Below are 230,686 nucleotides of genomic sequence, written 5' to 3' on the forward strand. Positions count from 1 at the left end.
AAGCCGTAGCCGTAGGCCTTCCACTCGTGCTCGTACCAGCCGCCGCCGATGCCCATTTCGGCGCGGCCGCCCGAGATCGCGTCGACCGTGGCCGCGACCTTGGCGAGGTACGCGGGGTTGCGGTAGCCCATGCACGTGCACATCTGGCCGAGGCGGACGCGGTCGGTCGCGGCGGCGAAGGCAGCCATGAGCGTCCACGCCTCGTGGGTGGCCTCCGTGCTGGGAACCGGCGTGGTGTGGAAGTGGTCGTACACCCACAGCGAGGCCCACGGACCGTCGTCGGCGCTCTGGGCGAGGGAGTTCATCACCCGCCAGTGCTCCGCGGGGTCGATCCCCACGAGGTCGAAGCGCCAGCCCTGCGGAACGAAGATGCCGAAGTCCATGGGCTCACCCTAGGCGGGGGCGCCGGCATCGCGGGCCGTTCGTGCGGAACCCGCCCGGGGTGGGGCACGATGCGCGGCGCGCGCCCTGACGCGGTGCGGCACCGGGGCGCGGAACGTGCACCGGGGCGCTCACCGGACGCCCCGGTGCACGTCGCGCGCCCCGGTGCGGCGCGATGCGCGCGGAGGCAGCCGGGGCGGCCGACGACAGCGACGCCGAAGACGGCTCAGCCGGCGAACGGCTCCAGGCGCCCTCGCATCACGGCCACGGCATCGGCGTTGTCGTCGATGAGCACCGAGTGCCGGCCCAGGGGGGCGGCGACGGCGCCGAGCGTGCCACTGCCGGCGAACATGTCGAGGACGCGATCGCCGGGGCGCGAGGACGCCTGCACCATGCGGCGCAGGACGCCCTCGGGCTTCTGCGTCGGGTACCCCGTCTTCTCGCGACCGGTGGTCGGCACGATCGTGTGCCACCACACGTCGGTGGGCATCTTGCCGCGCGCGGCCTTCTCGGCGGTGACGAGACCCGGGGCCATGTACGGCTCGCGGTCCACGGCGTCCGAGTCGAAGAAGTACTTCGCGGGGTTCTTGACGTACACCAGGATCGTCTCGTGCTTGGTGGGCCAGCGACGCTTCGTCTTGGCGCCGTAGTCGTACGCCCAGATCAGCTCGTTGAGGAACTTGTCGCGCCCGAACAGTGCATCGCACATCACCTTGGCGTAGTGGACCTCGCGGTAGTCCAGGTGCAGGTAGAGGGTGCCGTCGTCGGCGAGCAGGCGCCACGCCTCGACGAGCCGCGGCTCGAGAAAGCCCCAGTAGTCGTCGAAACGGTCGTCGTAGGTACGCAGATCGCCGCGCAGGCGCGCGTACTCGCGCCCGTGGAAGCCGCGCTGGACCACCGGGGGCGGGGGCGGCTCTTCTTCGGGGAACTCGAGCATGTTCGGATCGTCGAGGGATGCCGCGGCCTCGGGCGGGGCGGCATCCGGAGCCTCCTCCACCGAGGCTCGGCGCGTCGCCGATTCGACGGCCTTCGAACGCGTGCGCCCGGTGTTGAAGGGCGGATCGAGGTAGACGAGCGCGAACGACCCGTCGGGATAGTTCGGGGTGACGCTGAGGTTGTCGGCGTGGTGGATCTCGACGCCGCCCGGAGCGGGCGCGTCGGCGGGGATCTCGGCGCTCACGGGACGCGCTGCAGCCACGCGTCGGTGGCGAACTTCGAGTCGACGAGCGCCTGGGCCTCGGCGTACTCCTCGTCGCTGATGTGCCCCGGGGTCGCCCCGTACAGCGTGGTGAAGGTCTGGATGAAGCGCTCGATGACCTCGGCCCGGGGAAGACCGGTCTGGCTGCGCAGCGGGTCGACGCGCTTGGCGGCCGAAACGGTGCCCTTATCGCTGAGCTTCTCGCGGCCGATGCGCAGCACCTCGGTGAGCACCTGGCCGTCCATGTCGTAGCTGAGGGTCGCGTGGTGCAGCACCCCGCCGTTGGCGAGGCGCTTCTGGGCGGCGCCGCCGATCTTGCCGTGGGGACCCGCGATGTCGTTGAGCGGCTGGTACACCGCGTCGATGCCGAGCGAGCGCAGCGCCTGGAGCACCCAGTCGTCGAGGAACGCGTACGAGTCGGCGAAGGTCATACCGGCGACGAGGGATGCCGGGACGTACAGCGAGTAGGTCACGATCGAGTTGGCCGCCATCATCATCGCGCCACCGCCCGAGATACGGCGGACGATGTCGAAGCCGTGCTTCTCGGCGCCCGCCGGGTCGACCTCGTTGCGCAGCGACTGGAATGAGCCGATGACGACGGCGCTCTCGTCCCACTCCCACAGGCGCAGCGTGGGCTTGCGCAGCCCCGCGCCCACGCGGGTGGTGAGCACCTCGTCGAGGGCGAGGTTCATGCGGGGCGAGACGGGCTCGTCGTGCACGACCTCCCACTCGAAATCGGCCCAGCCGGGAGCGGTCACCAGCGCGCGGCGGATCGCGGTCGCCACCGACTCGGGCGTGAAGCCGAGAAGCTGCGCCCCCTCGGGAAGGGCCGCGCGGATCGCCGCGGCGATCGTGGGGACGTCGGACTCGACCGGAAGACCGTTGACGGCCGCGTCGATGTCGTCGAGGGCGTCGTCGGGCTCGAGGAAGAAGTCGCCCGCGAGGTGGAAGCCGTGGATGCGGCCCTCGCGCTCTTCGAGGTCGACGACGACCAGTTTTCCCCCGGGGACCTTGTACTCGCCGTGCATGGCTCCAGCCTACGGCGGTGCGGCGGCACGCGCGGCGGCCCGAAGCGGCGCGGAGCGCGAGACGGTGCCGCTCGGCGCCGAGGCGTCAGCGGGAGGAGGTCTCGAGGCTCGGGAGCCCCTCGGGCATCACGAGGGGGCCCGAGCGCACGCCCGGCCACCAGTTCGCGCGGCCGAGGAGCGTCATCAGAGCGGGAAGAAGGAGCCCGCGCACGACCGTGACGTCGAGGATCACGGCCACGACCATCCCCACCCCGATCTCTTTCATCGCCACGAGCTCGCCGAACGCGAAGCCGAGGAAGACGATGCAGATGGCCACGGCGGCCAGCGTCACCACCGGACCCGTGCGGGCGATGCCGTGGCGCACGGCCTCGGCGTTCGCGGACCGAGGGTCGGCGAAGAGGTCGCGCGCGCGCCAGCGTTCGGTGATGCGGGCGAGCAGGAACACCTCGTAGTCCATGGTCAGGCCGAAGGCGAGGAGTCCGATGAGCAGCGGCGTGGTGACATCGAGCGTGCCCGTCGGCTCGAACCCGAGCAGGGGCGCGCCCCAGCCCCACCCGAAGACGGCGGTCAGCACGCCCAGGGTCGAGGCCACGGTGAGGCCGGCGAGCACGAGCGCTTTCGCCGGCACGACGACGGAGCGGGTGAGGGCGAACAGCAGCGCGAAGCTGGCCGCGGCGACGATGAAGAGCGCCCACGGCAGGCGCGAGGCCAGGTGGTCGCGCGTGTCGATGAGCGAAGCGGCGGGACCCGTGACCTCGAGCGGCACCGGGGAGTCCAGACCGCGCACCGCGTGCACGAGGCTCTGCGCCGCCGGCCCCGTCGCACTGTCGCCGGTGGGCGTGAAGGCGACCGCGGTGACCTCGGGCGGCAGGCCCTGGACCACGTCGGCGTCGGCGACCTCGGGCAGGGCGGCGATCCGATCGAGGACGCCGGTGACCGCGGCATCCCGGATCGTTCCATCGAGGACGACCGTGACGGGCTCGATCCCGATCCCGGTGAAGCCGGTCGTCGTCGCCTCGTACGCCCGGCGCTCCTCCGCGGCCGCGGGGAGAGAACGGATGTCGGAGTCGTCGAGGGCGAGGGATGCCACGGGAGCGGCGAACAGCATCAGCAGAGCCGCGGCGGCGACGGCGGCGACGCCCGGGCGCCGTTGCGCGAAGCGCGTGGAACGAGCGAGCACGCCCTCGCGCGCGGCGCGACCGGCCCAGGGGCGAGCCCAGCTGCGCGCTTCGGCGGAGGGGAGGGCGCGGTGCAGGAGCGAGAGCGTGGCGGGAACGAGGGTGAGGCCCGCGAGGGTCGAGATGACGACGACCACGGCTCCGCCGAGCGCCATGCCCGACAACAGCGGGTCGCCGAGCGCCAGGATGCCGACGAGGGCCACCGTCACGGCGAGACCCGACACGAGCACCGCGCGACCGGCGCCGGCGACGGTGCGGGCGATCAGCTCGTCGAGGGGGACGGCGGGGTCGGCGGTGCGTTCCTCGCGGAGGCGCAGCACCACCAGGAGGCTGTAGTCGACCGCGAGGCCGAGCCCCAGGATCGTGACGACGTTGACCGCGAACTCGTTGACGTCGACGACGCGGGTGAGCAGGCCCAGGACCGCCAGCGTCGGGGCGATCGCCGCGAGGGCGGCGACCACGGGGATCATCGCGATGCGCAGCGACCCGAGCGCGAGGGTGAGCAGCACGACGAGGACGAGGATCGCGGCGCCCTCACCGAGGGCGGCGTCGGCGGTGGCGCGGTCGACGAAGGCCTCTTCGGCCAGCAGAGGGCCACCGACGAGTACCTCGGGAGCGTCGATCCCGTGCAGCAGGTCGGAGACGGCGGATGCCGTGGCGACGGCCTCGTCGCCGCTGAGGCCGACGGCCAGTTCGACGACGACCAGCGACGAGCGTCCGTCGTCGCCGATCGCCCCGCCGGCCGTGTAGGCGTCGGTGACCTCGGCGACCCCGGGCAGGGAGCGGATGGACGACATCGCCGCGGTCGCGCTGTCGCGCAGCGTCGGGGAGAAGAAGTCCTCCCCGCGGAGGACGGCGGTGACGATCTCGCCCTCGGGGTCGAGGGCATCGAGGCGGTCGCTCGCGCGCAGTGACTCGCTCCCGGCGGGAGCGTCGGCGACCGAGACCGTGCGGTCGAAGGCGTCGCCGGCGAGGGCACCACCGCCGACGACCAGCACTGCCCACACGAGGAGGACGAACAGGCGATGCCGGCTGACGCGGCGACCGAGGGAGAACAGCATGGGGAACCTCTGGGACATGAGGGAGCGCCCCCGGCGACGGACGCGAGTCCGCCGCCGGGGGCGCCGGGGGGATCAGCCGCAGCTCTTGGCCGCGTACGAGGCCGTGGCCTCTCCGGTGCGACCGTCGCCGGTCGCCGACACCGTCGCTTCGCCGGCGGGGACCGAGACGGCACGGGTGGTGAAGGTGTGGAACACCGTCGCCCCGGGCTGGACGGCGGGGATGACCCGCTCGCCCCACGCCGTCGTGAGGGTCACGTCGACCGGCACCGTGTCGGTGTTGGTCGCGCGCACCGTCAGCGTCGCCTTCTTCGCCATGCAACGGACCTCGGCGGAGGCCGTCACCGCGAGGGGTGCCGGCTCGTCGATGTCCATGACCCGGACGTTGCGGTACGACACCGCTTCGCCGCCGCCGTGGTTCTGTAGGCCGATGAAGCCCTGCGAGAGGTCACGCGCGGGGTCGGTGCTGGTGAAGTCGTTCACGAGCGTGCCGTTGAGGAAGATCTTGATGGTCTGTCCCTTCACGACGATCTCGTACGCGTTCCACGAGCCGACGGGCTTGAGCGCAGCCTCGACCGCCGCGGCATCCGCACCCTGGAAGGTGTAGATCGCACCGGTGGTGCGGTCGGCGGCGTCGGTGGCGTCGATCTGGATCTCATAGCCCTGGTTGACCGCGACCCACGGGTCGTTCTGCGGGTCGGGGAAGCCGACGAAGACGCCGCCGTTGTGATCGGCGATGAGCTTCCAGTCCAGCTTGAGGCTGTACTCGTTCAACTCCTGCGCCTCGTGCCAGAGCAGACCCATTCCCCCCTCGCCGCGGATGCTGCAGTCGTTCTGTCGACCGAAGCCCCCGGGGCCCGCCATGCGCCAGCCGGCGTTCAGGCTCTCGAGAGTGCCGTCGAACAGCGAGCGGTACCCGTCCTCGACCTGCGCCGGAGCGCAGATGTCGGCGGTGCCGATCGAGAGGACGTCGACGTTGATGTTGCCCTTGTTGCCCGACTCGTACTTCAGCGCGATCGTGTTCGCCCCGGCGACCAGCGGCATGTCACGCGTGATCGTGGCCCAGGTCTTCCAGTCACCGGTCGAGGGGAAGTCCCACTTGCCGAGGTTCTGGCCGTTGACGTACAGGTTCACATCCTTGGTGCCGGGCGCGGGGTTCGGCCCGTTGGAGTAGCGCACGTTGACCGGAACGGTGCCCGCGGCTTCGGCGTTCACCGTGAACTCGAACGCGGAACCGGCCTGCCACAGGCCACCGGCGAAACCGGCACCCGAGTAGCCGCTGTGCTCCACGTCGAACTTGGCACCGCCGATCAGGCGGGCCTCTTCGGCCTCGTACCAGCCCTGGTCGGCCGGCGAGACGTAGCCCGGCAGGGAGTTGAGCGTGTACCAGGCCTCGGTGCTCCACAGCTTGTCGCCACTGGCGGCGGCGAAGGGCTGCGGGGAGCGCAGGTGCACGACGCGGCCCTGCTTGAGACCGTCGAAGGTCACTGTGACCGTCTTGCGGTCGGCGGATGCCGTGGCGCTCGTCAGCGAGAGGATCTCTTCGTCGACCTTGGGACCGCCGTAGGTGGAGGTCGGCAGGTAGCGCCACTGCTCGGCGCGGTATGCCGTGGCGAGGTTCGCCACCGTCTCGTCGGACAGGGGCTGGGTGTACTCGATCTCGAAACCGCCCTCGACGACCTTCATCGAGGTCATGTCGAACGTGTTCTGCGTGGTCTTCGGGACGAGCTTCTGCAGGCCGTAGGTGAGCTTGCCCGCCTCGCCCCAGTTGCCGCCCTCACCCGTGCCGCCGATGTAGAGCGACTTGTCGGGGCCCTCGATGACGCGGTTCACGCCGACCTCGAAGCCCGCGGAGTGGCGGAACACCGCCCCCTGGAACTCGCCGTCGACCTTTTCGAGGAAGGCGCGCTGCAGGCCGCCGTAGGTGACGTCGCCGAACATCATCTGGCCGGCGAAGGGGCCGTCCTTCAGCATGATGGGCGTGCTCGGCGAGTTGCCGATCTCGTTCTGCGGGATCCACACCACCGGCGGGGTCACCGGGTTGGCGTCGAAGGGCCCGGCGGGGTTCGTGTAGTGGTTGAAGAACCGGTCCTGCTTGATGTTGACGAGCTTGTTCGCGGGCAGCCAGGCACCCTGGTTGTCCATCGCGAACAGTTCGTTCTCGGGGCCGAAGGCCACGCCGTTGGGCGTGCGGAGACCCCCGGCGACGTAGCTGATCGCTCCGGTGGCCCGGTCGATCTTCACCGAGGTGCCGCGGTTCTTCGCGGGCTGCGGGTTGGTGGTGGCCCCGCCGTTGTCGATCGCCACCGAGAGGTTGACGTAGAAGTTGTCCTCGTCGTGGATCAGGCCGAAGGCGAACTCGTGGAAGTTGTTGCCCGAGGGGTACTCCGCGACCTTGCGCTTCGTCTCGTACGAGCCGTCGCCGTTCGTGTCGCTGAGCTCGGTGAGCTGGTAGCGCTCGGAGACGTAGATCTTGTCGTCGATGACATCGATGCCCATGGGGTTGAGCAGACCGCCGGCCGCCTCGACGACGGTGACGTCCTCGGGGCCGTCGGCCGCCTGGGCGCCCTTGAGCACGAAGACCTTGCCGGGGGTGGAGGTGTCCCACCCGCCGGAGTTGACCGAACCGGTGGTCAGCACGGCGAGGTCGCCGTTGCCGAGGAAGGCCAGACCCGAGACCTTCGGGGTGAAGCCCTCGGGGCGCAGGTTCACGAGCGTGTAGTCGGGGTTCACGGCATCCAGGCGCAGACCGTCTCCGGCGGAGTCGGTGCTGCCCTCGCAGTACTTCGTTCCGGGGGCGGTCACGCGGACGACGCCCGCCTCGGTGCTGAGCACGTCGTTCGGGATGACGGTGAAGCTCGACGAGCCCGGGGTCTTCCACTCCACCGTGAGTTGCTGGCCGTTGGTGGCCTCGAACATCTCGACGAAGAGGTCGTGCACGCCCACGTCGAGCGTGACGGTGCCCTCGACGGATTCCGCTCCGTGGAGGCCGTCGTTGTCGATCAGCTGCGTGCCGTCGAGCGTGAGGCGTGAACCGTCGTCGCTCGTCAGGCGGAAGACGTACTGACCGGGGGTGCTGATGGTCAGGTTGGCCAGGGCGTGCGTGATGAAGTTGTCGCCCGCGCCGAACTGCTCGTCGGTGCTCCAGTCGATGGTCGACATGAGCTTGTCGACGTTGGGGGTCTGACCCGACTTGAGCGTGCAGAGCTCGGTGAGGGGCGGGGTGGAGTACGTGCGAAGCGTCACCCCCGGTTCTTGTTTGGGCAGGTCCGCCGGCGTATTGACGGCGGGGGCGACGGCGGCACCGGCGGGCAGGATCGCTCCTGTGGCCACCAGTGCTCCGCCCAGGAGACCGGCCGCGAGGGTTCTCGCGACGCGGGTGCTGCGCCGGCGGGGGCCGGACAAGACAGCGGGTACGGGCATCATTGCTCCTTCGGATCAGCGGCGGGGGTGACGGCGTCCGCTCGGACCGCACAGGTCGCCCTCGACCGTGGTCACTGTAGGAGTCTTTTGTCGATACGTCTACAAAACCTGACTAATTTGCGTGAAGAACTGCTGAAATTTGGCCCGCGCACGGCCCACCGAAGACAGTAGCGCCCGCGAGACGTACCAAATTTCCCGATGAGGGCAACAAAAGAACGAATGAGAAGCAGTCCGAGCACTGCGCAACTTTTGCTTGACGACCCGCGGAAGCCGCACTACTGTCGCAACGAACCCGCAGAACCGACCCGTGACAGCGCCGCCACGAGGCTCCCCCGAGTCCGCCGCACCCGCTCGAAACGACGGCATCCCACGTTCACCGATCGGCTGGACGCCGGTCGTCCCGACCACCCGCCGGCGCCCGCCGACGACTCCACCCCTCGCGGTGGAAGAACGGAGCACCCATGTCCCCCACCTCCCGTCGCGGCCTGTCGGCCCGCATCGGAGTCGCAGCCCTCGGCGTCGGCATCCTGGCCGCCGCGGGTAGCGGCAGTGCCTTCGCGGCCGACGAAGACACCGTCGACGTGCAGGTCGAGATCGCCCCGGCGGCCGAGCCCGGAGTGCTCGCCCTGACCGTCGCCGGTGAGGCCACCGCCCTCACGGAGGGAGAGCCGTCGGGAACCGACCGCACCTTCACCGGCACCCTGCCGACGGTCACCGTCACCGACACCCGCCTGGCCGAGAACGTCGCCCCCGAGGCGTACTGGTACGTCATGGGCGCCATCAGCGACTTCACCGGCACCGCAGGTCAGCCCGCGATCTCGTCGGCCGACAGCTTCGGCTGGTACCCCACCATCGTCGCGGGCGACAGCAGCCTCGTGGCGCCCGGCGACGACGTCGACCCGGGCATCGGCGGCTTCGTCGACGCCGAACTGCTCGCCAACGCCGACACCTCCGCCGCCGCCGCGGGCGGGTCGTATTCGGCCTCGGCGGGCCTGTTGCTGCAGACCCCGGCCACGGTCGCACCCGGCTCCTACTCGGCCACCATCACCCTGACCCTCCTCGAGGGGTGAGCGTCACGATGAGGACGACGGTCGCGCGAGGAGGATCCGCCACCCTGGCGGTGCTCTTCGGGGCCGCGGCCGCACTCGTCTCGGCGCCTCCCGCCACGGCGGACGACGCCGCCGACGCGGCGGTCACCTGGTCGGTGACCCCGGCCTCAGCGGAGGGGGCGGACGGCCGTCGCGTCATGCAGGTCGAACTCGATCCGGGTCAGCGGACGACCGAGCACCTCGCGGTCAAGAACTTCAGCGAGCGCGAGGCGACCTTCGCCCTCACCGCGGCGGACGGCTACTACACCGAGACCGGGCGCTTCACGATGCTCCCCGCCGACCGCACCTCGGTCGACGCGGGCACCTGGATCACCGTCGAACCGTCGGTCACCCTCGCCCCCAACGAGACGCGGATCGTCGCGTTCGAAATCGCGGTTCCGAACAACGCCACCCCGGGCGATCACGCGGCCGGGGTCTCGGCTTCGGTTCGATCCACTTCCGCGGGGAACGACGGCACGAAGGTGGGCGTCGACAGCCGGGTCGGCTTCCGCGTCTCGACCCGGGTGACGGGCGAGCTCGCACCCGCGGTGGGCGTCGGCGAGGTCCGCGCGGAGTACACGCCGTCGTGGAACCTCTTCGCACCGGGGTCGCTGGCGTACTCGTACACCGCCGAGAACACCGGCAACACCGCCCTCGTCGTGACCGACGTGATCGATGGGGCCACCGGGGAACGCGGCGTGCTGCTCCCCGGGGAATCGCGTCAGGTGCACACCGAGGCGCAGCCCGCGTGGCCGACCTTCCTGCTCGCGAAGGACGTGACGGTGGATGCCGCGGTGCCCGACGCGACACTCACCGCGACCCCCGTGACGCACAGCGTCACCGTCTGGGCGGTGCCGTGGCTGCACCTCGCGGCGGCGATCGGGGTCGCCCTCATCGTCGCGGCCGTCGCCTCGGGTCGCCGTCGCTCGCGACGCCGCCTCGACGACCTCGTGGCGCAGGCGCGCGAAGAGGGTCGGCGCGAGGCGGTGACGCTCTCATGAGCGACGTCGTGTTCCTGAGCGCCGCCGTCGCCGACGACGGCGTCGGCGTGACCGTCGAGATCACCCCTCAGCCGACGGCCACCTGCACCGTGGACTGCTCCCCGCCGCCCGGCGCGGGCCCGGGATCCCCGGGCGGCGGGCTCGCCATGACCGGTGGCGACATCGCCTCGATCCTGCTCGCCGCGGCGCTCGTGGCCGCGGGACTCACGGCGACGGTGTGGGCGCGATGGCGGCGACCGAGGCCCGACCGGAACTGACCGGCTCGTCGCCGGCGCCGCCGCTCGCTTCGTCACGCGAGCGGCGATGTCGGCGTTCGATCGCCTGCCCCGCGTACGACGCGGCGATGATGAGCACGGCGCCGATCATCCCGGGCGCGCCGACCGCCTCGCCGCCGATGGCGACGCCCACGGCGAGCGCCCACACGGGCTCGGTACCCATGAGGATGCTCGCGCGGGTCGCCGAGGTGCGCCGCACCGCCCACAACTGCACCACGAACGCGAAGACCGAGCACAGCAGTCCGAGGAAGAGCACGTCGACCCATCCGGATGCCGAGAGCCCCGCGGCCGCACGCGGCAGGTCGGCGCCGGCCACGGCGGACGAGGCCAGGGCGCACACGACCAGTTGGACGAAGACGACGGCGAGGGTGCTGTCGTGTCGGCCGCGGGTGAGGTGCCCGCTCGCGGTGACGTGCACGGCGCGGACGACCGCCGCGGCGATGACGAGAGCGTCGCCCAGGTTGGGGGTACGGAGGCCGCCCTCTGAGACGAGCAGGGCCACGCCGACCACCGCAGCCACGGCCGCGGCGAAGTACGTCCGCGGGAGCCACGAGCGCGCGGCGACGCTCTCCAGCACCGGGGTGAAGACGAGGGCGAGACTGATGAGGAGCCCGGCGTTGGTCGCCGAGGTGAGGTGCACGCCCGCGGTCTCGAGCCCGATGATCGCCGCCTGCGAGCAGCCGAGCAGAGCGGCGATCGCGAGGCCGCGCCCCCGCGGCATCCGTTCCCGTCTCATCAGGCACAGGATGCCGAGGGCGATCGCGGCCACGACGAAGCGCAGCGCCACGCCGGAGGCGACGCCGGTCTCGGCCACCAGCTCCTTCGCGGCGAGGAAGCTGGCACCCCAGACCGCGGCGACCGCGACGAGGAGGAGGTCGACGACGATTTCGGGGACACGGCGGGCCATACGCCTACCGTCGCTGGCTGCAGACAGAAGATCAACGGGCACTTTCTTCACTGTGACGTAAGTTCTTCCTTATGGATGTGGCCCACCTGCGCCTGCTGCGCGAACTCCGCGACCGGGGAAGCGTGGCGGCCGTGGCGGCGTCGCTGCACGTCTCGGCGTCGGCGGTGTCGCAGCAGCTCTCGGCGCTCCAGGCGCACGTACCCGTTCCGCTGACCACCCGGCGCGGGCGCACCCTCGCCCTCACACCCGCCGGCCAGGCCCTCGCCGCCGCCGGCGCGCGGGTCGACGAGGCCCTGGTCTCGGCGCGAGAGGCCGTGGGGGCCTTCCTCGACACGAGCGACCGCCCGGTGCGCGTCTCGGCCTTCCACAGTGCCGCTCTCGCGCTCTTCGGGCCCCTCCTGCGCGAACTCGACGGCACGCCGCCGCTGCACCTCGCCGACGCCGACGTGGCGCACCGCGACTTTCCGGGACTGACCGCCGACCACGACATCGTCGTGGCGCACCGCCTCGCGCACGACGAACCGTGGCCCGTGGACCGTGTGGTCACGGTGCCGCTGCTCGAGGAGCCGCTCGACATCGCCCTGCCGGCCGAGCACCCGCTGGCCCGACGCGACGAGCTGCGCGCGACCGACCTCGTCGCCGAGAGGTGGGTGTCGGTGCACCCCGGATTCCCGCTCGCCGGGGTGCTCGATCATCTCGCCGCCCACGTGGGGCGCCCTCTCGAGGTCGCCCACCGCATCAACGAGTTCTCGGTGACGGCCGAGGTCGTGCGCGCCGGGGCGGCGATCGCCGTCATGCCGCGCACCACGACGACACCCCTCGCCGTCGATGGACTGGTGCTGCGACCGCTCGCGGATGTCGCCCTGGTCCGCCACGTGGACGCGCTGGCGCGACCCGACGCACTGGCCTACGCCGCGGTGCGGCGCGTGCTCTCGGCGCTGCGTACCGTGTCGGCGCGGGCGTCCGCACGCGTCGCAGGCGCCGACTCCGACTGACCCGCGGGGCGCGGCGCGACGTCGGGCGGCTTCACGGCGGCGCGGCGACGGGAACCCCCGCGTCCCGGAGCGCTCAGCGCGTCGGCGGCGGATCCGCGACGGCTGCTGCGGGCCGGGGGGCGGGGTGCGCCGGCGCGACCCCGGGGTCGAGCGGAACCTCGTCGTCGTCCTTCATCGCCTTCAGCTCGCCCTTGAACAGCCGGGCCGATCTGCCGACACTCTGGGCGAGGGCCGGCAGCTTGGCCGCGCCGAACAAGAGGACGATCACCGCGAGAACGATCAGCAGATGCCATCCGGTCAGTCCATGGAGCATGGGGCCTCCTCGGCCGTGTCGGCCGCTCTGCCGACGGGTGGGGGATCGGCGCTCGTCGCACCGTTCGGCGATGCTAGCCCGCGACGAAGGCAGACCACAAGACTCGCGTTAGCCGTTCTTTTGTTGTCTGCGCATTACGCATCTTTTGATTGACCTATGGAAAAACATCCGTCAAGATGACGACGAGCGACGTCCCGCACCACAGGACGCCTCATCCCCCCGAGGCTCGCCGCGCGAACCGCCCTGAGAGGCGATGATCGGCGACCCCTCCCACTCGACGAAGAGTAAGGAGCACGCACCGCGTGTGGCCGACCGCCACCGCATGAAGAGCCCGGGCCGCCACGACCAGCCGTTGAGACCGACTGAGTGGCGACCCGGTGAAAACAACTCGAACGCATTCACAGGAGCTGTTTCACGATGAACTCTACTTCTCGGCATCCGGTCGTCCGGTCCCGGTTGACGGCGGTCCTCGCGGCCACCGCGCTGGGCCTGGGCGCCATCGCCGCAGCGCCCGTCCCCGCCTTCGCGCACGACGGGCACGACCACGGCACGACCGACCCCGGGGGCGACCACGGCGACCCCACCGACCCCGGCACCCCCGACCCCGGCGACACCGGCGAGAACGGCGGCGCTCTGGACTGGAGCAACTACGAGCGCGTGCTGCTGACCAAGGACGTGGGCGAGCCCATCGACCTCGCGGTCCTGCCCGACAAGCGCGTGCTGCACACCGCCCGCAACGGCGACGTGCGCCTGACCGACCCGGCGACGGGCGTCACGCGCGTCACCAACACGCTCGACGTCTACGCCAACTCCGAGGACGGCCTGCAGACGGTCGCCCTCGACCCGAACTTCGCCGAGAACAACTGGGTGTACCTCGTGTACTCCCCGCGCGACGCGGACGGCGACGGCGTGGCCGACACCCCGGCGGGCAACTCCCCCAACACGCTCCCCGCGGGCGCCGACGAGTCGTACTGGGACCAGTGGGTCGGCGTGAACCGTCTCGCCCGCTTCCAGTGGAACGGAGACGCCCTCGACCTCGCGAGCGAGCAGGTCGTCCTCGACGTCGAGGTCCAGCGCGGGCAGTGCTGCCACGTCGGTGCCGACATCGGCTTCGACGGCGACGGCAACCTCTACCTGAGCACGGGCGACAACACCCCGGCATCCACCCCGGGAGCCAACGGCTTCGCGCCCAACAACGACGCCCCCGGGTACAACCCCGGCTTCGACTCGCGCCGCGGCGCCGGCAACACCAACGACCTGCGCGGCAAGATCCTGCGCATCCACGTCGAGGACGACGGCTCGTACACGATCCCCGAGGGCAACCTCTTCGCCCCCGGAACCGAGCTCACCCGCCCCGAGATCTTCGTGATGGGCGTGCGCAACCCCTTCCGCATCGAGGTCGACATCGAGACCAACTCGCTGTCGTGGGGCGACTACGGCCCCGACGCGACGAAGGCCGTCGCCGAGACCGCGGGCCGCGGACCCATGGGCCTGGTGGAGTGGAACGCCATCAGCCTCGACGAGCCGCAGAACGCCGGCTGGCCCTACGTGCACGCCGACAACCAGGCGTACAACGACTGGGACTTCGCCACGGCGACGCCGGGTGCGTTCTTCGACCCGGACAACCTCAAGAACGAGTCGCGCTGGAACACCGGTCTCACCGATCTTCCCCCCGCGCAGCCCGCGACCCTCTGGTACGGCGACAACCCCGGCGACCAGCCGTGGGACGAGCTGGTGAACTTCGGAGCCGGTAACGGCCAGGGCCCCATGGGCGGCCCCGTCTACCACTACGACGAGAACAACCCCTCGCCCACGAAGCTCCCCCAGCACTGGGACCGCAAGGCGTTCATGGGCGAGTTCTCGCAGGACTACATCGCCGCGTTCACGCTCGACTGGGACAGCTTCGAGGTCAGCGCGATCGAGGACTTCCTGCCCAACGCCGCTCTGAGCACCCTCGGTCAGCCGCCGCACGACAACCCCATGGACGTGGAGATCGGGCCCGACGGCTCGATGTACGTGCTCGACTACGGCGACGGCTTCTTCCGCGCGAACCCCGATGCCGGTCTGTACCGCATCGACTACGTCGCCGGGAACAAGTCGCCCCAGGCCCGCTTCACCGCGACGCCCACCTCGTCGTCGCAGGCGCCCCTGACCGTCGAGTTCGACGCGTCGACCTCGACCGACCCCGACGGAGACACCCTCACCTACGAGTGGGACTTCGACGGCGACGGGGACTACGACGCCACCGGCGTCACCGCGTCGTACACGTACACCGAGCTGGGCAACTACAGCGCTCGCCTGCGCGTGTCCGACCCGGGTGGACGCTTCGGCCTGACCTCGCGCACCATCTCGGTGGGCAACCAGGCACCCGAGGTGACCGTGGCCTTCCCCGGCAACGGCGCGTTCTTCGACTGGGGTCAGGCGATCCCCTTCCAGGTGACGACGACGGATGCCGAGGACGGCGACGCCACGGACTGCTCGCGCGTGAGCTGGACCTACGGTCTCGGCCACGACGAGCACGCCCACCCCGAGGTCTCGGGCACGGGCTGCACCGGCGTCTTCCGCACCGACCCGAACTCGCCCGAGCACGGCCCCGGCGCCCTGCTCTACGGCGCGGTCGTGGTCACCTACACCGACGCGGGCGCCAACGGACTGCCGGCGGCCACGGGCGAGGCGACCGTTCGCCTGAACCCCAAGCTGCAGCAGGCCGAGCACGCGATCCGTCGCGAGGGCGTCACGACGTACGCCGACGCCGGCGCCTCGGGCGGAAACGCCGTCCGCGGCCTCGGAGCGGGCGACTTCCTCGCCTTCGACCCGGTGAACTTCGCCGGGATCGACGGCGCCGTAGTCCGCGCGAGCGGTGCGGGAGAGGTGCAACTGCGCTGGGGCGCGGCCGACGCCGAGCCCTTCGCGACCGCCACCATCCCCGCGGGGAACGGCTGGCAGGACGTCGAGATCGCCCTCGACGCCCCCGAGGGCACCGGAGCGCTCTACGTCACCTCGGCCGACGAACTCGCCGTCGATGCGCTGACGATGGTCGGCGACGGCGTCGGAGACGTCACACCCCCGACGGTCGCGCACACGCTGGCCCCCGCCACCCCCACGGGTGTCGGCGGCGTGTTCAACGAACCGGTCCGCTTCTCGGTGCAGGCCGCCGACAACGGCACGCTCGCGAGCGTCGAGTACTCCCGCGACAACGGCGCGACCTGGGTGACCCTCGCGGCGAACCAGCAGTACGGCGTCACGTTCGACCAGGACGGCGTCTACGACATCCGCTACCGCGCCACCGACACCGGCGGCAACGTCTCGGAGCTCGGTTCGGTGTCGTTCACGATCGACCTCGACGCTCTCGATGAGCCGACCGTCGACACCCGCACGCTCGTCTCGCTCGGCTCCCCGCGCGTCACCTACGGCGCCCCCGGCGACGTGACGGTGTCGGTGCGCGGAGAGGGCGGCGCCCCCACGGGCGAGGTCGTGCTGACGGTCGGCGAGACCGAGCTCGGTCGCGCGACGCTGGACGCGGACGGCAACGCCGTCGTCGCCCTCCCGGCGGACCTCCCGGTCGGCACGCACACCCTGCGGGCCACCTACGGGGCCGACGAGACCTTCAAGGGATCGGCCGGCATCGGTCGTCTCACGGTCTCGCAGGCGAAGTCGACGACCTCGGTCGCCGTCTCGCCGACGCCGGTCAAGCCCGCCGTGGCCGCCACCGCCACGGTCCAGGTGGCCTCGTCGACGGGCATCGTCCCGACCGGCGACGCCACGGTGACGATCCGCCGCAACAACGCGGTCGTCACCACCCTCACCGGCACGCTCGGCGCAGACGGCACCGTCCAGGTGACCCTGCCCAAGCTCAGCGCGGAGGGCACCTACCAGGTGCAGGCCTCTTACACCGGTTCGACCGGGATCGCGAAGAGCAGCGGCAGCGCGACCCTGACCGTCAAGAAGTAACACCCCGGTGGGGGTCGCGCACCGCGGCCCCCACCACCCCCACGGTCGTCCCCGGCCCCGGGGCGGACCCACCTCGAAGGAGAGTCATGAGTCACCACCACGACCACGCGCACCCCACGGTGCCGGATCGGCCCATGAGCCGGCGCACCCTGCTCAAGGCCCTGGCGGCATCGTCCGTCGCCATCGGCATCGGCGCCGCCGCCATGCCCGCCGCCGCCTCGGCATCCACCGCTCTCGGCGCCCGCGCCGCGGCGGCCGCTCCCCCGGTGAGCGCGGGCAAGCGCCTCGTCCCCGTCAACCGCATCGGCATCCAGCTCTACACCGTCCGCGACAAGGTCAGCTCGCTGGGCTTCCGTGCGGTGTTCGAGGAGCTGGCTCGCATCGGCTACTCGGAGATCGAGTTCGCGGGCTACACGCAGGGAGGCGTCGGCGCCATCACCCCGCAGGAGATCCGCCAGCTGCTCGACGACAACGGCCTGCGCGCGACCGGTGCCCACGTCAACCTCACCCCGGCCAACATCGACCAGCAGCTCGAGATCGCGCACGTGCTGGGCATGCCGCACCTGGGTCAGGGCGGGCCCATCGCCGGCGGGTACGGCGGACCCCTCGCCAAGGATGCCTGGATGCAGGCCATCGGCACGTGGAACCAGATGGGCGAGAAGGGGCGCGCAGCGGGAATCAAGCTCTACCTGCACAACCACGCCCAGGAGTGGGGTTTCACGACCGACACGAACGAGCGCATCTACGACCTGTACTGGGCCAACCTCAACCCCGAGACGGTGTTCTTCGAGATGGACGTCTACTGGGCGCACGTCGGGAAGCACCTGTACCCCGGGTTCGAGCCGATCGACTACATCAAGCGCGACCCCCGCCGCTTCCCGATCCTCCATCTGAAGGACGGCAAGCTCAACCCGAGCAGCGCCAACGGGTACGACATCGTCGAGTTCGGCGCCGGGAACATCGATTACACGGCGTTCCTGTCGCAGCTGCGCGACCGCGGCCAGCGCTTCGGCATGTTCGAACAGGACAACGCCTCCACGGTGCCGGTCAACCCCGGGGACTCGCTCGCCAACGCCGACCGCAGCTACGACAACATCGCAGCCCTGCGCGGCTGAGCGACGAGGAAGAACCGATGAACAGAATCACGAAACTCACCACCGTCGGACTCCTCGTCATCGGGGGCAGCGTCGTCGCCGTCCCCGCGTACGCGGCCGACCTCACCTGCACCGACGACCTGGGCAGCCAGACCGTCTCGGGAAACCTGATCGTCCCCGGCGGAGCGGACTGCGTGCTCGGCGGAGCGACCGTCGAGGGCGACATCGTCGTCGAGGCGGGCGGGTGGCTGGATGCCACCTCGGTCACCGTCACCGGAGACGTCGTCGCCACCGACGCGTACGGCGTCTCGCTCGACGGCACGAACGTCGCCGGCGACATCAGCGCCTACTCCGCCGACACCACGGTGGGCTTCCTCTACGTCAACGACCTGAAGGTCGGGGGCTCGGTGGAGGCCGGCGGCATCGACGTGGAGGTCGTCGACAGCGCGATCTCGGGCTCGCTGCTCACCCAGCGGGCGAACTACGTCGACGTCGTGCGCTCCTCGGTCGGCGCCGATGTGTCGGTCGACGGCTCGGGCTGGGGTGTGTCGATGACGGGAGCCGTCGTCAAGGGCGACGTCACCGTGAGCGGCAGCTCGCGCGACGTGCTCATCGGCGCCACCGCCGACGGCGGCTCCGACGCGTTCGCCAACTCGATCGGCGGGAATCTCTCGCTCACCGGGAACACCGCGAACCTGCGCGTGGCGAACACCACGGTGTACGGGGCTCTCGCACTCGACGGCAACTCCCCCGCCGCCGCGTTCGGTGCGGGCGTCCGCGCCGGCTCGACCACGGGCGACTACACGGGTGAGGCGCCGACCGCGCCTCCTGCCGGTGACCAGGCCATCGCGGTGACGGTTCCCGACCAGGGCTCGGGCGAGCTCACGTGGTCGATCGAGGGCACCTCGCGCCTGGTCGACCTGGGGGTTGCGACCGAGAACCTCGACCACTACGCCGCCTCCGGTGAGATCGCGCCGATCCGCGTGCAGGACACGCGGGCCGGCAACCCCGGGTGGTCGCTGACCGCTCAGGTGTCGAACTTCACCGCCGGCGGCCAGGAAGTGTCGAGCAAGTACCTCGGCTGGACGCCCGAGGTCCTCGAGACGCAGGGCGGTGCCGTCGCCGGCGCTCCCGTGCCCTCCGGCTTCGACAGCGGCCAGGGCCTGTCGGTCGCCCGCACCCTCGCTCAGGCGAACGACGGCCACGAGCGCGGATCCTCGCTCGTGGGCGCCGACCTGGATCTCAAGCTCCCGCTCGAGACCCCCCGCGGTACCTACACCGCGACCGTGACGCTGACCGCCCTCAGCTGATCCCCCCTCCTGCCGGGGTCGCGCTCCCCGAGAACGCGGCCCCGGCGGGACCCCTTCCACACGAAAGCCACGCCCATGTCCCCGGCGAAGACCTCCCCCCGTTCCCTCCGTACTCTTGTGTCGTTCCTCGCCGGCCTCGCGCTGCTGCTGGGAACCCCCGTCGCCGCCTCCGCGGCCGCCGCTCCTTCCGCCGAGACCACGGTGACGTGGAGCGTCAAGCCCGCCGACACCGCGCAAGGGCGCGACCGGCCCAACTACGCGTACGACCTGCTGCCCGGGGGGACGGTCGGCGACGCCCTGTACGTCGCCAACCGCAGCCCCCAGCCGATCACCCTGCGCGTCTACGCCGCGGACGGCTTCCTCACCGAAGACGGAGCCCTCGACATCCTCGCCGGAGACGCGGAGTCCACCGACCTCGGCAGCTGGGTCTCGATCGAATCGTCCGAGCTCACCCTCGACAGTGGCGCGAGCGCCGAGGTGCCCTTCACCGTCGCCGTCCCCGCCGACGCAGCTCCCGGCGACTACGCCGCCGGCATCGTGGCATCCATGCTCGTCACCGCCGACAACGGCACCGTCACCGAACGCCGTCTCGGCTCGCGCGTGCACCTGCGCGTGCAGGGCGCCCTCGCCCCCTCTCTCGCCGTGGGCGAGGTGGCCGTCGACTACCACGGCACCGCGAACCCCGCCGAGGCCGGCTCCGCCACCGTCACCTACACCCTGACCAACACCGGCAACACCCGCCTCGACCCGAACGTCGAGGTCGCCCTGGGCGGTCCCTTCGGCTGGGCGCGCGTGACCGCGGCCGACGACGCCCCCGAGCTGCTCCCCGGCAGCTCGCTCGAGCGCACCGTCGAGGTCGCCGGGGTCGTGCCCCTCGTGCTGCTCTCGGCCGATGTGACGGCGACCTCGCAGGTGGTCTCGCGCACGCTCGCCGGCGCCGAGCCCTCCACCCTCGACCCCCTCGTCTCGCAGGGCGCCGCCGCCACCGCCGCCGTACCGTGGACCGCGCTCGCGATCCTCGCCGTCATCGTCCTGCTCGTCGCCTGGCGCATCGTCGCGGCCCGGCGCCGCAGGGCCGCTCACGCGCGCGAGATCGCCGCCGCGGTGGCAGCCGCGCGGGCGGATGCCGCGGGGACGGATGCCGACGCGGACGCGGACGCCGGTCGCGAGACGGTGCCCGCGGGTGCCGTCGCCGAACCCGGTTCATCGAACGACGACGTCGGCCCCGCGACCCGCGCCTCGCGCCGGTCGCCCTGAGACCCGCTCGCGGCGTGGAGAGGGACACTCCGCGCCGCGAGCGACCCACGACGCCCGTCGTGCTGCGGCACGGTGGGCGTTGTTCGTGCCGCGGGCCCGCGTGCCGCGCGCACGACAGCGGACTCCACGCGATACGCCGGGTCGCCGGCATCCGGAACCGACGTGTCAGGGGAACGCTCCGCCGCTGGGTACGGGGCACCGGCCCACGGACCGTCGCGACCCGCGGCGAGCGCGGCGCGCTCGACAGCGGACTCCACCGCGATCCGCGGCGCCCCGCCCGCGCGGGTCAGGCGCGCAGGAACGCGGCGTTCAGCGACTCGGGCGCCAGGGCGTGCTCGACGGCGAGCATGCTCGCGCCGATGACGGCGGCCTTCTCGGCGGCGACCGACTGCACGATCGACAGGTATTCGGTGGCGAGGGGCGTGGAGCGGGTGTAGACGACCTCGCGGACTCCCGCAATGAGGTGCTCGCCGACGCGGGCCATGGAGCCGCCGATGGCGATGACCGAGGGGTTCATGAGGCTCACGCAGGTCGTGAGCACCTCGCCGATGTCGCGGCCCGCCTGACGCACGGCCTGGATCGCGTCGATGTTGCCGCGCTTGACGAGGTCGACCACGTCGGAGCCGGTGTGGGCCTCGATCCCCTGCGCGCGCAGGGCACGGGCGATGGCGGGGCCGGATGCCAGGGCCTCGAGGCACCCGCGATTGCCGCACTGGCACGGGATGTCGGCGCCGCGCGCGACCTGGACGTGGCCGATGTCGCCGGCGATTCCCTGGGCGCCGCGCTGCAGGTGGCCGTCGGAGATGATGCCGGTGCCGATACCGGTGGCCACCTTCACGAACATGAAGTGGTCGACCGCGGGCCAGGCGATGCTGCGTTCGCCCAGGGCCATGATGTTGACGTCGTTGTCGACGAGGACCGGGACGGGCATGTGCTGGTAGATCCAGCCCGGAATGTCGAAGCGATCCCAGCCGGGCATGATCGGGGGGTTCACCGGCTGGCCGGTGGAGTGCTCGACGGGCCCCGGAACGCCGATGCCCATCGCGGCGACGTCGGAGGCCGAACGACCGGACTCGGTCAGCAGTGCGGTCGCCGTCTCGACGAGCCAGGTCAGCACGGGCTCGGGGCCGGTGGCGATGTCGATCTCGCCGGTGCGCTCGCTGAGCACCTTGCCGGTGAGGTCGGCGATCGCGACGGTCGCGTGCGACGCACCGAGGTCGACGGCGACGACGACCTTGGCCGCGGGGTTGATGGCGAACTGCGACGGGGGTCGACCGCCGGTGGACACCGCGTCGGCGACGGGGGTGATGAGGCCCATCCGCATGAGCTCGTCGACGCGGACGGCGACGGTCGATCGGGCGAGGCCGGTCGACTTGGCCAACTCCGCTCGCGTACGCGGTACGCCGTCTCGCAGCAGCTGGAACAACTGGCTCACGCCATTGACCGACTGCACGGAATCTGTCGTCATCCTCTTCACGCCCTCAGTACACCATTAGTAGCAATGCATTCCATCCACATGCCGACGGCGACTACGCGAATCACGCAGCCGCCGTCGGCATAAGTGTCGTCAGCCCCGTCCCGGGGGACGGGAGAAGCGCTGCTGCAGGAGCACCGCGACCACGATGATGACACCTTTCGCCACCGCCTGGACGGAAGACGAGAGATTGTTCTGGATGAACACGTTCGACAACGTCGCGAAGATGAGGACGCCGAACACCGTACCGGTGATCGTGCCCCGGCCGCCGACGAGCAGCGTGCCGCCCACGACGACCGCCGCGATGGCATCCAACTCGTAGAGCTGACCGTGCGTGGACGTGCCGGCCGTGGTGCGGCCGAGGATCATGACGGCCGCGATTCCCGCGCACAGACCGGTGATGGCGTAGAGCCACATCGTGTGGCGGCGCACGTCGATGCCGGCGAGGCGCGCGGCCTCGCGATTGCCGCCGACGGCCACGGTGCGCCGACCGAAGGTCGTGCGGTTCAAGAGCACCCAGCCGAGGGCCGCGACGATCGCGAAGATCCAGATGAGGATGTCGACGCCGAGGATGTCGGCGTTCATGAAGGTGATGAAGCCGCGGTCCTGCACGACGAGCGTGCGACGCTCGGCGAGGATCTCGGCCAGGCCTCGGGCACCAACGAGCATCGCGAGGGTGGCCATGAACGCCACGACGTTCCCGTAGGCGATGACGATGCCGTTGATGAGGCCCGCACCGACCCCCACCGCGAGGGCGATGACGACCATGACGCTCCAGTGCAGGTTGTCGGCGAGATCCTGGACCGCGGCGAGGGTCGCGACGACCGAGGCGAGGCCCATGACGGAGCCGACCGACAGGTCGATGCCGCCCGCGATGATCACGAGGGTCATGCCGATGCTGATGACGCCGATGATCGAGGCCTGGCGGAGGATGACGAGCAGGTTGTCGACGCTGGTGAACGATCCGGGAGCGGTGACGGCGCCGACGATCACGATCACGAGCAGCGCGACGACGAGGCCGATGTTGCGACCGGCCGAGCCGGAGAGGAACCGGCGCCAGGCCGGCGCGGGAGCCGGAGCCGCGACAGCCCCGGTCTCTGTGGGGACCGTGCGCGCACGGGTCGGGGTGGTCTGCTCGCTCACGCGGCGGATCCTTTCATGACGAGATCGAGCACGCCGTGCTCGTCGATCTGGTGGGAGGGGAGGGTGCTCAGGATGCGGCCGTCGGCGACGACGAGGACGACGTCGGCGAGGCCGAGCACCTCTTCGATCTCGCTGGAGACGACGACGACGGCGTTGCCCGCGGCGGCGAGATCGCGGATGAGGGCGTAGATCTCGGCGCGAGCGCCGACGTCGACGCCGCGGGTGGGTTCGTCGAGCAGCAGCACCTCGGTGCCGTGCACGAGCCAGCGCGCGAGGAGGATCTTCTGCTGGTTGCCGCCGGACAGGGTGCGGGCGGGACGATCGGGGTCGGCGGGACGCAGTTCGAAGGCGTCGATCTGCTCCCGGGCGATCTTGCGGGCGGCGCGGTCGTCGAGGAAGCCGCCCTTGGCGAAGCGCTTCATCGAGGCGAGGGCGATGTTGACGAAGATCGGCTCGTCGAGGACGAGGCCCTGACTCTTGCGCTCCTCGGGGGACAGACCGATGCCGGCGTGCACGGCGGCTCGCACCGATCCGCGCGACAGGGTCTTCTCGCGCACGCGCACGGTACCCGCGGTCGCGCGTCGGGCCCCGTAGACGGTCTCGAGGATCTCGGATCGACCCGAGCCGACCAGTCCCGCCAGCCCCACGACCTCGCCGGCGCGCACCGAGAACGACACGTCGGAGAAGACCCCGTCCAGGCCCAGGCCCTGCACGTCGAGCACGACCGGAGCATCGGATGCCACGGGCACGCGCTCCGGGAAGACGTTGGCGACCTCGCGCCCGGTCATGAGCCGAATGAGCTCCGCCTTGGGGGTGTCGGCGGCGGAGAGGCCGACCGCGGTGGTGCGTCCGTCTTTCAGGACGGTGATGCGGTCGCCGATCTCGCGGATCTCTTCGAGGCGGTGCGTGATGTAGACCACGGCGATGCCGGCGGCGGTCAGTTCGCGCACGACCGCGAAGAGGTTCTTGACCTCTTCGGTGTCGAGCACGGCCGAGGGCTCGTCCATGATGATGAGCTTGATGTCGTGCGACAGGGCGCGGGCCATGCTCACGATCTGCTTGTTCGCGGCGCTGAGCGAGCCCACCTCGGTGTTCGGTGAGAGGGTGGCGTGGCCGAGGCGTCGCAGCAGCTCCTTCGTCTGGCGGGCGGCCTCGGCGCGCTGCGTGAAGCCGCCGCGGGCGAGTTCGTGGCCCAGGAAGATGTTCTCGGCGATGGTGAGGCCGTCGACGACGTCGAGTTCCTGGTACATCGTCGCGATGCCGAGCTCGATGGCCGCGTCGGGGTCGGCGATCTCGACGCTCTCACCGAGCCAGACGATCTCGCCCTCGTCGGGGCGGTGCACTCCCGCGAGCGTCTTGATGAGAGTCGACTTGCCCGCGCCGTTCTGGCCCAGCACGCAGTGCACCTCTCCGGCGACGATGTCGAGATCGACACCGCGCAGGGCGCGGACGCCGGCGAAGGACTTGGTCACGCCTCGGACGGTGAGTAATGACGACTGATGGTCAACTTTGATCACGCGGCGAACATAACACGCCGCCTCGTCGTCGCGCGACCCGAATCAGGCCCGCGAGCTCTCGCCGGCCTCCCGCGTGCACGCGATCCACTTCCCCGCGGAAAGACGTCGTGGCCGGACTTATGCAGATTGAAAAACAAAAGATGCTCACCTGGACGACACTTCTGCTAGCGTGAGCCGCGTCAGAGTGGACCCTTCCTTCCGGAATGACCCGGGGCCGCGATGACCCCAGCTGCATCACATTTCAAGGAGGAAACATGCGCTCACAGTGGAAGTCGCGTTCGCGACTCGTCCTGACCGGCATCGCCGTCGTCGCCTCGGTCGGCCTGCTCGCCGGTTGCACCGGTTCGGGCGGCGACAACGACAGCATCGTCGGCCAGGGCACCACGACCGAGGAGAACGCCGCCACGGGCGACACCGTCACCATCGGCTTCTCCGGCCCCGCCGCCGACCACGGTTGGCTCGGCGCCATCAACTCCGGTGCGCTCGCCGCCGCCGAGAGCTTCCCCGACGTCGACCTGAAGGTCGCCGAGGGCACGAACGACGTCAACGCGCAGATCGCCGCTGTCGAGACGTTCATCAACGACGGCGTGGACGCCATCGTGCTCCTGCCGAGCGACGGCGCCGCGCTCACCGAGGTCGCGATCAAGGCGATGAACGCGGGCATCCCGGTCATCAACGTCGACCGCGAGTTCTCGAGCCCCTTCGCCGCTCGTTCGACGATCCTCGGCGACAACTACGGCATGGGCGTCAGCGCCGGCACCTACATCTGCGAGCAGCTCGAGGGCAACAGCAACGCCATCGTCGGCGAGATCGCGGGCATCGACTCGCTGCCCCTCACCCAGGACCGCTCCGCGGGCTTCGCCGACGCTCTGTCGGACTGCGGCCTCAAGGTCGGGCCGCGCGTCGCCGCGGACTTCACCGTGCAGGGCGGCGAGGCCTCGACCTCGCAGCTACTGTCGGCCAACCCGAAGATCGACGCTCTGTGGAACCACGACGACGACCAGGGCATCGGCGTGCTCGCCGCCATCACGGCGGCCGGTCGCGACGAGTTCCTCATGGTGGGCGGCGCGGGCAGCCGGAACGCGATGGAGTCCATCCAGGCCGACGACAGTGTGCTGAAGGCGACGGTCATCTACCCGTCGACGCAGGCCGCCGACGGCATCGCGCTGGCACGCCTCATCGCCCAGGGCAAGACCGCGGGAGACCTCATCACGCCCAGCGTCCCCAACCGCATCGTGTTGGACGCCCCCGTGGTGACGAAGGACAACGTCGCGTCCTTCATCGACCTCGCGTTCCAGTCCTGACCGATCCGGGGCGTCCGCGTTCATCGCGGGCGCCCCGTCCCTCGTCCCCCAGAGAAAGACCTCATCGTGACCCAGCCCCTTCGCATCGCCATGATCGGTGCGGGATTCATGGGCGCCGCGCATTCCCAGGGATGGCGCGTCGCCCCTCGTTTCTTCGACCTCCCCCTCGCCCCCGAGATGAGCGTGCTCGTCGGGCGCGACATCGCCCGCACACGGGCGGCCGCCGACACCTGGGGCTGGCTCGAGAGTGCGACCGACTGGCGCGAGGTCATCCACCGCTCCGACATCGACGTCGTCGACATCGTGACGCCCGGCGACTCGCACGCCGAGATCGCCATCGCCGCCCTCGCCGCCGGCAAGCACGTCATCTGCGAGAAGCCCCTCGCCAACACCGTCGACGAAGCCCGCCGCATGGCCGAAGCCGCCGCGGCCGCGTCCGCCAGCGGCATCCGTTCCATGGTCGGCTTCACCTATCGGCGGCTTCCGGCCACCACCTTCGCTCGCGACCTCGTCGCCGCCGGGCGCCTCGGCGACATCCGCCAGGTGCGCGCCGAGTACCTGCAGGACTGGCTGAGCGACGCCGAGGCCCCGCTCACGTGGCGCCTGCAGAAGGACCGCGCCGGCTCCGGTGCCCTCGGCGACATCGGCGCCCACGCCGTCGACCTCACCGAGTTCATGACCGGGCAGCGGGTGACCCGCGTCGCCGGCATCCTCGAGACGATCGTCGCCGAGCGTCCCGTCCTCGCCTCCTCGTCCGGCCTCTCGGGGTCGGCGGGCACCGAGCGCGGATCCGTCACCGTCGACGACCTCGCCCTCTTCACCGGCCGCCTCGAGAGCGGCGCCCTCGCCTCGTTCGAGGCCTCGCGCTTCCGCCTGGGCCGCAAGAACGCCCTGCGCATCGAGATCGCGGGTTCGCTCGGCTCCCTGTCGTTCGACCTCGAGAGCCCGAACGAACTGCAGTTCTACGACGCCACCGCACCGTCCACCGAGCAGGGTTTCCGTCGAATCCTCGTCACCGAACCCGAGCACCCCTACGTCGCGGCGTGGTGGCCCACCGGCCACATGCTCGGCTACGAGCACGGCTTCTCGCACCAGGCGAAGGACTTCGTCGAAGCTGTCGCCGCGGGCACCGCACCGACCCCGTCGTTTGCCGACGGCCTGCACGTGCAGGAGGTTCTCGACGCCGTCGCACGCAGCTCCGAGAGCGAGGGCGTGTGGACCGGGGTCGACGCCGATCTCGCCGCCGCCCGTGCCGCCGACCGCGCGTTCGCGGCATCCTGAACCCGATCCCGCACCCGCACCCGCACCGACGAAAGGACGACGCGATGACGCGACCGATCACTCTCTTCACCGGCCAGTGGGCCGATCTACCCTTCGAGGAGGTGGCCCGTCTCGCCGGCGAATGGGGCTACGACGGCCTCGAGATCGCCTGCTGGGGAGACCACCTCGACCCCTGGCGCTGGGACGACGAGGCCTACGTGCAGGACAAGCTCGCCGTCCTCGAGCGCAACGGCCTGAAGGTCTGGACCATCTCGAACCATCTCAAAGGACAGGTGGTCTGCGACGATCCCATCGACCAGCGACACCGCGACATCGTCTCGGACCGCGTGTGGGGCGATGGCGACCCCGAGGGCGTACGCCAGCGCGCCGCCGAGGAGCTGAAGAACACCGCGCGCCTCGCCGCCAAGCTCGGGGTGAAAACGGTCACGGGCTTCACCGGATCGAGCATCTGGAAGTACGTCGCGATGTTCCCGCCCGCCACCGAAGCGATGGTGGATGCCGGCTATCAGGACTTCGCGGACCGGTGGAACCCGATCCTCGACGTGTTCGACGAGGTCGACGTCCGATTCGCCCACGAGGTGCACCCCTCGGAGATCGCGTACGACTACTGGACGACGAAGCGCGCGCTCGAAGCCATCGGCCACCGCGCGGCGTTCGGGCTGAACTGGGACCCCTCGCACATGGTGTGGCAGGACATCGACCCGGTCGCGTTCCTGTGGGACTTCCAGGACAAGATCTTCCACGTGCACTGCAAGGACACCAAGAAGCGACTGGGCAACGGCCGCAACGGACGTCTGTCGTCGCACCTGCCGTGGGCCGATCCGCGACGCGGCTGGGACTTCATCTCGACCGGCCACGGCGACGTTCCGTGGGAGGACGCGTTCCGCATGCTGAACGCGATCGGCTACGACGGGCCGCTGTCGGTCGAGTGGGAGGACGCGGGCATGGACCGCCTGATCGGAGCGCCCGAGGCGCTCGGCTTCGTGCGGAAGCTGTCGTCGTACGAGCCCTCCGGGGCGGCGTTCGATGCGGCGTTCAGCCGGCGCTGACCCGGGGGGGGATCGGTCGGAAGCGAAACGAGGGGCCGGATGCCATGGCATCCGGCCCCTCCGCATGTGCGGGCCGTCCCCTTCGTCGAGGCGGACGCGCGGATCGCGCGACCCGCGGGGCGGCAGGGTCGCGCGCCACCGGAACAGCGGGATGCCACCGGAGCAGGACGCATCCGCCCCGAACGACCGGTTCTCGGCGCATCCCTGTTCTCGATGCACCGCCCGCGCCGCAGGCAACCCCCGCGTCAGACGCCCAGCCCGCGCAGCACCAGGTCGCGCACGCCCGCGGCGGGGAGCGCCTCGGTGTCGGGCAGCAGGCCGGCGTCGCTCGTGACGAGCATCGGCCCGTCGCGGCGCGACGACGACAGGCGCCCATGCGTCCCCCGGACGCACGACGGATCGAGCGGCACCGTGCTCATCGCGTAGCGCAAGCCCAGCCTCTTCTTCACGAGGTTCGCCCCGGCCTTGGCCTTCGCGAGCCGGTCGGCCGGGTCGAAGAACAGCTCGGCGGGGTCGTATCCCGGCTTGCGGTGGATGTCGACGCCCCGGGCGTACTCGGGCGCGCGGTCGTCGTCGAGCCAGAAGTAGTAGGTGAACCACGCCCCGGGCTCGGCCACGACGACCAGTTCGCCCGACCGCTCGTGGTCGAGGCCGTACCGCGCCTGCGCCTCGCGATCGAGCACCTCATCGACGCCCTCGAGCCCGCGCAACAGTGCCGTGACGCGCGGGAGGTCGGCGGCATCCGGAACGTACACGTGAGCGACCTGATGGTCGGCGACGGCGAAGGCCCGTGAGGTCCAGGGGTCGAGCTGCTCGCGACCGTCCTGCACGTAGACCTCGAGCAGCCCGTCGCGGCGGAGGGCGCGGTTGATGTCGACCGGTCGGGACGCCTGCTCGATGCCGTACTCCGACACCGCGACGACCGTGTAGCCGCGCTCGGCCGCGTCGTCGAGCAGCGGGGCGATCGCGTCGTCGAGTTCGCGGGCCGCGCGGGCGGCTTCGGCGCCGTTCGGCCCGAAGCGCTGCAGGTCGTAGTCGAGGTGCGGCAGGTACGCCATCGCCAGGTCGGGCGCCGGACCCCACCGCTCGGTGATGACGCCGCGCGTCGCCTCGGCGAGCCACGCGCTGCTCTGGATGGTCGCGGTCGGCCCCCAGTACTGGAACAGCGGGAACTCCCCCAGCGCCCCCACGAGCTGGTCGTGCAGGGCCGCCGGTCGCACGTAGGCGTCGGGGCTCTTCCGCCCGTCGGCGTGGTAGATCGGGCGCGGCGTCACGGTGATGTCGGTCGTCGCCCCCATCGCGAACCACCAGCCGAGGTTGGCGGTCGTCAGCTCGGGGCGCGAGCGGCGGGCGGTCTCCCACACCTTCTCGCCCGCGACGAGCTTGTTGTGCTGGCGCCACAGCAGCGGGTCGCCGAGACCGCGGAAGTGCCAGCCGTTGCCGACGATCCCGTGCTCGCGCGGCATGGTGCCGGTGAGCATCGTCGATTGCACGCTGCACGTGACGGCCGGGAGGATCGTGTCGAGTCCGAGGTGGCCGCCCGCGCGACCGAGGGCGGTGAGCCGGGGCATCGCGGCGAGCGCGCGCGGCGTGAGCCCCACGATGTCCAGCAGCAGAACCTTGCTCATGCGCGGCTCCTTTCGTCGGTTCCGGATGCCGGGACCCCGGCGACGGCGCGCGGCAGGTGCGCGTGCACCCACCGCAGTTCGGCGGCGATGCCGCTGACGAGCGTCTCGGGCTGCAGGTCGTCGGGCAGTACTGACCAGGTGTAGGTCTCGACGTCGAGGTGCGCCGCGTCGCCGTGGGGCGCCGCGAGGACCGCATCGACGGCCGCGAGAAGCACCTCGGTCGTGGCGCGAAGCGGCGGTGCGGGCCGGGCGTGCAGGGGGATGTGAACGTGCACGCGCCACGCGCGGTCGGTCGGCCACGGGTCGGTGGCGTCGAGCACCTCGGGCAGGTCGTCGGCCCGCCGCGTGCCCCCGGCCTCGCGCACCTGGTGCACGTAGCGTTCCTCGGCGAAGGGCCGCAGCGCCTCGGTGGTGCGGGGGTCGGCGGGGTCGGGCACCTCGAGGGCGACCGAGGCCTGCACCTTGACGATCCGGATGCCGGCGGCGGTGGCCGCGGCGACCGCTCCGGCGGGGTCGGCGAACGAGACGGCGAGGTGGCAGGTGTCGAGGCACAGCCCGAGGCGCCCCTCGTGCGTGAGGTGCGGGCGCGCGTCGAGCCACGCGATCACGTCGGCGACGTCGTCGAGGATGCAGCCGGGCTCGGGCTCGATCGCGACGCGCACGGTGCGGCCGGTCTCGCGTTCGAGGGCGGCGAGGCCCTCGACCAGCCGCTCCAGGTTGTCGTGCGCGGCGCGGTCGGCCGCGGCATCCCACCCTGTTCTCCACCCGAGCGGGAGCGTCGAGATGCTCCCCTCGCCCCCGTCGGGGAGCAGGGCCGCGAGGGCGCGCGCGCAGTCCAGCGTGTACCGCAGCCGCTCGGGCGTGGTCCAGTCGGGGCGGTAGACCGCGAGCTTGACGACATCATCGTGGAACCCGCGGTACGGGAAGGCGTTCACGGTCCGCAGCTCCAGACCGTTGCGCTCGAGGGCGTCGGCGAGGACCGCCCGTGCCTGCGGGTCGCCGGAGAGGGCGGATGCCACGCCCACCGGCATCCACAGTCCGACGCCGAGGCGGTCGAGGCCCGCCGCCCGCCGGATCGGGCCCGCGTGCTCGTCGAGCTGGCGGACGATGCCCGGGAGGTCTTCGGCGGGGTGGACGTTGGTGCAGTACGACAGCTCCACCCTCAGGCCCCCTGGCGCGACGCCATGCCGCGCAGCACCGAATTGCCCTCGAACAGCTCGGGGCCCTGGTTCGCGGGGGCGAAGCCCTCGATCGGGTCGGTGTTCACACGGCCGCTCTGCGCGTAGAAGTCACGGGGGTTGCGCCACAGGACGCGGTCGACGTCGTCGTCGTTGAAGCCGGCGTCGAGCATGGCGAGGCCCGTCTTCGCGGTCTTGAGCGGGTCGGAGCGGCCCCAGTCGGCCGCGGAGTTGACGATCACCCGGTCCAGGCCGATGCGCCGCATGATCGCGACCACGCGCTGTTCGTCCATCTTCGTGTCGGGGTAGATCGAGAAACCCATCCAGGCGCCGCTGTCGGCGACCGCGTCGACGCAGGTCTCGTTGAGATGGTCGACGAGCACACGCTCCACCGCGATGCCCGACTCGGCGACCACGTCGAGCGTGCGCTGCGTGCCGACGGTCTTGTCGCGGTGCGGGGTGTGCACGAGGACGGGGAGGGCGAACTCGATGCCGAGAGCGAGGTGCTGACGGAGGATCTCGTCTTCTTCGGGGGTCATCGAGTCGTACCCGGTCTCACCGACGGCGACGACCCCGTCCTTGGCGAGGTAGGTCGGCAGCTCGGCCATCACCTCGCGGCAGCGCGCGTCGTTCGCCTCTTTGGGGTTCAACGCGATCGTGCAGTGGTGGCGGATGCCGAACTGCGCGGCGCGGAACCTCTCCCACCCGATCAGGGCGTCGAAGTAGTCGAGGAACGACCCCACGCTCGTGCGCGGTTGACCGAGCCAGAACGCCGGTTCCACGAGCGCGCGCACGCCCGCGTCGTACATGGCCTCGTAATCGTCGGTGGTGCGCGCCGACATGTGGATGTGGGGGTCGAAGATGCGCATGTCAGGCCCTTTCGCGAGCACGCAGGAGGAGCAGGTCGTCGGGCACGGGCCGGCCCGCGGCGCGACGCTCGGCCGCGAAGCGCTCGGCCATCGCGGCGAGTTCGTCGTCGGCGCGGACCTCCAGGCCCGAGACGACGGAGAGGGGGATGCCGAGGAACACGCACTTCAGCACGCCGTGGCGCCACGCGTGATCGTCGAGGTGCTCCGCGGCGAAGGTCCCGAGCGCGGCGGCGACGAGCCGGGTGTCGTTGGCACGGAGGGCGTCGACGACCAGCTCGAGACCGGCTTCGCGCCACGCGGCGGCGGGTGCGGCGAGCGCGTCGAGTCCGCGCAGCACGCCGCGGCGTTCGGCGTCGTCTCCGCGTCGGTACAGCGCGACCGCCACGGCGGGGTCGGCGCCGCTGTCGGCCAGGGTCGCGATGATCGCGGCGCGCGCGGCATCGTCGGCGGTCGGCGCGAAGGGCTCGGCGGAGAGGGGGTCGCGCCCCACCTCGCGCCCCGCCGAGGCGAACAGGTGCGGGGCGCGGGTGGCATCCGTCCGTATCTGCTCGATGGCGCGGGTGGTCCAGGGGTGTGCCGGCGGGGCCGCGGGTCCGGGAGCGGAGGAGATTCCGGGGGCGGAGGGCTCTGCGGAGAACCGGGGCCCTCCCCCGGCCGAATCCCCTCCCCCCGCAGCCCCCGCGGGACCCGCCCCCGGAGCGGAGGAGATTCGGGCAGCGGAGGACTCTGCGAGGGACCGGGGCCCTCCCCCGGCCGAAACTCCTCCCCCCACAGCCCCCGCGGGACCCGCCCCGGGAGCGGAGGAGATTCGGGCAGCGGAGGACTCTGCGGAGGACCGGGGCCCTTCCCCGGCCGAATCTCCTCCCCCCGCAGCCCCCGCGGTGGCCGTTCGCTCCGCCGCCGCGACCAGCGCCGCCATGCTCGCGCGGGCCAGTTCGGGGGCCGCGTGCGCGTGCCGCGGCAGCTCGACCGCGATCACTCCGGCGTAGTCGATCTCGCGCAGCGTCGAGAGGGCGGCATCCAGATCGAGCTCACCCTCGCCGAAAGGCAGGTGCTCGTGCGCGGCGGGCAGCATGTCGTCGGCTTGGACGTTGCGCAGCAGCCCGCCCGCGGCGCGCAGGGCCCCGACCACTCCCGCCGGCTCGACGACCACGCAGTGCCCGAGGTCGACGGTCAGGCCCAGGTTCGCGGGGTGGCCGAGGCGAGCGCGGAGCGCGAGAGCATCGGCCACGGTCTCGACGAGCATGCCGGGTTCGGGCTCGAGGGCGAGGGTGACGCTCGCGTCGGCGGCGAACGCGGTGAGCTCGAGCAGACGCTCCTCGAGCAGCACGCGGGCCTGATCGACCGAGACGTCGTCGGGCACGACTCCGCTCCACAGCGACACGCAGTCGGCATCGAGGACCGCGGCGATCTCGATGGCCCGGCGCAGGAAGGCCATCCGCGACCCGGCCTCGCGGTCGACCAGGGTCGGCCGGTGTTTGCGCAGCGGGTCGAGAAGGTAGCGGGCCCCCGTCTCGACGACCACCCGCAGGCCGCGGCGACGCAGGTCGGCGGCGAGCGCCTGGGTCTGCGCGCGCCAGTCGGCGGCGAAGGGGTCGAGGTGCGGGTGACCGAGCGTGAGGGCCACGGCGCCGTAGCCGTGATGCTGCAGCACGTCGAGAGCGGCGGGCAGCGGGTGGTCGGTGAAGCCGTTGGTGCCGTATCCCCAGGTCCAGCTCATGTGATGTCTCCCGTCGATCGGCGGCGGCCGAGCACGCGGCCGAGGGTCTCGACGCCCAGCAGGGCGGCGGTGGCGAGCGGCGAGCCCGCGCGGGCGGCGAGGGCCGACTGCAGGGGGACGACCGAGCGGATGCCGGCGCGGGTCGCGTCTCGCGCTTCGGCGGCTCCGGGCCGGCGGGCCACGCGCAGCTGCCCGGGGAGGACCGCGGCGAGGTAGCGAGCTGCCCCGAGGAGGGCGGCGGGGCGGTTTCCCCGACCGAGCAGACCGGATGCCGCCACGGCGACGCTCACGGCCACGGCGGCGCGCCCGGTGTTCACGGTCGATCCGTCGACCTCGCCCCGCGAGATCGCGGTGACGGCGACGGTGTGCGCGGCGACGGCGCCCGCGGGAACCAGCGCCGAGCGCCACCCCGGGCCCGCGGCGCCCATCATCACGTCGAGCCCCCGGCACGCGGCCATGACCACGGGGCCCGCCGCGGTGGGCTTGAACACGGTGTCGTACGCCCACAGCGCCCCGGCGAGAGCGATCGCGGCCAGACCCGAGGAGCGACCGGCGACGAAGGCCGAGCCGACGCCCAGAACGGTGAGTCCCGCGCCGACCGCGAGGGCGCGGTCACGGCTGATCCGCCCCGAGGGAATGGGGCGTTCCGGGCGTTCGAGCGCGTCGAGGTCGGCATCCGCCCAGTCGTTCAGGGCCATGCCGGCGCTGTACAGGCAGACCGACGATGCCGCGAGGGCACTGATCCGCAGGGGAGCGGCCGCACCCGGCCCGCGCGCACTCAGCGCCCCGACGAGTGCGTCGCCGAGGACGGTGAGCGAGGCGGGGGCGCGGACGAGGTCGAGGTAGTCCGCGGCCCGGGTCACGGTGCGGCGACCCGAGCTGCCGCGACGGCGGCGGCGGTCTCGTGCACCCACGAGATGAAGCGGGCGGTCTGCTCGCCGAAGCCGTGGACGTCGCTGCCCCACGGGTCTTTGAAGAAGCAGCCGAGGGCGGTGACGACACCGGCGTGGCCGGCGCGGGTCGCGAGCGACAACGCGCGGACGAGGTCGATGACCAGGGGCGCGGCGAGAGCGGAGTCGTACGCGCTCCACGTGGTCTGCAGCGTCACGCGGCTGCCGAGGAAACCGGTCGCGCTGACGTGGTCCCACGCGGTCTTGACGTCGCCGAGGTCGGGCACGTTGTCGATGTGCAGCGGGGTCACGACGTCGTCGCCGACCAGGGCGTGCAGGCCGCGGTTCTTCGACACGAGTTTGGAGCGCACCGCCTCGGGATCGGCCAGGGTCGCGCCGTCGCCGCCGCCGAGCAGGTTCGTGCCGGCCCAGGACTGCACGCGGAACCCGCGGGCCGTGAACATCGGGGCCAGCACCGTGCGCAGCAGCGTCTCGCCGGTCTTGCCGTCCTGACCGGCGTAGGCGATGCCCGCGCGTTCAGCGCGGTCGCGCAGGACGGGGAGGTTGAGGGATGCCGAGGGGGTGAAGGCCGCGTAGGCGGCTCCGGCCGCGATCGCGGCGAGGGCGGCGCGCGAGCTGGGCGGCAGGACCCGCACGCCCGGCGTTGTGAGAGCCGTCTGCAGCAGCTCCTCGTCCTCGAATCCCGGGTGGTAGGGCGGCAGGGGCTCGGTGGACGAGACGTCGATCACGACGACCTCGCGCAACTCGTAGCGCTCGCGGAAGTCGATGATGTCGGCCGCGAGGAGGTCGATCTCCTCCTGCTGGGTCGCCGTCATCGTGGGGACGGGGCGGAGGTTCTGCTCGGTCTCGCGCAGGCGCTCGACGACCCGATCGACGAGTGCCGCGGGGAACATGCCCCCGGCGGCGAGCTGCCGCGCACGCTCTTCGAGCGGGGTGGTCGCGATGTCGTGTCCGCCGACGACGATGTCGGCGATCGCGGGGAACTCGTCGACGCGCACCGCGTCGGTCTCGGTCGTGAGGCCCACGGGGGTGGCGGCCCCCGTGGCGAGGGCGTGGATGCCGAGGGTCGCGGTCGTGGCGAGGGAGCCTCGCGCACCGATGAACCAGGCGCCGACGTCGGCGGTGCGGCGGGTGTCCGAAGTGTTCACGTGGGGGTCCGTTCTTCGTTGAGGGACGTCGATTGCCGGGCACGCGCGACGGCGCGACTCCGCGGGTGGGAGGTGTTCGGGTGGGACGCTCCCGTGGGGGGAGGGGGGCGGCCCGGGGGTGATCGAGGGGGGACTCGTCGTCGAGGTGTCCTGGTCCTTCCGACAGTAGTGAGGCTTTTGCAGAAAGGCAACCAAAAGTTGTCGCATCAGGGCGCAATATTCGAAGCCAATTCGACGCCGGCCGCGGGGCGCATGTCGAGGCGGACCCGCGAGCCTCGCCTGCGACACTGCTCTCATGACGGCCAGCGACGACACGACAGCGCCCGACACCGAGTTCGAGAAGTGGGTCACGCACTTCACCTCGAACCGTCGACGGCACGACGCGATCGAGGCGGAGATCGACGGGGAGACTCCCGCTCGCCTACCGAGCGAAGTCCGGGCCGCCCTCGTGCGGTCGTTTCAAAGATTCGAGCTGGGTGAGGGTGGCGACGGGCTCCATCTGCTCCGCAAGGCAGAGGGCTGCGGTCCCGCCCAACGGGAGGCCCTGAGGCTCCTGGTGGCGGAGGAGCAGGAACACTCGGCGCTGTTCCGACGCGGCCTTCGGCACCTCGGGGCCGGCACGTTGACCGCTCATTGGTCCGACCTCGTCTTCACGCGGTTTCGGCGCGCGCTCGGGCTGCGCACCGAGCTGGCCCTGTTCCTGACGGCTGAAGCCGTCGCCATGCCCTACTTCGTCGTCCTTGCGCGTTCCGGGCCCGACCCCGTGATCCGCGGAATCGGCACGCGCATCGCGCGGGACGAAGAGCATCACCTCGCTTTTCAGATCGCTCAGCTCCGGGGAGGGCTCGCCTCCCTCGCGACACCCGTGCGGGCGCTCGTCCTGCTCCTGTGGTGGGTGGTCGCCGTCGGAGCGGCGACCGTCGTGGCCATCGACCACGGATCCGCTCTGCGCGCGTGCGGCCTCCCCGTGCGGCGCTATTGGGGAGCAGCGCTGCGCTCTTTCCGTCGGGCCGTCGAGGCGACGGTGTCCTGAGCGGCGGCGCCGGTCACGCCCGCTGGTCTCGAACCCGACTCTCGTCCCGCGTCACTGTTCACTCCGCGCCGTCGCAGCGCTCCGGGGCGCCGCATCAGCCGTGCACGGCGAGCGCGCGCAGCACCTCGAGCTGGTGCACCGGACCGCCACCCTCGTGGCCGTTCCACGGGTAGACGCGGATGCTCTTCTCACCCGCGTAGTGGTTGTACGCCGCATACACGGTCGACGGCGGGCACACGGCATCCCGAAGCCCGACCGAGAACAGCGCGGTGACATTCGCCCTCGCGGCGAAGTTCACGCCGTCGAAGTAGGAGAGCGTGCGGAAGACCTCCTCTTCCTGCCCACGCCGGGTCTGCAGGTAGGTGACGATCTCGCTGTAGGGCGCGGCGTCGGTGATCGCGACGGCCCGACGCATGGCGCTCAGGAACGGGAAGTCGATCGCGGCGAACCGCAGCCCCTCGCTCAGCGCCGTCGCGGCGAGGGCGATGCCCCCACCCTGGCTGCCGCCCCACACGCTCACGCGCGTCGCATCGATGGCCGGGTGCGCGCGCACGGCGTCGATCGCGAGCACCGCGTCGCAGAACACGCGCCGGTAGTACGAGCGGGCGGGGTCGTCGAGGCCCTCGGTCACGCGACCGGCGACGTGCGGACCGCCGCCCACGGGGTCGGCGGTCGCACCGGGGAGCGCCCCGCTGGTCTGGCCTCGCGTGTCCATGACCATCACCGCGAAGCCGGCGGAGGGCAGGAGCGTGTGCTGGTGCGCGAGGCCGCGGCCCGAGTTGTAGCCGATGTACTGAACGACGCACGGCAGGGGGCCCGAGGCCCCGCGCGGGCGCAGCAGCCACGCCCGCACCTCGTGTCCCGCGAACCCCGCGAAGACGACGTCGTCGACCTCGACGCCGAGCACACCGCTGTCGGCGGCGTCGACCGGGGTGAATCGCGCGGGCCATGCCGCCCTGCGCGCCTCGGCGAGCGTCTCGGTCCAGAACCGGTCGAAGTCGACGGGCTCCTCGCGTTCCGGGCAGAACGCCTCGAGCTCGGCCAGGGGCAGATCGAACTGGGTCACGGGTTCTCCTTCTCCCCGACGAGGCGCGAGAGCACCCCGTCGATGTGAGCGCGCGTGGCGGCGAAAGCCCGTATCCGGACCTCGTCGAGACCGGCGTACTCGCGATGGCCGTAGGGCTGCACGTCGAGCTCGAGCTCGGCCCCCGGCGCCTCGTCGATCGCATTCGCGACCGCGAACTGGCCGGGCGGGGGAACGTGGCGGTCGCGCAGCGCGCACTCCACGCGAACCGGCACGCGCAGGAAGGTCGCCGCCGTCGAAGCGTCGAAGAAGCGCAACACCTCGCGCGCCTCGGGGTGGGTGGCGACGTGGGCGCGCACCCGCTCCCCGCTGCCCTCGCACGGCAGGCGCAATCGCAGGTCGTACTGACCGAAGCTCGGCACGATCAGCGTCGCGCCGACGAATCTGTCGTCCCACGGCAGGGCCAGCGCGCCGATCCCGCCCCCGAAGCTCTCGCCCACGTAATACAGGGGAACGGACCCGGCGAGCGCCCGCAGCGCCGACCCGGCGTGCCAGAGGTCGACCGCGCACCTGCCGAGGACGTACTCCTCGATCGAGTGGATGCCGTGGAGCACATGCCCCTCGGCGGGCGTCGGCGCCCCGAGACCGGCGTTGAGCACCCCTTGCCCCCGGGCGACGGGGAAGAACACCGCCGCATCGTCCGGGACGCGGTCGACGTCGGGCGCCTCTCGACCGCCGTAGCCGTGGCCGTGCACGATGCCCACGCGGGGCGGCACCCCGTCGACGGTCGTAGCGAACCACCCGCGCAGGCGCAGGCCGTCGGCGACGGTGTGCTCGACCAGGAACAGGGCACGGCCGGCGACCCGCCCCAGGGGGCTCATGCGGGGGTCGGGGTCGACCCGCATCGCCTCCGCCGCCCAGGCCCGCCAGCGCTCGGCGAATCCGACGGGCGGAGCGACCGGTGGCACCGCGCGCAGGGCCGGCAGCTCGAAGCCGTAGGCTCCATCGCCCGCGGGATCGGCGATGACGCCGTTCACGAGCGGACCGCCGTGGAAGACTGGAGGCCCGAACGAGAGGAGCGATCGTGCTCGCCGCCGAACGCCGATCCCGCCTCCTGGCCGAGGTCCGCCGCCAGGGCGCCGCCGCGGTCCCCGACCTGGCCGTGACCCTCGGCGTCAGCGAGATGACCGTCCGGCGCGATCTCGACGTGCTGGCCGCCGACGGCCGCGTCGACAAGGTGCGCGGCGGAGCCCGCAGCCCGCAGCCCGGAATCGGCGGCTCTCGCGACCTCGCCACGCAGGCCCGCCGCAACGGCGACGGCAAGCGTGCCATCGCCCGCCGCGCCGCCGAACTCGTCGAAGCGGGCATGTCGGTGGGTCTGGGCGGCGGATCCACGACCTGGGCGCTCGCCCGCGAGCTGCGCGGGATCGACGACCTCACGATCGTGACGAACTCGCTGCCCGTCGCCGACGTCTTCGCCCGCCCCGACCGGGCGGACGAGCCCTACACCCAGACCGTCGTGCTCACCGGCGGCGTCCGCACCCCGGCCGACGCGCTCGTCGGTCCGGTCGCGGTCGCCTCGCTCGAGCACCTCCATTGCGACATCGTCTTCCTCGGCGTCCGTGGGATCGACCTCACCGCGGGGTTGACGACCTCGAACCTGCTCGAGGCCGAGACGAACCGCGCGCTGGTCGCTGCGGGGGCCCGGGCGGTCGTGCTCGCCGACCACACGAAGTGGGGGGCGGTAGGACTCACCACGATCGTCGACCTGAACGAGGTCGACCTCGTCGTCACCGACGCGGGGCTCTCCCCCGAAGCCGAAGAGACGCTGCGCGCGCACGTCGCCGAGCTCTGGGTGGCCGCCGACGGCGACGACTGAGACGCGCCCGCGTCCTCGAGAAGACCGGGCGGCGACAGCCGAGCTCACCGCGCCGTGCTCGCTCGCGCGATGACCGTGGCGTCGACCACGATGTGCCGGACCGGGACGTCGGCGCCCGGGCGAGCCGCCATCTGACGCTCGAGCTCGGCGAACGCCGCCTCGACGATGCCGTGGTCGTCGGGGGCGACCGACGACAGCGCCGGCACCGAGAACTGCGCCGCGTGCACGTTGTCGATACCGATCACCGCGACATCGCCGGGCACCGCGAGCCCGCGCTCGTGCAGCGCCGCCAGCACGCCGAAGGCCACGGAATCGTTCGAGCACACCACGCCGTCGAAGGCGATGCCGGAGTCGTGCAGACGCCGCAGCGCCTCCGCACCCTCTTCCGAGGTGAAGGCGTCGACCGGCACGATCAGGCCGGGCTCGTCGGCCAAGCCCAGGCGCGACACGGCGTCGCGGTAGCCGGCGAAGCGTTGGTCCGCGGCATCCGAGGGACGGGACACGCGAGGACCCAGGAAGGCGACCCGACCGCACCCGGAGGAGGCGAGGTGCGCCGTCGCCAGGTCCGCCGTGCGACGGTTGTCGATCGAGACGTGGGTGAAGGGGCTCACGGCGATGTGCTCGCCGAGCAGGACGAGGGGGCCCGGGTCGGTGCGCCGCGTCAGGTCTCCGACGGTCAAGGACCGAGGGATGTGGATCAGGCCGTCGGTCGCCGGGAGCCCCACCCCGTTCGCGACATCGATCTCTCGCTGGTGGTCGCCCTCGGTCTGCTGGATGAGGATCGACAGCCCGCGCGCCTCGGCGCCGCGTGCCAGCAGGGTCGTCAGCTCGGCGAAGTACGGCTCTTCGAGATTCGGCACCGCCAGCGCGACGATTCCCGTGCGCTCGCGACGCGACAGGGGGGAGATCCGCCGCGTCGCCGAGGGCGTGTCGGTCATGGCGGGGCTCCTCGTCGAGGACCGGGCGGCGCTCGCGCGCGCCGCGGGGCGGTCTGTTCTGGGGGCTACGGTATCGCGCGGCATGTCACTCCTGAACACGGAAGGCCACGATGCGGGCCTCCGGCGCGCCGTGGGTCGCCGTCACCACCACTCGCGCGGCGCTGATCGCGCCGAGCCCCTCGGGGAGCGGGTGCCGGCGGCGGCGACGTCTGTTCTGCGTCACCACCGCGACCTCGACCCATTCCTGCGCCCCGGCCGTCTGCGCCTCGACCCGGTAGGCCTCGACGAGCGAGGGCATCACGAGGTGGGGATCGCGATGGTGGTGGAGGGTATTGAGCTCGACGTCGGGGTCGTCGTCGAAGACCAGCACGACCTCGCGCGCGACGACCGGCTGCTCCCAGTCGAGACGGAGCCACGCGTCGCCCTCGGCCAGAGGAGCCGAGGCCCAGAGGTTCGGACCACCGAAGGGACGCTGGTAGCCGCCGACCGCACGCTCGGGCGCCAGCGCCTCTGACGGCGTGGGCACGCGGAACTGCACCGACCGCCCCCGCAACGGCTTGGTCGGCCACTGCACGAGCAGCTCGTCGAGGCTCACCTGGACGTTCTGGTCGTCGGCATCCGAGGTGTGGACGAGGGTCAGGATGCCGGGAGGAAGCTCGTCCGACACGAACACGCTCACGCCGGGTCGGGCGCGCACGACGACGACCGCGTTGGCCGGGGCCTGCGGCTCCCACCGCACCGGGGCGTGCACCCACTGCGCCTGGCCCGCGGTCACGGCGACGGTGACCGCGTGCTCGAGGTGCTCGGGGACGACGTTCTGCGGGAGCCCCGTCGACCACACCTCGACCTCGAGATCGACGTCGTGCTCGGCGGTGACCCGCAGGTCGAAGCCATCGAGACGCGGGTGCACGGGCACGACGATGCCGAGGTCGTGCTCGAGCGGATGGGGCCGGACCGAAGCCGCCTCGCTCGGTCCGAGACCCGCGCGCACGCCCGAGGCCGTCACCCGCGCCGAGGCGGCGAGGTTCTGCGGGTCGGTGTCGGCCACGCCGATGAGCGGGGCGTCCTGTCGCAACAGCAGCTGCCGGAGTTCTTCACGGTGATTCTCGTAGAGCCCGCGGGGGCTCGTGTGATGAGCGAGGGCGAGGGATGCCGCGGTCCCCGCCGCCTCGCCCATCGCGGCGCACGTGGCCATGACGCGCGCGGCGCCGAACGCGATGTGGGTGGCCGAGACGTCGCGCCCCGCCATGAAGAGGTTCTCGACGTCGGCGGAGTAGAGGGAGCGGAACGGGATCTCGAAGACGCCGTTCGAGAAGCGCTGCACGGCGCCCGCACCGGTCGAGTACATCCCTTCTTTGGGGTGCAGGTCGATCGACCAGCCCCCGAAGGCCACGCCGTCGTCGAAGCGCGTCTGCTCGATGATGTCGCGCTGGTGCAGCGTGTAGTCGCCGACGAGGCGGCGGTACTCGCGCTTGCCGGGGACGTTGCCGATCCACTCCAGGTCGAGGTTGTCGGCGTCGAACTCGCCCGAGTTCTTGATGTGGTCCCAGATGCCCAGGATCACCGAGCGCAGTTCGTCGCGGATGCGCTCGTTGTCGTGCACGATGTCGAGCTCGCCGCCCCACTCGATCCACCAGTAGTGCGCTCCGCTGTCACCGCTTCGGATGATGCGCGACGACGGGATCGGGGTCTCGAGGATCGACTTCGCCGAATCGGGTGCGACGAAACGCACCGGATGCCCCACGTCCTTCGTGTAGAACAACAGCGTCGAGCCGAGGAAGGTGCGCTCGGCCTCTTCCGGCGCCCAGTCCTCGTCGAACTCCACCCGCGACTCCTTGCCGAGCCGCGCCCTCGCCCCGGAGAGGTGGCCGACGAGTCCGTCACCGGTGCAGTCGAGGAAGACCGGGGCGACGAAGCGCGTCTCGGTCTCGGCTCCCATGGTCCATCCCGTCACCGACTCGATGCGGCGCGCACCCTCGGGGCCGGTGGCGGCCACGTCGCGCACGTCGGTGTTGAGGTACAGCGAGATGTTCGGCTCGGCACGCACGGCATCCAGCACCACGTCGTCCCAGTGGATGGGGTTGCCGTCGGGGTTGCGGTACTGGTTCTCGAGGTACAGCTCGCCGATGATGCCGTTCTCGCGCGCCCACCGCTGATTGCCGTGCGCGGTCGCCCCGCACACCCAGACACGGACCTCCGACGAGGAGTTCCCGCCCAGGACCGGTCGGTTGTTGATGAGGGCGACGCGCCGGTCGAGCCGGGCGGCGGCGATGGCGGCGGCGACTCCGGCGAGTCCTCCGCCGACGACGACCACGTCGTAGTCGGCCGTGTGTGAACGCATTCTGCGGGTGTCCTTCCTGGGGACGCGGGGGCGTCCGAATGTGATGCGGCGAGAGGTCGACGGGCTCAGTCCACGGCGATCGCCTCGATCTCGAAGACCCGGGCGACGTCGGTGGTGGATGCCGACGGGTCGCTGATGAGCAGCCGCACGCCGTCCGCGACGACGCCGCCGGCCGGAACGGTCACGAGGCGCTGCGTGTTCGCGGTGACGGAGCCGAGACTCGTCCAGCCCGTGGGGGTGTGCACCTGCACCTCGAAGGAGCGCAGGACGGCGGCGGAGCCCGAGTCGGCGCTGTAACCGCTGCGCACGCGCACCTCGTCGAGCGTCGCCGGCGCGGTCAGGCTCAGCGAGATCCACGGAGCGGTGTCACCGACCGCCGAGATCCACCGGCTGGCGTCGCTGCAGACGCCGTCGACGGCGAGTGCGGGGCCGGTGTCGGCGCGCAGGCTCGACGAGGCGGTGGCCGTCGCGCCCAGCGCGACGTTCACGCCGCCCGGGTCGTCGCGGAGGTCCGAGACGAGGGTCGACAGCGAGGTGGCGGGACCGACGGCCGCGTCTCGAGGAACGACGGCGCGGGCGAGACGGGCGGGGGCCGCCGCAGGAGCGGAGAGGTAGACGACGTCGGCGTCATCGGTCGATCGCGTCTGCGCCCGCAGGCGCTGCTGACCCAGACGGGACTCACCGACAGCGGCATAGGTCCACGCGGCGGCCGCGTCGGCGCGCTCGGCGACGATTGCGCGGCTGCGCACCTCGCCGCAGACCTGGGCGGTCACGACGGTGTAGAGCCGCGTCGTCGACCCGGCGCGGGTGAGGTCGACGGCAGCCGACGTGGCGACGCCGTCGCCGAGGGCCGCGGAGTCCACGACCTTCTCGTCGATCCAGGACGATCCGTCCCACCGCACGAAGCGGGCGTCGTAGGCCGTGCGGTCCTTCTCGACGAAGCGGTAACCGATGCCCGCGAGAGCGGAGCCGTCGAGGGCGAGCTTCGCTGACTGCACCGCCGGGGTGTAGCTGCGGATCGTCTCGCCGGTGAGGAACGGTCGCCAGACGATCGCGCCCGTCGAGGCGGGGGTGATCGGGCCAGGGACCGTGGCGCCGGTAGCGTCCGCGAGCGACCCCGTCGCCGGATCGTAGACGGCGTACGAGCCGAGGTGGCGCGCGGGGTCGGCGGGGAACGGACCCCACTCCCACAGCACGTGCACGCGACCGTCGGGCGAGACCTCGAGGTCGTCGGGGTAGAAGGAGTAGCCCTTCGCCGCGGCGATGGTCGTCTCGCGCCCCCATGAGCCGGCATTCCGGTCGTAGTGGTAGAGCACGCCCTCGCGCGCACCGTCGGCATCCGTCCCGGTCCGCACCAGCACCCACGCGTCGCCGTCGGCTCCGCGGGCGGTCACGGGGTAGGTGATGTCGACGTCGAGATCGGGCATGGTCGAGGTGCGATCCACCATCGTGCTCACGTCGCCCGCGGTGTCGGAGCGGAAATAGTTCCACTGCTCGTTGTGCATCGAGACGAAGGCATGGATGACCCCGTCACCGTCGACGACGATGGAGGGCTGGTTGTGACCGTTGTCGTCGACGAAGGTGACGCACGCCGCTCCCGGGGAGGTGCGCAGGCACCCCTCGGCCCACGTGCCGTCGGCCGCACGCGAGGCGAGATGCACCTCGTGCCGCGCGGCCTGGGCCGCGGGGGCGTTGAAGGCGAAGTAGGTCACGTCCCCCACGACATCGAGGGGGTTCCACCACGCCGCCTGGTTCGACGAGTCGACCGCGAACGGGAGCTCTTCGACCGTCGGCACCCCACCGACGGCGTGTGCCGACGGCGCGACGACGAGCCCGAGGGTCAGCGCGGCGATCGCCGCCGCGCTCCCTCCGCGCAGAAACCGCACGTCAGCCGACCAGCTTCTGCGCGGCCTCGCCGGCCCGCTTCATCGCGTCCGCCGGCGAAGCGGATCCGATCAGCACGGCCTGGACGTTGTCGGCGATCGCCGACTCGATCTGCGAGTACGCGGTGAACTTCCACAGCGGGTTCGAGCTGGCCGTGGCCGTGATGCGCTCGCTGAACTGCGCGCCGAAGGTGTCGGCGGCGACCTCCGACGACGAGAGCGCCTCGGTGGTCGCCGGCGGCAGACCGCGCAGGGCGTAGTCGGCCAGGATCGCGTCGAGGTCGGACGTGGCGTACTGGGCGAAGTCGCCCGCGGTGGCCGCACCCGTTCCGTTGACCACGGCGATCGCGCCGCCCCAGACGAGCGCGCGCGGCGTGTCACCCGCCTTCAGCACCGGGCGCGACACGGGGGCGAGCTTGCTCGCGAGACTCGCGTCGGGCGATTCCTTCGTCACCGCGGCGCGGCCCACGGGGGCGTCGTCGTACATCGCGGCGCGCCCCTGTGCGAACAGGCTCCGCGCGTCGAAGCGATCGACGTCGGCGGCGATCAGGCCCTGGTCGTAGAGCCCCTTGTACCAGGTGACCGCTTCGATGCTGGCGTCGTCGCCGATCGTGACGGTGTCGCCGTCGACCAGCGGGCTGCCGAAGGTCTGCATCCAGATGAGGATGTCCTTCAGCTGCGCGGCCTTGGTCGAGGCGGCGTACGGGATGAGGCCGTTTCCGAGGCCCTTGAGCGCGACCAGGGTCTTCTCGAACTCGTCCACCGTCGTCGGGAACGCATCGGGGGCGACGCCGACCTTGCCGAGCGTCTCGGAGTTGGCGACGAGGCCGATCGCGCCGATGGTCCACGGCAGGGCGTACTGAACGCCGTCGAAGGTGGCCGCCTGCAGGGCCGAAGAGGTGTAGCCGCGACCGGATGCCAGGGCCGAGACGTCCTGCAGCTTGCCGGTGGCCGCGAGGCTTCCGAGCCAGGCGACGTCGACGTGCGCGGCGCCGGTGAACTGACCGCCCGTGACCTGCAGCATGAGCTGGTTGATGTACTCGTTGTACGGGAACGCCGTGCGCTTGATCGCGATGCCGCGAGCCTTCTCGTACGCCGCGAGGGTGCCCTCGAGCGCCGGCTTCGCCGACTCCTCGGTGAGCGACCACGACGAGAACGCGAAGTCGGTGGGATCGGCGCCGTTCAGGCCGGCCGCGCCCGCGGCGGGCCCGGCGCTGCCGGTGGGTACGCATCCGGCCAGGGCCGCGGCGGCGGCACCGATGCCGAACATCTGCAGCGCGCGACGGCGGGTGATCAACGGGTGGGGAAGCGATGAAGCTGACATAGGTGTCCTCCTTGACAGGTGAGCAGAAGAAAGGGAGTGGAGCGGTCAGCCCTTGACGGCGCCGGCCGTCATACCGCTGACGAGGAAGCGCTGCAGCAGCATGAAGGCGATCGCCACGGGCAGCGACACCACGAGCGAGGCGGCCATGAGTTCGGGCCACGCCGTTGCCGCTTCGCCGACATAGGTGTTGACGAGGCCCGGGGGCAGCGTCTGCTTGTCGGGGCCGGCGAGGGTCAGGGCGAAGATGAAGTCGTTCCAACCGCGGACGAAGGCGAACAGGCCCGCGGCGACCAGACCGGGGGCCGCCAGCGGGAGCACGATCGAGTGGATCGTGCGCAGGCGCGAAGCGCCGTCGACACGGGCCGCCTCGATCAGCTCGTCGGGGATGGTGTCGAAGAAGCCCTTCAGCATCCAGACGCACAGCGGCAGCGTGAAGGTCGTGAACGACAGCACCAGCGCCGTGTAGGTGTTGAGCAGACCGTAGGCGCTGAACACGCTGTAGAGGGTGACGAGCAGCAGGGCCTGCGGGAACATCTGCGAGGCCAGCACGAAGTACATCAGCTGGCGGCGCCCGCGGTACCGGAACTTCGAGAACGAGTACCCCATGTAGGCCGAGACGATCACCGACAGCAGAGCGGTGATGACCGAGACGATCACGCTGTTCTGCAGGTAGGTGAACAGCTGCGGGTTGGAGGTCAGCGAGGTGTAGGCGTCGAAGGTGATCTCGGTGGGGAACAGCTTCGGCGGGTACGAGAAGACCTGGTCCCGCGGGGTCAACGAGGTGGCGAGCAGCCAGTAGACCGGAAGCAGGGCGAAGCCGCCGCAGACGATCAGCGCGGCCCACGACGCGAGCCGGACACCCGGGCGGTCGGAGCGCAGCCCCGAGCTCGGGCGACGACGACGCTCGGGCGCCGGAGCGACCACGGGCGGCACGTCGGGGGCGGGGGTGACGGTGGGCAGTGCGGTGCTGGTCATCGCTTCTCGCCCCTCTCGGAGAATCGGACGTAGACGACGACGAGCGCCATGAGCAGGATGAGCCAGAGCAGGCCGAGCGCACCGGCGTGACCGAGATCGAAGCCGTGGAAGGCCGTCTCGTACACGGAGGTCGCGAAGGTCTCGGTGGATCCGGCCGGACCTCCGCCGGTGAGCACGTAGATGATGTCGAAGTGCTGGAAGTTCCAGATGAACTCCAGCAGCAGCACGAGACCGATGATCCCGCCGATCTGCGGGACGGTGATCGAGAAGAATCGGCGCACGGTACCGGCCCCGTCCATCTCGGCGGCCTCGTGCAGCTCCTTCGGTACCGTCTGCAGGCCGGCCAGGAGCATGACCATCATCCAGGGGAACGACTGCCAGGTCTTGGCCACGATCACGGCGAACATCGCGGTCCCGGGCTGGGCGAGCCACGCCTGCGGACTGACCCCGAGCGGCTCGAGGATCGCGTTCATCACGCCGTAGTTGGCGTTGAAGATCCACATCCACAGGAACGAGACGACGACCCCCGGAACGAGCCAGGGGATGAGCATGAGCCCGCGGAAGACCTTCGACCCGCGAATCTGCGTGTTCAGGGCCAGCGCCAGCGCGAAGCCGATGACGAACGGGGCGATCGTGGTGCCGAGCGTGAAGACCAGCGTCTGCCACAGCAGGCGAAGGAAGTCGTCCTGCAGCACGTCGACGATGTTCTGGAACCCGACGAACTCGCGACCGGGCAGCACCAGGCTCTGCCTGAAGAAGGCGGTCACCAAGGCCGAGACGAGGGGATACGCCACGACGACGGCCATGAGCGCCATGCCCGGCACCACCAACAGGACGGCGAACATGCCGTTGCCGAGCCGCTCCGGGCGCGAAGCCCGAGCCTGAACCCGCCTCGGCGATCTGTTGAGTTTGTTTGGTTCTGTTACTAGTTGTGAGTTCGTCATCGTCACGTCCGTGTGCGCTTTCCTCAGCATTGAGGGACCCAGGGGCCCGTTTGCGGCGCCTCGCGCCGTCATCGACCGCTTCAGCTTGGCCGCTCACGGCCGCGGGGTCAATTCGTGAGAGGTAACGCTTGAATCACGGCGTGTTCGTATATGTTCGTACATGTTATCAACGTGTGAAATAGCACACGCGATGGACCGCGCGCGAACACAGCGACCCCGCGACGAAGAGCGGCGTGCGCCATCCGGGTCAGCGGCGCGATGGCATCCGTTCATCGAGCCAGGCCAGCAGGTCGGCCCGCACCTCGGCCTGGCACGTCTCGGCGAAGATCTCGTGCCGGGCACCCGGGTACACGAGCGTCGTGACGTCCGTCAACCCGGAACGACGCGTGTAGGCGTCCGCGAGCTTGTGCACGCTGCGCGGCCCACCGACGGTGTCGTCGCGACCGACCATGAGCAACAGGGGCACATCGCGCTCGAGGTCGCGTCGCGGTCGACCGAGAAGCTTCACCGTCTCGATGGGCCCGAACAGCCGCGCGAGCGGCGTGGAGGTCGTGAGCGGATCGGCGACGAAATCGAGACCCACCTGCTCGTCGCTCGACAGCCACTCCATGCCCGAGCCGCGCAGGTGCTTCCACGGGGCGTTCAGATCCCCCGCGTTGAGCGAACCGGGGACCCGCAGGGCCGAGCCGGTCATCACCCCGGCATCGAAGGCCTCGGGATGCCGATCCAGCAGCATCTGCGCGAGGAACGAACCCCACGAGTGTCCGAGCAGCACGAGAGGCAGGTCGGGGTGCTCCGCGCGGATGCGCTGCGTGAGGGTCCACACCGCGTCGCGGGCGGCTCCGAGTCCGCCGGGCCCGAGCCGTCCGAGCTTGCGGCGGTCACCGCTCCATTGCCGCAGCCCCGTGCGCCCGTGACCGCGGTGATCGTCGGCATAGACCGTGTAGCCCGCGTCGACGAGCGCCTCGATCAGAGCGCCGTACCGCCCCGCGTGCTCCCCCACACCATGCAACAGCTGCACCACCGCCCGCGGCCCGGTCGCTTCGTGCACGTCGTAGACGATCGGGATGCCATGGGCGTCGACGAACTCGGGCATGGGGGGAGTCTAGGGCGGTGCCGCTCCGGTGACGCTAGGGCGTCGGCGTCGCCTGCGCGATGACCACGAGGTTGTCCCGCGCCGCGGTCCCCTCGCGCGGGACGCACGTGATCACGATGAGCCGCCCAGCCGCAGGGATCCACAGGTCTTCGTCGAAGGCCAGATCGGGTTTCGGGACACGGCGCACCTGCGTCACCGTGTACCTCGTGGTCGCGACGTCGATGAGGTCGCCGGCCCCGACCATCGTCGTGCCGGTGGTCGGGTCGATGAACGCGTTCCCCGGGGCGGATCCGCCCGACAGTGCGTGCATGGCCACCACCACGGTGCCGGTCGACGCGTCATCCAACGCCACGCTTCGATCGCGCACGACGTACGCCGAGGTGAATCCCGGCGGAGTGACCTCGCCGTCGACCGAGTCCAGCGACCCGAGGGCGACGTCGAGTCCGTGCGAAGCCGCGCGCAGCCGCATCCCCTCGTCATCGACGGCCCGCGACCGCGATGCCGGGGGTGGGCTCGCCCCCGGCTCGAACGCGACCGCGGCTCCCTCGAGATCGCGCGGCGTCGCCGACGCATCGGTCCCGGAGCCGACGAGGCTCCCGGCGACGACGGCGACGACGCCCGCGCACGCGAGGATGCCGACGACTGCCCACCGATGACCTCGGCGACGCGGCTTCACCGGCGTGCCCGCGACCGGAACGTGAGCAGGACGGCGAGACCGATCGCGGCCAACAGCGCGGTCAGGCCGGCGAACACCAGCAGACCCATCAGCCGCGACTCCGTGCTCACGGTGCCTCCGGTGTGGGCCGAGAGGCCGAGGGGAGCGGGCGCCGCAACCACCGACGGGGTCGGCGTGGCGATCGGCGTGGGTGCAGGGATCGGCGTGGGCGTCGCGCTCGACACCGGCGTCGCGCTCGACACCGGCGTCGCGCTCGGCACCGGCGTGGGCGATGCACTCGGCGCAGGTGCCTGCCCTCCGCCCGTCCCCCCGCCCCCGTGGCGCACGACCTGACCGGTCACGGCGGTGTCGCTCGCGCCCGCGATGCTGATCTCGGCGCGGTTCTCGTAGCGTCCCGCGACTCCCTGATCGGTGACCCGAGCGGCGAAGCGCACGTCGTAGTAATGCCCGGCCTGCGCCGTGAACGTCACGGTGCGATCGGTCGCGGCGTACGTCGAACGGTCGACGGGTGCCCAGGCGCCGGGTGATTCCCGACCGTCGGCACCGGTGACCAGGCGAGGAGACGACCAGAGCTCGGCGTAGCGCACGCCGTTCAACTCGGCGAGGAGTTCTTGGTTCTCGGCGAGCACGTCGGTCACGGTGACGACCTCTCCCCCCGACAACCCGTCACGACCCGAACCGATCTGTACGACCCAGACGATGGTGCCGGCGGCGGCGTCGTACATACCCCACTTCCCCGCGCCGCGCCCGGGGAAGGCGCAGTTCTCGGTGCACACCCCGGGGCCGGTGCCCGTACCCGGATCGGGCGACGGCTGCACATCGATGGTGAGGGTATGGCCGCCGACATCGTAGGTGACGAGCCCTCCCCCGCCGGGCTCGTTGCGCACCGTCACCCAGAAGAAGAACGTGCCGTGCAGGTTCTCGGGGTGCGCCGTCAGGTAGTCCGCGGCGAACGTGCACTCCAGGGCCGACGCGTCGACGACGCATCGCCCCATGACCGCCCCCTGAGGATCGAGCAGCGGGAATCCGTCCGACCGGCCGGCGAGCTCCGGGGGCAGGGCCAGCGTGAACCCCGCGGGAACGGTCGGGTGGTCGGGCAACGACCAGGTACCGCGGATCTCGGCCGACGATCCCGACGCCACTGTCTCACTGGTGAAGTCCAGAGAGTCGATCGATGCCGTGGTGGCTCGCTCGACCGCGGCTCCCGACGCGGGGGCCGGCAAGGTGAACGAGGCACCGACGATGCCGAGAGCGGCCAATGCGGCCAACGACACGCGCGCCCAGGTGCGCGGTCTCACGGGCAAGGGGAATGAGGTCACGATGACTCCAATGCAGGACTGGTCTCAACTCCCGCACCGTCTCGAACGGTACGGCTTCCCCTGAGAGAGACGGTCCGACGTGTTTCATCACGCGATACGACCGAAGATTTTCGAGACGGCCCGTCACCGCGTCATCGCTCCGCGACAGCACCCCGTCATCGCACGGTGCCTGCAGACGGGGTCGCGCACCCTACGCGCCTGACGGTGTCGCTCAGCCGACGGGCGAGACCGTGAACGTCACCCGCGTCGTACCCGCGGCGCTTGCGTCGAGCCGCTGGTAGGCGACCTCGAGCTCGTGAATCCCCGGGGCGAGACCGGTGAGCCCCGACGCCGTCGACCGCCCGATCCGTCGATCGAGAACTCCGGATGCCGGAATCTCCAGGCCGCGCGCCAGTTCCCGACCATCGAGACGGACCACGAGCCTGCTCGAGGCCCACCCGCGAACGCGGAGGGCGACGGGATCGACCCCCGACGCTGTCCCCTCCGTGGGCGCCTCGACGAGAGGAACGAACGCGAAGGGCGCAGACGACACAGTCGGCGAACGCCTCCCCTGCGGATCGATCGCGACGGCCGCCACTGCGGCATCCGTGGGGCGCAGATCCTCGATCCGCATCGACCATGCTCCGGATGCCGGCACCTCCGTCTCGACAGCGGCCTCAGGGCGGCCCTCGGGCCAGATGCGCACGCGCGCCCCCGGTGCTGCACGCCCCTCGATGAGCGGCGCGACGGTCGCCGCGGGATCCCACTCGTCATTCAGCGTCGGAGCCTCGGGCGCGAGGGCGGCCTCCGTCTCGGATGCGTCCGAGGGGGAAGCTTCCTCTGACGAGGACTCCACGGTCGATTGTCCGTCTTGCTGCGGAGCGAGCGGCGCGACGGGGGCCGATGGTTCCGGTGCCGCCGGCGACGGAACGGGGAGAGGCTGATCGGGCTCGGCGATCACGACGGTGTCCTCCGGGTCGGTGGCCGGCCCGACGACGTTCTCCGGGATCGATGCGTCGTCGAGGATGACCGGTGGAACGTCCGTGGGGTTCGCCCCCTCCGTGGTCACGCCGTCGTCGACGACGGAGCTCGCCGACGAGCCGAAGGACGCCGTCACGGCAACCCCCGCACCCGCACCCGCCCCGACCAGGGCGACGATCGACGCGGCAACGACGAGCGACCGGCCCGGGGTCGTTCTCCGCTCCCCGGGAACTGTCTTCGCTTCGGGCACAGGACGCGCGCCCCACCCGACCGCAGCCGTGGCGGACAGTCCCCCGATGAGGAGAAGCAGAGCCGGCAGCACGCGCGCGACCGAGCGCACCTCCTCGACGAGCGGCGGGCACCAGGGGCACGTGGACACATGATCCTCGAACGACCGACGGTCCCGGGCCGAGGCGGTTCCCTCTTCGACGGCACCGAAGACGGCGAGTGCGCGGCGGCAGTCGTCGGGGCGTCCCTCGAGTTCGAGGTGGGCTTGCATCCAGGCCGCGCGCAACGAGCGCCGCGCCCGGTAGGCCAGCGCCGACGTCGCGTGCGGCGAGAGCCCGAGCAGAGGAGCGACCCGGCGCGGCGGGAGGCGCTCGACGTCGACGTACCAGAGCACTGTCTGCCAGCGCTCCGGCAAGGCGCGAAACGCCCGCCCGAGCAGCGACTCACCGAGGCGGGTCGCGAACATCGCCGCGGGGTCGTTCTCGATCGTCGCTTCGTCGATGGAGTCGAGCTCCACGGCATCGGCGAAGCGTTGTCCGCGACGATGCTCCCGCGATGCGAGGTTGCGCACGACCGTGTACAGATAGGGCCGCATGAGCTCTTCGGGCCCGGAGCCCCGACGCAGCGCGAGCATGGTGCGCTCGAACGCCTCCGACGTGAGGTCGTCCGCCATCGATGGAGACGACACCACCGCTGCCAGCTTCGTGACGGGCTTGTGGTGCCGACGCCACAGCAGAGCGACGGCTTCGTCGTCTCCCCGGCGGATCCGAGCGATGAGCGCCCGGTCGCTCGTTTCCGATACCGACATGCGCTTCCCCCTGCCACCGATTCGCGGCAGCCACCCGCGGTGTCGAGCGTCACCCCCCTCCGAACCGGCACGGGAGGACTTTCGGCCGCCAGCCGTTCACGATAACGAAATTCACCTGATGGGTGAATGTGAGGGTGAAATTGCGCGACGAAAGGGGGGATCGCGGGTGACGGGAGGGCCGACAGCGATCCGTTCCGATGCGCACCACGAGCGCGACGCCGTTTCCCGGCAGCCCCATACCCTTAGCAAGGCTAATGAGATACCCTAAGAAAAGGAATATGAACGATCGCGTCGACGAATCCCCCCTTCCCGACCAGAATTCCGACCACAGCGCCGCAGCATCCGAGCTGCGCATGGCGACGTTCCGCCTCGCGCGACGCCTCCGGGCGCAGCGAGCAATCGACACCATGAGCGACGGGCAGTTCGCCGTCCTCGCCGCATTGACGGTGCACGGAGCGCACACGCTCGGCCAGCTGGCCGACCGCGAGCGCGTCACGGCTCCGTCGATGAATCGCACGGTGTCGCAGCTCGAGGAGGTGGGGTACCTGACGCGCATTCCCGACGAGGTCGATCGACGCCGCGTCACCATCGACCTCACCGATCTCGGACGCCGGATCGTCGACGAGACGGTCCGACGCCGGGACGCCTTCGTCGAGGAGGCTCTCGCCGAGCTCTCCCCCGAAGAACGACAAGTGCTGGCCCGCGCCACCACGATCATGAGGAAGGTGGCTGACAGATGAGCACGTCGATGTTCCGGTCGCTGTCGATCTTCAACTACCGCGTCTGGTTCATCGGAGCCCTCGTCTCGAACGTCGGCGCCTGGATGCAGTCCACGGCCCAGAACTGGGTGGTGCTGACGCAGCTCACGAACAACGACGCCGCCGCCATGGGCGTCACCATGGCCCTGCAGTTCGCTCCCCCGCTGCTCCTGGTCAGCGTCACCGGGTGGGTCGCCGACCGGTTCGACCGTCGCAGGCTCATCATGTGCACCCAGAGCGCCCTGCTGCTGCTGGCCGTGTCCCTGGGCATCCTGCTGCTGAGCGGAGCGATGACCCTGCCGTTGATGTTCGGGTTCGCGCTCGCGCTCGGAGTCGTCACGGCCTTCGACAACCCGGCGCGCCAGGCCTTCGTCTCCGACCTCGTCTCTCAAGAGAACGCGTCGAACGCCGTCGCCCTCAACGCCGCCTCGTTCAACATGGCGCGCCTGATCGGCCCGGCCGCCGCCGGCGTCATGATCGTGCTCGTCGGCACGGGCTGGGTCTTCCTCGTGAACGCCTTCACCTTCCTGGCGATGCTCGGCGCCCTGTTCCTCATGCGCCCGCACGAGCTCGTCGCCCGCCACCGCCGCGGAGGCCCCGCACGTCTGGCCGACGGCTTCCGCTACGTGGCCCGTCGTCCCGATCTCGTGGTCATCTTCGTCATGGTGTTCCTGCTCGGGGCGTTCGGCATGAACTTCCCGATCTTCGCGTCCACGATGGCGCTCGAGTTCGGCCGCGGTGCCGACGGGTTCGGCCTGCTGAGCTCCTTCGTCGCCATCGGCTCCCTCGCCGGAGCACTCCTGGCCGCGCGCCGCGAGCGCGCCCGCATGCGCGTGGTCGTCCTCGGCTCGGGCGGCTTCGCCGTGGCATCCGCCCTCTCGGTCTTCGCTCCCAGCTACGGGGCCTATGCGGCCACGCTCGTACTGACCGGCTTCTGCGTCGTCACGACGCTGACGACCGCGAACGGCTACGTGCAGACCACGACCGACCCCGTGCTGCGCGGCCGCGTGCTGGCGCTGTACATGGCGATCCTCCTCGGCGGCACGCCCGTGGGGGCACCGATCGTCGGCGCCGTGGCGGCGGAGTTCGGCCCCCGCGTGGCGATCGGCCTGGCCGCGATCGTGGCCGTCATCGCGTGCGGGATCGGAGCGACCTGGACGGCGATGTCGGGCCGCCTGCACCGCCACGAGACCAAGCGCTTCCGCCTCACGCTCGACGAGACGCGCCCGATCACGACCATCGCGCCCGAACCCGAGGACTTCAGCGACGAGGTCGCCGGCACGACGCCGATCCCGCTGCCCCCGGGCGAGCGGTCGCCGCGCGCGACACCCCGCCCGCGCCACGGCGGCTGACACAGCTTCGCCCCAGCGGCGTCCCACGGGCGAGCGTCGGCGCGCGAACCGGGTGAGTCCATTCAGTCGCACTTCTGCCACGACGACGCAGGCGTTGTCAAGCCAACGGGCGCACCCGTCCGAGGCCCAGCAGCTCCCCTATTGTGCGGGTGTCCAATACGCACATCGATCTCGTGGGGAGATCCATCATGCCGAAGTTCACACGCCGTTCCTCTCGCATCGCCACCGCGATCGCCCTTCCCGCGGCTGTCGTCGCGGCGGGGCTGCTGGTGTCGACGAGTTCGTACGCCGCCTTCTCCGATACCGCCTCCAATGAACGCAACGGCTGGCGGGCGGGGACCGTCCAGCTCGACGACGACGCCGCCGGCCGCGCCTTGTTCACGGCCGGCAACGCCAAGCCGGGCGACGGGGCGACGACCTGCATTGCCGTCACCTCGACCGGAACCCTGGCCTCGCAGGTACGCCTCTACGCCGCGGATGCCTCGGGATCCGCGGGCCTGGCCGACCACCTGATCCTGCGCGTCGAGCAGGGAACCGGCGGCGGTTACGGCACCTGCAACGACTTCACCTCGCAGAGCACCGTCTTCGACGGCCGCCTCTCGGGCTTCACCGGGGCACACACCTCGTACCGGTCGGGAGCAGCCACGTGGAGCCCGGGCGGGGGCGGAAGCGAGACGCGCACCTTCCGCATCACGTGGAGTCTCGCCGACGACGCGCCGAACGCGGTCCAGGGCGGCACCGCCTCGACCGCGTTCGTCTGGGAAGCGCAGAACAGCTGAGTCCGTGCGCTCCCGTCGCATCCTCCTCGTCGCGGGGGTGGCGGCGGCGCGGGCGGTCGTGGCGCTGGTGCTGGCGTTGGCGTTCTGGGCGGCGGCTCCCGTGGCCCTGGGGTGGCTGCCGACCACTGTGATGACGGCGTCCATGACGCCGGCCATCGAGGTGGGTGATGTCGTCGTGTCGCGGCCCGCCCCGCGGGAGGCGCTCCTTCCGGGACGTGTCGTGCTGGCGATCGACCCGGACTGGACCGACCGCCTGCGCCTGCACCGCATCGCCGAGCTCGACCCCGACGGTGGCCTCGTCACGAAGGGCGACGCAAACCCCGACGCCGACTCGACTCCGCTGCACCCCGATGCCGTCCTCGGCATCGGGGTGCTGCGGGTGCCCGGGATCGGGCTGCCGATCGTGTGGCTGCGCACCGGAGAGGTCGTCCCGCTCGCGGTGAGTGTCGCGGGGTTCGCTCTGTGTCTCGCTGTCGCGCTGCGCCGGGGCGCCGACGACGACCCCGACGAGCCGAGTCCGCCGCGAGACGCCGCCGCGCACGCGCAACCGCTCACGCGTCGCGCTCTTCGCGCCCGCTCGTCGAGAACCCGCCGGCTCGGCCGCGCCCTCGGCCTCGCGGTCGCCGTCGCCCTGACCGGGGCGGCCGTGAGCACCCCGGCCTCTGCGTCGTTCAGCGGCGAGGCCGCGGCATCCGGAACCGTCACGGCCGGGCGCGCGACCGGCCCCTGGTCGCTCGGCTGTGACAACGACGGCGGAGCCGTGGTGACGTGGGCGTACGACGGGTGGGAGCCCCGCAGCTTCGACCTGCTGGTCGACGGGCGGGTCGTGGTCGATGACATCCCACCGTGGTTCCGAGCCGTTCGCGTGCCCAACGACGGCTCGTACTCCCTCTTCCGCACCGACACGGTGACGGTGCGGACGAACATCGGCGCGCACTGGTCGGCCGAGTCGAGCGAGAGCGTGCCCGTCGGCGGCGTCCTGTTCGGTTTCGGGCGGCCCTTCTGCCGGTGATCAGACGCGGGCGTCCTGCCCCTGTCCCCCCACCGGCACGAGGCGCGTCAGCTGCGTCACGTGCCGCGGCTCCAGCTCGGCGAGGGAGGAGACACCGAGCAGGGTCATCGTGCGCTCGATCTCGCTGCGCAGGATCGCGATCGTCCGGTCGACCCCCTGACGCCCGCCGGCCATGAGGCCGTAGAGGTACGCCCGTCCGATCAGGGTGAAGGTCGCCCCCAGAGCGACGGATGCCACGATGTCGGCGCCGTTCATGATGCCGGTGTCGACCATGACCGTCGCATCCTTGCCGACCTCGCGCACGACCTTCGGCAGCAGGTGGAAGGGGATGGGCGCACGGTCGAGCTGACGGCCGCCGTGGTTCGACAGCACGATGCCGTCGACGCCGAGATCGACCAGACGCGCGGCGTCCTGGACGTTCTGCACGCCCTTAACGACGATCTTGCCGGGCCACATCCCGCGGATGATGTCGAGGTCGTCGTAGCCGATGGTGGGGTCCATCGCGGCGTTCAGCAGCTCGCCGACGGTTCCGCCCGTCGTGCTCAGCGACGCGAATTCGAGCTTCGGGGTGGTGAGGAAGTCGATCCACCACCAGGGGCGCGGGATCGCGTTGACGATGGTTCCGACGGTCAGCTGCGGCGGAATGGAGAAGCCGTTGCGCTTGTCGCGCAGGCGCGCCCCGGCGATGGGGGTGTCGACGGTGAACATGAGGGTGTCGAAGCCCGCCCGGGCGGCGCGTTCGACGAGCCCGTACGAGATCTCGCGCTGGCGCATCACGTACAGCTGGAACCAGTTGCGACCGACCGGGTTCGCGGCCTTGACGTCTTCGATCGAGGTGGTGCCGAGGGTCGAGAGGGTGAACGGGATGCCGGCGGCGGCCGCCGCAGACGCGCCCGCCGTCTCACCCTCGGTCTGCATGAGACGCGTGAAACCGGTGGGCGCGATGCCGAAGGGCAGCGCGGAGGGGGCGCCGAGGATCTCGCACGAGGTGTCGACGTCGGCGGCGGGCCGCAGGATGTCGGGGTGGAACTCAACGTCTTCGAACGCGCGGCGGGCGCGGTCGAGCGAGAGCTCGCCCTCGGCGGCACCGTCGGTGTAATCGAAGGCGGCCTTGGGGGTGCGCCTCTTGGCGATGGTCCGGAGGTCGGCGATGGTCAGCGCCGCGTCCAGGCGGCGCTTGCGCGCGTCGAGTTCGGGCTTCTTGAACTGCATGAGCTCGAGGAGCTCGTTGACCTTGGGGAGCTGTCGCTGGACCATGGGAGACCCTCTCGTACGGTGTGGTCAGACCACACTACGCGCGAGAGAGCCCCCCGACCAGGGCCCGTGTGCGAGCACCGCCTCAACGCCCTCGACCGCACACCGCCCCGCGAGGAGTGGGCGCGCTACGCCGACCGCGGCGAGACCGCCGGCCTGCTCACCCTGTGCTGTGACGCCCAGCCGTTGCGAGACGCGCCGGCATTCGCGATCACCTGCGGCAATCCGTTCCGTCGTGCCGTGCCGTCACGCGGACGTCGTGTTCGACACACCGGTTCAGGATGCCGGCGCCCGGGCGGAGTGTCGAGCACGGACTCCGCATGACGGCCCGCGTCCGAGCCCGCGGCGTCGCCTCGGCGCTCAGGTCTCGCGCGTGATCGTGACCTTGACCTTCAGGTTGCTCTTGCCGGGGCCGGCGTACACACCGCGCAGCGGGGGCACGTCGTTGTAGTCGCGTCCACGGCCCACCAGCACGTGCCGGTCGCCGATCTCGATGTTGTTGGTGGGGTCGAAACCCTGCCAGTCGCCGGCGAACCACTCGACCCACGCGTGCGACTCCCCCGTCACCGCTTCGCCGACCTCGGCGGAGGGCTTCGGGTGCAGGTAGCCCGACACGTAGCGGGCCGGGATGCCGACCTCGCGCAGGGCCCCGATCGCGATGTGCGCGATGTCCTGGCAGACGCCTTTTCGCGCCTCCCACGCGTCGACCGCCGTGGAGTGCACGCCGGTGACGCCCTGCATGTAGTCGATGGCGTCGCCGATGGCCTCGGCGATCGCGTGCGCCGCGGGGCCCGGCCGGTCGTGCTGCGCCGCGATCGAGCGGGCGAGCTCCGCCACCTCGGGGTGCGGGGTCGTGCGACGGGTCTGCGTCAACTGCTCGACGGTCGTGATCGAGCGGGAGGCCTCGGCGGCCAGTTGCTCCCATGTGATGTCGGCGTGTTCGATGGGGCGCGGACGCACCTCGACGAGGGAGCGCGCGGTGATCGTGAGCGCCCCGTGCGGCGACAGCACATCGAACGCCGCCACCCGTGTGCCGAAGTAGTCGACGTACTGGTTGACCGAGGTCGACGGCTCGATGTCGAGCGACGAGCTCAGCACGAATTGGCTGTCGGTCGAGTGCGGGAGCATGCGGGCCTCGTTGTACGACGCGACGACGTCGCCCGGGTAGACGAACCCGGTCTGGTGTTCGATGCGAAGGCGTTTCATGAGATCTCCCCGATCCAGCTCGGCTCGGCCTGCGTCGGGAAGAAGCGCGACCGGATCGCCTCCGACGCTTCGCGGGTCACCGTCTGCACGCGCTGCATGTGCTCGGGCAGCTCCGCCAGGATGTCGCTGACCGGGCGGTACTCGAGATCGTTGCGGATCTGTCCGAGGGCCCGGAGAACGGTGTTGGAGTGGCCGACGCGGTCGGCGCGCGGATCGATCGCGCTCATGCAGTCCTCGGCGCGCTGGATCGAGTAGATGATCGAGCGCGGGAAGAGACGGTCGAGCAGGAGGAACTCGGCGGCATTGCGCGCGCTCGGCATCCCCCGGTACGTGCGCAGGTACGCCTCGTACGCGCCGCACGAGCGGAGGATCGTCGTCCACGACGGGCCCGACACCTCGGTGAGCGAGCGCGTCGCCAGCAGACGCGCGGTCATATCGGTGCGCTCGATGCTGCGCCCGAGGGTGAAGAACTGCCAGGCCTCGTCGCGGTTCGTCGAGGAGTCGACGATGCCGATCGCCAGGGCCGCGCGCTCGCGCACCCACTGGAAGAACTCGTGCACCTTCTCGGTCTGCAGCCGTCGCGGCATCCGGGCGTTCGTGGTGTTGAGGATCTCCCACAGCTCGGTCGAGACGATCTCGCGCGCACGCCGGGCGTTCTCGCGCGCCGCGGTGAGCGAGTAGGCGATGCTCGAGGGGTTCATGCGATCGACCGCGAGACGGGCGAGGACATCGTCTCGTCGCACGGAGTCGACGTTCTCGGGCCACGCCGAACCCATGACGCTCAGGAGCGATCGGCACGCGGTGTCTTCGTCGATCCATGGATCTTCGAGCAGCAGCTGCAGGTGCACGTCGAGGATGCGAGCGGTTCCGTCGCTGCGCTCGATGTAGCGCCCGATCCAGAACAGCGATTCGGCGATACGACTCAGCACCCCGGCACCTCCTGCGACTGCTGCTGCTGCTCGGCCTGCGGACCGTGCTGCACCGCGGCATCCTGCTGCTGCTGCTCCTGCTGCTCTTTGCCGGAGGGGCCGTTACCCGGACGGGGGTCGCGGGGCGAGGTCGCGGGAGCGGGTTGGCCGTCGTAGATGATCGGGATCGCCTCGGTCACCGCGGCCTGGTCGGCGACGAGACCCGAGACGCCGTTGCCCTGACCGTACTCGACGTGGGAGGGCGCCGAGCCGCCGACGATCCAGGTGTCCTTCGAACCGCCGCCCTGACTGGAGTTCACCACGAGCTGCCCCTCGGGCAGCGCGACGCGGGTCAGGCCACCGGGGAGCACCCAGATGTCGTCTCCGTCGTTGACCGCGAAGGGGCGCAGGTCGGCGTGACGCGGACGCATTCCGTCTTCGACGAGGGTCGGGATGGTCGAGAGCATCACGACGGGCTGCGCGATCCATCCGCGCGGGTCGGCGAGCAAGCGCTTGCGCAGGGCGTCGAGCTCGGCGGGCGAGGCGTCGGGCCCCACGACCAGCCCCTTGCCACCCGAGCCGTCGACCGGCTTGACCACGAGTTCGGGCAGACGGTCGAGCACCTCTTCGAGGGCGCCCGGGTCTTCGAGACGCCAGGTGTCGACGTTCTTGAGAATGGGCTCTTCGGCGAGGTAGTACCGGATGAGATCCGGCACATACGTGTAGAGCAGCTTGTCGTCGGCGACGCCGTTGCCCACGGCATTGGCGATCGTGACGTTGCCCAGGCGCGCGGCGAGCATGAGGCCGGGCGCGCCCAGCATCGAGTCGGCGCGGAACTGCAGCGGGTCGAGGAAATCGTCGTCGACGCGGCGATAGATGACGTCGACGCGCTGCGGGCCGCGAGTGGTGCGCATGAACACCTTGCCGCCGATGCACAGCAGGTCGCGGCCCTCGACGAGCTCGACGCCCATGAGGCGCGCGAGCAGCGTGTGCTCGAAGTACGCCGAGTTGTAGACGCCCGGCGTGAGCACGACGATGTTCGGGTCGTCGATCCCGGGCGGGGCCGACGCGCGGAGGGCGGCGAGCAGCTTGTTCGGATAGTCGCCGACGGGGCGCACCCGCATCGACACGAACAGCTCGGGAAGCGTCTGCGCCATGACGCGGCGGTTCGAGATCACGTACGAGACGCCGGAGGGCACGCGCACGTTGTCTTCGAGCACGCGCATCTCGCCGTGCTCGTCGCGGATGAGGTCGATGCCCGACACCTGGATCCGCACGCCGTTGGCGCTGCGGATGCCTGCCGCCTGACGGTAGAAGTACTGCGACGACGAGATGAGACCCGCGGGCAGGATGCCGTCGCGGACGCAGTGCTGATTGCCGTACGCGTCGTCGAGGAACGCCTCGAGGGCCTTGACGCGCTGCTTCACGCCGGCCTCGATGCGCGACCACTCGTCGTAGGCGATGACCCGGGGCACGGCATCCAGGGGGAACGGTCGTTCCTCGCCCGCGAAGTCGAACGTGACACCCTGCGCGAGATACGAACTGGCGAGCGACTCGGTGCGTCCGCGCAGCTCTTCCTGCGTCATCTGCGCGAGCGTCTGGTACAGCTCCCGGTACGCCGCACGAGACGGGGCGGCTTCTCCGGGACTCGCCGGAACGCCGAACATCTCGTCGAACGCCGGGATGCCGGAAGCGGTCTTGCGCGGCGCCAGCGTGGAGCCGTAACCGTCGAACAGGTCACCCATGCGACGACTCTACTCAGCGCCGTGTTGCGGACACGTTTCCCACCCGCGCTCTTGCGCCGCCGGGCACGGCGTGCACGCGCGGCTCCGCCGAACGGCTCAGGTGCCGGGGCGCAGCACCACCTTGATGCAGCCGTCCTGCTTCTTCTGGAACGTCTCGTACAGGCCCGGGGCGTCATCGAGCGGGGCGTGGTGCGTGACGAGGTCCATCACACCGAGCGGGTCGGCGGGGTCCTCGACCAGCGGCAGCAGGTCGTCGACCCAGCGCTTGACGTTGCACTGGCCCATCCGGAGGGCGATCTGCTTGTCGAACATCGTCTTCATCGGCAGCACGTCGGCCTCTCCGGCGTACACCCCGCTCAACGACACCGTGCCGCCGCGGCGGACGAGGTCGATCGAGGCGTACACCGCGGCCAAGCGGTCGAGCCCGGCCTTGTCCATGAGCTTCTGCGCGAGCGCGTCGGGGAGAAGGCCCACGGCCTTCTGTGCCAGCTCGACGCCCCCGTTGCCGTGGGCCTCCATGCCGACGGCATCCACCACACCGTCGGCCCCACGCCCCTCGGTGAGGTCGACCAGTTCGTCGACCACCGTGTCGGTCAGGTCGTAGGTCAGGATGCCGTGCCGCTCGGCCATGGCGCGCCGCTCGGGCTCGGGCTCGACCGCGAGCACGCGGTAGCCCAGGTGCACGCCGATACGGGCGGCGAACTGCCCCACCGGGCCGAGGCCCATCACCGCGAGCGTGCCGCCCTCGGGGACGTTCGCGTACTGCACGCCCTGCCACGCCGTGGGCACGATGTCGCTGAGGAAGAGGTAGCGATCGTCGGGCAGGTCGTCTCCGACGCGGATGTGGTTGTAATCGGCCAGCGGGACGCGCAAGTACTCGGCCTGACCGCCCGGTACCTGACCGTAGAGCTTCGTGTAGCCGAAGAGCGCCGCGCCGCTGCCGTACTCGCGCACCTGCGTCGTCTCGCACTGCGACTGCAGGCCGCGGCGGCACAGGAAGCAGTGGCCGCACGAGATGTTGAAGGGCACGACGATGCGGTCGCCGACGGCGAGATTCGTCACGGCCGAGCCCACCTCGACGACGACGCCCATCGGCTCGTGACCGAGCACGTCGCCCTTGTCGATGAACGGGCCGAAGAGCTCGTAGAGGTGCAGGTCGGAGCCGCAGATCGCGGTCGAGGTGATCTTGACGATCGCGTCGGTCGGCTCGAGGATCTGCGGGTCGGGGACCTCTTCGACGCTCACGTTGCGCGTGCCCTGCCAGGTCAGTGCCTTCATGGTGGTGCCTCTCGTTCCGGGGGGGACGATCAGTCTGCGCCGCGAGCGCGCAACCGGCGAGGTGGTTGACGAGCCCCCGCGCGATGCGTCAGGCGCCGGGGGCCGCCAGGGGTGGAGCATCGACCCAGGAGTGCACCCGCGCGAGGAACGCGGCGTAGCCGGCGGGCGTGCGCCCCGTGAATCGGCCGGAGGTCTCGACCTCGTGCGCATCGCTCGCCCGCTCCCGGGCGCCGAGGGCCCGGGCCGCCCGGACGAGGGCCACGTCCTCGTGTTCGACGAGATCCGGGATGCCGCCCGCCCGGCCGTACGTGCTCGCGCGCACGCCGAGGTTGGCGCCGTGGACGTTCCCGGGCGGTGCGCCCCGATGGTGCGTGGCGCGCCAGTACGCGGCGTGGCGGGCGCTGAGGTCGGCGAAGTCGGGGCGCACGGTTCCGAGCACGAGGTCGACCCCGGTGTCGGCGAGATCGAGCTGGTGGGTGACCCAGTTCGGGGGCACGACGGTGTCGGCATCCGTCATCGCGATCCACGTGTCGACCGGGCTCGCCGAGAGCGTCCCGAGCGCGTGCGCGACACCGACCCGCCGCGCGGTGCCCACGCGGCGAGCGCCGATCTCGACCGTCTCGACCGGCCAGCGCCGCACCTGCGCGGCGGTGGTGTCGGTGCACGCATCGAGCACGACGACGACCGCGACGGCCAGGTCGGGCGTGCGCTTCTTCGCGCGAGAGACGGCCCGGTCGACCGATGCCAGGCAGCGCCCGATCAGCGCTTCCTCGTCGTGCGCCGGGATCACCACGGCCACCGCCCTCACGGGACGAGTCCGGACTCGGCCGCCACCGAACGCGCGCCCGGGTGCGCGTACACCTCGAGCACGAAGTCCTCCTCCTCGTGCCGCACGAGACGCACGAGATCGGGACGTGCGGCGAGCGCGGCGTGCACCTCGTCGCCGCTGCGGGGGTATTCGGCCACCGGGTGCCGCCAGTGACAGGCGACGAGGCGACCGTCGGCGCTGAGCGAGGCGGTGGCCGCGGTGAGCCCGCGGTCGAGATCGACGCCGGCCCAGTAGTAGGCCACCTCCGACAGCACGACGAGGTCGAACTCCCCCTCGGGCCATGCGTCGGGGAGCGTCGCGAGGCGGAGCTCGACGTTCTCGCGACCCGCGAGGCGTGTCCGCGCGCGCTCGAGGGCCGCGGGCGCGAGGTCGACGGCGAGCACCCGGTCGCTCCGGTCGGCCAGATACACCGTCAGCGCCCCCGTCGAGCACCCCGCCTCAAGGGTCGAGCGGTAGTGGCGCCACGGGAGGGCGGCCAGGAGCACGGAACGTTTGCGCTCTTCGTACCAGCGCGAGTCGAAGCCCCAGGGATCGTCGTGGCGGGCGTACATGTCGTCGAAGTACTGCTTTCCGACGCTGCCCGCCGGGGTCGCGGGCGGCTCCGGGGCGATGAAGAGCTCGGCGTCGCGCTCGGCGTGCGCGCGCATGCCGGCGTGGATCGTCGCCTCATCCCCCGGGGCGCCCGACAGCGGCTCGAGCTGGCTGCGGTGCGCGTCGAGGGCGCGGGTCTTGACCTCTCGCGAGCGGGGCTCGAGGGCGAGACGCTCGACGCGGTCCCACGGCACGTCGTCGGGGCCGCCCCAGTGCCAGAGCCAGATCGGGAAGGCGCGCGAGCGCACCCCGCGGGCGGCGCAGACCTGCTCCACGATCTCGCCGACGACCCGGTGGTCGCGGTGCCCGTCTCCCCGCCAGGGCGACAGCACCAGCACGCGCCGACCGGCCGCGGCGTCGAGCGTTTCGCGCAGCGCCGCGGTGATGGCATCCCGGTACTCCTCCGTCCCGCCATCCGGCAGGCCGAGGAAGATCGGATCGCCGATCAGGCCCACGATGCGCGCCGCATCGTGAAGCTCGCGGCGGCGCAGGAGCGCGAGAGTCGCGGGCCCGTGGGTGGGCGAACCGGGGTGAGAGCCCTCGCCGTCGGTCACGACGAGAAGATCGATCGGGATGCCGCGCGCGACCGCGGTCGCGAGCAGACCCGCAGCCCCGAGGCTCTCGTCGTCGGGGTGCGCGGCGACCACGATCAGATGGTCGACGTCGAGATCGAGCGGGGGCAGGTCACGGCGGAGTGCGTCCGTCCAGACGCTCTCGTCGGTCCCGGGATCGCGGTGGTCGAAGCTCACCACGCGCCCGCCCCCGTCGCGACGTCGACGCCGATTCTCGCGACGTCGCGCTCGCCGTGATGCTGACGCAGGTAGACCTGCAGGTCGGCGACGCGACGCGCGTACGCCTCGTCGGCGACGAGCGGCAGCGGTCCGAGCGCGTGCGCGGCCTCGGCGAGGGTCGTCTCGACGGCGTCGGCGACCACGGTGCGCGCGCGGGCGGCACGCAGGCCCGCGGATGCCGAGCCCCCGGCACCGAAGACCGTCGCCGTCTCGCGCAGCACGGCGCGCGCGGCCCAGAGGGCGGTGTCGGCACGCCCGAGATGCACGCGCGAGAGCTGATCGGCGCGGTCGGACGCGGCGGCCTCGCTCAACGCATCACGCAGCGGCAGGGCCCCACCCCACCAGCAGGCCGCGACTCCGACCCCGCCGTGCGCGAAGCCCGATCGACGCAGGTACCAGCCGGGCTCGCCTACGGGGACGGCGACCGCCCCGTCGACGTCGATCGGGGCGCTGACGACCCGGTCGAGTCCGCGGGCGTACCAGGGGCCGGTCCGCGAGGTGACACCCGGGGCGCGCAGGTCGAGCACGAAGAGCTGTCGCCGTTCGTCGTCGACCCACGCGGTCACGAGGGCACGGTCGAGGTGGGCCGCGAGCGAGCACCAGGGCTTGGTTCCGCGCAGCGTCCAGGTTCCGGCATCCTGTCGAGCCTCGAGTCGCATGCCGGATCCCTCCGCCGCGAAGACGCCCCACGACCCGCCGGGCTCGAGAGCGACGTCGATCCCCTCGCGGGCGGCTTCGCCGAGGATCGCGAGCGCGTCGAGGTGCGGCTCGAGCACGCGAGCGGCGGCGACGTCTCGCCTGGCCACGGACGCGAGGAGTTCCCAGGTCGCGGCGAGGGAGCGCGGAGGGGTCACGCTCGTCGCCCACGCGAGCGTGGCAGCGACGTCGCTGCCGAGCCCCTCGACGGCATCCGCCCTGCGAAGGGCCTCACGGACGTCGTCGAGGTCGGGGGCGTCGTCGGAGAGGAGGAGGGGGGATGGCAAAGCTCCGCGGTGTCTCACCGCGACAGCGTGGGGACCGCGGCGGGTTTCGGCGAGGACCTTGACACCGCCGCCCGTCTCGGGCAGAGCAGAGCGGCGGATGCCGGTTGGCTGTGAATACCGCGCGTCCGGCGCCGGGGTGCCCGGGGCTCCCTAGGCTCCCTTCGTGACCCCCGCATCTTCCCGCCGCCGCGATCTCGCGGCGATCGTCGCCTCGATCGCCGCCACCGTGTTCGGCGCCGGCCTCGGCGAGCTCGCCGCGGCGATCGTCTCGCCCACCGCGAGCCCGTTCGCCGTCATCGGCGGTGGCATGATCGACCTCGCCCCGGCCTGGGCGAAAGACCTGGCCATCGACCTGTTCGGTACGGGCGACAAGGCGGCCCTGCTCGTAGGAATCGCGGTGCTGCTGCTGATCGTCGCCGGCGTCGCCGGATTCCTCGAGCGACGGAAAGCCCCGTGGGGGCGGGTCGTGCTCGTCGCGCTCGGGGTGATCGGCGCGATCGTCTCGATGACGCGGGCGGATGCCGGGACCCTATCGCCCCTCCCCTCCCTGGTTGCGGGAGCAGCCGCCGCTCTCGTGGCCGGGCTGTTGGTCGCCCGACTCCGTCGACGGTCGACGAAGGCCCCGACCGACGACGGCGTCTCGCGCCGCAGCGTCCTCGCCCTCTCGGGGGTGGCCGTCATGGCCGGCGCCCTCGCCGCCGTCGGATCCGTCGCGGTGAGCGGGGGCGCGCGCGCCGTCAGCGCGGTGCGCTCCGCCCTGCGACTGCCGTCCCCCGCGACGACCACGCCCGTTCCGGCCGGAGCCGACCTCGGGATCGACGGGCTCGGGCCGATCATCACCCCCGCGTCGGACTTCTACCGCATCGACACCGCTCTCGTCGTGCCGCAGGTGGACCCCGCGACCTGGACACTGCGGGTGCACGGCATGGTCGAGCAAGAGGTGGTGCTGCGGTGGGACGATCTGGTCGCCCTCCCCCAGAAGGAGACCGTCGCAACCCTCGTGTGCGTGTCGAACGAGGTGGGCGGATCGCTCATCGGCACCGCCCGCTGGCTGGGGGTGCCCCTTCGCGACATCCTCGAGCGCGCGAAGCCGACGACCGAGGCCGACATGGTGCTCTCGCACTCGGTCGACGGATTCACGGCATCCACCCCCCTCGAAGCCCTCACCGACGACCGCAACGCCCTGCTGGCCATCGGCATGAACGGCGAACCCCTGCCGATCGAGCACGGCTTCCCCGTGCGGATGGTCGTGCCGGGGCTCTACGGCTACGTGTCGGCGACGAAGTGGGTCAGCGAGCTCGAGGTCACCCGCTACGACCGCGCCGAGGGGTACTGGACCTCGCGCGGCTGGTCGGAGCGCGGACCCGTGAAGCTGCAGTCGCGCATCGACGTGCCCCGGTCGGGCGCGCGGGTCGGCGCGGGCGACACCGTCATCGCCGGAGTCGCCTGGCAGACGCACGTGGGCGTCTCGGGGGTCGAGGTGCAGATCGACGACGGTCCGTGGCAGGCAGCGACGCTCGCCAGCGCGATCTCGGCCGACACCTGGGTGCAGTGGAGCCTGCCGTGGAACGCCACGAGCGGATCGCACACCCTGCGCTGCCGGGCCGTCTCGGCCACGGGCGAGACGCAGACCGCCGACACGGCCGCCCCGGCACCCGACGGCGCGACCGGCTGGGATCAGCGTACGGTGTCGGTGGCCTGAGCCCGCTCGGAGGAGCGACGCCTGTCCGCGGCGCGTCGGCCCGTGTCCCCCCTCGTGCAGAAGATCCGCACGGGATCCGCACGAGGGGGGACACGCACGCCTCGGCGCGGGCGCGGCGCGGGGCCGTTCGGCGCTCAGGCCGACAGCACGTGCCGTACCTGCTCGACGGCCCAGTCCAGCTCGGTCGCGCGGATCGTCAGCGGCGGCGCGATGCGGATCGTCTGGCCGTGCGTGTCTTTCACGAGCACGCCGCGGGCGAGCAGCTTCTCGGCGATCTCACGACCGGTGCCGTAGGCGGGGTCGATGTCGACGCCGGCCCAGAGCCCCGCGATACGCACGGTCGTGACGCCGTGGCCGATCAGCGACTGCAGCGACGCCTCGAGGTGCGCCCCCAGCGCCTTCGCGCGCGTCTGGAATTCTCCGGATGCCAGCATCTCGACGACCCGCAGGCCCACGGCCGCGGCGAGCGGGTTGCCGCCGAAGGTCGAGCCGTGCTCCCCCGCGCGGATGACGCCGAGCACGTCCTCGTTCGCGACGACGGCCGACAGGGGCAGGATGCCGCCGCCGAGCGCCTTGCCGAGCAGATAGACGTCGGGCACGACGCCCTCGCGATCGCACGCGAACGTCTCGCCCACGCGTCCCAGACCCGACTGGATCTCATCGGCGATGAAGAGCACATCGTTCGCGGTGCAGATCTCGCGGACCCGCTGCAGGAACCCCTCGGGCGGGAGGACGACCCCGGCCTCGCCCTGGATGGGCTCGAGCAGCACGGCGGCGGTGTTCTCGTCGATCGCCGCAGCGATGGCATCCGCGTCGCCGTAGGGCACGTGCACGAAGCCCGGCGCATACGGACCGAAGTCGTCGTGCGCCGTGGGGTCGTCGCTGAAGCCGACGATCGTGGTGGTGCGGCCGTGGAAGTTGCCGTTCGCGACGATGATCGTCGCGGCGTCGGGGGCGATGCCCTTGGTGCGGTACCCCCAGGCACGCGCGACCTTGATGCCGGTCTCGACGGCCTCGGCGCCCGTGTTCATCGGTAGTACGAGGTCTTTGCCGCAGAGCTGCGCGAGCGCGGTCGCAAAGGGACCGAGGCGGTCGTTGTGGTACGCGCGACTGGTGAGGGTCAGGCGATCGAGCTGCTCTCGGGCGGCCGCGAGGATCGCGGGGTGACCGTGCCCGAAGTTCAACGCCGAGTAGGCCGACAGCAGGTCGAGGTAGCGCTTGCCCTCGACGTCGGTGACCCACACGCCCTCGGCGCGCGAGACGACGACGGGCAGCGGGTGGTAGTTGTGGGCGAGGTGTGCGCCCTCTTCGGCGATCAGGCGGGCGCCGAGGTCGTCGACGGTGGTGCTCATCGCGAACCGCCGCGCAGCTCCAGCGTGCAGCACTTGATGCCGCCGCCGCCGAGCAGCAGCTCGGACAGGTCGACCTTCACGGGGGTGTACCCGCGCTCGCGCAGCTGCGCCTCGAAGCCCACCGCGCGCGGCGAGATGATGACGTTCTTGCCGTCGCTCGCCGAGTTCAGGCCGAACACCGCGCCGTCGCTGTCGGACACGCGGATGGCATCCGGGTACCGCTCGCGCAGGATCGCCTGGCTGCGCTCGTCGAACGCGGTGGGCAGGTACGCGATGTTGGCCTTCTCGACGCCGCCAGGGCCCTCGACGGGATCGAGCACCGCGATCGCGGTGTCGAGGTGGTAGAACCGCGGGTCGGTCAGCGTCAGCGACACGACCTCTCGCGAGAAGACCTCGCCCACCTCGCGGTGGCTGTCGCCGGTCGAGCGGAAGCCCGTGCCGGCGAGGATCGTCTCGCCCACGAGCAGGAAGTCGCCCTCGCCCTCGTTGACCTCGACCGGCTCGGCGACCTCGAAGCCGTTCGCGGCGAACCAGTCGATGAACGCGGGCGCCTCGGCGGCGCGCTCGCGGAAGCGGAACTTGGGGCCGTACGCGACCCCGTCGATCACGAAACCGCCGTTGGCCGTGTAGACCATGTCGGGCAGGCCCTCGAGCGGGTCGATGAGCTCGATCTCGTGGCCGAGCTCCGTGTAGGTGTCGTAGAGCGACTGCCACTGCGTCACCGCGAGATTCGTGTCGGTGGGGCGCGAGGGCTCCATCCACGGGTTGATGCTGTAGCTGACCGTGAAGTGCTCGGGGCGGCACATGAGGTACCGGCGGTGCTGCTGCACGCGCTCGTCGGGCGTGGCCTCGGCGGTGGTGGCGACGGGGGTAGCGGACATCTCTGCTCCTCGGAGGAAAGGTGCGGCGGACGCTGTCCTGGGGCTCGGTGGCCCTTCGAACCCGCGCGGCACCCATCAACTGCATGTGGCGCCGTGCGGGGAAAGGTCGGTCCGAGCACGCCGGTGTCATTCTCGCACGCGTGTGCGCGTGGAGGCGAGCGGCACGGCACGGCGGTCCGCCCTGCCGCCGGTGGTCCCGCGAGAAAGCCCGGGCGTCGCACCTTGCGCGGAATGCGCACGCGAAGAGGGTCGTCCCACGAGACCCGCGTCCCTCAGCCCGTGCGCCGCAGCGACAGCGCGATCCACGCGACGGGCGGGAGGGACACCGACAGGATGCCGTTCACCAGGCGCGTCTCGACTGCCCGCGGCCGCACCCGCTCGGGCTCGTCGAGGGTGTTCGCGGCACCGGGGTCGTCCTCGTGGAGGAGGTGGGTCTCGACGACCTCCACCTCGCCGAGCGCGCTGACGTCGATGTCGACGGCGACGGGGTGTTCGAGCCCCCTGTGGACGACGAAGACCGCGGCGGTTCCGGCCGCGTCGTCGACGGTGGCCACGGCATCCACCGCGGGCACCGTCCCGTACCGAGCGGTGTCGAGCGTCGGGGCCTCGAGGGGCAGTCGCACCGCATGCCCCCGCGCGAGGCGCGACGTGATCGCGAAGGGGAAGAAGGTCGTCTGGCGCCAAGCGGGCCCGCCGGGCTCGGTCATGATCGGGGCGATGACGTTCACGAGTTGAGCGAGGGAGGCCGACGCCACCCGATCGGCGTGCTTCAGCAGCGAGATGAGCAGACCGCCGAAGACCACGGCATCCAGGACCGAGTACACGTCTTCGAGCAGGCGCGGGGCGACCGGCCAGTCGTCGATGGCGGTGGGCTTCACGGCGTCGACGCGGTCGATGTACCAGACGTTCCATTCGTCGAACGAGATGTCGATGCGCTTCGCGCTGCCGCGAGCCGCTCCGACGTGGTCGGCCGTGGCGACGACCGCCTCGATGAAGCGTTCCATGTCGACGGCGGAGGCGAGGAAGGATGCCGCGTCGCCGTCGTGCTCCTGGTAGTAGGCATGACACGAGATCATGTCGACGTCGTCGTAGGTGTGCTCGAGCACGACGCGCTCCCAGTCGCCGAAGGTGGGCATCTGCGCACCCGACGAACCGCACACGACGAGTTCGATCGAGGGGTCGAGCTGGCGCATGCCCTCCGCCGTGCGGGAGGCGAGCTTTCCGTAGTCGTCGGCGGAGCGGTGACCGAGCTGCCACGGGCCGTCCATCTCGTTGCCGAGGCACCACACGCGCACGTCGAACGGCGCGGCTCGGCCGTTGTCGATGCGGCGCTGCGACAGGGTCGAGCCGCCGGGGACGTTGGCGTACTCGAGCAGGTCGATCGCCTCGAGAGTGCCCCGCGTGCCGAGGTTGACCGCGAGCATGAGGTCGCTGCCGACGGCGTCGAGCCAGTCCGAGAACTCGTGCAGGCCCACCTCGTTCGTCTCGGTCGAGTGCCAGGCGAGGTCGAGGCGGCGCGGGCGCGCGGCTCGCGGCCCGACGCTGTCTTCCCAGCGGAATCCCGAGACGAAGTTGCCGCCGGGGTACCGGATCGTCGAGACACCCAGCTCGCGGACGAGCGCGATGACATCGCGGCGGAACCCGCGCCCGTCGGCCTCGGGATGACCGGGCTCGTAGAGGCCGTCGTAGACGTGGCGGCCGAGGTGCTCGACGAACCCGCCGAACAGGCGCCGGCGCACGGGGCCGATCGCAAAACGGGGGTCGACGGTCAGTCGGGCAGCGGTCATCGGTGCTCCTCGCGGTTCCGACGACGGTACCCCGGCGCGCGCGCAACGCTAAACGTTTTCGAAAACGCCGTGCTGCCGCGCCACAGCCGTCCGGTCGCTCCGCGGGCGAGCGCCCCACGGGCGAGCGCCACGCGCGCGCAACCCACCGGTCGCTCCGCGGGACACCCGGACCGGAGGAGATTCAGGCACGGGAGGATGCCTCGACGGGCACGGACCCTCCCCCGGCAAAATCTCCTCCCGCCACACGGGCCTCCGCGGGCGTGCGCCCCACGGGCGTGCAACCCACCGGTCGCTCCGCGAGACGCCCGGACCGGAGGAGATCCAGGCACGGGAGGATGCCTCGACGGGCACGGACCCTCCCCCGGCAAAATCTCCTCCCGCCACACGGGCCCCCACGGGCGAGCGCGCGCCGGGCGTGCAACCGAGCGGGCGCGCCGGACGGGCGCGCGCGGCCGGTCAGATGACCGCGGCGCTCCAGGTGTCGACGGCACCGAAGCGGAACGCGCCGATCGACACCGCCTGCTCACGCAGGAACGGCAGGAGCTCCAGCCGCCCGGCCGTGGTCACCTCGTTCGCATACACGGTCAGGGAGACGTCGCCCCCGACCGTCTCGGCGACGGCCGTGCGCAGCGTCGCCACCGTCTCAGCGGGGCCCACGAGGCGCAGGCGCCCGGGGCGCGGGGCGGCGACGAGGTTCTCGGCGTCGCCGTCGGCGGCATCCGGGATGCCACCCTCCAGACGCTGCAGCCACTCGGCGTCGCTCTCGACCGAGACCGCGACCCCGCTGTCGCCCAGCAGGTGTCGGACGGCGGCAGGAAGACCCACCGGGGTACTGAGGCTGAAGGCCGAGCCCGAGCGCACCGCGGCCACCAGAACGCGCAGCACCGCCTCCCACGCGGCGTCCGCGGTGGCGCGGACGGCCACATCGACCGGTCGGTAGCGGCGGAGGTTGCGCTCGACGCCGAGTCGCGACACGTCGCGTACGCGCCCGAACTCGCGGTCCCACGCGACAGCGTCGGCGAGGGCACCGCGGCGGAGCCAGTCGAAGGCCTCGTACGACAGGGTCGGTTGAGCTGCTTCGATCAGCGCTGTGATGCGCGAATCGAGGCCGCGCAGGTGCAGGGTCGACGACGATGCCCCGCCCGACGACGGTCGCCACGATCCGAGCGTGACGAGACGGTTCGGCCCGCCCGACATCGCCCCGTCGCCCACCGACGCCTCGCCCCAGCCGCCGAGCGGCTCGCGCTGCACGACCGCTCCGGTCGAGGGACGGTTGACCCGCAGCACGGCGGCCTCGACGGTATCGAGCCAGAGCTCGAGATCGGCCTCGTCGCGGGTGTGGAGACCGGCGACGAAGCCCGACCCGATCGCGTTCTGCAGTTCGATCGCGCGGGTCACGGTGGGGGCATGCAGGATGCCGAGCACCGGCGCCGCCACCGCGGCCCGGGTGAGGTGCGACCCGGCGGTGACGCCCGTGCGCACGCCCGGCGACCAGAAGCGGCCGGCCGTCTCGGGCCCGAGATCGAGCTCGCGCGGCTCCACGAGCCAGCGTTCGCCATCGCCGAGGACGGTCAGGGCGCGACGCACCTCGCCCACGGGTTCTTCGACGAGGGGGCCGATGTCGGAGAGCGGGTCGTCGGCGGGACCGACGCGCAACGACGACACCGCATCCTTGAGTTGCTCGGTGAAGCGCGACGAGCGCCCGAGCGCCCCGACGAGAATCACGAGCGACACGGCTGTGGCGGCCTGCCCCGCTCGGGCGAAGGCCCCGGCCACGATGTCGGCGACGGCGGCGTCCACGTCGGCGGAGGGGGCGACGATCGCGACGTTGCGCCCGGCGGTGAACGCCTGCAGGGGCAGGGCCGGTCGCCACGCAACGAAGCGCTCGGCCGTTGCGCGGGCTCCCGCGAGCAGCACGCGGTCGACGCCCGGGTGGGCGATGAGCGCGCGCCCCGACGCGTCCTCGTTGAGGTCGACGTAGACGAGCACGTCACGCGGCACTCCCGCGGCCCACAGCGCCTCGGCGATGACGGCACCCGAGCGTCGCGCGCGCGGCGAGGGCGTGAGCACCACCCCCGACCCGGCGGCCAGAGCGGCGAGAGTCTCGGCGGCGCAGAGTCCCACCGGGGCGTTCCACCGCGGAGCCACGACGCTCAGCCGGTCGGGCACGAACACGGCACCGGGCACGCGATCGAGCTCCTTCGCGGTGGCGGCGTAGTATGCGGCGGCGTCGACGGCCTGGCTGACCTCGGCGTCGGCCTCGGCGAGCAGGGCTCCTCCCTCGGACGCGAGCACCTCGACGAGCTCGGCGCGGCGCTGCTCGAGGCTGCGCGCGACCGACTGCAGCACGGCGGCGCGGTCGGCAGCGGCGAGCGCCCCCCACGGCTCGGCCGCGGCACGCACGCGATCGATCACCGCATCGAGTCCCGCTTGGTCGTCGACGCGCCCCGCGGCGGCCGTGGCATCCCCCGCGGTCGAGCCGGCGACGCGGCCGAGGACGGACAGCGCCCAGGCGCGGTCGGCGGGGACGGTCGGATCGGTGTCGGAGACGTTACGGAACCCGGGAGCGCCGCCCGCGAGCTCTGCGCTCTCACGGGCCGAGAACACGGCGGTGTCGACGAAAGCCTGTCCGCCGAACAGCATCTGCTGCACGTCGGGACCCAGGGCGGAGGTGTCCCCGGATGCCGCGGCCTCGCGCGCGATGCCCAGCACCGCCTGCGTGAGCCCCGGCTCGGCGGCATCGTCGTCGGCGCGCTCGCGCAGGATCGCCGGGAGCGCCTCGACATCGCGCTGCGGAATGCGCCCGCCGAGAGCCGGGAGCTCGGCGGCGGCCAGCGCGCGCCGGACGCGGGCAGCGATCGACGCGGTCTCGGGGGTGTGCTCGTCCGCGTCCTCGCCCCGTTCGTCCTCGGAGGCGGTGGGCGATTCGGGCACCGCAAGCGGCAGGGCGGGCGCACCGGCGACCACCGTCGCGTAGCTCGCGGCGAGGCGCGCGACGACGGCGTCGAGGTCATCGTGGTGCGCGGTCGGCGCCGTCCAGAGGTGCCCCTCTCCCGGGGTCCACGGCGAGGTGTGCGGCAGCGCGAGGGCGAGCGCGGCCTCCGCGTCGGCCGCGAGGGCCAGGGCGAGGGCGGCGCGCTCGGGGTCGGCGGTCGCCAGCTCGACGGCGAAGCCTTCGAGCCCCCTCGAACTCAGCGCCTCGCGAAGGCTGCGAACGAGGGCGGCGTCAACGTCGTCCCGCGCCGTGACCGCCGGGGCGGGCCACCCGTGGCGCGCCGCCGACACGGTATCCGGGGTCTCGATGAGGGCGTCGCTCAGACGCAGCGTCAGGCGGGCGCCGCCCGCGGAGGTGCGCACGCGCGCCCACGCCGACAGCTCACGGACGGCCTCGGGCGTCTCCCCGACGGCCGCGGGCAACTGGATGCCGGCTCGGAGTGCGACGAGACGCGGTTCCTCGAGCACGCGCGTGAGCACCGCGACGGTGAGGTCGAGGTCGTCGCGTCCCTCCGCGATCAGCGTCACGTGGGTGCGCGCGGCGAGCGCGTCGAGGAAGACCGGCAGCAACCGCTCGGCGGCGTGCTCGACCTCGGCATCGAACGCCCACGGCGACGGCATGACGACGACATCGGAGATCGCGAGCGAGATCCGCGACACGTCGTCGCGGGACAGCAGCGACCGGATGCCGTCGAGCCGGCGCCGTGCGCCGGCGTCGCCGACGATCGCGGGCCCGACCAGACGCACCTCGACCGCGGAGCCCAGGGCCTCGAGGGCCGGGCTGAGCCGCTCGGGGCGCACGTCGAGCACGAGGGCGGCGAGGAGGTCGCGCATCGCGCGGCGAGCAAGGGGCACCGCGGGACTCGGGAGCACGGGCGCGACGGCGCCGCCGAGCTGCAGCGCTCCGCGCACGAACCACGGGAGGGAGGCGGGGAGGTCGTCGGCGAGCCGATGCAGCGCCGAAGCGGCGGAGGTGAGCGACTCCGGGCGCGAGACACCGTCGATCGCGGCGGCCAGGAACGCGGCGACGGCGGCGTCCGCGGGCAGGTCGCCGAGACGAGGCACGGTCCCCGGGACCGTCCGCCGCGAGAACGTCGCGGCGATGCGAGCGGCACGAGAGGGGAGGCCGGGAGAGAGCGCGGGAACGGGGGCGCCGGAGTCGTTCGTGCTCATGCTCGTCAGCCTAATTACCGCGTGCACGGCGCCCCGGCGGCCCGCCGCGCAACCCGCGGATCAGCGGCCGGGTCCCCGGTCGCGAGAGGACCGATGCCCTGTCCCCCGAATGGCCGACATTTATGTACTCTGATCATAAATTCACAGGAAATCCTTCGCATTTCGTCCGGTTCGTGTTTCTATGGCGGTGGGTACCCCGCCATTTATCCCCCTGGATGGAAGGTCACTCCACGTGAACCGCATATCGAAAACCGTCGTGGGTGCAGCAGCCCTCGGCCTGTTCCTGACCACCGCCGCCACCGCTCCCGCGCTGGCCCAGACCCCCACGTCATCGCCCGACTCGGCCGTCGACGGAGTCGACGCGCAGCTGCTCGAAGCGATGGCCGCCGATCTCGGCACCGACGTGTCGGGCGCGCAGGACGTCCTGCGTTTCCAGGCCGACGCGGCCGGGACCGCCGACGACGTCGCCGCCGCCGCCGGTGACGCCTTCGCCGGAACCTGGCTCGACGAATCGACGCGCACCGTCTACGCCGCGGCCACCACGGACGCCGCTCGCGAAGCGGCCGCCGACGCCGGGGCCGTCCCCGTCGCCGCGGAGCACTCGCTCGACGACCTCGAGGCGATCGCCGCGAAGCTCGAGGCGAGCCCCGCACTGCCCGACGTCATCCCCTCATGGTGGATCGACGTCGAGCAGAACGACCTCGTCGTCGACGTGGTCGCCGGCGGCGATCAGGCCGCGGCCGACTTCGTCGCGACCCTCGGCGCCCCTGCCGACGCCGTCCGCCTGGAAACCGGTGCCGAAGCGCCCGAGACCTTCGCGACGATCCAGGGCGGCATCGCCTACAACATCAACAACCAGAGCCGCTGCTCGGTGGGCTTCCCGGTGCAGGGCGGTTTCGTCACCGCCGGCCACTGCGGCGACGCGGGCGACAGCACCACCTACGGCACGTTCCAGGGCTCCTCGTTCCCCGGCAACGACTACGCCTGGGTCAGCACGCCCAACCACACCCCGGTCGGCTCGGTGTCGAACTACTCCGGCGGCTCCGTCGCCGTGAAGGGCTCGACGGCCGCCGCCGTCGGCGCGACCGTCTGCCGCTCGGGCTCGACCACCGGTTGGCACTGCGGCCAGATCCAGGGCTACAACTCCACGGTGCGCTACGCCGAGGGGTCGGTCTCGGGCCTGATCCGCACGAACGTCTGCGCCGAGCCGGGTGACTCCGGCGGCTCGCTCCTCGCGGGCAACCAGGCACAGGGCGTCACCTCCGGCGGTTCGGGCGACTGCACGAACGGCGGTACGACGTACTTCCAGCCCGTGAACGAGATCCTGCAGAACTACGGCCTGCGCCTGCTGACCAGCTGATCCCCTCCGGGTACCCCCGACGCCCGGTCGCCTCACGGCGGCCGGGCGTCGTTCTTTTCCTCACCCGATCAGGACGCCGCGGTCGCCCCACGGCGGCCGGGCGTCGTGCTCTCGCGTCTGCCGACGGGGATGCCGCGATCACGCGAACGCGGCGGCGGCATCCCCGGTCTCGGCTCAGCCGATCGCGCCGCGGCGGCGCCTCAGAACCGCACCGATCAGCACCGCGAGCAGGCTGAGGGCGAGGGCACCACCCCCGACCGCGCCGCCGGTCACCGCGAGCGGCGAGGGCACCGAACCGGTCGAACCGCCCGGAGCCGGCGGAAGCACCGGAGAGGCGCCGTCAGCACCGGCCCGCACCTCGATGGCCACTGCGGCCTCGACGCCGCCGATACGCGCGATCACCCGATGGGCGCCCGCCGGGGTGTCGGCCGGGATCGTGACGTTCACGAGGAACGACCCGTTCGCGTCGGTGCGGACGACCCCCAGCTGCACGGGAGTGGAACGCAGCTCGAGCTCACCGTCGGCGTTCGCCGGCCAGCCCGATCCCGACACCGTGATCACTCCGCCCGCGACGAAGTCGCCCGAGACCGACAGCGTCGGGTCTCCCGCGTTCGCGCCGATCGAGGTCGAGCCCGTCCCACTGACGTTGCCGGCCACGTCGACCGCGCGATACGACACGATCGTGGCCCCGTCACCGACGGCCACGGCCGCCTGCGCGCCGGCCGTCGTCGTCCAGGTCGCCGCGTCGCCGAGGCGGTACTCCACGCGCGCCACCCCCGAACCGCTGTCGCTCGCCGCGAGCGTGACGCTCCGGGCCGCGACATCCACCGTCGCCGTCGTCGTCGGGGCGGTGCGGTCGAACTTCACCGCGGCCGTCACGGGGGTCGAGACGTTCTTCGACGCGTCGGTCGCCCGGAACGCGAGGGTCCAGGTCCCCTCCGCCGGGGTCACCGCACCGGTGTATGCCGCCCAGGTCGTCCCCCCGTCGGTGCTGACCTCGAGGCGCGGTGCGGCGTCGACGTCGTCGGTGGCCGTGGCGGTGACGGACGGCTGCGAGACGAACCAGCCTTCGGCCCCGTCCGGCCCGGCCGGCGTGGTCTGCACCGCCACCGTGGGCGCCGTCGTGTCGGCCTCGCGGGTGTGCATCCGCACGAACGTGACCGAGTACGGCTCGAAGGAATGGGTGAAGCTGCTCGACACCGCCATCTGCGAGGTCCTCGGCGCCACCGGCGTCTCGGTCGCGGTGTTCAGCGCCGAGGGGGCCGCCGCCAGGGTGGTCACGTCGGCCGTGGGCAGGACGCCGATGCCGCCGAGGTCGATCGTGGTCTCGGCGGCCTTGGCCTGGGCGTTGACGACCTTGAGCAGCACGTCACCGGTGGCGTCGTCCCGCGTCATGACCTGGGCGAAGGGTTCGACCTCGGTGTTGGTGAACTGTCCCTGCTGCACCCCGTCGGCGAACAGCGTCACCTGCGCGCCGCGCACCTGGATGCGCAGGTCGTAGGTGCGGTTCGTCTCGACGCGCGACAGTCCCGTGTCGGTGACGATCGACTTCGCGCCGCCCACGGCCTTCTCCACGACGCTGCGGGTGTTGCCCCAGCCGCCCAGGTTCCACCACATGTAGTCGGCGGATCCCTTCACCCCGAACCCGACGAGGAAGCCCTCGGCGCCGGCGAGCTTGGTGGCCTTGAGCGACACGTCGTAGTCGGTGGCGTCCATCGCGGGACCGGCGACGAGCGTGTTGTTCGCCGTCGTCGACGACTGCACGTAGCTGCCATCGGCCGCCGACCAGGAGCCCGCGCCCGCGAGCTTCGTCCACCCCTCGTCGTTCTTGTCGGCGAAGTCGTCGGAGAAGAGCGTCTTCCCGTCGGGCGTCGTGACCTTCACGTCGTCGTAGCGAGCGGAGGTGCTCCAGGTCGACAGGCCCACGGCACCGGAGACAGCGGTGGATGACAGATCCCCGCCCGCCGTGGTCGGGATGACCCGGTCGCCGACGTTGCTCATGAAGAGCTTCTGCACCTCGTAGTTCGCCGAACCCCACACCTGGTCGCGGTCGAACCAGATGAGGTCGGGGCGCCACTGCACGTTGCTCGTGTCGGCCAGCAGCGGCGCGTACGACGCCATCTTGACCACGTCGGCGTTGCGTTCGAGGCCCGTCATGTACGCCGCCTCCGACAGGGCGTTGAAGAAGCGGTTGTCGCGCGAGGCGTACTCACCGATCCACACCTTCGGACCGTTCCGGTCGTAGGAGTCGTAGCGGGTGTTGTGCGAGAGGAACCATGAGGGGTCGCGGTAGTAGTGCTCGTCGACCATGTCGACCTTCTCGGCCCTGTTCTGCTCCCAGTGCTTCTCGAAGCTCGCGCCCTCGGCGTCGGGGCCCGAGTTGCTGATGAGGATCATGTCGGGATACTTCGCTTCGATGGCATCCCGGAACTGCACGAAGTTCGCCATGAACGCCTCGGGGTAGTTCTCCTCGTTGCCGATCTCGATGCGGTCGAGACCGAAGGGCGCGGGGTGGCCCATGTCGGCGCGGAGCTTGCCCCACGTCGTGTCGACGCCGCCGTTGGCGAACTCGATGAGGTCGAGGGTGTCCTGGATATGGCGCTGCAGCAGAGCCGGGTCGGTCGGCTGGAGGGCCTGACCGCAGCCGTTCATCAGAGCGGGGACGTCGGGCACGGGCTTGGCTCCGATGTCTTCCGCGAACTGGAAGTACTCGTAGTACCCGAGGCCCAGCGACTGGTTGTAGCCCCAGAAGTTGGCGTTGGTCGCGCGGGTCTCGACCGGGCCGACGCTGTCTTTCCACTGGTACGAGCGGGCGCGCTCGTAGTTCGAGTCGGCCGAGTAATCCTCGTGGCTGTTGACGTTGACGATGCAGCCGCCCGGGAAGCGCACGAACTTCGGGTGCAGGTCGGCGATCTTCTGCGCGATGTCCTTGCGCAGGCCGTTCTCACGGCCCTTGAAGGTGTCGCGCGGGAACACCGAGACCTCGTCGAGGCGGAGCGTTCCCGCCCCTGCCGCCTGCACGAGCACGCGCGCGGCGTCGGTCGTGGCCGTCGCCGTGACGGAGCCGCGGTACTTCACCCAGCCGTCTCCCCCCACGGTCGCGGTGAAGGGATTCGACAGCACGGTGCCGTCGGCGGAGCGCAGCACGAGCGAGACGGGGCTTCCGGCGGTCGCGGTGGTGCGCGCCCAGAACGACACGTCGTAGACGCCGTCCTTCGTCAGGGCCACCCCGGTGTCGAAGCCGGCGTTCTCGACGCCGTACGTTCCCACACCGCTGTTCAGGTCGAGCTGCAGGTAGGTGCGGTTGCGCTCGTTCATGCGCTTGTCGTCGTCGACCGGCTTCGCCGATCCCGCACCGCCGCCGAGCGCCACGGGCGTCCACGCGGTCATCCCGGTGAAGCTGCGGTTGTCGACGGGCAGGAACTCGAACGAGCGGTTGCGCACGAGCTCGGCGTACAGGCCGCCGTCGGCCGCGTTGTTGATGTCCTCGAAGAAGACGCCGTACATCGCGTCGTCGATCTCGGCGCCGTCCTTGCCCGGGTCGGCCGTGATCGAGTAGTCCGCGGTCTCGTCCGTCGGGTACGCCGCGAGCAGCCTCTGCTGCTCGGCCGCGCTAATCGGCAGGACGGTCCCGTGACGCGGACGCGCCGGGAGGGTGGCATCCAGAACCGAGGTCCAGGTGCCCGACGCGATGTCGCGGGTCTCGAACATCATGTAGCCCTGGCCGCCGTGGTAGCTCGGCTGGTCGATGAGCATGTACCAGTGACCGGCTTCGGCGTTGTCGGCGAACACCGTCGGGCCCTCGCCGTTGGTGAAGGTCCCGCCCCAGGGGTTGGGCTGACCGACGCCGATCTGCTCCTTCACGAGCTGCCAGCCGGGGCTCGAGGTCGTGGTCGGAAGGGATCCGGTGACGGTCGCGGTGAGCGTGGTCGAGCGCTCCTGGCGCACGGTCATCGACGCCTCGTCCTTGATGAAGCGGTAGTACGTGTCGCCATCGCGCACGACGGTGGCGTCGATCGTGCCCTTACCCGCGCCGCGCTGGACGTCGACCCACGGCTGCGGCTCGCTGAAGGTGACGAAGTCGCGCGTGGTGACCATCATCATGCGGTTGTAGGTGTCCGATGCCTTGCGACCCGCGGTGGACGCGCTCGGGTACAGGTTCGATGCCCAGTAGACGACGTACTCACCGCGGTCGGCGTCCCACGTGGCCTCGGGAGCCCAGGTGTTGCCGGCCAGCTCGCTCGACACGGTGATCTGCCGGAGCGGGCTCCAGGTCGCGAGGTCGTCGGACTGCCAGACGTTGAGCTTTCGGCTGCCGACCTCTTGCGCGCGGCCGAAGTCGCCGTTGTAGAGGTCGAACATGTTCAGATCGGTCGACAGCATGTAGAAGCGGTCGCCGTCGGGCGAGCGCATGACGAAGGGGTCGCGGATCCCCTTCTCGCCCTGGTCGGAGGTGAGCACGGGCTGGCCGTCGTTCAGGGTCAGCCAGTTCTTCGGGTCGTCACCACGGCTCGTGGCGAAAGAGATCTCCTCGTCCGTCGTCGTGCTCTCCCCGGTGAAGAACGGGAAGAAGTAGCCCTCGAGCTTCTGTTGCGCAGGCTTCGGCTGCACGACGAGATCGAAGGTGCGCGTGGTCTCACTCGACCCCTTCGCGATCGTCGCGGTGAGCGTCACCGTCACGGCCGCCGACCCGGTGGCCGGCCGTGTGACCTCGCCGGTCGGGGTGACGACCTGCGCGTTCGACGACGACCACGCCACCGACGTGCCGTTCGCCCCGGTCGCGGGAAGGGTCACGTTGCCGCGCACGTCGTCGGCATCCGGGATCGAGAGGGCCTTCGCGGCGGCGTCGACGTCGTGCTCGTTCGTCGGGGTGCCCTGTGCGACGAGCGCCTTCACCTCGGCGTCGGTCAGCGCGCTGTCGAAGATCGCGACGTCGCGCACGCCGCCCTTCCACACCCGATCGGGGTAGGACGAACGACCGATGTAGCCCACGAGGCCGGAGCCGAAGTCGGCGATCGATCGCGAGGTGGCGACGGTGCCGATCTTCGTCTCGCCGAGGTAGGCGGTGATCGAGGTGGGCGTGATGACCGTCGTATAAAGGGCCCACTCCGCGGTGGCGGTCGGGCCCGGGATGCCGCGGGTGCCGTCGGTCGGAGCGATTCCGCGTTCGAGGGTCCAGGGCTGGGCGATCCGCGGCCCGTCCGTCAGCACCGACTTGACCTGCCCGGCCGGGTTGGCGGGGTTGAGCAACCAGTACTGCTGGGGGAGGTTCTCCGTGGTGCCGAAGAACATCGCCGCCTGGTTGCCGGAGCCGGTGCGGTCCTGGAGCCAGGCGGAGACGGTGACGGTGCTGCGGCCGTCGAAGAGCCCCGGCGGCAGTTCGACATAGGCCGCCGACGATCCGTTCGCACCACCGGGGAGCGAAAGCGCATCGCCGTCGACGATCGCGCCGGTCCCGCGAATGACCGCGTCGCGACCGTGACCCGAGGCGTCGGGGACCGTGGTGCCCGAGACGGCGGCGAAGTCGTACGACGCCAGGGGTGTCGGCACGGGCGCCGCCGAGGCGGCAGCACCGGGAACGAGGCCGGCCAGAACGACGGCGGCGGCCGCGGCGATCGCTCCCACGCGGCGCACCGGCCCCTCGGGCAGATGGGGTCGTGACAGCACCATGGTCGTCCTCCTTGACGATGGGTGGCCGACTGAGGCCGGCGGCGACTGCGCTCCATGTGAGCGCTCACTATGCGTAGTCTCTGAGACCGCGAGGGAGAAAGTCAACGCTCAGATGCCCTTTTCCGTGCGTGTCCCTGATGCGATGTGAGGCTTCACAGAGGTAACGACCAGCTGGGAGAAATCTGGGCGATTGTCGTTTCCCGGCCAGGAAGGTGTTTTACTGCGGACGGGTACCCCAACCATTTATCCCCCTGGATGGAAGGTCACTCCGTGAACCGCATATCGAAAATGGCCGTGAGCGCATCCGCTCTCGGGTTGATCGTCGTTTCGGCGGCGGCTGCGCCCGCGCTGGCCCAACCGGCATCCGCCGCACCCTCACCCTCCTCCGAGACACAGCTGCTCGACGCCATGGCCGAAGCCCTCGGCACCGATGTCGCCGGCGCGCAGGACGTCTTGCGCTTCCAGGCCGACGCCACCGCCCTCACCACCACCGTCGCATCGGTCGTCGGCGACGCCTACGCCGGCGCGTGGATCGACGAGAGCAGTCGCACCGTCTATGCCGCCGCCACCAGCGACGCCGCCCGCGCGCTCGTGGCGAGCGCCGGTGCGACCCCCATCCCCGCCGACCACTCCCTGAGCGAGTTGGAGGGTCTCACCGCGCGCATCAGCGGTGCCGACCGCCCCGCGGGAGTCGCCTCGTGGCACGTCGACGTCGCCGCCAACGACGTCGTCGTCGAAGCCCTCCCCGGCTCCGAGACGAACGTGACGGCCTTCGTGACCGCCCTCGGCGCCCCCGCCGACGCGGTGCGCGTCGAGACGGCCGGCGGTGTTCCACAGACGTTCGACGACCTTCGCGGCGGCATCGCGTATTTCATCGAGAACGAGTACCGGTGCTCGATCGGTTTCGGCGTCGTGGGCGGCTTCGTCACCGCCGGCCACTGCGGCAGCCAGGGCGAGAGCACGAACTACGGCACCTTCGCGGGTTCGTCGTTCCCCGGCAACGACTACGCCTGGGTCTCGACGCCGAACCACAACCCGCTGGGCGAGGTCGTCGACTGGTCGGGCGGCAACGTGGCGGTCGCGGGCTCCACACCCGCGCCCGTCGGAGCGACGGTCTGCCGGTCCGGGTCGACCACCGGGTGGCATTGCGGTGAGGTCCTCGCATACGACACGTCGGTGCAGTACGGCAGCAACACCGTCAACGGTCTCATCGAGACCACCGTGTGCGCCGAGCCCGGCGACTCGGGCGGTTCGCTCCTCGCCGGCGATCAGGCGCAGGGCGTGACCTCCGGCGGATGGGGCGACTGCAGCAGCGGCGGGCAGACCTGGTTCCAGCCGGTGAACGAGATCCTCGACGCCTACGGCCTCACTCTGCTCACCAGCTGAGCCTCTCGTGACGCCCCGGCCGCCCTCGCGCGGTCGGGGCGTCGCCGTGCCCGCTACTGTCGACTCTCATGGCCGTGACCTTCACCGATATGCCCGTCGACCTGCTGCGCGCGTACCGCCCCTCCCTGGTCGAGCCCGCCGGTTTCGACGACTTCTGGAGCGAGACCCTGGCGACGGCGCGGGATGCCGCCCGCCCGGCATCCCTCACCCCGGTCGAGGCCCCGGTCACCGCGCTCAGCGTTCACGATCTGACGTTCACCGGCTTCGCGGGCGATGAGATCCGCGGGTGGGTCGTGCGTCCACACGGCGACGACGTCCTCCCCGCCGTCATCGAGTACATCGGCTACGGCGGTGGTCGCGGGCTCCCCGGCGAGAAGCTGTCGTGGGCGGCGGCCGGGTACGTCCACGTCATCATGGACACGCGCGGCCAGGGATCCACGTGGAGCACCGGCGACACCCCCGACCCGCACGGCTCGGCGGCCGCGTTCCCCGGTGTCATGACGCGCGGCATCCTCGACCCGCGCGACTACTACTACCGCCGCCTCTATACCGACGCCGCACGTCTGGTCGATGTGGTGCGCGAGCTCCCCGGCGTCGATCCCTCGCGCGTGGCCGTCACCGGGGGCAGCCAGGGCGGGGCACTGTCGATCGCGGCGGCTGCCCTCAGCGGCGGTGCGGTGGCGGCGGTCATGCCCGACGTGCCATTCCTGTGCGACATCCCGAACGCGATCGTTCGCACGCCGTCAGCACCCTTCACAGAGATCACGCGCTACCTGGCGGTGCACCGCGACGACGCCGAGCGCGCGCTGCACACCCTCTCGCACATCGACGGCGCGATCCTCGCGCGCCGCATCAGCGCGCCCGCCTACTTCTCCGTCGGCTTCATGGACGATGTCGTGCTGCCATCGGGAGTATTCGCGGCGTTCCACGCACTGACCTCCGGCGACGCGGCGATCGAGGAGTACACCTACAACGGCCACGAGGGCGGCGGCCACCGCCACTGGATGAAACAGGTGGCCTGGCTCGACGCGCGCTTCGGCCGGTAAGGACGGCACCGCGCACCGGTCGGCCCCGCCTCAGCGGCGCGTCCACGGCGCGTCCCACCGCGCCGGCGAGGGTGACCCCTCACTCCCAGACGCTGGGGGCGGGCCGCTTCGTCGACGGCAGCGCCGACCCCGCGGCCCAGTCGTGCACCCACTGGTCGATGTCGGGCAGCCCCTCGGGGCGGCCGACCGCGGCGAAGAGCTCGTCGTGCGGGACCGTGCCACCGGTGCGGCGCAGGATACGGGCGCGGATCATGGCGCGGGCGTAGATCTCACCGTTCATCAGCGCGCGGTGTTCCAGGTAGACGGCGCGGTCGTCGTGTCCGATCAGTCGCGTCTCGAGCTCGAACCGCTGCCCGAGTTCGAGAGAACGACGGAACGTGATGGTCTCGGCGGCGACCACCGCGTACCAGCCCTGCGCGGTCATCGCGGCCAGCAGCCCGGTGCGCGTCAGCAGATCCCAGCGCCCGAGGTCGAACAGCGACAGATAGCGGCCGTTGTTCAGGTGGCGCAGCAGATCGATGTCGGTGGGGAGCACGCGGATCGACATGCGGGCCACGGTGTTCGGATCGATGGGGCCTTCGCGACGAAGACGACGGCGAGCACGAGCCAGCACCAGCAGGGTGCGCCAGAGGACGTTCACGAGGGGCGAGCGTAGCGATGCGACGACGGATCGGCGATCCCGTTGTGGGTTCACCACAAGATGGCCGCGTCGATGTATAGCGCATTCGACGGGCCCCTCGGCTCGATTTCACCCGCGACGACCCCCCGCGTAGAGTCGCGCCATGACTGCGGAAGCCCGAACCGACATCGTCGTCCGTCCGGTAAGAGATGTGGATGCCGAGGCCCTCGGCCGCGTGCACGCCACCTGCTGGCACGAGACCTACGACCACCTGATCAGCAAGGCCGCCCTCGAGGCGGTCTCTCCGCGACGCATGGCCGAACTCTGGACCCACTGGGCCGCCCAGGGCGAGGACTACCGCATGCACGCGGCCCTCGTCGACGGCGAGATCGTCGGCTTCGTCGGCTCGGGCCCCGCCCGTGACGACGACGCTCCCCGCGAGCGCGAGCTGTACTTCATCTACCTGCTCGACGCGTACCACGGCACCGGCATCGGCCAGCAGCTGTTCGACGCCGCGATCGACGGCGGCGAGGGCGTGTACCTCTGGGTCGCCGACGACAATCCGCGCGCGCACCGCTTCTACACGCGCAACGGCTTCGCGCTCGACGGTGCCTCCCAGGTGCAGCCCTTCCTCGGCGAAGAGCTCACCGAGGTGCGCTTCGTCCGCTGACGTGCTGCAGATCTGGGCCCTCGACGGCATCCGCGAGATCACCCCGGGCGACGACCTCGTCCGGGTGATCCTGGATGCCACGACCGAGCCCCTGCGTGACGGTGCCGACGGGTCGCTCCGCGACGGTGACATCGTGGTCGTCACGAGCAAGATCGTGTCGAAGGCCGAGGGCCGGATCATCCATGCCTCGGACCGCGAGGACGCCATCACGCGCGAGACCGTGCGTCTCGTGGCATCCCGCACCTCTCCCACCGGGCACGTGACGCGCATCGTCGAGAACCCTCTCGGGATCGTCTCGGCGGCCGCCGGGGTCGACGCCAGCAACACCCCCGAGGGCACCGTGCTGCTGCTGCCGGTCGATCCCGACGCGTCCGCGCGCGCCCTGGCGACCGGGCTGCGCGCCGCGACGGGGGCCCACGTGGGCGTGATCGTCACCGACACCCTCGGCCGCGCCTGGCGCGAGGGCCAGACCGACCACGCGATCGGGGCCGGCGGCATCCACGTGTTCGAAGATCTCCGTGGGACGACGGATGCCGAGGGCCGCCCCCTCGTGGTGACCCTGCCGTGCGTGGCCGACGAGATCGCCGCGGCCACCGACCTGGTCAAGGGCAAGGCCGCACGACGGCCCGTGGCGATCGTGCGCGGGCGCGGAGACCTGGTGGGCGACCTCGACCTGCCCGGCGCCCGCTCGATCGTGCGCGATCCCGTCCGCGACATGTTCCGCCAAGGCGCCGACGAGGCCTATGCCGAGGGCTTCGCGGCCGGTCGGGCCGCCGCGGGGTAGAGGCTGTTCCGCTGCGGCCGCCCCGGTGAGCCCCCGTGCGCGAGGTCGCTCGTCCGGCGCGAGAGCGGATCATGCGACGTCGGTCGCCGTCGGACAGGCCTCAACGGATGCCACGCGCCGCGAGAGCGTCGCCGAGGTCATCGGCGTGACGCAGGGCGACCACCAGAAAGGGCAGGGCGCCGCGCGCGAACGACGGGCGCAGTCCCCGCGCGCGCTGCGCCTCGCGCACCTCGGCGGCGAGGCGCGCGAGAACCGGGATCGTCGTCAGCGTCACGGTCAGCAGGAGTGCTACTCGTACCGGATCGATGCCGATCCGGCCGAGCGGCGTCATCCCGCGTTCCATCGCGTCGAGCATCGACGACACCCGCGTCGTCAGCGGCAGCAGCCCCACCACGAGCAGTGCCGACACCACCCGTGCCGTGTTGACCGCGGCGGGCTCGGGCCCGAGGAAGATCAGTTGGCCCACGCCGGTGAGCACGACGACCCCGCGCAACGCCCACCCCTGCCGCGCCAGTTCGCGGACGCCGGACACGACCCCCATCCCGGCACCGAGGTACAGCACCGCCGGCACGACAACGGCGATCAGCGCCCCCGTCCACGAGAACGGCAAGGCCGCGAGCAGGAGCGCGACGACCGTCAGGAGCGTGATCTTCGGGCCCGCCGGCATCCGATGCATCCATCCGCCGCCCGGGCGGTACAGGCTCAGCACGACAGCGCCGTGTCATAGGCGTCTACGACGTCTGCGGCGACCCCGGATGCCACGACCCGCCCGTCCGCGAACAGCACCGCCGCCTCGCACCGGCGCGCGAGAGCCAGGTCGTGGGTGACGAGGACGAGCGTGTGCCCGGTGTCGGCGAGCAGATGACCGGCGACCGTTCGAGCGTTACGGGCGTCGAGAAAGGCTGTCGGCTCGTCGGCCACGACCACCCGGGGCCGGCGCACGAAGGCCCCGCATAATGCCAGCAGCTGCTTCTGCCCACCGGACAAATCGTGCGCGGCCCGGTCGCCGAGGCCGCCGAGGCCGAAACGGACCAGTGCCTCGCTGACGCGCAGATCGCGCTCCGCCCGCGCCAGGCGCTCGGGCCGGAGCGAGAGCGCGACGTCTTCCGACACCGTGGGCATGACGATCTGCGCGTCAGGATTGCTCAGCACCAGGGCGACGCGACGGCGATGCCCCGCGGCGTCCGTGTCGGGGTCCCGCCCGCAGACCTCGAGCGCGCCCTCGGTGCGGCGGACGAGCCCGGCCACGACTCGAGCGAATGTCGACTTGCCCGAGCCGTTGTCGCCCACCACGGCGATCGTGCGGGCGTCGAGGTCGAGAGTCACGTCGCGCAGCACCACGCTGTCGTCGAGGCGCACGCCGAGACCCGCGCAGCGCAGGGTCGCACCCGGGCCCGTCACCGCACGACCTCGAACACCGCGGCGATGCCCAGGCCGCCGCCCACCGACGCCGCGGCCACAGCGTAGGCGCCCGCGGGCGCTCCGGCACGCACGAGACGGCTGAACAATCGCACGACGGCGACCGCGCCACTCGCGCCCCACGGGTGTCCCAGCGCGAGGGCGCCGCCATCGGCGCAGACCCGTGGATCGTCGTCGGCGAGCCCGAGGCGCGACAACACCGCGATGCTCTGCGCGGCGAACGCCTCGACGATCTCGAAGGCGGCGACCTCGACCAGCTCGACGCCCGCATCGGTCAGGGCAGCCTCGACGGCGAATGCCGCGCCGACACCCGGGAGGGCGGGGTCGCAGCCGACGACGGCGGACCCGCGCAGCGCCAGCCCCGTCGCTGCTCCCGCTGGCGCGATCGCCACCGCCGCGGCGCCGTCCCCGATCCGCGTCGAGGTGCCCGCGGTGACCGTGCCTCCGGGGAACAGCGGCGCCAGCCGCGCCAGCACCGTCGCACCGGTACCCGCAGCTTCGTCCTCGCGCACGCCGTCGACCGCGACGATCTCCGCGACGAGACGACCCGCCGACCGCGCGGCCGCGGCCCGTGCGTGACTGCGCTCGGCGCACGCGTCCTGCCGCGCCCGCGTGAGCCCGTCGTGGCGGGCGAGATCCTCGGCGGCACGGAGCATATCGGGGTCGGCGAACCCCGCGGGGGCGAACGGCGCCCGGGCGTATGCGGTGCCGTCGATGCTGCGAACGGGCGCGGTCGAGGCGCTCTCGACGCCTCCCGCCACGCGGTGACGGCCGTCCGTGCGCACCGCGAGAGCGGCGTCCAGGATCGCGGAGAGCCCGCTGCCGCACTGCCGGTCGACGGCGCCACCCGGCACGGTCGGCCCCAGACCCGCCGCGAGAGCCGACAGCCGGCCGGGGTTCCCCCCGGGGCCCATGCAGTTGCCCATCACCACGTCGGCGATCGGGGGTGCCCCCGCGTCGGCGACGACCGCCGCGACGACGGCGCCGCCCAGACGAGCCACGTCGGCGCGCGCGAGTCCGCGTCCGCGCACGGCGAGCGCGCTGCGGCGGGCGGCGACGACGACCGGGTCCGTCACGGACACCACGGGGCGTCCTCGACCTGACGTGCGATCTCGGCACGCGCGGGCTTGCCCGACAGCGTGCGCGGAATCTCACCGACGAACCACCGTCGCGGTCGATGCGAGGGCGCGAGACGTTCCGCTGCCTCGGCGCGCAGATCGATCGCGGCACCGGCGTCGATCTCGACGAGGGCCGCGACGAGAGCGCCGACGCCGGGGCGCGGCATCCCGAACACGACGGCGTCCCGCACACCGGGGATCTCGCGCAGCGACACCTCGACGTCTTCGGGGACGACCGTCGCGGACGCGCTGAGGATGGCCCCGTCCCGACGGCCGCGCAACCGGAGCCGGCCGTCGTCCCACTCTGCCCGGTCGCCGACGGTCGCCCACCTGCCCGCGCGGCGCAAGGGGCCGTCCGATCCGAGGTATCCGGATGCCACGAACGCCGATCGCACCCACACCTCGCCGCCGCGCACGTCGAGCTCCGCACCCGGGAAGGCCCGGAGGCCGTCGCCGAGGTCGACCGCGACGAAGGAGAGTTCGGCGGCGCCGTAGTAGGCGATCACGCGGATGCCCGCTGCTTCGGCGCGGGCGCGCAGCACCGGGTCCACGGCCGAGCCGCCCACCAGCGCCACTCGCATCGCGTCCGGAGCACCCCGGTCGAGGACGGCCCGCAGGTTCTCGGGGGTGCCGTGCAGGCAGGTCGCTGCGGCGTCGACACCGAGCCGCACGCGCGGCCCCCCGGCGGCCGCGTGGGCCAGCGAGAAGAGAGTGAGCGACGCGGCGGGCGGGGACGGCAGCGCGAGGATGTCGTCGGGACCGGCGTCGAGCAGATCCGCCACCGTGTCGAAGGATGCCTCCCAGGACTCGGCCGTCCGCAGCACGATGCGTGCCGCCCCGCTGCTCCCCGAGGTCAGGGTCGCCCACGCCGTCCCGGCCGGCACGGCCGTTCCGGATGCCCGCCTCGCGATGCCCGCGCGCTGCGAATCGCTCCATCGCGGATCGGCGATGAGGACGGCGTCCCCCGCCGCCCGGACGTCACGGATCCGCTCGGACAGGCCGCGAGCGGCCCCGTCCACGACGACGATCATGCCGCGGCGCCCACCCGGGTGCGGTCGGGCGCGGGTGCGATGCGCCACGCGCGACGGAAACCCCGGGGGTACGCCCGCACGAGCACGGTGACGATCACCGTCGCGAGGGTCGCCTTGACGATGTCGCCGGGGAGGAAGACGAGGCTGGTGACCGCGGTGTCACCCAGCGGGAGACGCGTGACGGCGCTCTGCACCGGGATGCCCAGGGCGTAGATCGCGCCGATTCCCCCGGCGACCATCGCCAGGGCCGTTCGCCACGCGACCGGACGACGACCGCCCGCGTGCACGATCAGCCCCACCACGACAGCACCCAGGATCCACCCGATCGCGTAGCCGGCCGACGGCCCGAGGAAGACTCCCAGGCCGCCGCGGCCTCCGGCCAGAAGAGGGAGTCCCGCTGCGACGAGCGCCAGGAGCACCGTGACCGCGAGTGCCCCGAACCACGGGCCCAGCACGGCGCCGGCGAGCATGACGCCGAGCGTCTGGGCCGTGATGGGCACGCCGCCCACGAGCGGGAAGCTGCCCGGCAACCCGAGCACCGCGATGAGGGCCGCGAAGACGGCGATGCGGGCGAGGTCGGTGACATCGGGGGTGCGCATGGGCTTCCTTCCTGAACACTGTTCACCTGAACGGCGTTCACTATACTCATTCGCATGGCTCCCCGTGGACACTCCGCAGACGATGTCGCTCGCACGGCCTTGCGAATCCTCGACGATCACGGCCTCCCCGACCTCACGATGCGACGGCTCGCGACAGCGCTCGAGGTGCAGCCGAGCGCTCTCTACTGGCACTTCCCCAACAAGCAGACGTTGCTCGCCGAGTTGTCCGATCGGATCGTGAGGCGCATGGCATCCGGCACCTCCGACGACCTGCGCACGCGGGCCGGCGCCCTGCGCGACGCCCTACTGGCCTATCGCGACGGCGCCGAGGTCGTCTCGAGCACGCTCGCCCTCGGCCTCGGCTCGACGCTCGCGCACGACCGGCTCGCCGATGCCGTCGCCGCCGACGGCTTCGCCCCCGACACCGCCCGGCGGGTCGCCACCACGGTGCTGCACTACGTGCTCGGATTCGTCTGGCACGAACAGCAGCGCCTGCAGTACGACAGCGCCGGTGTACGCGAGGGCACGACCGGGCTCGCGAGCGACGACTTCGACTTCGGCCTCGAGCTCATCGTCGCGGGACTGCGCGCGCGCCGGCGGGTCTGACCGACGCCCGGCCCCTCGGCGGCGAGGACGCGGGTGTGCCGCGGGCCGCGCGGCGGGCGAAGCCGGGGGGCGAAGCCGCGCGCTGCCCCCGTCGGGCCCACGGGAGCGACGAGGCCGCAGGCGGTCATTCGCGATGTCGTGGCCGTCGACGAACGGGCGCGTCTTCGAGAGTCTTCGGCGGGCTTGCGCTCGGGTGGCGGGTCAGCGCTGTTTGACCTCGCCGAACAGGCGCGCGATCGGCACGAGCACCGCGGGGCGCGCGGCCACCCACGCTGCGGCCATCACGACGAGGGATGCCGCGAAGATCAGCAACCCGGTCGGATCACTGGTGAACGCCTCCGGGTCGACCGACCCGCGCGCGGCGTACATGTGGTTCAGATTGCGCAGGGCGCCGGTGGCGAGCACGAGCGCGACGTGCACGATGATGAACGCGACGAAGAAGAGCATGGTGGGGAAGTGGACCTTGCGGGCCCACTCGACCGGGTACAGGCGGTTCAGCTTCTCGGCGTTCTTCGGCCACACACCCGACAGGCGCACACCGCTGACGATCGCGAGAGGCGCCGCGACGAAGGTGATCGCGAAGTAGGACAGCTGCTGCAGGCTGTTGTAGTTCACCCAGCCGTTCTCGGTGGGCCAGTCGAGAGAGGCGTACTGCAGGGCGGCCGAGAGCGCGTTGGGGAAGACGTCCCACGAGGTGGGCACGATCCGCATCCACTGCCCGGTGACGAACAGCAGCACCACGAAGACGACGCCGTTCGCGATCCACAGGATGTCGAGCGCCTGGTGGAACCACAGCGCGAGACTGATGCGGCGCTTCTTGTTGCTCCGCGGCGACCAGAACGCCGCAGGCCTCTTCTCGCGGCGCACCTGCCAGCCGGTGCGGATGATGAGCAGCAGGAAGAAGCTGTTGAGGAAATGCGACCAGTTCAGCCAGGCCGGGAGCCCGACCGGCGCCGACGCGGGCAGCGGGTACTCACCGGGGAACGCGGCGAGGAACTCGCGCCCCGGGCCGATCGCGAGCACGAAGCGCGCGAGCAGCACGACGATGCCGACGAGGGCGAGCGCGAAGACGCCGAGCACCGCGGTCGAACCGAGCACCTGGACGGGCGAGTAGTCGCCGAGCGCGACACGAGCCCCGGGCCGCGGCGGGGTCGCCGCCGCACGCTTCTGCCCCGCGACCCCCGCCGTCGCTGCGTGGCTTCGGGCCGCAGCTCCCGGCCAGACCGTGCGGGGAACGGTCAGCGCCGGGCGCGCGGGCGCCGACGCGGAGGGGATGCCGCTCTGCGCCGCCGGAATGCGATTCGCCTGGGGGCTACCGGGCGGCGCAGTCGGACCCGCCGGCGCGCGCCCGGTCGGGGCAGCCCCACCCTGATCGGATCCGCGCGACATCGCAGGGTTCCCGGCATCCCGTTCGCTCGTCGTCATGGCTTCCGCGGCCCCGGCCTTCGCACCGAAAGCGGATTCGCTCTCCAGAATCGGACGCACCGGCACCGCCGATCCGATTCCGCCGCGATTCTCCGATTCTGCGGCGTCGCGAGGGCGCGCGGCCCCGGACGGATTCGCGGATGCCGGCGGCCAGGGCTCCCCGCCCGGCTCGCGGGGCAGACCCCGGCGCACGGCATCCGCCCCGGGGCCGAGGGGGACGACTGCGGCTTGGTCTCCGCATCGACGGGCTCGGGCGGGGGCGCGGGCGCGGGAAGTGACGGTGCCGGGGAGCGCGCACCGGAGCGGCCGGACGGAACAGTGGATGCCGGCGGCCAGGGCTCCCCGCCCGGCTCGCGCGGGAGCCCCCGGCGCACACCGGTCGCCGCGGGATCCGATGTCGCGCTCTCGTGTTCCGGTCCGATCACGCGACTTCCGGCCTCAACGGATTCGGAAGCGTGCACCGGATTCGGACGCGGAGTCGCCTCTGATCCGAATTCATCGCGCGGACCCGAATCCGCTGCGGGTGAGCCGGCGCCCCGCTTCTCGACGGCGGACGCGGCACCATCCGCGGCATCCTGAGGCGGACGCGCCGCGGACGCGCCAGGGCCCGCGGGCGGCCAGGGCTCCCCACCGGGGACGCGCGGCAGCCCGCGACGCGGAGTGCGGGGTGTGGACGCCATCTACTTCTTGTGGGCCTCTAGCGCGCTGATGAGTTGCGGGACGACGGTGAACAGGTCTCCGACGATACCGAAGTCGGCGATGTCGAAGATGGGTGCCTCGGGGTTCTTGTCGATCGCGACGATCGTGCGAGCGGTCTGCATGCCCGCGCGGTGCTGGATCGCACCCGAGATCCCCAGGGCGACGTACAGCCTCGGCGAGACCGACACTCCCGTCTGCCCGACCTGCGCGGTCGCGGGCACGTACCCCGCGTCGACGGCCGCACGCGAGGCGCCGACGGCGGCCCCGAGCGCATCGGCGAGCTGCTCGACCAGGGCGAAGTCCTCTTTCGATCCCACGCCCCGCCCACCCGCGACGACGACGTCCGCACCGCGCAGCTCGGGCCGCGTCGAGGGCGCAGACGTCTCGGAGAACGCCTCGACGCGCGCGGAGGGGATTCCGGATGCCGACTCCTCGAGGGCCCGCACGGCGAGCGGCTGCGCGTCGAGGCGACCCTCGACGGAACCGGGCCGCAGGGTCGCGACGAGGGGTCCGAAGGTGGGCGCGCCGTCGACGGTGAAAGCGCCGCCGAACGCCGAATGGTGGGCGACGACCCCGAGATCGTCGCGGGAGACGCCGACCACGTCCGTCGCAAGCGGCAGGCGCAACCGCACCGCGAGGCGGGCCACGATGTCGCGGGATTCGACCGCGTTGGACGCCAGCACGAGGTCGGGACCCTCGGCCGCCACCGCGACGGCGAGCGCGTCGACCGCCGGACCGGTCAGCGCGGTCGGGTCGACCGCGGCGGTGAGCACGCGCACCGCACCGAGTTGTGCGGCCTCTTCGGCGGAGCGCTCGAGCGCGGCGTCGGGGGCCGCGATCACCGCGACCGGCTCCCCCACCGCCGCGGCGGCCACCAGCAGCCCGGGAGACGAGGCCGCGAGCGCACCGGAGGGCAGCACCTCGAGCAGAACCAGAGTGACGCTCATCACGCCACCCCCTCGGCCACGAGGAAGGCCGCGAGCTTCTCACCGGCGTCGCCCTCGTCGACGATCGTGGTCCCGGCCGCGCGCGGCGGCCTCTCTGCGACCGACAGCATGATGTACCGGGCCTGGGCCGGGTCTTCGACCTCGACGCCGAGTTCGCCGGCATCCAGCGTCTCGTACGACTTCTTCTTGGCGGCCATGATGCCCTTGAACGTCGTGAACCGCCCCTCGGGGAGCGCCTCGGTCACCGAGACCACCGCCGGCAGCGATGCCGACACCCGCATCGTCCCGGCGTCGCTCACGCGCTCGCCGGTCACGGCGTCGTCGGTCACTTCGAGACTCGACAACGCGGTGAGCTGCGGCACGCCGAGGCGTTCGGCGATCATCGCCGGCACGACTCCCCCGCCTCCGTCAGTCGAGAGGTTGCCCGCGATCACCAGGTCGAAACCCGTGCGCCGAACCGCGGCCGCGAGGACGTCGGCCGTCAGCAGCAGATCGGCACCGCGCAGGCCGTCGTCGACGACGTGCACGGCCGAGGTCGCGCCCATCGCGAGGGCCTTGCGCACGGTCGCGGCGGCCGAGGCGGGAGCCATCGTGAGCACGACGACCTCGGTGCCGGGGTGCGCGTCGGCGTGGGCGAGGGCGGCTTCGACCGCGCGCTCGTCGATCTCGTCGAGCACGGGGGCCGATGCGGCGCGGTCGGCGAGACCTGTCTCGAGGTCGAGGCGACGCTCACCCCACGTGTCGGGAACTTCTTTGACCAGCACCACGATCTTCATCGACCTGGCTCCTTCGGTGAGGGGACGGATGCCGCGATCCCGCGGCGGCGGTCGAGCCCGCGGCGAGAGGGCTCCGACCACCTCAGCCATCGCCCCGCAGCGCGCACCGCGGGCGAACGGTACCGTGAAACGCGAGGAGGACCGATGACGCGACGACTGCCTGTCGACCCGATCGCCGAGGCGAAGCGCCAGTGGCTCGCGCACGGATGGGACGACGCCGCCGACGGCATGACGGTGGTGACCTCGGTGATCCGTGCGCACCAGTTGCTCATGGCATCCATCGATCGGGCGTTGAAGCCGTTCGACCTGTCGTTCTCGCGGTTCGAGATGCTGCGGCTGCTCGCCTTCACCCGCGAGGGGCGGATGCCGATGGCCAGCGCCATCGCGCGCCTGCAGGTGCATCCGACGAGCGTCACCAACACGGTCGAGCGCCTCGCGCGCGACGGGTTCGTGACGCGCGAACCGCACCCGACCGATGGACGCGCGGCCCTGCTCGCACTCACCGACGCCGGGCGCCGACGGGTCGACGACGCGACCGCCGCGTTGAACGAGGTGTTCGCCGACCTGGGTCTCGACGACGACGACGCGACGGCGCTCGTGCGGATCATCGCGCGCTTCCGCAAGGGTGCCGGCGACTTCGCCGACCCCTCACCGGTTCCCGATCCGCTCTGAGCTCTCATCGGTGCGTGAACGACGGCGCCCGCTTCTCGCGGAACGCCGCCATCCCCTCCTTCTGGTCGGCGGTGTCGAACAGCGCCGCAAAAGCCTGACGCTCGAACCGCACCCCCTCGGCGAGTGTCGACTCGAGCGCGACGTCGAGCGCCGCCTTCGCCGCGTACAGCGCGGGGAGGGGCTTCTCGGCGATCGTCTGCGCCACCTTCTCGGCCTCGTCGAGCAACTCCGCCGCGGGCACGATGCGTGAGACGAGCCCGGCCCGCTCGGCCTCGGCGGCGTCGATCATACGGCCGGTGAGCACCAGCTCGGCGGCCTTGTAGTACCCCAGCGCCCGCACGAGCCGCTGCGTCCCGCCCATGCCCGGAATCACACCGAGCTGCACCTCGGGCTGTCCGAACTTCGCCCGATCGGATGCCAGGATCACATCGCACATGAGAGCGAGCTCGCACCCGCCGCCCAGGGCGTACCCCGAGACCGCGGCGATCACGGGCGTACGGACGGCGGCGAAGCGCGCCCAGGCGCCGAAGTGGTCGGTGAGCATCATGTCGAGACCCGACTTCTGCTCCATCTCTTTGATGTCGGCGCCCGCGGCGAAGGCCTTCTCGCTCCCGGTCACCACGATCGCGCCGACGCCCTCGTCGGCGTCGAACGCCTCGGCCGCCGCAACGACCTCGGTCATGGTTCGCGTGTTCAGCGCGTTCAGGGCCTCGGGACGATCGAGGGTGATCCACCCGACGCGTCCACGCTGCTCGACGCGGATCGTCTCGTATCCGGCATCCGGCTCGGTCATGGTGACTCCCGTCGTCTCGAGTGATGATCGCAGCGGTTTCGCCCGCCCTGGAATGCTCGCACGCCCCACCGACATCGACCGAGGGTCTTGCCTCGCCGCGTCGGCGTCTGCGCCCTACACGGCGACCCGGGCCGTTCGGGGCCCGTTCCTCTTCGCGGGGCGGGACGTACACGCCCCGTAGGGCGGATCCGCCCCGAACCGAAGAGGGGGCACCTCAGGCCGCCAAGACGCTGCGACCCACGATGAGCCGCATGATCTCGTTCGTCCCCTCGAGGATCTGGTGCACACGCAGATCGCGAACGACCTTCTCGATGCCGTAGTCCTGCAGGTAGCCGTATCCGCCGTGCAATTGCAGCGACTCGTTGGCGACGCGGAAGCCGACGTCGGTCGCGAACCTCTTCGCCATGGCGCACCGGGTCGCGGCATCCGGAGTCTTCGCATCCAGGGCGGACGCCGCATCGCGCACGAGCAGTCGTGCGGCTTCGAGCTCGGTCGCCATGTCGGCCACCGCGAACACGACCGACTGCTTCTCGGCGAGGGCCTCGCCGAAGGTGAAACGCTCGTGCACGTAGGCGATCGCGCGATCGAGCGCCCAGCGCGCCCCGCCGATCGAGCACGTGGCGATGTTCAGGCGACCGCCGTTGAGGGCGTTCATCGCGATCGAGAAGCCGCGTCCCTCGCCGCCGAGGAGGTTCTCGGCGGGCACGCGCACCTCGTCGAGGATGACGGGACGGGTGGGCTGCGCGTTCCAGCCCATCTTCTTCTCGTTCGCTCCGAACGAGAGTCCTTCGGAGTCGGCGGGCACGAGGAAGGCGCTGATGCCGCGTGCTCCGGGCTCCCCCGTGCGAGCCATGACGACGTAGACCGACGCCTCGCCGGCGCCCGAGATGAACTGCTTGACCCCCGTCAGCACGTAGGTGTCGCCGTGCCGGATCGCCGAGGTGGTGATGGCCGCGGCGTCGGACCCGGCGCCGGGCTCGGTGAGGCAGTAGGCGCCGAGATCTTCCATGGCCACCAGCGACGGCAGCCACCGCTCGCGCTGCTCGGCGGTGCCGTAGGTGTCGATCATCCACGCGACCATGTTGTGGATCGTGATGTAGGCCGTGACCGTCGGGTCGCCGTAGGCGAGCTCCTCGAAGATCGCCACCGCGTCGACGCGCGACAACCCGGCGCCGCCCACGTCGTCGTTGACGTAGACGCCGCCGAGACCCAGCTCCCCCGCGCGGCGCAGCACGTCGCGGGGGAAGTGCTTCTCGGCATCCCATTCGAGGGTACGCGGGGCGAACTCGGTCGCCGCGAAGTCGCGCACCGCGTCGAGGATGGCATCGCGCTCGTCGGAACTCAGGGTGCCGGTCGACGGGGCGTCGAGCGCGGGAGCAGGGGTGGTGTCCATGCGGCTCTCCTTCGGAAAGCGACGGCGTCGTCGCTCCCCTCAGATTACCTGGACGTCCTACTAATTGATAGAGGTACCGACTACGAGGCGGAGACCCCGAACAACGCGCCGACCGCGTAGGTCGCGGCGAGCGCGAGCGCACCGCCGATCACCGTGCGCAGCACCGCCCGCCCGCGCCGCGCCCCACCGAGCACGGCGGCGACGTAGCCCGTGATCGCGAGCGCGATGAGCACGGCGACGAAGGTGAGCGGAACGCGGATCTCGACCGGCGCGAGCAGGATCGTCGCGAGCGGCAAGAGGGCGCCGATGGTGAAGGCGACCGCCGAGGCGAAGGCCGCGGCCCACGGGCTCACGACGTCTTCGGCGTCGATGTTCAGCTCGACCGAGAGGTGGGCCTTGAGGGCGTCGGATGCCGTGAGCTCGTTCGCCACGCGCGTCGCGGTGTCGCGCGACAGACCCTGCGCCTCGTACATGCCCACGAGCTCGGCGAGCTCGGCCTCGGGATCTTCGGCGAGCTCGCGCTTCTCCTTCTGAATGAGGGCGTGCTCGCTGTCGCGCTGGCTCGACACGGAGACGTACTCACCGAGTGCCATCGAGATGGCGCCACCGACGAGGGCGGCGAGACCCGCGACGAGCACCGGACCGGTGTCGCTCGTGGCGCCCGCGACACCGACCACGACCGCGGCGGTCGAGACGATGCCGTCGTTGGCGCCGAGCACGCCGGCGCGCAGCCAGTTGAGTCGTTGGGAGAGTCCCTGGCGGTGGGGCTCATCGGGGTGCGCGCCGGGGGCGGCCGCCGAGACGTTCTCATTCATGGGACGAGCGTAAGACCGCCCGGAGGCATCGGGGACCGACGCCGGCGCGTTCCCTCCCCGTTCACCGGGTCGTCACGAACTGCAGGCAAAATCCACAAGATCGCGCCGCCCGCGCGGGTCGCTCCCCCACCCGAATCCGAGGACACAGCCATGCCTTCGACCTTCCTCCGCCGCGCCGCCGCGTTCACCGCGACGACCGCGGCGGTGTGCGCGCTCGCCCTGTCGAGCACCACCGCGGCCTCCGCCGCAATCGTCCCTCAGCCCGTCTCGAACAGCGTCACCGGCGCCGCGATCAGCGTCACCCCGGTCGGCTCGTACGACACCGGCGTTTACGACGCCTCCGCCGCTGAGATCGTCCAGGCGTACCGCGACCGCCTGCTCGTCGTCAACGCCCAGGCGGGCACCGTGACGGTGCTCGACAACAGCGACCCCAAGAAGCCCGTCAAGCTGTTCGACATCTCGTCGAACGGTGTCGCCAACTCGGTCGCCGTCCGCGACGACGGCCTCGGCGTCATCGCCTTCGAAGCCAAGACGAAGACCGACGCCGGTCACCTGGTCTTCTTCGACGCCAACAAGACGGATGCCGCGAGTGCGAAGCTCGGCGAGGTCACCGTCGGCGCTCTTCCCGACATGGTGACCTTCTCGAAGGACGGCTCTTACGCCGTCGTCGCCAACGAGGGCGAGCCGGCGGCGGACTTCTCGGTCGACCCCGAGGGCTCGGTCAGCGTCATCGCGCTGTCGTCCGCCCTGTCCGCCCCCGCGCAGAGCGCCGTCAAGACGGCGGGCTTCCGCGCCTTCGAGCCCGGCGGGAGCAAGACGCTCGACTCCAAGGTGCGCATCTTCGGCCCCGACGTCGCCGCCCCGGGTCAGGATGCCGCGACCCTGTCGACGAACCGCGTCTCGCGCAACCTCGAGCCGGAGTACATCACCACCGACGGCACCGTGGCCTACGTCACCCTGCAGGAGAACAACGCCGTCGCGACGGTGGATCTGACGAAGGCCGAGGTGACCGGCATCCTGCCCCTCGGGTACAAGGACTGGAGCACGGTCGGACTCGACCCGAGCGACAAAGACGGCACGACGGCTGTCAACAGCATCCGCCCCGTCGCCGGCCTCAAGGGGCTCTACATGCCCGACGGGATCGCCTCGTACTCGGCGAGCACCAACGGGAAGGCCACGACCTACCTCGTCACCGCCAACGAGGGCGACGGGCGCAAGTGGGGCTCCTTCGACGACGAGGCGCGCATCAAGGCCTTCGGCAAGAACGGCCTGGCGCCCATCTGCGCCTCGAGCCCGCTCGCGGGCCAGACGGCCGATGACGCCGCCGGTCGCCTCAAGGTCGTCACCGACCTCGGCAAGACCGCCGACGGCTGCTACAGCGAGCTGTACGCCTACGGCGGCCGCTCCTTCTCGATCTGGGACACCACGGGTGCTCTCGTCTTCGACTCGGGCGATCAGTTCGAGAAGAAGCTCAAGGACGTCGCCCCGCAGCTGTTCAACGTCTCGAACGACAACAACACCCTCGACGACCGCAGCGACGACAAGGGCCCCGAGCCCGAGAACGTCACGATCGGCGTCGTAGACGGCCGCACTTACGCCTTCATCGGCCTCGAGCGCGCGGGTGGCGTGATGGTCTACGACATCACCGACCCGACCAAGGCGACGTACGTCACGTACGTCAACAACCGCAACGCCTCCGCCGACGTCAAGACGGCCTCGGCCGGCGACCTCGGCCCCGAGGGCATCGCCTTCGTATCGGCCCTGCGCTCGCCGACCGGTGTGCCGCTGCTGGTCACGGGCAACGAGGTCTCGGGCACCACCACCGTGTTCGAGGTCCGCCCGACGCAGCCGAAGACGCCCGACCTGCAAATCCTCACGATCAACGACTTCCACGGCCGTCTGCTGCAGGAGACCGGGGGCGTCGCCGGGGCCGCGGTGCTCGCCGGCGCCGTCGAGAAGTACCGCCAGCAGAACCCGAACACGCTGTTCGTGTCGGCGGGCGACAACATCGGCGCGAGCGCCTTCGAGTCGTTCATCGACCAGGACACCCCGACCATCAAGGCTCTGAAGGCCGCGACGCTCGATGTCAGCGCGGTGGGCAACCACGAGTTCGACCGCGGCTTCGCCGACCTCACCGGTCGGGTCATCCCCGCCTACGGCAACAACTCGGGAGCCCTCAGCGACTTCGCCCTCGGGGCGAACGTCTACAACAAGGGCACGAAGACCCCCGCCCTGAAGCCGTACACGATCAAGCAGGTCGGCAACACGAAGGTCGCGTTCGTCGGCACCGTGACGCCTCAGACCGCGGGCATGGTCGACCCGTCGAAGATCACCACGATCGAGTTCGGCGACGAGACCGAGGCCGTCAACCGCGAGGCGAAGAACGCCCGCGCGGCGGGTGCCGACATCGTCATCGTCCTCGTCCACGACGGCTCCGAGAGCACGGACTGCACCACGATCGCGACCGAGTCGACCGACTTCGGCGCCGTCGTCCGCGGCGCCTCAGCCGATGTGAACGCAATCGTCTCGGCGCACACGCACCAGAAGTACTCGTGCACCATCGGGGGACGCTCAGTCATCCAGACCGGCTCGTACGGCACGAACCTCGGCACGCTCGACATCGATCTGGATGCCGGCGGCAAGCTCGCATCGATCACGCCCGGCGTGCGTGCGCTGCTCGACCCCGCGGTGACGCAGTACATCGCGTACCCGCAGATCGCGACCGCGAAGATCGTGGCGGATGCCAAGACCACCGCCGACACGAAGGGCAAGGTCGAGGTCGGCACGATCACCGCCGACATCACCCGCGCGAAGAACAGCTCGGGTGCCGAGGACCGCGGTGCCTACTCCACGCTCGGCAACACCGTCGCGGACGTGTACCTCTGGGCCACGAGCGAGAACCCCTCGTTCAACGGGCAGGACGCGCAGATCGCGTTCATGAACCCCGGCGGTCTGCGCGCCGACCTACTGTACGGCTCCGACAACGGCTCGGTCTCGTACCGCGAGGCCGCGAACGTGCAGCCCTTCGGCAACACCCTGGTGACGCTGTCGCTCACGGGTGCGCAGCTGAAGCAGGTGCTCGAGCAGCAGTGGCAACCCTCGGGCGCCTCGCGTCCGGTGCTCGCCCTGGGCGTGTCGAGAGGCTTCACCTTCGAGTACGACCCGACCGCGGCTGCCGGCTCGCGCATCAAGGCGATCCAGCTCAACGGGAAGCCGATCGCGGCGTCCGCCTCGTACCGCGTCGTCACCAACTCGTTCCTCGCGGCCGGCGGCGACAACTTCACCGCCTTCGCGCAGGGAACGAACAAGGCCGACTCGGGTCAGATCGACCTGCAGGCCACGGTCGACTACTTCACCGCGAAGAAGAGCGTCGCGCCCTCGCCGCTCGGCCGGGCGTACCTGACAGGTTCTCAGCCCGTCGACGAGGGAACCGGCACGCCGAGCCCGACGCCCACGACGAACCCCACGGGTCAGCCCACCGGCAGCCCCACGGCTTCGCCGTCGACCTCCGCGAGCATCACGGCGAGCGCGACGCGCGTCGAACAGGGTGGGTCGTTCACGGTCACCGTGTCGGGGCTCAACGCCGGCGAGCAGCTGACGGCGACGCTCAACAGCACGCCGATCGTGATCACCGGCATCCCCGCCGCCGACGCCTCCGGCACCGTGACCTTCCGGGTGAACGTGCCCGCGGCTCTCGAGCCCGGGGCGCACACGGTGGTCATCACGCGCGCCGACGGCACCGTGCTCCCGGCTCTCGCGGTCCAGGTGGTCCGCAAGGGCACTCTGGCGGCGACGGGCGCGCAAGCGCCGTGGGGCATCGCCCTCGCGGGCGGGTTCCTCGTTGTCGCGGGCGGTCTCGCCTTCGCGCTGCGCCGCCGCCGCACCGCCTGACGCATCGCCTGCCGAAACGGCCCTCACCCCTCGGGGTGGGGGCCGTTTCCCGTCCGCGAGTCACCGGCGCCTGTCGCTTCGGAGCCCCGCGAGCGACGACTCCCGGCGACGCGCGCGGCGAGGCCGGACGCGAAGAGTCAGGCGCGGAGCACCTGGACGTGGACCCCGGATGCCGCGGACTCCACGCGCCAGACCTGCCCCGCGCCGCGGACGGCCGGGGCCGCCTGCGCCGAGATCACCAGGGCGGTGTTCTCGTCGATCGCCACGCCGTCGGAGACGAGCCCGGCATCGACAGCGGCGACCAGACGGGAAAGGGTCCCCCACTGGGCGGCGTGCACGTCGACGGCGAAGTCCAGCAGCCCGAGGCCCCCGCGGACCTCGAGCTCGTCGAGCTCTTCGCCGGCGTTCTCCGACACGACCTCGACCCCGCCCAGACGGTATCCGCCGACCAGTGCCGGACCCGCGGCGATCGCGGAGCCGGCGGAGAACCCGGCGTACGGCATTCCGTCGCGGACGCGCTCGGGCACGGCATCCCGAATCTGCGCGAAAGCATCCAGGTAGGCCGGGGTGAGGCCGCCGCCGACGAACAGCGCGTCGGCGGCGAGCGCCGAGGCATCGAAGACCTCGCCCTCGACGATCGTCTCAACGCGGATCTCGGCGGGCACCGCCTGCGCTGCGTCCAACATGGCGCGGTGGAGGGCGATCCTGGTGTCGTCGCCGGCCTCGAGCACGAGCAGCAGCGCGATCACGGGCGAGCGGTCACCGGCGCGCTCGCGCGCCTCGAGGACGAAGGGACGCAGCAGGTCGCCGCAGCGGGCGACATCGCGCCCGCCGCCGAGAAGGAACACGCTCATACGCCCAGTATCGCGGGCACATCCGCGTCGCGATTCCTAGACTCGACGGATGGACATCCGTCTGCGACCGAGCGTGCCCGACGACATCGAGTGGCTCGTCGAACTGCGCGCCGAGGTGCTGCGCACCGATCTCGAGCGCCTCGGCCGCTACGACGAGCACCGTGTGCGCGCGCGCATGCGCGCGGGTTTCCGTCCCGAGTTCACGCGCGTCATCGTCGTCGACGGGGCGGATGCCGGCTCCCTCACCGTCCGTCCGGACGGGGCCTCGCGCTGGCTCGAGCACTTCTATCTGGCATCCGCTCTGCAGGGTCGGGGAGTGGGCGGTCTGGTCCTGTCTCGGGTGCTGGCGGAGCCGTGGGACGGGCCGACGCGACTGAACGTGCTGCAGGGCAGCCCCGCCCGTCGCCTGTACGAACGTGCGGGCTTCGAGCTCGACTCCGAGGACGAGATCGACGTGTACATGGTTCAGCGGCCACCGCGGGCGTGACCGTCCAGCGGATAAGACGCTGCGTCCCAGCGAACCGCCCGCCGCGACCGGGAACCGTCCATCCGCGGCAGGGGTTTTCCGACCGCCCTGCGGATCCCACCCCCGGCACGCCGCCCGGCCACCCCGCCGACCCGGCATGTCGCAGACGAGCTCCGCAGGGCATCCCGCCGAGGGCGGATCGACCGGCTCAGTACCGCCGCAGCAGCGCCGCCAGGGCTTGGCCGCCTCCGATGCACATCGTCACGACCGCGTACTCGAGGTCGCGACGACGCAGGTCGAGGGCCGCGCGCACGGTCAGAATCGCGCCGGTCGCGCCCACGGGGTGACCGAGGGCGATCGCCCCGCCGTAGGGGTTCACCTTCTCGGGGTCGAGGCCCGCGTCGCGGATCACCGCGACGGCCTGCGCGGCGAACGCCTCGTTCAGCTCGATCACGTCGACATCGGCGGGGGTGAGCCCCGTCTGCTCCCACAACCGCTGCAGGGCGATGACGGGGGCGCACCCCATGATCTCGGGGTCGACGCCCGCGGTGGTCACGGCCTCCAGCGTCGCGAGCCCCGTCAGGCCGCGCTCGCGCACGTCGTCCTCGCGCATCAGCACGGTCGCCGCGGCGCCGTCGTTGATGCCCGAGGAGTTGCCCGCGGTGACCGACCCGTCCTTCTCGAAAGCGGGCCGCAGACCGGCGAGGGCCTCCATCGTCGTTCCGGGGCGCGGGTGCTCGTCGACCGAGACCTCGACGGGCTTCCGGCCGCCGGTGGTCACGGGCACGATCTCTTCCGCGAAGGCCGCGCGCGCGGCATCCGTCGCCGCCCGGCGCTGGCTCTCGACGGCGAAGGCGTCCTGCTCCTCGCGCGAGACGGAGTATCGGGATGCCACGACCTCGGCCGTCGTGCCCATGTGCCGGCCGCTGAAGGGGTCGGTGAGGATCGCGAGCGTGCCGTCGAGCAGGGTCCGGTCGCCGAGTCGGGAGTTGCCGCGGGCACCGTAGTCGAGGAAGGGCGTACGCGACATGCTCTCATCGCCCCCGGCCACGGCCACGTCGATGCCGCCCCAGCGCAGTTCTTGAGCGGCCGACCAGATCGCCTGCAGGCCCGAGCCGCACAGGCGATTGACGGTGAAGGCGGGCACACGCGTGGGCAGCCCCGCGGCGAGCGCGACGCGGCGAGCGTTGTAGGCGTCGGGGCCGTTCTGGGCGATGCAGCCCATGACGACCTCGTCGACGTCCTCGACCGACACGCCTCCGCGGCGGAGCGCCTCGGTCACCGCGACCGCGCCGAGCTCGTACGCGTCGACCCCCGACAGCGAGCCGCCGAACGAGCCGATCGGCGTGCGCGCGCCCGAGACGAGGACGATCTTCTGCGTCGACATCAGCCCGCCGCTTCCTCGGGGCGCTCCTGGGCCTCGACGTCGGCGGCATCCGGAACGTATCCCTGGACGTGGCGCTCGTCGGCACCCACGTATTCCGAGAGGGGGCGGATGAGGGCGTTCGACGCCTGCTGCTCGCGGATGTGCGCGGTCCAGCCGGTCACGCGCGCGGCGACGAAGAGGGGTGTGAAGGTGAGCGTGTCGAAGCCCATCAGGTCGTACGCCGGGCCCGAGGGGTAGTCGAGGTTGGGGTAGATGCCCTTGCGCTCGACGAACTGCGACTCGAGCGCGTCGTAGAGGGCGGCGACGTCGGGGCGGTCGTAGTGCTCCACCAGGGTGTCGAGAGCGGCTTTCATCGTGGGCACGCGCGAGTCGCCGCGCTTGTAGACGCGGTGGCCGAAGCCCATGATCTTGCGCTTCTCGGCGAGGGCGGTGTCGAGCCACGGGCCGACGTTCTCGGCCGAGCCGATCTCGGTGAACACGTGCAGCACGGCCTCGTTCGCGCCGCCGTGCAACGGGCCCTTGAGGGCGCCGATCGCGCCGACGACCGCGGAGTACAGGTCGCTGAGGGTCGACGCGATCACGCGCGCGGTGAAGGTCGAGGCGTTGAAGGAGTGCTCGGCATACAGGATCATCGAGCGGGTGAACGCGTCGACGACGACCTCGTCAGCCTCCTCGCCGAACGTCATCCACAGGAAGTTGGCCGCGTAGTCCAGGTCGTCGCGGGGCTCGATGAGTTCCTCGCCCCGGCGGCGGCGCTGACCGTACGCGACCACGGCGGGCAGCTGCGCCCACAGGCGGATCGATCGCCCGAGGTTCTCTTCGGGGGTGCCCACGGCATCCATGACGTTCGAGATCCCGGCCGTCTCACGCGCGCCGATGACGCTGACGGCGGTGCGCACCTCGTCCATCGGGTGGGCGCTGGTCGGCAGCAGGTCGATCGCGGCGCGGACGTCGTCGGTCAGCGCCCGGTGCTGACGCTCGGTGCGGCGCAGGGCGGCGAGCTGTTCGGCATCCGGAAGCTCCCCGTTCCACAGCAGGGACGCCACCGCCTCGAAAGGCTGCGTGGCCGCGAGCTCCTGCACGGGGTAGCCGCGGTACAGCAGGCTGTTCGTCTCGGGGTTCACCTTGCTGACGGCGGTCTCGTCGACCGTGACCCCGGCCAGGCCCTTCTTGATGTCGGTCATCGTCTCTCCCTTGAGTCGTAAGCGATCTTCACACGGCGGCGCCGGTGGTTCTCCCGACCATGTCCCACTTTCGGCGGTCTTCCGGTCACTCCCGAACGACCGTGTCCCACTTTGTGCTGCGTGGAAGCCCTCCGGGCAGCCGGAAGTGGGACATGGTCTGCGCGAATCGGGACATGGTCACCCCACCCACGCGAACCCGCCTCAGCGCTCGACCGTGAAGTCGAACACGTCGGCGTCGAAGCGGGTATAGCCCTCGTAGTCGATGAGGTCGTACAGGTCGGCGCGGTGCTGCATCGCGCCGAGCTGGTCGCGCAGGTGACCCTCGGATGCCAGGGCGTCGAGGCCGCGGCCCGCCGCGCCCATCGCGAGTCGGAGCAGCGACACCGGCCAGATCACCAGGTTCACCCCGGCGTCTCGCAACTGCTGCGTCGAGAACAGCTCGCTCTTGCCGAACTCGGTCATGTTCGCCAGGATCGGCACGTCGAGCGCCGAACGCATGGCCTCGAACTCGCCGAGGTCGCGCATCGCCTCGGGGAAGATCGCGTCGGCGCCCGCGTCGACCAGGGCTCTCGCGCGGTCGATCGCGGCATCCAGTCCCTCCACCGCCCGCACGTCGGTGCGCGCCATGATGAGGAAGTCGGGGTCGCGCCGGGCGTCGACCGCGGCGCGGATGCGCTTGATCGCGGTATCGGCGTCGACGACGCTCTTGCCGTCGAGGTGGCCGCACCGCTTCGGGTTGACCTGGTCCTCGATGTGGGTGCCGGCGAGCCCCGCGTCCTCGAGCGTCTGGATCGTGCGGGCGACGTTCATCGGCTCGCCGAACCCGGTGTCGGCGTCGATGATCGCCGGCAGTTCCGTCATGCGCGCGATCTGCTGTCCGCGGCCGGCGACCTCGGTGAGGGTCGTGAGCCCGATGTCGGGCAGACCCAGGTCGGCCGAGATCACCGCGCCCGAGATGTAGACGCCGTCGAAACCCTTGCGCTCGATGAGGCGGGCCGACAGCGGGTTGAAGGCTCCCGGCATCCGGACGAGGTCACCGGATGCCAGCTTCTCGCGGAGGGCGCGCCGCTTCTGGGCGGCGGTGGTCTGGGCGTAGAGCATCAGCGGGTTCCTTCCGTCCGGGAGGCAGAACTCCTGAAGAACTGCGTCGCGGCGGAGTATCGCCCGCGGAACCACGCGGGACGCGTGCCGTGGGCCGCGGAATTCTCAGGAGTCACGCACGGCCCGACCATCAGAACAGCCCCTTGGGCGCGGGCGCGAGCGCCAGCACGCCGGGCTTCGCGACGATCGTCAGCTGCATGACCTCGGCGGGGGTCAGCTCGGGCAAGCGCTGCACGAGCTCGAGGAAGCGCTCGATCTCGTCGGGCTGCAGCACGGGCTCGGCGAGCAGACGGAACTTGCGCACGTAGTCCTCGCGGGCGAAGGGCCGGGCGCCGAGCGGGTGGGCGTCGGCGACGGCGATCTCGTCCTCCACGGTCGAGCCGTCGGTCAGGGTGATGACGACGCGGCCGCCGAACGCCTTCTCCTGAGGGTCTTCCGAGTGGTAGCGACGCGTCCACTCGGCATCCTCGGCGGTGGTGACCTTGTGCCACAGCTCGACGGTGTCGGCACGGCCCGCCCGCTCGGGGGTGTACGAGTCGACGTGGTGCCACGCGCCGTCCTGCAGGGCCACGGCGAAGATGTACGGGATCGAGTGATCGAGCGTCTCGCGTGACGCGGTGGGGTCGTACTTCTGCGGATCGTTCGCGCCCGAGCCGATGACGTAGTGCGTGTGGTGGCTGGTGTGCAGGACGATGGATGCCACGTTCGCGGGGTCGCGCAGATCGGGGCGCTCCGTGCCGAGGCGACGGGCCAGGTCGATCCAGGCCTGCGCCTGGTACTCGGCCGAATGCTCCTTCGTGTACGAATCCAGGATGCCGCGCTTGCTCTCGCCCTCGCCCGGAAGGGGCACGTCGTACGAGGCGTCGGGGCCGTCGAGCATCCACGCGATCACGCCGTCCTCTCCCTCGTAGATCGGGGAGGGGCTGGTCTCTCCGCGCATCGCCCGGTCGACGGCCTCGATCGCCATCTTCCCGGCGAAGGCGGGAGCGTGCGCCTTCCAGGTCGAGATCTCGCCCTTGCGCGACTGGCGGGTGGCGGTGGTGGTGTGCAGGGCCTGGCCGATGGCCTGGTAGATCGTCTCCTGGTCGAGATCGAGCAGGGTGCCGATGCCGGCTGCGGCGGCGGGACCCAGGTGGGCGACGTGGTCGATCTTGTGCCTGTGCAGCGAGATCGCGCGCACGAGGTCGATCTGGATCTCGTAGGCCGTGGCGAGAGCGCGCACGAGGGCGGCGCCGTCGCGACCGGTGTGCTGGGCGACGGCCAGCACGGGCGGGATGTTGTCGCCGGGGTGCGAGTAGTCCGCGGCGAGGAAGGTGTCGTGATAGTCGAGCTCGCGTACGGCCACGCCGTTGGCCCAGGCCGCCCACTCGGGGCTGGAGTGCCGCTCGAGCGCGCAGCCGAACACCGTGGCGCCCGCTCCGCCGATCGACACGGCGTGGTCGAGCGCCTGCTGGCGCGCGGCGCTCACGGGCTGACGGGTCAGCGAGGCTGCGGCGACCGCGGCGTTGTCGATGAGGCGGTTGACGATCATCTCGGTCACGTCGTCGTCGACGGCCACCGGGTCGACCGCGACGCGCGCGAGCGCCCAGGCGAGCTGGCCCTCGCGGGCGAGGTTCTCGTCGCTGCGGTGCACGCGCACGTGGTGGGTGATCGTCATGAGGGGTCCTCCGTGAGGGCTTCGAGGATGGTGGTGAGGGCGTTGTGCAGGTGCACGTGGGTGGCGTGCGCGGCGAGTTCGGGGTCGCCGGCGCCGATCGCTCTCGCGATCAGTTCATGCTCCCCCGTCGACGCCGAGAGGCGAAGGGGGTTGTCTCGCGCCATGCGTCGCACCCGTACGAGGTGAGTGCGGACGCTCCGGAGCGCTGAGGAGAGGTAGGCGTTGTCGACGGCGTCGTCGATCGCGGAATCGAAGCGGGAGATCAGGGCGTAGTACGCGTCGGCATCGGCCGTGTCGACGGCGGCGAACTCGGTCGCGAGGCCTCGGAACTCCCCGCGATCGCCCCGTCGAGCGGCCAACCGCGCGGCCTCGGTCTCGAGCGCCCGGCGCAGGTCGAAGAGAGAGCGGATGTCGTCGGCGTCGATGCCGGCGACCACCGTCACGCGCGCCGACGCCTGGGCGACGAGGCCATCGGATGCCAACCGGCGCAGCGCCTCGCGAAGAGGGGTGCGACTGACTCCGAGGCGGGTGGACTGCTCTACTTCGCCGAGCACGGTTCCGGGCGTCAGCGCCCCGGTCTGTATCTCGTCGAGGAGGGTCGCGTAGGCGCGTTCACTCGCCCGCATGCTGCCCCCTCGCCGTCACTCGTCCAGTGTATACACTCCGCGTGCGCAGTGGGGATTTCGGCACCCTGAGTGCGGTGTAGGTATACACAAAGCGACGCACATCACCCCTCGCGGCACAGTCCGTCACCTGCCACACTGGTCGCATGCTCGTCACGACCATGAACGATGTCCCCGGCCGTCAGATCGTCGAAGTGTACGGCGAAGTGACCGGCCTCACCGTGCGCGCTCGCAACATCGGGGTGCAGTTCGGCGCCGGCCTGAAATCGATCTTCGGCGGCGAGCTGCAGGGTCTCACGCAACAGCTGCAGGAGAGCCGCGACGAAGCGAAGCAGCGTCTCGTCGAGGCGGCCCAGGCCGTCGGGGCCGACGCGGTGATCGCGATGCGCTTCGACACCAGCGAGGTGGCGCAGAACTTCCAAGAGGTCGTCGCCTATGGCACGGCCGTGAAGCTGGGCTGAGACCGCCCGGTGCGGATTCAGCCCCACGACTCCAGGGTCGAGGGGATGGATGCCAACGTCGCCAACGCCGCGTCACGATCGGCGCGCGCGAGGGTGAGGCCGGCCACCACGAGCGAGGCGCACACCGCGGCGAGGGCGTCCACGGCATCCGGGACCAGATCCGGACGCCGGTCGGCGACCGCCGAGCGGATCGCGGCGCGCATCTCGGCGGCGTAGTCCGAGACGAGCGCGCGCACCTCGGCGTCGTCGCTCGCGAGGGGAGAGGAACCGGCGTTGAGCAGCAGACACCCCAGGCGAGCGCGCGGGGCATCGGCCTCGATGGCCGAGCGCATGTCTTCGACGTAGGCCTCCAGGGCGCCGGGGTCTCCCCCACCCAGTGGGCGCAGGCGTGTGCGGACCACATCGTCGAGGTAGGCCGAGAGGACGGCGTCGAACAGTCCGCGCTTGCTGCCGAAGGCGTTGTACAGGCTCGAGCGGGTGAGGCCCGTGGCTTCCTCGAGCTCGGCGATCCCCGTCTCGGCGTACCCGCGCCGCCAGAACACGTCACGCGCGGCGTCGACGACGGCGGAGCGCTCGAAGCTCGGCATCCGGCCCATGTTCTTCCTCCGCCTTTCGGCTGTCCCACGTCTTCCGGGTTGCATTCGCAGGCCCGAGGTCTATATTAGACCGGTCGTTACAAAATAACCACAGGAGGCATTTCATGCGCGCAGTCATCCACCACGAGTTCGGCGAGCCGGCCGACGTCGTCGGAACCGAAGAGGTCGAGACCCCGACCCCCGGGCCCGGCGAGGTGCGCCTGCGCGTGCTGATGTCGCCGATCCACAACCACGATCTGTGGACCATCCGCGGCACCTACGGCTTCAAGCCCGAGCTGCCCGCCCGCGCCGGCACCGAGGCCGTCGGCGTCATCGAGGAGCTCGGCGAAGGTGTCGACGGCCTGACCGTCGGCCAGCGCGTCGCCACCGGCGGCACGTTCGGCGTGTGGGCCGAGCAGGTCGTCGCCAAGGCCGCGGGCCTCATCCCCGTCTCCGAGGGCCTGAGCGACGAGGTCGCCTCGCAGCTCGTCTCGATGCCTTTCAGCGCCATCAGCCTGCTGCACTCGCTCGACCTGAAGGCCGGCGACTGGATCGTGCAGAACACCGCCAACGGCGCCGTAGGCCGTATGGTCGCGCAGATCGCCAAGGCTCGAGGCGTCAACGTCGTCGGTCTCGTGCGCCGCCAGAGCGCCGTCGAAGAGCTCGCCGCCCAGGGCATCGACAACGTCGTGTCGACCGACGCCGACGACTGGCGCGACCAGGCCCTCGCCCTCGTCGGCGACGGCACGGTCGTCGCGGGTGTCGACTCCGTCGGCGGACCCGCCGCCGGCCAGGTGCTGTCGCTGCTGAGCGAGAACGGCACGCTCGTGATCTTCGGATCGATGGGCGCCGGCAAGCTCGAGCTCGGCGCCGGAGACCTCATCTTCCGCCAGGCCACCGTCAAGGGCTTCTGGGGCAGCGTCGTCAGCAAGACGATGGATGCCGAGACCCGCGGCGCCCTGTTCGGCGAACTGTCGCGCTACCTCGCCGACGGCACGCTGACCCTCCCCGTGGCCGCCACCTTCGGTCTCGATCAGATCGTCGAGGCCGTCACCGCGAGCGACGCGCCCCGCGTCGGCAAGGTGCTGCTGCGCCCGTGACCGCGTCGCGCCGCGGGGCTCGCGTTCCGCGGCGCGCGGGGCCGAGCCCCTCTTGAGTGTCCAGAACACCCGGACGATTTTTCGGAACGTCCGGGTGTTCTGGACACTCGTGCGTTCGGGGCGCGACGCGGCACGCACCCGGACGGATCAGCGGCCCGGGGACCGTCGCCCCGCGTAACTCCTGAAAAAACGGCACAGGCGGGGCACGGCGGCCCCTCTCCCGGGGCCGCCGCGGAGACGAAACGCCCGTGTTCAGGAGTAACGCACCGTCCGACGGCCTCGAGCGACGCGACGCGACGGACCGTCCGTGCGCGACGAGCAGCCCGCGCCCCGGGCGGCCGGGCGTACGGAACTCCTGAGAAGCGCGGAGCGCGCCATCCGTTCGCCAGGAGAAGCGGCGCGATGAGCGGGCTGCGCCGCGGTTTTTCCGGAGTGCCGCACGACCTCCACCCCCAGTGGGGAGCGCCTCAATCGCCGCCCAGGCCCTCGAGGGCGACGGCGAGCGCCTCGATCGCGGGGCGCTGCCCCTTCACGAGCGCCTCGCGCGCGGCATCCAGGCCCACCCACTCGGCGCGGTCGACCTCGGGGAACGTCGCGGTCCTGCCGGAGCGTGGCGGCCACGTCATCTCGAAAGTGCCGAAGGTGAAGTCGGATGCCGTGAACCCGGCGCCATCCCCCACGAAGACGACCACCTTCTTGCCGCTCGAGTACGCGAAGGTCCCGAGTTCGGCCCACGCGACCTCGGGCGGCTCGACGCCGAGCTCCTCGCGGAACTCGCGGCGCGCGGCATCCAGAGCCCCCTCGGACTCGGGATCGAACTCGCCCTTCGGGATCGACCAGGCGCCGACGTCCTTCGTGGCCCAGAACGGTCCGCCCATGTGCGCGATGAACACCTGCGGCTCCGGCGTCAGCCGGTACAGCAGCAGTCCCGCGCTCCACACGACCATCAGGTGACGCTGGCCGGCACGCGGTTCGCCTCGTCGGCGATGATGTCGGCGCGCTTGCGGAACGTGCGCGCCGAGACCCGGTCCAGGGCGATCTGACCGCGCATCTTCTCGGCCTTCTCGTAGAGCGAGGGACCGCCGAAGCCGGTGAGCACCTTCACGAGCACGGGCAGCAGCTCGATCATGAAGAACAGAGCGGCGATCAGGTAGTGCGCCCAGCGCAGCGTCGGCTCGCGGTCCGACAGGCGCTCGAGAGCCGTGATCTGACTGAGCAGACCCACCGCTCCCGCGTTGCCGTCGGCGACCGACGAGGCCCGCGCGTTGTAGGCGGTGAGCGCGGATTCGTACTGGGCGCGAGCGGCGGGGAGCTGGTCTTCGGCCTGCTGCTTGTTCTGGTCGGCCGACGAGGCGGCGGCCTCGGCCCCGGCGGAGTTCGCGGCGGCGAGGGTCGACTGCGCCTGCGCGAGCTGGGTCGAGAGCGAGTCGTACGCCGACTGCGCCTGGGCGAGCTGCGCCTGCGCCGCATCGGAGCTCGCGCCGTTGCCGGCGACGCCCGTACAGCCCGGGACCGTCCCGGCGCCCTGACCGGTGAGCTCGCACTGGTACACCGCGCGCGCCTGGTCGATGACGGTCTGCTGCGCGGCGAGCTGCTGCGTCAGCTGGTCCACGCTCTGCTGCGCCGCGGCGGATTCGGCCGAGGTCGACGAGGTTCCGGTCACGATGCCGGTCGCCGCCTGGTTCTCGAGCGCCGAGACCTGCGCGCTCGCGGCGTCGAGCGCCTGCTTCTCGGGGCCGCTGGTCACGGCATCCTGGTCGGTGAGGGCCTGCGTGACGTTGGTGGAGTTCACCTCGCGCACGATGTCGTTCTGGAACACCTGCAGAACCAGGGGCTCCGCCACGACGATGCCGATGAGAGCGGCCATGATCACGCGGGGCATGGCCAACCCGAGCAGACGGAAGAAGTTCTTCGTCGAACGCATCGTCGAGGTGAGGAAGCGGTCGAGGTTGAAGATGATGAGGCCCCACACGATCGCGAGAGGCACGGCGAGCCACAGGCTCACGCGCACGCCCGTGAGCAGCGCGAACATCATCGACAGCGACGAGACGAGGGCGGTTCCCGCGAGCACGAGGAACATCTGCACGAAGCGCGGCACCTCTTCGGGCACTTCGTCGAGCACGTCGTTGTCCGCGCCGCCGAGCACAGCCATGCGGCGGATGAGCGATAGCCGCGGGCGGCGCGGATCGTGACGGCGCAGGCGGGGCTGGCGCGGCTCGGATGCCACGGGCAGGGATGCCGCGGGCTCGGGCGCCTCGTCGTCGGGAAGGACCGCGGTCTCGTCGTCGACGGCGCGCGCACGCTCGGCGCGGTCGATCACGACGGTGTCGCTGGCGTCGGTGTCGCGGGCGTCGGTGTCGCTCGGGTCGGAGACGAAGGGGTCGCGGGAGTCGTCGTCGGCGGGCGGGGCGCCCCACGGCTCGGCGGTGTGATCCTGGGGTTCGGCGCGACGGTTCGCCGCGTTCTGCGCGGCGAGGATGTCGTCGAGATACTGCTCGCGTTCCTCGTCCGTCGTGAACTCGATTCGACCGTCGGAGCCGAAGCGGCCGGGTCGGTGAGCGGAAAAGGACATTCGCACAGAGTACGACGCCCGCCCTGCTCTCTCCTGAGCGGGGCCTGAGGCACAGCCGGGCGCGGCATGTGCGCGCGAGGTGACGCTGGCGGGCTGCGAGCATCGGCACACGAGATCACGTGACGTGGGCCAGCGCACGCGCCGTGACGCGTGGTCTCGCCGACGTCACGTGATCTGGGCCGCACCGGGGGGCGCGACGGCCCCCCGCACCCCAGGGCACGCGACGACGGGCCGGGCGCGAACGCCCGACCCGTCCGAACGCACTACGCCACGCGCTGCTTCGGCGACACCTCGTACGTGTTCTCGGCGTCCGAGAACACCGCGTCGCCGAGCGCCTCGTCGATGGCGCTGAGGGTATCGGCATCCAGGGTCACTCCCGACGCCTTCACGGTGTCCGCGAGCTGCTCGGGGCGCGAGGCGCCGACCAGGGCTGCCGCGATGTTCGGGTTCTGCAGCACCCACGCGATCGCGAGCTGGGGCATCGAGAGCCCGGCTTCGTCGGCGATGGGCGTGAGGCGCTGCACGGCCTCGAGCGTGTCGTCGGCGAGGAAGCGCTTGATGAACGTCGCGCCGCTCTTCTCATCGGTCGCGCGCGAGCCCTCGGGCACGGGCTGACCGGGCAGGTACTTGCCGCTGAGTACGCCCTGCGCCATGGGGGACCAGACGATCTGCGAGATGCCGAGCTCCTCGCTCGCCGGCACGACCTTGCCCTCGATCACGCGCCACAGCATGGAGTACTGCGGCTGGTTCGAGATGAGCTGGATGCCGAGCTGCTTCGCGAGCGCGTGCCCGTCACGCAGCTGTTCGGCCGTCCACTCCGAGACGCCGATGTAGAGCGCCTTGCCCTGGCGCACGACGTCGGCGAACGCCTGGAAGGTCTCTTCGAGCGGCGTCTCGTAGTCGAAGCGGTGCGCCTGGTAGAGGTCGACGTAATCGGTGCCGAGGCGCTTCAGCGACCCGTTGATCGAGTCCATGATGTGCTTGCGGCTGAGGCCGGTGTCGTTCGGCCCCTTGGGGCCGGTGGGGAAGTACACCTTCGTGAAGATCTCGAGGGACTCACGCCGCTGCCCCTCGAGGGCCTTGCCGAGCACGGTCTCCGCCGCTCCGTTGGCGTAGGCGTCGGCGGTGTCGAACGTCGTGATGCCCGCGTCGAGGGCGGCGTGCACCGTGGCGATCGCCGCGTCGTCACCGACCTGCGAGCCGTGGGTCACCCAGTTGCCGAGGGTGATCTCCGAGATCTTGAATCCACTGTTGCCGAGATAGCGATAAGCGACCATTCCTCCACGCTAGACCCGGCCACCGACACCGGGGCCGCGGCATCCCTGCCCCCTCACGCATAAACGCTTCCCGCGCACGGAAACGCGAGCACAGCGTGTTTATGGTCGCGAGAAGCGTTTATGCGTGGGGGTGCGAGGACAGCCGCGACATCACGCGTCCTTCCGGATCCACCGGAACGTCAACCGCACGAGCGCGACCCCCAGCACCAACCAGAGTCCCGTCACCAACAGGATCAGCGGGTGGTCCCACGACCCCGACGGCTCCCCCGCGGCGAAGCCCTCGGGCAGGAAGACCGAACGGAACCCCTGCGCGAGCCACTTGAGGGGGAAGACGCTCGCGACGTTCTGCAACCACTCGGGCAGGGCTGCGAAGTTGATGTACACGCCCGAGATGAACTGCAGCAGCAGCACGATCGGGATGACGACTCCCGTGGCGCTGCGACCGGTCCGCGGCAGCGCCGACAGGCCGATGCCGAGGATCGCGCAGGTCGTCACCCCCAGCAGGAACACCCACGCGAACGTCAGCCACCGCTCCGGCTCGGTCGGCAGCGGCACCCCGAAGAACACCGCGGCGACGACGATGAGCAGCACCGACTGCAGGAAGCCGGTCACCAGCACCTGACCGAGCTTGCCGATGAAGTACGACACCGGGCTGAGCGGGGTGCCGCCGAGGCGCTTGAGCGTGCCGTCGCTGCGCTCCATCGCGATGTCGATCGACATGTTCTGCAGGCCCGACAGCAGCACGCCCGCGGCGAGCATCGCGGGGAGGTAGAACTGCGCGGCATCCACTTCGTCTCCGGGCGGACCGAAGGTCTGAGAGTCGAACGCGACGGCGAAGATCAGCAGGATCATGACCGGGAAGAGGAAGGTGAAGAACACCGAATCGCCCTGGCGGAAGTACGAGCGCACCTCGAAGGCGATGCGCGCGGCGCCCAGCCGCAGCACGCGGCTCACGCGACGCCTCCCGCCGCGGTGATGCGACGCGCCTCGTCGCCGAGGAACGACAGGTACACGTCCTCGAGGCTCGGGCGCACGACCTCGAGCCGCTCCGGTTCGCCGAGGCGGGCGTACAGCGCCGCCACCACCGCCCCGGGGTCCTGCGTGCGCTCCTCGCGCACCTCGCCGCCCTCGCGCCACCGCACGACGGGCACACGCGCCGACGGTCCTCCGAGCTCGTCGATACGACCGACGGATGCCATCTGCCCGCCGACGATGATCGCTGCGCGCTCCGCCAGCTCGGCGGCTTCGTCGAGATAGTGCGTCGTCAGCAGAATGGTGGTGCCCTCGCCCTGCAGGTCGCGGATGAGGTCCCAGAACTGCCGCCGCACCTCGGGGTCGAAACCCGTGGTCGGCTCGTCGAGGAACAGCAGCTCGGGTCGGCCGATGATTCCGAGGGCGACGTCCACGCGGCGGCGCTGACCGCCCGAGAGCTTGCGCACCGACACCTTCGCCTTCTCGCTCAGCCCCACCGCGGCGATCACCTCGTCGACGTTCCTCGGGTGCGGGTAGAACGAGGCGAAGTGCGCGAGCAGCTCCCGCACGCTCGCGGTGGGCGCCTCGCCCGTGTTCTGCAGCACGATGCCGAGCCGCGCCTTCCAGTCGAGACCGCCGTGGTGCGGGTCGACGCCGAGCACGCGCACCTCGCCGCTCGTGCGGTCACGGTAGCCCTCGAGGATCTCGATGACGGTGCTCTTGCCGGCGCCGTTGGGGCCGAGCAGCGCGAACGTCTCGCCTCGGCGGATGTCGAAGTCGACGCCGCGCAGGGCTTCGAGGCCGCCGCGGTAGGTCTTGCGCAGGTTCTCGACCTCGACGACGTTCTCGCTCATGTCCTCAGTCTGAGGGAGGGGCGTCATGACCGGAACGACGAGCCGGTGGAGTCGGCATCCACCGATCGGAGAACGCCCGCCGCGCGACGGCCTCGACCTCCGACCCTGGCAATCCCCTGTGCTGTCCAAACCATTCCCCCCGCCTGCTCACGAACCACCTGTGCGCGACGTTTTCGCCCCCGGTCGTCGTGCATCCCCCTTACCGCCCTCGAACCGTCCACGTGGACGCTGGAGGTTCCTTTGTCGTTGCTGCCCTCCCCCCTCTCGCAGACCGCCCCGAACCCGACGCCCGAGCCCCTGCTGACCCCGGTCGCCCCCGCGCCCGGACAGGGCTCGACCGGCGTCACCGACACCGTCATCCCCGCCCAACCCGGTACGTCGACCACCGGCGGGTTCCTTCCCGACTGGTCGATCGGCGAATGGCTCGGCTACAGCGGCGTCATCGTGCTCGCGCTCGCCCTGACCGTCGTCGCCACGACGACGCTGTGGTGGATGCTGCACGCGTGGCGCTCCGCCGACGACCTGCGGGCCACGCAGTTCAGTTCGTCCCCGCGCCCCGCACGACACCGCTTCACGCTCCTCGTCCCCGGTCGACACGAGGAAGAGGTCATGGGCCAGACCCTCGACCGCCTCGCTCAGCAGGACCACCCCGATTTCGAGATCATCGCGATCGTCGGGCACGACGACCCGGGCACCGAGCTCGTGGTCCGTCAGGCTGCCGCGCGGCATCCGCACCTCATCAAGGTCGTGGTCGACGACAGCGTGCCCAAGAACAAGCCCAAGGCGCTCAATCGCGCTCTGCAGATCGCCACGGGAGATGTGGTCGGCGTCTTCGACGCCGAAGACGAGGTGCACCCCGGACTGCTCACCGTCGTCGACTCCAAGTTCCAGGAGACCGGTGCCGACGTGGTGCAGGGCGGCGTCCAGCTGATGAACTTCGAGACCAGCTGGTGGTCGCTGCGCAACGTCCTCGAGTACTACTTCTGGTTCCGCTCGCGCCTGCACTTCCACGCCCGGTCGAAGTTCATTCCGCTGGGCGGGAACACGGTCTTCGTCACCCGCGACCGCCTCGCGTGGTCGAGGGGCTGGGACGACCAGTGCCTGGCCGAGGACTGCGAGCTCGGCGTGCGTCTGTCCAGCGACGGCGCGAAGGTCGTGGTGGCGTACAACCCCGAGTACGTCACGCGGGAGGAGACCCCGCCCACGCTGAAGTCGCTCTACAAGCAGCGCACGCGCTGGAACCAGGGGTTCCTGCAGGTGCTCGGCAAAGGCGAATGGAAGGCACTGCCGACTCTGCGCCAGCGCATGTACGCCCGTTACCTGCTGAACATGCCGTTCCTGCAGGCGGCGACCGGACTGCTGATCCCCATCTCGATCGCGTTCATCCTGCTGGTGAAGGTGCCGACTCCCGTCGCCCTCATTACGTTCCTCCCCTTGGTGCCCACGGTCGTCACGCTCGTCGCCGAGGCGGCCGGGCTGACGGAGTTCGGGCGCGTGTACGACAAGAAGGTGCGCGTGCGCGACTACGTCCGGCTCGTCCTCGGGCTCATCCCGTACCAGGTGTTCCTCGCCGCTGCGGCCGTGCGCTCGGTCGTGCGACAGCTCAAGGGCGACGGCAGCTGGGAGAAGACCGAGCACACGGGTGCCCACCGGGATGCCGTTGCTGTTCCGACCCCGACGCCCGCACTCGCGACCGCGACGATGGAGGCGACCCGATGACCTCCACCCTCGATCGCACGTTCCCCGCCCCCGCCTCCCGTCGCGCCGAGCGGGTGTCCGAGACCCGACAGCCCCGGTGGCGCGACCGTCTGATCGATGCCGCATGGCTTCTGCCGCCGCTGCTCATCGGCATCCTGGTCAACGCCCTCAATCTGGGCGGCTCGCCCCAGCGCATCGACGACGAGGGCACCTACACCGCCCAGGCGTGGAGCCTCGGCAATCTGGGCGAGCTGACGCACTACACCTACTGGTACGACCATCCGCCCCTCGGATGGATCCAGATCGCCGCGTGGGCGGGGCTCACCGACGCGTGGGACCGCTACGACGTCGCGGTCATCGCCGCTCGCGAGGCGATGCTCGCGGCGACGGCGATCGCCGCGGTGCTGCTGTGGTGCCTCGTGCGCCGCATCGGGTTCGCCCGGCTCACGGCATCCGTCGCCGTGGCGATCTTCCTACTGTCGCCGCTGGCCGTGCAGTTCCACCGTCAGGTGTACCTCGACAACATCGCGACCGCGTGGCTGCTGGCTGCGCTGCTGCTCGCGATGAGCCGGCGCGCCCAGCTGATCGGCTACATCGGTGCGGCGGCGGCCCTGGGCGTGGCCGTCCTCACGAAAGAGACCTACCTGCTCGCGCTCCCGCTGGTGGCGTGGCTCATGTGGCGCGGCGCCGATCGCACCACCCGTCGATACACGCTGTCGGTCGCGGCATCCGTGCTCGGCCTGATCGGCCTGACCTACGTGGCGTTCGCCCTGGTGAAAGGCGAGGTGACCCCGGCACCGGGTCGGGTGAGCCTATGGGACGGGCTGGCCTTCCAGCTGTCGTCTCGAGAGGGGAGCGGCTCGCTCTTCGACCCCGAGAGCCTCATGTCGCGCACCGTCGGCCTGTGGTGGCAACTCGACGCCGTGCTCATCGTGACCGCGCTCGCCGCCGCCGTCGCCGCGCTGTTCGTGCGGCGCCTTCGCCCGTGGGCGATCGCGCTGCTCGCCCTGACGGCGTTCATGTTCCGCGGGGGCTACCTGCCCGTGCCTTACGTCATCATGCTGCTGCCGTTCGCCGCGATCGTCGTCGCCGGCATGGGTCAGCGGGCACTCGAAGCGCTGCGCTCGAACGCCGTGCTGCAGCGGTTCACCGGTGTCGCGCTGGCTTCCGGCCTGATCGTGGCGCTCTGTGCGGCGGGACCCCTCTGGGCCGCGCAACTGCGAGGCTTCCTGCTCGCAGACCTCGATCGACCGCTCCGCGACGCGGAGGCCTGGATGACCCAGAACGCGCCCGGAGATGCGCGCATGCTCGTCGACGACGCGATGTGGGTCGACCTGGTCCGCTCCGGGTTCGATCGCGAGAACGTCGTCTGGTACTACAAGGCCGACACCGACACCGATGTGCAGGAGCTCGCCCCCGACGGATGGCGCGACTACGACTACGTCATCACGACCGACTCGATGCGCACCTTCCCGACCGAGTTCCCGACCGTTCGCCAGGCGATCGAGAACAGTGCAGTCGTGGCGTCGTTCGGCGACGGCGCGCAGAAGGTCGACGTCCGTCTGGTCGACACCGACCAGGCCGCCCTCGCTCAGGCCGCCGACGGCGACCTGTACGCCGCGCGGTCCGTCGCGGGCCAGCAGGTCCTGCGCAACACCGACGTCGGAGTCCCCGCCGAGGAGCAGGATCTGCTCACCTCCGGGGTCGTCGACGGTCGCATCCTGCTCACGCTCGGCCAGTTGTCGTCGTCGGGACGGATCGACGTGGCTGATCTCGCGCAGCTCGAGGGCGACCCCTCGGGTGTGCATCGCCAGCTCGTCGTCAGCGCGTTCGCGGGTCAGGACGCGCGGGGGGATGCCGCCGGGGCCGACGCCCTGCTGCGCTTCTACGAGTCGCTCTCCGGGCCGTTGCGTCCGGTGTCCGTCGAGCGCGGTGACGCCGGTGTGGTGATCACGTTCTCGCCCGACGAACCGGTCGACCTGCTCCCCCGTCCCTCCACCTGATCCTCTCTTCCCCCCACGAAAGGACCCTCATGTTCCCCCTGACTGCCTCTGTTCTCTCCCGTCGTCCCGCTCGGCTCGCCGCCATCGGTGCCACCGCCCTGATCGCGGCGGGGATCGGGATCGCCACCGCTCCCGCCGCGTCGGCCGCTGCCGCCGAGCCCGGCGGGTGGGCGCGGGTGGCGCACCTGTCGCCGGACACCAAGTCGGTCGACGTCCAGCTGACGGCGCTGGCCGGTGGCGCCGTCGTGTACGAGCTCGACGACGTCGCCTACGGCGCGGTGAGCCCGTACATCCCCCTGGCCGATGGCACGTACGTCGTGTCGATGGTGCCCTCCGACGCGGCCGACGGCACGCAGCCGGTCGTGCAGCAGTCCATCGACGTCGCCGAAGGCGAGCCGCTGACCGTCGCCGCCTACGGCCGCAACGCCGATCTGAAGACGACCGTGTTCGAGGACGACCTCTCCGCCCCGGCCGACGGCCAGGCGCGGGTGCGGGTCGTGCAGGCCTCCACGGTCGAGCCGACCGTGAACGTCGACACCGCCGAAGGACGCCCCATCGCCCGCGATGTGCCGGCGGGAGCGGCGACCGATTACGCCGCGGTGCCGGCGGGATCGTGGAACCTCGAGCTGACCGGCGCGGACGAGTCCGCGACCTCGGCCGTCGACCTGCCGGCGGGGTCGGTCTCGACCCTGTTCGTGTTGGACGACGCCCGCGGCGCGCTCACCGCGCAGGCGATCACCGACTCGGCGACGCTGGCCGACATGCCCGTCGGCGGCATCCACACCGGCGGCGGCGGCACCGCGGTCGCCGCGGTGAACCCGATCGGCGTCGGCGCGGCTGCGGCTGCGGCTGCGGTGCTCGGAGTGTCGGCCCTGATCGCGGTGCGCCGCCGCCGCGAGGTCGAGGCGGACGCGTGAGGGGCGCCCGCCGAACGCTCGCGGCCAGCGCGCTCGCGACCACTCTCGGCCTGACGATGGCGGCGTGCAGCGTCCCCGCCGAATCGGGTCCGGACACCGGCGACCGCACCGTCGAGACGGCGAAGGCCTTCCTCGACGAGTACGTCGACGGTGGTCGGGTCGTCCGCACCGACCAGGGTGGCGACACGGTCAGCGAGGGGCAGGCGTACGGCCTGCTCCTCGCCGTCGCCGCCGACGATCCCTCGCGGTTCGACAGCATCTGGGACTGGACGACCACCCACCTCCAGCGCGACGACTCCCTCCTGGCGTGGCAGTGGAAGGACGGGGCCGTCATCGACGAGCAGCCGGCCTCCGACGCCGACCTCGACGCCGCGCGCGCCCTCGTGCTCGCGGGCGACGCCTTCGGTCGCGATGACCTCCGCGAGCAGGGTGTGGCTCTCGGCGCGGCCGTGCTTGACGAGATGACGGTCGAGACCGCGCTCGGGCGCATCCTGCTGCCGGGCCCGTGGGCGACGGCATCCCCCCACGCCTACAACCCGTCGTATGCGTCTCCGGCTGCGTTCGACGTGCTCTCTCGCGCGTCGGGCGACCCCCGGTGGAACGAGGTGGCCGAGGGAAGCAGGGCGGTGACGAGCGCCTTGCTGGATGCCAACCCCCTGCCGACCAACTGGGCCACCGTCTCCGCCGACGGCGCCGTCGCCCTCGCGGGCTCCGCGGGGGGCGGGGGCGAGCCGGCGTACGGCTACGACGCGGCGCGCACGACCATCCGGTTCGCGGAGGCGTGCGGTACGGCCGATCGCGCCCTCGCCGCGCGCGTGGCCGGGGCGCTGCCGGGGCAGGACACGCTCGCCGCCGAGCTCGACGCCGGGTCGGGGGCGCTGACGTCGGATCAGCATCCCGTCGCGTACGCCGCGCGGGCAGCGGCGTTCGCCGCGGAGGGGCGATCCGACGACGCGCGCGAGGATCTCCGGCGCGCGGCCGACACCGCGGCATCCACCCCCACCTACTACGGCTCGGCGTGGACCGCGCTTTCGACGGCGATGCTCACCGACGACGTCCTCGGGGGGTGCCCTCCGCTCCAGGATGACGAGACCGCGGCGGTCGCGACGGGGGCCGGGGCAACGGCGGCGACGACAGCGCCCGGGGTGGGCGCTGCCGGCGGTTTCCAAGACCCGGTCTCTCCCGCGGCGGCCAGCACGGCCGTGCCCGTGCACATCTCGATCCCCGCGATCGGGGTGGACTCGGATCTCATCGGTCTCGACCGTGGGGCCGACGGGTGGATCCAGTCACCGCAGGATTACGACGCGGTCGGCTGGTACGAGAAGGGCGTCCTCCCCGGGGAAGTGGGCCCCGCGGTGATCGCGGGGCATGTCGACTCCCCCACCGGCCCGGCGGTGTTCTTCGACCTCCCGCGCCTGACGCCCGGCGACACCGTATCGGTCCGACGAGCCGACGGTTCGACCGCCGACTTCGTGGTGACCGGGCTGCAGACCGTGGAGAAGAACAGCTTCCCCACCGAGTCGGTGTACGCGCCGACGCCCACACCGCAGCTGAGAATCGTGACGTGCGCCGGCGCCTGGGATCCGGCCAGCGGGCACTACGTCGACAACCTGGTGGTCACGGCCGTCGCGGCCTGACGACCACCTCCCTCGCGCCCGGCACGGTCGTTCCTCCGCCTCTCCTCGACGATCGCCACGGGAGAAGCGCCGTCCGGCGGCGAAGAGAGGTGCGTCAGCTCGCGAGCAGGTCTCGGACCTGGGCGACGATGGCGCGGGGTCGGAAGGGCTTCTCGATGACCTCGTCGACCCCGGTGTCGTACGCGCGTCGCTGGTCTTCGGCCAGAGTACGGGCGGTGAGCATGAGAATGGTGGGCTGGACGATCTCGGTCGCGGCACGGATCTCCGCGCAGGCTTGGATGCCGTCTTTCACGGGCATCATCCAATCGAGCAGAACGATGCGAGGTTGTTCGCGACGAACGGCTTCGACACCCTCTTCGCCATTACTGGCACGGACGGCGGTGATATCGGCGCGTTCCAGCCCCATCAGCAGCAGGCCGGCAATGTCATCGTCATCATCCACGACCACTACTGAAGCTCCCATATGGGATATCTTGCAGCAACATCACCTCGGCAGGCACGAAACCCGCCTCCCCTCGAGCCAGGCGTGGAAAAATGACGCCGCGGGATTGGTGGAACCCTAGGAGAAATACGGTGCCAGAGAGAGCATTTTGGACTCCTTTGCGGCCGAACCAGATTTTCGTACGTTTGCAACTGCCCTTTCTGGTGGGCGTGACGGTCGCCTCGATCGCCACCGTGCTGGCCGTGCCGGAGCTCTCGCATTCCCCTCTCCTGTGGGCGGGTCTTTCTGCGCTGGCCATCGCGTCCGGGGTGTTCCTCCTCCCGAGCAAGCACTGGATGATGACCGCTTGGGTCGTCGTGATCCCGATGTTGGACGTGATCTGCATCGCCGGTGTCCGCACGGCCTTGCTCGCCTACCTCCCCACCGTGGGAATGCTCTGCCTGCTTCCCTTCGCCTGGATCGCGTACCGGTTCCGTTGGCCCGGGCTCACGGTGGTGCTCGTCTCGGGCGCCCTGATCGCGGCGTTACCGTTTGCTCTGGGAGTCCGTCCGGCGACAACGCTGCTGGCGATCGTCAATGTGCTGGCATTGCCGTTCATCGCGACGGGGATATCGCTGGCGATCCACCTGGGCGCGCGGAGTTTCGAGAAGAGACGTGCAATCGCCGAGGAGGCCACCGCGGCGCTGCGTGGCGCCCTGAACGAGTCGAACGAGACGCAACTGCTGCTTCGGTCGGTCCTCGACACGGTCACGGGCGCCGTGGCGTACTACAACGCCCGCGACGAGCTGATCCTGGCCAACTCCACCGCGGAGAAGATGGTGGACATCGTCGGATTCCGGCTGGATATCCCCCCGTTCGCAGGACCTGATGTCCTCGCGGCCGATCGAAAGACACCTATTTCCCTCGATCAGCAGATCATTCCGCGTGCCCTGAGAGGTGAAGTCATCGCCAGCCATATGGAATGGCTGGGCCGGCCCGGGAACCAGATCGCGATCATGGCGTCCTCACGGCGGGTGCACCGTGAGGACGGGACCCTTCTGGGCACGGTCATCGTCGCGTACGACGTCACAGAACTCGCAAATGCGATCGAGGTTCGAGAGGAATTTCTCACGACGGTCTCGCACGAATTGCGGACGCCGCTCACCTCGATCATCGGATACACCGAGGAGATCGTGGACGTCCTCGGAGAGCGCGCGCAGCACTTGGGCATCGACGCCTGGTTGGCGACGATCGAGCGCAATGCCGACACCCTCATGAAGCGTGTGAACGACCTCCTCCATGTCGCCGATGCCGAACTGGTCCTGGAGCGTCAGCAGACGGATGTCGACGTCATCGTGCGGCGCGCGGTCGAGCAGTTCACCGTGGTCGCCGAGCGGACCGGCATCGTGCTCGATACGCGTGTGGAAACGGACCTGCTCGCCGACGTCGACCCGAGGCGTTTCGGGCAAGCCGTCGAGAACCTGGTGGGGAACGCCCTCAAGTTCACCGCCCGAGGGGGAACGGTCACGGTCCGCGCCCACCGGCAGGAGAGCGACACGATCTGCGTCTCGGTGGCCGATACGGGTATCGGAATGACCCCGGACGAGCAACGCCGTATCTTCGACAGGTTCTATCGAGCTCAGGCGGTCAGAGAGAACGCCCTCCAAGGCATCGGAGTGGGCTTGTCGATCGTGAAGACCATCGTCGACGCGCACGGGGGAAAGATCGCCGTCGTCAGCGCGCCCGGCGCCGGGACCACCGTGCGGATCGACGTGCCGATGAACCCGGCCGTCGCGACCTCGCACGCGCACGCCGTGGCGATCACGCCGCACTGATACGCCTCGCCAGCGGCCGCGTCTGCCCCCGACCGCAGCAAGGCGAACGAGGAAGGGTCGTCTCCCGCGGTTCTTCGAGTCGGGATGCGCGCGTGGTCGGAGTTCGTCGAGATCCGCGACGACGACGAATGCCCCCGGCCGTGCGGCCAGGGGCATTCGGGATCAGACTCAACCGACCGGAGTCGCCTCCGCCGCCGCCTCGTCTTCTTCGGTCGCGACGAGCTGACCGCACGCCCCGTCGATCTCTTTGCCACGGGTGTCGCGGAGCGTCGTCGGGATGCCGGCGTCGTTGAGGCGTCGAACGAACTCGTTCTGCACGGGCACCTCGGATGCCGTCCAGATCGAGCCCGGCGTCGGGTTCAGCGGGATGGGGTTCACGTGCACCCAGCCGCGTCCGCGGGCGTTGAGCTTCTCGGCCAGCAGGTCGGCACGCCAGGCGTGGTCGTTCATGTCTTTGATCAGGGCGTATTCGATCGACACGCGGCGCCCGGTCTTGTCGAAGTAGGCGCGTGCGGCATCCAGCGCCTCGTCGACCTTCCAGCGGGAGTTCACCGGGATGAGTTCGTCGCGCAGGTGGTCGTCGGGGGCGTGCAGCGAGAGGGCGAAGGTCACCGGGATGTCCTCGTCGGCGAGCTTCTTGATCGCGGGGACGAGTCCGACGGTCGACACCGTGATGCCGCGTGCGCTCATGCCGAGACCGTGCTCTTTGTCGACCATCACCCGCACGGCCTGCATGACGCGCGCGTAGTTGGCGAGCGGCTCGCCCATGCCCATGAACACGATGTTCGACACGCGGTCGAGCGAGTGGTCGGAGCTCTTCTTGCCGCCCAGTCCGCCGGCGGCGATGAGGGCGTTGGCGCGCACGATCTGCTCGATGATCTCGGCCGCCGACATGTTGCGGGTCAGCCCCGCCTGGCCGGTGGCGCAGAACGGGCAGTTCATGCCGCAGCCGGCCTGGCTCGACACGCACAGCGTGATGCGGCCGGGGTAGCGCATGAGCACCGACTCGACGAGCGCGCCGTCGTGCAGCTTCCAGAGGAATTTGATCGTGTCGCCGCGGTCGGTCTCGAGCCGGCGCACCTCGGTGAGCAGCGGCGGCAGCATTCCCGCGACGAGCTCTTCGCGGCCGGATGCCGGGAGGTCGGTCATGTCGGCGGCATCCGACGTGTAATGCGTGAAGTAGTGCTTCTCGAGCTGCTTCGCGCGGAAACCCGGGAGGCCGAGCTTCTTGAGCGTGGCGACGCGCTCGTCGTACGTGAGGTCGGCGAGGTGCACCGGCGGCTTGCCGCGCTTGGGGCTGGCGAACTGCAGCAGCGGGCGACCGGTCTCGTCCTTGGCCTGCTGCCAGCCCTCGGTCTTGGGGCGCACCTGGCGGAAGCCGGTGTTCGCCGGGGCTCCCTCGGGGCGCACCTGCCGGGGCGTCGTCGTGCGCACGGGGGGCTGTTCGGTCATGGTTTCCAGGGTACCGGCCGCTCCTGCACCGCGGCTGGGCGCGTCCTCCCCGCGCGAGGGGTCGCTTTCTGTCGCCTGGGGCGGTCCGAAGCGACAGTTGTCGGCTCCTCAGGCGCGGACGCATGCAGAACAACACAGCTCCGGCAGATCCGCCACCCTAAACTGCATCCCATGCCCGGTGCCGGTGACGTCTCCCTCCCGCCCGGCGGCGTGCAGAAGCTTCTGAACAACAACGTCGTCGTGGCGATCGACGGCGACGGCCGCGAGCGCGTGCTCATGGGTCGAGGCATCGGCTTCCAGCTCAAGCACGAGGGCCGCGTCGATCCCGCGAAGGTCGAGAAGACGTTCGTCCTCGAGCAGGGCAGCGACACCGCTCACGCCCAGAAGCTCCTCACCGACGCGCCGTACGCGCTCGTCGAGGCGGTCCTGCACGCCGTCGACCAGGCCGAGCGCGACCTGGGTCGCGACCTGGGGCGCCGGCTACCGCTCGCGGTCATCGACCACATCACCTATGTGATCGAACGCCTCGATCAGGGCATCCGCATCCCCGGCACCTCCATGCCCGAGCTACGGATCCTCCACCCCGACGAATCACGCGCCGCGGAGCGCATGGCGACCTCGATCGCGGCATCCCTCGACCGTGAGCTCCCGCCCGAAGAGGGCGTGTTCCTGACGATGCACCTGCTCAACGCCACGCGCGACGAGCCCAACGGCACCGCGGCCCTGCTGTTCCGTCGGGTGCAGCACGTCGTGCGCACCGTCGAGACCGGCCTCGGCGTCGCGCTCGACACCGAGAGCCCCGACTACGCGCGTTTCATCCTGCACGTGCGCTTCCTGCTGCAGCGGCTCGTGAACCGCGCGATGCTCTCGAGCGGCGACTCGTCGTTCTTCGAGTTCGCCAAGCACCGTTACCCCCGCGCCTTCGGCATCGCCGAGGCCGTGAAGGCCTACGTCCTCGCGGCGACCGGGTCGACCCTCACCGACGAGGAGGTGCTCTACCTCACGGTGCATGTCGAGCGCCTCGCGACGAGCCTGGGCCGCGCCGACGACAGTGGCGGCCCCGACGCCCCGGTGCTATAGTCGCCGTCGCAGGCGTCACACCCTGCCGACGATTTCCGGATTGTTACCGCGCGAGCGGGCAAGACCTGAATCCACATCGCTGACGAGCGATGAACGGATTCGGGTCTTTTTTATTGCCCGAAACACCCGGCAGCGTCGCCACAGAACATTCGAACAGGCCGCATCGATGCGGCGAAAGGCAGGCGGTTCCGATGGCGGATCACGCGAAGACGGCGGCGGGGGTCCTCGCCGGTGTCGGTGGAGAGAGCAACGTCCAATCCCTCGTGCACTGTGCGACGAGGCTCCGGTTCGTGTTGAAAGACGAGGGCAAGGCGGATGCCGCAGCGATCCGCGCCACGCCCGGCGTCATCACCACGGCCCAGGCGGGCGGTCAGTACCAGGTGGTGATCGGCAACGACGTGCCCGACGTGTACGCCGCGATCCAGTCGCAGACCACGCTCGGCGGCGACGCCGAAGGAGGCGAGAGCGGGGCGAAGGGCAACCTCTTCAACCGGTTCATCACGATGATCTCGTCGATCTTCACGCCGATCCTCTGGGCCCTCGCGGGCACGGGTCTGCTGAAGGCGTTCGTCGCCGCCGCCGTCACCTTCGGATGGCTGGATGCCACGAGCACGACCTACACGATCCTCAACGCGCTGTCCGATGCGTTGATCAACTTCCTGCCGCTGGCGCTGGCCATCACCGCGGCCCGCTACTTCAAGGCGTCGGAGTTCACCTCCTTCGCCATCGCCGGCGCTCTGGTGTACCCGACCATCACGGCGCTGAACGGTCAGCCCGACATCACCTTCTTCGGCATCCCGGTCACGATGGTCAGCTACGTCTCGAGCGTCATCCCGGTGATCATCATCGTGTGGCTGCAGAGCTACGCCGAGCGCTTCCTGCTCAAGGTCCTGCCCGGCGCGGTGCGCCGCTTCCTGACCCCGATGATCGTCGTGCTCGTCGCCGTGCCGCTCGTCTTCCTCGTGATCGGCCCGATCTCGAGCCTCGTCGGCGGCGGCCTCGCGGCCGGCATCGGTTGGGTCTTCGAGACCCTCCCGTGGCTGGGCGGCGCGATCATGGGCGGGCTGTGGCAGGTCTTCGTGATCTTCGGTCTGCACTGGGGTCTCGTGCCGCTGTTCCAGCTCGAATACCAGACCACCGGGCAGATTCTGCTCCTCGGCCCCGTGTTCGCCGCCGTGCTCGCCCAGGCGGCCGCCGTCGCCGGCGTGCTGGTGCGCACCCGCAACAAGAACCTGCGCTCGCTCGCCGCTCCGGCCACACTGTCGGGCTTCCTCGCCGGCATCACCGAGCCCGCGATCTACGGCATCAACCTCCCCCTCAAGCGCCCCTTCGCCTTCGGCGTCGTCGGCGGTGCGCTCGGCGGCGCGCTCATCGCGATGGGCGGGGTCTTCTCGAAGGCGTTCGTCGTGCCCTCCGGTCTGGCTCTTCCCGCCCTGCTCGGTAACGGCAACATGATCATGCTCGGCATCGGTCTGCTCGTGGCCATCGTCGTCCCGTTCGTGCTGGTCGTGGTGTTCGGCTTCACAGACCCGGTCGACGCCGCCGCTCCCGCCATCCCGGCGGCCACCACCGACACGGTGGTTCTCAGCCCCGTCGACGGCACCGTCGTGCCGCTCACCGAGGTTCCGGATGCCGCCTTCGCCGACGGCTCGCTCGGCAAGGGCGTCGCGATCCGTCCGACCTCGGGCGCGGTCTACGCCCCCTTCGACGGCACCGTCGTCGCGGCCTTCCCGACCGGCCACGCGGTGGGCCTGCGCGGAGCGGACGGCGTCGAACTGCTCATCCACGTGGGTCTCGACACCGTCAAGCTCGGCGGAGAGCACTTCACGCTGAAGGTGCAGTCCGGCACCGAGGTGAAGGCGGGCGACCTGCTCGTCGAGTTCGACGGCGACGCGATCGAGAAGGCCGGCTACGACCTGATCACGCCGGTCATCGTCACGAACGGCGATCTCTACCCCGACATCGCCGACGCGGCATCCGGTCCTCTCTCGCACGGCGAGACGCTGTTCCGCGCCGTCTCCGTCGATTCCCTCACCCCCGCCCGCTGACCCCAGGAGGCACAGAACATGACGAACACCCCCTTCCCCGACGGGTTCCTCTGGGGCGGTGCCACCGCCGCCAACCAGATCGAGGGCGCATACGACGCGGACGGCAAGGGCCTGTCCGTGCAGGACGTGATGCCTCGCGGCATCTCGGGCCCGCGCTCCGAGACCCCCACCGCCGACAACCTCAAGCTCGTCGGCATCGACCACTACCACCGCTACGCGGAGGACATCGCGCTCTTCGCCGAGATGGGCTTCGGGGTCTACCGCTTCTCGATCGCCTGGAGCCGCATCTTCCCGAAGGGCGACGAGACCGAGCCGAACGAGGCCGGTCTGGCGTTCTACGAGCGCATCCTCGACGAGCTCGAGAAGCACGGCATCGAGCCGCTCGTGACGATCTCACACTACGAGACGCCCCTGCACCTGGCCGAGCAGTACGGCGGCTGGACGAATCGGGAGCTCATCGTCTTCTACGAGCGCTACGCCCGCACGCTCTTCGAGCGCTTCGGCAGCCGGGTGAAGTACTGGCTGACCTTCAACGAGATCAACTCGCTGCTGCACGCGCCCTTCATGAGCGGCGGCATCCCGATCCCCGAGGGCGGCGTCCCCGAGCAGCAGCTGTACCAGGCGATGCACCACGAGCTCGTGGCATCCGCCCGCGCCACCCGGATCGCCCGCGAGGTCGCGCCCGAGGCGAAGGTCGGCTGCATGGTGCTGTCGATGCCGATCTACCCGCTGACGCCGTCGCCCGACGACGCCGTCGCCGTCATGGAAGCCGACCACGGCAACCTCGTCTACGGCGACGTGCACACCCGCGGCGCCTACCCGGGCTACTTCCTGCGGACGCTCCGCGAGAAGGGCATCGAACTCGACATCACCGACCAGGACCGCGACGACCTGACCAACACGGTCGACTTCGTCTCGTTCAGCTACTACATGTCGATCGCCGAGACCGCCGACCCCGCGAAGAAGGTCGCCGGCGAGGGCAACATCATGGGCGGCGTCTCGAACCCGACGCTCGAGGCGAGCGAGTGGGGGTGGCAGATCGACCCCGTGGGCCTGCGCCTGGTGCTGAACCAGTTCTGGGACCGGTGGCAGAAGCCGCTGTTCATCGTCGAGAACGGTCTGGGCGCGCGCGACCAGCTCGTCGAGGTCGACGGCGAGAAGACGGTCGTCGACGACTACCGCATCGCGTACCTCAACGACCACCTCGTGCAGGTCGGCGAGGCGATCGAAGACGGCGTCGAGGTGCTCGGCTACACCTCGTGGGGCTGCATCGACATCGTCAGCGCCAGCACCGCCCAGTTGAGCAAGCGATACGGTTTCATTTACGTCGACCGAGGCGACGACGGCACCGGTTCGCTCGATCGCTACCGGAAGAAGTCGTTCGGCTGGTACGCCGACGTCATCCGATCCAACGGCGCGTCCCTCACGCGCTGATCCCCCTCATCGGATCGGCCCCGGGTCCCCAGGTCCCGGGGCCGATCCCCTTCTGGAGTGCACATGACCCGCATCGCCTTCCTCGACGTCGACGGCACGATCCTCGAGCACGGCTCGGTGATCGCCCCCTCGACGGTGACCGCCGTGCGGAAGGCGCGCGAGAACGGCCACCTCGTGTGGCTCTCCACCGGGCGATCGGCGGGCGACATCCACCCCGAGGTGCTGGCGATCGGCTTCGACGGCGCGATCACCAACGGGGGCGCGTACGCGACCCGCGGCGGCGATCCCGACGAGCACGCCCTCATCGTCGAGCAGCCGATGCCCCGCGCCGACGTCGAGGCCCTCGAGCGCTACTTCGAGGCCCACGGCATCCACTACTTCCTCCAGACCCACGGGGGCGTGTATGCGAGCGCCGGCATGGGTCCCGTGATGACCGCGTACCGCCGCGAACGGCACGAGAAGCGCGCAGCCGAGCTCGAAGCCGAGGGCTTGCCGCCCGAGCAGCCCCTCTGGCGCGAGCCGCGCCCGGTCTCGGAGGTCGACCGCGACGCCGTCGCGAAGGCCGTGTTCGTCAGCCCGTCGACCGACACCGTCGCGCACGCGGCGGCCGCCCTCGGCGAGGGCTTCCACGTCATCCCCGGCTCGATCCCGCTGCCCGGCGGGTCGAACGGCGAGATCGGTCAGGCCGGCGTCACCAAGGGCTCCGCGATCACGGCGGTGCTCGACCAGCTGGGCCTGTCGGCGACGGATGCCATCGGTATCGGCGACAGCTGGAACGACGTCGAGATGTTCGAGGTCGTCGGCACCCCCGTCGCGATGGGCAACGCGGCACCCGAGCTGCAGCGACTGGCCGGTCGGGTGACGACCGCGGTGCTCGACGACGGCGTGCACAACGCGTTCGCGGAGCTGGGCCTGATCTGAGTCCGGCTCACCTCCTTAAGGGTGCCCGCCTGCTCCGCCCGGGGGCTGACTCGCTCCCCCGCCGCCCCCACGCACGCAGGAACGCGATCGACTCACGCGAACGCGAGCACAGCGCGTTCCTGCGCGCGAACGGCGTTCATGCGGGGAGAACCCCCGCGATCAGTCGAGGAAGATGTCCGGGTACATCGCCGCGTCCGGAGTCCCCGGCACGGCGGCGTACGCGGCGAAGTCGGTGACTCCGGCGCGCTCGAGCACGTCCTCGACGATCAGCGTCTGCCCGGTCAGCTCACCTGAGGGCGCGGTCAGAACCTCGTATGCGGCATCCGCGTAGATCTCCGGCGTCCGCGACACCGCCATGAGCCGGTCACCGCCGATGACGTTCTGCACGGCGGCCGTCGCGATCGTCGTGCGCGGCCACAGCGCGTTCGCCGCGATGCCCTCCGACGCGAACTCCGCGGCCAGGCCGAGGGTCGCCATCGTCATGCCGAACTTCGCGAGGCTGTAGCCGGTATGCGCGCCGAGCCACTTCGGTGTGACGTTCAGGGGCGGCGAGAGCGAGAGGATGTGCGGGTTCGCCGCGTCGCGCAGCTGCGGGACGGCGGCGCGCGACAGCAGGAACGTGCCGCGGACGTTCACGTCCTGCATCAGGTCGTACTTCTTCGAGGCGAGCTCGAGGGAGCCGGAGAGGTCGATGACGCTGGCGTTGTTGACGACGATGTCGATGCCGCCGAACTCCCCGACCGTCCGCATGACGGCCTCGGTGATCGACGCCTCGTCCCTCACGTCGCCGACGATCGGCAGCGCCTGCCCACCGGCCGCGCGGATCTCCTCGGCGGCGGTGTGCACGGTGCCGGGAAGCTTCGGGTGCGGGGTGTCGGTCTTGGCGAGCATCGCGATGTTCGCACCGTCGCGGGCCGCGCGCAGCGCGATCGCGAGGCCGATGCCACGGCTGCCACCCGACATGAGGAGGGTCTTGCCGGCCAGCGGAGCGCCGGACGAGGGCGTGCTCATGAGCGTCCTTTCGCGGAGGCGGCGGCGAACGCGGCGACACGCGCCTTCGCCTCGGGGGTGTCGAACGACGCGCCGATCGTGGCGGCCTCGTCGGCGAGGTTCTCGGCGAAGGTGCGTCCCGCACCCATCCGGACGAGGCGCGTGGCCTGGCCGAACGCCGCCGTCGCTCCGTCGAGCCAGAATCGCGCGATCTGCTCGACGCGCGTGACCAGATCCGCGGATGCCACGACCTCGGCCACGAGACCCCAGTCCAGCGCCTCCGCCGCGGTGAGCATGCGGTCCTGCAGCAGCAGCTGAAGCGCGCGCCGCTGACCGATCGCCGCGGGCAGCAGGGTCGAGACGCCCAGGTCGGGCGTCAGTCCGATGTTGGCGTACCGGCTGACGAAGCGCGCGTTCTCGCTCGCGACGACGTAATCGGCTGTGAGCATGAGCCCCAGCCCGCCGCCCGCGACCGCGCCCTGGACGGCGGCGACCATCGGCAGCGGCGCTTCCGCGAACGTGCGGATGCCGTCGTGGATCGCATCGGCGGTCTCGGTGACGTCGATTCCGGACGCACCCGTCGTCGCCATCGCCACGACGTCACCGCCCGCGCAGAACGCCGGCCCCGCGGCATCCAGGATCACCGCCCCCACCGCGGAGTCGGAGGTGACCTCGTGCGCGACCTCTTTCCACCGGCGCGCCATGGGGAAGTCCATGGCGTTCAGGGACGAGGGCCGGTCGAAGGTGACGCGAGCCAGCCCGTTGTCGATGCGGAGCAGGATGCCGTCGGTCATTTCGGTGCCATTCTGATCGCGCCGTCGAGGCGGATGGTCTCGCCGTTGAGATAGCCGTTGTCGACGATCGCGAGCACGAGTCGTGCGTATTCGTCGGGGGCGCCGAGCCGCGAGGGGTAGGGCACCTGCTGGCCCAGCGAGTCCTGCGCGGCCTGCGGCAGGCCCTTGAGCATCGGAGTCTCCATGATGCCGGGGGCGATCGTGACGACCCGGATGCCGTGGCGCGCCAACTCGCGCGCGATCGGCAGGGTCATCGCGTGCACGCCGCCCTTGCTGGCGGAGTAGGCGGGCTGGCCGATCTGCCCGTCGAAGGCTGCGACGCTCGCGGTGTTGACGACGACGCCGCGGTCGCCGCTGTCGGTGGGGCCGGTTCTCGCCATGACCGCGGACGTCTGAGCGATGACGTTGTAGGTGCCGATGAGGTTCACGCGCACGACACGTTCGAAGTCGGCCAGCGAAGAGGGGTTCCCCTCGCGGTCCAGGACCTTCGCGGGCGGCGCGATGCCGGCGCAGTTGACGACGACGCGCAGCGGACCCGCTTCGGCGGCGAGGGCTGCCGCAGCGGCGATCTGCTCGGCGTCCGTCACATCGGCGGCGGCGAACGAGCCGCCCAGTTCCTCGGCGAGCGCGGCGCCGTCCGAGCGGGGGAGGTCGACGATCGTGACGTGGGCCCCGACCGCGGCAAGCCGCCGCGCGGTGGCGAGGCCGAGTCCCGAAGCGCCGCCGGTGACGAGGGCGGATGCTCCTGCGATGTCCATGCGTTCTCCTTCGAAGCTGAAACCGAGTACCACTTTAGTCGAGACTCAGGACCGCGCCGAGCCCCTCTTCTTCTCGACCCGGACTCGCGGCCGGGTGCGGATCGCCGAGGTGGTCGCTCCGTCGACGAGCAGGATCGTCTGCTCGGGCTCCCACCCGTAGTCCCTCCGCAGTCGATCGCTGAGCACGGAGACCGCATCCGGCACGAGGGTCTCGGTGCCCCGCGGGACATCGACCGCGGCCGGGTCGAGGTCGCGCGCGGCGGCACGCAGGTCGGCGACGAGGCCGCGCACGCGGTCGGGGCCGTAGGCGGTGGATGCCAGATCCCAGTCCCCCACGACGACCACCGACCCCGCGGCACGCTCTGCGACATCCACGGTCACGCGCGGTCCGAAGCGCACGCGCACCACGGCCGCACCGATGGCGAGCACGGCCAGCGCGCCGAGGATCGTCGCGGGGGCGAACGAGAAGGCGACGCGGTAGAGCACGGAGTCCCATCCGACGACGAGGCCCACGATCGCCCGGAAGAGCGAGTAGACAGCGAAGACCCCGCTCGTGAGGGCGATGACGCGCAGCGGACCGAACGGCTCGACGCGCGAGTGGCTCGCCACCCACCCGCACGCGCCGCAGGTCACGGCGACGGCGACGGCTTTGGCCGCGAGCGACCCGGGTAGCGGCACCGTCGCGGTCACGAGGGCGACCGCGAGCGCGAGCGCCAGGATCGCGATCGACGTGTTGCGCGCCCGTCGCCCCTCGAGCGCGCTCAGCGCGACGATCAGCAGGGCGGGAGCGAGCACCATCGCCACGTCGCCCAGGACGAGGGGCAGGATGCCGCCCCCCGCGCCGTAGATGAAGTACATGGCACTGGAACCGGCCGCCGTCACACCCGCCACGGCGGCGAAGCGCAGGAACAGCGTCATGGGCCCCGGAGTGCCGATACGCGGCATGGCGATGAACATCACGGCACCCGCGACGGCCACGCTGACCGCGAGTATCCCGAACGACAATCCCATGGCATCCCCCGTGATCATTCTGCCGCCGCCGGGGGCGATCGGCCCGTACGCGCATTCCCTCCGGCCGCGGCCCGCACACCCCGGCCCGTGACCGCATCACCCCGCCGCGGCGCGCGCCTAGGCTCGACGGGTGAATCTCCCCGACTTCCGCATCGAGAAGGTCGACGTCGACGATCCGCGAGCGGTCGCGCTGCGCGCCGTCTTGGACGCCGACCTCGATGAGCGGTACCGCGACGCCGATGCCGAGGACTCCCCCGAGGTCGCCGCGAAGCGCGCTGAGGCGCTCGCGGTCCACGCCGAGCAGGTCGTCGCCACCCTCTTGGCGATCGACACGGCCGACACCCCGCTCGGGCACGTCATCCTGCGCCGCCTCGGCGACGAGTGGGAGCTCAAGCGCCTCGTCGTCGTGGCCGCGGGCCGTCGACGCGGCATCGGCACGGCGCTCACCGCAGAGGTCGTCGATCTCGCCCGACGCGGTGGTGCCCGACGCGTGATCCTGCAGAGCGGGCGCATGCAGCCCGAATCGCTGCGCGTATACGCCGCCGCGGGCTTCACGCCCATCCCCGTCTACGAGCCGTATCTCGAGACCATGCCGCGCTCGCTCTGCTTCGAGTACGTCTTCTAGACACCCGCTCCGCGTCGGGCACCCCCGCAGGCCGCATCGCCGCCCGGCCTCGCGGCGTCTTCGGCACCCCCAGGGAGCTACGTCCCCACGACGCGGAACGCCCCCGACAACACCGCCGCCGCGAGTGCCACGACGATGAGCACGACCGCTGCGCCGAGGGCAGCGGCATCCCGAGCCGAAAGAGACGACGGGCGCGCCCACGTCCGTTCGACATCGGAGCCGAACCCGCGGGCTTCCATCGCCGTGGCGAGTTTTGTCCCGCGACGCACGGCGAACACGAGCAGCACGAACGCCATCGAGAAGAAGCGGCGGGCCGCGCCGCGGTCACCCAGGCCCCGGGCGCGACGGGCCAGGCTCATCGTGCGCCAGTCATCGACGAACAGGCCGACCGTGCGGGCCCCCGCGAGCACGCCCAGCACGAACCGGCTGGGCAGCTTCGCCACCTGCGCGAGGGCGTCGGCGAGCTCGGTGGGGTCGGTGCGGGCGAAGAGCAGGATGATCGGCATGGCCAGGGCCACGACGCGCACCAGCACGGCGAGCGACAGGGCGATGGAGTCGTCGCTCACCGTGGCGAAGAAGAAGGTGCCGTAGACGGTCCCTCCCGGCCGGGCGTAGAGCAGCATGCTCACCGCGGCGACGGGGGCGAAGACGATCACCGGCACGAGACGTTTCAGGACGGTGGCGTACGCCACTCCCGTCAGCGGCACGCACAGCAGCTCCAGGAGCAGTGCCGTTCCCGCGCTCACCGCGTCGATCGACGCGAGCAGGGGGACCGCCAGCACGAGGACCATCGCCACCTTCGTCACGGGATTCACTCCGTCGAGCCAGGCCGTCCGCGGGCGTTCGTCGACGAGGGCGGTCACGCGGCATCCCCCAGCCGGATGCGGTGCTGCCCGAGGTGACGCACCACATCGGCGTCGTGGGTGACCGCCACGACCGTGCGCCCGCGCGCGACCTCCCGCTGGAGCAGGGCGACGAGCTCGACCCATCCGCGGCGGTCCTGACCGAACGTCGGTTCGTCGAGCACGATGACGGCGGGCGAGGCGGCGAGCACCGTCGCGACCGACAGGCGTCTCTTCTGCCCTCCCGACAGCGTGAAGGGGTTGGCCAGGGCGAGGGATGCCAGATCGAGACGGTCCAGCAGTTCGTCGACGGTGCGGTCGACCTCCGCCGGCGGCCTGCGCAGGGCGCGGGGTCCGACGGCGAGCTCGTCGCGCAGGGTCGAGGCCAGGAACTGGTGCTCGGGCTCCTGGAAGACGGTGCCGATACGGGTGAGCAGCTCCGTCGATCGCCAACGCGAGGGGCGCCGGACCCCGCGCGCCGTGAGCTCTTCGGCGGCGACGACCTCGCCCGCGAGCTCGGGGAGCAGCCCCGCGAGCGTGAGCGCGAGAGTGGACTTGCCGGCACCGTTCGGCCCCGTGATCACGGTTGCTGCCCCGCGGGGGAGGACGACCTCAAGCCCGGAAGCGACGGCCGTGCGCTTCTCGCGCCCGATCGACAGGGCGGACGCCCGCAGCACGGCATCCCGCGTCGAGAGGGGCTCGGGCACGGGCAGATCGACCGGGCGTCCGGGCACCCATACCCCCGCCCCGGCCAGCGCGTCTCCGTACGCGGCGAACACGCGGTCGGGAGGCCCGTCCGCGAGCACTCCACCGCCGGGCGCGAGCACGACGACGCGGGTCATCAGGTCGGCCCAGACCGCCGTCCGGTGCTCGATGAGCACGACCGTGGTGCCCTCGCTCATGACGACCCGCTCCACCGCGGAACGGACTTCGGCGACACCCTCGGGATCGAGGTTGGCCGTGGGTTCGTCGAGCAGCAGAAGTCCCGGTCGCATCGCCAGCACGCCCGCCAGGGCGAGGCGCTGCTTCTGCCCGCCCGACAGCGCCTTGGTGGGGCGATCGAGGGGAACGGCGAGACCCACGGATGCCACGGCCTCGGCCACCCGCGCCGGGATCTGCGCCGCGGGGACACCGAGGTTCTCGCACCCGAAGGCGACGTCGTCGCCCACCTTCGACAGCACGATGCCGGCTTCCGGGTCCTGCAGCACGAGGCCGATGCGCCCGCGCTGGGCCTCGGGCACCTCCCCGTCGACGAGGATACGGCCGCTGACCTCTCCCTCGTCGCTGCCGCCGAGCAGTCCCGCCAGCCCCGCGAGCAGGGTGGACTTGCCGGCCCCCGAGGCACCGAGCAGCAGCACGCGCTCCCCGGGCTCGATGACGAGGTCGACCTCGCGCGTCGCGGGGAGCTTACGACCGGCGTACCGCCACCCCCAGCCCTCGACGTCGACGCGTGCGGGGCCCGTCATCAGACGTCGCGACGCGCTTCCCGGCCCGCGGCGAAGCGGCTGAGCGCCCCGGTGGCGGCGAGGGCGCGCACCAGCAGCCAGCCGACGAGCCCGGCCAGCAGGGCACCCGAGACGGCGAGGGTGCCGAGGTAGATGAGGTTGAACTCGACGGACTTGGCGAGGTTGGGGGTGAGGAACAGCTCCAGCACCCACGCCCCGACACCGGCACCGACGCCCGCGAGCATCGCGACGGGGAGAGTGAACCGCAGGTAGAGGAAGGCCAGGAAGATCAGTTCGGCGCCCAGGCCCTGGGCCAGGCCCGAGAAAATGGTCGTGACGCCCCACACGTTGCCGATCAGGGCGGACACGATCGCCGCGATCAGCTCGACCAGCAGCGCCGCACCGGGCTTGCGGATCACGAGGCCGCCGATGACGCCGCCGATCAGCCAGACGCCGGCGGCGAGACCGCCCAGGCCCGGGGTGACGCCGTCCATCGCGGTGAACCAGAGGCCGCCGACGGTGTTCCAGCCCCAGAAGAGCAGGCCGATCGCGACGCCCAGGACGGCGGCGACGACGATGTCGACGACGCGCCATGAGAAGCGGTTCGTCGCGGCGACCGACGAGCGGTTCGCGAGGGCAGACGGGGACGTGTGCATTTCTCTCCTCCCTGCGCCGGCATGATCCGGATCAGGTTCGACGGTCGAAGCGTGGATTCGCTTCCTCTCAGCCCGGCTCACCGGACTCCCGTGGTTGTCGTGATGAGTATAGAGGGGTGTCGCGGGGTAGCGTGGGCGGGTGCACGAGCAGACCCCGGCCTCACGGCGTGCGCTGCGTGCACAGGATTCCTCGCCGCGCGCGGCGACCTCCACCGATCTCGGACCCGCCCTGTCCACGACGGGCGACCTCGGTCCGGCCCTGTCGATTCCGGATACCACGGCCCCGGCCCTTCGTTCCGAGGGGACGGAACACGGTGATGCGGTGGCGGCTGACGCGGTGACGCCTGCTGCGACGAGCGAACCGTCGGCATCCGTCAGCTCGCCCGGTGACGCGGGTCGCGCGACGGGTGAGACCGCGGCATCCGGCGAGGCTCCCGCCACCGCGACCGGACCCGTCTCGACCGAGCCCGCGGCATCCGGCGCCCCCTCCGGCGAGGCTCCCGCCACGCCTCTCCCGGTGGCGCTCGGCGCACTGCTCTGGGTCGATCCCGACACGGCGGGCGCCCCTCGACCGGCGCCGACCTTCGTGGTCTCGGGAGCCACCGCGCGCTCGGCCGACCTGCTCGCGGGCGCGCGTCGACCGATTCTGCGGCCCGGGACCGTCCTCCCCACGCTTCTTCTGGTGCTGATCATCGCCGCCTATGCCGCGACGACGCTGCTCTGGCCGCTGAACGCCGTCATGCCGACGACCCGACCGGTGGCCGTGCAGCCGATCGCCGCAGCGGCAGCGGTTCCGGCGTGGCCGGCCGAGGGCGAAGCGGCCATCGCTCTCGACGGAGTGCCCGGCACCCTGTCGTCGTCGGCCAGCGCTCCCGAGTCCATCGCGAGCATCACCAAGGTCGTCACGGCGCTCGTCGTGCTCGATCGGCAGCCGTTGGCCCCGGGAGAGCAGGGCAAGAGCTACACGTTCACGCAGGCCGACAGCGCCGACTACTGGCAGTACCGGGCTCGTGGGGAATCCTCGCTCGACGTCCCCGTCGGAGGCAGTCTGACGCAGCTGCAGATGCTGCAGGGCATGCTCATCGCCTCCGCCAACAACTACGCGCAGCGCCTGTCGACAGACCTTTTCGGCACGGATGCCGAATTCTCGGCCGCCGCGACCACGTACCTCGCGGAGCGGGGCATCGAAGGCATCACGATCGTGAACCCCACCGGTATCGAAGCCGGCAACACCGCGACCCCGGCCGCCCTCATCGCGCTGGCCGAGCGGGCTCTCGCCAACCCCGTGATCGCCGACATCGTGCGTACGCCGGAGCTGACCCTGCCCGGTGCCGGCACCTTCAAGAACGGCAACGCCCTGCTCGCCGACCCCGGCGTGGTCGGGGTCAAGACGGGCACGCTCGACGCGTGGAACCTGCTGACCGCGAAAGACATCACCGTCGGTCCCGCCACCGTGCGGGCGTACGCCGCCGTGCTCGGTCAGCCCGGTCCCGACAGCCGCAACCAGGCGGCCCGCGACCTCTTCGCCCGTATCGAGCAGGAGCTGCAGCCGAAGCCGTCGGTACCGGCCGGCACGCTCGTGGGCAAGGCCCAGACGCTGTGGGGTCCCGACATCGACCTCGTGACCGCGTCCGACGCGACCGTCGTGCTGTGGAACGGCGGAACGGCACAGACCTCCACGTCGTTCACCCTCGGCGACACCACCGAGGTCGGCTCGACCGTCGGGACGCTCACCGCGACCGGCCCGGTCGACGCCGACACCGTCGACGTGCAGCTCACCGGCGAGATCGAGCCGCCGAGCCCCTGGTGGCGCCTCACGCACCCCCTCGACCTTCTCGGCCTGAACGACTGAGCCATGAATCTCACCGTGGATGCCACCTCCTCGACGCCGCCGTTCGAACAGGTGCGGTCGCAGGTCATCGCGCAGATCGAGGCGGGAGAACTCGTCGCCGGGACCCGTTTACCGCCGGTGCGCGCGCTCGCGACCGAGCTCGGCCTCGCCGCCAACACGGTGGCGCGCGCCTACAAGGAGCTCGAGGAAGCGGGATACGTCGAAACCCGTGGTCGCGCTGGCACATTCGTGAAGGGCGCCGACGCGGCATCCGTTCGGGCCGCCGGTGCGGCGCGCGCGTACGTCGAGGCTGTGCGGCGCCTCGGAGTGTCGGCGGAGGACGCGATCGAGCTCGTCCGGGCGGCGCTGCGGGATCGCTGAGGGCGACCGACGCGCCGCGGTACCGCGCCTCGGAAACACGTCCGAAGACGCGATCGAGGCCGCCCGGGCGGCGCTGCGCGATCGGTGAGGGCGACCGACGCGCCGCGGCGCCGCGCCTCGGAAACACGTCCGAAGACGCCATCGAGCTCGTGCGACCGGCGCTGCGGGATCGCTGAGGGCGACCGACGCACCGCGGCGCGGCACCTCGGGGTGACGTCCGAGGGCGCGATCGAGCTCGTGCGAGCGGCGCTGCGGGATTGCTGAGGGCGACCGACGCACCGCGGCGCCGCGCCTCGGAAACACGTCCGAAGACGCCATCGAGCTCGTGCGAGCGGCGCTGCGCGATCGGTGGGAGCGGCCGACGCGCCGCGCTGGCGTTCGCTTTCGCTTTCGCGCGCGGGGGCCGAGCCTGGCGGAACCGCCGGTCGCGGCCAGGGCGGTACCCGCTCACATCCGAGGCGGCTGAGGTCGCCGAGGCCACCGTTCGAGCGCTCACGCGAGGCGGCGGAGTCACTGATGACCACCGGTCGAGGCGGTTCGCGTCGCATGCGTGCGCCATCGTCCGGTCCTCTCCCTGGGGCCCCGTTCCTCCCCAGGACGGCACCACGAGAAGTTATCCCCACCTGGGGTTTTCTGCGCGACCCAATGTCGGAGGTCACCGTTAGCATGCACACATGCACGATGGCACCTCCCCACCGAACACCGACAGGCCCCGCATCCTGTCGGCGCTCGTCGACGAGGTCCACCGCGCCAGCACCACTCTCGCCGCCGCGGAAGCCGCCCGCACTCGCGCCCTCGCCGAAGTCGGCCATCTCGCCCTCGACGTGATGGCGGGGCTTTGCGCGTCCTCCCGCGCCGCCGAACTCGCACTCCGCGAAGTGGCATCCGAGATCGCTGCGGCCGAGAACATGTCCGACCGCACCGTGCAGACGCAGATCACCCGTGCGATGACCCTCGTCGACGACTACCCCGAGACCCTGACCGCCTGGGAAGGCGGGCACCTCACCCGAGCCCACGTGGGAGCGATCCTCGACATCGGCTCCCCGCTCCCCGTCGATGTCCGCGGCGAGTTCGACGCCCTCGCGGTGACCACCGCCGAGGGCCTCAGCCCCGGGCGGTTGCGTTCCCGCCTCGCCACACTCGCCGAACGCCTGCACCCCACCACCCTCACGGAACGCCACCACCGCGGCCGCGACACCCGCAGCGTTCGCATCACCACCGGCCCCGACGGGATGTCGGACCTCGTCGCCACCCTCCCCACCGTTCTCGCGGTCGGGATCTACGACCGCCTCACCCACCAAGCCCGCGCTCTCATCGAGACCCGGCTCGACGACCCCGTCACCGCGACAGATGAACGCACGACGGCGCAGCTGCGGGCCGACATCCTCACCGACCTGCTGCTGACCGGCTCTCCCGAAGCCGACCCCAACCGCACCGGCGACGGACCCGGCACCCTCGGCGCCATCCGCGCGCGCGTTCAGGTCGTCGTGCCTGCGCTGACGATGTTGGTGCCCGACCGCGAGAGCCACGACCCCGCCGAGCTCATCGGCCATGGCCCCATCGACGCCGAAACAGCCCGAACCCTGGCTGATGCCACCACCGTCCCCTGGGACCGGGTCGTCACTCATCCGATCACCGGCGCGGTTCTGCACACGGACACCTACCAGCGCACCACCGCCCTAGACCGTCACGTCCGCGCCCGCGACCGCCATTGCCGCTGGCCCGGCTGCACCGTCCCCGCCATCCGCTGCGAAGTCGACCACACCCACGACTACGCCCTCGGCGGCCCCACCGACGTCGCCAACCTCGCCCACCTGTGCCAGCGCCACCACACCCAGAAACAATTCACCCGCTGGGGAGTGAAGCAACTCCCGGGCGGAACTCTGCAATGGACCAGCCCCACCGGCCGGACCTACACCGACGAGCCGCTCCCCTACTCCCCCGCCGTCCGGTTCCTTCCCGACGACCCACCCCCGCCCGCCCCCGACGATGACGGACCATCGCCGCCTTTCTGATGCGCGATCGCGTTTCCTCAGGCTGCCTCTTCGCGCGCACCCGGGCTTGCGTGGCCATTACTCTCGACCCCATGCCTCTCGCCTTGGTAACCGGAGCAGCGCGAGCTGACAGCATCGCCGCGGGTATCGTGCCCCGGCTCAGAAGTGACGGATGGGACGTCGTAACGAGCGACCTCGTCGAGGGTGATTACCCGTGTGATCTCGCAAGCACCTCGGACCCCACACGTCTCGTCGAGCGCGTGTCGAGCGACCGTGGGCCGATTCAGGCGCTGGTCCTGAGCCACGCACACGGCATCGAGTCCGGCATTTTCGACACCACCGCCGAGAGTTTCGATCGCCACACCGCTGTGAACGCCCGCGCATCTCTCCTGATGATCGCCGCGTTCGCCCGGCAGGTCGACGCCACCGGTGGCGCGATCGTCGCCTTCACGAGCGACCACACCACCGGCAATCTGCCCTACGGAGCCTCGAAAGGGGCTCTCGATCGGATCGTCATCTCGGCCGCACGCGAACTCGGTCCGCGCCGTATCTCCGCCAACGTCGTGAATCCGGGTCCCATAGACACCGGATGGATGGACGACACCACCCGCGACCAGTTGCCCGCACACCATCCGCTGGGTCGTCTCGGGACATCGCGCGACATCGCGGGCATCACGGCCTTCCTCCTCTCCGACGAGGGTCGCTGGATCAGCGGTCAGCTACTGCATGCAGACGGCGGGTTCTCCGCGCGCTACTGACCGCGTCGAGCGACCTCCCCGGGGACGCGGCTTGCACGCTCCCTGTGGGAGGTGGTTGGGGATACCGCAGATACTGGGGTCGAAGTTGACGCCCGGCTCGACCGACCCCATGAGGGCGTCGACAGCTGTGGATAACCGGTTTGCGCATCTCGGCCCATGCGCGATTATGGAGTCGCAAGCGAAACCGGGGGGCGACGCTCTCGCCAGTGGTCGGGCCCCGTTCGTGCCACGCGCGAGAGGAACCTGGACATGGTCGGAATGATCCGAGTCGACGACGGGGTGAGCGACTACCACGTCTCACGTATCCGACAGGCGAGCGACGACCTGCCCAACGATGCGGCGATAACGGTCGTTCACGGCAACCGCGAAGAGGACGCTCCCGAGGCGTACACGAAGAAACTCGAGGGGGTTGCGGCGGAGATCGCGGCACGAGTGCAGGAAGTTCGTGAGTTCGCCCTGCGCAATGCCGACGCGCTCGCGCAGGCGGTCTCCCTGCTCCGCGAGCGAGATCAGATCAGCGCCGGTGAAGCTCGAAGCGCGGCTGCGCTCATCGACGACATCGCCAACGGAACGACTCCGGCGGTGTCGTCGACACCAGCCCCCGCTCCTTCCGGCGACGCCGCTGCCGCGCGGTCAGGGTTCGGCGGATGAAGCACCACCGGAGAACTCGCGTGATGGCGGGCCTCGGCGTCGCCGCTGTGGCGATGCTCCTCGCCTCAGCTCCCGCGGAGCCCGCGACCGCAACGGATACCGGTGAATGGTGGTATGACGCATACGGTGTTGCAGCCATCCACAACGAGGGATGGACGGGCGCCGGCGTGAAGATCGCGGTGATCGACAGCAACATCAACCCCGATCTCCCCGTCTTCGCGGGTCGCAATTTGAAGGTCGACCCTCGCCCGCTCTGCGCCGAGGTTTCCTCACCGACCACGACAGAACGCACCGTGGGGGCCGGACACGGCGCGACCGTGGTTGCGCAGATCATCGGTAGCGGACAAGGACCCGGCGGCATTCGCGGAATCGCGCCCGATGCCGAGGTGACGTTCTACAGCCTCGGAACGCAGACGGACGAAGAGTCCTGCACGGCCGCCGAGTACGGTGACCAGCTCACCGCCGTCGCGCTCGGCGTACAGCGCGCCCTCGACGACGGCGCGGATATCATCACGACCTCGGTCGCCGGGGGGAAGGAGCCAGGAGACTCGGACGTGATAGCGAACGCCATCGCAAAGGGCGTCATCGTGGTCGCATCGGGCCCCAACCCCACCACGCGAGACCTCGCCGGACTCCGCGAGTATCAAGGCGTGATCGTCGCATCGGCGGTAGACGAGGCGGGCCAACTGAACACCTACGACGACGGCCGCTCGCTGGTCTATCCGCGCACCGCCGTGGTCGCCCCGGGGGTGGGTCTCACCACAGTGGGTAGCGCGAGCGGCGGCTGGGACAGCGCCGGGCGAGGATCAGGATCATCCTTCGCCGCGCCTCTCGTCGCGGGAGCTCTCGCCCTGGCAGAGCAGCGATCGCCTCAAGCCACGTCCAACCAATTGGTACAGGCGTTGCTCCGCAACACCGGCAAAGAACCGCATGAATTGTCGGATGACCGGACCAGTGGTTACGGCTTCGGCTTGGCGTGGCCGGCCAATATCGTCGGAGTGGATGCCACGACATACCCCGACGACAACCTGCTGGTCGGACGAGTCGAGGCGGCTCCGACCGCCGCGCAGATCGAGCAGGCCGCCGCGCGAGGCTCCGCATATCCCCCGGTGGCCGAACCCTCGGTGACCTCTCCGACAGAGGTCCGTCCCCGTTCCGACGACGATCCGACGAGTAGTCCGGCGGGACCGGACATCACGCTGATCGCCGTCTTGAGCGCGCTCGGATTGATCGTCATCGCAGCCGGGGCGGTAGTCGCCATCACCGTGACTCGGAGGAATCGGACGAGACGTGTCGCGCAGGACACCCGAGAGAGAGTTGAGCAGCCGTGACCGGTCGGTACGAGCAGGCGTTGATCAATCTCGCCGAAGGTGGAGCACCATTCGACGTGCCCGCGACGCGAGACCTCATCGAAAAGTTGAGCTCGCTCCGAAAGGTCGTCTCGGGCGCCGCTGAGCTGCCGGGCATCGAAGGCGAGGCCGCCGGGGCAGCGAAAGCAAAGTTCGACGCGGCCGCGGAGACGATCGGGCAGCAGATCGCCTATCTCGAGGGAACTCTCGACGATGCCCTTCGCCTGGCGAACGGACTGCGGGACGCAGCACGCGAGAAGCTTTCGGCGCTGCCAGCCGGGAGCTTGTCGGGCGGCCAGGAGACCGTCGTCCGTTCTGCCGCGGTGGGGACGACGCTGTTTCTCGGGCCAATCTCGCTGCTGGCTGGAGAGGGAGCGGTGCAGGCCTTCAACGCCTACCTCGCGCAACAACGCGAGCAACAGGCGCAAGGTGACTTCACCACCATCAGCCAAACTCTGAATGGGATGTCGCCACCGACGCCGCCGCCGGCCGCGCTTTCCAGCGACGGCGGGCGATCGGTCGAGCTTGAGGAGGGCCCTGCCGGTACGGGCACGACCAATTCCGGCCAGCGGCCATTCCGCGGCGGTGACCGAAGTGGAAACGAGAGTGTCCCCGTCCCTCGTGGCCCCGCGCCCGTCGAAGACGCTGCCACGCCCGGCCCCCCGCCGGCGCATCTCGTCCCCTCTCCCGACGCCCCCCGTGGCCCCGGCATCGACCTCGGACAGGTCCCCCCGCACTACACCCCGCCCACGCCCGACGGCTCGATCTCCGGCATCGGCACCCTGCCCGGACACATCTCCGGCCCCGGCTCCATCGGAGGCTCCTTCCCCGGCGGAATCTCCGGGGGTGGAGCAGGCCTCGGCTCGGGCCTCTCGGCGGGACTGATCGCAGGGGGCGGTGGCGCCGCTGCGTTGAGCCGGTTGAGCTCGGGAACGGGCTCGAGTACCGCAGCCGCCGGACGCACGATCAGCGGCAGCGGAGGCCTCCTGGGCAAGAGCGGGGCCTCGGCCACCGGTGCCGGACTCGGCGGACGCTCGGGCACCGGCTCCCTGGGCGGAGGTGCGACAGGCGGCACCGGCACACCCGGAACCGGCGCGAACGCCGCCGCGGCCGGAGGCCGCGGAGCCGCAACCCCAACCGGCGCCGGTGGAACGGGCGGCGGCACGGCCGGCGCCGCCGGCAGCCGCGGCGCCGGCGGCATGGGCTCGGGCTCCCGGTCCGACCGCCGCGACGAGCGACGCGGTCTCGGCGGCCCCATCGCGCCACGCCTCGAGGACGACGAAGAAACCGCACCGCGTTCCGAGAACGCCGCGGCGGGTTCACGCGACGACTGAGGACCGGCATCCGGAGGCCGACGACCTGCTAGCGTGCCAGGCAGTGACACGGGGTGCCCGCCAGGGCTGAGAACACACCCGTCGAACCTGATCTAGTTCGTACTAGCGAAGGGATGTCGCGAATGGTCGTTCGCACGTCGTCGTCTCCGTCCACCCCCACCGAAGCGCTGCGCGCGCTCCGCGAAGCCGCACCGCTGACGCAGTGCATCACCAACGCGGTGGTGACGAACTTCACCGCCAACGCGCTCCTGGCCCTCGGCGCCTCTCCCGCGATGTGCGACATCCCGGGCGAGGCCGGCATATTCGCCGGTATCGCAGGCGGAGTGCTCGTCAACCTCGGGACCCCCACGCGCGAGCAGAGGGATGCCGCCCGAGAGGCCGTCACCGCGGGAACGCCCTGGGTCCTCGACCCGGTCGCCGTCGGCGCCCTGCCCGTGCGCACGGCCCTCGCGCACGAGCTGCTCGACGCGCGCCCGGCGATCATCCGCGGCAACGCCTCCGAAATCCTCGCCCTCGCGGGATCCGGCGCGGGTGGACGCGGCGTCGATGCCACCGACTCCGCCGAAGACGCCCTCGACGCAGCACGCTCCCTCGCGATCCGCACCGGCGGCACCGTCGCCGTCTCGGGAGAGACCGACCTCATCGTGGATGCCACCCGCACGGCGCGCGTGAGCGGCGGCAGCGCCCTGCTGACCACGGTCACCGGCGGAGGTTGCGCCCTCGGGGCCGCGATGGCGAGCCTGCTCGCCGTCACCCCCGCGTTCGACGCGGCTCTCACCGCCAGCGTGATCTGGGCCGTGGCGTCGGAGCGGGCGGCATCCCGAACGAGAGGGCCCGGATCGTTCGCGGTGGCGTTCCTCGACGAGCTCGCCGCGATCGCGCCCGCCGACCTCGACGAACGCGTCCGCGTCGACACCGAGGTCACGCGATGACCGCCGACCTGTCCCTGCACCTCGTCACCGATCACCGTGTGCCGTTCGCGCGCCTGCGCGACATCGTCGACGAGGCCGTCACCGCGGGCGTGAGCGTGGTGCAACTGCGCGACAAGGTCGCGAGCGGCAGAGAGCTGTTCGCCCGCACCCTCGACCTCGCCGACGTCATCTCGGGACGCTGCACGTTCGTCGTCGACGATCGCCTCGACGTCGTCCTCGCCGCGCGCGAGCGCCTGGGCCAAAAGCCCGGCACCCGCGGAGCCGGCGCCCGGGTGGACGGCATCCATCTCGGCCAGAGCGACCTCCCCGTCGACGCCGCGCGCTCCCTGCTCGGCCCCGACGCCCTCATCGGATGGACGGCGAACACCCCGGCGCACCTCGCGACGGCCGAGGCGTTCCTTCGCGGAACCGTCGACTACCTCGGCGTCGGCGTCATTCGGGCGACGACGACGAAACCCGATCATCCGCGACCGCTCGGCATCGACGGGTTCGGCGAGCTCGCGGCATCCACTTCCCTCTCGTGCGTCGCGATCGGGGGGATCGGCCTCGACGACGTCACCGCCCTCCGCCGCTCGGGCGCTGCGGGCGTCGCGGTGGTCTCCCTGCTGAGCGAGGACGACCACCCGGGCGGAGTCGTCCGGGATCTCCGCGCCGCGTGGGAGGAAGGAGCGTGATCCCCCGCGTCCTGAGCATCGCGGGCACCGACCCGACCGGCGGGGCGGGTATCCAGGCCGACCTCAAATCCATCGCCGCGTTCGGCGGCTACGGCATGGCCGCGGTCACCGCGCTGGTCGCCCAGAACACCCTCGGAGTCCGCTCCGTCCATGTGCCACCGACGGCGTTCCTCGACGAACAGCTCCGCGCGGTCAGCGACGACGTCGAGATCGACGCGGTGAAGATCGGCATGCTCGGCTCGACCGACGTCATCGCCACCGTCGACCGCTGGCTCACCTCGACGCGACCGGCGATCGTCGTCCTCGACCCGGTCATGGTGGCCACGAGCGGAGACCGGCTGCTCGAGGCCGACGCCGAAGACGCGGTGCGCGCACTGTGCCGACGCGCCGACCTCGTCACTCCCAACCTGCCCGAGCTCGCGGTGCTGGTGCGCGAACCCGTCGCAACGACCTGGGGGGTCGCGGTCGCCCAGGCCCAGCAGCTCGCCGCCTCGGCGGACACCGTGGTGCTCCTCAAGGGCGGACACCTCGACGGCCGACAATGCCCGGATGCCATCGTCGACTCTTCCGGTGTCCACGAGGTTCCGGGCCGCCGCGTCGACACCCCGCACACCCACGGCACCGGTTGCTCGCTGTCGTCGGCCATGGCGACCCTCGCCGCCCACGGCCTGCACTGGACCGACGCGCTCATCCGCGCGAAGCGCTGGCTCACCGGCGCCCTCGAACACGCCGAGGCGCTGCACGTCGGCCGGGGCAACGGCCCGATCGACCATCTGCACGAGCTGCGCCCCCACCTCGACCTCGACCGATCCTGGAGCAGCGCACGGTGGGATGCCGCCGCCGCCACCCGCGCCGATGTCGACGCCTGCGCGTTCGTGCGCGGTCTGGCATCCGGGGATCTCGACCGCGACGCCTTCGCCTGGTACCTCGGGCAGGACCTGCTCTACCTGCGCGAATACGCACGGGTGCTCGCGCGCGCGGCGGCCCTCGCTCCCACGGTCGAGGAGCAGCGGTTCTGGGCGACGGCCTCGGTGTCGTGCCTGGTCGAGGAGGCGGCGCTGCACCAGTCGCACGTCGATCCGGCCGGGCTCGAGGCAGCCCCGGCGACCTGGGCCTACACCGATCACCTGCACGCGGCAGCGGCCGCTGGGTCGTACGCGGTGCTGGTGGCCGCGATCCTGCCCTGCTTCGTCCTGTACATCGACATCGGCGTGCGCTGGCGGGGCACCTTCGACGCCGACCATCCCTACGCCGATTGGCTCACGGCCTACGGCGACGAGACGTTCGCCGCGTCATCCGCCGAGGCCGCGCGCATCGCGGATGCCGCCGCACGATCGGCATCCGTTCCCCTCCGGCACGAGATGGCGACGGCGTACGACCGATCCATGGCGCTCGAGCTGGCGTTCTTCGAAGCGCCCCTGAAACGCAGGTGAGGTGCCGGGGACCCTGCTCGCGAGAGGGGTCCCCGACACCTCGGAAGACGATGGGCGGAGGACTCAGCCGCTCTTGCGGCGGAACTCCCGCTTGGTGACCGCTCCGTGCGTGCCCTGCACGGCGGAGTGGCCGTCGAGGTGCGCCTGCCCCGAACGCTGCTGGCCGTTCTTCTTCTCCAACGCTTCCTTGAATTTGCGCTTCATGTCGTCGGATGCCGCGGCACCCGAGGTCTCGTCGGTACTCATGCCTCCACCCTAGGGAGGTGACGGCGACATGTCGCGGGTCAGACGTGCCTGACGCGCTGCTGCAGGCGGGTGCGGATGTCGAACAGCTCGGTACCGCCCACCTCGCGGCCCCCGGTGATCCCGCGGCGCAACAACGTCGTGAGCGCGCTGCGCGTGACCAGCGCCACGGGCGTTCCGCGCACCTTCCCGAGCTCGGTGATCGCGTCGAGCACCGCGTCGTCGGGCAGGACGACCATCGCGCCGCTGAAGCGGACTCCGGCCGCCCGAGCGATCACGCGAGCGCGCGACACGAGCTCGGTCACGGGCGAGCCGATCACATTCGGACCGGTGATCTCGCCGCGGCGGACCCCCACCGGTCCACCGAAGTCCTCGCTCAACAGGGCGTAGAGACCGCTGGGCCCGAGCACGAGATGGTCGAGCTTCTGCTCCGGGTCGCGCCCGTCTCGATCGGCGAACACGTCGTGCCACACCGTGTAGCCCATGCCCAGCTCCGAGACGAGACGCGCGGTCTCCTCCTCGGCGAGCGCGTCGGCGAGGATGTGCCGAATCTCGGGCGGAGCCGAGCGCACGAGTGCCGGATCGTAGGGATCGGGGATCTCGACGCCGCGCCCCACCCACTCGCGGATGAGTCCGAGGTACCGCTCACGACGCCACCCGCCCGGCTGGCCGTGGGAGCGTGCGCGTGGACGCGTGTCGGTCGGACGGGCGGGAGCGGATGCCGACACCCCGCCGCCCCATTCCCCGGGCGCCGTCCCGCGGCCCCGGTCGTAGGCGCTGCGCGCCTCGGGCGTTCCCACGAGTTCCCACGCGCGCTGCACCTGGACGAACAACGCGGCGTCGCCTCCGGTGTCGGGGTGCGTCTCGCGCAGACGCACGCGATACGCGCGGCGCAGACCATCGTCGTCGATGTCGGCCGCGACACGGAGCACCTCGTATGCCGAGGACGACATGGGACTGTCGAACACGTACGTCATCCGTTCTGCCGCGCGGATGCGGCGCCACTCAGGCTAACTCGGCTCAGCTGTGCAGGATCCGGACGTCGAGTTCACGCCCGCCTCACCACAGCGCGGGCTCGGGCGCGTAGGCGAAGGCCTCGGCGACACGCTCGGCGGGCAGCTCGTCCAGTCGCGCAGGAGACCACGACGGAGAGCGGTCCTTGTCGACGACCTGCGCGCGGATTCCCTCGACGAGGTCGGGCTGCGTGAAGGCGAACCACATGACCAGGCCGTACTCCTGCGCGAGCGCCGCCCGCAGCGAGGGCAGCTCGCGCGCCCGGCGGACCGCTTCCAGCGTGACCGCGACCGCGGTGGGCGCCGACGACGACAGCAGCTCGGCCGTCTCGCGCGCCTCGGCCTCGGGACGTCGACGCAGGCGATCCAGGATGCCGAAAACGTCGTCGGCCGCGAAGGCGTCGTCGACCCATTCCCGGGCGTCCTCGAGTCGCGAACGCTCCGTGGTCTCATCGAAGAGCAGCACCAGCTCGGTGGGGCTGGAGGGGTCGGCGCGGTTCTCGAGGGCTTCGTAGAGCGCCTCGAGGTGCGCACTCGGCACCAGGTGGTCGGCGAAGCCGGCGTACACCGCGTCAGCGGCATCCATCGTTCCTCCGGTGAGTGCGAGATATTCGCCGAGACGGCCAGGGGCGCGACCCAGCAGCCACGATCCGCCCACGTCGGGGGTGAATCCGATGCGGGTCTCGGGCATGGCGAGCTTCGAGCGCTCTGTGACGATACGGATGGCCGCGTGGCCGGCCAGGCCTATGCCGCCGCCCATACACACACCGTCGGCGATTGCGACCACGGGTTTGCGCGAGATCGCGATGCGATGGTCGAGCGCGTACTCCTCGCGGAAGAAGGCGTGCACGTCGTCGGTGCGGCCGCCCGTCACCATCTCGTGGAGCGCGCGCACGTCACCGCCGGCGCAGAAACCGCGCTCACCGGCGCCGTCGAGAAGGATGACGTCGACATCGGTGTCGTGCTCCCAGCGGTCGAGCGCGAGGTTCAGCGTGCGGATCATCTCGAGGTCGAGGGCGTTGATGGCCTTCGGTCGGTTCAGCGTCAGATGGCCGAGGCCACCGCGCCCCCCGACCAGGACGCTGTCGGCGACGGTGTCGCCCGCGCTGACGTCTTCGGTTCGCTGTGCGTGCACGGTGCCACGTTACACAGCCCGTCCACCGTGCCATCGGCTGTGGATAACTGTGTTTTCGCCCCCGGATCGGGGAAGATGGAAAGAACGCTCGCAGAACGAAAGGTGCCGTATGCCCGACGGACAGGTGCTGGAGCTCGCCGGGCTCACCAAACGCTTCGGCTCGGTCTCCGCCGTCGACGATCTCTCCGCCCGCATCGAACCCGGGCAGGTCACCGGCTTCCTCGGTCCCAACGGCGCCGGGAAGACCACCTCACTGCGCATGCTCCTGGGGCTGGTGCGCCCCACCTCGGGCACGGCGACGATCGGCGGCAAGAACTTCAGCGAGCTGTCGTCGCCGCTCCAGACGGTCGGAGCCGCTCTCGAGGCCTCCAGTTTCCACCCGGGCCGTTCCGCGGCGAACCACCTCAAGGTGTACGCCCGCGCCGCGGGCCTGCCGACCTCGCGCATCGACGAGGTGCTGGGCCTCGTGGGGCTCGCCGACGTCGCAGGCCGACGGGTCGGCGGCTTCTCTCTCGGCATGCGCCAGCGCCTCGGACTCGCCACGGCGCTCCTCGGCGACCCCGGGGTCGTGGTGCTCGACGAGCCGTCCAACGGTCTCGACCCCGAAGGCATCCGATGGATGCGCTCGCTGCTGCGCCACCTCGCGGAAGAGGGCCGCACGGTCCTCATCTCCTCGCACCTGCTGGCCGAGGTACAGCAGACGGTCGACGCGCTGCTGATTATCTCGCGCGGCCGCCTGGTGTTCCAGGGCGGTATCGAGGACCTCGCCGACCCCGACGAGTTCGCCACCGTCGTCGACTCCCCCGACCGCGCGGCCCTGTCGCGCGTGCTCGATGAGCGCGGCATCGACTACCAGCTGCTGCGCAACGGCTTCACGATCCGCCACCACGACCCGGTCGAGATCGGCGGACTGGCCGCGGGCGCGGGGATCGCCCTGTCGAACCTGCAGAGCAAGGGGGCGAGCCTCGAAGACATCTTCCTCGAGCTCGTCAGCGGCGTGCGCGTCCACGAGAGCGCGGGCGCGGTTCCTGCGGTCGAATCGGTACCGGATGCCGAGCCCTCGACGCCCCTGACGGGACTCGACGCTTTCCCAGCACCGACCGGTGAGCCCGCGCCGGCCGTGAGCCACGACGCGCTCTCTGCGGAAGCGCCGACCGCCCACGACGACACCCGTCCTTCGACCGCCCTCGTCGCGGTCCTGACCCCTCCGCGCACGTTGCGCACCGAGGCCGAGGCGCCCGAGGCGGGTCCACGCCCGTCGTACGCCGTCGCCTCGACCGGTGTGATCGACATCGTCGCGATCGCCGGGTCCGACGGCCAGGCCGCGGGTCGCGCCGACCAGGCCGCGGGCCCGCCCGCTAGTCAACCCGACGGACAGCCCGCCGAACAGCCCGCCGCTCAGGAGGTGCAGCGATGAGCCTCGTCGCCGCCACACGCTCGGAGTACACCAAGCAGTTCAGCACCGCCGGTTGGTGGGTGCTCGCGATCGTGCTCGTCGCCTACGTCGGGTTCACCGCCGCGGCCCTCGCCTTCGTGTTCGGCGGGCTCGCCTCGGGCGAGCTCACGGGGGCGAACGGTCCCGCGATGTCGAGCGCCGGCGTTCCGCCTCTCGTCTACAGCTCGGCCACCGCGGTGGGCTACGTCTTCCCGCTGCTCATCGGAACGCTCATGGTCACGACCGAGTTCCGCCACAAGACGCTGACCCCGACGTTCCTGTCGACCCCGCGCCGCGGCGTCGTCCTCGTCGGCAAGTTCGTCGTCGGCATCGTGGTCGGGCTGCTCTACGGCATCCTGGGTTCGATCGCCGCCGTCGCCGCCGGCGCGGGCGTGCTGAGCATCTTCGGTATCGACGCCGAGCTCGGCTCCTCCGACACGTGGGTGCTGATCGGGCGCATGCTGCTGGCGTTCGCGCTCTGGGCCCTGGTCGGCATCGGCGTGGGCACGGTCGTGCGCAATCAGGTCGCCGCGATCGTCATCGTGCTGGCCGTGACCCTCTTCATCGAGCCGATCGTTCGTACCGTCGGCGGGCTCGTCGAGGGCTTCGGCGATGTGGTCAAGTGGTTCCCGAGCGCCGCGAGCGACGCCCTGGTGGGGCAGACGATCTTCGGCACCATGGGCACGGGCAGCAACAGCGCACTCGAGTGGTGGGCCGGGGGGCTCGTGCTGCTGGGGTACGCGGTCGTATTCCTCCTCATCGGCCTCGTCACCACCTGGCGCCGCGACATCGACTGAGCGGGGCGCACCCGCGACGAGTGCGCTCATCGTCCCCGCATTTGGCCGGCTGCTCCGGGGTCGGTGAGAATCAACCGTGCTCGATGGACCGGTGATCGCCGAGTGGCTCCCCGTCTCGGTGGCCGCCCTCGTGCTGCTGTTGATCGCCGCGGGAGTCGCCGGCTGGGTCGACGCGGTGGTCGGCGGAGGCGGGCTCATCCAACTTCCCGCGCTCGTCATCGCCGTCCCGAAAGACGTCGCGACGCCATTCATCCTCGGCACGAACAAGCTGTCGTCGTTCTTCGGAACGCTCTCGGCGAGCTGGGTGTACCTGCGCAAGATCAGGGTGCAGCTCGTCCTGTTGATCCCCCTCGTGGCGGGGGCGTATGCGGGTTCCACCGCCGGCGCCGCGCTCTCGCGGTTCGTCCCCCGCGAGGTGCTGACCCCGATCGTTCTCGTGGCCGTGATCGCCGTCGCGCTGTACACCCTGCTCAAGCCCCGGATGGGCCTGCACCACGAACCGCGCCATGACAAAGCGGTGGCCATCGCCTGGCGCGCGGCGGCGATCGGTCTCGCGGTCGGGTTCTACGACGGCATCCTGGGTCCGGGCACCGGCTCGTTCTTCGTCATCCTCATCGTGAGCGTGCTGGGGTATGGCTTCTTGCAGGCGAGCGTCAACGCCAAGATCGCCAACCTCACCACCAACCTCGCCGCCCTCGCCGTGTACGGCGTGCACGGGGAGATCCTGCTCGTGCTGGGATTCGCGATGGCGGCGATGAACATCACCGGAGGCTTCATCGGTGCCCACATGGCGACCCGACGCGGCAGCGGCTTCGTGCGGATCGTGTTCCTCGTGACGCTGTCGATCCTCATCGTCAAGCTGGCGTGGGACACCGTGGTGCAGTTCACGTCCTAGCGCTGGCTCGCGGAAGCCGCGTCTCAGGCGTCGTGGTACCCGTTGAGTGTCCAAAACACCCGGGCGCTTGAAAAATTTGTCCGGGTGTTTTGGACACTCAACGAGCGGAGGGGGCGCGGGTGCCGGCGGGCGACAGCCCGAGCGTGGGCGCTGGCCCGCGCGGGCGTCAGCGGACGATGTCGGCGACGTTCTCGGGTTCGGATGCCACGTCGAGACGCAACGCCTTGAGCAGCGCGACCCCGTGCTTCGTCGTCAGCACCAGGCGCTCGAACTCGTCGTGGCCCGAGAGGTCGATGACGACACTGGGCTTGCGGCCTCGGATGATCACGAAGTCATTGCCCCCGGCCGACTTCCAGGTACCCGCGCCCACCGCGACCGGCAGGTTGATGCCGGGGTTCGGCACGCCGCGGATCCAGGTCCACGCGTCGTCGGTGAGCTGCACCCGTTCGATGTGCTCGCGGGGGACGACGATGTTGCTCTTGCGGAAAGACATCGCACGCTCGGTCGGCGAGAGCACGACCTCGAGCTGCGTCGAGTCGAGCAGCAGGGTCACCATGCCTTCCATCCTGCCAGCGTCCGGCGGCACCGACGGGCCCCTCACCTCACAGGAGCGCAACGATCGCGCGGGGTCCGCCGCCGCGACCCGGATGTGGGAGCCACGGGATAGCCTGGACAGATGAGCACGGGCAGCGTTGCGCCGCGAGTCGCACCGGCCCGAGGCGCCTCGATCGACGACCTTCTGGCAGCGATCTCGGCGGGTCACCGCCCCGACGTCGACGAGACCGAGGTCCTGCTGGCCGCCCCGCTCCCCGCGCTCTTCCGCGTCGCCTCGGCGTTGCGCGACGAGGGTCTCGATCGCGCCGGACGCCCCCGCGTCATCACGTACTCGCGCAAGGTCTTCGTGCCGCTCACGACTCTCTGCCGCGACCGGTGCCACTACTGCATCTTCGTCGACACCCCCGGTCAGCTCGCTCTGCTGCGCAAGCCCGCGTACATGAGTCCCGACCAGGTGCTCGCCGTCGTGCGCCAGGGCCAGGCCCTCGGTTGCAAAGAAGCACTGCTCACGCTCGGCGACCGCCCCGAAGAGCGCTGGCCCGAAGCGCGCGCCTGGCTCGATGAGCACGGCTTCGCCTCGACCATCGACTACGTCGCCCACGTGGCCCGGCTCATCACCGCCGAGACCGGCATGCTCGTGCACGCCAACCCCGGCGTCATGCACCCCGACGAGCTCGCTGCGCTCCGCCCGGTGTCGCCATCGATGGGCATGATGCTCGAGACCACCTCGCGGCGCCTGTACGAAGAGCCCGGACAGGTGCACTTCGGCTCCCCCGACAAAGACCCGGCGCTACGCCTGAAGGTCATCGACGACGCCGGCGTCGCCGGCATCCCGTTCACGACCGGCATCCTCGTGGGCATCGGCGAAACCGTGCGCGACCGTGCCGAGTCGCTCGTCGCCCTGCGCGAGATCGACGATCGCCACGGTCACGTGCAAGAGGTCATCGTGCAGAACTTCCGCGCCAAGCCCCGCACGGCCATGCAGGGCGCACCGGATGCCGACATGCACGACTACCTGGCGGCGGTCGCCGTCGCACGGCTCGTGTTCGGCGCCGACATGCGCATCCAGGTCCCGCCGAACCTCTCCGACCCGCGCGAGCTGGGGCTGCTGATCGAGGCGGGTATCGACGACTGGGGCGGGGTCTCGCCCCTCACCGCCGACCACGTGAACCCCGAGCGCCCGTGGCCGCAGATCGACGACCTCGCCGCCCAGACGGCGACCCGCGGTTTCGTCCTGCGCGAGCGTCTCACCGCGCACCACGAGTACGTCGTCGATGCCGCGCGCTGGATCGACCCGGGGCTGCACGAGCCGGTTCGAGCGTTGGCGGATGCCACAGGGCTCGCGGCCGACGTGATCCCGCGGGGGACGAATCCCCGCGCGACGAGCACGGATGACGCCTCGACGGGAGGAGATTCTGCAGAGGGAGGACCCCTCTCCGCCGAGGCATCCTCCCGTCGCGGATTCTCCTCCGCTCACGGGGGCGCCTCCGGCCGCGACCCCGGCGTGAAGCGGCTGGCCGAGCGGGCGGCATCCCGAGCCTCCGATCTCGACGACGACGACTGGGTACGACTCCTGCGCGCCGAAGGCGCTGAGCTCGACGAGCTCACCGCGGCCGCCGACGACGCCCGCCGGTACACCGTCGGCGAACCCGTGACCCTCGTGCAGAACCGCAACCTCACCTCGACGGGGTTCCGACGCGGCGGCCGCACGGGCATCGGCGAGTTCGACCTCGAGGACGCAGCGGAGATCGCCGCCGACGCCGCGGCCCTCGGTGCCACCGAGATCTGCATCCAGGGCTCGCTCGTGCCCGCCGAAGACCCCGGTGCCTACCTGGACCTCGTACGCACGGTGAAGCGCGCAGCTCCCGGCATCCACGTCCACGCCTATCGCCCCGCCGATGTCCGTGACCTGGCCGAGCGCGGTGGTCTCGGTCTCGACGGCGCCCTCACCGCGATGCGCGAGGCCGGGGTCGACACCGTTCCCGGTACGGGCGTGAAGATCCTCGACGAGCGCGTGCGCGCCCTCGTCGCACCGCTCGACCTCGAGATCGACAGGTGGATCGAGGGGATCACCGCGGCTCACCGCTCGGGGTTCCGCTCCACCTCCGTGCTGTTCTACGGCCACGTCGAGACCGCCGGGGAGCGCATCGCGCACCTGCGACGCCTGCGCGAGATCCAGGCCGAGACGGGCGGCTTCGCGGAGTTCGTGCCGATCCCCCTGCCCGGCGGCGATGTCGCGCTGGTCGAAGGCCGTAGCCCGGTCGACGAGCACCGCGCGATGGTCGCCGTGTCGCGTCTCACCCTGTCGGGGAGCATCTCGCACGTGCAGATCCCGTGGACCCGCGTCGGGCGCGAGACGGCCGCCGTGCTGCTGCGCTCCGGCGGAGACGACCTGGGCGGAACGCTCTACGACGGACGCGTCCTGCCCGATACCGGTATCGAGCAGGGACGCGAACTGCCGGTCTCCGTGGCCGAGCGCGTCGCGCGAAGCCTCATGCGTCCCTTCCGGCTGCGGACGACGGACTATCGGGTGGCGGTGGCGCTGCCCGACCCGTCCGCCCCGTACATCGAAACGAGCGGGGCCACCCGCTTCTCCCTCCCCTCCGACGGGCCGCGCACGTGAGGATCCTCGACGCCGCGATCGTCGGGGCAGGGTTCGCCGGCCTGGCCATGGCCGGCACCCTCCGCCGCGCCGGACGTGACGACTTCGTCGTGCTCGAACGCGCCGACGACGTGGGCGGCACGTGGCGCGACAACACCTACCCGGGTGTCGCCTGCGACGTGCCGGCACACCTGTACAGCCTGGCCGCCCACCCGAACGCGCGATGGTCGCGCACCTTCGCCCCCGGCGGCGAGATCCAGGCGTACCTGCGCGGCGTCGCCGAGCGCGAGGCCCTGGGCGATCGACTGCGGCTGCGGACCCCGATGCTCGGAGCGCGGTGGGATGCCGACGACGCGGTGTGGCGCATCGACACCGGTGCCGAGGCGCTCGTCGCCCGCTCCCTCGTCCTCGCGTGCGGTCGCCTGACCGAGCCGAACGTCCCCGCCATCGCCGGGCTCGAGTCGTTTCCCGGGCCGCTGTTCCACTCGGCCCGATGGGATCACGACGTCGACCTCACCGGCAGGCGGGTCGCGGTGGTGGGTACCGGCGCGAGCGCCGTGCAGCTCGTGCCCGAACTCGCCCGCACCGCCGCCCACGTCACCCTCTTCCAGCGCACCCCCGCGTGGATCGTTCCGCGCGGAGGCGGCGACATCCCGCCCGCCGAGCGCGAGCGTCTCGCCGACAACCCGGGCGCTCTCGCACGCCTGCGCGCGCGGCTGTACGCCGAGGGTGAGGGGCGTTTCGCGTCGCGCTCCGGTGACGCCGTGGCATCCATCGCCGCCCGTGACCTCGCACTGCGCCACCTGCACGCGCAGGTCGCCGACCCCGCGCTGCGCGCGGCGCTCACCCCCGACTACGCCTTCGGGTGCAAGCGCGTGCTGCTGTCGGACGCGTTCTACCCCGCGGTCGCCTCGGACGCCGTCACTCTCGAGCCGACGGCCCTCTCGCGCGTCGACGGCTCCACGCTCACCGCCGCCGGCGGAGCGACTTACGAGGCCGACGCGCTCGTGCTCGCCACCGGATTCGCCGCCGCCCAGCAGCCCTACGCCGATCTCGTCCACGGTGAGGAGGAGTCCCTCGCCGCGCACTGGTCGGAGGGCATGACCTCGTTCGGGTCGACCGTCGTCGCGGGTTTCCCGAACCTCTTCGTCCTCAACGGCCCCAATGCCAGCCTCGGACACAACTCCGCGGTGCTCATGGCCGAGGAGCAGGCCGCGTACGTCGTGCGGGCGCTCGCCGAGCGTGATCGTCGTCCCGACCGGGTGCTGCGCGTCCGCCCCGAGGCCGAGGCGGACTACACCGACGAGATCGCCGCCGCCGCGGCATCCACCCCCTGGATGACCGGCGGATGCCGCAACTGGTACGTCGACGAGCGCTCGGGGCGGCTGACCCTGCTGTGGCCGGGCACCGTCCAGGCGTTCCACGAGCGGCTCGCCGGCACCGACGGTTCGGAATTCGAACCCGCGCACAGCCCCGTGCGCGGCTGATCCCCAAGGAGACAGTTCATGAGCGTTCCGCTGAGATTCGGTTACAAGGCCTCGAGCGAGCAGTTCGGGCCGAACGAGCTGCTCGAGTTCGGCGTGCTCGCCGAGAAGGTGGGCTTCGACTCCGTCTTCCTCTCCGACCATCTGCAGCCGTGGATGCACGACGGCGGCCACGCCCCCAACGCCCTCCCCTGGCTCGGTGCCCTCGGCGCGCGCACCGAGCGCGTCATCATCGGAACGTCGGTGCTGACCCCCACGTTCCGCTACCACCCGGGCGTCATCGCGCAGGTGTTCGCGACCCTCGGCGTGATGTATCCCGGCCGCGTGGTGCTCGGTGTCGGCACCGGAGAGGCGTTGAACGAGGTCACCCTCGGTCTCGAGTGGCCCGAGCCGCCGGAGCGCTTCCAGCGGCTGAAGGAAGCCATCACGATCATCAACGAACTGTGGGCGGGCGAGCGGGTCACCTACGAGGGCACGTACTACTCGGTCAAGGACGCCACGATCTACGACCGCCCCGAGCAGAAGGTGCCGATCTACATCGGCGCCTCGGGCCCCGCCGCCACGCGCCTGGCCGGCCGCATCGCCGAGGGCTACATCACCACGAGCGGCAAGGATCCCGAGCTCTACACCGACAAGCTCCTCCCCGCCCTCGACGACGGCCTCGCCAAGGCGGGCCGCACGCGCGACGACGTCGACACCCTCATGGAGGTGAAGGTGTCGTACCACCCCGATCACGACACCGCGATGGAGAAGACACGCTTCTGGGCGCCGCTCGCCCTCACCGCCGAAGAGAAGATGAGCGTCCACGACCCCATCGAGATGCAACGGCTCGCGAACGAGCTGCCGATCGAGCGGGCGGCGTCGCGCTTCATCGTCTCGACCGACCCCGACGAGCACGTCGAGCGCATCGCGCAGTACGTCGACCTCGGCTTCCGCCACCTCGTGTTCCACGACCCGGGCCACGACCAGGAGGAGTTCCTGCGCATGTACGGCGAGGAGATCCTCCCGCGCCTGCGCAAGCGCTTCGCCTGAGGCGGGCAGCGCGGGCTGGGCGGGAGTGCTGGGCGCCGAAGTCGGAGCGGGGCGCGGCGTCCGCACCGGCACCGTTCACCGAGATGACCCGCGTGCACGTTTCGCGGCACCCCGCCACCCCCGAGCGGAAATGTCGGGGGTTCGGCACACAATGGAGGCGATGAGCACCCCTGACACCTCCGGCTGGACGATCCTCGTCCCGGTGAAGCCCGCCGCGGTCGGCAAGACGCGTCTCACCGACGTCGGCACCGACCGCGAGGCGCTCGCGCGCGCCATCGCGCTCGACACCATCGCGGCAGCAGCCGCGGCCGACCTCGTATCGCGCGTCATCGTCGTCACCGACGACGAGGGCGTCCGCGCCGAGTACCGGCGGTCCCGCACCGTCGAGGTCGTGCCCGAGGGCGACACCCGCGGCCTCGACGCCGCCATTGCTCTGGGGGCAGCCATCGCGGGTGTTGGTTCGCCCCGCGCCGCCCTGCTCGGCGACGTGCCCGCCCTGCGGCCCGCCGATCTCGACGCCGCGCTCGAGCTCGCGGCATCCGTCGAGCGGGGTCTGGTCCCGGATGCCGAGACTACCGGCTCCACCCTGATCACCGCTCGCGCGGGAGCCGTGTGGGTCTCGGCCTTCGGCCGCGACTCGGCCGCCCGTCACCGCCTGCTCGGCTGCACCGACCTCGCCGTCGCGCGCGACTCGACGCTGCACCGCGACGTCGACACCGCCGCGCAGCTGTCCGAGGCCGTAGCGCTGGGTGTGGGCCCGCGCACGTCGGCTGTGTTGGCGGCGGCTGCGGCCTGAGCGCCGCGCGACGCGGGAGCGCGCGGCACTCGAATTCGGTGCGATTCTCCGATTCCGCGGCCGTCTGAGCTTGTGTCAGGCCCGCAGCGCCGCCTCGGCGATCGCTGCCGACGACTCCTCGTCGCGCATCCACAGCGGCGTCACCACGGCCCGAACTCCCGCCGCCTCGACCTCGGGCGCCGCGGCCGCATCCTCTTCGGCCACCAGCCACGCGTCGAGCATGCCGCCCGCCGACCGCGCGCCGTAGTGCCGCGCGACGGCCGCGGCCGAGGTCTCGACCCCGATCGCCGTCAGGCACACGTCGGCCATGCCGCGCACGACCCGCCCGCCGATGATCGGCGAGACGCCGACGACTTTCGCCGACGTCTCCCGCACGGCATCCCGAATCCCAGGCACAGCCAGGATCGGCCCGATGGACACGACGGGGTTCGACGGCGCGATCAGCACCACGTCCGCCGACACGATGGCATCCGTCACGCCCGGCGCGGGTGCGGCATCCGCTATCCCCGGGTTCTCGAAGGCGAGCGGGGTGAGCTTCGCCCGGTGGCGCGTCCACCACTCCTGGAAGTGCAGACGCCCGCCGTCTTCGAGCAGCACGTGCGTGTCGACCTCGCTGTCGGTCATGGGAAGCATCCGGATGCCGAGCGGCCACCGCTCCGCCATGCGCGCGAGCACCTGGGTCGGAGTGAGGCCGTCCCGCAACCAGCCGGTGCGCGCGAGATGTGTCCCGAGGTCGAGGTCGCCGAGGGTGAACCACGGCCAGCCCGCGCCCCACGCCTGGAGTTCCTCGTTGACGCGCTCGGTGTCACCGGCGCGGCCCCAGCCGCGCTCGGTGTCGTTGACCCCGGCGAGGGCGTAGGTGATCGAGTCGACGTCGGGTTGCAAACGCACACCGGAGAGCCACAGATCGTCGCCCGTGTTGACGATGACCGTGGCCTCGGCAGCGCCCAGCCGACGAAGGGCGGCGCGGACGCCGAGGGTGAACTTCGACCCGCCGACTCCACCGGCGAGCACGACGACACGGGGCTGGGGAGGACGCATTGGTTCAGTCTTTCACCCGGCGGGGACATGAGACTTCTCACATCTTTGACCCAGGTCATGGACTCGGGGACTAGCATCACCCGAGTGACAGACCTCTTCTCTTCTCGCGAGGCCGAGGCGGCTATTGCCCGGATCGAGCAGCAGGTGGCCGAAGCGCAGACGCGGGCAGCGCAGGCGCAGCAGGTGCAGGCCGACATCGATGCGGTTCGGGCCTCGGCGACCTCTCCGCGTCGCGAGGTCACGGTGACCGTCGACGCCGCGGGGCGTCTGGCCGGTATCCGCCTCGCCGATGCGGCGTACGAGCTGCGTCCCGATGCTCTGGAGCAACTGATCGTCGAGACCGCCGGGCGCGCTCAGGTGCTGGCGGGTGAACAGGCTCTGGAGATCACGCGGGTCGCGTTCGGCGCTGATTCCCCGATCGTCGGTCACCTCGCGGGCGAGCTCGATCGTGAGCCCCCGTCTCAGCCCATGGGCTTCCGGGTCTGACGCGCGTGGCCGATCGCATCGCCGTCGACTCCGAGCTCATCGGCTCGCACGCCTCGCGGCTGAGCGCCGTGGCATCCGACATCTCCGTCGCCCGTGACGCGGGATCGTCCGGCGGATTGAACGCCGAGGCGTTCGGGGTGCTGTGCTCGTTCCTCGTGCCGCCCGCGACGATGGTGGCCGACGCCGCGCGGTCGTTGATCGGTGCCGCCGAAGACATGGTGCGCCGCTCCGCCACCGAGATCGTCGGCGTCGGCAGCGACATGGACGCGTACGAGCAGAAGGTGCTCGAGTCGATCCGCGCGTTGGAGACGGGCCTGTGAGCAACGCGCTCGTCGCAGGTCCCGTCGACACGGCGACGCCGTTCAGCGGTGCCGGCCTCCTCGATTCCGGGACCCAGTTGGCATCCGCCATCGAGTCCGGCAACTGGGTCGAGGGCGGCCTCGCGGCCTTCAGCACGGTCGTCGACACCGTCGCCACCGCCATCGACCCCCTCGGATCGCTCATCGCCGCCGGCCTCGGGTGGCTCATCGACCACTTCGAGCCGATCAAAGGCTGGTTCAACGACCTGACCGGAGACGCCGGCGCCGTCGCCGGGTTCTCGCAGACGTGGACCAACGTCCAGAACCAGCTCAACAGCTCCGCCGACTACCTCGACCGCGTCGTCAGCGACCTCGACGACATGGCCGGCGAAGCGATCGAGGCCTACCGCCGCTTCCAGACCGACGCCGCCGCCCACATCCGCGCGTCGGGCCAATGGGCGGGTGCCATGGCCACCGGACTGCAGATCGCCTCGACCATCGTCCAGGTCGTCCACGACCTCGTGCGCGACATCCTGTCCCAACTCGTCGGTTCAGCGATCTCGTGGGCCACCGAAGCCGTCGTCACCGTTGGCATCGCCACCCCCTGGATCATCTCGCAGGTCTCTTCCCGCGTCGCCAGCTGGACCGCGAAGATCAGCGGCAAGCTCACCGGTCTGCTGCGCTCGTGCGGCAAGCTCGGCGACCTGTTGACTGAGCTGCGGGCGCTGATGGCTCAGGGCTCCAAAATGTTCTCCGGTGTGCTCGACAAGGGAAGAACTGCTGTTCACAACGCCAAAGAAGCCGTCGCTGCTCTTCCGGGCGTGCGGCGGTTGGACCCGCGACGAAACAAGCTCGTGAGCGACATGGAGCAGTGGGCGTCCAACGCGCACCTGCCCGGTTACAAACCGTTCGGTGACCTGGATGGTCCGGGCTTCATCGATGCTCACCTGCGACGGTTTACGGATCGAGGATACCCAGAATGGAAATGGCCACCCAGCAACGGGTTCGACACCTCGTACCCAGTCCGACCGGCGTCCTCCGTCCTGCAGCCTGGAATGAGCATTAACCGCATCTCTCCGGTAGCAGCGGCAGACGATCTAGGTGAGTTTGCATCTCCGGCAGGCGTCAGCTTCGGAGCGCGGAGTGTACCCCCGGACCGTCTTTCGCCGAGTTTCTCTTCATACGATCTAAAAGTACTCAAGCCCTTGCCGCCGGAGGTCACATTCGGCCGGATTGCCGAGGCATTCGAGCAACCGGGCGGTGGTGTTCAGTTCCACTTTCCAGGTGGAATAAAATATTGGATCGATAACAAATTCCTAGGATAAGGAGCGTGGCGAGGTGAACTTCGAAGATCTTGTCGAAAAGGTTGAGAGCCTCCCCAACGTGGGTGAGAATTTCGGCAGCTACCTCATTGACATTGCGCGAACGGGGCGACCGAGCTCGGCGTTCCTGACCCTGATTCCGCATCCAGACGGAAGTTGGACCGCCACCCAGGGCGACTTCCGCAGCAAAGTCGAGACAGTGGTAGGTACCGATGGTGCACCCGTCCACTTCCCAGACGAGGATGCGGCCTGCCAGTGGGCCTGGCAGAAGATCAAGTCCGCCCGCTCCGGTCTTGGAGAGAGTGCCGAAGACCGCGCAGCTGCTCTCAACGACGCTCAGGTGATGTACGAACGCATCCGCAAACTGGACGAAGCGCAGGGAATCGAAAGTCCATTCGCGTAACTGAGCTTGCTGGCTCATACCGCACCGCACGAAGACTCGGCCAAGATCCACCCGCTAGACGATCTCGCCCGAGAAACCGGTCGAGCTCCGGTGGCCGCTGCGGCGGGCACGGACCTCTGTGCTTTGCATTTTCCGGTTGATTCAGCAGAGCTTCGACGACCTATGGTTGCAGATTCTGGGGATCAACCGCACTTTTACGACGGCCCCCTCAATCCAGATCCGACATACGGACAAAGTGCGGTTAGAGAGGGCGTCGGACCTTCTCAACAGATGCGATTTCTACGCAACATGGTGGGTAGGCACACAGCAATACCAAAACCCGGTGACGCACGCGACACTCAAGAAGCACTTCCGGAGACCTCTGAAATGACCGATGATCCTCGAAACGTGCTTGAGATCGCCCTAGTGCGAGGGCGCGAAAATCTCTTGAACATGCAAACGATATTTTGGGTTTTCGCATCGAGCACAATTTACGTTCCGAGCGGCACCGAACCAGGTGAGGGAATGGCAAATTTCCAGCCCGTTCTTTTCGAACGCGACGGTACCCAAATGGTGGCCTGCTATTCAGAGCTTGATCGGGGTAACGGGATTCGAGATCTCGCACCGTACATGGTGGCGATGACTGGACTGAAACTCCTCACCGGCGTCCCAAGCGACCAGGGTATCGTCCTCAACGCGGGCTCCACGATCGGTTTCGATATTGCGCCAAAGGGTATCTCGGCGATCCGCGCTGAGATTGGCCTCTGACGGGTGCGAAGCACAAATGCGCGAGATGAAATTCGAAGAACTCTGCGGCATTCTCCGCGACGAATTCGGCTCGGCCCCCGTGTCCAGCCCGGATCACCCGCACGTCGGCGACGGGGACCCCATCCTGGGCACTCTCGTCCTTTTGCACGAGAAATCGAGCGGGTTCGTAGTCGGGACGCAGGAGCGCGGACAGTGGACCGAACTCGCGCGATTCGATTCGGAATCGGACGCGTGCGCCTTCGCCCTGGATGCAATCCGGAGAAGCCGCCGACCTGGTGCGCCTCGCGACGCAGCGGAAAGAGCCGAATCCGAACGGATCAACCGCGATGCGAACGAAGCTTTGCGGCATTCACTCGGCCTGTAACCCCCGGCCGGCGCACGATTCCGAGGACGCTGTGGACCAGCCTCATGAGCTCAGCGAGGGACGCACCATGACCTCCCTCGACACCGCCCTCACCGCCTACATCTGGGCCGACGGCTCCGCCGTCCCCGGCCGGCATCCCGAGTCCGTCCCCGATCGAGCCCTCCGCGCCCGTGTCGAGGGCCTGATCGAGCGAATGGATGCCGTGACCCCCGGCGCCGACGCCACGGATCTCGCCGCGTGGGCCGACCGCACCGTCCGCGCGTTCGTGGCCGAGCGCGATCACGTCGGTGAAGCCGGCATCCGAGCCCTGTCCGCCCTTCTCAGCTGGACGTGGCGCTGACGTCAGACCTGACCGCGCGGACACGGCTGCCAGGTCGCACGACGGCGCCGCGGGGCCATCGATGTCGGCCACCAGGCCACGAATCGCGAGAACAGCTGCGAGAAAGCGGACGGCGCGGGGCGTGCGGGGAGCATGACTCCAGCCTCGCGACCGGGCCCTCCCCGCGCATCATCGCAAAGGACGAAACGTATCCACCCAGAGGATGACCCCCGCTACTGCGCGAGCAGCGTCGGATCCAATGCCTCGGCGGCCGCCTTCGCCGCCACCGGCAGCGCCTCGAGCACGCGACCGAGCGCGACCTCGTCGTGCGCCGCCGTGAGGAACCACGCCTCGAACACGCTCGGGGGCAGCGAGATGCCGGCATCCAGCATCGCGTGGAAGAACGGCGCGTACCGGTACGACTGCTGCGTGAGCGCCGTGGCGTAGTCGAGGGGCACCTCGGGCAGGAACGCGACACCGAACAGCGAGCCCGCGCGCGGGACGGCGTGCACGACGCCCTCCGCCGTCAGGGCGGCATCCAGCGCATCGGCGAGCTGCGCGGCTGCGGCGTCGACGGCGGCGTAGACCTCGGGAGTCGCGAGCCGCAGCGTCGCGAGACCCGCGGCGACCGACAGCGGGTTCCCCGACAGCGTTCCCGCCTGGTACACCGGGCCCAGCGGCGCGAGGTGGTCCATGATCTCGGCGCGACCGGCGAGGGCCGCCAGAGGCATGCCGCCGCCGATGACCTTGCCGTACGTGAGGATGTCGGGCAGGTAGCGCTCGCCCTGCGAAGCCTGCAGGCCCCAGAAGCCGGCGGGGTGCACGCGGAATCCGGTGAGCACCTCGTCCATGATCAACAGGGCGCCGTGGCTGTGGGCGATGTCGGCCAGCGCCGCGTTGAAGCCGGGGAGCGGCGGAACGACTCCCATGTTGGCCGAGGCGGCCTCGACGATGATCGCGGCGATGTTCTCGCCGTGCACCGCGAACACCTCGCGCACGGCGTCGAGGTCGTTGTACGGCAGCACGAGCGTCTGCGCGGCGATCGGAGCGGGGACACCCGCCGAACCGGGCAGCGCGAGCGTGGCGACCCCCGAGCCCGCCGCAGCCAGCAGCCCGTCGGAGTGCCCGTGGTAGTGACCGGCGAACTTGATGAGCAGATCGCGGCCGGTGACGCCGCGCGCCAGACGGATCGCCGTCATGGTCGCCTCGGTACCGGTCGACACCAGACGCACCTTCTCGATCGGCTTCAGATCGCCGACCTGCACGCGCTGCGCGACGAGATCGGCCAGCTCGACCTCGGCTCCCGTGGGCGCCCCGAAGGACAGACCACGGGATGCCGCGGACTGCACCGCCCCGACCACCTCGGGGTGCGCATGGCCGAGGAGCGCCGGACCCCATGAAGCGACGAGATCGACGTACTCACGACCCGCGGCATCCGTGATCCGCGGGCCGGACGCCGACTGGACGAACCGCGGCGTTCCACCCACGGAACCGTACGCGCGCACGGGCGAGTTCACGCCACCCGGGATGACGTCCTTGGCGCGGGCGAACCACTGGTCGTTGAGATCGGTCATGGCATCCATTCTTCCGGGCAGCACGGGGAAAGGGGTCGGATCCCGGCGCTTCACGGCCACCCGACAACCCCGCAAGACAGGGCTCAGAGCTCGGCGCGCAGCCAGCGGGCGGCCTCGACGGCCCAGTACGTCAGGATCGCGTCGGCGCCGGCACGGCGGATGCCGAGCAGGCTCTCCATGATCGCGCCCCGACGGTCGATCCAGCCGTGGGCGGCGGCAGCCTCGACCATCGCGTACTCGCCCGACACCTGGTAGGCCCAGACCGGCACGTCGACCGACGCCTTCACGTCTGCCAGCACGTCGAGGTACGGCAGGGCCGGCTTGACCATGACGACATCGGCGCCCTCTTCGACGTCGAGCAGCGCCTCGCGTACTCCTTCGCGACCGTTGCCGGGATCGAGCTGGTACGAGCGGCGATCACCCTTCAGCTGCGAGTCGACGGCCTCGCGGAAAGGGCCGTAGAACGCGCCCGCATACTTGGCCGAGTACGCCAGGATCAGGGTGTCGGTGAATCCCTCGGCATCCAGCGCCTCACGCACCGCACCGACCTGGCCGTCCATCATGCCCGACAGGCCCAGCATGGCCGAGCCCGCGCGCGCCTGCGCCAGACCCATCGCCGTGTAGCGATCGAGCGTCGCGTCGTTGTCGACGGCGCCGTCTTCGCGCAGCACGCCGCAGTGGCCGTGATCGGTGAACTCGTCGAGGCACAGGTCGGTCTGCACGACCACCGCGTCGCCGACCTCGGCCACGACGGCCTCGGTGGCGAGGTTCAGGATGCCGTTCGGGTCGTCGGCCCCGGAACCCACCGCGTCACGCGTCTCGGGCACGCCGAACAGCATGACGCCGCCGATGCGCTGCTCGGCCGCCTCGGCCGCCGCGCGGCGCAGGGAATCGATCGAGTGCTGCACGATGCCGGGCATGGAGCCGATGGGGCTCGGCTCCGTGATGCCCTCGCGCACGAAGAGCGGCAGGACCAGCTGCGAGGGGACGAGGTGCGTCTCGCGGGCGAGACGACGGACGGCGGGGGTGCGGCGCAGACGCCGCGGGCGGTGCTCGGGAAAACTCATGGGGTCGATTCGTCGGAGTTCAGGGGGAAGCGGGCGACGGCGTCGATGAGGGAGTCGACCGTCTGGGTCTCGGCCACGACGTCGACGCTGAGTCCGGCGCGCTTGGCATCCTTGGCGGTACGCGGCCCGATCGCGGCGATGACCGTGGATGCCGGGATCTCGGGGAACTGATCGACGACCTGCTCGGCCACCGAGCCACTGGTGACGAGGATGGCGTTGATACGCCCCGACTGCACGTCGCCCGCGATCTTCTCGGTGACGGGGACGCCGACCGTGCGATAGGCGACGACGCTGCGCACGTCGTGCCCGGCCTCGATGAGCAGGCGCGTGAGCACCGGCTTGGCGATCTCGCTGCGGAGGGTGAGGACCGTGCGCGGCTCGGTCTCGAGCTCGATCATCTGCTCGGCCATGCCCTGGGCGGAGTTGTCACGCTCGGGGACGAGGTCGACGCGATAGCCGACAGCCTGCATCGCAGCCGCCGTGGTCTCACCGACGACCGCGACCTTTGTCGAGGCGGGGATGACCGCCTTGTAGGCGTACAGCACGTCGACGGTGGTCGCACTCGTCAGCGTCAACCAGTCGAAAGCTCCGGCGGCGAGATCGGCGAGGGCCTCATCGAGCGTCGCCTGGTCGTTCGTGGGGGCGAAGTTGATCAGCGGCGCGATCACGGGCACGGCGCCGAGCTGTCGAAGGCTCGCGGCGACGCCGTCGCCCCAGGGGCCACCTCGCGGCACGAGGACGCGTCGACCGGCAAGGGGTTTCGGCACGCTGCCCGTCGAGGGGTTCGGCGTGTGCTGATGGCCTTCGTTCATGTGGTCGACTCTCGTGGTACCAGATCGGCCGCCCCGCGTTCGAGCAACCGACGCGCGGCTTCTTGGCCCGCTCGCGTCGCTTGCGCGATCGGTCCCCCGTCGTCGGCAGCATCCGCTCCATTGCCACTGCCCGTAGTGTCCCCACCATACCCCGGGTCGAGACGCACCGTCCGGTCTATGCCGATCCGTTGCGTTCCATCGAGAGCGTAGACGACCGCGCGCAGGCGAAGGTCGCCCTCCACGAGCGAGGCGTGCGTGCCCACGGGTGCGCTGCACCCGGCATCGAGTGCCGAGAGAACCGTGCGCTCGGCCGTGATCGCCACGCGCGTACGTTCGTCGTCCAACTGGGCGAGGGCGGCGTAGATCTCGGCATCGATATCGTCGCGCGTCTCGACGGCGAGCGACCCCTGCCCCGGAGCCGTCGGCCACTCCGACAGGCCCAGCTCTTCGGCGAGAAGGCCGCCGAGGTCTCCGCCCAGCCGCGAGATGCCCGCGGCCGCGAGGATCACGGCATCCAATTCTCCGTCGCGTACCCGGGCGAGACGCGAGTCGACGTTGCCGCGGATGTCGTGGATATCGACCCGCGGGTTGTGACGCAGCGCCTGGGCGATGCGGCGGGGCGACCCGGTTCCCACGCGCGCCCCCGCGCCGAGGGCGCCCAGAGGCGTGCCGTCGCGGGTGACGACGACGTCGCGCGCGTCCGCACGCGCGGGCGTCGCCGCGATGACGAGACCGTCGGGCTGCTGGGTCGGCAGGTCTTTGAGCGAGTGCACGAGGAAGTCGCAGCGATCCGCCGCGAGAGCCTCGCGCAGACCGTTCGCGAACACCCCGCGCCCGCCCAGCTGCGACAGCGAGGCGCGGTTGACGTCGCCCTCCGAGACGATGGGCACCAGTTCGACGGGACGACCGGATGCCGCGGACACGGCGTCGGCGACCATCTGCGACTGGGTCATCGCCAGATTGCTGCGGCGAGTGCCGAGACGCAGGGGCGCGGTCACTGAAGGATCTCGGGGATCTCGTCGAGAGTGACCAGCCGACCGGTGTAGAACGGCACCTCCTCGCGCACGTGGCGACGGGCCTCGGTGTACCGCAGGTCGCGCATCATGTCGACGAGGTCGGTGAGCACGTCGGCTTCCATCGGCAGGAGCCACTCGTAGTCGCCGAGGGCGAAGGACGCCACCGTGTTGGCGATGACGCCCTTGTACGCCGAGCCCTTCTTGCCGTGCTCGATGAGCATCTCGCGGCGCTCGGCCTCGGGCAGGAGGTACCACTCGTAGCTGCGCACGAAGGGGTACAGGCACAGCCACTGCTGCGCCTCGATGCCCCGGAGGAAGCCGGGCACGTGCGAGCGGTTGAACTCCGCGTCGCGGTGCACGCCCATGGCGTTCCACGTGGGGAGGAGGTTCTTGAGCAGGTCGGTGCGGCGCAGGCGTCGCAGGTCGCGCTGGAGCGCCTGGGGATCTTCGCCGTGCATCCAGACCATGAGGTCGGCGTCGGCACGCAGACCGCTCACGTCGTAGAAGCCGCGCACCGTGACACCGTCGGCCTCGATGAGCGAGACGAGATCGGCGAGTTCGGTCGCATCGGCGGCGGTGACCGCGTTTTCGGGATCGCGGCGGAAAACCGCCCACAGCGTGTACACAGAGGAGGAGCTGTCGTCGGACATACTCCCAGTCTCGTCCGCTCGGGGCGGCGGTCCAAACCGGTTGACTCGCCGACGAACCACCGCCACGTGCGCACGCCGCTCCCCCGTTGGTACTGTGCGACGACGGCGTCGGAGGACGTCGAGCGAAAGGCGTGCCGATGTGGTTGTACGACCTGCCCATGTACCTGGGGCTGCCGCTGTTCATCGTCCTGGTGGTCGGAGGCTCGTGCGCGATTCTGCTGGCGCTGCGGAAGTGGGTTCGCCGGGCGGCACCTCGCGGTGAGGAATGGGACCGCGTCCTTAGCTACGCGGTCGGCGTCTACGGCGTCTTCTACGGTGTCACCCTCGCTCTCATCGCCACGGCGGCGTACAGCAACTTCACCGAGGTCGACGGCGTGGTCCTCGAGGAGTCGTCGTCGCTCGCCTCGCTGTATCGCACCGCGGCCCTCCTCCCCGACCCTCAGGGCGACGAACTGCAGGCTCAGATCACCCAGTACGCCCGCAACGTCATCGACTTGGACTGGCCACGACAGCGGCGTCTGGAGATTCCGGCCGAGACGGATGCCAATGTCTCGGCCATGCAACGGGCGATCGGCGCCGTGCAGCCGACGACGGCCGCCGAGACCCTCTACGTGCAGCAGTCCCTCGATCAGTTCCAGCTGCTGGTGGAGAACCGCCGCGACCGCATCGCGCTCACCCACCTCGCGCTGCCGAGCGTGCTCTGGATCGTGCTGGGCGTCGGCGCGGTGCTCAACGCGATTCTCCTCGGGCTCATCGAGGTGCGGAACCTGCGGGTGCACCTGTTGATGTCGAGCATGCTCGCGCTGTTCGTGGCCCTGCTGCTGTACGCGATCGCCGGGTTCGACCACGCCTACGCGGGCCCGATCGCCGTGACACCGGAGTACTTCGAAGACCTGTTGAAGGGTCTCTTCGCGAACGAACCGTAGGCGGGACCGGGCGCCGGGTCACCGGTGGGTTGCCGGGGTCACGGCATCCGTTCAGGGACCGTCCCGCGGAGACCACGGCCGACACACCGCTGGATCGCCCCCCGATCCGGCGCGTCGCGGCCGAAGTCCGCAGGACGGCGGCGCTCGGGCCCCGGGAACGGCGAAGCGGCCCGACCTCCGGAGGGAGACGGGCCGCTTCGGACGATCTCAGCGCGTGTAGGCGCGGACGATGCCCCAGACGGCCAGGCCGACGAGAGCGGCGACGCCCGCGACGGCGGCGGCAGCGACAGCGGGGTTCTGCTGAGCCTTCTCGCGGATCTCCCGCACCTTGCGGTCGACGGCTTCGCTCGCGCGACGCGGGGCGTTGGCCTTGACCTCGATGGCCGCGAGAGCCGCCTTGAGCTCGGCTCGGGCCGATTTCACCGGGTCGGTGATGCCCAGGGGCACCGCCGTACGCGGGACGGGGACGGGACGATCAATACTCATCGCGGGCCTCCTTCACGATCCGGACGTCTTCGGAGATGGCCTGGCCGGGGTTCTCGCGCTTCGAGAGCTTCTTGAATCGCGAGTAGCCCAGCAGGGCGAGGATCGCGGTGATGACGATCATCACGCCGAAGACGACGAGCGCCGACAGCCAGACGGGCCACCACGACGACAGCCCCGCGATCACGAAGGCGAAGAACACCGGAATGGCCCAGAAGACGACGATGAGGGCGCCGACGAACCATCCGGCGCCGATCCCGGCGTCTTTCGCCGTGCGCTGCGCCCACGCCTTCGCCCCGTTGATCTCGGCGACGACGAGGTTGCGCACCAGCTCGGGGATGTCGCCGATGAGGGTGAACAAGCTGTCGTCGGAACGATCGCGGAATCCGCGCGGAGTGGTCATGCGTCAGCTCCCGGACGAGGTGGAGCCGCTCTTGGCCGCACGCGCGCGCGTGGTGGCCGACTTCTCCGCCTGCTTCGCGTCGTCGACGGAGTCCTCGACGACATCGGCGACCTCGTGGGCCGACTGCGTGGCGGCGCGTCCGGCGCGCTCGACGCGCTCCTGCACGGTGCCGGAGTGGCTGGCGGCGCCGGTGACCGACTTCGCGCCCTTCCACACCACGCCGGGGACCGACTTGAGGGCGGAGACACCGAACGCCTTCACCTTCTCGACCTGTCCCTGGACGACGGGCTGGTCCCAGACCTTCGCGGCCTGAGTCTTGATCTGCTCGTACCGGTCGCGGCCTGCCCGTGCGCCGAGCACGTAGCCCGCCACGAGTCCGACGACGAGTGCTGCTTTGCCCCTCATGGGGTCTCCTCACGCTCGAACGAGTGCTGGTCGAATCTCACAGTAGTCACGTATGCCGCGATCGGCATCCGCCCTTGACAGGGCGACCCGGTCGAGTAGGGATCGCGTTCAGCTCGACCAGAGCGCATCGCTGCGCACACGGTCGGCCTCATCGCGAGCGTCGGGGACGACCTGGGCGAGTCCCGTGCCCGAGATCCACGCGCCGGTGACGCCGAGACCCGGCACGGCTCGCACGGCGCCCCGCGCGGCAGCGGTCTCAGCCGCCCGCCCGATGGTCGCCGCGGGCTGCGACTGCACGTAGCGCACCCGATGGGCGTCGCGGAGAGCGGATGCCGACAACTCGACACCCAGCATCGCCGAGGCCTCCGAGAGGGCCAGGGCGGCGGCCGCGTCGTCGTCGAGGCCGGCGGTCGCGGGCTCTTCGCCCTGCGCTCCGAACGAGACGCGGACGACGTGGATGCCGGGCTCAGCGGCATCCCGAACCCAATCCCACTTCGCCGTGGAGTGCGTGAGCGCCTTCGCGACGTGGCTTCCGGGAACGGTGAGCACTCCGGTGCCGCGCGGAGCCCGGTCGAGCGCGGGGGCATGGACGACCAGGGTGACCACCTCGACGACGGGAGCGACCGGGTCGCCCACCTCGAGACCGGGGACGACGGGAGCGAGAAGTTCGCGCGCCGGCCCCTCGGGGAGGGCGACGATCACGGCCCGGGCCGGCAGCGGCTCGTCGTCGGCGGAGGTCGCAACCGCCCAGCCGTCGTCGGTGCGAGCCAGGGAACGGGCGGAGACCCCGGTGCGCACCTCGACGTCGCTGTCGCGCAGGTGCGCGACGAGAGCGTCGACGAGACGGGACATGCCCCCGGCGATCCCCTCGACCGCGCCGCCCGGGGCGGCGGGCTTCGCGGCACCGCCCGACACGATGGGGACGTCGGAGGCCGGAGCCTCGGCGGGACGCGTGGCCGCGCGGCTCGCACGGAGGTCGGCGACGGCACCCGTGAGCGACCCGGTCCGCGTGAGCGCGGCGTTCAGCCCCGGGGCCGCCAGATCGACGTCGATGTCGTCGGGGCGAGCCGAGTAGACCCCGCTCGTGACCGGAGCGACCAGGCGTTCGAGCACCCGCGCACCCAGCCGCGACCGCACCAGCTTTCCGAGGCTGTGCGCATGACCGATCGTCAGCGGAGGACGGAGACGATCGAGGTACGCCCGCCACGAACCCGACCAGCCGATGACGCGTCGCACATCGGGGGCGAAAGGATTGTCGGGGATGCCGAGCACCCCGCCCTTCGGCAGCGGCGCCGCCCCGACTCCCGGGACACCCGCGACCCACGCGCCCGCCGGGTTGGGCGAGACGATGTCGTCTGACAGACCGAGTTCGTCGAGGAGCTTTCGCACGATGCCGCCGCGCGTCGCGAAGCTCTCGGCGCCGACGTCGAGCGTCATCCCGCCGACCTCGGCGCTGCGGAGGACTCCGCCGAACACCTCGGATGCCTCGAGCACCGTGACCTGCAGGCCGACCTTCGCGCACTCGCGCGCCGCGACCAGACCCGAGATGCCGCCGCCGACGACGACGACCCGCGTCTCGTGAGCGTGACGGACGAGCCGGTCGAGGGGCTCGCTCACGCGTCTTCTCCGTGGGCGCGGGCGACGATGCGGGTCAGCACCTCGGGATCGGTGTCGGGCGGCACGCCGTGGCCGAGGTTGAGGATGTGCGCGCGCGCCGCGCGACCACGGGCGAGCACGTCGTCGACGTGCGCGGCCAGCACGGGCCACGGAGCACCCAGCAGGGCCGGGTCGAGATTGCCCTGCAGAGTGACGTCGGGGCCGACGATCGTCGCCGCCTCGTCGAGCGGCATCCGCCAATCGACGCCCACCGCGTCGGCGAGACCGCCGAGACGCATGTCGTCGAGGAAGGCGCCGGTGCCGACGCCGAAGTGGATTCGGGGCACCTCGATGCCCTCGAGGGCGGCGTGCGAGTGCGGGGCGATGAACTCGCGGAACGTCGCGGGTGACAGCGACCCCGCCCACGAGTCGAAGAGCTGCACGGCCTGCGCTCCGCCCGCGATCTGCGCATCGAGGAAGGCGCGCGAGACCTTCGAGAGCCAGCCGGCCAGGCGGTGCCACGACGCGGGATCGGCGTGCATCATGCCGCGGGCGCGCAGGTGCTCCTTGCTCGGCCCGCCCTCGACGAGGTAGGCGGCGAGGGTGAAGGGGGCACCGGCGAACCCGATGAGGGGAACCGCCTCGTCGAGCTCGGCGGTGACGCGCCGGGCCGCCTCGCGCACCGGCTCGGCCGCGGCGGCGACGTCGTCGGGGTCGATCGCGGTGATCCGCGCCACGTCGTCGGCAGTGCGGACGGGGTCGGCGAACACCGGGCCGCGACCCGGCTCGATCACGACGTCGACGCCGGCCAGACGCAGCGGCACCACGATGTCGCTGAAGAAGATGGCCGCATCCACCTTGTGGCGACGGATGGGCTGGAGGGTGATCTCCGCCGCGAGGTCGGGAGTCAGACACGCGTCGAGCATGCGGGTGCCCACACGAAGCTCGCGGTACTCGGGCAGCGAACGCCCCGCCTGACGCATGAACCACACCGGCTGCCGCTCGGGACGATCGCCACGGAGGGCACGGAGCAGGGGCGCGTCGAGGGAGGCCATGGCATCCATCCTTCCACCCGCGCCTGGGGAAGACGGGGGATGCCTTGACGTCGAGAGGCCGCCCGGAATACCCCGGGGAACGCGAGCGTAGAATATGGATGTGCTGCTGTGCGTCAGCGCGAGTCACAAGACCGCGTCCTTCGATCTCCTCGAGCGGCTCAGCGTACCCGCGACACCCGTCGCCCCCCTGATCGCCGAGCACGACGAGTGCGTCCAGGGCGCCGTCGTCGTCGCGACCTGCAACCGCTTCGAGGCGTACGTCGACATGGACGAGCCCGTCACCGCCGCGGTCGCCCTGGGTATCGAGGCCACCCTCGCGGCGATCGAGTCCGCCACCGGCGTCCCCGCCAGCGAGCTCGAAGGCTCCTACACCGTCCTCGGCGGCAGCGACGTGGCCGAGCACCTGTTCTCGGTGGCATCCGGTCTCGAATCCGTCGTCGTCGGCGAGGGCGAGATCGCGGGCCAGGTTCGCCGCGCCCTCAACGAATCGCGTCAGCTCGGCACCACCTCCGCCGAACTCGAGCGCCTGTTCCAGCGCGCGTCCGAAGCCCAGCGCGGCGTCAAGAACTCCACCGCGATCGGTCGCGCCGGACGCTCCCTCGTGCGCCTCGGCCTCGAGCTCGCCGACAGCCGGATCGCCGACTGGTCGACCCAGCGTGTGCTGCTCGTCGGCACCGGCGCCTACGCCGCCGCCACCGTGGCAGCCTTGCGCGACCAGGGCGCCGAAGACATCTCGGTCTACTCACCGTCGGGCCGGGCCGCGAAATTCTCGGTCAAGCACGGCCTGCGGGCCGTCTCGGCGGAGACCTTCCCGAGCGCCGTCGCCCACGCCGATCTCGTGATCACCTGCACCACGAGCGAGAACCACGTGCTCAGCGCCGCGACCTTCGCCGCGGGTCGGGGCGCGTACGAGACCGCCGTCGACGGCGCCGCGGGCGTGTGCCCCGTCGACCACACCGCGCGCCGACTCGTGATCGACCTCGGTCTGCCCCGCAACGTCGACCCCGACGTCGCCACCGTCCCGGGCGTCGACCTGCTCGACCTCGAGACGATCCGCCTGCACGCCCCGCTCGAGGAGCTGCAGGCCACCGACGCCGCGCGCGACCTCGTGCGCGACGCCGCCCGCCGCTTCACCTCGGTCGGCGAACGCAAGAACATCACGCCCGCCGTCGTGGCCCTGCGCGCGCACGTCTTCGGTGTGCTCGACGCCGAGGTCGCCCGCGTGCGCGCCCGCGGCGACGAGGGCGGCCAGACCGAGCAGGCGCTCCGCCATCTCGTCGGCGTGCTGCTGCACACCCCGACCACCCGCGCGCACGAACTCGCCGAGACCGGTCGCGCCGACGAGTACATCGACGCCCTGTCGGCACTGTTCGGCATCGAGGTCGCCGACCCCGCCGGCTCGGCTGCCTCGGTCGCCGAGCGTCGCGGTATCGCCGACGCGGGCTGAGGGCCCCGCCTTCGCGCACTCCGCCCTCGGGCGTTTGTCGCGCGGGCGCGTCCGCCTGGGCTGCGGAGGACATGACGCGAGTGGAGGACCGCAGGCGCGGCATCCATCCTCCCCTCCCAAAATCCCCTCCCCCCGAGCAAACTCCCGCGCTGCGGCACGCGCCCCGAGCAGGGAGGACATGACGCGAGCGGAGGACCGCACACGCGGCATCCACCCTCCGCTCCCGCAATCCCCTCCCCCCGAGCAAACTCCCGCGCTGCGGCACGCGCCCCGAGCAGGGAGGACACGACGCGAGCGGAGGACCGCACACGCGGCATCCACCCTCCCCTCCCAAAATCCCCTCCCCCGAGCATGCCCCCCGACTTTCCACGACCGTCGGGCAGGATGGATGCCGTGGGCACACCGGCATCCGAGGTCTATTCCGTCGCGGGAGAACGTCGGCGCGGAAACGCGCCGCGGTGGGCGGCGACGCTCGTGCTGGGGCTGCTGCAGGTCGAGGAGGACGCACCGTCGGTGTCGGAGACCGTGATTCGTCGGGTCGACGGATCGCTCGTCAGACGGCTGAAGCCGGGCAGTGTCTCGCATTTCGAGAAGCAGATCTCCGAGGTCACCGCCGACCTCGCATCGATGGATGCCGTGCCCTTCGCGCGGAAGTGGATCGCCGAGCCCGACGCGGCCCCGGTGGGCGACGAGACGGCATCCGGCTGACACCTCGTCGCCGGTCCGACGCCGTCAGCGGCGTGTGGCCCCGCGGGGAACACCGCCCGGACAAGAGCGGACGCGCGAGAATGGTCCCATGAGCCTGCGCATCACCGACGACCCCGCCGCCGACGAGCTGCTGTCGAGCAATCCGCTCGCTCTGCTGATCGGCATGCTGCTCGACCAGCAGGTCGCGATGGAGACGGCGTTCGCGGGGCCCCTCAAGATCCAGGAGCGCACCGGGTCGATGGATGCCGGCACGATCGCGGAACAGGACCCCGACGACTTCGCCGCCGCGTTCTCGCAGTCGCCCGCGGTGCACCGCTACCCGGGATCGATGGCGGGGCGCGTGCAGGCGCTCTGCGCGGCGATCGTGGAGGACTGGGACGGCAAGGCCGAGAACCTGTGGACGCGCGACGATCCCGACGGCAAGACCGTGCTGAAGCGCCTGAAGGCGCTCCCCGGCTTCGGCGAGCAGAAAGCGAAGATCTTCCTCGCCCTGCTCGGCAAGCAGCGCGGTTTCGACGGCGCCGGCTGGCGCGAGGCGTCGGCCCCCTACGGCGAGGACGGTTCGTTCCGCTCGGTGGCCGACATCGTGGACCCGGAGTCGCTCACCAAGGTGCGCGAGACCAAGCGGGCCGCGAAAGCGGCCGCGAAGGACGCGACGACGACGTAAACGCTGCCTCCTTCACCGGAGAGACCTGATCGCGAGGGCGACCGCCCTCACCTCACGGATGCGGCGCTCGTACGTGGCCGCGATCACGATGAGGAGCACACCGGCGATGCCGAGCCATAGCCACCACAGGCCAGAGGCACTCTCGTAGAGCGACGTGATCCACGGCCAGAGCTGGGCGACGGCGTGGACGATCAGCACGATGCCGCCGAGCAGAACCGGGGCCTGCCACCGGAACCGGGCACCGACCAGCAGCGTCGCCAGAGCGATGACGCCGAGAGCGAGGACGCGCCACAGCGCGTTGCCGCTCGAGAAGTCGAACAGCAGCGAGGGGACGAGCAGCAGCGCCAGACCGATACCGAGTGCCGGCCACGTCCGCAACGCTGGACGCTGACGGAGGGTCCGGATGCCGTGGACCAGGAGCGCCGCAGCGAGCGGCGCCGTGGCCGCCTCCACGGGATCGGCACTGCCGAGAACGATCGCCAGGAGCGCGAGGACGGCCGACAGGCCGATCACGGCCCACCGCACGGCCGCATCCCGCCACCACAGACCGACGGCGAGGACGGCGACGAGCGTCACGACCAGACGCAGGGGGCCCTCGCCCGTGGCCGAGAGACGGGTGGCGGTGAGAGCCACCGCGACAGCGGGAGCGGCGATCGCGAGAGCCTGGGACAGCCCGGGCAGGACGTCCGTGCGCCGACGGCGGAGGAGGACGGCCGTGACCACCAGAGGAACGGTCGCGGCGACGAGCCAGAGGTCGAACAGCGCGGTCGCGAGCTGGTGCAGGCCGCGCAGCGACGCGGCCACGATCAGCCCGAGGGAGGCGACGGCGATCAGCGGGGTCGCCAGCGGGGCGAGCGCGCCGCGAAGCAGAACAGCCCCGACCACCAGCACGGCGATCGCCGCCAGCGTCACGCCGATCGCGCGCACCAGCGACGCGTCGGCGAGCGCCGCTGAGGGCAGGAGTCCGACCGCCGCACCGCCGACGGCGAACAGCACCGAGGCCGGGGCGACCGGGCGGCGACGGTCGAAGAGAGCGGCAGCGATCCACACGAGCGCGAGAGGAACGGTCGCCCACTCGATCGGGCGGACATCCGCCCCCACGCCGATGAGGGCGACGAGGCCCGCTCCGGAGTGCGCGGTGATCGCGAGCGGCATTCCCCCGAGCCGGTGGCGCACGCGCAGGGCGGCGACGCCGACGGCACCGAGCAGCACGACCGCGATCACCATGCGCCCGATCGGGCCGCCGTCGACGGCGACCAGCACAGCCGATCCGAGCGCGAGGAGTGCGGCGGCCCCGACCAGAGCGCTGCGCGCGGACGACCCCGCCCACGGGGCCGGGCGTCGCGCGACGCCCGCGGCGGCTGCGCCGATCGCCGCGACCGACACCACGACCACGAGATCCGCGATGCCGATGCCGCCCCGGTCGACGGAGCGTACGAGCTGCGCGACCGTGAGCAGCACGAGCGCGAGCGCCCCGGCGGCGGCGACCGCGACGGGGAGTTCGTCGGGGGTCCGCGGCGGACGTACCCAGGCCCCGACCACCAGGACCGCGGCCGAGAGGACCGCAACCGCCAGCACGTGGACGAGATCTCCCGGGGCCGAGAGGGCGCTGGGAGCGAGCGCGACGGTGGTTCCCGCGGCGGCGATCACCGCGGGCGTGACCGCGGAACGATCCCCTCCCAGCCGCCGAGCGCGCTCGTGACCGGCCGCGATGCCGAGCAGCGCGATGCCGACCGGCACGGTGAAGAGCTCGACGGTCTCGGTCTGCTGCCAGAACAGTCGCGTCCACAGCGCGAGGGTGCCCAGCACGAGCGCGAGCCAGATGAGGTGCCGGCGCGGACCGCGAGAGCGGAAGAGACCGTCGCCGTCGGTCGCCCACAGCACAGCGGTCACCGCCGCGAGCAGGAGCGGAAGCCACCGGACTCCCTGCGAGGGGACGACGACGATCGACAGGGCGGCCACGAGCGCGGCCCCCGCGTCGAGACAGGCACGGGTGGACGTGTCCGCGCGGAGGAGGCGCAGGGCCGCCGCGGCGCTGACGAGGGCGATCGCCGCATAGACGATCGCCGGCACCAGCGGCAGCGGCTCGATCAGCCGGAGCGCAGAACCGGCCGCGCCCGCGACGAGCAGGGGCGTCATGATCGCCGCGAAGGGCCGCGCGACGCGCCACGGCCGGTACGGCGTCGTGAGGACAGCCGCCGACGCGACCGCGGCGACCAGCGCGCACACGAGCATCCAGCCGTCGGCCGCGGTGCCCGTGCGGAACCACAGCGCGGGGGCGGCGACCACCACGATCGCTGACAGGGCGGCGACGACGCCGGCGCTGCGTTGCGCGACGTCGAGACCCCGCCGTCGCCAGAGCGGGGCGACGACGGCGACGAGACACAGGGATGCCATCGCGAGAGGAACCGTGGTCGGCGTGGCGCCGGCGATGACGAGGTCGGCTCCGGCGCGCAGCGCCCCGGGAACGAGGACGGCGCTCCCCGACAGGAACAGGACGACCCCGACCGTGGACGGCACCCGGATACCGGGATGCGCGCCGGCGACCGCGGCGAGCACGGCGGCGACCACGACGCTGGACAGCCCCCACGCGAGCGGAGAGGAGAACGACGACAACCACCCCGCGCCGAGGGCGAGGAAACCCCCGACCGCGGCGAGGGAGATGTCGCCGCGACGGCGGCGGAGGACGATGACGGCGACCACGGCGAGCGCCAGGTACCAGGCGACCACGAGGATCACGACACGCAGCTGAGGTCCCGCGAGCAGAGCGACGGCCGCCCCGGCGATCAGCGCGGGAGTGCGGCGCTGCGCCCACGATCCCGACAGACGCCAGACCGCGACCGCGAGCAGGACGATTGCCGCGAGTGCGATCACGGCCGCCGTGCTGACGGCATCCGGGGCATCGAGGTCGAGGGCGGACCGCCCGAAGACGACGATCGACCGAACCACCACGGCTCCGACAGCATTCATCGCGGCGACCAGCGGCAGGATCGCGGCGACGGCGGCGGCGATCGCCGCGGCCAGAGAAGCGACGACGACGGTCGTCCGCCCGAGGCCCGGAGCGGCGCGACGCGCGGCGGCGTCGAGCCCCAGCGCGACGGCCGAGGCGACGAGCACCGGGACGGTGACCGACAGGGTCGCGTCGGCCGCACGGACGACCGTGCCCGCGATCTCCACCCCGAGGACGACGACCGCGGCTACCGCGGCCGTCGGCGCCAGGCTCGCGGCACCTCGGCGCGCGAACGACCGGGCGTGGAGGGCGAGACCGAGGGCGAGCACCGCACCGAGGACCGCGGGGGTCGCCGTGCTGCGCGGGTCGACGATCAGGGCGGAGGTCATCGCGACGACCGCACCGACGGCGGCGAGACCCCGGACGACCGCGATCTCGATCGTCAACGCCGGGCGAGGAGCCCGAGCGAGGAGCGGCGCGAACGGTGCCGCGAGGGCCAGAAGCAGCAGCACCAGCCCCCACGCGTACCACCCGAGGGCCGCATCGCGCGTGAAGAGACCGGCGACCAGCATCGCGGGCCCGACCGCGAGGGCCGCGACGGCGACCGAGAGCGGAGCGCGCAGGCGCGACAGACGCGACCAGCCCACGAACGCGGCACCCGCGACCACCGTCGTCGCGCCCCAGTACACGCTCGGTTCGAGGCTCGCCGCCCCGCCCAGGTCATTGGCGCGGACGGCCCAGACATCGAGAGCCACGAAAGCGATCCCGAGCAGCGCGATGCCCTCGGAGGTGGCGCCGAGACCGCGTCGGCGCAGGAACGACGCGGTGGCGATGATCGCGGCCGTGACGAGTCCGATGATGACGGAGCGCAGGACGAGGCCGCCGCTGATCCACGCGACGGTGAGGAAGAAGGCCGCGGCCACGGCGAGGAGGACCACGCCGACCGACAGGAGGAAGACCTGGACGCTCGAACGCCGGGGCGCGGACGGCCCCGCGGGGACGGGTGAGGACGGCTCCACGGGGGGAACACCGTCGGACGGGGGCACGGCCGGGGAGCCTGGTCCCGGCTGGACCAGCGGCCCCGGGGGGATCACCGGCCCCGACGGTGGCGCGAACACCACGTCGGCGGCTGCGACCGGAGCCGATGCCGTCGTCGAGAGCGGTGCGGGCGCAGCCGCGATCGAGTCGCCCGGGGGCGCCGCCACCGGGGATGGCAGCACCGCGTGGAGCTCGAGCGCCGGGGGAGCCGGCATCCGCTCGTCTTCTGCGCGGGCTGCCGCAGCCGCGGCCTCCGCATCACGGTGCACCCGCATGAGGACGTCGGCGCGCTCGTCGACGAGCGCGACGATCCGCTGGGACAGTTCGAGCACACGCGCCGTGCGCGCATCGGTCAGGTCGAGACCGCAGGAGGCACACGGGGATGCGGCGATCGGCGTGAAGCACGACGGGCAGCGCGAGGTGTCGACGAGTGCGCCCGGCCCCGGCGGCCATGCGAACCCGGAGAGTTGTGCCCCAGCGTCGACTTCCGTCATCGTGCCCCCTCGGCGTCGGTCGTCGCCCCAGGCTAGCGAAGTGCGAGGGCGGCGCCGAGGTTGTCCACCGCGTCCCTCCTCCCCAACCGGGGCGGCGAGCTCAGTGGCGCGGCGCGGAGCCCCCTGTCGTCTCCTCGAAGACCGTCTCTCCTGCCCGCACGGTCCGCACGACGCGCGCGCTCAGCAGCGTGGCCGCGCCCTCGGCGAAGGGGTCGGCATCGAGGACGGCGAAATCCGCCGCGAAACCGGGGGCCAGCCGCCCGCGCCAGTCGCCGTCGCCCACCGAGGCCGCCGTGTCGCGCGTGGCGTGGGCGATGCTGTCGGCCAGCGGCAGGGCGAACTGGGGATGCACCGCCGGAACCGACGTGTCCAGCGCAGAGGCCCGGGTCGTCGCGACGTACATGTTCGCGAGAGCGTCGTACGGGGCGGTCGGGGCGTCGGTCGAGAAAGCCAGCAGCGTCCCCGCCTGCTCGTACTCCGGCCACGCGAAGGCTCGGTCGGCGCGCTCGTCGCCCAGCATGGCGGCCCAGTTCGGGTAGATCGCCGGGTCGGCGTGCACGGGCTGCATGGATGCCGTGACCCCGAGGCGTGCCATCCGCTCGGCGGTTCCGGGAGCGGCGTACTCGAGGTGCTCGATGCGGTGGCGCCGGGGCAGCTCGCCGTTGGCGGCGTAGGCGCGCTCGAGCGCGGTGAGTGCGTCGTCGCTCGCGGCGTCGCCGATCGCGTGCATGGCGATCTGCAGGCCCGCGGCGTCGGCGGCGCCCACGACCGGCGCGAGGTCGATGAGCGGCCAGATGGGTGCGGCGTTCGATCCGTCGGCGTAGGGCGCGCCCATCGCCGCCGTGCACGCGTCGATCGTGCCGTCGAGGATGAGCTTGATACCCACCACCCGCACCCACGACGATCGGGTGCGCTCCACCAGCTCGATCACGCGGTCGATCTGCGCGAGGTTCTGTTCGCGATCGCCCGTGTTCTCGACGAGCCAGTGCGCGGCGAGCCGGATCGGGAGCGTGCCACCGTGCCGCTCCGCCGCCCGCTCGAAGGCGGCGAGGCCGTGCTCGTTGAACGCCATGTCCACCACGCCGACCACCCCGGCGCGCACGTATGCGTCGATGACGCGATCGACCGCCGCATCGCGCTCGGCGTCGGTCGTCGAGGAGTCGCGGCGAGCCCAGGCGTACCGGATCGCGGCCGTCTCGAACAGCATGCCGTTCGGCTCCCCGTCGACGTCGCGGCCGATCTCGCCCCCGAGCGGATCGGGAGTGTCCCGAGTGATGCCGAGTTCGGCCAGAGCGGCGGAGTTCACCCAGCACGAGTGGTAGTCGTTGGCATCCAGGTACACGGGGACGTCGGAGACGACGGCGTCGATCATCGCCGCGGTCGGAGCCCCGCCGGGGACCGAGTCGAAGAGCCACCCGCGACCCCAGATCGCCGTCGCATCGGGCGCTGCGTCGCGCGCCTCGCGAAGGAGCGCCTGGATCGCATCGAGCGAACGCGCGTCGGTCAGCGGCACCTGCGCCAGGGCCGCGCCCATCATCAGCAGGTGGGTGTGGGCGTCGGTGAAGCCCGGGAGCACCACGGCTCCCTCCAGGTCGACCACCGTGTCTGCGGCGAACGCCAGCGCCTCGGATCCGATGGCGGCGATCGTCTCGCCGTCGACGGCCATGGCATCCGTCCACTGCCGACTCGGATCGGTGTGGGCGGTGAAGATCCGCCCCCCGCGGTAGAGCGTGCGCGTCATGCTGCCTCCTTCGCGGCGCGCTCGAGCCGTCGGGAGAGCACGCCGATGATGCCGGCCGGAACGGCCAGGACGAAGCTCGCCAGGGCGAGCGTGAGGGCGAAGCCCTGGTATCCCAGGAACCCCACCAGGGATGCGCCGATCACCGGCGTGAGCGCCGAGCCGACGAGGTAGGTCGCCAGCAACGGACCGGACCACCGACCGTCGACGTCGAGGGCCGAAGCGGTGGCGACGAAGTACATGAAGGCGACCGCGTAGATCGTGTTCCACGCGATGAAGACCACGACGAAAAGGGTCGGGTCGGACACGGAGCCTTCGACGATCTTCAGGATGCCGCCGGCCACCAGCAGCACGACGAGCGGGATGCCTCGACCCAGGCGATCGCCGACCGCGACGAGGGCGATCGTGCCGAGCAGGCCGCCGGCAGTGGCACCGCTGAGCGCGAGACTGAGCCCCTCGGGCGTCAGACCGGCGTTGTCGGCGCCCATGACCCCGGCCATGGCCCACAGCGAATCCTCGCTCGCGGCCCACAGGGCGAAGACCACGAGGAGCACGAAGCCCGCGATCGTGACCACGCGCGAGGGCGGCGCGGCCGTGCGGAGGGTTCCGGTGGGCGGCACCTCGATGGGGACGGCTTCGCCGACCGCCGCCGCCGCGTGCACGCTGGCGGCCGGGGCTGCCGGCATCCACGAGACCGTCAGAAGGGCGATGAGGCTGAACAGTGCCATCGACCCGAAGACGTCGAGCGGGGCGAGACCGATGAGCGGGACGACGGCGAGGATGATCGTGATCAGGCCGCGATTGGCGAGACCGTTCAGGCCCGCCACGCGATCGGGGTTGCGGAACGCGGCGAGCGCGGCACCCGCGGCGGCGACGGCCCCGCCCGCGCCGACACCGCCGACCAGCAGCCCGGTCACGACGAGGGCAGGGAGGAGCGCCGCAGCACCGAAACCCACGATCGCGAGGATCAGGCCGACCCGCGCGACCAGGCGGCGGCGCGGTCCCGCGCACGCGGGGGCGACGGCGAGGCCGACGAGGGCGGTGAGCAGCAGGGTGGCGGTGACGATCCAGCTCGCGGTGAGCACGTCGGCGCCGATACCGGCCTGGACGGCGGCGATCATGTACGGCGACATGTTGACGCCGAGGTAGCCCGCGATACCGACGAGGAACGTCGAGGAGGCGGTGGGGAAACGGATGGGGAGCCGGGCGGCGCCGACGGATGTCGGAGTGGTCTGAACGGGAGTGGACACGGGAACCTCTCGGGGGAGCCGGCGAGCGGCGGACACGGGATGGGCCGGGACGCGTCGTCGTCGAGCGCGTCCGGTGACCCGAGGCTAGGGACCGTGTGTTTCGGTCTCCGTGCTCGTTGTGTTTCCCTGACATTAAACGTTTAAGTACGCGAGCCCGCAAGACGTCGCCGCACGGTCACCCCGATCCCGCGTCCGGTAACGTTACTGCTCGTGACCCCGCGCAAGCCGACGCTCCACGACGTGGCCGCCGGCGCGGGCGTCTCGATCGCCGCCGCGTCCTTCGCACTCCGGGGGAAATCGGGGGTGTCTGCTGAGACACGCGACCGCGTGACGGCCGTCGCCCGCGACCTCGGCTATTCGGTCAACATGCCCGCCCGGAACCTCCGCACCGCCCGATCGGGGGCCGTCGGACTCCACCTCCCGGCGGGAACGACCCACCTCCCGTACTACACCGACTTCGCCTTCGGAGTCGTCGATGCCGCGGATCGCCACGGACTGTCGGTGATCCTGCTCCCCCATCGCGACGACGCCGCGAGCGGCGCCCCGGCATCGTTCGTCGACGGATATGTCGTGGTCGACGCCTCGATCGAGGATGCCGGCATCCGAGCCCTGCTCGACTCCGGTCGTCCCGTGGTCAGCGGCGAACACGTCTTCGGCGGGATGGGACGCACGAGTGCGAGCGTCGCCATCGATCACGCCGCCGCCCTGCGACGTCTGCTCGCCCACCTGAGCGAGCGCGGGGCGCAGCGCATCGCGGCGGTCCTCCCTCCCGACGGGACCGCATGGAGCCGGGAACTCGCCGAAACCTACGAGAGCTGGGCCCGCGAGCACGGCCTCGACGGCCTGTCACGAACCGTCTCGTTCGTGCCGACGGCGGCCGAGATCGCCACCGTGGTGACGGAGATCGTCGCCGACCCCACCGTGGACGCCGTCGTCATCGCCCCGAGCGGATCGGCGGCGACCGCCCTCGCCGCCGCCGCCCGCGCGGGGCGCCGGGTCGGCGACGACCTGCTCGTCGCTGCCTGCGTCGACGAGCCCGCCCACGCCCTGCTCTCACCGCCGGTCACCTCGATCGACCTCGCCGCGCGCGAGCTCGGTGCGGCATGCCTCGAGCTGCTCGTCGAGGTCTGGGATGCCGAGACCCTCGCCGATCCCGTCCGAGTCGCCCACCCGCGTCTCGTCGTGCGCGACAGCACGGCCGGACACGGGGGCGATCCGGGCGAGACGCTGCACCCCGCGACCTAGGGTGGACATCGTGCGGGTGCGGTTCTTCGGCGGATTGAGCGTCGACACGGGCGAAGGGCACGTCACGGTGCCCGGCCGCGGGCAGCAGTCGCTCCTGCTGCGCCTCGCCGTCGACGCCGGCACCACGGTGGGCTACCGGGCCCTGGCTGAGGACATCTGGGGCCTCGACACCCCCGACGATCCCCGCGCTGCACTGCAATCCCTCGTCTCGCGCCTGCGTCGGGCCCTCCCCACCGGCACGGTCTCATCGGCCCCCGGCGGCTATCGACTCGACCTGCCGCGGACGGCGATCGACATCACCTGCTTCCAGGATCTCGTCGCCCAGGCTCGCTCCACGGGCGATGCCGCACCGGCGCGGGAAGCATTGGCCCTGTGGAGCGGTGAGGTGTGGACCCCGCACGACGGGTTCGACTGGCTCGTCCGCGACCTGCTCGAGGACCGATCGCACGCCGAGCGCGTGGTCGCCACCGCTCCCCCGCCCGTGGCAGGGTCGTTCTCTGCTGCCGATGTCACGCCCGCCGCCCTCACCGCCCTCGTGGGTCGCGGGGTCGAGCTCGATGCCATCCGCGAACGTCTGACGACGGATCGCCTCGTCACCCTCATCGGTCCCGGCGGTGCGGGCAAGACCACCCTCGCCGTCGAGACGGTGCGCGCGGTCACCGACTCGATCGTCGTCGAGCTCGCCCCGGCCGCCGCGGGAGACGTATGGACGGCGATCGCGGGGGCGGTCGGTCGTCGCATCCGCCTCCCCGAGTCGGCAGGTGCGTCCCTCACCGCAGCCGAGCGCGTGGCCGAGGCCGTCACCGGTCGACGCGTCGTGATCGTGCTCGACAACTGCGAGCACGTCATCCACGAGGCCGCCGAGGCCGCCCTCGCTCTGCTGCGCATGAGCCCGGGAGTGCGCGTGCTGACCACGAGCCGCGAACCCCTCGGCATCCCGGGAGAAGCCTTCGTCGATCTCGGTCCGCTGCCGCCCGAAGACGCGGCCACGCTCTTCGCCCAGCGCGTGCGGTCGGCGCGGGGACGCGTTCCTGACGACGACGAGCGCGAAACCGCGCAGCGCATCGTGCGACGCCTCGACGGATTACCCCTCGCGATCGAGCTCGCCGCCGCCCGCTCCCGCACCCTGTCGCTCGCCGAGATCGACGCGGGACTCGACGACCGATTCGCGCTGCTGTCGAACGGGCCGCGGCTCAGTTCGCAGCGCCACCGCACCCTGCGTGCCCTCATCGACTGGAGCTGGGACACCCTCGGCGGGGGCGAACGCACCGCCCTGCAGGTCGCCGCGGTGTTCCCCGACGGAATCGGAGCGGCCGACGCTGCCGCCGTGGCTCGCGCCTTCGACAGGGATGCCGCCGATTTCGACGCCCTCGTCGACCGCTCGCTGCTCGTCCGACGCGAGGGACGTTTCCGCATGCTCGAAACCGTGCGCGAGTACGGCCTCGAACGCCTGCGCGAGGACGGGAACGAGGTGCCGTTCCGCGCGCGGGCGGCCGCAGTCCTGACCCGTCTCGCCGCACAGCGCGAGCAGACCGTGCGCGGACCGGGGCTGCGAGCGGCCCTCGCCTGGTTCGACGCGAACGACGAGAACCTGGCCGCAGCACTGCGCACCTACGTCGACTCGGGCGATCGGAGCGAGGGCATCCCGCTGCTGCGCAGCCTGCTGTGGCCCTGGGCGGTGCGCGAGCGCGGCGACGACCTGCGCCGCGCGGTCGGAGAGTTCGCCGACGCCGATGCCCCGCTCGACAGCGAGGCCCGGGTGGTGGTCGAGTCTCTCGCCCTCTTCTCCGCGTCGTTCCCCGAAGCCGGACGAACCGCGACCGTGACCCCCGAAGCATATGCGGTCCGCCGCGCCGAGCTCGAGGCGGCGGCGGCGGAGTACCCCTCCGAGGTGACGGCACTGGTGGCCCCGCTCCTGCGGCTGGCTGCGACCGTGATTCTCGCCGGAGGCGGCGAGGGCGAGCGCACCTGGCACGTCGAGGTGACCGATGACGAGCTCGCCGAGGCTCCCCCGTGGTCGCGCGCGATTCTGCACGCCCTGCGCGCGGGAGCCGCCCAGAACTCCGGCGACATGGACGTGCTCGGAGTCGAGAGCGCGAAGGCGTTGGAGATGTTCGAGATGATCGGCGACCCGTGGGGCACGGGTTTCGCCAGCCAGCTGCGCTCCGAATGGCTCGTGCTCGCCGACCGTCTCGACGAGGCGCTCGCCGTCATCGACCGCTCCGGCGACGCGATCCGCGGCCTCACCTCCGCGCCGGATCTGCTTCAGCAGGAGGCTCAGGCGGTCGGCATCCTCCTCCGCCTCGGCCGCCTCGACCTCGCCCGGCGGCGGGCGGCCGACATCGATCGCGCGGCGGCGGCGGACGGATCCGTTCGCGCGCTGGGGCAGGCGCGCATGACCGCGGCCCAGATCGAGATCGCCGCAGATGACGGCGACGCCGCCCTGCGCCAGATCGAGCGCATCGATCTGGCCGGGCAACCCGGCATCCCGGATCAGTTCCTCGCGTGGATCGACGCGCAGCGGGCCCAGGCTCTGCTGCTCCTGGGGCGTTGCGACGAGGCCCGCGACGTCCTGCGCACGGGGCTCACGCGCGCCGCCGACTCGCGGGACCATCCCATCATCGCCATCGTCCTGCTCACGGTGGCGGGATGGAACGCGGCCGTCGACCGCCTCGACCGCGCCGAGGAGGCACTCGCCCGGGCGGACGCCGTCCGCGGAGGCTCCGACGAACGCGCCCCCTTCGCCGTGTGGGTGCGCGAGCGCATGACAGCGGGCGCCGAGGTGACCCCGGCGCCCGCTGTCGGCATCCGTCCCGCTCTTTCGAAGGTGGATGCCGAGACCCTTCTCGCGTTGCTCGACTAGGCCTTGCGCATGTAGGCGCGCACCGTGAGCGGGGCGAACACCGCCACGATCACCGCCGCCCCGACGAGCGAGATGATCACGTCGGAGCCCGCCGTGCCGGTGTTGACGAGGTCGCGCACCGCGGTGACGAGGTGCGAGACGGGGTTCACGTCGACGAACCACTGCAGCCACGACGGCATGGTGTTCGAGGGCACGAACGCGTTCGACAGGAACGTCAGCGGGAACAGGATCAGCATCGAGATGCCCTGCACGCTCGACGCGCTGCGTGCGATGACGCCGAAGAACGCGAAGATCCAGCTGATCGCCCACGAGCAGGCGATGACGAGCAGGCCCGCGGCGACCACGGCCCAGATGCCGCCGGCCGGACGCAGACCCATGATGAAGCCCATCGTGAAGGTCAGCACGGTCGCGATCGCGTACCGCACCGTGTCGGCCAGCAGCGCCCCCGACAGCGGGGCGATACGAGCGATGGGAAGCGAGCGGAACCGGTCGAACACGCCCTTGTCCATGTCTTCGCGCAGCTGCGTGCCGGTGACGACCGAAGTCGTGATGACGGTCTGCACGAGGATGCCGGGAATGATGATCGGCAGGTAGCTCTGCACGTCTCCCGCGATCGCGCCGCCGAAGATGTACGTGAACATCAGGGTGAACAGGATCGGCTGCACTGTGACATCGATCAGCTGCTCGGGCGTGCGGCGGATCTTCAGCAGACCGCGGCCGGCCATCGTGACGGTGTTCTGCAGGGTCTGCGCGAGGCTCGCGGTGCGGGGCAGGTCGCGGGTGGCGGTGAGGGCGCTCATGGGCGGGCTCCTTCCAGGTCGGCGGCGCTCTCGCGCGCGGCGGTGTCGTCGGTCGGCACACCGGTGCCGGTGAGGGTGAGGAAGACCTCGTCGAGGGTGGGCTGCTGCACGCTGAACTCGCTCAGGTGCAGTCCTTCCTCGCGGAACGCCACGAGCAGGTCGGTGACCCGGTCGGGGTCGGACATGGGCACCGTGAGGCGCGCGGCCTCGGGCGAGACGATGGCCGTGGCATCGAGCACTCGTCCGACGGTCGCTCGCGCGGCGTCGAGGTCGGAACCCGGCTGCAACCGCAGGACGAGCGAGGCCTGGCCGACGGAGGCCTTGAGCTCGAGGGCCGTGCCCTCGGCGACGACGCGTCCGCGGTCGATGACGGCGATGCGGTCGGCGAGCTGGTCGGCTTCGTCGAGGTACTGCGTGGTGAGCACGACGGTGGATCCGGATGCCACGAGCCGGCGGATCGTGTCCCACATCTGTCCACGGGTGCGGGGGTCCAGGCCCGTGGTCGGCTCGTCGAGGAAGATGAGCGGCGGCTGCGCGATGAGAGAAGCCGCGAGGTCGAGCCGGCGACGCATGCCGCCGGAGAACTTCGCCAACGGACGGGATGCGGCCTCGGTGAGCCCGAACTCCTCGAGCAGCTCGCTCGCCTTGCGGCGCGCATCACCGCGGGACAGGCCCAGCAGTCGGCCGAAGATCATCAGGTTCTCGGTCGCGGAGAGCTTCTCGTCGACCGAGGCGAACTGCCCGGTCAGGCCGATGAGCTGCCGCACGACGTGCGGCTCGCGGGCCACGTCGTGGCCGAAGATCTCGGCCCGGCCGCCGTCGGGTCGCAGCAGCGTCGTGAGCATGCTGATGGTGGTGGTCTTGCCGGCGCCGTTGGGGCCGAGCACGCCGTAGACCGTGCCGGCCTCGACGACGAGATCGACGCCGTCGACGGCCCGGTTGGCGCCGAACGTCTTGACGAGCCCTTCGGCTCGGACCGCGGGAGTGCGGGTGGATGAAGTGGTCATGACGACAGGATGCGCCGGAGGCTCTGCCGCACCGCTGTCACGGTGGCGGGAGCGCTGTCACGGCGCTGTCACGACTCCCCCGAGACGACGAGAGACCGGATGCCACGGCCTCGGGCCACGGCATCCGGTCTCTCGTTCTCGCGGGTCAGGCGCCGCGCAGGCGCTCCGCCAGGTAGCCCTGCAGCGCGTCAAGACCGATGCGCTCCTGGCCCATGGTGTCGCGGTCGCGCACGGTCACGGCGTTGTCGTCGAGCGAGTCGAAGTCGACCGTGACGCAGAACGGGGTACCGATCTCGTCCTGGCGGCGGTAGCGGCGGCCGATGGCGCCGGCGTCGTCGAAGTCGATGTTCCACCCGGCCGAGCGCAGGGTGTCGGCGACCTCGCGGGCCAACGGCGACAGACGCTCGTTGCGCGAGAGCGGCAGCACGGCGACCTTGACGGGCGCGAGGCGCGGGTCGAGCTTGAGCACCGTGCGGGTGTCGGTGCCACCCTTGGCGTTGGGCACCTCTTCTTCGCGGTACGCGTCGACGAGGAAGGCCATCATCGCGCGAGTGAGACCGAACGAGGGCTCGATGACGTAGGGCGTGTACTTCTCGCCCGAGGCCTGGTCGAAGAAGGTGAGTGACTGGCCCGAGGCCTCGGAGTGGCTTTTGAGGTCGTAGTCGGTGCGGTTGGCGACCCCCATGAGCTCGCCCCACTCCTTGCCCGGGAAGCCGAAGCGGTATTCGACGTCGATCGTGCCGGCGGAGTAGTGCGCGCGGTCGTCCTCGGGGACGTCGAAGCGCTTCATGTTCTCGGGGTCGATGCCCAGCTCGATGAACCAGTTCCAGCAGGCCTCGACCCAGTGCTCGAACCACTCGTTCGCCTCGGCCGGCGGGGTGAAGTACTCGATCTCCATCTGCTCGAACTCGCGCGTTCGGAAGATGAAGTTTCCGGGGGTGATCTCGTTGCGGAACGCCTTGCCCACCTGGCCGACGCCGAACGGCGGCTTGCGACGGGATGCCGTGAGCACGTTCGAGAAGTTCACGAAAATGCCCTGCGCGGTCTCGGGGCGCAGGAAGTACAGGCCCGACTCGTCGTCGACGACGCCGAGGTAGGTCTTGACCAGGCCCGAGAACGACTTGGGTTCGGTGTACTGGCCCTTCGTGCCGCAGTTCGGGCAGGGCACGTCGGCGAGGCCGTTCTCGGCCTTGCGGTTCTTGCGCGCCTCGAAGTCCTCGATGAGGGTGTCGGCGCGGAAACGCTTGTGGCAGCTGAGGCACTCGACCAACGGGTCGGTGAAGGTGGCGACGTGGCCCGAGGCCTCCCACACGCGCTTGGGCAGGATGATGCTCGAGTCGAGACCCACCATGTCGCCGCGCCCGCGGACGAAGGTCTGCCACCACTGCCGACGGATGTTCTCCTTCAGCTCGGTCCCGAGGGGGCCGTAGTCCCACGCGGACCGCGAACCGCCGTAGATCTCACCGGCCTGGAAGACGAACCCCCGATGGCGGGCGAGGGCGATGACCTTGTCGAGGCGGGATTGTTCGGCCACGGTGGCTCCAATGGTCGGGAAAGTTGTGGGGATCGAGCGCGAGTGCGCGGCATCCAGTTTATCGAAGCGGCCCGTGTTCTTCCGGCCCGCCGGTCAGCGCCCGATCGCGCTCCGCCCGCCAGTTCTGCAGGTACGGCATCGCGGTGTTCGCCGCATGGGCGCCGCGGGTGGCGCGCGCTGCGACGGCCAGGGCCGCGGGGCTCTCCGCCAGCGTCGACGGCATGTGCGCGATCGGGTAGGGGAAGCGGTTGCGGAACATGTCCATCCACAGCAGCACCAGATCGCCCTCGTGCGCCAGAGTCGCTCGGGTGCGCGAGCCACGCTCGTGCCGCTCGATCGACCATCCACCGCGGTGGATGGTCGCCCGATAGTCGGGATCGCCGCCCCACGCCCAGCTTCCCCCTCCCCCTCTCGGGGTGAACGGGCCGCGCACGGCGAGGGCTCCGGCGAGGGCCTTCGGCGTCCACGGCGCGGGGAAGAACGTCGACAGGCTCACGCCGAGAGCGAGCGGCGACAACAGCGCAGGCACCTCGGCATCGTTCCGCGGCATCTCGGCGGCGAGGGCGGCGAGCAGCGCGACGGTCGTGGGCGCCGGCTCTCCCTCGTCGAGCAGGGCGATGAACGTCTGCAACGACAGCACGTACGACCGGTGCGCCGCGGCATCCCGGAACGGGGGAAGGGGGATGCCGTCGACCGCCGGACGACCCCACGGGACGTCCTCGCCAGAGGTCTCGCTGAGCCCCTCACGGCCCGGCCGGGCGCCCCGGCTCATCGCGTGATCCGCTCGCGCCGCACCGTGAACCGCTCCAGCGCCGCGGTGTCGATCTCGACGCCCACCCCCGGCCCGGTCGGCACGCGCACGTATCCGTCGTCGAGCACGGCCGGTTCGGTGACGATGTCGCGGTCGTAGAAGCGGGCGGATGCCGAGATGTCGCCCGGGAGCGTGAAGCCCGGCAGCGCGGCCAGGGCGGCGTTGGCGGCGCGGCCGATCCCCGTCTCGAGCATGCCCCCGCACCAGACGGGAACACCCGCAGCGAGCGCGCGGTCGTGGATCGCGACGGCCTCGAGATAGCCGCCGACCCGCCCGGCCTTGATGTTGAGGATCGCCGCCGACCCCAGGGCGAGGGCATCGGCCGCCGCCTTGTCGGAGACGATCGACTCGTCGAGGCAGACCGGCGTCGTCAGTCTCTTCGCGAGGGTCGCGTGATCGACCAGGTCGTCCTCTTGCAGGGGCTGCTCGATCAGCAGAAGCTCGAAGCGGTCGAGTTCGGCGAGGGTGTCGGCATCCCGAAGCGTGTACGCGGAGTTCGCGTCGACCTGCAGCGGGATCGATCCGAACGCCTCGCGGACGGCGGCCGTGTCGTCGATATCGCGACCGGGCTTGATCTTGATTTTGATGCGCACGTAGCCCTCGTCGAGGTAGCCGCCGACGGTGTCGACCAGCGCCGCCGGGTCGCTCTGGATGCCGACCGAGACGCCCGAGGGCACGCGGGTCTTCTCGGAGCCGAGGTACTGCGCGAAGCTGCGACCTTCCGCGCGCAGAGCGGCGTCGATGACCGCGAGCTCGAGGCCCGCCTTGGCCATGCGGTGGCCGACGATACGGTGCAGCGCGCCGGCGACCTCCTCGGGCGCGACGATACGCCGTCCGAGCAGCGCCGGAGCGAGGAACCGGGTCAGCACGTCCCACGCACCCTGCGTGTACTCGCTGGAGTAGGACGGCTCGGACTGTGTCACCACTTCCCCCCAGCCGCGGCCGTCGGGCGTCTCGGCGGTCACGATGATCACCTCGCGCACCGTCTCGGTGCCGAACGAGGTGGTGAAGGGAGACACGAGCGGCATGTGCAGCACACGCAATTCGACCGCATCGAGGGTCACGGGCGCGGCGGGGCGGATCGATGGCATGACGGCAGGCTAGCGGGCGCGTTCGCGAACCGATCGCGCGGTGGGCCACGCTCCCGAGAAACCGGCTCTGCGGGCGTTGTCGTCGGGATCCGGACGGACGGTGCCGCCCATCTCTCAGGAGTTTCGCTCGGGCCCCGTCGGCGGGCGGGCGACCGTAACGCCCGCGCGCGCACCTGGCAAGGGACCGTGCCCCCGTCCGACGCGCGCGTAGCGTCGGCCGCATGAGCGCTGACTTCACCCCCCGCCACGCGATCGTCACCGGCTCCGACTCGGGCATCGGCGCGGCGACCGCCCTCGCCCTCGCCGACGCCGGCATGGACGTCGCCGTGACCTACCACTCCGATAAGGACGGCGCCGAAGAGACCGCCGCGGCCGTGCGCGAGCGCGGCGTGCGCGCGATCGTCGCGCAGTTCGACGCCACCGAGTTCAACAAGGTCCCGGATGCCGTGAACGCGATGGCCGACGAGCTCGGCGGCCTCGACGTCTTCGTGAACAACGCCGGCGGCGGTATCGGCGGAAGCTTCCTCGACCTCGACTTCGACACCTGGCGCACCGACATCTCGCTCAACCTCGACGGAGCGTTCCTCGCCCTGCACACCGCGGCCCGGCGCATGGTGAAGACCGGCAACGGCGGTCGACTGATCGTGGTGTCGAGCGTCCACGAGCACCAGCCGCGCGTCGGTTCCGCCCCTTACGTCGCCGCCAAGCACGGCGTCGGCGGCCTCATCAAGACGATGGCCCTCGAGCTCGGGCAGTACGGCATCACCGCCAACGCCGTCGCCCCCGGCGAGATCGCCACCCCCATCAACGACATGTCGGCCGAAGACGCCGAGCGCACCCACCGCCCCGGCATCCCGCTCGGCCGCCCGGGCAAGCCCGACGAGGTCGCCGACGTGATCCGCTTCCTGGCATCGCCGGCGAGCGCTTACGTCACCGGCGCGAGCTGGGTCGTCGACGGCGGGATGCTGCACATGGGCCCGCAGGCGGGATCGCACATGGAGTCGGACGCCTGGCGTTCGGCCGGCGAGGAGTGAGAACGATGAGCGACGAGAAGAGCTTCGAAGAGAACCGTCACGACCAGCTGACGAGCGCGCCGAAGGCGACGGAGGAAGACGCGGCCCCGCGTTTCGACGTCTCAGAGCACGACGGCGTGACCCGCATCGACGTGCGCGACGACGCGGCCGTACGGCCGGGCCCCGGCCCGGGCGACCCGGCGGCCGAGAAGGACACGCCGATCACCGAGCAGTGACGACTACCCGACGATGAGGTAGCCGCGTCGGTCGAAGCCGCCGATCCTGCGACCGGATGCCAGCTGCCCCTGCACCTCGTCGCGCAGGCGTCGACGCCATTCGGAGGCTGCCGCCGGGTCGCTCGAGCGCAGAGCCTCGATGTCGTCGGGCACGGGCACGACCGCTGAGATCTCGGCATCCGTCGGGGTGGGCGCGGGCGGTTCGGCGAGCGCCCAGACGGCGAGCAGGCGGTCGGATTCGTCGCCGCGGTTGACGGCGTCGGCCATCTCGCCGTACTGGTTCACGAGGTAGTCGGTGGCCCGCGCGCCGAGCACCGCGAGGTTGAAGTGGGCGTTGCGACCCACGAGCGGGTCGAAGGTCCAGGTGATGCGGCCGACGCCGCGCTCGAGTGCCCACTCGCGCTGGTGATTCTTGAGCTGGCGCCCGAGACCGCGGCCCTGGTAGCCGGGGATGATGCCCGTGATGTGCGAATGCATCGACCGGTCGGCCGGCGGGCCGAAGAACGCCGCCGAGGCGCCGATCATCTCGTCGCCGTCGAAGAGTCCCACGACGTAGTTGCCGGCGTGCTCGAGCGCTCGCAGGATGTTGGCCGGCATGGTGCCCCGCTCACCCCACACGCGGTCGAGCACGTGCGCGGCCTCGTGAATACCCTCGACCGTGTCGAGCGTGCGGATGTCGATGGCACTCATGCTCCCGATCCTTCCACTGTGACCCGTGTGGGTCAGCGCGGGAGGGTTCCGCCGACGTGACGGATCGTGCGCCCGCGCTCGATGACGATCGCGATCCCGCCCACGAGCCAGAGCGGCACCTGGGCGAGGAAGGCCAGGCGGAACGCGTCGAGAGAGTAGGTCTCGGGGCTGCCGGCTCCCTGAACGTCCATCGCGATGCCGATGAACAGAATGGCGAGCAGCGCCGCGAGGAACCCGCCGCCGTTCACGATGCCCGTCGCCGTGCTCAACCGGTGGCTCGGCGTGAAGGTGCGCGCGTGGTCGAAGGCGATCATCGACGCCGGTCCCCCGGTCGACAGCGCGAACATCAGCACGATCAGGAGCCACACCGGGGCGGGGCCCGGCCACACGATCACGACGATCCACATCACGGCCTGGAACACGACCGTCGGCAGCACCAGCCAGCGGGAGCGGCGGGTGGGATGCCGACTCGACAGCGCCCCGATCACGGGACCGCTGAGAATGCTGAACAGCACGAGCGAGGTCATGACGAGCGACGCCGTGGCGGGCTCGAGCCCCTCGCCCGCGGTGAGGAACGGGAAACCCCAGAGCAGCATGAACGCCGTACCCGCGAAGGGCGTGGCGAAGTGCGACCAGAAGCCGAGGCGCGTACCGGGATGCGCCCACGACTCGCGGAAGCCCTGCCGCAGATCGGGCGACGACCGCACCACGCGGATCGCGCCGGTCTGCGTGTCGACCGACGTGTCGACGGGGTCGGCCCGACGTTCGGGCGGGCGGTTGCGGATGATCAGGAACGTGAGGATCGCGAACAGCAGGCCCAGCCCCGCGACGCTGCCGAAGGCGACGCTCCAGCTGGTGGCGTGCAGCAGGGCGGCCAGCGGAACCACGGCGACGATCTGACCGAGCTGCCCGATGATCCCCGTCAGCTGCACGAGCACGGGTGCCCGCTGTGCGGGGAACCACGTCGCGATCACGCGCAGCACGCTCGGGAAGATCGCCGCGTCTCCCGCGCCGATCAGGACACGGGCCAGGATGCCGATCCCCACGGCATCCGCCGACGCCATGACGAGCTGGCCCGCGGCCATCAGGACCATGCCGATCGCGATCATCGGACGCGCGCCGAAGCGGTCGAGCAGGAGACCCACGGGAATCTGCATCGCTCCGTAGACGAATAGCTGGATGACGGCGAACATCGACAGCGCCGAGGCATCCGCACCGAAGCGCACCGCCGCATCGACTCCCACGGCGGACAGGGAGGTGCGGTTGATGATCGACACGACGTAGGCGAGCACGCCCACGCCCCACAGCGTCCAGGTGCGCCACCCCGGCCGATCGAGGCGGAGGGTGCTGGTCACGGGTTCCAGGCTAGTCGCGGCCACCGACATCGGCGGCGTGGATGGCGCGCGCAGGGGCGGCGGGACGCGAGGTCCGCATCGGGGCGTCAGCCGTGCACCGGGGCGTACGCCGGCCGCCCCGATGCACGGAAGGCGCCCCGGTGCGACGCGAAGGTGCGGCGCGTCAGGCCAGAACGTCCGCCATCTCGCGGCGGACCCGCTCGAGATGCTCCACGAGCGGGGTGCCCGCCGTGTCGGCCGCCCACTGCTCGAGGGCCGTCTGCAGCAGGTCCACCGCGACCCCCGCGACGACGCGCGCCCGCAGCGCGTCCACACCACGCGCGCGATACCCCTCGGTCAGGACCGCACGCAGATCGGCCTGCTTCTGCAGGTCCCGCTCACGCAGGGCGGGCTCGGACTCGATCACGCGGCGCGCGGCCGCCATCTCGCGGCGGCGGGGCTCGAAGCGCTCGGCCGCGAGGGTCTGGAAGCCGCTCCACGCGATCGCGAAGGGCGGCACGTCGGCGGGGGCGGCCGCGAGCATCTGGTCGGCGAGCCGAGGGATCTCGTCGTCGCCGAAGAAGACCTCGCGCTTGTCGCCGAAGTGCCGGAAGAACGTGCGACGCGTCACGCCGGCGCGCTCGACGATGTCGGGCACCGTCGTCGCCTCGAAGCCGCGCTCGGCGAACAGCTCCATCGCCGCCGCGCGGAGGCGTTCTCGCGTATCGGGTGCCCATCTGGCCATGTCGGAATCCTATGTGACGACACGTGGTGTCATCACGTCTATAGTGAAGACACTCCGTGTCATCACGCGAAAGGCTCCCCATGCCCGCACACGCCGCCGCAATCCTCCCCGCACCGCGGGCCGCGCTCACCGTCACCACCGTCCAGACCCCCGCTCCCGCCGCCGACGAGGTGCTCGTGCGCGTGCGCGCCGTGGCCATCAACCCGGTCGACTGGGTCATCCAGGGCACCAGCCGCGTCACCTACCGATGGCTGAACACGCCGGCCGTCCTCGGCTCCGACGTGGCGGGCGAGGTCGTCGCGATCGGTTCCGCCGTGACCCGCTTCCGCGTGGGCCAACGCGTGTTCGGCCTGGCCACCGGCACCGACCGCGGGCGTGACCCGCTCCGAGAGGGCGCCTTCCAGGAGTACACGACCCTGGTCGAGCGCCTCACGGCCCCCATCCCCGACGACCTCTCCGACGAAGAGGCCGCGGTCTTCCCCCTGGGTATCTCCACGGCCGCGTGCGCGCTGTTCCAACCCCAGCTCCTCGGACTCCGGATGCCGGGCGACCCGGCGCCGACCGCCAGCCGAGGCGTCGTGGTGATCTGGGGTGGCTCGACGAGTGTGGGGATGAACGCCGTCCAACTGGCGCACGCCGCCGGATACGACGTGGTGACCACGGCATCCGCGAAGAACGCCGAGACCCTGCGCGGGCTCGGCGCGGACGCCGTCGTCGACCACCGGTCACCCACGGCGGTGGCCGACCTCGTCGCGGCCATCGGGGGACGACCCGTCGTCGGGGCGGTGGCTCTCGGCGCGGGTTCGACCGACGCGTGCATCGACGTGCTCGCCCGCACCGGCGGGGAACGCCTGGCCATGGCCAGCACGCCGGTCTCGCTGGACTCGCTGGTCGGTCGGCGCCGCCTGTTCCCCGCAATGCTGCCGGTCTTCACCCGCATCGGCCTCGGAACGCTCCGCTCGACGTTGCGCGCCCGACGCCGTGGCATCCGGGCCGCCTTCGTCTGGGGCAGCAGCCTGCGCGACGACGAGATGGGTCCCCGGCTCTGGGGCGAGGTCGTTCCGCGGATGCTGGCCGAGGGGGCGCTGCGACCGATGCCCGCTCCGCTCGTCGTCGGCGACGGCCTCGCCGCCGTGCAGGATGCCCTCGACCGGCAGCGCGCGGGCGTCTCGGCGCAGAAGGTGGTCGTGCGTCTGTAGCCGGCGTGGGGGCCGGGCGGAGACGCGGCCTGTCGGGCGTTGCGGCCCGTGGCCCCGGGGCGGGAGATGCGCCCCCGAGGCCACCAGCGCGCCAACGCCTCCGACGCACGCGCCCGCACCCCCACAACGCACCCGCCCCGAAACGCGACGGCACGTGGTCGGCGACGCCACCGGCGCACGGCAGAATGGTCCGATGGTCTCCGCGAGCCCCCACCTGCAGCCCGATCACGCGTGCCTCATCGTCCACGGCAGCGACACCCCCGGCATCATCGCCGCGGTCTCGGCGCTCATCGCCCGCCAGGGCGGCAACATCGTCGCCTTCGACCAGTACTCCGACGACCCCCGCGGCGGTGCGTACTTCCAGCGGGTCGTGTTCCACCGCCCCAACCTGTCGGTGGCCCTTCCCGACATCGAGGCCGATCTCGCCACGACCCTCGGCGAGGGCTTCGAGCTCGAGTGGACCCTGACCGACCTGTCGACGCCGAAGCGCATGGCGATCCTCGCCTCGAAGCAGGACCACTGCCTGCTCGATCTGCTGTGGCGTCACCGCCGCGGCGACCTGCCCGTCAGCATCCCGATGGTCGTGTCGAACCACACCACGGCCGCCGAAGACGTGCGCTCGTTCGGCGTGCCCTTCTTCCACGTGCCCTCGACGCCCGGTCCCGACAAGTCCGAGTCCGAGGCCCGCATTCTCGAACTGCTCGTCGGCAACGTCGACTTCGTCGTGCTCGCGCGCTACATGCAGATCCTCTCGCCCGACTTCCTCGACAAGATCGGGGTGCCGGTGATCAACATCCACCATTCGTTCCTGCCGGCCTTCATCGGCGCCGAGCCGTACAAGAAAGCGAAGCAGCGCGGCGTGAAGCTCATCGGCGCGACCTCGCACTACGTCACGAGCGATCTCGACGAGGGCCCGATCATCGAGCAGGACACCGTCCGCGTGACGCACGCCGACTCGTCCGCCGAGCTCGCGCGTCGCGGCGCCGACGTCGAGCGCCAGGTGCTCTCTCGGGCCGTGCTCTGGCACGCCGAGGACCGCATCATCCGCCACGGCAACCACACGATCGTCTTCTAGACCCCGGATGCCGGGACGCGGCCGCGGCGCTCGGCTCGCCGCAGGCGGGTCGGCCGACGCGTGCCGCCGAACGCCCGCGCACGCGACTCAGGCGCTCCGACGCATCGCGAGACGGCATCTCGCTGACAGCTGCGTTGCGCGCTGCAACGGTTTCGTCAGCGAGATGCCGTCTCGGCGTCGGGGAGTGCCGCGGGACGGCCCCTCACGCGCCCGCGATCACTCCGGGTCGGTCGCCCGGCTGAGCGGGCCGGTGCCGCCGCGCGGCGGCTGCTTGCGCTGATCCGACAACTCGCCGCCCTGGCGTCCGCCGTACGGACGGCCGTGGTCGGCGAACTCGGCGCGGAAGAACGCCAGGCGCCAGTCGCCGAGTTCGATGCGCGCTCCGGTGCGCAGAATCCGGCCTCCGCGATCGCGTCCGGGGCCCTGCTCGCGCGCCCCACCGCCACCCACGGCGTCGAAGCCGTACAGCACGTACTCGTCGTCGCCCTCGTGCCGGATCTCGGCGTGCACCGGGGCGAGGCCGGGCAACCGCAGGTCGGCGCCCTCGCCGGACCCGATCACGGTGGTGGTGGGCAACAGGTCGAACTCCCGCGGACGCGAGCCGTCCCACGACGAATCGCCCACCGCGAAGATCAGGCGCGGGCGGCCCGATCCCGGCGTGTAGTGCGTCGTCGTGATGCGGCGGCGCACCGTGCGGTTGACGGTGGGCACGAGCGGCAGGGGGGTCTCGGGCGGGATGGGGAAGGTCAACGCCTGCCCCTTGTTCCGCCGCGTCAGCAGCGGCGCGACAGCGGCGACCGAGCCCAACCGGATGTGCGCCGAGCCGGTGATCGCTCGCTGCAGGGCGCTCTTCTTCACGTCGCCGAGGTGCAGGATCGGTCCGTCCGGCCCCTCGAGCCGCACGGAGATGCCCCGGGATGCCAGCGCATCGGCGACCGTGGACAACTCGGTGAGCGTGCGGCGGCCGTTGCCGGGCAACCGAGAGGGGTCGCTCACGACGATGCGCACCTCGGTGCCCGCGGCCGTGATCGTGCCCTCGAACGGCGGGGTGTCGGCATCCTGCCCCTGCTCGTGTTCCGAGAAGGCGAGGTCGATGTCGAGGCGCACCATGACGGCGCCGCCCCTCAGTTGCCGCGGTACGGGTCGGACCCGGCCGCGGTGTCGTCGCTCGTGGTGACGCGGAGGGTGCCGTTGAGCTTCCACGTCGCCCGGGGCGCGTCGGGGCCGATGTCGCGCGGCACCTCGACGGTCATGTCGACGAAGGAGTAGTTGACGGCGGCGCCACGACCGGTCAGGTACGACCACATCTCTCGGCCGAGGTCGGTCCAGTCGGTGATGGAGTGACCCTCGGGGCCGCGGGAGTCGGCGAACGGGTCGGTGGGTGAGGAGGAGTCGGACATGGCTTCGGTCCCTTTCTCGGTTCAGAGGAACACCAGCGTCCCAGCGCGTGGGGGGAGCAGAGGAGGGATTGCGCTCGAGCGAGCCGTGCGGGACGATTCTGTCTCCACGCCTCAGTACACGTACTCCATCAGTTCGACGCCGAGCACGCGGAAAGCGTCGTGCGCACGCAGGCGGTGGGCGATCGAGAGGTCGTCGAAGTTCACGATCAGCGCGTACGAGATTCCGGCGCGGGGTCCGCCGAGCACCCCCGCCTCGGCGCGGACACCCGGGGCACGCCCGGTCTTGTTGATGAACAGCAGCCCGTGCTGGTCGTTCTCGTGCGCGAAAGGATCGAGGCCGGTGGCGGATGCCACGAGCGACAGGTCGTGGTTCAGACTCAGCCACTCCGCGACCTGCGCGCTGACCTGCGGCGAGACGATCGTGGAGTTCACGAGCCCCGCGAACACCTGCGCCATCTCGCGAGCCGTCGACAGTGCCAGGTGGGGGGCGTCGTCGGGGCCGCGGTCGTCGCGGAAACGGTCGAGCAGGGCTGTGCGGCGAAGCCCCAGCTGCTCGACGCGCGCCCGCACCGATTGCAGGCCCACCCGGTGCAGCAGGGCGTTGACGGCGAGGGCGTCGCCGGAGGAGGCCGCGAGCATCGCCACGTCGGCCAGGGGCAGCGCCGGAGCCTTCAGGTGCTGCCAGATACCGCCGTGGGCCGCGCCGTGAACGGACGCGCGGTCGACGATCTCGAGCGGGTCGAGACGGCCCGTCTCGAAGGCGGCCGCCGCCTCGATGAGCAGCGGCACGACGCCGAGCCCGCCCACCGGCAGCGTGATGAAGTCGTCGCCCGAAAGAACCTCGGTCGAGCCCCCGTCGAGGTCGTCGATGCGCACCGAGACCCTGGCGCCCGACGCGGCCAGCTCGTCGAGCGAGCGCAGGGTCGCCGTGAACGATCGCCGACCCGCAGCCGCGCGACGGGGCAGGCGTTTCGGCCCCTTCCGTCCCGCTCCGCGGAGGGCCGGGGCGTCGCGTCTCGACGACTCCACCGGCCCGCCGACGGGGTCGGGCGTACTGGGCTCGGGAACCGGGGGCATGCCCACGAGCGTGGCTCCTTCCGCGTCAGCAGAGCAACAAACAGGACCTCACCAAATGGTGACGCGCTGGTCGGCGTCGAGCCAGAGGGCGTCGCCCTCGGTCACCTCGAACGCGTCGTAGAACGCGTCGATGTTACGCACGATCTGGTTGCAGCGGAACTCGTTCGGCGAGTGCGGGTCGATCGTGAGCAGGCGGATCGTCTCGGCATCCCGACCCTTCTGCTGCCAGATCTGCGCCCAGCTGAGCAGGAGCCGCTGGATGCCGGTGTACCCGTCGACGACCGGTCCGTTCAGATCGGTCTCGCCCTGGCTCTCGAGGAAGAGGCGGTAGGCGGCGATCGCGATACCGAGCCCCCCGAGATCGCCGATGTTCTCGCCGATGGTGAGGGCGCCGTTGACGTGGTGCTCCTCGCCGAGTCCCAGGGGAACGAGGGCCTCGTACTGGGCGATCAGGGCCTTGGTGCGCTCCTCGAACGCCGAGCGGTCGGCATCCGTCCACCAGTCGCGAAGCGACCCGTCGGCGTCGAAGCGGCTGCCCTGATCGTCGAAGCCGTGCCCGATCTCGTGCCCGATGACCGCGCCGATGCCGCCGTAGTTGGCCGCGGCGTCGCGGTCGGCGTCGAAGAAGGGGTACTGCAGGATGGCCGCGGGGAACACGATCTCGTTCATGAGCGGGTTGTAGTACGCGTTGACGGTCTGCGGCGTCATGTACCACTCGTCGCGATCGATCGGCTGTCCCACCTTGGCGAGCTGGCGGTCGTGCTCCCACACGTGCGCCCGGCGGACGTTGCCGACGAGGTCGTCGGCGACGATCTCGAGCTCGGAGTAGTCCTTCCAGCGGACCGGGTAACCGATCTTGGGCACGAAGGTGTCGAGCTTGGCGAGGGCGCGCTCGCGCGTCTCGTCGGTCATCCACGACAGGCCCTGGATCGAGCGACGGTAGGCCTCGATGAGGTTCGCGACGAGGCCGTCCATCGCGTCCTTGGCCGCGGGCTGGAAGTGGCGCTCGACGTACACCTTGCCGATCGCCTCGCCCAGGGCCGCCTCGACGAGGCTCACACCGCGCTTCCAGCGCTCGCGGTTGACGGGGACGCCCGTGAGCTGCGTGCCGTAGAACGCGAAGTTCTCGGCGACGAAGGCCTCGGAGAGGAAGGCGGCGGCCGCGTGCACGATCTTGAACCGCAGCCAGGCCTTCCAGTCGTCGAGGCGCTCCTCGACGAGGAGGGCGCCGAGGGATTCGACGAAGCTCGGCTGATAGACGACGACTTCGGCGAGCGCGTCCTCGTGGCCCGGGGCGACCCCCGCACGCCACGGCTCGAGGTCGAGTCCGGCGAGGGCGAGGGTGTCGTCCCACGTCTTCAGGTTGTAGGTCTTCACCGAATCGCGACTGTCTTCGCGCGACCAGTGGTGCGCGGCGATGTCGGTCTCGAGGGCGAAGGTGCGGTCGGCGGATGCCGCGGACTCGGCGACTCCGGCGAGCTCCAGGACGCGCTCGATGTGCGCGCGGTAGGCGGTGCGCGTCTCGTCGAAGTTGTCGAGGCGGTAGTAGCTCTCGTCGGGCAGGGAGATGCCGCCCTGGTAGACGACGGGGACGTAGCGGGTGGGATCGCCCGGATCGGGCTCGACGAAGAGCGTCAGCAGTCCGCTCACCCCGTCGCGCTCGAGCTCGCCGATGAGCCGGAGCAGGGAGGGGATGTCGGTGACGCCGTCGACGCGCTCGAGCTGCGGTGCGAGCGGCTCGCGGCCGGCGGACTCGATGCGGTCGGTGTCCATGAAGCTCGCGAACAGGTCGCCGATCTTGCGGGCTTCGCTGCCCGGCTCGGCATCCTGCGACTCCTGGACGATGGTGCGCACGTCCGCCTCGGCCTGCTCGGCGATGAGGTGGAACGAGCCCCAGCGGGCCTTGTCGTCAGGGATCTCGGTGCGCTCGAGCCAGCTGCCGTTCACGTGGCGGAACAGGTCGTCCTGCGGGCGGATCTCGTCGCTGAGCTCGTCGAGCGCGAGACCGGAGCGGGGGGTGTCGGTCATGCAGACAGGATATGTGCCTCACATCCGAGAGGGCTCGAAACGGGGCGAGCCCACCGTTGGGTGCGCCGCCACGGCGGTGTCGGAGGCCCGCCCTAGGCTCGGACCGTGACCGCTCCTGCGCCCGCGACGCTGAACCGCTCGATCCTGCGGCTCGCCCTGCCGGCGCTGGGCGCGCTCATCGCCGAGCCGCTGTTCCTCATCGTCGACGCCGCCATGGTGGGTCACCTGGGCGTCGCTCCCCTCGCGGGGCTCGGTATCGCCGGGGCGGTGCTGCAGACGATCGTCGGGCTCATGGTGTTCCTCGCCTATTCGACGACGCCCGCTGTCGCTCGGCGCTACGGCGCCGGCGAGTACGGCCGGGCCGTGCGGGTCGGCATCGACGGCATGTGGCTCGCGCTGTGCCTCGGCGCCCTGCTGGCGGCGGCCGGCTCTCTCGCGGCCCCCGGCATCGTCGACCTCTTCGGCGCTGCTCCCGACGTCGCCGAGAACGCACGCACCTACCTCGCGATCTCGATGTGGGGTCTGCCCGCCATGCTCGTGGTGTTCGCCGCCACCGGCCTGCTGCGCGGGATGCAGAACACGGTGACCCCGCTCTGGATCGCCGGCCTCGGCTTCGGCGCCAATGCGCTGCTCAACGCCCTGTTCATCTACGGCTTCTGCTGGGGGATCGCGGGGTCGGCGATCGGCACGGTCGTGGCGCAGTGGGGAATGGTCGGTGCATACGTCCTGGTCGCGCGGCGCTTGGCGCAGGTGCACACGGCATCCCTCCGCCTCGAGCGCGAGAGTCTGGGCGGCACCGTCCGCTCGGGCGGCTGGCTGTTCCTGCGCACCGTCAGCCTGCGGGCGGCGTTCCTCGCGACGGTCGCCGTGGCGACGGGTCTGGGCTCGGCCGAGCTTGCGGGATGGCAGATCGCCTTCACCATCTTCTCGACGGCGGCATTCGCCCTCGACGCCCTCGCCATCGCGGCGCAGGCGCTGATCGGCAGTTCGCTCGGCGCCGCCGACACCGACACGGTCGGCCGGGTGCTCCAACGCACGAGCGCCTGGGGCGTCTGGTTCGGTGTCGCGGTGGGGGCGGTGCTGGCCGCCGCGTCCGGTGTGATCGGCCTGGTCTTCACGGGGGATGCCGAGATCGCCGCGCTCATCCAGCCGGCGCTGCTGGTGCTCGCCGTCGCGCAGCCTCTGGCGGGGTTCGTCTTCGTGCTCGACGGCGTGCTGATCGGGGCCGGCGATGCGCGCTACCTCGCCCTCGCGGGGCTGCTCAATCTCGTGCCGTACGCTCCGGCACTCGTTCTCGTGGCGCTCTTCGCCGGCGGCGGTGCCACCGGCCTCGCGTGGCTGGCGGCGGCGTTCTTCGGTGTCTACATGGTGGCGCGCGCGCTCACGCTCGGGCTCCGTGTGCGCGGACAGCGGTGGATGACGGCCGGAGCCTGACGTCCCCCGATCCACCGGTCTGGACGGAGTGCGGGGCGGGACCCTCGTCGGCGCCCCGCCCCGGCGTCTCACGTGTACCAGGTGGGTACCGGCACCTGGCTGAGCAGCACGTACTCCCCCACCTCGCGCTTCTTGTACGCGATGGGATCGTGCAGGCTGTGCGTACGGAGGTTCCGCCAGAAGATGTCGAGCCCGACGGCGTTCGACGTCGCACGTGCTCCGGTCAGCTCGTAGATCTTGGATGCCACCTCGAGGCCGTCGTCGACGATGCGGAGCTTGCCGGCCGCGATTCGCACCGCGATCTCTCCGCGCCGACGCTCGGTCAGCTCCTCGCGCGGGGCGTGCAACACGGCACTGATCTCCGCACCCACGGCATCCAGGAGCGCCTCGTCGGCCCAGAGTTTCGACTGCAGGGTGCCGTAGCCTTCGAGCACGTACCACTCCTCGGTGGCGCGCTGCTTGTCGTCACCGCCGTAGGGCCAGGGCCGGGTGCGCTCACGGGTGTATGCCGACGCGGTCTCCAGCGCGCCCTCGGCGATGCCGAGGTAGAAGTTCGCGAACACGAGCTGGATCGCGGGCACGTTGAGGGTGTTGTAGACCAGCGACTGGAACTGCTTGTCGACGAATCCCGCGGCATCCGACCAGGGAACGCGCACATCGCGGATCTCGACCGAACCCGACTCGGTCAGACGCTGGCCGAGGTTGTCCCAGTCGCCGGCGAAGACGATCCCCTCCTGCGCCGTGGGGACGATCGCGAAGATGTGCGTCTCGGTGCCTTCGAGCACGCCCTCGAGCACCGTCAGGTCGGACACCCGGCCGCCGGTCGAGAACGACTTGCGCCCCGAGAAGATCAGGTCGTCGCCGTCCTCGCGGATCACGAGATCGGAGTCGCGCGGGTTGACTGCGCCACCGAAGAGGAAAGCGTTCGAGGTGTACAACTCCTCGACCGCCGCGATCTGCGCGTCGGTGGCCACGAGGCGCGCCGCCCATGCCCAGAGGTAGTGGTAGCCGAGCACCTGCCCGATCGATCCGTCGCCGCGGGCCACCGCGCGGATGACCCTGTACGGCGTATCCCACGTCTCTCCGGCGCCGCCGTGCTCGCGGGGACCGAGCAGCGTGACCAGACCCGACGCCTTGAGGAGCTCGACCTCACCGAACGGGGCCTGATTGGCCCGATCGCGCTCGACCGCGTCGACGGCGAGGATGTCGGCCACCTCGCGAGCGCGGACGATCCAGCCGGCGCTATCGTGTGGAGGGGCTGCGTCCCGCCAGCGGTCGGCCAGGCTCGTCGTCGCTGAATCCGTGATCGTCATGATCGTTCCTTCCCAGGTGTGTGATTCGGTGTCGCGCCCCTCACCGGCTGCCACCGGAGAAGGGCCGGCTGCTCGACTCGCGGCGGGGCGCATCCTCGTCCCCGCGTGTCGGTCAACCGCGTGCGGCCAGTAAACCTCCGCTCGCGCGCACAGCGACAGCGTTGTTACCGACAAAGACCCCGCGTTTCACACGGTGGCGTCACGAAGGCGCAGCTCACGCCCAGCGGCGGCACCACTCGTACATGATCACGGCGGCAGCCGACGCGGCGTTGATCGAGCGCGTGGAACCGTACTGGGTGATCTCGACCACGCCGGTGGCCGCCTCGATCGCCTCGGGCGACAGCCCCGGACCCTCCTGACCGAACAGCAGGACGCACGCCTCGGGGAGCTCGGCACGGTCGACCGGCACCGACCCCTCGACGTTGTCGACGGCGATCACCGGGAGTCCCGCATCCCGCGCCCAGGCGGCGAAGGCGTCGACGTCTTCGTGGTGCCGCACGTGCTGATAGCGGTCGGTCACCATGGCACCGCGCCGGTTCCAGCGGCGCTTGCCGATGATGTGCACCTCGGCCGCGAGGAACGCGTTGGCGCTGCGCACGATCGAGCCGATGTTGAGGTCGTGCTGCCAGTTCTCGATCGCGACGTGGAACGGATGCCGCTTCTCGTCGAGGTCGGCGACGATCGCGTCCATGCTCCAGTAGCGGTAGCCGTCGACGACGTTGCGGGTGTCGCCGTTCTCGAGCAGCTCGAGGTCGTAGCGGGGATCGTCGGGCCAGGCGTCCGGGCCGCCGGGCCAGGGACCGACGCCGTGGGTGGCGGTCGCGGCCGCCTCCCCCTGTCGGGGCTCTGCCCCGTCGGCATCCGTCGGGGGCTGGGCGGCGTCGCCCTGCGACGGCGTGGGGGTCTCGGCATCCGTCACCGTTTCAGGCTACCCGCGCGGCCTGCCGACGCCCGGGCGAGATCGGACGATCGGCTCGAGATCACGGGGCGCACCTTTCGTCGTCTCGTGCCGCCCCGCGACCTGGACGCCTCTGGATTCATCACTTTTCGGTGGCCCGAAAAATTGGTACGGTTTCGGGATGCCGAAAACAGCCGATCTTGTGGGTCGCCGTCGCACATCGGGGCGGGCGCTCTGGCTCCTCGGCCCGGCGATGGTCGCCGGCGTCGCCTACCTCGACCCCGGCAACGTCGCGAGCAACATGACCGCGGGCGCGACCTTCGGCTACCTGCTCGTGTGGGTCGTGGTGCTCGGCAACGTGATGGCGTGGCTGATCCAGTACCTCTCGGCGAAGCTCGGGATCGTCACGGGTGAGAGCCTCCCCCAGGTGCTCGGCCGCCGCATCCGCCGCCCCTGGGCTCGCCGGGCCTATTGGCTGCAGGCCGAGCTCGTCGCGATGGCCACCGACGTCGCCGAGGTCATCGGCGGCGCCGTCGCGCTGCACCTGCTCTTCGGCATCCCTCTCGTGTGGGGCGGGGTGATCACGGGCGTCGTCTCGATGGGCCTCCTGCTCGTGCAGACGCGGCGCGGGGCGCGGGCGTTCGAGACGGTACTGATCGGATTGCTGCTCGTCATCGCCGTCGGCTTCACCTTCGGGCTGTTGTTCGCTCCACCCGAGCCCGCCGGGGTGATCGGGGGCCTCGTGCCGCGGTTCGAGGGGAGCACCTCCGTGCTCCTCGCGGCCTCCATCCTCGGCGCGACGATCATGCCGCACGCGATCTACGCGCACTCCGCTCTCGCGCGCGATCGGTTCGCGCCGGCGGCGGCGAGCTCAGCCGCACGCGTCGAGACGACGTCCACGCGCCCGGCCCCGACTCCCGACCGCGTCACAGCCGCGGGAACAGACATCGCGCCCGGGACGACCGATCGAGCCACGGCGACGCCCTCTCCCGCGCCGAGCGGCCTCGGCGCGAACGCGGGCGAGAACGCGGGCGGGACTCCGGGCGCTCAAAGCCGCGCCGACGCCCTCGCCGACGCCCGCGGCATCTCGACCCCGCGTCTGCTGCGGGCGACGCGGTGGGACGTCACGATCGCGCTCGCTGTGGCGGGCACCGTGAATCTCGCGATCCTTCTGCTCGCCGCCGCCACCCTCGCCGGGGTCGAGGGCACCGACAGCCTCGAGGGCGCGTACGCGGCGCTACGCGAGGGCCTCGGCCCGCTCGTCGCCACCCTCTTCGCGGTGGGCCTGCTCGCCAGCGGTCTCGCGTCGACCTCCGTCGGCGCCTATGCGGGCGCCGAGATCATGCAGGGGCTCCTCCACGCGCGCATCCCCCTGCTCGTCCGCCGCCTCGTCACCCTCGTGCCCGCCCTCGTGATCCTCGGCCTCGGCGTCGACCCCACGCTCGCGCTGGTGCTCAGCCAGGTCGTGCTGTCGTTCGGGATCCCGTTCGCGCTCGTCCCCCTCGTGGCCCTGACCCGTCGACGCGATGTGCTCGGCGACTACCGCAACCGCGGGGCGACCACGGCGGCCGGGGTGCTGGCATCCGTGTTCCTCATCGCCCTCAACGCTCTGCTCCTGTGGTTGGTCTTCACCGGAGGTTAGGCTGACGCTGTGGACTCGCCCGTGGCCGACGACTATCTCAAGGCGATCTATCACCACACCGAGTGGCAGGACAGCCCGATCACGCCCTCGCAGCTCGCGGCCGTGCTGGGCCTCGCCCCCTCGAGCGTGACCGAGATGGTCAAGAAGCTCGCCGCGCAGGGACTCGTCACGCATCGGCCGTACGGACCGGTGTCGCTGACCCCCGCGGGTCTACACCGCGCGGCGGGCGTGATCCGCCGCCACCGCCTCATCGAGACGTGGCTCGTGCGCGAGTTCGCGTACTCCTGGGACGAGGTGCACGACGAAGCCGAGGTCCTCGAGCATTCGCTGAGCGACCGACTGCTCGAGGGCATCGACGAGCGACTCGGTCGCCCGCGTTTCGATCCCCACGGAGACGCCATCCCGGATGCCGACGGCTCGGTGCACCGCGAACCCTTCGTGCTCCTCGCCGAGGCGTCGATCGGCCACGCGGGGCGCGTCCTGCGCGTCAGCGATCGCGATCCCGAGCTGCTGCGGGCGCTCGTCGAGAACGGCATCGACGTCGGGCACGAGCTCGAGGTGCTGAGCGACGATGTCGTGCGCGCGGACGGCACCGAGGTGGCGCTGCCGACCGGCGCGAGCAGTTCGGTCTGGCTCACGCGCTGAAAGGGAGTCTCCGCCGGCGTGCGCGCCGGAGACCGTCGCGCGAGCCACTGTCGGTGCACGGGAGGAGACCCGTCGAGGGGAGGGCCCGGGCGAGGTTCTGCTTCCTCCGCTCGCGGATTCTCCTCCGCTCAGCCTTGCCGGGATACCGGATTCAGGATGCCGCGCGCCGAGCTCGATCGAAGGGCCACCGCACGTGGGTCGCCGTCTCGCACGCGCGCCAGAGGTCGGCGCCGAGTTCGCTGCCCCGTGTGCGGCGGGCGGGGGTCGCCACGCGCGGGACTCCCCGGGCGACGAGCGCCGGTCCGTACATCGTGCCGCCCTCGGCGTGCGGGTCGACGAGCGCGCGGACGAGAGCCCAGGCCCCCTGCTCCTTGGACTGGGTGATCGGCGCCTGGAGATTGTCGAAGAAGCGCGTGAGCCGGCTCGGCTCGTTGACGCCGCGCACCCCGCGCGTGCGACCGCTGGTCGAGTAGCCGGGGTGGGCCACGAGGCTCTGGATCGGAACGCCGTGGGCGAGCAGCCTCTTCTGCGCCTCGAGCGCCAGCGCGGTCGTCGCCGCCTTCGACTGCACGTAGGCGCGCCACGGCGAGTAGCCCTCGCGCAGTTCGGGGTCGGTGGGCACATGTCGCCAGAGCGACGTCGACATACTGCCCACCCAGACCATGCGTCCGCGGGCTGCGGCGAGGGGCTTGAGCAGCTCACCGGCCAGGGCGAAGTGGCCCAGCACGTTGGTGGCGAACACGAGTTCGTGACCGCCGGCGGTCTCGCGCTCCTTGGGCGGGTGGACGATACCGGCGTTCAGCAGGAGCCCGTCGAGCCGTCCGCGCGCACGGGCGGTGGCGGCCGCTGCTCGCACCGAACCCATGTTGCTGGTGTCGAGCAGGAGCGTCTCGATGCTGGCATCCGGGGTCGAGCGCATGATGGCGGCCTTGGCCGCGGACATCTTGTTGGGATTCCGACCGGTGAGCAGCACGTGGGCGCCGGCGGCGGCGAGCTGCTCGCACGCGAAGAAGCCGAGCCCGCGGGTCGCGCCCGTGACGAGATACGACCGCCCGGAGAGGTCCGGCAGGTTCTCGGGATCCCATTCGGTTCGCGTCACCCTTCGACCCTAACGAGATCCGGTGCGTCCGTCACGGGTGCATTCCGGCAACGGAATACCGTCCGGTAAAAAGTTTCTTACGACTTCGCGTGACGAATCGTGCCCGAGACCCGTCTTCTTCGTGAGCCACCCGCTCCGTCGCGACGAGATACCTTTCGCCGCCGACGCCGACACGAGAAAGAAGGAGTCAGATCATGGGTCTCGACGACAAGATCAAGAACGCCGCTCAGGACATCGTGGGCAAGGCGAAGGAAGCGATCGGCAACGCGACCGACAACGACAAGCTCGCCGCCGAGGGCAAGGCCGACCAGGTCAAGGCCGACGCGAAGAAGGCCGGCGAGAACGTGAAGGACACCTTCAAGTAAGTCGGCATCCGCGGACGGGCGGGCCACGACTCCGGTCGGGCCCGCCCGCGCTCTTTCAAGCCCCCCCTCTTTTCGAGGCGGTGTCGGGGCCCGGGTTTAGGCTGGCCCCATGCGGACCCGAGGCGACATCGAGTGCTGGCTCACCGACATGGACGGTGTGCTCGTTCACGAGAACACCCCTATCGCCGGCGCGTCGGAGCTGCTCGCGCAGTGGCGGTCCGAGGGCACACCGTTCCTGGTGCTGACGAACAATTCGATCTACACGCCCCGCGATCTCAGCGCACGACTGCGGGCCTCCGGCCTGGTGGTCCCCGAGTCCGCGATCTGGACCTCCGCGCTCGCCACCGCCGATTTCCTCCAGTCGCAGATGCCCGGTGGATCCGCCTTCGTCATCGGCGAGGCGGGTCTCACGACCGCCCTCCACGAGGCGGGCTTCATCATGACCGAGACCGCCCCCGACTACGTCGTCGTGGGCGAGACTCGCAACTACTCGTTCGAGGCGATCACCAAGGCGATCCGCTTCATCCGCGGGGGAGCGCGTTTCATCGCCACGAACCCGGATGCCACGGGCCCCTCGACCGAGGGCGTCCTGCCCGCGACGGGAGCCATCGCCGCCCTCATCACCAAGGCCACCGGCAAAGAGCCCTACATCGTCGGCAAGCCGAATCCGATGATGTTCCGCTCCGCCCTCAACCGCATCGGGGCGCACAGCGAGAACACCGGCATGATCGGCGACCGCATGGACACCGACATCGTCGCCGGCATCGAGGCGGGGCTGCACACCGTGCTCGTCATGACCGGCATCAGCGACCAGCGAGAGATCGAGCGCTACCCCTTCCGCCCCGACGAGATCCTCGGCTCGGTCGCCGAGCTCGTGCGCCAGGAACCCCTCGAGTCCGACCTCGCCGACGGCGAAGAGGGCCTCGAAGCGGGTCTCTGACCCGACCCCGACCCCGACGAGGAGACACCGTGGACGACCGTACGCTCTGGCTGATCGTCGCCTTCTTCATCACGGCGGGAACGCTCGTGGCCTTCATCGTGCAGTGGCGCCGCTCGCGGCGCGGCGGCGGGGGGCGTCGCGACCCGTTCGACGGGCCGGGGGACGGGTCGCCCTGAGGCGGGCCCCGCCGCCGCGGGGAGCATCGACGCACCCGGCGGCTGCGCGCTGGCATCCGTCACGCCGTCACCGAAACAGGGGATGCCACCAGAACACGACGAAACGCCCTGTCTCCGTCGCACCGCCCTGTTCTCGTCACAGCGCGGCGACGCACCGACGCACCCCGGCGGCGCGCGCAGGCCGAGGGTCCGGCGGGGCGGGACTGCTTACTGCGGGGCGAGGCCCAGATCGTCGAGGTCGATGGATGCCAGCCACTGCAGGCCCGCGGCCTCGATCGCAGCCTGCGCTCCGGTCTTGCGGTCGACGATGACGGCGACAGCGACGACCTCGGCGCCCGCGCGGCGCAGCGCCTCGACGGCCTTGAGGGCGGACTGGCCGGTGGTCGAGGTGTCTTCGACGACGACGACGCGCTTGCCCTCGACATCGGCGCCCTCGATCTGGCGACCGCGGCCGTGGTCCTTGGGCTCTTTGCGCACGACGAACGCGTCGAGCGGGGTTCCGGCGTGCACCGACTCGTGCATCACGGCGTTGGCGATGGGGTCGGCCCCCAGCGTGAGGCCGCCGACGGCGACGACGCCGTCGAGGTCTTTCACCAGGTCGAGCACCAGCCGACCGATCGCGGGGGCGGCGCGGTGGTCGAGGGTGAGCTTGCGCATGTCGACGTAGTACGTCGCCTTCTTGCCGCTCGAGAGGGTGAAGTCGCCGTGGAACACCGCCTCGTCGTTGATGAGGCCGATGAGGGCCTGACGGTCGGCTTCGAGCTCGGGCGTGGAGGCGGTGGTCACGGCGTCGAGTTTAGTGCTCCGTCCTGATCACGCCGGGGCTGCTTCGCACGGCGATGTCGGCGCACGAAAGTAGGCTGGATGCCATGCGCCTGGCCACCTGGAACGTCAACTCCATCCGCGCCCGCGTCACCCGCACCGTCGAGTTCTGCGTGCGCGAGCACATCGACGTGCTGGCGATGCAGGAGATCAAGTGCAAGACGGAGCAGTTCCCGTACGCCGCCTTCGAGGAGGCGGGGTATCACGTCGCCGCGCACGGTCTCAATCAGTGGAACGGCGTCGCGATCGCCAGCCGCGAGCCGCTCGAGGACGTCGAGATCGGCTTCCCCGGCATGCCCGGCTTCGAGAAGGGCAAAGAGGGGCCCGACCTCCCCCAGGAGGCCCGCGCGATCGGCGCCACCGTCGACGGCGTGCGCGTGTGGAGCCTCTACGTGCCGAACGGTCGCGGGCTCGACGACCCGCATTTCACCTACAAGCTCGACTGGCTCGACAAGCTGCGGCAGTACACGGCCGACGCCCTCGCCGCCGACCCCGATCTGCCCCTCGCGCTGACGGGCGACTTCAACATCGCCCCGACCGATGCCGACAACGGCGACCCCACGATCGTTCAGGGCGCGAGCACGCACGTCTCGCCCGTCGAGCGGGAGGCGTTCGCCGCGTTCGAGACGGCCGGGCTCACCGACGTCGTGCGCCCGCTCATCCCCACCGGCTACACGTACTGGGACTACAAGCAGCTGCGCTTCCCCCGCAACGAGGGTCTGCGCATCGACTTCATCCTCGGCTCGCGCGCCTTCGCCGACGCCGTGCACGGCGCCGAGATCCACCGGAACGAGCGCAAGGGCGAGGTCCCCAGCGACCACGTCCCCGTCGTCGCCGACCTCGACCTGTCGGGGGCCGACGACGATGACGACCTGCCGATGATCTTCGGCTGAGCGCCGAGGACACCGGGCCGGGGCGTCGCGCGGTCGAACGACCTCGTCAGAATCGGATGACCTCGTCGAAATCGGACGCCGTGCGCGCTGCCGTCCGATTCTGGTGCGATTCTCCGATTTCGGCGCCGTTACGCGGGCTCCGGGGCGGCGCGCCGCGATTGAGCGCACGGCATCCCGGGACATCGGGCCCGCGGCATCCGGACCCGTTCGGGTGACACCTGCGGGCCTCTTCGTACGCGCGCAGCGCAGCAGAATCGGACCGCCGCAACAGAATCGGACCGACTCCGCGGCGGTATCCGGATCCGACGTACCCATCCGGATCCGCGGCCGGGCACCTGCCGTCGCATTCGACCGCGGAGGGGATCGCACGACGGCGGGGCCGAGGCGAACCCCGACCCCGCCGTGCGGGAGCGTCAGACCGCGGGCACCTCGGCCGGTGCGGTGCGCGCGATGAGCGTCACCAGCGCCTCGATGATCGAGCGGAGGAACGCCGCGGTGCCCTCGTCGGTCACGGTTCCGTCGTCCTCGAAGAGGCCGGGGGTCGACTGGATGTAGCCCTCGGGCTGGCCGAGGACGAGAGCGTTGTAGTGCAGGAGCACCGAGCGCAGGTGCTGCTGGCCGGCGGCCGTGGCGATACCGCCCTGCGAGGTGCCGATGACGGCGGTGGGCTTGTCGTTGAACGACGCCTCGCCGTAAGGGCGCGCCGACCAGTCGAGCGCGTTCTTGAGCACGCCCGGGATCGAGCGGCTGTACTCGGGGGTCACGACGAAGACGCCGTCGGCGTCTTCGATGGCCTTCTTGAATTCGGTCGCGACCTCGGGGAAGTTCCCGTCGTAGTCGGGTGAGTAGAAGGGCAGGTCCTTGATCGGGATCTCCTTCAGGGTCACGCCCTCGGGGGCGACCTTCTCGAGTGCCTTCGCCAGACGGCGGTTGATCGAGGTGCTGGAGATGCTGCCGACGATGTAGCCGATCGTGTAGTCGGTCACGATGATCCTCTTTCCGGACGACGGGGGCGCCGGGCGCCCTGGTTCATTCACGTGCAAGCATCGCGGTCGAACCTGTATTCCCCCTCTTCTTGACTCCGCCTCACGGGGGATGCAGGTGTCGGCGGTCGCCTCTAGCGTGGAGGGATGCCACGGATCACGCGCGCGCAGCAGCGGAACGACGCCGTGCTCGCCGTGGTGCTGCTGCTCGGGGGGCTGCTGAGCGCGGTGCTGTCGTCTGTCGCGGGGATCTACGGCGAGCAGCAGGGTTCGCTGGCCATCGCCGTGGGGTACGTCGTCGTGCTGGCCGTCCCCGTCGCCTTCCGCCGGCGCTGGCCCTCGGTCGCCGCCGTTCTCGTCTCGCTCGCGTACTTCCTCGCCGTGACGTTCCGCATCCCCGAGATCTACGCCGGCAACATCGCCATGTTCATCGCGCTGTACACGGTCGGAGCATGGGAGCCGAACCGTCGCCGGGCGACGATCGTGCGCGTCGCGCTGATCGCGGGCATGTTCGTGTGGCTGTTCGTCGTGATGTTCCAGGCGGCGACCCAGCCGGTGGATCCGGACGTCGGGGGCGCCTTCTCTCGCGCCGGCGCTTTCTCACCGTTCGTCGCTTCCCAGCTCCTGGCGCTCGGCCTCAACGCCCTCTTCTTCGGTGGCGCCTACTACTTCGGCGACCGCTCGCACCAGCAGATGCGCGAACGCGCGGCCCTCGAGGAACGCACCGCAGAACTCGAGTCCGAGCGCGAGGTGACCGCGGCGCAGGCCGTCGCTCTCGACCGCGTCCGCATCGCGCGCGAGCTGCACGACGTGGTCGCCCACCACGTCTCGCTCATGGGCGTTCAAGCGGGTGTCGCCCGCTCGCTCCTCACTCGCGACCCCGACGCCGCTCGCGAGACGCTGTCGAGTGTCGAGAGCTCCGCGCGCACCTCGCTGCACGAGCTGCGCCAGCTGCTCGAGACCCTGCGTACGCCGGACGCCGACGCGGCCCCCGACACCGCGCCCACCACTCACGGACTCAGCACGATCCAGGCCCTCGTCGACGACGCCACCGCCGCAGGCCTCCCTGCGACCTTCACCGTCATCGGAGACCCCGCGTGCGATCCCCCGCCCCTCGTGCAGGTGAACCTGTACCGCATCGCGCAGGAGGCGTTGACGAACGCGCGCCGCCACGCGGGGCCGGGCGCCACCGCCGACGTGCGCCTGCGGTTCGAGACGGATGCCGTCGAGCTCGAGATCTCGAACACGGGACGCCGGGGCTCGTCGACGCCGGGGCTCGGACAGCTCGGCATGCGGGAGCGCGCGGCCGTGTCGGGCGGAACGATCGAGATCGGACCGCGCCCGCGCGGCGGCTACCTCGTGCGTGTGCGCGTACCGCTGATCACCGCGGAGGGGGCGCATGTCTGAGCTGCGTGTCCTGCTGGTCGACGACCACGCCATGATGCGGGCGGGGTTCCGCACGATCCTCTCGCTGGAGCCCGACATCGAGGTCGTGGGAGAGGCGGCATCCGGACTCGAAGCCCTCTCCGCGGCGGCGAGCTTACGGCCCGACGTGATCTGCATGGACGTGCAGATGCCCGACATGGACGGCCTCGAAGCCACCCGCCGGTTGACCGCCGACCCCGCATCCGACGCGGCCGTGCTCATCGTCACGACCTTCGACCGCGACGACTACCTCTTCTCGGCGCTGGCGGCCGGAGCCAGCGGGTTCCTCCTCAAGAACGCGGGACCCGAAGAACTCGTCTCGGCCGTCCGCGTCGTCGGGGCCGGGGACGCGCTGCTCGCCCCCGAGGTCACGCGCCGGGTCATCGAACGTTTCGCATCGCCGGGTGCCGAGATGGCGGCATCCGCCCCCTCCGCCACGATCGAGCCGCTGCGCCTGACCGAGCCCCTCACCGAGCGCGAGGGCGAAGTGCTGCGGCTGGTGGCCGAGGCGCTCAGCAACGCCGAGATCGCCGCGCGCCTGTTCATCGGCGAGGCGACGGTCAAGACGCACGTGTCGAACCTGCTGCAGAAGCTCGGGGCGCGCGACCGCGTGCAGGCCGTGGTGCTCGCCCACCGGCACGGCCTGGCCTGACGGCGACGAGGGCCGCGCACCGGCCCGGGCAGCGCCCGAGACGACCGGACGGTCACGAGGTACCCCGCGATTCGGCACCGTTGCGTGTCCTTTCGAGCATCGAGGGCGATCTCGACGACGCGCGGCGCCCCGACCGGGAGCCCCCGCCGCGACCCCTCGGCCGTAGCGCCCTCCCCCGCGCGGTGGAGACGCAGAACCGTCCCGGGGCGGAGGTGGTGCGGCATCCGGGTCCCTAGCGTGGGAGGCATCGAGAAGAAGGGATGCATCGTGCTCCATCTGGACGGCATCACCAAGAGCTACGGCGGACGCCGCGTGCTCGACGGCGTGGGCTTCGACGTCGCCCCCGGGCGCCTCACGGGCTTCGTCGGCGGCAACGGGGCCGGAAAGACGACGACGATGCGCATCGCGCTGGGTGTGCTCGGCAAGGACGCGGGCACGGTCGAGCTGAACGGCGCCGCGGTCACCACCGCCGACCGCCGTCGATTCGGCTACATGCCCGAGGAGCGGGGGCTGTACCCCAAGATGAAGGTGGCCGAGCACATCGCCTACCTCGCACGGCTGCACGGCTTCGGCAAGGCCGACGCGACCGCCAAGGCCGCGGCCCTGCTCGAGCGGCTCGGACTCGGCGAGCGCCTCGGCGACCTCATCGAGACCCTCTCGCTCGGCAATCAGCAGCGCGCGCAGATCGCCGCCTCACTGGTCCACGAGCCCGAGGTACTCATCCTCGACGAGCCGTTCTCGGGGCTCGACCCCCTGGCGGTCGACGTGGTCGCGGGCGTGCTGCAAGAGAAGGCCGCCGAGGGCGCCGCCGTGCTGTTCTCGTCGCACCAGCTCGACGTGGTCGAGCGTCTCTGCGACGACCTCGTCATCATCGCCGACGGCACGATCCGCGCGGCCGGCAGTCGCGAGGGCCTTCGCGCCGAGCACGCGACCCACCGCTACGAGTTGGTCTCGCGCGGCGACACCGGGTGGCTCCGCGACGAACCCGGCGTTCGCGTCATCGATTTCGACGGCGGCTACGCCCTCTTCGACGCCGACGACGACGGCACCGCCCAACGTGTGCTGCGCGAGGCCACCGGCCGCGGCGACGTCACCAGCTTCTCCCCCCAGCGTCCGACCCTGGCCGAGATCTTCAAGGAGGTCATCCAGTGAGTACCCCGATCACCGCTCCGGTCCCGGCCCGTACGACGACACCGCACCGCGCGCCGAGCGAGCTGCAGAGCATCTGGCTGGTCGCCGAGCGCGAGATCGGCTCGAAGCTGCGCAGCAAGGCCTTCGTCATCTCCACCGCGATCCTCATCGTCGCGGCCCTCGCGTCGGTGCTGTGGGGCGGTTTCACGGCCGCGAACACCACCGCCAGCGGCATCCCGGTCGCCGTCACCGCTCAGACGCAGGGCGAAGTCTCGGGGCTGGACGGCCTCGAGGTGACCGTCGTCGACAGCGACGACGCCGCCCGCGCTCTCGTGGTGGACGGGACGGCGGATGCCGCCCTGGTCTCGGGTGCGTCGGACTCGGCGTTCGACTTCACCGTCGTGGTGAAGGACAGCGTCCCCTCGACCCTGCTGCAGATGCTCAGCGACACTCCACCGGTGGACCGGCTCGAGCCGGGCTCGAGCGCCGCCGACGTGCTGCGCTACTTCATCGCGTTGGCATTCGGGATCGTGTTCCTCATCGCCGCGACGACCTTCGGCGGCACCATCGCGCAGAGCGTGGTCGAAGAGAAGCAGACGCGCGTGGTCGAGATCCTCATCTCGGCGATCCCGGTGCGGGCGCTGCTCGCGGGCAAGGTACTCGGCAACACAATCCTCGCGATGGCCCAGATCGTGCTGCTCGCGGCCGTCGCGGTGGTGGGGCTCGCCGTCACCGGTCAGGCCGGGGTGCTCGACGCACTCGGTGCACCGATCACCTGGTTCGCGATCTTCTTCCTCTTCGGCTTCGTGCTGCTCGCCGCCCTGTTCGCCGCGGCCGCCGCGATGGTCTCCCGCCAGGAGGACATCGGGGCGACCACGACCCCGATCACGATGCTGATCATGGCGCCGTACTTCCTGGTGATCTTCTTCAACGACAACCCCGTCGTGCTGACGATCATGTCGTACGTGCCGTTCTCGGCTCCGGTGGGGATGCCGCTGCGCCTGTACCTCGGCGACGCGCAGTGGTGGGAGCCCGTACTCTCCCTCCTCGTGCTGCTCGCCTCGTGCGTGCTCGCGATCGGTGTCGCCGCTCGCATCTACCGCAACTCGCTGCTGCGCATGGGGGCGCGCGTGAAGCTCGGCGAGGCTCTGCGGGGCTGATTGGTTCGGGTCCGGTCAGCGGGCGGGTGGATGCCGGGGGCACCGGCATCCACCCGCCCCTTCTCTTCGCCTTCGCCAGACGCGTCTAGGCTTTTCGGGTGCTTCGCCTTCTCGCCTCCGCCGCCTTCGGAGTGGTGATCGGCAGCCTGCTCGTCACCCTGCTCGGAAACCCGGACACGGGGATGCCGATCTTCGGTGTCTCGATCACGGTGTTCGTCATCGCGGTGACCGTCACCCGATTGGCGAGCGGACTCTCCGCCTCGATCCCCTCGCCCGCCGCTGTGCAGGAGGCGCGTGACGCCCGCCGTCTCGGGCGCGCGCGCATCGACTCGGTGAGACAGACCGGCACGTTCATCAACGAGCAGCCGGTCTGCGACGTCGACGTGACGGTGATGGCGCTCACGGGAGAGGCGTGGGCGACCACCGTCCGCAAGATCGTCCCGCTGACCGAGCTGCCGGCGTACCAGTCCGGCGTCGAGCGCGATGTCGTCATCCTGCTCGACGGCGGCCCCGAGGTCGCCTTCGCCGACGGGGAGCTCTCGCCTGCCGAGATCGAGAGCCTCGTCGTCCCCCCGCGTTCCGAGGTCGAGATGCGGCCGATCCCCCCGGGGACACGCGTCGACAAGGGGCGCCGCCGCGGTCCCCTCATCGGCATCGGCCGCCGCGGACGCCCCCTGCGTCTGCTGGTGTTCGCTCTGGTCGCGGTCCTCGCGGCGGGCGCCGTCGTGCTGCCGTTTCGAGAGGCGGCCGGCCTGAGCCTCGCCGCGTGGTCGGAGGGCCGGTGGAGCGTCGATATGCGCCGACCCGACGCGCTCCTCACGGCCGAGAGGTCGCTCGAGGAGGCGATCGGCCACGACCGGGTGGTATCGATCACCGTCATTCCGGATGCCGTGATCGTGAACGCCCCGATCCGCGTCGGGGCCATCGAGACCGACGAATGGACCTATCGCGCGGGCCGCGTCAGCCACGACGGCCCGGCCAGCGGCCAGCCCCAGGTCGCGGAGGAGCAGTTCTCGTGGTCAGACGTGGCGCTCGAGCGGATCTGGCCGGCCATCGAGAAGGCGTCGGCCCAGAGCGGGCTACCGGCAGACGGGGCGACGGTGTCCATCCGCCGCACGACCGACACCGACCTGGACAGCCCGACCTTCAACCGCAGCGTCGAGGCGACGGAGATGTCATTCGGACTGCGCGATGACTACCGCGACCAGTTCTTCCGCCTCGATGCCACCGGAACCGACCTTCGCGCGACGGGCTGAGCGATCCGTCATCCGTCGAGGCCTGTGAACGATGCGGGTCGGTCGGGCGGCTTGCCTTCGCTACTGCGCCACGTACGCGGTGACGCTCGGGGACAGACGGATCGGGATGCCGGTGACGTCGGAATCATCCGGGTCGCCGATCGCGACGGTCAGGGTGTCGTCGATGCCGAAGATCGCGGCCCCGTCCTGTGCTCCGCTCGCGCAGCCGGCCGACCAGGGCCGGTTGTCGGTGGAGGTGAACGTCACGATGCAGCGTCCGTCGCCGTCGTCGGGCTGGGCGAGGTAGATGCGGAAGTCGCTCACCGTCGCGATGTACCGCGTGCTCGCCGCGTCGATGCCGCTGTCGCGCAGGATCTCGGCCGAGATGACGTCCTCGACGGTCTGCGGGAACGTGAGCTCGGGGTAGGCCGCCGCCGCGGGATCGGGGGTCGCGGCCATCGTCGGCGCCGTGCTCGCGCCGATCGCGATGCCGATGCCGAGCAGGGCCAGAGCGCCGACGACGGCCGCCACGATACGCAGCGCGCGCCGGGGCGTGAGGCGGGTGGCATCCGGGAGACGGGGAGTCTCGGGAGGGGGCTGCTCTCCGACGGTGGGGACCGGGGCGACGGCGGCGGGAGGCGGCGCTGGTGCGGCGAGGACGGGCATCGGACGGTCGGAGCGACGGGCCTGGTCCTCGAGTTCGGCGAGACGCTCAATCATCGCCGGCGTCGCGGACGCCCCCTCGGCCCCGTACACGCGTTCGCGCAGCCGGCGCAGCTCGACGTCGTCGTCCATGCGTCGACTCTAGGGCCGCGTCGGTGCGTCGAGGCGGACTCAGGACTCTGCGGGGGACGCCGTGGCGTCGAGCGCGTCGGCCGCGCCGACCAGGGCGAGGTGCGAGAGCGCCTGCGGGGTGTTGCCCGCCTGACGACCGGTGGTGGGGTCGTACTCCTCCGACAGCAGACCGAGATCGTTGGCGACGGCCGTCAGACGCTGCATGAGCGCGACGGCCTCGTCGCGACGACCGCTGTGGGCGTACTGCCCCACGAGCCAGAACGAGCACGCGAGGAAGGGATGTTCGTCTCCGGTCAGGCCGTCGACGCCCGTCGTGCGGTAGCGCAACAGCCACCCGTCGGGCATGAGTGTCTCTTCCATACGGGCGACGGTGGCGAGCATGCGCGGGTCGTCGTAGGCGCAGAAACCGACCTGCGGCAGGACGAGAAGGGACGCATCGACCTCGTCGGTGTCGAAATGCTGGGTGAACCACCCGCCCGCGTGCACGCCGCGGGCGTCGATGTCGGCCCGAACGCGATCACGAAGGGCGCGCCACGTGGAGACGTCGCCGTCGCGCCCGCCCTCTTCGACGGCCCGGATCCCGCGATCGAAAGCCGCCCACACCATCGCTCGCGAGTGCGTGAAGAAGTGGGGTTCGCCGCGCATCTCCCAGATGCCGAGGTCGGGGCGGTCGACCTCGCTCGCCAGCTGGTCGAGGAGTGCGCGCTGCAGCGACCACGAGAAGGTCGTCTCTTCGACACCCGCGGTGCGCGCCGCTTCGAGAGCGACCATCACCTCGCCGATGACATCGGCCTGGTACTGGTCGACCGCGCCGTTGCCGATGCGCACCGGCGCCGCGCCGCCGTAGCCGGGGAGGCTGGGGATCTCGCGTTCGGGGAGGTCGCGCTCCCCCGCGATGCCGTACATGATCTGCACGTCGGCAGGGTCGCCGGCGATCGCGCGCAGAAGCCAGTCGCGCCAGCGGTGCGCGGCGTCGAGGTAGCCGTGGTCGATGTAGGCGCTGAGGGTGAGCGCGGCGTCGCGGAGCCAGACGTAGCGGTAGTCCCAGTTGCGGGATCCGCCGAAGGCCTCGGGGAGCGAGGTGGTCGCCGCCGCGACGATGCCGCCCGTCTCGGAGTGCGTGAGAGCGCGCAGCACCATGAGCGAGCGGGTGACGAGGGCCGCGTGCGTTCCCGCGGACTGCACGCGGTCCGCCCACGCGGCCCACCACTCGCGGGTGCGTTCGAGCGCCGCCTCGACATCGAACGCGGCCGGAGGGTCCTGCCAGGACGGTCCCCAGGCCAGGACCGAGTCGACGCTCCGGCCCGCTTGCGTCGTCCACCGCGCACGGTGGGCGGTGTCGACGGCGATGAGACGCGGCCCGCGGATCGTCACGGCATCGGGGCCGGCCGCGGCGAGGATGACGTGCTCGTCACCATGACCGATCTGCTGCACCCATGGCACCGCTCGGGCGTAGTCGAACCGCAGACGCACCTCACTGACGAAATCGACCGCGCCCGAGACCCCGACCACACGGCGGATGAGGGCCTCGACGCCCTCGTCGATGGGCATGGCGTCGTAGACGTCGGCGATGCCGGTCGAGGTCTCCCACCGCGTGACCAGCACGAAGGTGTCTCCGTCGTAGCGCCGGATCGCGCGCGCCTCGGGGTCGGCCGGGCGCAGCGACCACGCGCCGTGCGACTCGTCGCCGAGCAGAGCGCCGAACATCGACCCGCTGTCGTACCGCGGCAGGCACAACCAGTCGACGCTCCCCGCGGAGGAGACGAGGGCGGCGGATCGGCAGTTGCTGAGGACCGCGTAGTCCTCGATCGGAGTCGTCACCCTCGGATTGTGGCAGGTGCCGCTGACATCGGGGCTATCGATCTCGCTAGTGACTCCCCCGTGCCCGCTGCAAGCGTCCCGGCGATGTCGGAAGCGGGCGCTACGGTGGCCACATGGCGGCGGACACCACCCTGATCATCCTGGGCGCTTCGGGCGACCTCACCTCGCGACTGCTCCTCCCGGCCCTCGGCCAGTTGCTCTCGCGCGAGCCGAACCGGTCTGTGCGCCTGCACGGCGCGAGCATGGAGGACTGGACCGACGAGCATTGGCGCGAGGTCGTGCGAAAGGCCTTCCACACGATGGATGCCGACGACGCCTTCGCCTCCGTCTCCGAGACGACGTACTCGCAGGCCGACATCACGAAGGCGGCCGATCTGCAGAAGCTGCTCGACGACGCCGAGGGCCGTCCGGCCCTGTACTTCGCGGTGCCTCCGGCGGTCACCGAGAAAGCGTGTCTCGCGCTCAGCGACGTGACCATCCCCGAGCACACGATCCTCGCCCTCGAGAAGCCGTTCGGCACCGACGAGGCGAGCGCCCACACGCTCAATACGCAGCTGGCGACCCTCGTGCCCGAAGACCAGGTCTTCCGCATCGACCACTTCCTCGGCCGGTCGACGGTGCTGAACCTGCTCGGCACGCGTTTCGCGAATCGCATCGTCGAGAGCGTCTGGTCG

197 protein-coding genes and 2 riboswitches (2 of these 199 only partly in view) are annotated in these 230,686 nt (G+C 71.1%); of the genes, 86 read left to right on the plus strand and 111 right to left on the minus strand.

Annotated elements, in window-relative coordinates; all coding sequences use genetic code 11:
- The 5 genes from NE358_RS14720 to NE358_RS14740 form a co-directional block, all read right to left on the minus strand.
- Nucleotides 1–383: the 5' portion of an LLM class F420-dependent oxidoreductase gene (locus NE358_RS14720; RefSeq protein ID WP_289939678.1), read on the minus strand. The gene continues 601 nt to the left of window position 1, outside the view; only the first 383 of its 984 coding nucleotides appear in the window; the start codon lies at nucleotides 381–383; the stop codon falls past the left edge of the window.
- A 224-nt stretch (nucleotides 384–607) separates the two neighbouring features.
- Nucleotides 608–1,579: a DNA-methyltransferase gene (locus NE358_RS14725; protein ID WP_258027919.1), complete on the minus strand. Its 972-nt coding sequence runs from the start codon at nucleotides 1,577–1,579 to the stop codon at nucleotides 608–610.
- Nucleotides 1,558–2,607, minus strand: a complete 1,050-nt coding sequence (gene lplAB / locus NE358_RS14730) for a lipoate-protein ligase LplAB (protein ID WP_103208378.1) — start codon at nucleotides 2,605–2,607, stop codon at nucleotides 1,558–1,560. The genes NE358_RS14725 and lplAB overlap by 22 nt, the downstream gene beginning before the upstream one ends.
- Before the next feature lie 85 nt (nucleotides 2,608–2,692).
- Nucleotides 2,693–4,846 carry an MMPL family transporter gene (locus NE358_RS14735; RefSeq protein ID WP_289939683.1) on the minus strand — a complete coding sequence of 718 codons (2,154 nt, stop codon included), beginning with the start codon at nucleotides 4,844–4,846 and terminating at the stop codon, nucleotides 2,693–2,695.
- Between the two features lie 72 nt (nucleotides 4,847–4,918).
- On the minus strand, nucleotides 4,919–8,266 hold the full coding sequence (locus NE358_RS14740) for a 3-keto-alpha-glucoside-1,2-lyase-like domain-containing protein (protein WP_289939685.1): 3,348 nt from the start codon (nucleotides 8,264–8,266) through the stop codon (nucleotides 4,919–4,921).
- A 461-nt stretch (nucleotides 8,267–8,727) separates the two neighbouring features.
- Here NE358_RS14740 and NE358_RS14745 point away from each other — a divergent pair, with 461 nt between their 5' ends.
- Genes NE358_RS14745 through NE358_RS14755 form a run of 3 tightly spaced genes read left to right on the plus strand, consistent with a single transcriptional unit; the run spans nucleotide 8,728 to nucleotide 10,612 of the window.
- Nucleotides 8,728–9,336 carry a hypothetical protein gene (locus NE358_RS14745; RefSeq protein WP_289939687.1) on the plus strand — a complete coding sequence of 203 codons (609 nt, stop codon included), beginning with the start codon at nucleotides 8,728–8,730 and terminating at the stop codon, nucleotides 9,334–9,336.
- The gene (locus NE358_RS14750; protein ID WP_289939689.1) at nucleotides 9,333–10,355 is read left to right on the plus strand and encodes a WxL protein peptidoglycan domain-containing protein; all 1,023 of its coding nucleotides are present in this window, start codon (nucleotides 9,333–9,335) and stop codon (nucleotides 10,353–10,355) included. Before NE358_RS14745 ends, NE358_RS14750 begins: the two co-directional genes overlap by 4 nt.
- The gene (locus NE358_RS14755; protein WP_103208369.1) at nucleotides 10,352–10,612 is read left to right on the plus strand and encodes a hypothetical protein; all 261 of its coding nucleotides are present in this window, start codon (nucleotides 10,352–10,354) and stop codon (nucleotides 10,610–10,612) included. Before NE358_RS14750 ends, NE358_RS14755 begins: the two co-directional genes overlap by 4 nt.
- On the opposite strand, the gene NE358_RS14760 is transcribed toward NE358_RS14755, so the two are convergent.
- Entirely contained in the window at nucleotides 10,560–11,537 is a 978-nt protein-coding gene (locus NE358_RS14760) for a DMT family transporter (RefSeq protein ID WP_289939692.1), read from the minus strand. The genes NE358_RS14755 and NE358_RS14760 overlap by 53 nt on opposite strands.
- Nucleotides 11,538–11,608: 71 nt before the next feature.
- Here NE358_RS14760 and NE358_RS14765 point away from each other — a divergent pair, with 71 nt between their 5' ends.
- Nucleotides 11,609–12,532: a LysR family transcriptional regulator gene (locus tag NE358_RS14765; RefSeq protein WP_289939695.1), complete on the plus strand. Its 924-nt coding sequence runs from the start codon at nucleotides 11,609–11,611 to the stop codon at nucleotides 12,530–12,532.
- Between the two features lie 73 nt (nucleotides 12,533–12,605).
- Here the strand turns inward: NE358_RS14765 and NE358_RS14770 are convergent, their stop codons facing one another.
- Entirely contained in the window at nucleotides 12,606–12,845 is a 240-nt protein-coding gene (locus tag NE358_RS14770; RefSeq protein ID WP_141378100.1) for a Sec-independent protein translocase subunit TatA, read from the minus strand.
- A 417-nt stretch (nucleotides 12,846–13,262) separates the two neighbouring features.
- Between NE358_RS14770 and NE358_RS14775 the strand changes: the two genes are divergently transcribed.
- From NE358_RS14775 to NE358_RS14790, 4 genes are all read left to right on the plus strand, one after another.
- Nucleotides 13,263–16,796 (plus strand): PQQ-dependent sugar dehydrogenase, encoded by a 3,534-nt coding sequence (locus NE358_RS14775; protein WP_289939700.1) that lies wholly within the window; start codon nucleotides 13,263–13,265, stop codon nucleotides 16,794–16,796.
- 134 nt (nucleotides 16,797–16,930) lie between these two features.
- Nucleotides 16,931–17,911 (plus strand): sugar phosphate isomerase/epimerase family protein, encoded by a 981-nt coding sequence (locus tag NE358_RS14780; RefSeq protein WP_116239702.1) that lies wholly within the window; start codon nucleotides 16,931–16,933, stop codon nucleotides 17,909–17,911.
- Between the two features lie 17 nt (nucleotides 17,912–17,928).
- The gene (locus NE358_RS14785) at nucleotides 17,929–19,200 is read left to right on the plus strand and encodes a hypothetical protein (RefSeq protein ID WP_289939705.1); all 1,272 of its coding nucleotides are present in this window, start codon (nucleotides 17,929–17,931) and stop codon (nucleotides 19,198–19,200) included.
- 75 nt (nucleotides 19,201–19,275) lie between these two features.
- Entirely contained in the window at nucleotides 19,276–20,457 is a 1,182-nt protein-coding gene (locus NE358_RS14790; protein ID WP_499318012.1) for a COG1470 family protein, read from the plus strand.
- Between the two features lie 286 nt (nucleotides 20,458–20,743).
- Here NE358_RS14790 and NE358_RS14795 read toward each other — a convergent pair whose 3' ends face one another.
- The 3 genes from NE358_RS14795 to NE358_RS14805 all read right to left on the minus strand — a co-directional run bounded on the left by NE358_RS14795 (nucleotide 20,744) and on the right by NE358_RS14805 (nucleotide 24,546).
- Nucleotides 20,744–21,925 (minus strand): ROK family transcriptional regulator, encoded by a 1,182-nt coding sequence (locus tag NE358_RS14795; RefSeq protein WP_103208612.1) that lies wholly within the window; start codon nucleotides 21,923–21,925, stop codon nucleotides 20,744–20,746.
- A 99-nt stretch (nucleotides 21,926–22,024) separates the two neighbouring features.
- Nucleotides 22,025–23,074: an ABC transporter permease gene (locus NE358_RS14800; protein ID WP_103208353.1), complete on the minus strand. Its 1,050-nt coding sequence runs from the start codon at nucleotides 23,072–23,074 to the stop codon at nucleotides 22,025–22,027.
- The gene (locus tag NE358_RS14805; protein WP_103208351.1) at nucleotides 23,071–24,546 is read right to left on the minus strand and encodes a sugar ABC transporter ATP-binding protein; all 1,476 of its coding nucleotides are present in this window, start codon (nucleotides 24,544–24,546) and stop codon (nucleotides 23,071–23,073) included. The genes NE358_RS14800 and NE358_RS14805 overlap by 4 nt, the downstream gene beginning before the upstream one ends.
- Nucleotides 24,547–24,845: 299 nt before the next feature.
- Here NE358_RS14805 and NE358_RS14810 point away from each other — a divergent pair, with 299 nt between their 5' ends.
- From NE358_RS14810 to NE358_RS14820, 3 genes are all read left to right on the plus strand, one after another.
- Nucleotides 24,846–25,895, plus strand: coding sequence for a substrate-binding domain-containing protein (locus tag NE358_RS14810; RefSeq protein WP_103208348.1), 1,050 nt, complete (start codon nucleotides 24,846–24,848; stop codon nucleotides 25,893–25,895).
- Nucleotides 25,896–25,961: 66 nt separating this feature from the next.
- Nucleotides 25,962–27,176, plus strand: coding sequence for a Gfo/Idh/MocA family protein (locus NE358_RS14815; protein ID WP_499318015.1), 1,215 nt, complete (start codon nucleotides 25,962–25,964; stop codon nucleotides 27,174–27,176).
- Between the two features lie 44 nt (nucleotides 27,177–27,220).
- Entirely contained in the window at nucleotides 27,221–28,225 is a 1,005-nt protein-coding gene (locus NE358_RS14820; RefSeq protein ID WP_289939714.1) for a sugar phosphate isomerase/epimerase family protein, read from the plus strand.
- Between the two features lie 245 nt (nucleotides 28,226–28,470).
- Here the strand turns inward: NE358_RS14820 and NE358_RS14825 are convergent, their stop codons facing one another.
- The 6 genes from NE358_RS14825 to NE358_RS14850 are packed head-to-tail and all read right to left on the minus strand — an operon-like array spanning nucleotide 28,471 to nucleotide 35,679.
- Complete coding sequence (locus tag NE358_RS14825; RefSeq protein ID WP_116239419.1) at nucleotides 28,471–29,853, minus strand: alkaline phosphatase family protein; 1,383 nt, start codon at nucleotides 29,851–29,853, stop codon at nucleotides 28,471–28,473.
- Nucleotides 29,850–31,013: a metabolite traffic protein EboE gene (gene eboE, locus NE358_RS14830; RefSeq protein WP_289939717.1), complete on the minus strand. Its 1,164-nt coding sequence runs from the start codon at nucleotides 31,011–31,013 to the stop codon at nucleotides 29,850–29,852. The genes NE358_RS14825 and eboE overlap by 4 nt, the downstream gene beginning before the upstream one ends.
- A 2-nt stretch (nucleotides 31,014–31,015) precedes the next feature.
- The gene (locus NE358_RS14835) at nucleotides 31,016–31,900 is read right to left on the minus strand and encodes a TatD family hydrolase (RefSeq protein WP_289939720.1); all 885 of its coding nucleotides are present in this window, start codon (nucleotides 31,898–31,900) and stop codon (nucleotides 31,016–31,018) included.
- 1 nt (nucleotide 31,901) lies between these two features.
- Entirely contained in the window at nucleotides 31,902–33,620 is a 1,719-nt protein-coding gene (locus NE358_RS14840; protein WP_499318018.1) for an EboA domain-containing protein, read from the minus strand.
- Nucleotides 33,617–34,483 carry an SCO3242 family prenyltransferase gene (locus tag NE358_RS14845; RefSeq protein WP_289939724.1) on the minus strand — a complete coding sequence of 289 codons (867 nt, stop codon included), beginning with the start codon at nucleotides 34,481–34,483 and terminating at the stop codon, nucleotides 33,617–33,619. The genes NE358_RS14840 and NE358_RS14845 overlap by 4 nt, the downstream gene beginning before the upstream one ends.
- Entirely contained in the window at nucleotides 34,480–35,679 is a 1,200-nt protein-coding gene (locus NE358_RS14850) for an inositol-3-phosphate synthase (RefSeq protein ID WP_289939726.1), read from the minus strand. The genes NE358_RS14845 and NE358_RS14850 overlap by 4 nt, the downstream gene beginning before the upstream one ends.
- Nucleotides 35,680–35,974: 295 nt before the next feature.
- On the opposite strand from NE358_RS14850, the gene NE358_RS14855 reads away from it, so the two are divergent.
- Complete coding sequence (locus NE358_RS14855) at nucleotides 35,975–36,712, plus strand: ferritin-like domain-containing protein (protein ID WP_289939728.1); 738 nt, start codon at nucleotides 35,975–35,977, stop codon at nucleotides 36,710–36,712.
- A gap of 94 nt (nucleotides 36,713–36,806) precedes the next feature.
- On the opposite strand, the gene NE358_RS14860 is transcribed toward NE358_RS14855, so the two are convergent.
- A complete protein-coding gene (locus tag NE358_RS14860) occupies nucleotides 36,807–37,778 on the minus strand; it encodes an acetylxylan esterase (protein WP_289939730.1) in 972 nt (323 codons plus the stop codon).
- Nucleotides 37,775–38,773 (minus strand): acetylxylan esterase, encoded by a 999-nt coding sequence (locus NE358_RS14865; protein WP_103208331.1) that lies wholly within the window; start codon nucleotides 38,771–38,773, stop codon nucleotides 37,775–37,777. The genes NE358_RS14860 and NE358_RS14865 overlap by 4 nt, the downstream gene beginning before the upstream one ends.
- A gap of 47 nt (nucleotides 38,774–38,820) precedes the next feature.
- On the opposite strand from NE358_RS14865, the gene NE358_RS14870 reads away from it, so the two are divergent.
- The gene (locus NE358_RS14870; protein ID WP_115917053.1) at nucleotides 38,821–39,615 is read left to right on the plus strand and encodes a DeoR/GlpR family DNA-binding transcription regulator; all 795 of its coding nucleotides are present in this window, start codon (nucleotides 38,821–38,823) and stop codon (nucleotides 39,613–39,615) included.
- A 44-nt stretch (nucleotides 39,616–39,659) separates the two neighbouring features.
- Here the strand turns inward: NE358_RS14870 and NE358_RS14875 are convergent, their stop codons facing one another.
- The 10 genes from NE358_RS14875 to NE358_RS14920 form a co-directional block, all read right to left on the minus strand.
- Entirely contained in the window at nucleotides 39,660–40,553 is an 894-nt protein-coding gene (locus NE358_RS14875; protein ID WP_103208326.1) for a LacI family DNA-binding transcriptional regulator, read from the minus strand.
- An 85-nt stretch (nucleotides 40,554–40,638) separates the two neighbouring features.
- The gene (locus NE358_RS14880; RefSeq protein WP_103208324.1) at nucleotides 40,639–42,894 is read right to left on the minus strand and encodes an FAD-dependent oxidoreductase; all 2,256 of its coding nucleotides are present in this window, start codon (nucleotides 42,892–42,894) and stop codon (nucleotides 40,639–40,641) included.
- Nucleotides 42,895–42,959: 65 nt separating this feature from the next.
- Nucleotides 42,960–44,780: a BNR-4 repeat-containing protein gene (locus NE358_RS14885; RefSeq protein ID WP_289939737.1), complete on the minus strand. Its 1,821-nt coding sequence runs from the start codon at nucleotides 44,778–44,780 to the stop codon at nucleotides 42,960–42,962.
- A 1-nt stretch (nucleotide 44,781) separates the two neighbouring features.
- Nucleotides 44,782–46,101 (minus strand): extracellular solute-binding protein, encoded by a 1,320-nt coding sequence (locus NE358_RS14890; protein ID WP_103208319.1) that lies wholly within the window; start codon nucleotides 46,099–46,101, stop codon nucleotides 44,782–44,784.
- A gap of 45 nt (nucleotides 46,102–46,146) precedes the next feature.
- On the minus strand, nucleotides 46,147–47,076 hold the full coding sequence (locus tag NE358_RS14895; protein WP_103208317.1) for a carbohydrate ABC transporter permease: 930 nt from the start codon (nucleotides 47,074–47,076) through the stop codon (nucleotides 46,147–46,149).
- A complete protein-coding gene (locus tag NE358_RS14900) occupies nucleotides 47,073–47,921 on the minus strand; it encodes a carbohydrate ABC transporter permease (protein ID WP_103208315.1) in 849 nt (282 codons plus the stop codon). The genes NE358_RS14895 and NE358_RS14900 overlap by 4 nt, the downstream gene beginning before the upstream one ends.
- 346 nt (nucleotides 47,922–48,267) lie before the next feature.
- On the minus strand, nucleotides 48,268–49,116 hold the full coding sequence (locus NE358_RS14905) for an alpha/beta fold hydrolase (RefSeq protein WP_289939740.1): 849 nt from the start codon (nucleotides 49,114–49,116) through the stop codon (nucleotides 48,268–48,270).
- A 34-nt stretch (nucleotides 49,117–49,150) separates the two neighbouring features.
- Nucleotides 49,151–49,792, minus strand: a complete 642-nt coding sequence (locus NE358_RS14910) for a sortase family protein (protein ID WP_103208311.1) — start codon at nucleotides 49,790–49,792, stop codon at nucleotides 49,151–49,153.
- Nucleotides 49,789–51,111, minus strand: a complete 1,323-nt coding sequence (locus NE358_RS14915; protein WP_289939741.1) for a hypothetical protein — start codon at nucleotides 51,109–51,111, stop codon at nucleotides 49,789–49,791. Before NE358_RS14915 ends, NE358_RS14910 begins: the two co-directional genes overlap by 4 nt.
- A 211-nt stretch (nucleotides 51,112–51,322) precedes the next feature.
- Nucleotides 51,323–53,107 carry a sigma-70 family RNA polymerase sigma factor gene (locus tag NE358_RS14920; RefSeq protein WP_289939742.1) on the minus strand — a complete coding sequence of 595 codons (1,785 nt, stop codon included), beginning with the start codon at nucleotides 53,105–53,107 and terminating at the stop codon, nucleotides 51,323–51,325.
- A gap of 278 nt (nucleotides 53,108–53,385) precedes the next feature.
- On the opposite strand from NE358_RS14920, the gene NE358_RS14925 reads away from it, so the two are divergent.
- The 4 genes from NE358_RS14925 (at nucleotide 53,386) to NE358_RS14940 (ending at nucleotide 57,008) form a co-directional block, all read left to right on the plus strand.
- Nucleotides 53,386–53,847: a MarR family winged helix-turn-helix transcriptional regulator gene (locus NE358_RS14925; protein WP_246078316.1), complete on the plus strand. Its 462-nt coding sequence runs from the start codon at nucleotides 53,386–53,388 to the stop codon at nucleotides 53,845–53,847.
- Nucleotides 53,844–55,217 (plus strand): MFS transporter, encoded by a 1,374-nt coding sequence (locus tag NE358_RS14930; protein WP_103208300.1) that lies wholly within the window; start codon nucleotides 53,844–53,846, stop codon nucleotides 55,215–55,217. Before NE358_RS14925 ends, NE358_RS14930 begins: the two co-directional genes overlap by 4 nt.
- Nucleotides 55,218–55,405: 188 nt before the next feature.
- Nucleotides 55,406–55,996, plus strand: coding sequence for a SipW-dependent-type signal peptide-containing protein (locus NE358_RS14935; RefSeq protein ID WP_289939743.1), 591 nt, complete (start codon nucleotides 55,406–55,408; stop codon nucleotides 55,994–55,996).
- A gap of 4 nt (nucleotides 55,997–56,000) precedes the next feature.
- Nucleotides 56,001–57,008: a S24/S26 family peptidase gene (locus NE358_RS14940; protein ID WP_141378119.1), complete on the plus strand. Its 1,008-nt coding sequence runs from the start codon at nucleotides 56,001–56,003 to the stop codon at nucleotides 57,006–57,008.
- Here the strand turns inward: NE358_RS14940 and NE358_RS14945 are convergent, their stop codons facing one another.
- From NE358_RS14945 to NE358_RS14980, 8 genes are all read right to left on the minus strand, one after another.
- On the minus strand, nucleotides 57,009–58,265 hold the full coding sequence (locus NE358_RS14945; RefSeq protein ID WP_103208293.1) for an alpha-hydroxy acid oxidase: 1,257 nt from the start codon (nucleotides 58,263–58,265) through the stop codon (nucleotides 57,009–57,011).
- 357 nt (nucleotides 58,266–58,622) lie between these two features.
- On the minus strand, nucleotides 58,623–59,468 hold the full coding sequence (locus NE358_RS14950; protein WP_103208291.1) for a transglutaminase family protein: 846 nt from the start codon (nucleotides 59,466–59,468) through the stop codon (nucleotides 58,623–58,625).
- Complete coding sequence (locus NE358_RS14955) at nucleotides 59,465–60,397, minus strand: alpha-E domain-containing protein (RefSeq protein ID WP_103208289.1); 933 nt, start codon at nucleotides 60,395–60,397, stop codon at nucleotides 59,465–59,467. The genes NE358_RS14950 and NE358_RS14955 overlap by 4 nt, the downstream gene beginning before the upstream one ends.
- A complete protein-coding gene (locus NE358_RS14960; protein WP_289939745.1) occupies nucleotides 60,391–62,121 on the minus strand; it encodes a circularly permuted type 2 ATP-grasp protein in 1,731 nt (576 codons plus the stop codon). The genes NE358_RS14955 and NE358_RS14960 overlap by 7 nt, the downstream gene beginning before the upstream one ends.
- A 96-nt stretch (nucleotides 62,122–62,217) precedes the next feature.
- On the minus strand, nucleotides 62,218–63,399 hold the full coding sequence (locus tag NE358_RS14965; RefSeq protein ID WP_289939747.1) for a zinc-dependent alcohol dehydrogenase: 1,182 nt from the start codon (nucleotides 63,397–63,399) through the stop codon (nucleotides 62,218–62,220).
- Nucleotides 63,400–63,487: 88 nt separating this feature from the next.
- Nucleotides 63,488–64,198, minus strand: a complete 711-nt coding sequence (locus NE358_RS14970) for a glycosyltransferase family 2 protein (RefSeq protein ID WP_258027917.1) — start codon at nucleotides 64,196–64,198, stop codon at nucleotides 63,488–63,490.
- Between the two features lie 5 nt (nucleotides 64,199–64,203).
- Nucleotides 64,204–65,571: a bifunctional PIG-L family deacetylase/class I SAM-dependent methyltransferase gene (locus NE358_RS14975; protein WP_289939752.1), complete on the minus strand. Its 1,368-nt coding sequence runs from the start codon at nucleotides 65,569–65,571 to the stop codon at nucleotides 64,204–64,206.
- Complete coding sequence (locus NE358_RS14980; protein WP_289939754.1) at nucleotides 65,565–66,593, minus strand: acyl-CoA dehydrogenase family protein; 1,029 nt, start codon at nucleotides 66,591–66,593, stop codon at nucleotides 65,565–65,567. Before NE358_RS14980 ends, NE358_RS14975 begins: the two co-directional genes overlap by 7 nt.
- Nucleotides 66,594–66,756: 163 nt before the next feature.
- Between NE358_RS14980 and NE358_RS14985 the strand changes: the two genes are divergently transcribed.
- On the plus strand, nucleotides 66,757–68,295 hold the full coding sequence (locus NE358_RS14985; protein ID WP_289939756.1) for a molybdopterin-dependent oxidoreductase: 1,539 nt from the start codon (nucleotides 66,757–66,759) through the stop codon (nucleotides 68,293–68,295).
- Between the two features lie 134 nt (nucleotides 68,296–68,429).
- Here NE358_RS14985 and rocD read toward each other — a convergent pair whose 3' ends face one another.
- The 4 genes from rocD to NE358_RS15005 form a co-directional block, all read right to left on the minus strand.
- Complete coding sequence (gene rocD / locus NE358_RS14990; protein ID WP_116239436.1) at nucleotides 68,430–69,647, minus strand: ornithine--oxo-acid transaminase; 1,218 nt, start codon at nucleotides 69,645–69,647, stop codon at nucleotides 68,430–68,432.
- The gene (gene ddaH, locus NE358_RS14995) at nucleotides 69,644–70,528 is read right to left on the minus strand and encodes a dimethylargininase (protein ID WP_141378126.1); all 885 of its coding nucleotides are present in this window, start codon (nucleotides 70,526–70,528) and stop codon (nucleotides 69,644–69,646) included. The genes rocD and ddaH overlap by 4 nt, the downstream gene beginning before the upstream one ends.
- 272 nt (nucleotides 70,529–70,800) lie before the next feature.
- Nucleotides 70,801–72,315, minus strand: coding sequence for an arabinosylfuranosidase ArfA (gene arfA, locus NE358_RS15000; protein ID WP_289939761.1), 1,515 nt, complete (start codon nucleotides 72,313–72,315; stop codon nucleotides 70,801–70,803).
- Between the two features lie 456 nt (nucleotides 72,316–72,771).
- The gene (locus NE358_RS15005) at nucleotides 72,772–76,482 is read right to left on the minus strand and encodes a proline dehydrogenase family protein (protein WP_289939762.1); all 3,711 of its coding nucleotides are present in this window, start codon (nucleotides 76,480–76,482) and stop codon (nucleotides 72,772–72,774) included.
- A gap of 256 nt (nucleotides 76,483–76,738) precedes the next feature.
- Between NE358_RS15005 and NE358_RS15010 the strand changes: the two genes are divergently transcribed.
- A complete protein-coding gene (locus NE358_RS15010; protein ID WP_289939764.1) occupies nucleotides 76,739–77,842 on the plus strand; it encodes a S1 family peptidase in 1,104 nt (367 codons plus the stop codon).
- Between the two features lie 174 nt (nucleotides 77,843–78,016).
- On the opposite strand, the gene NE358_RS15015 is transcribed toward NE358_RS15010, so the two are convergent.
- On the minus strand, nucleotides 78,017–83,512 hold the full coding sequence (locus tag NE358_RS15015) for an alpha-L-arabinofuranosidase family protein (RefSeq protein WP_289939766.1): 5,496 nt from the start codon (nucleotides 83,510–83,512) through the stop codon (nucleotides 78,017–78,019).
- Nucleotides 83,513–83,806: 294 nt separating this feature from the next.
- On the opposite strand from NE358_RS15015, the gene NE358_RS15020 reads away from it, so the two are divergent.
- Together NE358_RS15020 and NE358_RS15025 are read left to right on the plus strand one after the other, a co-directional pair.
- The gene (locus NE358_RS15020; protein WP_289939768.1) at nucleotides 83,807–84,898 is read left to right on the plus strand and encodes a S1 family peptidase; all 1,092 of its coding nucleotides are present in this window, start codon (nucleotides 83,807–83,809) and stop codon (nucleotides 84,896–84,898) included.
- 74 nt (nucleotides 84,899–84,972) lie between these two features.
- Nucleotides 84,973–85,944, plus strand: a complete 972-nt coding sequence (locus NE358_RS15025) for an acetylxylan esterase (protein WP_499318029.1) — start codon at nucleotides 84,973–84,975, stop codon at nucleotides 85,942–85,944.
- Nucleotides 85,945–86,023: 79 nt separating this feature from the next.
- Here the strand turns inward: NE358_RS15025 and NE358_RS15030 are convergent, their stop codons facing one another.
- Nucleotides 86,024–86,584, minus strand: a complete 561-nt coding sequence (locus tag NE358_RS15030) for an acyl-CoA thioesterase (RefSeq protein ID WP_289939772.1) — start codon at nucleotides 86,582–86,584, stop codon at nucleotides 86,024–86,026.
- 142 nt (nucleotides 86,585–86,726) lie between these two features.
- Between NE358_RS15030 and NE358_RS15035 the strand changes: the two genes are divergently transcribed.
- Both NE358_RS15035 and cofE read left to right on the plus strand, forming a co-directional pair.
- Entirely contained in the window at nucleotides 86,727–87,233 is a 507-nt protein-coding gene (locus NE358_RS15035; RefSeq protein WP_103208257.1) for a GNAT family N-acetyltransferase, read from the plus strand.
- A gap of 1 nt (nucleotide 87,234) precedes the next feature.
- Nucleotides 87,235–88,017 carry a coenzyme F420-0:L-glutamate ligase gene (cofE, locus tag NE358_RS15040; RefSeq protein ID WP_141378229.1) on the plus strand — a complete coding sequence of 261 codons (783 nt, stop codon included), beginning with the start codon at nucleotides 87,235–87,237 and terminating at the stop codon, nucleotides 88,015–88,017.
- A 100-nt stretch (nucleotides 88,018–88,117) separates the two neighbouring features.
- On the opposite strand, the gene NE358_RS15045 is transcribed toward cofE, so the two are convergent.
- The 5 genes from NE358_RS15045 to NE358_RS15065 are packed head-to-tail and all read right to left on the minus strand — an operon-like array spanning nucleotide 88,118 to nucleotide 92,184.
- Entirely contained in the window at nucleotides 88,118–88,726 is a 609-nt protein-coding gene (locus NE358_RS15045) for an energy-coupling factor transporter transmembrane component T family protein (RefSeq protein ID WP_289939780.1), read from the minus strand.
- On the minus strand, nucleotides 88,720–89,418 hold the full coding sequence (locus NE358_RS15050) for an energy-coupling factor ABC transporter ATP-binding protein (RefSeq protein ID WP_289939781.1): 699 nt from the start codon (nucleotides 89,416–89,418) through the stop codon (nucleotides 88,720–88,722). Before NE358_RS15050 ends, NE358_RS15045 begins: the two co-directional genes overlap by 7 nt.
- Nucleotides 89,415–90,521 (minus strand): thiolase family protein, encoded by a 1,107-nt coding sequence (locus NE358_RS15055; RefSeq protein ID WP_289939783.1) that lies wholly within the window; start codon nucleotides 90,519–90,521, stop codon nucleotides 89,415–89,417. Before NE358_RS15055 ends, NE358_RS15050 begins: the two co-directional genes overlap by 4 nt.
- The gene (locus tag NE358_RS15060; RefSeq protein WP_289939785.1) at nucleotides 90,509–91,585 is read right to left on the minus strand and encodes an AMP-binding enzyme; all 1,077 of its coding nucleotides are present in this window, start codon (nucleotides 91,583–91,585) and stop codon (nucleotides 90,509–90,511) included. The genes NE358_RS15055 and NE358_RS15060 overlap by 13 nt, the downstream gene beginning before the upstream one ends.
- Entirely contained in the window at nucleotides 91,582–92,184 is a 603-nt protein-coding gene (locus NE358_RS15065) for a biotin transporter BioY (RefSeq protein ID WP_103208245.1), read from the minus strand. The genes NE358_RS15060 and NE358_RS15065 overlap by 4 nt, the downstream gene beginning before the upstream one ends.
- A 54-nt stretch (nucleotides 92,185–92,238) precedes the next feature.
- Between NE358_RS15065 and NE358_RS15070 the strand changes: the two genes are divergently transcribed.
- Nucleotides 92,239–92,790 carry a TetR/AcrR family transcriptional regulator C-terminal domain-containing protein gene (locus tag NE358_RS15070; protein WP_103208243.1) on the plus strand — a complete coding sequence of 184 codons (552 nt, stop codon included), beginning with the start codon at nucleotides 92,239–92,241 and terminating at the stop codon, nucleotides 92,788–92,790.
- A gap of 201 nt (nucleotides 92,791–92,991) precedes the next feature.
- Here the strand turns inward: NE358_RS15070 and NE358_RS15075 are convergent, their stop codons facing one another.
- The 3 genes from NE358_RS15075 to NE358_RS15085 all read right to left on the minus strand — a co-directional run bounded on the left by NE358_RS15075 (nucleotide 92,992) and on the right by NE358_RS15085 (nucleotide 96,637).
- Entirely contained in the window at nucleotides 92,992–94,275 is a 1,284-nt protein-coding gene (locus tag NE358_RS15075) for a cytochrome b/b6 domain-containing protein (protein WP_289939788.1), read from the minus strand.
- A gap of 620 nt (nucleotides 94,276–94,895) precedes the next feature.
- Nucleotides 94,896–95,861, minus strand: coding sequence for an electron transfer flavoprotein subunit alpha/FixB family protein (locus NE358_RS15080; protein ID WP_289939791.1), 966 nt, complete (start codon nucleotides 95,859–95,861; stop codon nucleotides 94,896–94,898).
- Nucleotides 95,861–96,637 carry an electron transfer flavoprotein subunit beta/FixA family protein gene (locus NE358_RS15085; RefSeq protein ID WP_103208237.1) on the minus strand — a complete coding sequence of 259 codons (777 nt, stop codon included), beginning with the start codon at nucleotides 96,635–96,637 and terminating at the stop codon, nucleotides 95,861–95,863. Before NE358_RS15085 ends, NE358_RS15080 begins: the two co-directional genes overlap by 1 nt.
- Nucleotides 96,638–96,781: 144 nt before the next feature.
- On the opposite strand from NE358_RS15085, the gene NE358_RS15090 reads away from it, so the two are divergent.
- Nucleotides 96,782–97,309 carry a MarR family winged helix-turn-helix transcriptional regulator gene (locus tag NE358_RS15090; protein ID WP_103208235.1) on the plus strand — a complete coding sequence of 176 codons (528 nt, stop codon included), beginning with the start codon at nucleotides 96,782–96,784 and terminating at the stop codon, nucleotides 97,307–97,309.
- Nucleotides 97,310–97,313: 4 nt separating this feature from the next.
- On the opposite strand, the gene NE358_RS15095 is transcribed toward NE358_RS15090, so the two are convergent.
- The 3 genes from NE358_RS15095 to NE358_RS15105 all read right to left on the minus strand — a co-directional run bounded on the left by NE358_RS15095 (nucleotide 97,314) and on the right by NE358_RS15105 (nucleotide 100,310).
- Nucleotides 97,314–98,102: an enoyl-CoA hydratase-related protein gene (locus tag NE358_RS15095; protein WP_103208233.1), complete on the minus strand. Its 789-nt coding sequence runs from the start codon at nucleotides 98,100–98,102 to the stop codon at nucleotides 97,314–97,316.
- Between the two features lie 214 nt (nucleotides 98,103–98,316).
- Entirely contained in the window at nucleotides 98,317–99,495 is a 1,179-nt protein-coding gene (locus NE358_RS15100) for an acyl-CoA dehydrogenase family protein (RefSeq protein ID WP_103208230.1), read from the minus strand.
- An 80-nt stretch (nucleotides 99,496–99,575) separates the two neighbouring features.
- Nucleotides 99,576–100,310, minus strand: a complete 735-nt coding sequence (locus NE358_RS15105) for a VIT1/CCC1 transporter family protein (protein ID WP_279365926.1) — start codon at nucleotides 100,308–100,310, stop codon at nucleotides 99,576–99,578.
- 150 nt (nucleotides 100,311–100,460) lie between these two features.
- Between NE358_RS15105 and NE358_RS15110 the strand changes: the two genes are divergently transcribed.
- A complete protein-coding gene (locus NE358_RS15110) occupies nucleotides 100,461–104,201 on the plus strand; it encodes a choice-of-anchor I family protein (protein ID WP_289939804.1) in 3,741 nt (1,246 codons plus the stop codon).
- Nucleotides 104,202–104,338: 137 nt separating this feature from the next.
- On the opposite strand, the gene NE358_RS15115 is transcribed toward NE358_RS15110, so the two are convergent.
- Nucleotides 104,339–105,055 carry a Type 1 glutamine amidotransferase-like domain-containing protein gene (locus NE358_RS15115; protein ID WP_103208222.1) on the minus strand — a complete coding sequence of 239 codons (717 nt, stop codon included), beginning with the start codon at nucleotides 105,053–105,055 and terminating at the stop codon, nucleotides 104,339–104,341.
- Between the two features lie 49 nt (nucleotides 105,056–105,104).
- On the opposite strand from NE358_RS15115, the gene NE358_RS15120 reads away from it, so the two are divergent.
- Nucleotides 105,105–105,542, plus strand: a complete 438-nt coding sequence (locus tag NE358_RS15120) for a GNAT family N-acetyltransferase (protein ID WP_103208219.1) — start codon at nucleotides 105,105–105,107, stop codon at nucleotides 105,540–105,542.
- Nucleotides 105,543–105,729: 187 nt separating this feature from the next.
- Here the strand turns inward: NE358_RS15120 and NE358_RS15125 are convergent, their stop codons facing one another.
- From NE358_RS15125 to NE358_RS15145, 5 genes are all read right to left on the minus strand, one after another.
- Nucleotides 105,730–106,908 (minus strand): thiolase family protein, encoded by a 1,179-nt coding sequence (locus NE358_RS15125; RefSeq protein WP_289939808.1) that lies wholly within the window; start codon nucleotides 106,906–106,908, stop codon nucleotides 105,730–105,732.
- Nucleotides 106,908–108,092: a bifunctional 2-methylcitrate synthase/citrate synthase gene (locus NE358_RS15130; protein ID WP_116239453.1), complete on the minus strand. Its 1,185-nt coding sequence runs from the start codon at nucleotides 108,090–108,092 to the stop codon at nucleotides 106,908–106,910. The genes NE358_RS15125 and NE358_RS15130 overlap by 1 nt, the downstream gene beginning before the upstream one ends.
- A 201-nt stretch (nucleotides 108,093–108,293) precedes the next feature.
- A complete protein-coding gene (prpB, locus tag NE358_RS15135; protein ID WP_289939809.1) occupies nucleotides 108,294–109,193 on the minus strand; it encodes a methylisocitrate lyase in 900 nt (299 codons plus the stop codon).
- 130 nt (nucleotides 109,194–109,323) lie between these two features.
- Entirely contained in the window at nucleotides 109,324–110,850 is a 1,527-nt protein-coding gene (locus NE358_RS15140; RefSeq protein WP_289939810.1) for an MmgE/PrpD family protein, read from the minus strand.
- A complete protein-coding gene (locus NE358_RS15145) occupies nucleotides 110,847–111,476 on the minus strand; it encodes a GntR family transcriptional regulator (RefSeq protein WP_116239455.1) in 630 nt (209 codons plus the stop codon). Before NE358_RS15145 ends, NE358_RS15140 begins: the two co-directional genes overlap by 4 nt.
- A gap of 143 nt (nucleotides 111,477–111,619) precedes the next feature.
- On the opposite strand from NE358_RS15145, the gene NE358_RS15150 reads away from it, so the two are divergent.
- Complete coding sequence (locus NE358_RS15150; protein WP_056224521.1) at nucleotides 111,620–111,934, plus strand: YbjQ family protein; 315 nt, start codon at nucleotides 111,620–111,622, stop codon at nucleotides 111,932–111,934.
- A gap of 17 nt (nucleotides 111,935–111,951) precedes the next feature.
- On the opposite strand, the gene NE358_RS15155 is transcribed toward NE358_RS15150, so the two are convergent.
- Entirely contained in the window at nucleotides 111,952–112,530 is a 579-nt protein-coding gene (locus NE358_RS15155; protein WP_141378245.1) for a TetR/AcrR family transcriptional regulator, read from the minus strand.
- 104 nt (nucleotides 112,531–112,634) lie between these two features.
- Here NE358_RS15155 and NE358_RS15160 point away from each other — a divergent pair, with 104 nt between their 5' ends.
- Nucleotides 112,635–113,609 (plus strand): zinc-binding dehydrogenase, encoded by a 975-nt coding sequence (locus NE358_RS15160; RefSeq protein WP_141378246.1) that lies wholly within the window; start codon nucleotides 112,635–112,637, stop codon nucleotides 113,607–113,609.
- Between the two features lie 467 nt (nucleotides 113,610–114,076).
- Here the strand turns inward: NE358_RS15160 and NE358_RS15165 are convergent, their stop codons facing one another.
- The 5 genes from NE358_RS15165 to NE358_RS15185 form a co-directional block, all read right to left on the minus strand.
- Nucleotides 114,077–114,556 (minus strand): NUDIX hydrolase, encoded by a 480-nt coding sequence (locus NE358_RS15165; protein WP_289939811.1) that lies wholly within the window; start codon nucleotides 114,554–114,556, stop codon nucleotides 114,077–114,079.
- Nucleotides 114,556–116,181, minus strand: coding sequence for a DUF4407 domain-containing protein (locus NE358_RS15170; RefSeq protein WP_289939812.1), 1,626 nt, complete (start codon nucleotides 116,179–116,181; stop codon nucleotides 114,556–114,558). The genes NE358_RS15165 and NE358_RS15170 overlap by 1 nt, the downstream gene beginning before the upstream one ends.
- 263 nt (nucleotides 116,182–116,444) lie before the next feature.
- Nucleotides 116,445–117,458, minus strand: coding sequence for an aldo/keto reductase family protein (locus tag NE358_RS15175; protein ID WP_116239460.1), 1,014 nt, complete (start codon nucleotides 117,456–117,458; stop codon nucleotides 116,445–116,447).
- A gap of 150 nt (nucleotides 117,459–117,608) precedes the next feature.
- Nucleotides 117,609–118,412 carry an ABC transporter permease gene (locus NE358_RS15180; RefSeq protein WP_289939813.1) on the minus strand — a complete coding sequence of 268 codons (804 nt, stop codon included), beginning with the start codon at nucleotides 118,410–118,412 and terminating at the stop codon, nucleotides 117,609–117,611.
- A complete protein-coding gene (locus NE358_RS15185) occupies nucleotides 118,409–119,284 on the minus strand; it encodes an ABC transporter ATP-binding protein (RefSeq protein WP_289939814.1) in 876 nt (291 codons plus the stop codon). The genes NE358_RS15180 and NE358_RS15185 overlap by 4 nt, the downstream gene beginning before the upstream one ends.
- 246 nt (nucleotides 119,285–119,530) lie before the next feature.
- Here NE358_RS15185 and NE358_RS15190 point away from each other — a divergent pair, with 246 nt between their 5' ends.
- The 4 genes from NE358_RS15190 to NE358_RS15205 are packed head-to-tail and all read left to right on the plus strand — an operon-like array spanning nucleotide 119,531 to nucleotide 125,539.
- Nucleotides 119,531–121,003 carry a glycosyltransferase family 2 protein gene (locus NE358_RS15190; RefSeq protein WP_258873504.1) on the plus strand — a complete coding sequence of 491 codons (1,473 nt, stop codon included), beginning with the start codon at nucleotides 119,531–119,533 and terminating at the stop codon, nucleotides 121,001–121,003.
- Nucleotides 121,000–122,985, plus strand: a complete 1,986-nt coding sequence (locus NE358_RS15195; RefSeq protein ID WP_289939815.1) for a phospholipid carrier-dependent glycosyltransferase — start codon at nucleotides 121,000–121,002, stop codon at nucleotides 122,983–122,985. Before NE358_RS15190 ends, NE358_RS15195 begins: the two co-directional genes overlap by 4 nt.
- A gap of 29 nt (nucleotides 122,986–123,014) precedes the next feature.
- Nucleotides 123,015–123,902, plus strand: a complete 888-nt coding sequence (locus NE358_RS15200) for a DUF4397 domain-containing protein (RefSeq protein ID WP_141378249.1) — start codon at nucleotides 123,015–123,017, stop codon at nucleotides 123,900–123,902.
- A complete protein-coding gene (locus NE358_RS15205; protein ID WP_289939816.1) occupies nucleotides 123,899–125,539 on the plus strand; it encodes a class F sortase in 1,641 nt (546 codons plus the stop codon). The genes NE358_RS15200 and NE358_RS15205 overlap by 4 nt, the downstream gene beginning before the upstream one ends.
- Before the next feature lie 94 nt (nucleotides 125,540–125,633).
- Here NE358_RS15205 and NE358_RS15210 read toward each other — a convergent pair whose 3' ends face one another.
- Complete coding sequence (locus tag NE358_RS15210; protein ID WP_246078331.1) at nucleotides 125,634–125,981, minus strand: response regulator transcription factor; 348 nt, start codon at nucleotides 125,979–125,981, stop codon at nucleotides 125,634–125,636.
- Between the two features lie 131 nt (nucleotides 125,982–126,112).
- On the opposite strand from NE358_RS15210, the gene NE358_RS15215 reads away from it, so the two are divergent.
- Nucleotides 126,113–127,795, plus strand: a complete 1,683-nt coding sequence (locus tag NE358_RS15215) for a sensor histidine kinase (RefSeq protein WP_289939818.1) — start codon at nucleotides 126,113–126,115, stop codon at nucleotides 127,793–127,795.
- 168 nt (nucleotides 127,796–127,963) lie between these two features.
- Here the strand turns inward: NE358_RS15215 and rlmN are convergent, their stop codons facing one another.
- Entirely contained in the window at nucleotides 127,964–129,247 is a 1,284-nt protein-coding gene (gene rlmN / locus NE358_RS15220) for a dual-specificity RNA methyltransferase RlmN (protein WP_289939820.1), read from the minus strand.
- 171 nt (nucleotides 129,248–129,418) lie between these two features.
- On the opposite strand from rlmN, the gene NE358_RS15225 reads away from it, so the two are divergent.
- The 4 genes from NE358_RS15225 (at nucleotide 129,419) to NE358_RS15240 (ending at nucleotide 134,730) form a co-directional block, all read left to right on the plus strand.
- On the plus strand, nucleotides 129,419–130,327 hold the full coding sequence (locus NE358_RS15225) for a PRD domain-containing protein (protein ID WP_103208169.1): 909 nt from the start codon (nucleotides 129,419–129,421) through the stop codon (nucleotides 130,325–130,327).
- 191 nt (nucleotides 130,328–130,518) lie between these two features.
- A complete protein-coding gene (locus tag NE358_RS15230; RefSeq protein WP_289939823.1) occupies nucleotides 130,519–132,375 on the plus strand; it encodes a beta-glucoside-specific PTS transporter subunit IIABC in 1,857 nt (618 codons plus the stop codon).
- An 18-nt stretch (nucleotides 132,376–132,393) separates the two neighbouring features.
- Nucleotides 132,394–133,809 (plus strand): glycoside hydrolase family 1 protein, encoded by a 1,416-nt coding sequence (locus NE358_RS15235; protein WP_289939825.1) that lies wholly within the window; start codon nucleotides 132,394–132,396, stop codon nucleotides 133,807–133,809.
- A 63-nt stretch (nucleotides 133,810–133,872) separates the two neighbouring features.
- Nucleotides 133,873–134,730 (plus strand): Cof-type HAD-IIB family hydrolase, encoded by an 858-nt coding sequence (locus tag NE358_RS15240; protein WP_289939826.1) that lies wholly within the window; start codon nucleotides 133,873–133,875, stop codon nucleotides 134,728–134,730.
- Nucleotides 134,731–134,889: 159 nt separating this feature from the next.
- Here the strand turns inward: NE358_RS15240 and NE358_RS15245 are convergent, their stop codons facing one another.
- Genes NE358_RS15245 through NE358_RS15260 form a run of 4 tightly spaced genes read right to left on the minus strand, consistent with a single transcriptional unit; the run spans nucleotide 134,890 to nucleotide 138,283 of the window.
- Nucleotides 134,890–135,741: an SDR family oxidoreductase gene (locus NE358_RS15245; RefSeq protein ID WP_289939828.1), complete on the minus strand. Its 852-nt coding sequence runs from the start codon at nucleotides 135,739–135,741 to the stop codon at nucleotides 134,890–134,892.
- The gene (locus NE358_RS15250) at nucleotides 135,738–136,514 is read right to left on the minus strand and encodes an enoyl-CoA hydratase/isomerase family protein (protein ID WP_103208156.1); all 777 of its coding nucleotides are present in this window, start codon (nucleotides 136,512–136,514) and stop codon (nucleotides 135,738–135,740) included. The genes NE358_RS15245 and NE358_RS15250 overlap by 4 nt, the downstream gene beginning before the upstream one ends.
- Nucleotides 136,511–137,272: an SDR family NAD(P)-dependent oxidoreductase gene (locus NE358_RS15255; protein ID WP_289939831.1), complete on the minus strand. Its 762-nt coding sequence runs from the start codon at nucleotides 137,270–137,272 to the stop codon at nucleotides 136,511–136,513. Before NE358_RS15255 ends, NE358_RS15250 begins: the two co-directional genes overlap by 4 nt.
- Before the next feature lie 45 nt (nucleotides 137,273–137,317).
- Entirely contained in the window at nucleotides 137,318–138,283 is a 966-nt protein-coding gene (locus tag NE358_RS15260) for a hypothetical protein (protein ID WP_289939833.1), read from the minus strand.
- Between the two features lie 130 nt (nucleotides 138,284–138,413).
- Between NE358_RS15260 and NE358_RS15265 the strand changes: the two genes are divergently transcribed.
- The gene (locus tag NE358_RS15265) at nucleotides 138,414–138,908 is read left to right on the plus strand and encodes a GNAT family N-acetyltransferase (protein WP_141378257.1); all 495 of its coding nucleotides are present in this window, start codon (nucleotides 138,414–138,416) and stop codon (nucleotides 138,906–138,908) included.
- Between the two features lie 77 nt (nucleotides 138,909–138,985).
- On the opposite strand, the gene NE358_RS15270 is transcribed toward NE358_RS15265, so the two are convergent.
- From NE358_RS15270 to NE358_RS15280, 3 genes are all read right to left on the minus strand, one after another.
- Nucleotides 138,986–139,771 carry an energy-coupling factor transporter transmembrane component T family protein gene (locus NE358_RS15270; RefSeq protein WP_289939836.1) on the minus strand — a complete coding sequence of 262 codons (786 nt, stop codon included), beginning with the start codon at nucleotides 139,769–139,771 and terminating at the stop codon, nucleotides 138,986–138,988.
- Entirely contained in the window at nucleotides 139,768–141,216 is a 1,449-nt protein-coding gene (locus tag NE358_RS15275; protein ID WP_289939839.1) for an ABC transporter ATP-binding protein, read from the minus strand. Before NE358_RS15275 ends, NE358_RS15270 begins: the two co-directional genes overlap by 4 nt.
- Nucleotides 141,216–141,851: an ECF transporter S component gene (locus tag NE358_RS15280; protein WP_103208146.1), complete on the minus strand. Its 636-nt coding sequence runs from the start codon at nucleotides 141,849–141,851 to the stop codon at nucleotides 141,216–141,218. The genes NE358_RS15275 and NE358_RS15280 overlap by 1 nt, the downstream gene beginning before the upstream one ends.
- A riboswitch (TPP riboswitch) is annotated at nucleotides 141,843–141,953 on the minus strand. It overlaps the preceding gene by 9 nt.
- A 37-nt stretch (nucleotides 141,954–141,990) precedes the next feature.
- On the opposite strand from NE358_RS15280, the gene NE358_RS15285 reads away from it, so the two are divergent.
- From NE358_RS15285 to thiD, 10 genes are all read left to right on the plus strand, one after another.
- Nucleotides 141,991–143,703, plus strand: coding sequence for a D-alanyl-D-alanine carboxypeptidase (locus NE358_RS15285; RefSeq protein ID WP_289939841.1), 1,713 nt, complete (start codon nucleotides 141,991–141,993; stop codon nucleotides 143,701–143,703).
- A 3-nt stretch (nucleotides 143,704–143,706) separates the two neighbouring features.
- Nucleotides 143,707–144,063: a GntR family transcriptional regulator gene (locus tag NE358_RS15290; RefSeq protein WP_116239475.1), complete on the plus strand. Its 357-nt coding sequence runs from the start codon at nucleotides 143,707–143,709 to the stop codon at nucleotides 144,061–144,063.
- A 674-nt stretch (nucleotides 144,064–144,737) separates the two neighbouring features.
- Nucleotides 144,738–146,078, plus strand: a complete 1,341-nt coding sequence (locus tag NE358_RS15295; protein WP_289939847.1) for an HNH endonuclease signature motif containing protein — start codon at nucleotides 144,738–144,740, stop codon at nucleotides 146,076–146,078.
- Nucleotides 146,078–146,815, plus strand: a complete 738-nt coding sequence (locus NE358_RS15300) for an SDR family oxidoreductase (RefSeq protein WP_499318042.1) — start codon at nucleotides 146,078–146,080, stop codon at nucleotides 146,813–146,815. The genes NE358_RS15295 and NE358_RS15300 overlap by 1 nt, the downstream gene beginning before the upstream one ends.
- 249 nt (nucleotides 146,816–147,064) lie before the next feature.
- Nucleotides 147,065–147,466, plus strand: coding sequence for a hypothetical protein (locus NE358_RS15305; protein WP_116239478.1), 402 nt, complete (start codon nucleotides 147,065–147,067; stop codon nucleotides 147,464–147,466).
- Complete coding sequence (locus tag NE358_RS15310; protein WP_289939849.1) at nucleotides 147,463–148,797, plus strand: S8 family serine peptidase; 1,335 nt, start codon at nucleotides 147,463–147,465, stop codon at nucleotides 148,795–148,797. Before NE358_RS15305 ends, NE358_RS15310 begins: the two co-directional genes overlap by 4 nt.
- On the plus strand, nucleotides 148,794–150,149 hold the full coding sequence (locus NE358_RS15315) for a hypothetical protein (protein WP_289939851.1): 1,356 nt from the start codon (nucleotides 148,794–148,796) through the stop codon (nucleotides 150,147–150,149). Before NE358_RS15310 ends, NE358_RS15315 begins: the two co-directional genes overlap by 4 nt.
- 39 nt (nucleotides 150,150–150,188) lie before the next feature.
- Nucleotides 150,189–150,280: riboswitch (TPP riboswitch) on the plus strand.
- Nucleotides 150,272–151,081, plus strand: coding sequence for a hydroxyethylthiazole kinase (thiM, locus tag NE358_RS15320; protein WP_289939852.1), 810 nt, complete (start codon nucleotides 150,272–150,274; stop codon nucleotides 151,079–151,081). Its footprint overlaps the riboswitch before it by 9 nt.
- Nucleotides 151,078–151,755: a thiamine phosphate synthase gene (locus NE358_RS15325; RefSeq protein WP_141378265.1), complete on the plus strand. Its 678-nt coding sequence runs from the start codon at nucleotides 151,078–151,080 to the stop codon at nucleotides 151,753–151,755. Before thiM ends, NE358_RS15325 begins: the two co-directional genes overlap by 4 nt.
- Nucleotides 151,752–153,188, plus strand: a complete 1,437-nt coding sequence (thiD, locus tag NE358_RS15330) for a bifunctional hydroxymethylpyrimidine kinase/phosphomethylpyrimidine kinase (protein ID WP_289939856.1) — start codon at nucleotides 151,752–151,754, stop codon at nucleotides 153,186–153,188. Before NE358_RS15325 ends, thiD begins: the two co-directional genes overlap by 4 nt.
- 63 nt (nucleotides 153,189–153,251) lie before the next feature.
- Here thiD and NE358_RS15335 read toward each other — a convergent pair whose 3' ends face one another.
- The 3 genes from NE358_RS15335 to NE358_RS15345 all read right to left on the minus strand — a co-directional run bounded on the left by NE358_RS15335 (nucleotide 153,252) and on the right by NE358_RS15345 (nucleotide 155,579).
- The gene (locus tag NE358_RS15335) at nucleotides 153,252–153,434 is read right to left on the minus strand and encodes a DUF5302 domain-containing protein (RefSeq protein WP_103208115.1); all 183 of its coding nucleotides are present in this window, start codon (nucleotides 153,432–153,434) and stop codon (nucleotides 153,252–153,254) included.
- Nucleotides 153,435–153,472: 38 nt separating this feature from the next.
- Nucleotides 153,473–154,399: a DnaJ domain-containing protein gene (locus NE358_RS15340; protein WP_116239709.1), complete on the minus strand. Its 927-nt coding sequence runs from the start codon at nucleotides 154,397–154,399 to the stop codon at nucleotides 153,473–153,475.
- Between the two features lie 91 nt (nucleotides 154,400–154,490).
- Nucleotides 154,491–155,579, minus strand: a complete 1,089-nt coding sequence (locus NE358_RS15345; RefSeq protein ID WP_103208113.1) for an enoyl-CoA hydratase/isomerase family protein — start codon at nucleotides 155,577–155,579, stop codon at nucleotides 154,491–154,493.
- Nucleotides 155,580–155,688: 109 nt separating this feature from the next.
- Here NE358_RS15345 and NE358_RS15350 point away from each other — a divergent pair, with 109 nt between their 5' ends.
- From NE358_RS15350 to NE358_RS15360, 3 genes are all read left to right on the plus strand, one after another.
- Nucleotides 155,689–156,996: an ABC transporter ATP-binding protein gene (locus NE358_RS15350; protein WP_289939862.1), complete on the plus strand. Its 1,308-nt coding sequence runs from the start codon at nucleotides 155,689–155,691 to the stop codon at nucleotides 156,994–156,996.
- The gene (locus tag NE358_RS15355) at nucleotides 156,993–157,811 is read left to right on the plus strand and encodes an ABC transporter permease subunit (RefSeq protein WP_116239486.1); all 819 of its coding nucleotides are present in this window, start codon (nucleotides 156,993–156,995) and stop codon (nucleotides 157,809–157,811) included. The genes NE358_RS15350 and NE358_RS15355 overlap by 4 nt, the downstream gene beginning before the upstream one ends.
- A gap of 76 nt (nucleotides 157,812–157,887) precedes the next feature.
- Nucleotides 157,888–158,706, plus strand: a complete 819-nt coding sequence (locus NE358_RS15360; protein WP_141378270.1) for a sulfite exporter TauE/SafE family protein — start codon at nucleotides 157,888–157,890, stop codon at nucleotides 158,704–158,706.
- Between the two features lie 166 nt (nucleotides 158,707–158,872).
- Here the strand turns inward: NE358_RS15360 and NE358_RS15365 are convergent, their stop codons facing one another.
- Nucleotides 158,873–159,262: a hypothetical protein gene (locus tag NE358_RS15365; protein ID WP_103208103.1), complete on the minus strand. Its 390-nt coding sequence runs from the start codon at nucleotides 159,260–159,262 to the stop codon at nucleotides 158,873–158,875.
- A 120-nt stretch (nucleotides 159,263–159,382) separates the two neighbouring features.
- Here NE358_RS15365 and cofG point away from each other — a divergent pair, with 120 nt between their 5' ends.
- From cofG to cofC, 4 genes are all read left to right on the plus strand, one after another.
- The gene (gene cofG / locus NE358_RS15370; protein ID WP_289939867.1) at nucleotides 159,383–161,884 is read left to right on the plus strand and encodes a 7,8-didemethyl-8-hydroxy-5-deazariboflavin synthase CofG; all 2,502 of its coding nucleotides are present in this window, start codon (nucleotides 159,383–159,385) and stop codon (nucleotides 161,882–161,884) included.
- Nucleotides 161,881–163,350, plus strand: a complete 1,470-nt coding sequence (locus NE358_RS15375; protein ID WP_289939869.1) for a flavin-containing monooxygenase — start codon at nucleotides 161,881–161,883, stop codon at nucleotides 163,348–163,350. Before cofG ends, NE358_RS15375 begins: the two co-directional genes overlap by 4 nt.
- 18 nt (nucleotides 163,351–163,368) lie before the next feature.
- Nucleotides 163,369–164,379 carry a glucose-6-phosphate dehydrogenase (coenzyme-F420) gene (fgd, locus tag NE358_RS15380; protein ID WP_116239489.1) on the plus strand — a complete coding sequence of 337 codons (1,011 nt, stop codon included), beginning with the start codon at nucleotides 163,369–163,371 and terminating at the stop codon, nucleotides 164,377–164,379.
- Nucleotides 164,380–164,539: 160 nt separating this feature from the next.
- A complete protein-coding gene (gene cofC, locus NE358_RS15385) occupies nucleotides 164,540–165,175 on the plus strand; it encodes a 2-phospho-L-lactate guanylyltransferase (protein ID WP_116239710.1) in 636 nt (211 codons plus the stop codon).
- A gap of 75 nt (nucleotides 165,176–165,250) precedes the next feature.
- Here cofC and cofD read toward each other — a convergent pair whose 3' ends face one another.
- Entirely contained in the window at nucleotides 165,251–166,216 is a 966-nt protein-coding gene (gene cofD / locus NE358_RS15390; RefSeq protein WP_289939874.1) for a 2-phospho-L-lactate transferase, read from the minus strand.
- A gap of 84 nt (nucleotides 166,217–166,300) precedes the next feature.
- On the opposite strand from cofD, the gene NE358_RS15395 reads away from it, so the two are divergent.
- The 7 genes from NE358_RS15395 to NE358_RS15425 all read left to right on the plus strand — a co-directional run bounded on the left by NE358_RS15395 (nucleotide 166,301) and on the right by NE358_RS15425 (nucleotide 170,177).
- Nucleotides 166,301–166,702 carry a YbaB/EbfC family nucleoid-associated protein gene (locus NE358_RS15395; RefSeq protein WP_181904632.1) on the plus strand — a complete coding sequence of 134 codons (402 nt, stop codon included), beginning with the start codon at nucleotides 166,301–166,303 and terminating at the stop codon, nucleotides 166,700–166,702.
- Nucleotides 166,703–166,707: 5 nt separating this feature from the next.
- Nucleotides 166,708–167,022 (plus strand): hypothetical protein, encoded by a 315-nt coding sequence (locus tag NE358_RS15400; protein ID WP_056224595.1) that lies wholly within the window; start codon nucleotides 166,708–166,710, stop codon nucleotides 167,020–167,022.
- Nucleotides 167,019–168,326, plus strand: coding sequence for a TNT domain-containing protein (locus NE358_RS15405; protein WP_289939879.1), 1,308 nt, complete (start codon nucleotides 167,019–167,021; stop codon nucleotides 168,324–168,326). The genes NE358_RS15400 and NE358_RS15405 overlap by 4 nt, the downstream gene beginning before the upstream one ends.
- Nucleotides 168,327–168,339: 13 nt before the next feature.
- Nucleotides 168,340–168,726 carry a hypothetical protein gene (locus NE358_RS15410; RefSeq protein WP_116239493.1) on the plus strand — a complete coding sequence of 129 codons (387 nt, stop codon included), beginning with the start codon at nucleotides 168,340–168,342 and terminating at the stop codon, nucleotides 168,724–168,726.
- A gap of 366 nt (nucleotides 168,727–169,092) precedes the next feature.
- On the plus strand, nucleotides 169,093–169,473 hold the full coding sequence (locus NE358_RS15415) for an SseB family protein (protein ID WP_147301859.1): 381 nt from the start codon (nucleotides 169,093–169,095) through the stop codon (nucleotides 169,471–169,473).
- A 16-nt stretch (nucleotides 169,474–169,489) separates the two neighbouring features.
- Nucleotides 169,490–169,837, plus strand: a complete 348-nt coding sequence (locus NE358_RS15420) for a hypothetical protein (protein WP_499318050.1) — start codon at nucleotides 169,490–169,492, stop codon at nucleotides 169,835–169,837.
- Nucleotides 169,838–169,904: 67 nt separating this feature from the next.
- Nucleotides 169,905–170,177: a hypothetical protein gene (locus tag NE358_RS15425; RefSeq protein WP_289939888.1), complete on the plus strand. Its 273-nt coding sequence runs from the start codon at nucleotides 169,905–169,907 to the stop codon at nucleotides 170,175–170,177.
- 212 nt (nucleotides 170,178–170,389) lie between these two features.
- On the opposite strand, the gene hemL is transcribed toward NE358_RS15425, so the two are convergent.
- The 5 genes from hemL to hemQ form a co-directional block, all read right to left on the minus strand.
- Entirely contained in the window at nucleotides 170,390–171,730 is a 1,341-nt protein-coding gene (hemL, locus tag NE358_RS15430; RefSeq protein WP_116239711.1) for a glutamate-1-semialdehyde 2,1-aminomutase, read from the minus strand.
- An 83-nt stretch (nucleotides 171,731–171,813) separates the two neighbouring features.
- Entirely contained in the window at nucleotides 171,814–172,797 is a 984-nt protein-coding gene (hemB, locus tag NE358_RS15435; RefSeq protein WP_116239495.1) for a porphobilinogen synthase, read from the minus strand.
- Nucleotides 172,794–173,609 (minus strand): uroporphyrinogen-III synthase, encoded by an 816-nt coding sequence (locus NE358_RS15440; RefSeq protein ID WP_103208068.1) that lies wholly within the window; start codon nucleotides 173,607–173,609, stop codon nucleotides 172,794–172,796. Before NE358_RS15440 ends, hemB begins: the two co-directional genes overlap by 4 nt.
- A complete protein-coding gene (gene hemC, locus NE358_RS15445) occupies nucleotides 173,606–174,607 on the minus strand; it encodes a hydroxymethylbilane synthase (protein WP_141378288.1) in 1,002 nt (333 codons plus the stop codon). Before hemC ends, NE358_RS15440 begins: the two co-directional genes overlap by 4 nt.
- A complete protein-coding gene (gene hemQ / locus NE358_RS15450; protein WP_103208063.1) occupies nucleotides 174,604–175,275 on the minus strand; it encodes a hydrogen peroxide-dependent heme synthase in 672 nt (223 codons plus the stop codon). The genes hemC and hemQ overlap by 4 nt, the downstream gene beginning before the upstream one ends.
- Nucleotides 175,276–175,412: 137 nt before the next feature.
- Here hemQ and NE358_RS15455 point away from each other — a divergent pair, with 137 nt between their 5' ends.
- Complete coding sequence (locus NE358_RS15455) at nucleotides 175,413–176,201, plus strand: bestrophin-like domain (RefSeq protein WP_103208060.1); 789 nt, start codon at nucleotides 175,413–175,415, stop codon at nucleotides 176,199–176,201.
- A gap of 207 nt (nucleotides 176,202–176,408) precedes the next feature.
- Here the strand turns inward: NE358_RS15455 and NE358_RS15460 are convergent, their stop codons facing one another.
- The 5 genes from NE358_RS15460 to hemE all read right to left on the minus strand — a co-directional run bounded on the left by NE358_RS15460 (nucleotide 176,409) and on the right by hemE (nucleotide 180,143).
- Nucleotides 176,409–176,687, minus strand: coding sequence for a hypothetical protein (locus NE358_RS15460; RefSeq protein ID WP_103208057.1), 279 nt, complete (start codon nucleotides 176,685–176,687; stop codon nucleotides 176,409–176,411).
- Nucleotides 176,677–177,087, minus strand: a complete 411-nt coding sequence (locus NE358_RS15465) for a phage holin family protein (RefSeq protein WP_103208054.1) — start codon at nucleotides 177,085–177,087, stop codon at nucleotides 176,677–176,679. Before NE358_RS15465 ends, NE358_RS15460 begins: the two co-directional genes overlap by 11 nt.
- 3 nt (nucleotides 177,088–177,090) lie before the next feature.
- On the minus strand, nucleotides 177,091–177,492 hold the full coding sequence (locus tag NE358_RS15470; RefSeq protein ID WP_174799712.1) for a hypothetical protein: 402 nt from the start codon (nucleotides 177,490–177,492) through the stop codon (nucleotides 177,091–177,093).
- A 108-nt stretch (nucleotides 177,493–177,600) separates the two neighbouring features.
- Entirely contained in the window at nucleotides 177,601–179,109 is a 1,509-nt protein-coding gene (hemG, locus tag NE358_RS15475) for a protoporphyrinogen oxidase (RefSeq protein WP_289939901.1), read from the minus strand.
- The gene (gene hemE, locus NE358_RS15480) at nucleotides 179,106–180,143 is read right to left on the minus strand and encodes a uroporphyrinogen decarboxylase (protein ID WP_141378290.1); all 1,038 of its coding nucleotides are present in this window, start codon (nucleotides 180,141–180,143) and stop codon (nucleotides 179,106–179,108) included. The genes hemG and hemE overlap by 4 nt, the downstream gene beginning before the upstream one ends.
- Before the next feature lie 100 nt (nucleotides 180,144–180,243).
- Between hemE and NE358_RS15485 the strand changes: the two genes are divergently transcribed.
- The 3 genes from NE358_RS15485 (at nucleotide 180,244) to NE358_RS15495 (ending at nucleotide 182,965) form a co-directional block, all read left to right on the plus strand.
- Nucleotides 180,244–181,590, plus strand: coding sequence for a glutamyl-tRNA reductase (locus NE358_RS15485; RefSeq protein ID WP_103208591.1), 1,347 nt, complete (start codon nucleotides 180,244–180,246; stop codon nucleotides 181,588–181,590).
- Nucleotides 181,591–181,974: 384 nt separating this feature from the next.
- Nucleotides 181,975–182,298, plus strand: a complete 324-nt coding sequence (locus NE358_RS15490) for a hypothetical protein (protein ID WP_289939906.1) — start codon at nucleotides 181,975–181,977, stop codon at nucleotides 182,296–182,298.
- An 88-nt stretch (nucleotides 182,299–182,386) separates the two neighbouring features.
- Nucleotides 182,387–182,965 (plus strand): HhH-GPD-type base excision DNA repair protein, encoded by a 579-nt coding sequence (locus tag NE358_RS15495; protein ID WP_141378365.1) that lies wholly within the window; start codon nucleotides 182,387–182,389, stop codon nucleotides 182,963–182,965.
- A 12-nt stretch (nucleotides 182,966–182,977) separates the two neighbouring features.
- On the opposite strand, the gene NE358_RS15500 is transcribed toward NE358_RS15495, so the two are convergent.
- From NE358_RS15500 to NE358_RS15510, 3 genes are all read right to left on the minus strand, one after another.
- Nucleotides 182,978–187,447 (minus strand): SCO7613 C-terminal domain-containing membrane protein, encoded by a 4,470-nt coding sequence (locus NE358_RS15500; protein ID WP_289939910.1) that lies wholly within the window; start codon nucleotides 187,445–187,447, stop codon nucleotides 182,978–182,980.
- A 100-nt stretch (nucleotides 187,448–187,547) separates the two neighbouring features.
- A complete protein-coding gene (locus tag NE358_RS15505) occupies nucleotides 187,548–189,188 on the minus strand; it encodes an amidohydrolase (RefSeq protein ID WP_103208037.1) in 1,641 nt (546 codons plus the stop codon).
- The gene (locus NE358_RS15510; RefSeq protein WP_289939912.1) at nucleotides 189,185–190,435 is read right to left on the minus strand and encodes an MFS transporter; all 1,251 of its coding nucleotides are present in this window, start codon (nucleotides 190,433–190,435) and stop codon (nucleotides 189,185–189,187) included. Before NE358_RS15510 ends, NE358_RS15505 begins: the two co-directional genes overlap by 4 nt.
- 210 nt (nucleotides 190,436–190,645) lie before the next feature.
- On the opposite strand from NE358_RS15510, the gene NE358_RS15515 reads away from it, so the two are divergent.
- Together NE358_RS15515 and NE358_RS15520 are read left to right on the plus strand one after the other, a co-directional pair.
- On the plus strand, nucleotides 190,646–191,680 hold the full coding sequence (locus NE358_RS15515; protein WP_289939915.1) for a LacI family DNA-binding transcriptional regulator: 1,035 nt from the start codon (nucleotides 190,646–190,648) through the stop codon (nucleotides 191,678–191,680).
- 10 nt (nucleotides 191,681–191,690) lie between these two features.
- Nucleotides 191,691–194,543, plus strand: a complete 2,853-nt coding sequence (locus tag NE358_RS15520; RefSeq protein ID WP_289939917.1) for an ATP-binding protein — start codon at nucleotides 191,691–191,693, stop codon at nucleotides 194,541–194,543.
- Here NE358_RS15520 and NE358_RS15525 read toward each other — a convergent pair.
- The 5 genes from NE358_RS15525 to menC form a co-directional block, all read right to left on the minus strand.
- A complete protein-coding gene (locus tag NE358_RS15525; RefSeq protein WP_116239503.1) occupies nucleotides 194,540–195,343 on the minus strand; it encodes an ABC transporter permease in 804 nt (267 codons plus the stop codon). The genes NE358_RS15520 and NE358_RS15525 overlap by 4 nt on opposite strands.
- Nucleotides 195,340–196,350, minus strand: a complete 1,011-nt coding sequence (locus tag NE358_RS15530) for an ATP-binding cassette domain-containing protein (RefSeq protein ID WP_289939919.1) — start codon at nucleotides 196,348–196,350, stop codon at nucleotides 195,340–195,342. Before NE358_RS15530 ends, NE358_RS15525 begins: the two co-directional genes overlap by 4 nt.
- 145 nt (nucleotides 196,351–196,495) lie before the next feature.
- Nucleotides 196,496–197,884, minus strand: coding sequence for a glycine--tRNA ligase (locus NE358_RS15535; protein ID WP_103208019.1), 1,389 nt, complete (start codon nucleotides 197,882–197,884; stop codon nucleotides 196,496–196,498).
- Nucleotides 197,885–197,942: 58 nt separating this feature from the next.
- Nucleotides 197,943–198,656, minus strand: coding sequence for a hypothetical protein (locus NE358_RS15540; RefSeq protein ID WP_103208017.1), 714 nt, complete (start codon nucleotides 198,654–198,656; stop codon nucleotides 197,943–197,945).
- Nucleotides 198,653–199,786: an o-succinylbenzoate synthase gene (menC, locus tag NE358_RS15545; RefSeq protein ID WP_103208015.1), complete on the minus strand. Its 1,134-nt coding sequence runs from the start codon at nucleotides 199,784–199,786 to the stop codon at nucleotides 198,653–198,655. The genes NE358_RS15540 and menC overlap by 4 nt, the downstream gene beginning before the upstream one ends.
- Before the next feature lie 221 nt (nucleotides 199,787–200,007).
- Between menC and NE358_RS15550 the strand changes: the two genes are divergently transcribed.
- Together NE358_RS15550 and NE358_RS15555 are read left to right on the plus strand one after the other, a co-directional pair.
- Nucleotides 200,008–200,820 carry an SDR family oxidoreductase gene (locus NE358_RS15550; protein ID WP_141378374.1) on the plus strand — a complete coding sequence of 271 codons (813 nt, stop codon included), beginning with the start codon at nucleotides 200,008–200,010 and terminating at the stop codon, nucleotides 200,818–200,820.
- 5 nt (nucleotides 200,821–200,825) lie between these two features.
- Nucleotides 200,826–201,035 (plus strand): multidrug transporter, encoded by a 210-nt coding sequence (locus NE358_RS15555; RefSeq protein ID WP_103208010.1) that lies wholly within the window; start codon nucleotides 200,826–200,828, stop codon nucleotides 201,033–201,035.
- A gap of 3 nt (nucleotides 201,036–201,038) precedes the next feature.
- Here NE358_RS15555 and NE358_RS15560 read toward each other — a convergent pair whose 3' ends face one another.
- The 3 genes from NE358_RS15560 to NE358_RS15570 form a co-directional block, all read right to left on the minus strand.
- Entirely contained in the window at nucleotides 201,039–201,725 is a 687-nt protein-coding gene (locus NE358_RS15560; RefSeq protein ID WP_289939931.1) for a GNAT family N-acetyltransferase, read from the minus strand.
- 32 nt (nucleotides 201,726–201,757) lie between these two features.
- A complete protein-coding gene (locus NE358_RS15565; RefSeq protein ID WP_289939932.1) occupies nucleotides 201,758–203,080 on the minus strand; it encodes an MFS transporter in 1,323 nt (440 codons plus the stop codon).
- 163 nt (nucleotides 203,081–203,243) lie between these two features.
- Nucleotides 203,244–203,804 (minus strand): TetR family transcriptional regulator, encoded by a 561-nt coding sequence (locus tag NE358_RS15570; RefSeq protein ID WP_289939933.1) that lies wholly within the window; start codon nucleotides 203,802–203,804, stop codon nucleotides 203,244–203,246.
- A gap of 80 nt (nucleotides 203,805–203,884) precedes the next feature.
- Here NE358_RS15570 and NE358_RS15575 point away from each other — a divergent pair, with 80 nt between their 5' ends.
- Both NE358_RS15575 and purU read left to right on the plus strand, forming a co-directional pair.
- Complete coding sequence (locus tag NE358_RS15575; protein ID WP_289939935.1) at nucleotides 203,885–205,003, plus strand: zinc-binding alcohol dehydrogenase family protein; 1,119 nt, start codon at nucleotides 203,885–203,887, stop codon at nucleotides 205,001–205,003.
- A 193-nt stretch (nucleotides 205,004–205,196) separates the two neighbouring features.
- Nucleotides 205,197–206,078 (plus strand): formyltetrahydrofolate deformylase, encoded by an 882-nt coding sequence (purU, locus tag NE358_RS15580; protein ID WP_141378378.1) that lies wholly within the window; start codon nucleotides 205,197–205,199, stop codon nucleotides 206,076–206,078.
- A gap of 216 nt (nucleotides 206,079–206,294) precedes the next feature.
- On the opposite strand, the gene NE358_RS15585 is transcribed toward purU, so the two are convergent.
- From NE358_RS15585 to NE358_RS15600, 4 genes are all read right to left on the minus strand, one after another.
- A complete protein-coding gene (locus tag NE358_RS15585; RefSeq protein ID WP_246078342.1) occupies nucleotides 206,295–207,188 on the minus strand; it encodes an FHA domain-containing protein in 894 nt (297 codons plus the stop codon).
- 14 nt (nucleotides 207,189–207,202) lie between these two features.
- Nucleotides 207,203–207,478, minus strand: coding sequence for a hypothetical protein (locus tag NE358_RS15590; protein WP_094734402.1), 276 nt, complete (start codon nucleotides 207,476–207,478; stop codon nucleotides 207,203–207,205).
- A gap of 111 nt (nucleotides 207,479–207,589) precedes the next feature.
- Nucleotides 207,590–208,555 (minus strand): serine hydrolase, encoded by a 966-nt coding sequence (locus NE358_RS15595; RefSeq protein ID WP_289939942.1) that lies wholly within the window; start codon nucleotides 208,553–208,555, stop codon nucleotides 207,590–207,592.
- 48 nt (nucleotides 208,556–208,603) lie between these two features.
- Nucleotides 208,604–210,583 (minus strand): M13 family metallopeptidase, encoded by a 1,980-nt coding sequence (locus NE358_RS15600; protein WP_103207996.1) that lies wholly within the window; start codon nucleotides 210,581–210,583, stop codon nucleotides 208,604–208,606.
- Nucleotides 210,584–210,688: 105 nt separating this feature from the next.
- On the opposite strand from NE358_RS15600, the gene NE358_RS15605 reads away from it, so the two are divergent.
- Nucleotides 210,689–212,017, plus strand: a complete 1,329-nt coding sequence (locus tag NE358_RS15605) for an MATE family efflux transporter (protein WP_141378381.1) — start codon at nucleotides 210,689–210,691, stop codon at nucleotides 212,015–212,017.
- Nucleotides 212,018–212,085: 68 nt separating this feature from the next.
- On the opposite strand, the gene NE358_RS15610 is transcribed toward NE358_RS15605, so the two are convergent.
- On the minus strand, nucleotides 212,086–213,330 hold the full coding sequence (locus NE358_RS15610; protein ID WP_289939948.1) for an acyl-CoA dehydrogenase family protein: 1,245 nt from the start codon (nucleotides 213,328–213,330) through the stop codon (nucleotides 212,086–212,088).
- Nucleotides 213,331–213,544: 214 nt separating this feature from the next.
- The gene (locus NE358_RS15615; protein ID WP_289939949.1) at nucleotides 213,545–214,249 is read right to left on the minus strand and encodes a TrmH family RNA methyltransferase; all 705 of its coding nucleotides are present in this window, start codon (nucleotides 214,247–214,249) and stop codon (nucleotides 213,545–213,547) included.
- A gap of 160 nt (nucleotides 214,250–214,409) precedes the next feature.
- Here NE358_RS15615 and NE358_RS15620 point away from each other — a divergent pair, with 160 nt between their 5' ends.
- A complete protein-coding gene (locus tag NE358_RS15620; protein WP_103207984.1) occupies nucleotides 214,410–215,870 on the plus strand; it encodes an Nramp family divalent metal transporter in 1,461 nt (486 codons plus the stop codon).
- Nucleotides 215,871–215,879: 9 nt separating this feature from the next.
- Nucleotides 215,880–216,515 (plus strand): metal-dependent transcriptional regulator, encoded by a 636-nt coding sequence (locus NE358_RS15625; RefSeq protein WP_289939953.1) that lies wholly within the window; start codon nucleotides 215,880–215,882, stop codon nucleotides 216,513–216,515.
- A 151-nt stretch (nucleotides 216,516–216,666) separates the two neighbouring features.
- On the opposite strand, the gene NE358_RS15630 is transcribed toward NE358_RS15625, so the two are convergent.
- The gene (locus tag NE358_RS15630; protein ID WP_103207978.1) at nucleotides 216,667–217,614 is read right to left on the minus strand and encodes an SDR family NAD(P)-dependent oxidoreductase; all 948 of its coding nucleotides are present in this window, start codon (nucleotides 217,612–217,614) and stop codon (nucleotides 216,667–216,669) included.
- 194 nt (nucleotides 217,615–217,808) lie between these two features.
- On the opposite strand from NE358_RS15630, the gene NE358_RS15635 reads away from it, so the two are divergent.
- The 3 genes from NE358_RS15635 to NE358_RS15645 all read left to right on the plus strand — a co-directional run bounded on the left by NE358_RS15635 (nucleotide 217,809) and on the right by NE358_RS15645 (nucleotide 219,095).
- Nucleotides 217,809–217,979, plus strand: coding sequence for a CsbD family protein (locus NE358_RS15635; RefSeq protein ID WP_055832729.1), 171 nt, complete (start codon nucleotides 217,809–217,811; stop codon nucleotides 217,977–217,979).
- A gap of 109 nt (nucleotides 217,980–218,088) precedes the next feature.
- Nucleotides 218,089–218,919: an HAD-IIA family hydrolase gene (locus NE358_RS15640; RefSeq protein ID WP_103207976.1), complete on the plus strand. Its 831-nt coding sequence runs from the start codon at nucleotides 218,089–218,091 to the stop codon at nucleotides 218,917–218,919.
- Nucleotides 218,920–218,948: 29 nt separating this feature from the next.
- Complete coding sequence (locus tag NE358_RS15645) at nucleotides 218,949–219,095, plus strand: hypothetical protein (protein ID WP_170210734.1); 147 nt, start codon at nucleotides 218,949–218,951, stop codon at nucleotides 219,093–219,095.
- Nucleotides 219,096–219,302: 207 nt separating this feature from the next.
- Here the strand turns inward: NE358_RS15645 and pyrE are convergent, their stop codons facing one another.
- Nucleotides 219,303–219,881 carry an orotate phosphoribosyltransferase gene (gene pyrE, locus NE358_RS15650; RefSeq protein WP_289939961.1) on the minus strand — a complete coding sequence of 193 codons (579 nt, stop codon included), beginning with the start codon at nucleotides 219,879–219,881 and terminating at the stop codon, nucleotides 219,303–219,305.
- Between the two features lie 83 nt (nucleotides 219,882–219,964).
- Here pyrE and NE358_RS15655 point away from each other — a divergent pair, with 83 nt between their 5' ends.
- On the plus strand, nucleotides 219,965–220,810 hold the full coding sequence (locus tag NE358_RS15655) for an exodeoxyribonuclease III (RefSeq protein WP_289939963.1): 846 nt from the start codon (nucleotides 219,965–219,967) through the stop codon (nucleotides 220,808–220,810).
- Nucleotides 220,811–221,223: 413 nt separating this feature from the next.
- Here NE358_RS15655 and NE358_RS15660 read toward each other — a convergent pair whose 3' ends face one another.
- Nucleotides 221,224–221,796 carry an NADPH-dependent FMN reductase gene (locus NE358_RS15660; RefSeq protein ID WP_103207969.1) on the minus strand — a complete coding sequence of 191 codons (573 nt, stop codon included), beginning with the start codon at nucleotides 221,794–221,796 and terminating at the stop codon, nucleotides 221,224–221,226.
- Between the two features lie 144 nt (nucleotides 221,797–221,940).
- Between NE358_RS15660 and NE358_RS15665 the strand changes: the two genes are divergently transcribed.
- The 5 genes from NE358_RS15665 to NE358_RS15685 all read left to right on the plus strand — a co-directional run bounded on the left by NE358_RS15665 (nucleotide 221,941) and on the right by NE358_RS15685 (nucleotide 227,417).
- Complete coding sequence (locus NE358_RS15665) at nucleotides 221,941–223,200, plus strand: sensor histidine kinase (RefSeq protein ID WP_116239514.1); 1,260 nt, start codon at nucleotides 221,941–221,943, stop codon at nucleotides 223,198–223,200.
- Entirely contained in the window at nucleotides 223,193–223,870 is a 678-nt protein-coding gene (locus NE358_RS15670; protein WP_103207964.1) for a response regulator, read from the plus strand. The genes NE358_RS15665 and NE358_RS15670 overlap by 8 nt, the downstream gene beginning before the upstream one ends.
- A gap of 267 nt (nucleotides 223,871–224,137) precedes the next feature.
- Entirely contained in the window at nucleotides 224,138–225,022 is an 885-nt protein-coding gene (locus NE358_RS15675) for an ABC transporter ATP-binding protein (RefSeq protein ID WP_103208582.1), read from the plus strand.
- Entirely contained in the window at nucleotides 225,019–226,161 is a 1,143-nt protein-coding gene (locus NE358_RS15680; RefSeq protein ID WP_289939968.1) for an ABC transporter permease, read from the plus strand. Before NE358_RS15675 ends, NE358_RS15680 begins: the two co-directional genes overlap by 4 nt.
- Before the next feature lie 98 nt (nucleotides 226,162–226,259).
- Nucleotides 226,260–227,417: a hypothetical protein gene (locus NE358_RS15685; protein WP_289939970.1), complete on the plus strand. Its 1,158-nt coding sequence runs from the start codon at nucleotides 226,260–226,262 to the stop codon at nucleotides 227,415–227,417.
- Nucleotides 227,418–227,477: 60 nt separating this feature from the next.
- Here NE358_RS15685 and NE358_RS15690 read toward each other — a convergent pair whose 3' ends face one another.
- Both NE358_RS15690 and NE358_RS15695 read right to left on the minus strand, forming a co-directional pair.
- Nucleotides 227,478–228,191: a hypothetical protein gene (locus NE358_RS15690; RefSeq protein WP_483285649.1), complete on the minus strand. Its 714-nt coding sequence runs from the start codon at nucleotides 228,189–228,191 to the stop codon at nucleotides 227,478–227,480.
- A 39-nt stretch (nucleotides 228,192–228,230) separates the two neighbouring features.
- A complete protein-coding gene (locus NE358_RS15695; RefSeq protein ID WP_103207958.1) occupies nucleotides 228,231–230,012 on the minus strand; it encodes a glycoside hydrolase family 15 protein in 1,782 nt (593 codons plus the stop codon).
- Nucleotides 230,013–230,125: 113 nt separating this feature from the next.
- Here NE358_RS15695 and NE358_RS15700 point away from each other — a divergent pair, with 113 nt between their 5' ends.
- Nucleotides 230,126–230,686: the start of a glucose-6-phosphate dehydrogenase gene (locus NE358_RS15700; protein ID WP_289939979.1), read on the plus strand. 801 nt of this gene lie beyond the right edge of the window; 561 of the gene's 1,362 nt are visible here — the first part of the coding sequence; the start codon lies at nucleotides 230,126–230,128; its stop codon lies beyond the right edge, outside the window.

This window comes from Sphingomonas sp. G5, assembly GCF_052660795.1.

What these genes read in the sequence shown, in the direction of transcription:
- lplAB (WP_103208378.1), bottom strand. Translation starts at nt 2,607, where the DNA reads ATGCACGGCGAGTACAAGGTCCCCGGGGGAAAACTGGTCGTCGTCGAC.
- NE358_RS14735 (WP_289939683.1), bottom strand. Translation starts at nt 4,846, where the DNA reads ATGCTGTTCTCCCTCGGTCGCCGCGTCAGCCGGCATCGCCTGTTCGTC.
- NE358_RS14740 (WP_289939685.1), bottom strand. Translation starts at nt 8,266, where the DNA reads ATGCCCGTACCCGCTGTCTTGTCCGGCCCCCGCCGGCGCAGCACCCGC.
- NE358_RS14745 (WP_289939687.1), top strand. Translation starts at nt 8,728, where the DNA reads ATGTCCCCCACCTCCCGTCGCGGCCTGTCGGCCCGCATCGGAGTCGCA.
- NE358_RS14755 (WP_103208369.1), top strand. Translation starts at nt 10,352, where the DNA reads ATGAGCGACGTCGTGTTCCTGAGCGCCGCCGTCGCCGACGACGGCGTC.
- NE358_RS14760 (WP_289939692.1), bottom strand. Translation starts at nt 11,537, where the DNA reads ATGGCCCGCCGTGTCCCCGAAATCGTCGTCGACCTCCTCCTCGTCGCG.
- NE358_RS14765 (WP_289939695.1), top strand. Translation starts at nt 11,609, where the DNA reads ATGGATGTGGCCCACCTGCGCCTGCTGCGCGAACTCCGCGACCGGGGA.
- NE358_RS14770 (WP_141378100.1), bottom strand. Translation starts at nt 12,845, where the DNA reads ATGCTCCATGGACTGACCGGATGGCATCTGCTGATCGTTCTCGCGGTG.
- NE358_RS14775 (WP_289939700.1), top strand. Translation starts at nt 13,263, where the DNA reads ATGAACTCTACTTCTCGGCATCCGGTCGTCCGGTCCCGGTTGACGGCG.
- NE358_RS14780 (WP_116239702.1), top strand. Translation starts at nt 16,931, where the DNA reads ATGAGCCGGCGCACCCTGCTCAAGGCCCTGGCGGCATCGTCCGTCGCC.
- NE358_RS14785 (WP_289939705.1), top strand. Translation starts at nt 17,929, where the DNA reads ATGAACAGAATCACGAAACTCACCACCGTCGGACTCCTCGTCATCGGG.
- NE358_RS14790 (WP_499318012.1), top strand. Translation starts at nt 19,276, where the DNA reads ATGTCCCCGGCGAAGACCTCCCCCCGTTCCCTCCGTACTCTTGTGTCG.
- NE358_RS14795 (WP_103208612.1), bottom strand. Translation starts at nt 21,925, where the DNA reads ATGACGACAGATTCCGTGCAGTCGGTCAATGGCGTGAGCCAGTTGTTC.
- NE358_RS14810 (WP_103208348.1), top strand. Translation starts at nt 24,846, where the DNA reads ATGCGCTCACAGTGGAAGTCGCGTTCGCGACTCGTCCTGACCGGCATC.
- NE358_RS14820 (WP_289939714.1), top strand. Translation starts at nt 27,221, where the DNA reads ATGACGCGACCGATCACTCTCTTCACCGGCCAGTGGGCCGATCTACCC.
- NE358_RS14825 (WP_116239419.1), bottom strand. Translation starts at nt 29,853, where the DNA reads ATGAGCAAGGTTCTGCTGCTGGACATCGTGGGGCTCACGCCGCGCGCG.
- NE358_RS14835 (WP_289939720.1), bottom strand. Translation starts at nt 31,900, where the DNA reads ATGCGCATCTTCGACCCCCACATCCACATGTCGGCGCGCACCACCGAC.
- NE358_RS14840 (WP_499318018.1), bottom strand. Translation starts at nt 33,620, where the DNA reads ATGAGCTGGACCTGGGGATACGGCACCAACGGCTTCACCGACCACCCG.
- NE358_RS14855 (WP_289939728.1), top strand. Translation starts at nt 35,975, where the DNA reads ATGACGGCCAGCGACGACACGACAGCGCCCGACACCGAGTTCGAGAAG.
- NE358_RS14875 (WP_103208326.1), bottom strand. Translation starts at nt 40,553, where the DNA reads ATGACCGACACGCCCTCGGCGACGCGGCGGATCTCCCCCCTGTCGCGT.
- NE358_RS14880 (WP_103208324.1), bottom strand. Translation starts at nt 42,894, where the DNA reads ATGCGTTCACACACGGCCGACTACGACGTGGTCGTCGTCGGCGGAGGA.
- NE358_RS14890 (WP_103208319.1), bottom strand. Translation starts at nt 46,101, where the DNA reads ATGTCAGCTTCATCGCTTCCCCACCCGTTGATCACCCGCCGTCGCGCG.
- NE358_RS14895 (WP_103208317.1), bottom strand. Translation starts at nt 47,076, where the DNA reads ATGACCAGCACCGCACTGCCCACCGTCACCCCCGCCCCCGACGTGCCG.
- NE358_RS14900 (WP_103208315.1), bottom strand. Translation starts at nt 47,921, where the DNA reads ATGTTCGCCGTCCTGTTGGTGGTGCCGGGCATGGCGCTCATGGCCGTC.
- NE358_RS14905 (WP_289939740.1), bottom strand. Translation starts at nt 49,116, where the DNA reads ATGCCCGAGTTCGTCGACGCCCATGGCATCCCGATCGTCTACGACGTG.
- NE358_RS14920 (WP_289939742.1), bottom strand. Translation starts at nt 53,107, where the DNA reads ATGTCGGTATCGGAAACGAGCGACCGGGCGCTCATCGCTCGGATCCGC.
- NE358_RS14925 (WP_246078316.1), top strand. Translation starts at nt 53,386, where the DNA reads ATGAACGATCGCGTCGACGAATCCCCCCTTCCCGACCAGAATTCCGAC.
- NE358_RS14930 (WP_103208300.1), top strand. Translation starts at nt 53,844, where the DNA reads ATGAGCACGTCGATGTTCCGGTCGCTGTCGATCTTCAACTACCGCGTC.
- NE358_RS14935 (WP_289939743.1), top strand. Translation starts at nt 55,406, where the DNA reads ATGCCGAAGTTCACACGCCGTTCCTCTCGCATCGCCACCGCGATCGCC.
- NE358_RS14945 (WP_103208293.1), bottom strand. Translation starts at nt 58,265, where the DNA reads ATGGTCCAGCGACAGCTCCCCAAGGTCAACGAGCTCCTCGAGCTCATG.
- NE358_RS14950 (WP_103208291.1), bottom strand. Translation starts at nt 59,468, where the DNA reads ATGAAACGCCTTCGCATCGAACACCAGACCGGGTTCGTCTACCCGGGC.
- NE358_RS14960 (WP_289939745.1), bottom strand. Translation starts at nt 62,121, where the DNA reads ATGGGTGACCTGTTCGACGGTTACGGCTCCACGCTGGCGCCGCGCAAG.
- NE358_RS14965 (WP_289939747.1), bottom strand. Translation starts at nt 63,399, where the DNA reads ATGAAGGCACTGACCTGGCAGGGCACGCGCAACGTGAGCGTCGAAGAG.
- rocD (WP_116239436.1), bottom strand. Translation starts at nt 69,647, where the DNA reads ATGAGCACCACCGTCGACGACCTCGGCGCCCGCCTGATCGCCGAAGAG.
- ddaH (WP_141378126.1), bottom strand. Translation starts at nt 70,528, where the DNA reads ATGTCCGCTACCCCCGTCGCCACCACCGCCGAGGCCACGCCCGACGAG.
- arfA (WP_289939761.1), bottom strand. Translation starts at nt 72,315, where the DNA reads ATGACCGCTGCCCGACTGACCGTCGACCCCCGTTTTGCGATCGGCCCC.
- NE358_RS15005 (WP_289939762.1), bottom strand. Translation starts at nt 76,482, where the DNA reads ATGAGCACGAACGACTCCGGCGCCCCCGTTCCCGCGCTCTCTCCCGGC.
- NE358_RS15015 (WP_289939766.1), bottom strand. Translation starts at nt 83,512, where the DNA reads ATGGTGCTGTCACGACCCCATCTGCCCGAGGGGCCGGTGCGCCGCGTG.
- NE358_RS15035 (WP_103208257.1), top strand. Translation starts at nt 86,727, where the DNA reads ATGACTGCGGAAGCCCGAACCGACATCGTCGTCCGTCCGGTAAGAGAT.
- NE358_RS15060 (WP_289939785.1), bottom strand. Translation starts at nt 91,585, where the DNA reads ATGATCGTCGTCGTGGACGGGGCCGCTCGCGGCCTGTCCGAGCGGATC.
- NE358_RS15065 (WP_103208245.1), bottom strand. Translation starts at nt 92,184, where the DNA reads ATGCGCACCCCCGATGTCACCGACCTCGCCCGCATCGCCGTCTTCGCG.
- NE358_RS15070 (WP_103208243.1), top strand. Translation starts at nt 92,239, where the DNA reads ATGGCTCCCCGTGGACACTCCGCAGACGATGTCGCTCGCACGGCCTTG.
- NE358_RS15080 (WP_289939791.1), bottom strand. Translation starts at nt 95,861, where the DNA reads ATGAGCGTCACTCTGGTTCTGCTCGAGGTGCTGCCCTCCGGTGCGCTC.
- NE358_RS15085 (WP_103208237.1), bottom strand. Translation starts at nt 96,637, where the DNA reads ATGAAGATCGTGGTGCTGGTCAAAGAAGTTCCCGACACGTGGGGTGAG.
- NE358_RS15090 (WP_103208235.1), top strand. Translation starts at nt 96,782, where the DNA reads ATGACGCGACGACTGCCTGTCGACCCGATCGCCGAGGCGAAGCGCCAG.
- NE358_RS15095 (WP_103208233.1), bottom strand. Translation starts at nt 98,102, where the DNA reads ATGACCGAGCCGGATGCCGGATACGAGACGATCCGCGTCGAGCAGCGT.
- NE358_RS15100 (WP_103208230.1), bottom strand. Translation starts at nt 99,495, where the DNA reads ATGGACACCACCCCTGCTCCCGCGCTCGACGCCCCGTCGACCGGCACC.
- NE358_RS15105 (WP_279365926.1), bottom strand. Translation starts at nt 100,310, where the DNA reads ATGAATGAGAACGTCTCGGCGGCCGCCCCCGGCGCGCACCCCGATGAG.
- NE358_RS15110 (WP_289939804.1), top strand. Translation starts at nt 100,461, where the DNA reads ATGCCTTCGACCTTCCTCCGCCGCGCCGCCGCGTTCACCGCGACGACC.
- NE358_RS15115 (WP_103208222.1), bottom strand. Translation starts at nt 105,055, where the DNA reads ATGAGCGTGTTCCTTCTCGGCGGCGGGCGCGATGTCGCCCGCTGCGGC.
- NE358_RS15120 (WP_103208219.1), top strand. Translation starts at nt 105,105, where the DNA reads ATGGACATCCGTCTGCGACCGAGCGTGCCCGACGACATCGAGTGGCTC.
- NE358_RS15125 (WP_289939808.1), bottom strand. Translation starts at nt 106,908, where the DNA reads ATGTCGACGCAGAAGATCGTCCTCGTCTCGGGCGCGCGCACGCCGATC.
- NE358_RS15130 (WP_116239453.1), bottom strand. Translation starts at nt 108,092, where the DNA reads ATGACCGACATCAAGAAGGGCCTGGCCGGGGTCACGGTCGACGAGACC.
- prpB (WP_289939809.1), bottom strand. Translation starts at nt 109,193, where the DNA reads ATGCTCTACGCCCAGACCACCGCCGCCCAGAAGCGGCGCGCCCTCCGC.
- NE358_RS15140 (WP_289939810.1), bottom strand. Translation starts at nt 110,850, where the DNA reads ATGACGATCACCCACCACGTGCGCGTGCACCGCAGCGACGAGAACCTC.
- NE358_RS15145 (WP_116239455.1), bottom strand. Translation starts at nt 111,476, where the DNA reads ATGCGGGCGAGTGAACGCGCCTACGCGACCCTCCTCGACGAGATACAG.
- NE358_RS15150 (WP_056224521.1), top strand. Translation starts at nt 111,620, where the DNA reads ATGCTCGTCACGACCATGAACGATGTCCCCGGCCGTCAGATCGTCGAA.
- NE358_RS15155 (WP_141378245.1), bottom strand. Translation starts at nt 112,530, where the DNA reads ATGGGCCGGATGCCGAGCTTCGAGCGCTCCGCCGTCGTCGACGCCGCG.
- NE358_RS15160 (WP_141378246.1), top strand. Translation starts at nt 112,635, where the DNA reads ATGCGCGCAGTCATCCACCACGAGTTCGGCGAGCCGGCCGACGTCGTC.
- NE358_RS15165 (WP_289939811.1), bottom strand. Translation starts at nt 114,556, where the DNA reads ATGGTCGTGTGGAGCGCGGGACTGCTGCTGTACCGGCTGACGCCGGAG.
- NE358_RS15170 (WP_289939812.1), bottom strand. Translation starts at nt 116,181, where the DNA reads ATGTCCTTTTCCGCTCACCGACCCGGCCGCTTCGGCTCCGACGGTCGA.
- NE358_RS15175 (WP_116239460.1), bottom strand. Translation starts at nt 117,458, where the DNA reads ATGGTCGCTTATCGCTATCTCGGCAACAGTGGATTCAAGATCTCGGAG.
- NE358_RS15185 (WP_289939814.1), bottom strand. Translation starts at nt 119,284, where the DNA reads ATGAGCGAGAACGTCGTCGAGGTCGAGAACCTGCGCAAGACCTACCGC.
- NE358_RS15195 (WP_289939815.1), top strand. Translation starts at nt 121,000, where the DNA reads ATGACCTCCACCCTCGATCGCACGTTCCCCGCCCCCGCCTCCCGTCGC.
- NE358_RS15200 (WP_141378249.1), top strand. Translation starts at nt 123,015, where the DNA reads ATGTTCCCCCTGACTGCCTCTGTTCTCTCCCGTCGTCCCGCTCGGCTC.
- rlmN (WP_289939820.1), bottom strand. Translation starts at nt 129,247, where the DNA reads ATGACCGAACAGCCCCCCGTGCGCACGACGACGCCCCGGCAGGTGCGC.
- NE358_RS15225 (WP_103208169.1), top strand. Translation starts at nt 129,419, where the DNA reads ATGCCCGGTGCCGGTGACGTCTCCCTCCCGCCCGGCGGCGTGCAGAAG.
- NE358_RS15230 (WP_289939823.1), top strand. Translation starts at nt 130,519, where the DNA reads ATGGCGGATCACGCGAAGACGGCGGCGGGGGTCCTCGCCGGTGTCGGT.
- NE358_RS15235 (WP_289939825.1), top strand. Translation starts at nt 132,394, where the DNA reads ATGACGAACACCCCCTTCCCCGACGGGTTCCTCTGGGGCGGTGCCACC.
- NE358_RS15240 (WP_289939826.1), top strand. Translation starts at nt 133,873, where the DNA reads ATGACCCGCATCGCCTTCCTCGACGTCGACGGCACGATCCTCGAGCAC.
- NE358_RS15245 (WP_289939828.1), bottom strand. Translation starts at nt 135,741, where the DNA reads ATGAGCACGCCCTCGTCCGGCGCTCCGCTGGCCGGCAAGACCCTCCTC.
- NE358_RS15250 (WP_103208156.1), bottom strand. Translation starts at nt 136,514, where the DNA reads ATGACCGACGGCATCCTGCTCCGCATCGACAACGGGCTGGCTCGCGTC.
- NE358_RS15255 (WP_289939831.1), bottom strand. Translation starts at nt 137,272, where the DNA reads ATGGACATCGCAGGAGCATCCGCCCTCGTCACCGGCGGCGCTTCGGGA.
- NE358_RS15260 (WP_289939833.1), bottom strand. Translation starts at nt 138,283, where the DNA reads ATGGGATTGTCGTTCGGGATACTCGCGGTCAGCGTGGCCGTCGCGGGT.
- NE358_RS15275 (WP_289939839.1), bottom strand. Translation starts at nt 141,216, where the DNA reads ATGACGGGCCCCGCACGCGTCGACGTCGAGGGCTGGGGGTGGCGGTAC.
- NE358_RS15280 (WP_103208146.1), bottom strand. Translation starts at nt 141,851, where the DNA reads ATGCACACGTCCCCGTCTGCCCTCGCGAACCGCTCGTCGGTCGCCGCG.
- NE358_RS15290 (WP_116239475.1), top strand. Translation starts at nt 143,707, where the DNA reads ATGAATCTCACCGTGGATGCCACCTCCTCGACGCCGCCGTTCGAACAG.
- NE358_RS15295 (WP_289939847.1), top strand. Translation starts at nt 144,738, where the DNA reads ATGCACGATGGCACCTCCCCACCGAACACCGACAGGCCCCGCATCCTG.
- NE358_RS15300 (WP_499318042.1), top strand. Translation starts at nt 146,078, where the DNA reads ATGCGCGATCGCGTTTCCTCAGGCTGCCTCTTCGCGCGCACCCGGGCT.
- NE358_RS15305 (WP_116239478.1), top strand. Translation starts at nt 147,065, where the DNA reads ATGGTCGGAATGATCCGAGTCGACGACGGGGTGAGCGACTACCACGTC.
- NE358_RS15310 (WP_289939849.1), top strand. Translation starts at nt 147,463, where the DNA reads ATGAAGCACCACCGGAGAACTCGCGTGATGGCGGGCCTCGGCGTCGCC.
- thiM (WP_289939852.1), top strand. Translation starts at nt 150,272, where the DNA reads ATGGTCGTTCGCACGTCGTCGTCTCCGTCCACCCCCACCGAAGCGCTG.
- NE358_RS15325 (WP_141378265.1), top strand. Translation starts at nt 151,078, where the DNA reads ATGACCGCCGACCTGTCCCTGCACCTCGTCACCGATCACCGTGTGCCG.
- NE358_RS15335 (WP_103208115.1), bottom strand. Translation starts at nt 153,434, where the DNA reads ATGAGTACCGACGAGACCTCGGGTGCCGCGGCATCCGACGACATGAAG.
- NE358_RS15350 (WP_289939862.1), top strand. Translation starts at nt 155,689, where the DNA reads ATGCCCGACGGACAGGTGCTGGAGCTCGCCGGGCTCACCAAACGCTTC.
- NE358_RS15355 (WP_116239486.1), top strand. Translation starts at nt 156,993, where the DNA reads ATGAGCCTCGTCGCCGCCACACGCTCGGAGTACACCAAGCAGTTCAGC.
- NE358_RS15365 (WP_103208103.1), bottom strand. Translation starts at nt 159,262, where the DNA reads ATGGTGACCCTGCTGCTCGACTCGACGCAGCTCGAGGTCGTGCTCTCG.
- cofG (WP_289939867.1), top strand. Translation starts at nt 159,383, where the DNA reads ATGAGCACGGGCAGCGTTGCGCCGCGAGTCGCACCGGCCCGAGGCGCC.
- fgd (WP_116239489.1), top strand. Translation starts at nt 163,369, where the DNA reads ATGAGCGTTCCGCTGAGATTCGGTTACAAGGCCTCGAGCGAGCAGTTC.
- cofC (WP_116239710.1), top strand. Translation starts at nt 164,540, where the DNA reads ATGAGCACCCCTGACACCTCCGGCTGGACGATCCTCGTCCCGGTGAAG.
- cofD (WP_289939874.1), bottom strand. Translation starts at nt 166,216, where the DNA reads ATGCGTCCTCCCCAGCCCCGTGTCGTCGTGCTCGCCGGTGGAGTCGGC.
- NE358_RS15415 (WP_147301859.1), top strand. Translation starts at nt 169,093, where the DNA reads ATGACCGATGATCCTCGAAACGTGCTTGAGATCGCCCTAGTGCGAGGG.
- NE358_RS15420 (WP_499318050.1), top strand. Translation starts at nt 169,490, where the DNA reads ATGCGCGAGATGAAATTCGAAGAACTCTGCGGCATTCTCCGCGACGAA.
- NE358_RS15425 (WP_289939888.1), top strand. Translation starts at nt 169,905, where the DNA reads ATGACCTCCCTCGACACCGCCCTCACCGCCTACATCTGGGCCGACGGC.
- hemL (WP_116239711.1), bottom strand. Translation starts at nt 171,730, where the DNA reads ATGACCGATCTCAACGACCAGTGGTTCGCCCGCGCCAAGGACGTCATC.
- hemB (WP_116239495.1), bottom strand. Translation starts at nt 172,797, where the DNA reads ATGAGTTTTCCCGAGCACCGCCCGCGGCGTCTGCGCCGCACCCCCGCC.
- NE358_RS15440 (WP_103208068.1), bottom strand. Translation starts at nt 173,609, where the DNA reads ATGAACGAAGGCCATCAGCACACGCCGAACCCCTCGACGGGCAGCGTG.
- hemQ (WP_103208063.1), bottom strand. Translation starts at nt 175,275, where the DNA reads ATGTCCGACGACAGCTCCTCCTCTGTGTACACGCTGTGGGCGGTTTTC.
- NE358_RS15455 (WP_103208060.1), top strand. Translation starts at nt 175,413, where the DNA reads ATGTGGTTGTACGACCTGCCCATGTACCTGGGGCTGCCGCTGTTCATC.
- NE358_RS15460 (WP_103208057.1), bottom strand. Translation starts at nt 176,687, where the DNA reads ATGAGTATTGATCGTCCCGTCCCCGTCCCGCGTACGGCGGTGCCCCTG.
- NE358_RS15465 (WP_103208054.1), bottom strand. Translation starts at nt 177,087, where the DNA reads ATGACCACTCCGCGCGGATTCCGCGATCGTTCCGACGACAGCTTGTTC.
- NE358_RS15470 (WP_174799712.1), bottom strand. Translation starts at nt 177,492, where the DNA reads ATGAGGGGCAAAGCAGCACTCGTCGTCGGACTCGTGGCGGGCTACGTG.
- hemE (WP_141378290.1), bottom strand. Translation starts at nt 180,143, where the DNA reads ATGGCCTCCCTCGACGCGCCCCTGCTCCGTGCCCTCCGTGGCGATCGT.
- NE358_RS15490 (WP_289939906.1), top strand. Translation starts at nt 181,975, where the DNA reads ATGGATGCCGTGGGCACACCGGCATCCGAGGTCTATTCCGTCGCGGGA.
- NE358_RS15495 (WP_141378365.1), top strand. Translation starts at nt 182,387, where the DNA reads ATGAGCCTGCGCATCACCGACGACCCCGCCGCCGACGAGCTGCTGTCG.
- NE358_RS15500 (WP_289939910.1), bottom strand. Translation starts at nt 187,447, where the DNA reads ATGACGGAAGTCGACGCTGGGGCACAACTCTCCGGGTTCGCATGGCCG.
- NE358_RS15505 (WP_103208037.1), bottom strand. Translation starts at nt 189,188, where the DNA reads ATGACGCGCACGCTCTACCGCGGGGGGCGGATCTTCACCGCCCACACC.
- NE358_RS15525 (WP_116239503.1), bottom strand. Translation starts at nt 195,343, where the DNA reads ATGAGCGCCCTCACCGCCACCCGCGACCTGCCCCGCACCGCGAGCCTC.
- NE358_RS15530 (WP_289939919.1), bottom strand. Translation starts at nt 196,350, where the DNA reads ATGACCACTTCATCCACCCGCACTCCCGCGGTCCGAGCCGAAGGGCTC.
- NE358_RS15540 (WP_103208017.1), bottom strand. Translation starts at nt 198,656, where the DNA reads ATGAGCCGGGGCGCCCGGCCGGGCCGTGAGGGGCTCAGCGAGACCTCT.
- menC (WP_103208015.1), bottom strand. Translation starts at nt 199,786, where the DNA reads ATGCCATCGATCCGCCCCGCCGCGCCCGTGACCCTCGATGCGGTCGAA.
- NE358_RS15550 (WP_141378374.1), top strand. Translation starts at nt 200,008, where the DNA reads ATGAGCGCTGACTTCACCCCCCGCCACGCGATCGTCACCGGCTCCGAC.
- NE358_RS15555 (WP_103208010.1), top strand. Translation starts at nt 200,826, where the DNA reads ATGAGCGACGAGAAGAGCTTCGAAGAGAACCGTCACGACCAGCTGACG.
- NE358_RS15560 (WP_289939931.1), bottom strand. Translation starts at nt 201,725, where the DNA reads ATGAGTGCCATCGACATCCGCACGCTCGACACGGTCGAGGGTATTCAC.
- NE358_RS15570 (WP_289939933.1), bottom strand. Translation starts at nt 203,804, where the DNA reads ATGGCCAGATGGGCACCCGATACGCGAGAACGCCTCCGCGCGGCGGCG.
- NE358_RS15575 (WP_289939935.1), top strand. Translation starts at nt 203,885, where the DNA reads ATGCCCGCACACGCCGCCGCAATCCTCCCCGCACCGCGGGCCGCGCTC.
- purU (WP_141378378.1), top strand. Translation starts at nt 205,197, where the DNA reads ATGGTCTCCGCGAGCCCCCACCTGCAGCCCGATCACGCGTGCCTCATC.
- NE358_RS15585 (WP_246078342.1), bottom strand. Translation starts at nt 207,188, where the DNA reads ATGGTGCGCCTCGACATCGACCTCGCCTTCTCGGAACACGAGCAGGGG.
- NE358_RS15590 (WP_094734402.1), bottom strand. Translation starts at nt 207,478, where the DNA reads ATGTCCGACTCCTCCTCACCCACCGACCCGTTCGCCGACTCCCGCGGC.
- NE358_RS15595 (WP_289939942.1), bottom strand. Translation starts at nt 208,555, where the DNA reads ATGCCCCCGGTTCCCGAGCCCAGTACGCCCGACCCCGTCGGCGGGCCG.
- NE358_RS15600 (WP_103207996.1), bottom strand. Translation starts at nt 210,583, where the DNA reads ATGACCGACACCCCCCGCTCCGGTCTCGCGCTCGACGAGCTCAGCGAC.
- NE358_RS15610 (WP_289939948.1), bottom strand. Translation starts at nt 213,330, where the DNA reads ATGACGATCACGGATTCAGCGACGACGAGCCTGGCCGACCGCTGGCGG.
- NE358_RS15620 (WP_103207984.1), top strand. Translation starts at nt 214,410, where the DNA reads ATGCCGAAAACAGCCGATCTTGTGGGTCGCCGTCGCACATCGGGGCGG.
- NE358_RS15635 (WP_055832729.1), top strand. Translation starts at nt 217,809, where the DNA reads ATGGGTCTCGACGACAAGATCAAGAACGCCGCTCAGGACATCGTGGGC.
- NE358_RS15640 (WP_103207976.1), top strand. Translation starts at nt 218,089, where the DNA reads ATGCGGACCCGAGGCGACATCGAGTGCTGGCTCACCGACATGGACGGT.
- NE358_RS15655 (WP_289939963.1), top strand. Translation starts at nt 219,965, where the DNA reads ATGCGCCTGGCCACCTGGAACGTCAACTCCATCCGCGCCCGCGTCACC.
- NE358_RS15665 (WP_116239514.1), top strand. Translation starts at nt 221,941, where the DNA reads ATGCCACGGATCACGCGCGCGCAGCAGCGGAACGACGCCGTGCTCGCC.
- NE358_RS15670 (WP_103207964.1), top strand. Translation starts at nt 223,193, where the DNA reads ATGTCTGAGCTGCGTGTCCTGCTGGTCGACGACCACGCCATGATGCGG.
- NE358_RS15690 (WP_483285649.1), bottom strand. Translation starts at nt 228,191, where the DNA reads ATGGACGACGACGTCGAGCTGCGCCGGCTGCGCGAACGCGTGTACGGG.